Origin of the sequence: Xylanimonas oleitrophica, assembly GCF_003244315.1 — a bacterium.
Lineage (GTDB): Bacteria > Actinomycetota > Actinomycetes > Actinomycetales > Cellulomonadaceae > Xylanimonas_A > Xylanimonas_A oleitrophica.
Genome location: NZ_QKWH01000004.1, coordinates 1 through 228,613 on the forward strand (window position 1 = coordinate 1; position 228,613 = coordinate 228,613).

The following is a 228,613-nucleotide window of genomic DNA, read 5'->3' on the forward strand; positions in this document are numbered from 1 at the left end:
GGCGAGGGCGGCCACGGCCGGCGCGATGCGCATGTATGGACCTTTCACGAGGTTCGAACAGACTTCGGCGTCTTTGCCCCCTGACGCGCTCGTTGCCCGAACATACCGGTTTCCGATGGTCTGCGGACAGGGGCGACGACAGGATCGGGAGCGGGCGGCAGCGGGGAGACGACGGGCGTGATGACGGGCGGACGGCCCCGCCACCCGGGCCCCTGACGCGCGTACCCTGGAGAGCCACACATGCCGCGACGTCCCGCCGCGGCGCAGCACCTCGAGGAGCGCCCAGCATGACCACGCAGAACCCGCGCCTCGCCTACGTGATCGCCGGCTCGGAGGCGACCGGTGGCGCCGGCATCCAGGTTGACCTGAAGACGTTCCAGCAGCTCGGCGTGTACGGCGTCGGCACGCTGACGTGCATCGTCTCGTTCGACCCGAAGAACGACTGGGGGCACCGGTTCGTCCCGGTGGACCCGCAGGTCATCGCCGACCAGTTCGAGGCCGCGACCGCCACGCACGACCTCGACGTGGTGAAGATCGGCATGCTGGGCACGCCCGCCACGATCGACACGGTCGCCCAGGCGCTGGCCACCAAGCCGTGGCGGCACGTGGTGCTCGACCCGGTGCTCATCTGCAAGGGCCAGGAGCCGGGCGCCGCGCTCGACACGGACAACGCGCTGCGCGAGCAGGTGCTGCCGCAGGCCACCGTGGTGACCCCCAACCTGTTCGAGGCCAAGACGCTGGCCGGCATGGATGCCATCGAGTCGGTCGAGGACCTGGCCGAGGCGGCCCGCCTCATCCACAAGCAGCTCGACACCTCGGCCGGCCCGCGCTACGTGGTCGCCAAGGGCGGCGTGGAGCTGCCCGGCCCGGACGCCGTCGACGTGCTGTTCGACGGCGACGAGGTCACGGTCCTCTCGGCACCCAAGGTGGGCGAGGAGCGCGTCTCCGGTGCGGGCTGCACGTTCGCCGCCGCGATCACCGCGGAGCTCGCCAAGGGTGCGGAGGTGCCCGACGCGGTGCGCGTGGCCAAGCAGATGGTGACCGAGGGCATCCGGGCGCGGGTCGAGGCCCGCACGCCGTTCGCCACGGTGTGGCAGGGCGCGTTCGCCGGCTGAGTCCCGCGCCTGCCGCTCGACGGCTGCGGAAGGTCACGAGACCCCGGGAGGTTTCGTGACCTTCCGCAGCCGTCGGCGGTTGCAGCGGTCCCCGTCCGCGTTGAACCGCACGGCCCTCTCACCCGTCGTGAGGGGCGGGGGCCGCACCCGGCGGCCCGGGGAGAGGGGTGGTCACGTGCGCACGGGGACGAAGGTGGCGGTGGGCGCGGGCGCCGCCGTGGTGGTGCTGGGTGTCACGGCGGCTCTCGTCGGGCCCGGGCTGTACGCGGACTGGGCCGGCCGCGCGACGGCGGAGGAACCCACCCTGGCTGCCACGTCGTCTGCGGTGGACCCCGCCACGATGACGGGTACCTGGACGGTGGGCGAGGGCTCGTTCGCCGGCTACCGCGTGGACGAGGTGCTGGGCGGCGAGGACGTCACAGTGACAGGCCGCACCGAGCAGGTGGACGGTGCGGTGACGCTGGAAGAGGGCACCGTCACGGCCGCCGAGATCGTGGTCGACATGGCCAGCGTGGCCACCGACGAGTCACGGCGCGACGACTACTTCCGCTCACGAGCCCTGCACACGGACACCTACCCGACGGCCACGTTCACGCTCACCGAGCCCGCCGAGGTGCCCGCGGGCGCCACCGCCGTGGACCTCGCGGGCGACATGACGATCCGCGGGGTCACCCAGCCGGTCACCGTGGCCGCCCAGATCGCCTCCGACGGCGAGGGCGTGCAGGTGGTGGGCAGCGTGCCCGTCACGTTCGCCGACTTCGGCGTCGAGGCGCCCTCGCTGGGGTTCGTCACGGTGGAGGACGACGGCGCCGTCGAGTTCGACCTGCGCCTGGTCCCCGAGGGCTGAGCGGAGGCCACGGCATGGAGACGGGGACCGCCCGGTGACCACGGGCGAGGAGCTGCTCGAGGCGGTGCACGGCGCGCACTCCGCGGACCTGCACCGGTTCGTGGTGCGCCTCGCCGGCGACGAGCAGCTCGCGCAGGACGTCGTGCAGGAGACCCTGCTGCGCGCCTGGAGCCACCCGCAGGTGCTCGAGCGGCCCGCCGACGCCGTGCGCGCCTGGCTATTCACCGTGGCGCGCAACCTCGTCCTCGACCACCTGCGCAGCGCCCGCCACGCGCGCGAGCGCACCACCGGCACGCTGCCGGAGCGGCAGGAGGCGGACCGCACCCAGGCCGTGCTCGACGGCTGGCTCGTGGCCGACGCCCTCCAGCGGCTGTCCCCCGAGCACCGCGCCGTCGTCGTCGGCGCCTACTACGGCGGCCGGTCGGTGGCCGAGCTCGCCGCCGAGCAGGGCGTGCCGCCCGGCACCGTGAAGTCCCGCATGCACTACGCCATGCGAGCCCTGCGGCTCGCGCTGCAGGAGAAGGGAGTCACCGCATGAGCACCGCGCCCGGTGGCCACGACCCCGCCGACCCGTACCGGGAGTGGGACGCCGCGTACGTGCTCGGAGCGCTCGACCCCGCCGAGCGGCGCGAGTACGAGCAGCACCTCGCCGTCTGCGACGCCTGCCGGGCCGCCCTCGGCCACCTGGCCGGCCTGCCCGGCCTGCTGGGCGCCGTCGAGCCGCAGGACCGTGCGGCGCTGCTCGCCGACGGCGTGCAGCCCACGCCGGGTGGGGCCGACGTCGTGCCGCTCGCCGCCGTGGCCTCCGCCGCGCGGCGCTCGCGGGCCCGACGCCGGTCGCTGCTCGTCGCGGCGGGCGTCGCCCTGGTGGTGGCGGGAGGTCTGGGGGGAGCGGCGCTCGGTGGCGGCGGCCCGGCGGGCGTGAGCACCGGCCCTGGTGTCGCGACGGCGGGGCCCGACGGCGGTGGGTCACCGCACGCGGCCTCCGGCGCGCGCGACCTGGTGCTGGAGCCGGTGGGGGACACCGACGTGCGGGCCGAGCTGACGGCGACGCCGACGGCGTGGGGCACGCGGCTGGACTGGCGGTGCCGCTACCCGGTGCCGCCCGCAGGGCCGGTGCCGGGCAGCACGGGCGGCACAGGCAGCACGGCCAGTGCGAGCGGCGCGGCTGACGAGGGCTACGGGGCGGGCGGCGACGTCACCTACGAGCTCGTCGTCGTCGACCGCACCGGGGAACGCACCGTGGTGGCCACGTGGAGCGCGGACAGCGGCGAGGCCGACGGGCTGGGGGCCTCCTCGGCCGTGGCGCTGGCCGACGTGCGACGGGTCGAGATCGCCGTCGGTGGCCGGCCCGAGCCGCTCGCCGCCGCCACCCTCTGATCCCGCCCGGCCAGCGCGGCAGGACCACCGCTCGGACACGATGCCCCGCGCTTGACCATCTCGGCATACTCTCTTGGTCGTGAGCGAGAAGAACCCTCAGGCGACCGAGCGCGTCGTGGCGCGCTACGAGATGCCCGACCCGCTGCGGGAAGACATCCGGCTGCTGGGCGGGCTGCTCGGCACCATCCTGCGGGAGACGGGCGGGCAGAGCCTCCTCGACGACGTCGAGCGGCTGCGCGAGCTGACCATCCAGGCCTACGGCGGCGACGCCGAGGCGCTCGACGCGGCCGACGAGCTCGTGGGCTCGTTCTCGCTCGACCGCGCCGACCAGGTCGCCCGCGCCTTCACCTGCTACTTCCACCTGGCGAACCTCGCCGAGGAGTACCACCGCGTCCGCGTGCTGCGGCAGCGCGAGCAGGAGGCCGGTGACGCCTCCGCGATCCTCGAGGAGTCGATCCCGCAGGCGTTCACCCAGCTCGCCGAGGAGGTGGGTCGCGAGGAGGCCCTGCGGCGGCTCCAGGAGATCGAGTTCCGGCCCGTGCTCACCGCGCACCCCACCGAGGCGCGCCGCCGCGCCGTCTCCCGTGCCGTGCGCCGCATCGCGGACACGCTGGCCGAGCGCGACACCCTGCGCCCCGGCGGGCAGTCCCTGGCCGAGATCGACCGCCGTCTGCTGGCCGAGATCGACATCCTCTGGCGCACCTCGCCCATCCGCGCCGCCAAGCCCACGGTGCTGGACGAGGTGAAGTCCGCCGTCGGCGTCTTCGACGCCACCATGTTCGAGACGTTCCCGGACGTCTACCGCCGCCTGGACGACTGGTTGCTGGGGGAGGACGCCGGGCGTGCCGAGCCGCTGGCCCGCCCGTTCGTGCGCCTGGGCACCTGGATCGGCGGCGACCGCGACGGCAACCCCAACGTGACGGCCGAGGTCACCCGGCAGGCCGCCGCGCTCGCCGCCGAGCACGCCCTGGTGGCCCTGGAGGAACAGACGCGCACGGTGGGCCGCAAGCTCACGGTGTCCCAGGAGGACACCCCGGCGTCCCCCGCGCTGCTGACGCTGTGGAACCGGCAGCGGCAGCTCTCCGAGGAGCTGACGGCCGCCGCCGCGTCCGAGTCGCCGCACGAGCCGCACCGTGCGGTGCTGCTGGTCGTCGCCTCCCGCGTGGCCGCCACGCGTCGTCGGGACGCCGACCTCGGCTACGCCGGGCCCGAGCAGCTCGAGGCCGACCTGACGTGCGTGCAGGACTCGCTCGTGGAGGCCGGCGCCCCGCGCGCCGCCTACGGGGACCTGCAGCGGCTCATCTGGCAGGTGCAGACCTTCGGGTTCCACCTCGCCGAGCTGGAGGTGCGCCAGCACTCGCAGGTGCACGCCGCTGCGCTGGAGGAGATCGCCGAGCACGGGCCGAACGGCCCCGAGCTGAGCGACCGCACCCGCGAGGTGCTCGACACGTTCCGTGCCCTCGGTGCGGTGCAGCGCCGCTACGGCATCCGTGCCGCGCGCCGCTACATCGTGTCGTTCACGCAGGCGCCCGAGCACCTGGCGGCCGTGTACCAGCTCGCCGAGGCGGCGTTCGACGACCCGGCCGACGTGCCCGTCATCGACGCGATCCCGCTGTTCGAGACCTTCGCGGACCTGGAGGGCTCGGTCGAGATCCTCGAGGCGATGCTGGAGATGCCGCAGGTGCAGGCTCGCCTGGAGGCCAACGGCCGCCGGGTCGAGGTAATGCTCGGCTACTCCGACTCGTCCAAGGACGTGGGCCCCGTGGCGGCCACCCTCGCCCTCCACAAGGCGCAGTCCCGCATCGCGGAGTGGGCGCGCCGGCACGACATCACGCTCACGCTGTTCCACGGCCGTGGCGGCGCCCTCGGCCGTGGCGGCGGCCCCGCGAACCGGGCCGTGCTGGCCCAGCCGCCGCACTCGGTGGACGGCCGCTTCAAGCTCACCGAGCAGGGCGAGGTCATCCTGGCCCGCTACGGCGACCCGGTGATCGCCGCCCGGCACATCGAGCAGGTGGCTGCCGCGACGCTGCTCGCCTCGGCGCCCAGCGTGGAGAAGCGCAACGCCGAGGCCACCGAGCGGTTCACCGACCTGGCGGCCGAGCTCGACGTGACCTCGCGCGAGCGCTTCCACGCCCTCGTCAAGGCCGAGGGGTTCCCGCAGTGGTTCGCCCAGGTGACGCCGCTGGAGGAGGTGGGCCTGCTGCCCATCGGCTCTCGGCCCGCCAAGCGTGGCCTGTCGGTCAACTCGCTCGACGACCTGCGGGCGATCCCGTGGGTGTTCTCCTGGTCGCAGGCGCGCATCAACCTGGCCGGCTGGTACGGCCTGGGCACGGCGCTCAAGGCGTTCGCCGAGAGCCACGCCGACGGGCTCGACGTGCTCCAGGCCGCGCACCGCGAGTGGCCGCTGTTCTCCACGCTGCTGGACAACGTGGAGATGTCCCTGGCGAAGACTGACGAGCGCATCGCCGCCAAGTACCTGGCTCTGGGTGACCGCGACGACCTGGCCGAGCAGGTGCTCACCGAGCTGCGCCTGACCCGCGAGTGGGTGCTCAAGGTGACGGGCAACCCGTGGCCGCTGGCCGGGCGCCGCGTGCTGGGCCGGGCCGTGCAGCTGCGCTCGCCCTACGTGGACGCGCTGTCCCTGCTGCAGGTGCGCGCCCTGCGCGCGCTGCGCACCGACGGCGCGAGCGAGGCCGAGGCGGCCGGGGCGCCGTCGTCGGGCCGCATCGTGGGCGGTGCGACGACCAGCACGGTGACCGCCGATGACGTCACGGCCGGTCGCGGCAAGGTGACCTCGTCCCGCGAGCGGTGGCAGCACCTGCTGCTGCTGACCGTGAACGGCGTGAGCGCGGGCCTGCAGAACACCGGCTGAGCCGGCCCGACGTCCCGTTCGGCAGAAGGTCCTCGGTTCGGCAGCTCGAGCTGCCGAACCGAGGACCTTCTGCCGAAAAAGTGGGCGGTTGCTGGGCGCCCCTGTGGGCATACTGGCGAGATGACGCCACTGGTGACGTTCCACGCCCTGGCGATCGACGCCGTCGACGCCTCCGCCCTCGCCGCGTTCTGGGCGCGCACCCTCGGGCTGCGGGCCGAGCAGCCCGACGGCGGTGCCGTGGCGCTGCACGGGAAGCAGCCCGGTCAGACGGTGTGGGTCAACCCGGTGCCCGAGCCCAAGACGGTCAAGCAGCGGGTACACCTCGACGTGCGGGCGCGCAGCCTCGACGACCTCCCCGGTTCCCCGCGCCTGACCGAGCCCGGGCAGTACCCGTGGACGGTGCTGGCCGATCCCGAGGGCGGCGAGCTGTGCGTGTTCACCTACGAGGACGTCGCGGACTACCGGCTCAAGGACGTCGTCGTGGACTGCGCCGACCCGGGTGCTGTCGCGCGCTGGTGGCACGGGTTGTGGGGCGGGGAGCTCGGCCACGACGCCGAGCACGGCTGGTGGTGGATCGACGGCGCGGCCGGCGTGCCCTTCGAGTCGTTCGACTTCGGGCCCGTCCCGGAGCCCAAGACGGTCAAGAACCGGATCCACTGGGACGTCGAGCTCAACCCGGGCGTCACCGTGGCCGACCTCGTCGCGTACGGGGCACGCGTGGTGCGGGAGCCGGACGACGAGATCCGCTGGACCGTCATGGCCGACCCGGAGGGCAACGAGTTCTGCGTCTTCTCCCCCGGGGTGGAGGAGCCGCCGTACGCCGAGTGAACCGCCGGTCAGCGCGAGCCGAGCGCCTTGAGCACCCGGTCGACGCTCGACCGCAGCCCCCAGCGGGCGGTCAGCTCCTCCAGCGCCGCCCGGTCGGCGGGATCGCGCGGCACGGCGTCGTCGTGCTCGGTGCCGGGCCCGACGGCGACCGGCACGTCCGTGGCCACGCGCACCACGCGCGGGGCCACAGCCAGGTAGTCGGCGGCGTCGAGCAGCCGCTGGCGCTGCGTCTTGGTGAGGCCCGGGTCGCCGGCGTCGCGCGCGGCGAGGATGCCCTCCAGCGTGCCGAACCTCGCCAGCATCGTGGCCGCCGTCTTCTCGCCGATGCCCGCGACGCCCGGCAGGCCGTCCGAGGGGTCGCCGCGCAGCACGGCCATGTCGGCGTAGGCGGAGCCGGTGGGCACGCCGTACTTCTCCGCCAGGCGGGCCTGGTCGACGACGTCGGGGTCGCGGACACCGCGCGCCGGGTACAGCACGCGGACGCGGGCGGCGTCGTCGACGAGCTGGAACAGGTCGCGGTCGCCGGTCATGATGCTGACCGGGCCGCCACCGGCCGCGACCTGGCGGGCCGCCAGCGTGCCGATCACGTCGTCCGCCTCGTAGCCGGGAGCGCCCACCCGGGCGATGCCCAGCGCCTCCAGCACCTGCGCGATCACCGGGATCTGCGGCACCAGCGCCTCGGGCACCTCCTCGACGTCCGTGCCGCCGGGACCCTCGCCCGCCCGGGCGACGCGGTGCGCCTTGTAGCTGGGGATCGCCTCGACGCGCCATGCCGGCCGCCAGTCGTCGTCCCAGCACGCCACCATGCGCTCGGGCCGGTGCTCGGTCACCAGGAACGCGATCGTGTCGAGCAGGCCGCGCACCGCGTTGACCGGCTCGCCCTGCGGGGAGCGCAGCGAGTCGGGCACGCCGTAGAACGCGCGGAAGTACAGCGACGCGGTGTCCAGCAGCAGGAGGCTCACGGGCCACAGCCTGCCACGAGCGGTCCGTGGCCACGGGGCGGCGCAGCGGCCTGGTGCCGGTCGTCCGGAGGGCGGGCCTGCATGATGGAGGGGTGACCTCGGCCCACCCTGCCCCGCACCGTGACGTGCGGCTGCTCGGGCTGGTGGCCCTCGGCGGCGCTCTCGGCTCGGTGCTCCGGTACGCGGTGTCGCTCGTGACGCCCGCGCCGGGCGGCTGGCCGCTCGCCACGCTCAGCGTCAACGTCCTCGGCGCGTTCCTGCTCGGGTTCCTGCTCGAGGCCCTCGCTCGCCGCGGCCCGGAGACCCGCCGCCTCCAGCGCCTGCGCCTCACGCTCGGCACGGGCGTGCTGGGCGGGTTCACCACGTACTCGTCGTTCGCGCTGGAGATCGAGCGGCTGCCGCAGGACGGCGCTGCGGCCGTCGCGGTCGGCTATGCCGCCGCGACGCTGGTCGTCGGCACGCTGGCCGCCGTCGTCGGGGTCGCGCTCGGGGCGCGGGTGCCGGCGAGCACGAGCAGTCGGCTCGTCCGGCTGGCGGAGGAACGAGCCGAGGGGGAGCAGGGATGACCGGCCCGCTGGCGTTCCTGCTCGTCGCGGTGGGCGGCGGGCTCGGGGCTGCCGCCCGGTTCTGGCTGGCCGACTCCATCAAGGCCCGCCGGGCCACCGAGCTGCCCTGGGGCACGATCACGGTGAACGTGCTCGGGTCGTTCGTCATCGGTGTCGTGGCGGGGCTGCTGCTGAGCGTGGGGCGCTCCGGCGAGCTCGAGGCGTGGCGGCTCCTGGTCGCCACGGGCCTGTGCGGCGGGTTCACCACCTTTTCCACAGCCACCGTGGAGACGGTGACGCTGCTGCGCGCGGGTCACCTGGGCCGGGCGCTGGTGAACACCCTCGGCACGCTCGCCCTCACCCTGGCCGCCGTCGTCGCGGGCATCGGCGCGGTCGCCCTCGTCATTCCCTAGCTGGAGCCCTCACGCCGCGAGGTCGGGGTCCAGGCGCTCGGGCAGCCCGAAGCGGGGGAACCACGAGCCGGTGTCGAGGAACGTGGTGATGCCGGCGACCTTGCCGTCGTCGTCGGCCTCGAGCACCACGAGCCCCCAGGCGTACCAGCCGCCGTGCACCGGGTCGGGCCGGTACTGCCCGAACGCGGGCGACCCGTTGGCGCGTACGGGCAGGCACCGCGAGCCGCGGCACTCGGCGCCGGGGCCGAGCATCCAGGCGGCGATGTGCTCCTTGCCCTGCACCCACATGGAGTACGGGGGCATGTTGAGCGCGGCGTCGTCGCGCAGCAGCGCCACGAGCGCTTCCATGTCGTAGCGCTCGAACGCGTCGAGGTACTTCTCGAGCATGGCCTGGGCCCAGGCGGCGCCGGGCCCGCTGCCGCGACCGGTGCGCGCACCGGGCAGGGACGACGTCGTCTCCAGGGTGGGTGCCTTCTCGTCCAGGGTGGCGCGCGCCCGCTGGAGGGCGCTGTTGACGGCGGCCACGCTGGTGCCGAGCAGCTCTGCGGTCTCGGCGGCGGACCAGCGCAGCACCTCGCGGAGCACGAGCACGGCCCGCTGGCGCGGGGGCAGGTGCTGGAGGGCGGCCACGAACGCGAGCCGGATGGACTCGTGCCCCACGGCCATCTGCGCGGGGTCGCCCTGGCGGGGCAGCACGGCGTCGTCGGGCACGGGCTCGACCCAGCGCTCCTCGGCCAGCGTCTCGCCGAAGCGCTCGAGCTCGGGCGGCTGCGCGGCGCCCAGACCCATCGGCCGTTCCCGCCGGTGGGCGGCGGAGCCGAGGTGGTCGAAGCAGACGTTGGTGGCGATGCGGTAGAGCCAGGAGCGCAGGGAGGACCTGCCCTCGAACCGGTCGTGGGCGCGCCAGGCGCGCAGCATGGTCTCCTGCACGGCGTCGTCGGCGTCGAAGGCTCCGCCGAGCATCCGGTAGCAGTAGCCGGTCAGCTCGGAACGGTAGGCGTCGAGCGCGGCGCCGAGCTCGCCGTCGCCGGCGTCAGCCCGTGCCGCAGCGTCCGGACGCAGAGCCGCCTGTGTCATGGGTCACACGCTACGCCGTGACCCCGACACCCGTCCCGCCGGCCGCTCGCCCATCTCGAACCACACCGTCTTGCCCGCCACGTCCGTGCCGTGCCGGCCCACGATCTCGGTGCCGTCGTGGTCGTCCACACCCCACCGGGTCGCCAGCCGGTCGAGGAACTGCACACCGCGGCCCGAGAGCTCGTGCGGCTCCGGGTCCTTCATCTGCGGCAGGTCGGTCGACGCGTCGCGCACCCCCACCCGGAACCAGCCCGCGCTGATCTCCACCATCACGCTCACCCGGCCGCCCGCGTGCTCCAGGGCGTTGGTCAGCAGCTCGCTCGACAGCAGCATCGCCGTCCGCCGCTCGCGGACCTCGACGCCCGACGTCTCCAGCATGTCGTCCACCCACCGCCGGGCGGGACCCAGGTCGCTGAGGCTGTTGGCCACGCGCCGCTCGGCGCGCACGATGCCGTCCTGGGCCGGCGGCGTGCCCGGGCTGCTGCCCGGGGTGGGCGGGCGCACGGCCGGGACGGCCGCCGTCGGCGCCGCGACACGGGCCCGCACCGCCAGCACGGCGACGTCGTCGCGCTGCGGCGTCGCCACCAGGCGACGCACCAGAGCCCCCGGGAGGGTGGCGGTGGCGGCGTCCCGGGTGGCGGCGAGCGCGTCGGCGAGCAGGGTGATGCGGTCCTTCAGGAGGGACCCCCGGGCCTCCACGAGCCCGTCGGTGTACAGCAGCAGCGTCTCGCCGGGCCGCAGGATCGTCGTGTGGTCGTGCCGCTGCGTCGACGGCGCCACGCCCAGCAGCAGGTCGGGCACGGCCTGCAGCCGTTCCACGAACCCGCCCTGGCGCAGCACCAGCGGCGGAGGATGGCCGGCGTTCGCCCACGTGAGCACGTAGGAGCCGGGCTCCAGCACGATCCCGCTGCCGCCCGGGGCCTGGCGCTCCAGCCGCACGACGACGGCGGTGGCCCCGGCGTCAGGGCCGAGCTGGTGGTTCGCGCGGTCCAGCAGGGTCAGCAGCGCCGACGGCGACTCGTCGTGGCTCCACGCGAGCGCCCGCAGCATCGACCGGAGCTGGCCCATGCGGGCGGCGGCCTGCATGTCGTGCCCCGTGACGTCGCCGATCATCAGCACGGTGGTGTCGTCGTCCACCACCACGACGTCGTACCAGTCGCCGCCCACCTGGTCGGTGCGGGTGGCGGGCGCGTACGTGGTGGCGATGTCGAGGTTCGCCACCGCGGGCGGGTCCGTCAGCAGCGCCTCCTGCAGCGTGGTGGCCACGTGCCGGCGGGCCTCCAGCAGCGCCACCCGGTCCAGGGCGTGCGCCACGTAGGGGGCCAGCGTGCTCTGCAGCGACGCCGTGTCCTTGTCGTGCGCCCGCTCGGAGTCCCAGCGGGTCACGACGACGGCGACCACCCGTCCGTGGGCCTGCACCGGCAGCACGGAGCACGCGCCGTCGTGGTCCAGGCGCCCCGCCAGGTGCGGGTACCGTGCCGAGAGCTCCGCGCCGCTGGAGAAGAACAGCGGCTTGCCGGTGCGCGCCACCTCCGGCACGGGCAGGTTGTCGGTGGTGCGGGAGCGCACCGGCGCCGCGGAGCGCGGCCGCTTCCCCGCGGGGGCGACGTCGACCCCGGCCGAGACGAACGTGATGTCCCGGCGCTCGTGGTCCACCAGGGCCAGCGCGCACGAGTGCGCACCCATCCCGGAGCGCACCACGCGCAGGATCGCCTGCTCCACCTGCACCGCGCTCGTGGCGTCAGCGAACGCCTCGGACAGGCTCAGCAGCAGCTGGGAGCGCCGTTGCGCCTTGCGGGCGGCGCGCTCGGCCGCCTTGGCGCGCTCGCGCTCGGTGCGCAGGCGGATCTCACCGCTGCAGGACGCCGCGAGGTCGGAGAGCGTGGCCAGGTCGCCCTCGGTCCAGGAACGGGGGCGGGTGTCGATCGCGACGAGGGCACCGACGGGCTTGTCGTCGCCCGCGAGCACCGGCAGGGCCGCGACGGCGCCCGCGGCGGCACCGAACAGCGCGCACACCGTCGCGGCGCGGGGGTCCTGGGAGACGTCGGCCAGCACGAGCGGCTTGCCGCTCTCCACCACGCGGCGGGTGATCGAGTCGTCGATCCGTACGCGGCGCGTGGTCTGGTAGGGCTCGGGCATGCCCAGCGCGCCCGGGAGCACCACGCCGCCGGGCGCCACCAGGGACACGGTGGCCACGGCGACGTCGAGCTGGCGCCGCACCAGGCGCACCACCCGGTCGAACGCCTCGTCGGCGCGCGAGAGCCCGAGCCGTGGCTGCGGGATCACCGGGGCGTCCTGGGGCATTCGCCCAGGATGAGCCATGAACGGCCCCTGGTTCCAGGTGAACGGCGTTCTGGGGGCGCGGCTTCACCTCTCCGGTCCTACCGATTGCGATCTGCGTCACACCGCGCGCACACTGGAAACCTGCCTGTGGACACTCACGGACTGTTCTTCCCGGACCCGACACGGGGGTGGAGTGGTGGTTGGAAACCAGAGCACGTCGTCGTCCTTCGAGGCCCTGCCCATGCTCGGCCGCGGCAAGCACCGCAACCCCAAGAAGGGCGCCTGCTTCATGGAGCTCGCGTCCTTCCTGGCCGGTGAACGGTGGAGCGACCACCCGCAGTGCACGCACCCGCTGCTCGCGATGCTCGCCCGCGCCGTCAACGACCTGACCTCCGACGCCGCCCGGCCTCGGCTGGCGCCGCTCATCCCGTCCGTCATCGGGCTCACGAGCGACGACCCCCGCTGGGACGTGCGCATCGCGCTGCGCGCCGCGCGGACCGCCCTGCCCGTCGCACCCGCAGACCGGCAGCAGACCCTGGCCGTCGCCATCATCGGCGCCGAGCGCATGCTCGACGTCCTCGACGGGCGCCCCGAGGGCTCCCTCGAGCCCGAGAGCGTCGAGGCGCTGGCCGCCGTGCCGCGCACCGCCGAGTGGGCGCAGAAGTTCTGCGCCGGGACGCACGTGCGGCCCAAGCGGTTCGTGCGCGACGCCGCCCCCTCCGTCGTCTCCACGGCGGTGCAGGGCATCAGCGAGGCGTTCGTGCCCGACGTCGACGCCCGCCTGCGCGAGCTGCTCGCCGCCGTCATCGGCGACGCCCGCCGGTGGGCCGGCCGGCTCGACGAGGACGCCCCGCTGGTGCGCGAGTCGTGGGAGCCGGTGGTCCGACCCGCCACGGTCGGCTCGCACTGACCGTGCGCGACGGGGGCGTCACGCTTTCGCCCGCGGTTCTCACCCGGATCGCCGCACCGCTCGGCTAGCCTCCGTCGGGTGCGCACCCGCATCCGCACCACCTCGCCCCGCAGCACCGCCGCTCGCGGCGGCCTCGCCCGCCGCCTCGCCGCGCTGCTGACCGTCCCTGCCCTCGCGCTGCCCCTGGCCGCGTGCACGGGCACCGAGATCCCGGCGCCCGACGCCGCGGCCCGCGCCCTCGTCGGAGGGCTGCAGGACGGCTCGCTGGAGGGCGTGGAGGTCACCACCGACACCTCGAGCGACCCGCAGGCACAGCTCGACGAGATCCTCGCGCCGCTGCTCGAGGCCTCGGGGGCAGAGCACCCGTCCGTCGAGCTGGCCAAGGTCGCCACGGTGGAGGAGGGGGACGACGCCGGGCGGCGCGCCACGGCCACGCTCAAGTGGACGTGGGCGCTGGGCGGCGACGCCGAGTGGACGTACCTGACCCGCGCAGAGCTGGAGTACCAGGACCCGCCCGAGGGGTCCGACGGACCGGGGGAGTGGGCCACCGGCTGGACGCCCTCCATCCTCGCCCCCGACCTCGCACCCGGGGAGCGCATCGCCGTCGAGCGCGTCGCCGCCGAGCGTGGCGACATCCTGGACGGGAAGGGCGAGCCGCTCGTGACCACCCGCCCGGTGTGGCGGATCGGCATCGACAAGACCCGGGCCGGGGCCGACACGTGGGACGCCTCGGCCCGCGCCCTGGCGGAGCTGGTGACCGCCGGTGGCGTCGCCGTCGACCCGCAGGCCTACGCCGAGCGCGTGGCGGCCGCAGGGCCCAAGGCGTTCGTCGAGCTCGTCACCGTGCGCCAGGAGGGCTCGGACGTCGACGTCGACGCCGCCCGCGGCATCGTGGGCGTCAACGTGATCCCCGCCGAGCGCGAGCTCGCCCCGACGTCCACGTTCGCCCGCCCGATCCTCGGCCGCTCCGGCGAGGCCACCGCGGAGATCGTGGAGGAGTCCGAGGGGCGCGTCCAGCCGGGCGACGTCACCGGGCTCTCCGGCCTGCAGCGCCAGTACGACGCCCAGCTCGCCGGGACGGCCGGCCTCGTGGTGCGGACCGTGCCCGCAGGTGGCGACGACGCCTCCGCCGAGGCGGCCGGCACCGAGGGCGACGGCTCGCGCGAGCTGTTCCGGCGTGACGCCGTGGACGGCACGCCGCTGCAGACCACTTTCGACGTCGCGCTGCAGGAGCGCGCCGAGCGCGTCCTGGCCGACGTCGGCCCGGCCAGCGCCATCGTCGCGATCCGCCCGTCCACGGGCGAGGTGCTGGCTGCCGCCTCGGGTCCCGGCAGCAACGGCCTCAACACCGCGCTGGCGGGCAAGTACCCGCCCGGCTCCACGTTCAAGGTGGTCGACGCCCTGGCCTTCGCGCGCAAGGGCGTCGCTGCGGACACCCCCGTACCGTGCACGCCGTCGATCAACGTCAACGGCCGCCAGTTCAACAACGTGCCCGAGTACCCGGCCTCCGGGCTGGGCGACGTGCCGCTGCGCACCGCGTTCGCGCACTCCTGCAACACCGCGATGATCAGCCAGCGCGACAAGGTCTCGCAGCAGGACCTGCACGACGCGGGCGTCGACCTGGGCCTCGGGGCGCCCTCGGCACTCGGTGCCCCGGCCTTCTTCGGCAACGTGCCCACCGACGCGACGCCCGCCCAGCACGCGGCGACGATGATCGGCCAGGACCGCGTCGAGGCCTCCCCGCTGACGATGGCCACCGTGGCGGCGAGCATCGCGGCCGGCAAGCGCGTCGAGCCGGTGCTCGTGCGGCCCGCCGAGGCCCCGCAGACCGAGCCGGCTCCCGAGTCACGGCTCACCGCCGACGAGGCGGCGGCCGTGCGCGGCCTCATGGGGGCCGTGGTGAGTGACGGCAGCGCCGGCCTCCTCAAGGACGTGCCCGGCATCGTGGGGGCCAAGACGGGCACCGCCCAGTTCGGCGACGGCTCCCGCCAGCACGTGTGGATGATCGCGATCGCCGACGACCTCGCCGTCTCGGTGTTCGTCGAGGAGGGCGACCGGGGCTCGTCCACGGCCGGGCCGCTGATGAAGGCGTTCCTCACCGGGTCCTGACCGCCGCCGCCCTCCTGCGTGCGGGCACGCAGCCTTCCCCGCACGCCGGGGTGGAGGCTCCGTGCCCGCACGACCGGGGATCAGCGCTCCCGCGCCTCCGGGCGCAGCACCTGCAGGCGGGTGCGGTACTCGGCCTCGTCGATCTCGCCGCGTGCGTAGCGCTCGCCCAGCACTGCGACCGGGTCCGGTCCGGTGCCGTGCCGCCAGCCCGGTGGGACCCATCCGCGGCGCGTGCGCCGGATCACGAAGAACACCACCGCCGCGGCCAGCAGGAACCACAGGATCGGGAACACCACCCACCACCCGGGTCCGCCGCCGTAGGCGGGGCCCCAGCCGGGGTGCGACGCGAGAGCACCGGTGTACGTCGTGAGCATGGCGACCTCCTCGGGTCCGGCCGGGGTCTGCCCCACGGCCGTGCGGCCGACCTCCGGCCGCACCACCAGGCTGCGCTGCCGCAGGCCGCGCCGTCGTCACCCCTGCGTGCCGAGGTCGGTACCCCCGTGGTGCCGCCTCGGGCACGGCGGACCGCTCACGTGCTCCAGCCAGGCCGGACCAGCCCCGCCTCGTAGGCGACCACCACGAGCTGGGCGCGATCACGTGCGCCCAGCTTGGTCAGCACCCGCGACACGTGCGTCTTGACCGTCGACTCCGACAGGAACAGCGTGGCCGCGATCTCGTCGTTGGCCAGCCCGCGCGCCACCTCGACCAGCACCTCCCGCTCGCGCGGCGTCAGCTCGGCCAGGCCCGGCGGCGGGGCGACGTCGCGGGTCCCCAGCGCCACCCGGGCCAGCAGCCTGCGCGTGACCGTCGGGGAGAGCAGCGCGTCACCGGCGGCGGCCACGCGCACGGCGCGCACCAGGTCCGCCGGCTCGGTGTCCTTCACGAGGAACCCCGACGCCCCGCCCCGGATCGCCTCGGCCACGTACTCGTCGTGCTCGAACGTCGTCACGACGACGACGTGCACGCCCGCCGCTCTCGGGTCGGACACGATGCGGCGCGTCGCCTCCAGCCCGTCGAGGCCCGGCATCCGCACGTCCATGAGCACGACGTCGGGCAGGTGCTCGAGGGCGAGGCGCACGGCCTCGTCCCCGGTCGCGGCCTCGCCGACCACCCGCACGTCGGGCTCGGCGTCGAGCAGCGCGCGGAACCCGCCGCGCACCAGCGCCTGGTCGTCGGCGAGCAGGACGTCGATCACCGTTCCTCCTGGGGGTCGCCCGCCGGCGGTGCCGCGGGCTGCGGGCCTCCCGGGGGCGCGAGCCGCTCGGCGTTCCCGCGGACCGGGCCCGGCCCGTCCTCCGGCAGCCTGGGCCACGGCAGCCAGGCGCGGACGAGGAACCCGCTCGCGTCGGCTCCGGCGTCGAGCGTCCCACCCACGCCCTCGACACGCTCCCGCATGCCGAGGAGACCGTACCCCGCGGGCGCCGCGGTGCCCTCAGGGGCGGCGGCGCCCGCGTCCGGTGCGCCCACGGCGGTGCGTCCGTCGTCGTGCACGGTGACCACGAGCGTGCGGTGGCCTGTGCCTGTGCCTGTGCCTGTGCCTGTGCCTGTGCCTGTGCCTGTGCCTGTGCCGTCGTCGTCCGCGACGGCGACGCGCACGTCGACCCGGGTGGCGTCCGGGGCGTGCCGGCGCACGTTCGTCAGCGCCTCCTGCACCACCCGGTAGACCACGCCGGCCAGGTGGTCCGGGACCGAGCGGGCCCGCGGGTCGACGTCGAGTGCGGTGAGCCTGCCGGTGCCGGCCAGCTCGACCAGGCGGGGCAGGGCCTCGAGCGTCCACGTCGGGGCGAGCGGCGCGTCACCCGAGGGACCGGCACCGCCGTCCCGCACGACGCCGAGCACGGCCCGCACCTCGTCGAGCGCCTCTCCGCTGGTGGCACGGACGTTCGCCAGGGCCGTGCGCGCCTGCTCGGGGTCACGGTCGAGCAGGTGCAGCCCCACCCCGGCCTGGACGTGGATGGCGGAGAGCGAGTGGGCGAGCACGTCGTGCATCTCGCGGGCGATGCGCAGCCGCTCGGCGGCCACGGCGGTGCGCTGGCGCTCCGCGAGGCTGCGGGCCGCCTCGGCCCGGGCGCGCGCGGTGCGGGCCAGCCTCTCGCGCAGGCCGCCGGCGAGCAGCAGCAGCACGGCGAGCCACGCGGCGCCGGCCGTCAGCACGGCGGTGCCGGGGGCGTCGTCACGGAGGGCGGCGGCGGACCACACCGCGCCCACCAGCACCACGGCCCCCGACCACGCGGCGCGCCGTGCGGGAGCGGCCGGCCCGCTGAGCAGCACGCCGGCGAGCAGCACCGCGGCGCCACCCACCACCGGCCCCCAGGGGTAGCCGGCCAGCAGGTACGTGCCGGTGGCGGCGGCGCCGAGCACCGCCGCCGTGCGGGGACGGTGCGGCAGCAGGAGGGCGAGCGCCGCGGGCGCGACCAGCACGAGCAGCAGCGCGCCCGCGTCGAGGGGCCGCGACGCCGGCACGGCCGCGGGCCAGCCGCCCTGCCAGCCATCCGGGTGCCCGGCAGGGCGACCGTGGGCGGCCGCGAGAGTGCCCGCCACGGTGACGATCGCGACGGCGAGGGCCAGGAAGACGCGCGGGCGCCGGCGGTCGAGGGGACCGGTCGGCGGCTGCATGGTCTGACGCTACGCCGCCGGCGCCGCCGTGGGCGTCAGCCCGGGGTGCCGCCCGCCGTCCGACCCAGGTACCGCTCGCGGGCCTCACCCGGCCGGTGGCGGGCGACGGTGGACGAGGAGCGGGCGCCGGGTGGGCGACGGGCGGATGGGTCAGGCGAACCGGGCCTCGCGCTCCAGGACCCGGCCCGCGCCCCGACCGCCGTCCGCGGCGGCGTCCCAGGTGTAGACCTCGGTGCCGGTGACGAACACGTGCTCGGCGCGCGAGCCGACGTCGAGCGGGTCGCCCGACCACACCACCACGTCGCCGTCCAGGCCGGGAGCGAGCGCACCCACGCGCTGGTCCAGGCCCAGGAACTGCGCGGGGTTCACCGTCATCGCCGCCAGCGCCACGTCCCGGTCCAGGCCCTCCTTCACCGCGAGCGACGCCTGGTGCACCAGGAAGTTGATCGGCACCACGGGGTGGTCGGTGGTGATCGCGACGCGGACGCCGGCCTCGGCCAGGCGGGCCAGGTTCCCGATGGCGCGGTGCCGCAGCTCGACCTTGGACCGGCTGGTGAACAGCGGGCCGAAGATCACCGGCACGTCCTTCTCGGCCAGCACGTCTGCGAGGAACGCGCCCTCGGTGCCGTGGTTGATGACCAGCCGGTAGCCGAACTCCTCGGCCAGGCGCAGAGCCGTGGCGATGTCGTCGGCGCGGTGGGTGTGCTGGTCCCAGGCGAGCTCGCCCGCCAGCACACGGGCCAAGGTCTCCTTGGCGAGGTCGCGCTCGAACGGCTCACCCTTCGCGGCGGCGGCGTCCCGCCTGGCGGCGTACGCCTGCGCCTCCACGAAGGCCTGGCGGATCACGGCCGCGACGCCCAGCCGGGTGGAGGGCAGCTGCTTCTTGTCGCCGTAGACCCGCTTGGGGTTCTCGCCGAGCGCGGACTTCACGGACACGGCGTCGCTGACGACCTGCTCGTCCACGGTGCGCCCGCCCCACGACTTGATCGCCACGGTCTGCCCGCCGATGGGGTTGCCCGAGCCGGGCTTGACCACCACGGACGTGATGCCGCCGGCCAGCGCGTCCCGGAAGCCCTCGTCCTCGATGTTGATGGCGTCCAGCGCACGCAGCGCCGCACCGTTGGGGTCGGTCATCTCGTTGGTGTCGTTCCCGGCCCAGCCCTCGCCCTCCTCGTGCACGCCCACGTGGCCGTGCGACTCCACGAAGCCGGGCAGCACCCAGCGCCCGCCGGCGTCGAGGGTGCGCACGCCGTCGGGCACGACGACGTCGGCGCCGACGGCGGTGATGACGCCGTCCTCCACCAGCACCGTGCCGTTCTCCACCGGCGCGGAGGCCACGGGCACGACGTAGGCGTTGGTGATGGCGACGGACGAGCGGGCGGTGCGGATCGGAGAGGTCATGCTCTCCATGTAACACCGGTCGTGTTTCGCCGCGGCAACGGTCCGCGGGGCGGACCTCACTCCTGCGGGACGTTCGCCTCCAGCTCGGCCAGCCAGGCGGCCGCGCTCGCGTCCGACGGCATCCGCCAGTCGCCGCGCGGGGACAGCGTGCCGCCCGCGGCCACCTTGGGCCCGTTGGGGATCGCGGACCGCTTGAACTGGTTGGCGAAGAACCGGCGGAAGAACAGCAGCATCCAGCGGCGGATCGTGGCCAGGTCGAACTCCCCGCGCTCGTCCTCGGGGAAGTTCGCCGGCCACTGCCCGGAGCCGGCGTCGTGCCACGCGTGCCACTGGAGGAACGCGATCTTGCTGGGCCGCATCCCGTGCCGCAGCGTCCAGAACAGCGTGAAGTCCTGGAGGGCGTACGGGCCGATCTTCGACTCGGTGGACTGGAGCTTGCCGTCGTCGTCGGCGGGGACGAGCTCGGGGGAGATCTCCTGGTCGAGGATCTCGTCCAGGACCGTGTTGGTGTCGTCGTCGAACTGCCCCGACGTCATCACCCAGCGGATCAGGTGCTGGATCAGCGTCTTGGGCACGCCGGTGTTCACGGCGTAGTGGGACATCTGGTCGCCGACGCCGTAGGTGGCCCACCCGAGCGCGAGCTCGGACAGGTCGCCGGTGCCGAGCACGATGCCGCCCTGGTGGTTGGCCTGCCGGAAGAGGTAGTCGGTGCGCAGCCCGGCCTGCACGTTCTCGAACGTGACGTCGTAGACCTTCTCGCCGCGGCCGAACGGGTGGCCCATGTCCTTGAGCATCTGCGTCGCGGCGGGGCGGATGTCGATCTCCTCGAACGTCACGCCGAGGGAGCGGCCGAGCCGCCAGGCGCGGTCCTTGGTCTCGGTGCCCGTGGCGAAGCCGGGCAGCGTGTAGGCGAGGATGTCGGAGCGGGGCCGGCCCAGGCGGTCCATGGCCTTGGCGGCCACGATGAGCGCGTGGGTGGAGTCGAGCCCGCCCGAGACGCCGATGACGATCTTGGGCTGGCCGATCGACGTCAGCCGCTGCTCCAGGCCGGAGACCTGGATGTTGTACGCCTCGTAGCAGTCGAGGGCCAGGCGCTCGGGGTCGTCGGGCACGAACGGGAACCGGTCCACCTTGCGGCGCAGGCCGATGTCGCCCGACGGCGGGGAGAGCGTGAACTCGACGGTGCGGAAGTCCGCGGTGCGGCCCGCGAGGGTGCGCCGGTTGTCGTCGAACGTGCCCATGTGGAGGCGCTCCTGGCGCAGGCGGTCCAGGTCGACGTCGGCGACGGTGCGCCGCGGGCCGTCGGGGAAGCGGTCCGTCTCGCCGAGGAGGTCGCCCACCTCGTAGATCATCGTCTGGCCGTCCCACGACAGGTCGGTGGTGGACTCGCCCTGCCCGGCGGCCGCGTACACGTAGGCGGCCAGGCAGCGCTGGCTGGCACTGCGCACCAGGAGACGGCGCTCCTCCGCGCGCCCCACCGTGATGGGGGAGCCGGACAGGTTGGCCAGCACGGTGGCGCCGGCGAGCGCGGCCTCGGCGGACGGTGGCACGGGCACCCACATGTCCTCGCACACCTCGACGTGCAGGCGCAGCCCGGCGACGTCGGCGGCGGCGAAGATCAGGTCGGGTCCGAACGGCACCTCCTCGCCCAGCAGGCGCAGCGTCTGCCCGCGGCGGTCGTCGCCGGCAGCGAACCAGCGCCGCTCGTAGAACTCGCGGTAGGTGGGCAGGTACGACTTCGGTGCGACGCCCAGGATGCGGCCGTCGTGCACCACCACCGCGCAGTTCAGCACCCGCTCGCCCACCTCCAGGGGCGCGCCGACCACCAGCACGGGGCGCAGCCCCGCGCTCTCCTCGACGACGTCGGCGAGGGCGTCGAGCACGCCCTCCAGCAGCACGTCCTGCAGGAACAGGTCGTCGATCGAGTAGCCGGACAGGCACAGCTCGGGGAACACGGCCACGGCCACGCCGTCGTCGTGGCAGGCGCGGGCCTGCTCGACGACGTGGGCGGCGTTGGCCGCCGGGTCGGCGACGCGGACGGGGATCGTCACCGCGGCGACGCGTGCGAAACCGTGGCGGTAGGCGGACCAGAAGTCGCTCGAGGAGGACATGTCCCCGAGTCTGCCCGACGTCGTGCCTGCTCACCGGGCAAGGGCGCACGGCTGCCCGCGCAGGGTGCCGGGCACGTAGGGTGTGCGGCATGTCCGCACGCCGCCTGGTCACCGTCGTCGTCGCCGCGCTCCTGGCCGGCGCCATGCTCGTCTCCACGTTCGCCGGGGCAGTCATCATGGCCGCACCGGCCAGCGCGCACGACCGTCTCCTCTCCTCCGACCCGGCCGACGGCGCCACCCTCGACGCCGCGCCGGCCAGCGTCACCCTCACGTACTCGGCCGAGCTGCTGCCCACCGGGGCGCAGGTGGTGGTCACGGCGGACGGCACCGACGTCGGCGTCACGGACGTGCAGGTCGCGGGCACCGACGTCGTCGCCGCGCTGCCCGCCGGCCTCCCGGCCGGCGCCTACGAGGTGGCGTGGCGGGTGGTGTCCTCGGACGGCCACCCCATCGACGGCACGACGACGTTCACGCTGACGGCCCAGGCGGAGCCGGCGCCCCCGGCCGAGGCGGCGACGGCGAGCCCCGAGCCCGAGGCCGCCGCAGCCTCCTCCGAGACCGAGCCGTCGCCCGCTGGGACGGCGGGCACGGACGACGGCGAGCACGCGGAGCACGACGGGACCGGCCTCTCCGGCTGGACGGCGGGGCTGATCGCGCTGGCCGTGGTCGGCGGCGTCGTCGCGCTGATCGCGGCCCGCCGTCGGGCGCAGCACGGCTTCGGCCCGCCCGGCCAGGACTGACCGGCTGCTCTCCCGCCCGACGTCGCCCCCTGACGGTGCTGCTGCGCGACTGCGCAGCGCCGTCAGGGCACGCGGTGGGCGAGGATCGCGCGGGCGGCCTCGTACTGCTCGGCGGTGAAGCTCGACTGGTAGCGCACCGAGCTGGCACCGAGCAGCAGAGCCACGGCGTCGGCCGACTTCTCGATCCCGTTGCCGCCGAAGATCTCGTCCAGCCGCGCACGGTAGGCCGAGAGGCTGGTGCCCGTGCTGGCCATGGTCCAGTTCTGGTGCACGTGCGCGATCTCGTGACGCAGCACGTCCTTGGTGCGGTCCAGGCGGCCGTCCAGGCGGGCGGCGTTGAGGATGATGGTGCTCGACCCGGGCATCCAGACGCCGCCCAGGTGCCCCTGCGGGTCGCCCCACTCGATGCGAGCGCCGCCGCCGCCCGGCAGGGTGCGCAGGAACGCCTCCGCCTCGGCCCGGTACGACGGCGCCGCCGGGGGAGCCGCCGCCGGTGCCGGGGCCTCCCCGGGGCCGGCGTCCGCGGCGGCGGTCGTGCCGCCCGTCGCAGCCTGGACGTGCACCGAGCCCCCGCCGCCGCTCCGCTTCACGGTGCCCGAGCTGCTGCGCTTGGCGGCGGCCGCGGCCTCCCGCGCAGCCTTCGCGGCAGCCTCAGCAGCCGCGCGCTCCCGGGCGATCCGGTCCTGCTCCTCCTGCCACGCCTGCTGTGCGGCCACCAGCTCCTCGGCGCGCGGCGGGAGGGCCGCGACAGCCTCGTCGTACGTCTGGCCGGCTGCCTCGAGCTCGTCGATGTCGGTGAGCACGCCGAGGCCGGCGGCCGCCACCCGCACGCCCACGGCGGCGCGGTGGGCGGCGTCGACGGCGGCAGCAGCCTGGGCGCGCAGCTCCTCGCTCGCGTTGGGCGAGGCTTCGAGCGCCTCGTGCACCGGTGCGACGGCGGCGTCGACGCCCGCCAGCCCAGCGACGAGCTGGTTGCTGCGGAACGCCGTCCACGACGCCTGGAGCGACGACGATCGCGCGTCCAGGCTCTGGGCCAGCCGTGCCGCCCGCTCGGCCGCCGCGGCCCGTGCCGCCGCCTGCGCGGCGGCTCGCTCGGCGACGGCCGCCTCGGCACGGCTCTGGGCGCCCGCGGAGATGACGGGTGCAGCCCAGGCGGCGCTCGCGACGGCCATCGTCATGGTCAGCACGACGGCGACGGCCGCGGTGCGCGTTCTGGCGCGGTGCACGGGCATACCTCCGAGGAGACGAGGCCCGGGCCGGGGGCACGGCGAGGTCCGGCCCTCCGGCCTGGGCCGGGGCTGGCCTCATCCTGACCTGGGAGAACACATTTGGCGCGGCGAAAGCGCGCGTGTCGCGAAATGGGTCTTGACCGGATAACCCGGACACCTGTAATGAGGTGCCTCCGGCGACAGCCTGGTGCCGCTGCGGAGAGGGCTCCGAGAGGGCTCCGGGGACGACACCAGCCGCGCGAACTCGCGGAAATCCGCGAACGTTCCCTAGTGTGTCTCCCAGTCTCCCGGCCCTCGGCCGCGAGAGGCTCGAACGTGACGCCGCCCGGCACCCGCCGTGCGGCGTGAACTGGAGAAGGGATTCGCATGTCGCTCAACAAGTCCGAGCTCGTCTCGGCGATCGCTGCCAAGTCCGGCCTCACCAAGGCGGACGCGGAGAACGCTCTGAACGCGTTCCAGGAGGTGCTGATCGAGTCGCTCGGCAAGGGCGAGGCCGTCAAGGTGACGGGGCTGCTCTCGGTCGAGCGCGTCGAGCGCGCCGCCCGCACGGGCCGCAACCCCCGCACGGGCGAGGAGATCTCGATCCCGGCCGGTTACGGCGTGAAGGTCTCGGCCGGCTCGCTGCTGAAGAAGGCCGTCGCCAAGTGACGCCCCGCTGACGCCTGACGTCAGCACCACGAAGGCCCGTCCCGCGTGCGAATCGCGGGGCGGGCCTTCGTCGTGCGTGGCCCGCGGCCTGCCGCCGCCCGGCGCGGCGCGGCTCGGCGACAGGGCGGGGCGACGGTCTAGAGGTCGCCCTTCTTCTCCAGGTAGCGCATGGCCACCCAGCCCACGGGCACGCGGCCCCAGTAGGACACCAGGCGGTACAGCAGGGTCACGGACAGGCTGATCGCGGCGGGCACGCCGGCCGCCGTCAGACCTGCGGTGAGGGCAGCCTCGACACCGCCCATGCCGCCGGGCGTGGGCACGAGGGCGCCGAGGGTGTTGCCGACCAGGTAGATGACGGCGACGTCCACGATGCGCAGCTCGTAGCCGAACGCGCGCAGGCAGGTGTCGAACGCGAGCACGTACCCCATGGTCATGACCACGTTGCCGCCCAGGCCGAGGGCGAGCCGGGCCGGCTGGCCGAGCATCTGGGACAGGCGGGGCCACACCTGCTCGAGGGTGGGCCGCGCCTTGTCCCAGGCCCAGCGCCGGATGCCGGGGACGAGCAGGAGCGCCACGACCACCACGGCGGTGATGGTGATGGCCAGGAGGATCGTGGTGGAGGGCAGCTCGACGAGGCCGCCGGACCCGGTGGTCAGGGACAGCACCACCAGGAGCAGCACGGTCATGACGAACTGCGAGAGCTGCACGAGCGCCACCGTGGCCACGCCCATGGGGATGGACACGCCGCGCCGGTTGAGCAGCCGCAGGTTGAGGGCGGCGGGCCCGATGCCGGCGGGGGCGGCGATGGAGACGAACGAGCCGGCCATCTGGGTCAGCGTGGAGCGCCAGACGGGGATGCGACCGGGGGAGAACGCGACGAGCGTGAGCGCGGAGCCGAACCAGGTGACCACGGAGAACCCGGCGGCCGCGGCGACCCACCAGGGGTTGGCCTCGGCCATGGCGGTGCGGATCTGCTGGAAGTTGAAGGTGGTGACCACGATGGCCACGACGGCGATCGTGAGGATGACGGTGAGCACCGTGCGGGCCCCGAACCGGCTCAGCCGCTGGGGCTGGACGTCGGCCTCGGGGAGGCGTTCCACGAGCGCGGTGCGCAGGTCGTCCATGAGGCCCTTGGTGTGCCGCACCTCGAGGCGGGTGGCGGTGGGCAGGGCGATGGACTGCAGCAAGGGGCCGATGGCGGCGATGTCGGCGTCGGGCAGGGCGCGGACGGCGGACGCGACGGCGCGGCGTGCTCCGACGCGCAGCGCGAGCAGGGTGACGAGCTGGGTGAGGTCGAGCCGGCGGGAGAGCGTGGAGGAGGCGATCTCGCCCTGCTCCCAGCCGGTGATCCACACGTGGGGCAGGCCCTGCTCGTCGTGGTGGACGAGCAGCACGTCGGGGGTCAGGGCGCGGTGGGTGAGGCCGGCGGCGTGGGCGCGGCGCACCTGCTCCCAGGCTTCGGCGAGGACGGCGTCGCCGCGGGCGCCCTCGAGGTCGGCGTCGGGCAGGTCGCGCAGGGAGACGGCGCCGGGGGCGTGCTCGAGCACGAGGGCGACGGAGTCGTCGGCCATGCCCATGCCGAGCAGGCGGGGTGTGCGGACGCCGGCGGCGGCTGCGGCGTAGGACAGGAGGGCGGTGCGCTCGGCCACGGCCTTGAGGGAGATGGCGGCGCGGCCTTCGATGCCGCGCATGCGCACGGCCCGCCACAGGCGGGTGAGCAGGCCCACCACCTGGCGGTCGCCGTCGAGCACGACGACGTCGTAGCGGGCGGTCGTGGTGCCGGCGCCGGGTCCGCCGGGGGCCGTCGCGGGCCCGTCCTCGGCGAGCATGGCGTACACGCGGTTGTCGCCGGCGCGGGCGAGCGCGACGGCGGCGGGGTCGGAGGACCGGGTGACCGCGGCGTGGTCCTCGATCCGCTCGACGTCGTCGGTGGCGGACGCGGTGCCGAGGTCGCGCACGCGCACGAGTGCCGTCGGGCGGAACCCGGCCCGGCGCACGGCCTGCACGAGGGCGGGGCCGTAGGCCCGCTCGGAGCGCACGCCGGACACGTACTGGACGGCCTGCCCGGCGATGCGGCCCACGAGGAGGGCGATGAGGATGCCGGGGAGCGACACCTGGCCGGTGATGAGCACCACGAGCAGGGCGACGGTGAGCACGTTCCACGACCAGCGGACGGTGCGTCGGCGCGTGCTGGGGCCGGCGACGGTCAGCAGGGCGGCGATGCCGCTCACGTAGGCGGGGACGGTCAGGTGCCAGGCACCGCCGCTGAACACGGCGAGGGCGCGCACGAGCTCGTCGGTGCCGAGCTGGCGCACCAGCAGCAGGACGGCGATGCCGAGCAGGTTGCCGGCGGCGGCGGCCACGATCGACTCGATGACCTGGCGGCCCAGCCGGCGCATGCCCAGCTCGATCAGCACCGCCACGGGCAGGATGATCGTGACGAGTCCCTCGAGCACGTTGACGGGCACGAAGAGCAGCTGGGCGAGCAGGGCGGAGAAGCCCTGGACGTCCTGGGTGACGCCCTCGGTGGTGCCGTGGGCGACCACGGACAGGAACAGCACGAGCACGACGCCGAGGCCGGCTGCGACCATGCCCACCACGTCGCTGGGGTGGCGTACGCGCTGCTCGGGGGTGTCGACGACGCGGACGAGGTCGGCGTCGGGCAGGTCCCGGTCGAACAGGGCGGCGCGCAGCGCCGCGGCCTGGGCGCTCCCAGGGCCGGTGGGGACCGTGCGGGGGGCGCCCGGTGCGGCTGCGTGGCCGTCCCACGGGGCGTCCGCGGGGCGCTGGTGCGCTTCGCGGGGACCCCCGGTGGGCGTGTCGGGCATGCCGCGAGTCTAGGTCGGGCACCTGGGACGAGGCCGGGACGCGACGCTCGCGCCGCGGGTCACGGTGCGGTCACAGTGAGGTCACGGACAGAAATGTGACCTGGACACGTGACGTGCGTGACACACGGCTGTGCTAGACAACTCCGCACCGCGGAGCAAGGCCGCGGCCTTCCGAGAGGGGAACCCCGCAGATGAGCACCACCCGAGCATCCCGTGGGCGGCTGCTGACGGCAGCCGCGGGCACCGCCGTCATCACCCTGACCCTGACCGCGTGCGGCGGCGGCAGCGGTGACGGCAGCGGTGACGGCGCCAGCGCGTCCGAGTCGCTGACCGTCGGCACCACCGAGCAGATCACGTCGCTGGACCCGGCCGGGTCGTACGACAACGGCTCGTTCGCCGTGATGAACCAGGTGTACCCGTTCCTGCTCAACTCCCCGTACGGCAGCCCCGACGTCGAGCCGGACATCGCCGAGTCCGCCGACTTCACCGCGCCCACCGAGTACACGGTGGTGCTGAAGGAGGGGCTGAAGTTCGCGAACGGCAACGACCTCACCGCCTCGGACGTGAAGTTCACGTTCGACCGCCAGGTCGCCATCGCCGACGAGAACGGCCCGTCCTCGCTGCTGTACAACCTCGACTCGGTCGAGGCCGTGGACGACACCACCGTCGTGTTCCACCTCAAGAGCGAGAACGACCAGGTCTTCCCGCAGATCCTGTCCTCGCCCGCGGGCCCCATCGTGGACGAGGAGGTCTTCCCGGCCGACTCGCTGCTCGGCGACGACGACATCGTCGAGGCCCAGCCGTTCGCCGGCCAGTACACGATCGCGCAGTACGAGGTGAACAACCTCATCCAGTACCGCGCGAACGAGGGCTACCAGGGCCTGCTCGGCCCCGCCGAGACGGCCACGGTCAACGCCCGGTACTACACCGACTCCTCGAACCTGAAGCTGGACGTGGAGCAGGGCAACATCGACGTCGCGTTCCGCACCCTGTCGGCCACCGACGTCGAGAGCCTGCGCGGCAACGACAACGTCAAGGTGGTGGACGGCCCCGGCGGCGAGATCCGCTACCTCGTCTTCAACTTCGACACCATGCCGTTCGGTGCGCAGACGCCCGAGGCCGACCCGGCCAAGGCGCTCGCCGTGCGCAAGGCGGTGGCCGCGCTCATCGACCGCGACACCATCTCCGAGCAGGTCTACAAGGGCACCTTCACGCCCCTGTTCTCCTACGTGCCCGAGGGCCTGACCGGTGCCACCGAGTCCCTCAAGGACCTCTACGGCGCCGACGGCCAGCCCGACCCGGCCCAGGCTGCGCAGATCCTCTCGGACGCCGGCATCACCGAGCCCGTCACCCTGAACATCCAGTACGTGGCGGAGCGCTACGGCCCGTCGTCGGGCGACGAGTACGCGGCCATCAAGGACGCCCTGGAGACGGACGGCCTGTTCAGCGTCAGCCTGCAGAGCACCGAGTGGACGCAGTACACGAAGGACCGCACGGCTGACGTCTACCCGATCTACCAGCTCGGCTGGTTCCCGGACTACTCGGACGCCGACAACTACCTGACGCCGTTCTTCCTGTCCACGGACAGCTTCCTGGGCAACCACTACGCCAACCCGGCGGTGGACGAGCTCATCCTGCAGCAGGCCGTCGCCACCGACGAGGACGAGCGTGCCGAGCTCATCGGCCAGATCCAGGACACGCTGGCGGAGGACCTGCCGACCATCCCGTACATGCAGGGTGCGCAGGTCGCCGTCGTCGGTGCCGCCGTCGAGGGTGCGGAGAAGACGCTCGACGCGTCCTTCAAGTTCCGCTACGCCGCCCTCTCCAAGGGCTGAGAAGGGTCGTCCCTGACTCGTGGCAAGCCGTAGCCCGGCAGGGAGCGCACTGGGACGTTACATCCTGGTGCGCTTCCTGCTGATCTTCCCCACTGTGTTCATCCTCGTCACCACGGTGTTCGTGCTCATGCGCGCCACCGGTGACCCGATCACGGCATCGCTGGGCGGGCGTCTGACGCAGGCCCAGCTCGCCGAGCGCATCAGCGCGGCCGGGTACGACCGGCCGATCCTGGTGCAGTACTGGGAGTACCTGACGCAGATCGCCCGCGGCGACTTCGGCACCACCATCAGCGACAACCGTCGCGTGGTGGACGTGCTGACGACGCACGGCAGCGCGACGCTCGAGCTGACGGCGTACGCGATCGTGGTCGCGCTCGTCGTCGGCATCCCGCTGGGCATGGTGGCCGCCTACTTCCGCGACCGCTGGCCCGACGCCGCGCTGCGCGTGCTGGCGATCCTGGCGTACGCGACGCCGGTGTTCTTCGCGGGCCTGCTGCTCAAGCTGGTCTTCGCCGTGGGCCTGGGCTGGTTCCCCGTGGCGGGGCGCGCATCCACCAACGCCGAGATCGAGATGAAGTTCGACGGCGCCGGCACGGGGTTCTACCTGATCGACGCGATCAGCACGGGCAACGGGGAGATCGTGGCGGACGTGCTGCGGCACGCCGTCCTGCCCGCGACCGCGCTGGGCCTGCTGACCGCCGGCGTGTTCCTGCGCCTGGTGCGCACCAACATGATCGGCACGCTCGGCACCGAGTACGTGGACGCCGCCCGCTCGCGCGGCGTGCGCGAGTCGCGCCTGGTGCGCGCCCACGCGTGGCGCCCCGCGCTCATCCCGATCATCACCGTGGTGGGCATGCAGGTGGCGATGCTGCTGGTGGGCGCCGTCCTGACCGAGACCACGTTCGAGTGGCGCGGGCTGGGCTTCCAGCTCGCCCAGTACCTGACGGTCCGCGACTTCGTGGCCGTGCAGGGCATCGTGGTGCTCATGGCCGTGGTCGTGGCCGTGACGAACTTCCTCGTGGACATCGTCGCCGCGCTCGTCGACCCGAGGGTGAGGTACTGATGGCCGAGATCTCCTCCACCGTGGAGCCTGCGGGCTCGGCGGCCGCCGCCCCTGAGCACGTCTCGGGCCGCTGGGGCTGGTTCAAGCGCCTGCCGGTGGTGCGCCAGGTGCGTCAGAGCGTGGGGCTGCAGCGCGGGATGCTCGTGACGGGTCTGGTGCTGACCGGCCTGTTCGTGCTGACGGCGGTGCTGGCCCCGGTGCTCGCACCGTACGACGCAAGCCAGCTGCGCACCCCGGACGGCGCGTTCGGCGCCCAGCAGCCGCCGTCGGCCGAGCACCTGCTCGGCACCACCGTGGGTGGCTACGACGTGCTCTCCCGGGTGATCTTCGGGGCCAGGACGGCGCTGCTCGTCGTGATCGTGGCGATCCTCGCCTCGATCGTGATCGGTGTGGTGCTGGGTCTGGTCTCGGGGTACTTCGGCGGGTGGCTGGACCGGGTGCTGGTGGTCGTGGCCGACGCGATCTACGCGTTCCCGTCGCTGCTGCTCGCGATCCTGGCCGCCATCGTCATCTCGGGCGGGCAGTCGACCATGTGGGGCGGCATCCTCGCCACAGCCCTGTCCATCACCGTCGTGTTCGTGCCGCAGTACTTCCGGGTGGTGCGTGCCGAGGTGGTGCGGGTCAAGAACGAGGCGTTCGTGGACTCCGCGCGGGTGCTCGGTTCCGGGCACTGGCGGATCATGACGCGTCACGTGCTGCGCAACTCCACCCGCACCCTGCCGCTCATCGTCACGCTCAACGCCTCCGAGGCGATCCTGACCCTGGCGGGTCTGGGCTTCCTCGGGTTCGGCATCGAGCCGACGGCGGCCGCGGAGTGGGGCTACGACCTGCAGCGCTCGATCTCGGACGTCACCTCGGGCATCTGGTGGACGGCCCTGTTCCCCGGCCTGGCCATCGTGATCGTGGCGCTCGGCATGACGCTGGTGGGCGAGTCGCTCAACGACCTCGCGGACCCGCGGCTGCGCTCGCGCACCCGTTCCAAGCAGGTGGGCGGCGCCGTCGCCCAGACGTCGGTCGCCACCTCGGTGGCCTCCGGGGTCGACCCGGTGGGCACCCCGCCCGCCGCGGGGACGCCGGACCCGGCGGACACCACCGACCGGCGGGAGGAGGACCGATGACCGCCGAGACCAGCACCACCTCGCAGGCCGCGGCGACGCCGGTCGCGCGCATCACCGACCTGGCGGTCTCGTTCGCCACGGACGCCGGGCCGGTGCGCGCCGTCGACGGCGTCGACCTCGAGGTCGCGCCGGGCGAGGTGCTCGCGATCGTGGGCGAGTCCGGCTCGGGCAAGACGGTCACGGCCAAGACCATCCTGGGGCTGCTGCCCCAGACGGCCACGACCCGCGGCGCCGTCGTGCTGTCCTCGCGCGAGGGCGGCACCACCGACGTCGTCTCGGTCTCGGCCTCGCAGCTGCGCCAGGCCCGCGGCCGCGACGTCGCCATGGTGTTCCAGGAGCCGTCCACCGCCCTCAACCCCGTGTACACGGTGGGCTGGCAGATCGCCGAGGGCCTGCGCGCCCACGGCAAGGTCTCCAAGGCCGAGGCGCGGGAGCGGGCGATCGAGGCGCTGCGGCAGGTGGGGATCCCCGACCCGGAGCACCGCGTCGACCACTACCCGCACCAGTTCTCGGGCGGTCAGAAGCAGCGCATCGTCATCGCGATGGCGCTGGCTCTCGGCCCGGGCCTGATCGTGGCCGACGAGCCCACCACGGCTCTGGACGTCACCGTGCAGGCCGAGATCCTGGCGCTGCTGCGGCACCTGCGGGACGAGACGGGCACGGCCATCGTGCTCATCACGCACAACATGGGCGTGGTGGCCGACCTCGCCGACCGGGTCGCCGTCATGTACCAGGGCAAGGTCGTGGAGCAGGCCGCCGTGCGCGACCTGTTCGCCGCACCGCAGGCCGACTACACCAAGGCGCTGCTCGGTGCCGTGCCTCGCATCGGCGAGGGACGGGCCCGGGCGGCCGAGCGGCTGGCGGCACGCCCCGCCGGGTGGGAGGAGGCGGCACCGGTGGTCGAGGCCACCGACCTCGTCATCACCTACCCGGGCCGGTTCCGGCGGCCGTCGTTCACCGCCGTCGACCAGGTCTCCCTGCGCATCCGCCCCGGCGAGGTGCTGGGCCTGGTCGGTGAGTCCGGTTCCGGCAAGACCACCATCGCCCGCGCCATCGCCGGCCTCCAGCCTGTCAGCGGGGGGTCGCTCAAGGTGCTCGGCACCGAGATGCTCGGCGCCCGCCCCCGCGACCTCAAGGCGATGCGCCCTCGGCTCGGGTTCGTGTTCCAGGACCCGGCCACCTCGTTCAACCCGCTGCTCACCATCGCCGAGTGCGTGGCCGAGCCGCTCGTGGTGCACGGGCGGTTCGCCTCGCCCGCGGCCGCGCGCCAGCGGGTGGACGAGCTGCTCGAGGCCGTCCAGCTGCCGCGCTCCTACGGGGACCGGTTCCCGCACGAGCTCTCCGGCGGGCAGCGGCAGCGCGCCTCTCTGGCGCGCGGGCTCGCCCTCGACCCCGAGCTGCTCGTGGCGGACGAGCCGACGTCGGCCCTGGACGTCTCTGTCCAGGCGCGCGTGCTGGAGCTGTTCGCCGAGCTGCAGAAGGAGCTCGGGTTCGCCTGTCTGTTCGTCTCTCACGACCTGGCCGTGGTGGACCTGCTCGCGGACCGGATCGCGGTGCTCTACCGCGGGAAGCTGGTCGAGGAGGGCACCGGTGAGCAGGTGCTGGGCAACCCGCGCGAGGAGTACACGAAGCGGCTCATCGCGTCGCTGCCCGTGCCCGACCCTGTGGCGCAGGCTGCCCGGCGCGAGGAGCTGGCGGCGCTGACCGCCTGACGTCGTGGGTACAGTCTTGGCCCGGTCCCGACCTCGGGACCGGGCCAAGACTGTACCCACGACGTTCGGTCAGGTGATGTGGAGGGCGTCGAGCCACTCGGCGGGCGCCAGGGCGTAGCCCACGAACGCGACGACGTCGAGCAGCAGGTGCGCCACGACCAGCGGCATGACGCGGTGGCGGCCCCAGCGCGAGGTGTACCACCAGGCGAAGAGGACGCCCATCACCACGTTGCCGAAGAACGGCCCGATGCCCTGGTACAGGTGGTAGCTGCCGCGCAGCAGGGCGCTGGTGGCGATGAACCACCAGGCGGGGCGCACACGCCCCCAGCCCAGGTCGCGGGTGCGCTCGAACAGGTAGGCCACCACGATGACCTCCTCCAGCGCAGAGTTCTGGAACGCCGAGAGCACCAGCACCGGGACGGTCCACCAGTGCTGGTCCAGGGCGCTGGCCTGCACGGAGACGGTGATGCCCAGCAGCCGGCCCACCGCCCAGAACGCGAGGCCGGGGATGCCGATGGCGGCGGCGAGCGCGACGCCCCAGGCGACGTCGCGACGGCGGCGATGGTCGGGCAGCGAGTGCTGGAGCGCGGCCTCCGTGCCGGGGCGTCGCCGCAGGTGCCAGTCGAGGCCGATGGCACGGCTGACGGGCGGGGCGTCGCGCCGCTGCGCGAGCAGGTACACGGCCAGGGCCACGGGCACCAGGGCGAACCCGATCGACAGGAGCTGGTAGGTCAGGTCGAGGTAGGGCCGCGGGGACTGGGACGCGTTGAGGGTGGCGGTCTGCTCGGCCAGCGGGGTGGAGTCGGTGAGCCGCCCGACGATGTTCACGACGGCGTACACGGCCGCACGGCCGAGGCTCAGGCCGAGCAGGATCCAGATCTCCCAGACGATCCGACGGCGCTCGGCCGGTGCGGGCAGCGGGGGAGCGGCGGCCTGGCCGGAGGATGCGGCGTCGGGCGTGGCGGTCACGTCCACAGGCTAGGCCCCTGCGGGTGGGGGCTTGTGGTGCCCGGTCCCGCGTGACATGCTGGCAAAGCACTTTGCAGCGCAAACCTGATCGCCCAGGAGCCCCGATGACCAGCCCCGCACCGCGGCCCGACGACGAGCGACCGCTCGACCCGGCCGACACCCTCCGCGTCATCCAGGAGGCCCAGCGCCGTGCCCGCGCCGGCAGCGAGCCCGACGCCCGCCTCCTCTACGCCACCTGGGGCGCCGCCTGGCTCGGCGGCTACCTCACCCTCTGGGCCGGGACCCCCACCGGCGGAGACCTGCCCGCGGGGTGGGCGTTCGCCGTCTTCACCGTCGCCATGGCCACCGCCGTCGTCGTCACCGTCGTCCACAGCGTCCGGCGCACCGCCGGGACCCGCGGCGTCAGCGCCCGCGTCGGCACCCTCTACGGGTGGTCGTGGTTCCTCGGGTTCCTCGCCCAGTTCCTCATCGTCGCCGGGCTCGCCCGCGCCGGCGCCCCGCCCGAGGCCGTCGCGCTCGCCGCCAACGCCATCGCCTGCCTCATCGTGGGCCTGCTCTACCTCGCCGGCGCCATGCTGTTCGACGACCGCCCCCTCGTGCTGCTCGGCGGCTGGATCCTCCTCGTCGCCGCGGCGGCCACCATGATCGGCGTGCCCGGCACCTACCTGCTCATGGCGCTCGCCGGTGGTGGCGGCTTCCTGGTGATGGGTGCCGTCGAGCACGCCAGGGCGGTCCGGGCCCGCCGGGCAGGGCAGGTCCCGGACCCGAGGACCTCGCGTGCCTGAGGATCTCGACCCCGTCATCCACGCCACCGCCCGGCTGCGCGTCGTCGCCACGCTCGCCGCGCTGGGGGAGGGCGACGAGCTCTCCTTCCCCAAGCTGCAGAAGCTGCTGGAGATGACGGCGGGCAACCTCTCCACCCACCTGCGCAAGCTCGAGGACGCCGGCTACGTCCGCGTCACCAAGACGCACGTGGGCCGCACCCCCGCCACCTACCTCGCCCTCACGCCTCGCGGGCGCGCCGCCTTCGACGAGTACACCGCCGCACTCACCGCCCTCCTGAAGGGAGCCGGCTCATGACCCCCGACCCGCACCGGGCGCACGTGCCCGCCGTCGTCCACCTGGACCACGTCACCCGCCGCTTCGGCGACGTCGTCGCGCTCGACGACGTCTCGCTCGCCGTCGGGCCCGGGGAGCTGGTGGGCCTGCTCGGGCCCAACGGCGCCGGCAAGTCCACCCTGCTCTCGCTCGTGGCCGGTCTGCGACGGCCCGACGCCGGCACCGTGCGCCTGCTCGGCGGGGACCCCCGCGACCCGCGCAGCCGCACCGGGCTCGGCGTCACCCCGCAGGAGACCGGCCTGCCTGCCACCCTGCGCGTCCAGGAGGTGGTCGACTTCGTGGGCGGGCACTTCCCCGACCCGGTCCCGACGCCCGAGCTCCTCGACCAGCTCGGGCTCGGCGAGCTCGCCCGCCGCCAGACCGGCGCGCTCTCCGGCGGGCAGAAGCGGCGCCTCGCCGTCGCCCTCGCGCTCGTGGGCCGCCCTCGCGTGCTGCTGCTCGACGAGCCCACCACCGGCCTCGACGTCGGTGCACGGCAGGCGCTGTGGGACGCGATCCGGGAGTACCACGGGGCCGGCGGCACCGTGCTCCTCACCAGCCACTACCTCGAGGAGGTGCAGGCGCTGGCCGAGCGCGTCGTCGTCGTCGACCGCGGCGCGGTGCGGGCCGACGACACGCTCGACGCGGTGCTGCGACGCGTCTCCCTGCGTCGCGTGGTGCTCACCGCCGTCGAGGACCTCGCCGGCCGGCCCGGCGTCGTCCGCGCCGAGGGCGCGGGCGACGGCACCCCTGCCCGCCAGACGCTCTACACCCCCGACGCCGACGCCCTCGTGCGCGACCTCGTGACCACGGGCGTCGAGTTCCACGACCTGGAGATCCGCGGCGCCAGCCTCGAGGAGGCCTTCGCCGAGATGGTCGCCCCGGAAGGAGCCGCACGATGACCGCACCCACCACGGCACCCACGACGCCGCCCGCGACCGCCCCGCCCCTGCCAGCAGCCCGCCTCGCCTGGCTGCACCTGCGCTACCAGGTGCTCGAGACCGTCCGAGTTCCCATCGCCGTGCTCGGCAACCTGCTGTTCCCGGCCCTCGCGATGTTCTTCTTCGTGGTGCCCCAGCGAGAGGTGGCCGGGGACCCGGTGGTGGCGACCACGGCCGTGGCCGGGCTCGCCCTGTTCGCCGTCTGCTCGGCCAGCCTGTTCACCTACGGGCTCGGCGTGGCCGAGGACCGCCAGCTCCCGTTCGACCCGTTCGTGCGCTCGCTGCCCGTGGGTGCCGCCCCGCAGCTGCTGGCACGCATCGGCACGGGCGCGGCGTTCGCGGTGCTCGGTGTGCTGCCGCTGGTGGCCATCGGAGCGTTCCTCACCGAGGCCAGCGTGACCCTCGTCCGGCTGGTGGCCGGGGTTGGCACGCTCGTGCTGGCCTCGGTGCCGTTCGTGCTGCTGGGCATGGCCGTGGGGTACTCGTTGTCCGCCAAGGCCGCCCTGCCCGTGGTGCAGGTGCTGCTGTTCCCGCTCGCGTTCGCCGGCGGGCTGTTCCTGCCGCCGCAGCTCTTCCCCGCGTGGCTCGACGCCGTCTCGCAGGCCACCCCCACCCGGGCCGCCCGAGACCTGCTGGTGCAGGCGCTGACGGGAGAGCCGGGCTCGGCGTGGGCGTGGCCGGTGCTGACCGGCTGGATCGCTCTGCTCGCGGTGCTCGCCGTGGTCGCCTACCGGCGCGACGAGGGCCGCCGCTTCCGCTGAGCGCAGCGGCACCCTGGGGGACGGCGCCGTCGGTGATCGTGGCCGGCGGGGCGAGCTCAGCCGGCCTTCGCGCCCGCGCCTGCCTCGACGGCGTGGAGGGCCAGCTCGGCCACTCGCCGCAGCTGCTGCTCGTCGGCGCCGTCCCTGGCGTACGAGGACAGCCCCACCAGCATCACGTGGGCGAAGGCGGCCACGGTCTCGGCGGCATCCCTCGACTCGGCATCCTCTGCCACCTGCCCCAGGCGGTTCGCGGTGAGCATCCGGTTGTGAGCGCGGTTGGCGGCCAGCTCCGGAGCGCTGTTGACCAGGCAGCCGCGCGGGTGCTCGTTGCTGGCGTACTCCTGTGCTGCGCGCTCGAACATGGCTCGCAGCACGTCTCGCCGGCTCGTCCCGGCGAGCCCGGCCGCGGTCACCGAGCGCGGGCTGGCCTCGTAGCGCGCGACGGCCTCCTCGAACAGGGTTCGTTTGTCCCCGAACGCGGCGTAGAGGCTCGGAGCCCCGATGCCGAGCTCCTGGGTGAGGTCGCTGATCGACGTCTGCTCGTACCCGCGCTCCCAGAACAGGCGGAGCGCCTTGTCCAGGGCGGCGTCTCGGTCGAACGTCCGCGGTCGTCCCATGCGCGCGATTCTATATCGACCGTTACATATCTGCTAGCGTTCTGTACTGACCACTACAGAACCGCGATCGCCATGCGCCGGCGACGAAGGAGACCCTGTTGAGCAGCACCGCAGAGATCACGAACCTCTTCCTCCAGCGGCTGGGAGCGCAGGACGCCGAGGGGATCGGCGAGCTGTTCGCCGAGGAGATCGACTGGCACGTGCACGGCGACCCCGAGCTGACCCCGTGGGTGGGCCCACGGTCGCGCAAGAGCGAGGTGCCCGGCTACTTCCGCACCCTGTGGGCGGCCCTGGTACCGGGCAGGAGCGTCGTCACGGTCGAGGCCGTGGTGGTCGACGGGGACGAGGCGGTGGTGTTCGCCGTGTTCGACCATGTCGCCGCCCCGACGGGTCGCCCGTTCCACACGGACGTCGCGCTGCGCCTGACCGTGACCGACGGCGCGATCACGCGCATGCACCTGTTCGAGGACACCGCCGCCGTGGCGGCCGCGTTCGCGGCGTGAGGGCCTCGCCCACTCCTGAACCCGCCGTCTGTGCCGTCTGTGCCGTCTGAACACTGTGGCGCCGCACTGCGGTCGCACCGTCGGGCGGTGCCGCCGGCTGCCCGGCCCGCCGCCCGGCCGGCGGGTCAGCCGGCGCGGCGCAGGCGCAGCGAGTTGCTCACCACGAGCACCGAGCTGGCCGCCATCGCCGCGCCGGCGATCATCGGGTTCAGCAGCCCGGCCGCCGCGAGGGGGATGGCCGCCACGTTGTACGCGAACGCCCAGAACAAGTTCTGCTTGATCACGCGCAGCGTGCCGCGAGAGAGGCGTACGGCGGTGGCCGCGGAGCGCAGGTCCCCGCGCACCAGCGTGATGTCGCCGGCCTCGATGGCGACGTCGGTGCCGGTGCCCATCGCCAGCCCGAGGTCGGCGGTGGCGAGGGCCGCGGCGTCGTTGACGCCGTCGCCCACCATCGCCACCACACGGCCCTCGCCCTGCAGCCGCGCGACGGCGGCGGCCTTCTCCTCCGGCCGCACCCGGGCGACGACGTCGGCCTGGTCGATGCCGACGGCGGCAGCGGCGGCGCGCGCCGCCCCCTCGCCGTCACCGGTGAGCAGCACCGGGCGCAGGCCGAGCTCGCGCAGCTCGGCGACGGCCTGGGCGGAGGTGGCCTTGACGGGGTCTCGCAGCACGAGCGTGGCCCGCGCGGTGCCGTCCCACGCCACCACCACGGTGGTGGCGCCGTCCCGCTCCGTCGTCTCGACGGCGGTGCGGACGTCGTCGGGCACACGCACGCCCTGCTCCTCGAGCCAGGTGAGCCGGCCGACGACGACGCGGCGGGCGTTGAGCGCGCCAGGGCCGTCGAGGCTCCCGGCGGCGGAGCCCGTGCCGAGGCCGGCGTGCGCGGCGCGCACCAGGCCCTCGACGCCGCCGCCCGGCGTGGAGACGAACTGGGACACCTCCAGCGCCCCGGCAGGGTCAGGACCAGGGGCGGCGGGGGAGGCGGCGTCGGCGACGGCGCGCGCGACCGGGTGCTCGCTCAGCGCCTCCACGGCGGCGGCCGCTCGCAGCGCCTCGTCGGCGTCCACGCCGGCGGTCGGCAGTACCCGCTCCAGGCGCATGCGGCCCTCGGTCACGGTGCCCGTCTTGTCGAGCACCACCGTGTCGATGCGGCGGGTGGACTCCAGGATCTCCGGGCCCTTGATGAGCACGCCGAGCTGGGCGCCGCGGCCGGTGCCCACGAGCAGGGCCGTGGGCGTGGCCAGGCCCAGGGCGCACGGGCAGGCGATGATCAGCACGGCGACCGCCGCGGTGAACGCGAGCTGCGCCCCCGCGCCGGCGACCAGCCACCCCACCAGCGTGGCCACGGCGATGGCGAAGGCGATCGGCACGAACACCGCCGAGATCCGGTCGGCGAGCCGCTGGACGGGTGCCTTGCCCGTCTGGGCCTGCGACACCAGCCGGCCGATCTGCGCCAGCGTGGTGTCGGCGCCCACGCGGGTGGCGCGCACCAGCAGGTGGCCGGACGTGTTGACGGTGGCGCCGGTGACGGCGTCTCCGGGTGTGACGTCCACGGGCACCGGCTCGCCGGTCAGCAGCGAGGTGTCCACCGCCGAGGCGCCCTCGACGACGACGCCGTCGGTGGCGACCTTCTCGCCCGGGCGCACCGTGAACAGGTCGCCCGAGCGCAGGGCGGTCACGGGCACGCGCTCGCTGGTGCGGGTGCCGCCCGGCCCCTCCGTGACGCGCTCGGCCTCCTTGGCGCCGAGCTCCAGGAGGGAGCGCAGCGCGTCGCCCGCGCGACGCTTGGACCGGTGCTCGGCGTAGCGCCCGGCGAGCAGGAACGTGGTGACGACGGCGGCCACCTCGAAGTAGATCTCCGGCATGCCCGCGTGGCCGCGCGAGGGCAGCAGCGAGACCTCCATGCGCATGCCCAGGTCGCCCGCGCCACCCAGCAGCAGGGCCCAGAGCGACCACAGGGTCGCGGCGACCACCCCGGTGGACACGAGCGTGTCCATCGTGGAGGAGCCGTGGCGTGCGGCCCGGGCGGCGGCGACGTGGAACGGCCAGGCGCCCCACGTGACCACCGGCAGGGCGAGTGCGGCCACGACCCACTGCCAGGCGGTGAACTGCCAGGCGGGCACCATCGACAGCACGAGCACCGGGACGGTCAGCACGGCCGAGACGCGCAGGCGGCGCAGCAGGTCCGTGCCCCGGTACTCGGTGTGGGCGTGACCCGCGTGGTGCTCACCCTCCGCGGTGTCGGACCCGGCGTCGGCGGACCCGTGCGCTGCCTCCGACTCCGGGTGGCGGGCGGACGCGGGGGCAAGAGAGCGGGAGCCGGTGACGTGCGCCGTGTACCCGGCGGAGCCGACGGCGGCGAGCAGCGCGTCGTCGTCGACCTCCTGCGTGAGCACCACGTGCGCGCTCTCCAGCGGCAGGTTCACGGTGGCGCTCACGCCGGGCAGCTTGTGCAGCTTGCGTTCCACGCGGGCCACGCACGACGCGCACGTCATGCCCTGGACGGCGAGGTCGACCTCGCGCAGCGGCTGCGCGACGGCGCCGGTGGCCGGCTCGGTGTCGGTGCTCATCGCAGCGGCACGATCGGCAGGCCGATCCCCAGCCCCTGGCGGCCCTGGCCGCCGCAGCCGCACGCGCACCCGCCGTGCCCGCCCTCGGGCGCGGTCGCCTCGGCGCCCTGCTGGTCGCCGCCAGCGGGGGAGGTGCCGCTGCCTGCCATCGGCAGCGGGGTGCGGGCCGCCTGGCGGGCTGGGGCCTGCTCGGTCATCTCGGCGGCCAGCGCGTCCTCCTGGACGGCGAGCTCGGCGACGTCGTAGCCCGCCTCGTCGATCGCGGCACGCAGGGCGGCCTCGGCGAGCGGCTGGTCGGACACCACGCGGACGGAGGAGGTCTGCCCGGCGTGCAGCTCCACGGTGACGTCCTGGACGCCGGGCACGCCCTTGAGCTCGCTGGTCACCGCGGAGACGCAGTGGCCGCAGGTCATGCCGGTGACGGAGAGGTGGGTCAGGGTGGTCATGGCTTCGTCCCTCGTTCGAGCGGGTGGTGGGTGGTCAGCTGCGCACGAGGCGGCCGATGGCCTCGGCGGCCTCGCGCACCTTGGCGGCGCCGTCCTCGGGCGACTGGCGTGCGGCGTCGACGACGCAGTGCCCCAGGTGGTCCTCGACGAGCGCGAGGGAGACCGACTGCAGCGCCTTGGTCACGGCGGAGACCTGCGTGAGGACGTCGATGCAGTAGACGTCCTCGTCGATCATCCGTGCGATGCCCCTGACCTGCCCCTCGATGCGCCGCATGCGCTTGAGGTACGCCTCCTTGTCGGAGGCGTAACCGTGCGGGCCGTCGTGGTGGTGCTCGTGCTCGTACCCGACGGCGTCGGCAGGGGTCGTGGGGGAGGGGGCGTCGCTCATACCCTCACCATACCCCCGGGGGGTACCTCGTCAAGCGGGTGTGACCCACGGAACGGCTCGACGTCCCGCGCTAGCCCTTCCGGTCGCTCACCTTGGCCGCCACCTTCTTGGCCGTCTTCTTCGCCTTGCCCTTGGACACGCCGGCCTTCCGGGCGGCCTTCTCGACGTCCTTCTTCAGCGTCTTGACGGAGACGCCGTCCTGGCGCTCCCTCGCACCGCCGTCGACGGTGCCGTCCGCCTCGGGCGCCGTCGTCCCGTCCGCGGCGTCGACCCGCCCACGACGCCGCACCGACGCGGTGCGCTGCACGACAGCAGGCACCTCGGGCGCATCGCCGGCAGCCACCGAGGCCCGGAACGCCGCACCCGCACGGAACCGGGGCACGGTGCCCGCAGGGACGTCCACGGCGGCCCCCGTGCGCGGGTTGCGTGCCGTGCGCCCGGGCCGCGTGGCGCTCTCGAACGACCCGAAGCCCGTCAGCGCCACCCGCTCACCGGCGGCGACGCTGGCCACGATCGTGTGCAGCACGGCCTCCACGTGCCGGCGCGCCTCGGCGGTGCTGACCCCCGTCTTGGCGGCGACGGACTCGACGAGCTCGGACTTGTTCACGGCAACCTCCGTCCTGGCCGGGACGGTCCCGGCACGGTGCCCCTTCCCCCATGCAACCAGCGGGCGGCTCCGGTGTCGCCGGGAGCGCACCTGTGCCTACCGTGGGTGCGCAGGACCATCCGCGTCGACGACGGCGCACCCCCTGCCGGTCCGTGCTCCCCCGGGGCCACCGCGACCGTCCGCCGCGGGGCGCCGTCACCCTCCCGCGGCGGGCCCCCGCCGTCGGGCACGAGCACGAGGAAGGGAGCACGCCATGCCCACGAACAGGGCCGTCAGCTACCAGGGACCCGGCAAGGTCGAGGTGGTCGACATCGACTACCCGACGTTCGAGCTCAAGGACGGTCCCGGGGTCCACCCCGACAACGTGGGGCGCAAGGTGCCGCACGGCGTCATCCTCAAGACCGTCTCGACGAACATCTGCGGCTCCGACCAGCACATGGTGCGCGGCCGCACCACCGCCCCCGAGGGCCTGGTGCTGGGGCACGAGATCACCGGTGAGGTGGTCGAGACCGGGCCGGACGTCGAGTTCGTGAAGGTGGGCGACATCGTGTCCGTGCCGTTCAACATCGCCTGCGGCCGCTGCCGCAACTGCAAGGAGCAGCAGACCGGCATCTGCCTCAACGTGAACCCCGAGCGGCCCGGCTCGGCCTACGGGTACGTCGACATGGGCGGCTGGGTGGGCGGCCAGGCCGAGTACGTGCTGGTGCCGTACGCCGACTTCAACTGCCTGGTGTTCCCGGACAGGGACCAGGCGCTGGAGAAGATCCTCGACCTGACCATGCTCTCGGACATCTTCCCCACCGGCTTCCACGGTGCGGTGACCGCCGGGGTGGGCGTGGGCTCCACCGTGTACGTGGCCGGTGCCGGCCCGGTGGGGCTGGCCGCCGCCGTGGGCGCCCAGCTGCTCGGGGCCGCCGTCGTCATCGTGGGTGACCTCAACGAGGGGCGGCTGGCGCAGGCGCGCTCGTTCGGCTGCGAGACCGTCGACGTCTCCGCCGGGCCTGTCGAGGACCAGATCGCGCAGATCCTGGGCGTGCCGGAGGTGGACTGCGGCGTGGACGCCGTCGGGTTCGAGGCGCGCGGGCACGGCAAGGACTCGGCGCAGGAAGCGCCGGCGACCGTGCTCAACAGCCTCATGGCCGTGACGAGGGCCGGCGGCGGGCTGGGCATCCCCGGCCTCTACGTCACCGGTGACCCGGGTGCCCCCACCGAGGACGCCAAGGAGGGCTCCCTCTCGCTGCGGCTCGGCCTCGGCTGGGCCAAGTCGCTGTCCTTCGCCACGGGCCAGTGCCCGGTGATGAAGTACAACCGGGCCCTCATGCAGGCGATCCTGCACGACAAGGTGCAGATCGCGAAGGCCGTCAACGCCAAGGCCATCCCGCTGGACCAGGCCCCGCAGGGGTACCACGAGTTCGACGAGGGCGCGGCGACCAAGTACGTGCTCGACCCGAACGGCTACCTGGGCACCGCCGCCTGACGCGCCCCCGGGGCCGAGGGACGAGGAGGGCGCGGCTGCGGGTCCCGCAGCCGCGCCCTCCGTCGCGCTCGCCGGGCGCCCGGCACCCGGCACCCGGCACCCGGCCCACGGTCAGGCTGTGGCTGCCGCCGCCGCCCGCGCCCCGGCGGGGAGCGCCTCGACGATGCGCGCGAGGGCCTCGTCGTCGTGCGCGGCGGAGACGAACCACGCCTCGAACACCGACGGCGGCAGGTTGACGCCCGCCTCCAGCATGGCGTGGAAGAACGCCCGGTACCGGAACGTCTCCTGCGCCTGGGCCTGCGCGTAGTCGCGCACGCCCGAGGCGGCGGCGAACGGCCCGAAGAACACGCTGAACAGCGACCCGGCCCGCTGCACGGTGTGCTGGACGCCCTCGGCGTCCAGGGCGTGCCCGACGGCGGTGGCCAGGGTGTCGGCGACGGCGTCCACGTGGGCGTACACCGACTCGTCCGCCAGCCGCAGCGTCGCCAGGCCGGAGGCGACGGCCACCGGGTTCCCGGACAGCGTGCCGGCCTGGTAGACGGGGCCGCTCGGCGCGAGCTGGTCCATGATCGCGGCCGGGCCGCCCAGCGCGGCGACGGGCATGCCGCCGCCCACCACCTTGCCGAACGTGAACAGGTCGGGGGTGTAGCCCTCGCCGCCCTCGGCACGGACCTGCTCGTTCTCGAGCCCCCACCACCCGGACGGGCCCACGCGGAACCCGGTGAGCACCTCGTCCAGGATCAGCAGGGCGCCGTGCTCGCGGGTGATGCGGCGCAGGCCCTCGTTGAAGCCGGGCTGCGGGGGCACCACGCCCATGTTGGCGGGGGAGGCCTCGACGATGACGGCGGCGATCTGCGTGCCGCGCTCGGTGAAGGCCTGCTCCACGGCGGCGAGGTCGTTGTAGGGCAGCACGAGCGTCTCGGCGGCGGACGCCTCGGTCACCCCGGCCGTGCCGGGCATGGCGAGCGTGGCGACGCCGGAGCCGGCCTCGGCCAGCAGCGCATCCACGTGCCCGTGGTAGTTGCCGGCGAACTTGACGATCACGGACCGGCCGGTGACCCCGCGCGCCAGGCGGATCGCCGTCATGGTGGCCTCGGTGCCGGTGGAGACAAGGCGCACCCGCTCGGCGGCCGGAACCCGCCGTCGGATCTCCTCCGCCAGCTCCACCTCGGCCACCGTGGGCGCACCGAAGCTCAGGCCGCGCGCGGCGGCCTCCTGCACGGCCGCGACCACCTCGGGGTGCGCGTGACCCAGCAGCGCCGGCCCCCACGAGCACACCAGGTCCACGTACTCGCGCCCCGCGACGTCGTACACGTACGGGCCCGCCGCCCGGGCCAGGAACCGCGGGTCCCCGCCCACCGAGCCGTAGGCGCGCACGGGCGAGTTCACGCCGCCCGGGATCGCCGCCTGGGCGCGGACGAACGCGCTGTGGTTGTCCGCGGGCACCTCGGCCGCCACCTGGGCGGCGTCCACCGTGCCGAAACCTGCCGTGTCCGTCATGCTCCCTGCTTCTCCTTCGTGGTCTCGCCGGCGGCCCCGGGGGCGCCCTCGGTGGCCTGCGCGGCGGGCGCGGCGACGTCGGCCGCCAGCCAGCCGGCGATCTCCAGCGCCCAGTACGTCAGGATGACGTCGGCTCCCGCGCGCCTGATGCCCAGCACGCTCTCCAGCACGGACGCCTTGCGGTCGATCCAGCCGTTCGCGGCGGCCGCCTCGATCATCGCGTACTCGCCGCTCACCTGGTAGGCGGCCACGGGCACGTCGGAGCGGTCGGCCACGCCGCGCAGCACGTCGAGGTAGGAGCCGGCGGGCTTGACCATGACCATGTCGGCGCCCTCGGCGAGGTCCAGGTCGGCCTCGCGCAGGCCCTCGCGTCCGTTGGCGGCGTCCATCTGGTAGGTGCGGCGGTCGCCCTGGAGCGTGCTGTCCACGGCCTCCCGGAACGGGCCGTAGAAGGGGCTGGCGTACTTCGCGCTGTAGGCGAGCACGCTCACGCCGGTGAACCCGGCGTCGTCGAGCGCGTCCCGGATGACGGCGACCTGGCCGTCCATCATGCCGCTGGGGGAGACCACCTCGACGCCTGCCCTGGCCTGGGCCACGGCCATGGCGGCGTAGCGCTCCAGCGTGGCGTCGTTGTCCACCTCGCCCTCGGCGGTCAGCACGCCGCAGTGGCCGTGGTCGGTGAACTCGTCCAGGCAGGTGTCGGCCATGACCACCGGGCCGGGGCGGCCCGTGGCGTGCTCCACCGTGGCGATCGCCTCGCGGGCGATGCGGATGGCGCGCTGCAGCACGCCGTCGGGGGCCTCGGCCTGGGAGCCGACGGCGTCACGCACGGCGGGGATGCCGAACAGCATGACGCCACCGAGGCCGGCGTGCGCCGCGGCGGTGACCGCGTCGCGCAGCGAGGACTCGGTGTGCTGCACCTGGCCCGGCATGGAGGCGATGGGCAGGGGGGCGTCGATGCCCTCCTTGAGGAACAACGGCAGCACCAGGTCGGCCGCGTGCAGCCTGTTCTCGGCGACCAGGCGCCGCATGCGCGGCGTCGCCCGCAGGCGGCGGGGCCGGTAGACGATCCCTGACGTGCTCACTCGTGGTCCTCCTTCGTGGTGGTGCCAGAACCAGCGTGGGGCACGGCCCGCGCTCGTCCTGACAGGGCGCTGCCGACGGCGTCGGCGAGCGCGGAGTCGGTGGGTGCGGCGGCGACGGCGGCCACGGGCAGGCCCGCCTCGCGCGCGGCGTCGGCCGAGGGGCGGCCGATGGTGACGAGGGCGGGCGCGCCCGGGCGGCCGAACGCCCCGGCGAGCTGGCGCGCCACCTCGCGGGCCACCGAGCCGGCGGTGACGACGACGGCGGCCAGGTCGCCGTCGTGCGCGCGCCGCACGACGTCGGTGGGCAGGGTCGCGGGCACGGTGCGGTAGGCGACCACGGTGCGCGGTGACCAGCCGCGGGCGGCCAGCCCGTCGGCGAGGACGGGGCGGGCCAGGTCGCCGAGCGGCAGCAGCAGCGACCGCCCTGAGCCAGGACCGGCGCCAGGACCGACGCCGGGCACAGCCCGCGCGACACCTCGCGCCGGTTCCGGCGCGGGCGGGAACGCGGCGACCAGGCCCTCGGCCGTGCGCTCGGCGGGCACCAGCCCCACCGTGACGCCCGCGGCCTCGAGCGCCCGCCGGGTCGCGTGCCCGACAGCGGCCCACCGCACCGGCGCCTCGGCGAGCACGACGCCGGCGCGGTCCGCCGCCTGCCGCAGCGGTGCCACCGCGTTGACGCTCGTCACCACCACCCAGGCGTGCTCCCCGGCCGCGAGACCGCGCACCGCGGCCTCCAGGGCCGCAGCGTCGGGCGCGGGCGCCGTGGCCGTCACCGGGGCGACCACCACCTCCGCCCCACGCTCACGCAGCAGAGCGGCCAGCCCGGCAGCCCGCGCAGGGTCGCGCGCCACCAGCACGGTGCGCCCCGCCAGCGAGCCCGTGCGAGGAGCCCCGGGCGCGGTGCCCGGAGCGGCGGCGAGAGGGTCGCTCACGCGCCGGCGCCCTCGGAGTCCTGGCCGGGAGCGCCCGACGGCGTCGGGTCGGTCGGGGCGGGGGCCGGGCGGCGCGCCGACGCGGTCAGGGGTGCCAGGCGGTCGGCACCGTCGTCGAGCAGCGCCTCGGCCACCCGCACGCCGAGCCCGCGGGCCGCTGCGTCGTCGTCGGCCGCGACCTGGCTCAGCGGCACCGACGAGCGGTGCACCAGCCGCTCCGTGCCGTCGGTGCGGGCCACGACCGCGCCCAGCACGAGCGCGCCGTCCTCGAGCCGCGCATGGGTGCCCACCGGGGCGGCGCAGCCGGCCTCCAGACGCGCCAGCACCGCACGCTCCGCCAGCACCGCCAGGCGGGTGGGCCGGTGGTCGAGCGCGGCGAACGCGGCAGCGAGCGGGCCGCCCTCGGCCACGTCCTGCGAACGTGCCTCCACGGCCAGCGCACCCTGCCCCGGGGCAGGCGCGACCAGCACCGGCTCGAGCACCTGCGAGACGGCGTCGGTACGGCCCAGCCGGGCCAGGCCCGCGTACGCCAGCACGACGGCGTCGAGATCGGCCTCCGGGCCGAGAGCGCGCTTGAGCCGCGTGTCGACGTTGCCGCGGATGTCGACCACGTCGAGGTCCGGCCGGGCCACGCGCAGCTGCGCGGCACGGCGCGGCGAGCCGGTGCCCACCTTCGCGCCCCGCGGCAGCGAGTCCAGCGTCAGGCCGTCACGCGCGCACAGGGCGTCGCGCGGGTCCTCCCGCTCCGGGGTCACGATGGTCAGGCCCTCGACGCCCGCGGTCGGCAGGTCCTTCAGCGAGTGGACGGCGACGTCGCACCGGCCGTCCAGCAACGCCTCCCGCAGCGCCGTGACGAAGACGCCCGTGCCGCCCAGGCTCGCCAGCGAGCCCGTCTTCACGTCGCCCTCGGTCCGGATGTGCACGAGCTCGACCGGCCGGCCCGTCAGCTCCTCGAGCCGGCGGGCCACCATGCCCGACTGCGTGGTGGCGAGCGCGCTGCCGCGCGTGCCGAGACGGAGGGGGGTGCTCATCGAGGTCACCCGTCCAGTCTCTCGCGTGCTGCCGGGGCAGGGGCAACCGGGCGGCGGGTTGGGACCGACCTCACACCCCTACAGGTCGGCCACCGCCGTCTGCGCGTGCCCCACGATCGACGCGAGCCCCGTGCCGGCCACCCAGCCGCCCACCACCGTGAGCCCCGGCGTGCTGCCGATGGCGTCGGTGAACGTGGCCAGCCGGGCGCGGTAGGCGGGCGTGGGCGGCGGCAGGGAGCCGTCCCAGCGCTGCAGCAGGTGGTCGCGCACCCGGCCCGCGAGGTCCACACCCAGCAGCACCGACGCGTCGTGTGCGGCCTGGTCGACGTCCGGGTCCGCGGAGCCGTCGCCGAGCCGCCCGTAGCTCAGGCGCACCACGTGCACGCCCGGCCCCGCTGCCGCGCGCACGCGGTCCGCGAGCCAGGGCCACTTGGCGGTCGCGTGCGTGAACGCCTTGGCGCGCACGCCCCGGCCGGGTCCCGTCCCGTCGGAGCCCGGTGCGTCGGGGGCGATGAGCATCCCCGTGCCGCGCGGGGCGGCGTCGAGCTCGGGAGCGTCGAGCAGCAGCGTGACGAGCGCGATCGGCGCGCCCGCCTCCGGCTCGGGGGCGGCCACGCCGCCGGCCCACGGGGAGAGCAGCGGGCCGAGAGCGGGCGTCGCCGCCACGAGCCGCGGGGCACGCACCACCGTGCCGGCCGCCGTCGTGACCCGCCAGCGGCCCTCGGCGTCCCGCTCCACCGCCACCACCGGCTGCCCGGTCCGTACTCCGGCGTGCACCAGGTCCGAGCCGTCGGCGTCGTCGGCGGGGCTGTCGGCCCACGCCTCGGCCTCCGCGTTCAGCTCGCCCACGATCGCCTCCACCAGCGCGTGGATGCCGCCGTCGATGCCGCGCACCGCCGACCCCGCCGGGGCGCTGCGCCGTTGCGAGGCCACCGCCCGGGTCAGGGACCCCTCGCGGCGGAACGCCTCCACCAGGCCGGGGGCCACGGCGTCGACGTCGAGCTTGTCGAGCGTGGCGGAGTGCACGCCCGCGGCCACGAGCGTCACCAGCCGGTCGGCGACCCGGTTCCCGAGGCGGGAGCGCACCAGCGCCCCGAGGGACGACGTGTCGGCGAACCGGACCGGCAGCCGCCGGTCGAGCGTGGCCCGCAGCACCCCGGGCCAGCCGATCGCCCGGCGCACGTCCGGCGCCCACGGGATCGACGGGATGCCGAGGATGCCGGCCCGGGGCAGGGGGAACGTGCGCCCGGCGGCGTACCCCCACGCCTGCGCGGCCGCGGGAGACACCACCGTCAGGCCCAGCGCCCTGGCCAGCGCGGTGACCGCCTCCCCGCGGGCGGCGTACGACTCGACCCCCAGGTCCATCGGCACGGACGGCAGCGACGCGAACGATCCGCCGCGCACCGGGCCGCCCGGGGCGGTGTCCGCCTCCAGCACCACCGTGCGCAGCCCCCGCCGCGCGAGCGTGCGCGCCGCGGTGAGCCCGGCGATGCCGCCGCCCACCACGACGGCGTCGACGTCCTCCGGAGCCTGGTGCCCACCCCCCGAGGGGCCGGCCGGTGCGGGCACGGGAGCGGCGCCGTCGGCGCTCACGTGACCGGTGCTCACAGCGAGTGCACCAGCTCGACGACGCGGGTCAGCACGGCCGGGTCGGTCTCCGGCGGCACCCCGTGGCCCAGGTTCACCACGTGGCCCGGCGCACCGGAGCCACGGGCGACGACGTCGCGCACGTGCGCCTCCAGCACCTCCCACGGCGCCCCCAGGAGCGCCGGGTCGATGTTGCCCTGCACGCCCACGCCCGGGCCGACGGCGGTGATCGCCTCGTCGAGCGGCGTGCGGTAGTCCACCCCCACCGTGCGGTCGGTGACGCCGGCGTCCGTGAGCACGTCCCGCATCGCGCCGAGCAGGTGGCCCGTGCCCGTGCCGAAGTGGATGCCCGGCACCCCCGCACCGTCCGGCGTGCGCAGGTCCGCCACGTGCGCCAGCGCGCGCGTCGACGACGGCGCCACCCGGGCCGTGTAGTCCGCCAGGGAGAGCGAGCCCGCCCACGAGTCGAACAGCTGCACCGCCGAGGCGCCCGCCAGCACCTGCGTGCGCAGGAACCGGCCCGTGAGCTCTGCCGTCCAGGCCGTCAGCCGGTCCCACGTCTGCGGGTCGGCGTGCATGAGGGTGCGGGCCGCCAGGTGGTCGCGGGACGGACGGCCCTCCACCAGGTACGCGGCCAGCGTGAACGGCGCCCCGCCGAACCCGATGAGCGGCGTGACGTGACCGCTGCCGTCCTGCTCGGCGAGCTCCGTCAGTCCCGCGACCGTCAGCGCCACCGCCTCGGCGATCGGCTCCAGCGCCTCGTCCGTCAGCTCCCGCTCCGTCAGGCGCGCCACGTCGTCCCGCGTGCGGTAAGGCTGGTCCATCACCGGACCCACTCCCGGCCTGATGTCGACGTCGACACCGGCCAGGCGCAGCGGCACCACGATGTCCGAGAAGAAGATCGCGGCGTCCACCCCGTGCCGGCGCACCGGCTGCAACGTGATCTCGGCGGCCAGCGGCGGGCGCAGGCACGAGTCCAGCATCGCGACGCCCTCGCGCACCTGCCGGTACTCCGGCAGCGAGCGGCCCGCCTGGCGCATGAACCACACCGGCAGCCGGTCGGACCGATCCCCCCGCAGCGCTCTGACCAGGGGAGACGGTGCCGTGCGGCCGTCGACGAGCGGGTGGTCGGCAGGCAGCGGCGCGGACGGCACAGTGGGAGAGGTCACGGGCAGAGATTCTGCCTCGCCCGCGGATGCCGCATAAAGTCGGGGAACTGTGGTACTGCTCTCCCTCACCGCCAGCCACCGCGAGCTGGACCTCGACGCGCTCGAGCGCCTGTCCACCGGATCTGCCTCGGTGGGCCGCGCCGTCGTCCGCGCGTGCGACCCGGTGCAGGGCGCCGTCATCATCTCCACCTGCAACCGCTTCGAGCTCTACCTCGACGTGGAGGCCCCGCTCCACGCCCCCGCGCTGCAGCACGCCACCCGCCACGTGGCCGAGCTCGTCGCCGAGTCCTCCGGCGTCACCCCCGAGACGGCCGCCGAGTCGTTCACGGTGCGCACCGCCTCCGAGGTGACCGAGCACCTGTTCGCCGTCGCCTCCGGCCTCGACTCCATGGTGGTGGGGGAGCGGGAGATCTCCGGACAGGTCAAGCGCGCCCTCGAGGTGGCCCGCGAGGAGCAGACCACGTCCAAGACCCTCGAGCTGCTGTTCCAGACGGCCTCACGCACCTCCAAGCGGGTCGGCGCCCACACCGAGCTCGGCTCCACCGGCCGCTCCCTCGTCAAGCTCGGCCTCGACCTCGCCGGCGAGGTGCTGCCCCCGTGGCAGGGCGTGCGCACCGTGCTCATCGGCACCGGCTCGTACGCCGGCGCCACCGTGGCCGCCCTGCGCAACCGCGGGTCGGACGACGTCCGCGTGTACTCCCAGTCCGGCCGCGCCGAGATCTTCGCCGGCTCGCACGACGTCGTCGCCCTGCCGAACGACGCCGAGGCGCTCGTCGAGGCGCTCGCCGAGGCCGACCTCGTCGTCTCCGTCTCGGGCGCTCGCGGCCGCCGCACGGTCGCGTCCCTCACGGCGTCGGGCGAGCTCTCCGGCGCGGTGCCGCAGCCCGCGCAGGATGCTGCGGGCGCCGGCCCCGAGAGCGGGGAGCGCGGCGCCGAGGCGAGCCTCGAGTACGTGCTCGACGCCGCCGCCGTGGCCCGGGCGCGCCGGCGCGCCGCCGTCCGCTCGGGCGACGAGGCCGAGGGCCGCCCCCTGGTGGTGCTGGACCTGGCGCTGCACCGCGACGTCGACCCGCGCGTGGCCGACGTCGAGGGCGTGCTGCTCTACGACCTGCAGGCCCTCAAGGCGCACGCCCCCGCCACGGCCCGCGCCGTCGTCGAGCACGCGCAGCAGATCGTGGACGAGGCCGCCCGGGAGTTCGCCGAGCACCAGGTGGGCCGGGAGGCCGACGCCGCCGTCGTCGCGCTGCTCGACGAGGCGGAGAAGCAGGCGCAGGCCGAGATCGACGAGGCGGTGGCGCAGCTGCGCGCCGAGCTCGCCGCCCGCGGTGAGGTGGACGCCCTGGGGCGCCCCGCCGAGCCGGACGAGGACGACGTCGAGGCCGTCGCCCGCCAGGTGCGCCGCCGCGTCCACGCCGGGTTGCACGACAGGATCGTGGCGGCCCGGGCAGAGGCCGTCGCCCGGGCGCGCGCCGCCGAGCGTGCGGTGGCCGACGGCGCCGAGGCCGTGGCCGACGCCGCGTGCGCCTCCCGCACCCGCTGACCACCCTGCCCGCGAGGCGTCACCAGCGGGCCTTCATCTCCTCCAGCACGCCCGGAGCCCCGTCGACCTTCCGCTCCCGCCCGCCCGCGGTGAGCGTGCCGCTGTAGCGCCCGAAGATCTGCACGTAGTCCATCGCCACCACGCCGTAGCTCAGCCCCACCGTCTTGAGCCCGTCCGGCGTGAAGACGACGTCGAGCCGTCCGTCGCGCGAGCGCACGGTCCAGGGGTGGTCGAGGTCGTCGCGGGCGGCCAGCGCGCCGGGTGCGTCGGTCCAGCGGCGCCCGCCAGGCGTGAAGACGACGTCGCTCAGCGGCTCGCACGCCTGCGGCGACCAGAGACCCGACTCCTCCTCCTGCCCCGGCAGTCCCGGCCGCACCGCGAAGTTCGCCCCGCACAGCGCACCGTCGTCGTCGGTGTCGTGGAACGCGAACGTGCCCCACGTCCACCCGGTGCGGTAGGTGAGGGCCGAGCGGTGCTCGTCCAGGATCGCGGCGTCGCGCGCCGGGTCGAAGACGACGTCGCGGTCGCCCACCCGCAGCGTCCCGGAGACCGGGTAGGTCGCCTTCGTCGTGTACAGGGTGCCGCCCGGCAGGCGGCTGCTCACCGCGAGGTCAGGGGCCGCGGCGCGGGCGTCGAGCGTCAGCTCCCCGCGCACCGCCGGGGCGTCGTCGTGGGCCGCCACGTCGATGACGATCTTGTGCGCCCCGCCCGCGCGGTCGAACCGGTACTCCAGCCCGAACCCGCCCCGCCGGAACGGCACCCGCGCCTGGAAGAGGTCCGTCGGCAGCCGCAGCGTGCCACGCCGCGCACCCGCCTGGTACTCGTGCCGCACGCCCGTGGCCCGCTCGGCCACGTACAGCTCCGCGCTGGCCAGGTAGCCGGCGTCCTGCAGGATCATCGAGCCCGCCCAGTCCGGATGGACGAGCGTCCAGCCCACCCACTGCTTGAGGCGCATCCGGCGCAGCCCGGACGGCACGAGGCTCCGCCGGCGGAGCGGGTCCACGGTGGCGGGGCGACGAGGGAACCGGCCGAACCGGAGTGCCCCCTGCCCGTCGACGACGTCGTCGAGGTTCATGCCCGCACCGTAACCCGGTGGCGGCGGTGCTACCGGGGCAGCCAGGCGGCGTGGTCGGTGCCCCACGGGTGCGCCGGCGCCGGGTAGTCGGCGAACCCGGGCAGGGCGGGGCGCGCCGTCGTCACGCGCGGTCCGTGCCCGTGGCTCACCACCGCTCCGGGCGGCAGCCCTGCGGGCGCCGGGTGCTGGGGGTCGCGGCCTGCCTCGTGGACCCGGCGGGGCCCGCCGACGGCGCCGGGCGTCGGGTCCAGGAGCCAGGCCGCGGTGCGCGCCAGTGCGACGGACACCTCCCGTCCCAGGCCGTCGCCCTGCCTGGCCACGAGCGCGTCCACCACCCCCGCCGCCAGGAGGTAGCCCGAGGCGTGGTCGAGCGCCTGCGCGGGGAGCGCGCCGGGCCGGGCGGTCTCCCTGGCCTCGCCACCCAGCGACTCGACGATCGCGATGCCGGACGCGGCCTGCACGATCGAGTCGAACCCGCGCCGCCCCGCCCACGGTCCCGTCTCGCCCCAGGCGCTGACCCGCGCGTGCACCGCTCCCGGCGGCGCCACCAGCCCCAGCCGCTCGACGGCGCCCGGCCGGTACCCGGTGACCAGCACGTCCGCCTCGTCCAGGAGCGCCTGCGCACGCTCGCGATCACCGGGGTCCCGCAGGTCCAGCAGCGCCGTGCGCTTGCCCTGCCCGGTGTCGAGGTGCTGCCAGCGGATCTCGGCGGGCACGGGCGGGTCCACGCGCAGCACGTCCGCCCCGAGCAGGGCCAGGGTGCGGGTGGCCACCGGTCCGGCGACGACGCGGGTCAGGTCCAGGACGCGCACGCCTGCCAGCGGCAGCGGGCCGCCCGCCAGGGAGAGCGTGCGGTGCACGGCCGGACCGGCCTCCTCGCGCGGGCGGGACCGCACCAGGGGTCCCGACGCCGCAGCCCGTCCCGGCGCGGACGCGGCCCACTCGTCCTCGGTGCGCACGCGGACGACGACGGCGCCCGCCGCGGTGGCGGCGTCCTCGACGTCCTGGGCACGCCGGTCGCCGAGCGCGGCGGCGAGCTCCGCGGCACCCGCCGCGCCCGGGACCCCCAGCGTCTCGACGAGCCGACGCCGGTGGTGGGGGTAGTTCGCGTGGGTGCGCACCCATCCGTCGGCCGTGCGGAAGAACCCCGACAGCTCGGCGAACCCGTCGACGGGGTGCCCGTCGAGCCGCAGCAGCCGGTCGGAGCAGAACGCGGCGGCGACCGCCCCCAGGTCGGCCGGGTCCTCGACCAGGGGGCCCGTGGCCCCGGCGCGGGCGGCCGCGCGGCACACCGCCTGGACGGAGCCCAGGGCGAGCGCCGCGACCGGCAGGGTCGCCGCCAGCCAGGGCTGGCCGTCGTCGGGAGGCTCGGGGGTGCCGCCCGGTGCCGGGCGCGGGGGCCCGCCGCCGGGCGCCCCGGCCGGGGGTTCGGCCGTGCGCTCGGTCGTCGGCGCGCCCGCCGGCTCGGCTGGCGGCTCCGCTGATGGCGCGAGGCCGCCCGGGCGGTCGCCGGTGACGCCGGTGCCCGCCTCGTAGTCGGCCACCAGCGCGCTGGCCAGGCGACGAGCCTCCACGCCACGACCGTAGGCGTGCGGGGCCGCCGTCGCACCACCGCCGCCACGGGCGGCGACCGCCGGCCGATAGGATCGCCCGCATGGCCAAGAGCTCTGCGACCGACTTCGTGCTGCGTCCCTTCGAGGGCCTCCCCGGCGAGCCCGACTGGGTGGCGATGCGCGAGATCGTGCCCTCCGCCACCGCGACCGTGCGCACCACGGCCGAGCACGGCGGCCGCGACGTGCTGGTCGTGACGATCCTGCCGGGCGGCTTCGCCGGCATGCACCGCCCCGACGGCACCGTGCTGCTCGCGGTCCAGGGCGTGCTCAGCACCGGTGACCTGTCGCGCGACCTGGCGTCCGTGCTGCTGGAGACGCTCGACGCCGAGCCGGGCACCGCCGTCCCCGCCCCGGCCACGCCGTCGGACGGCCCGCGCCTCCAGGAGGTGCTCGACCTGTCGGTGCCGTTCGAGGTCACCGTCCACGACGGCTACGACTACTGGGTGGACGCGTCGGCCGAGCGCACGGACGACGTCAACGAGTCGCTGGCCGAGGCGGCGGAGGCCACCATCCCCACCGTGCGCCTGACGTCGGTGGAGCACGCGTACTGGTGCCAGATGAGCCGCGAGTTCCTGCGCTGGGCCCGCCCCGAGCCGGAGGACCAGGTGGTCGACGCGATCGCCCGCCTGCACGCCCGGCGCGAGTCGGCGCTGCAGCTGCCCGGTGGCGAGGGCCGGTTCCTGGGGATGTTCCGCGCCAGCGGCCTCGTGGTCCCGGTGTGGGAGCTGCCGGCCGGCACGGAGGCGTCCGACGTCGAGCAGCCGGCGGTACAGCTCGCGGAGCGCCTGGACGCGGCGCTCGCCGTGGACGCGCCGCTGGACGCGAACGAGCGCCGGGCGCGCGCGGGCATCGTCTCGCGCCAGGTCACCCTGCGCTGACGCTCCCGGGGCGGCGCGAGCGGTCGCTTGCGCCGCCCCCGCAAGTGCTCTCTCGCGTCCGTCGCGCGATCTCCACGTCGTCTGACCTGCGCGAACACCCTCCGGATGAGGCTTCTGCTACCGAGGGAGTAGCATTCTGCGGGTAAGTCTTTGCACTCCCCGGGTCACTCCGGGGGCTTCCCTCGACGCGCAGGCAGGACACGTGTGAACGCCGACCAGGTGCGGGGCCGGACGAGCCCCGACGTGGTGACGACCGGTACCGACGGGCGCGCTGCCCGCAGACCTTCTCCCGCACAGGAGGACATGCCTGTCGCGAAGACGCCCCGCCCGGCCAAGGGGCGCGGCAGCCGCGACCTGCAGCGTGTCGCCGTGGTCATCCCGGCCAAGGACGAGCAGGAGCGCATCGCAGCGACGGTGCGCTCGGCGCGCGCCATCCCGCACGTCGACCTGGTGCTCGTGGTGGACGACGGGTCGGAGGACGACACGCAGCACGTGGCCCGCGACGCCGGCGCCGTCGTGGTGCGCCACTCGCACAACCGTGGCAAGGCCGCCGCGATGGAGACCGGTGCGGCCGTGGTGGCGATGCGTGACGCTCCGGGCCGCCCGCCCCGCCTGCTGCTGTTCATCGACGGCGACCTGGGCGACACGGCCGTGAACACCGCCCCGCTCGTCGCCCCGGTGCGCGAGGGGGTGGCGGACCTGGCGATCGCCCTCCTGCCCCCGCAGCCCGGGGCCGGAGGCCGCGGCATCGTCGTCGGCGCCGCCCGCCGCGCCATCCACGCCCTGACCGGGTGGACCCCTACCCAGCCGCTGAGCGGCATGCGCTGCCTGACCCGCGAGGCCTTCGAGGCGGCGACACCGCTCGCCCGCGGGTGGGGCGTCGAGACCGGCATGACCATCGACCTGCTGCGCAAGGGCTACGTGGCCGTCGAGGTGCCGTGCGACCTCAAGCACCGGGCGTCGTCGAACGACCTCAAGGGGCAGATGCACCGGGCCGCCCAGTACCGGGACGTGATGGTGGCGGTCAACGCACGCCGGGTGCGCGGGGCGTTCGACGCCGTGCGCGGCGTGCGCTCGGAGTCGCCGCAGATCCGCTCCTGACCTGTCGGCCCGCACACCGCCGTGCGGGCCGCCAGGTCAGCCCCGCCGCGCGGGTGGTGCGGGCCGGTCGGCCGACTGGAGCGCCACCAGGGTCAGCAGCGGTACCGCGGGGATGAGCGCGATCATCGCGATCCGCACCCCGAAGTCGTTGACGAGCGAGCCGAGCACGGCCATCGCCCAGATGGCGAGCACGGCCGGACGCAGCAGCGGCCAGCGCTCCTCGGCGCGCACGAACCACGATGGCGTGAACCGGGCGCGCACGCTCGCGGGCCCGATGAGCGGGACGGCGGCGAGCACCAGCACCAGCAGGGTGACCCACACGGGCACCCCGCCCAGCACCGACCGCAGGGCGTAACCGGCCTTGCGGGCGAGGATGCCCCAGGCCTCGCCGTCGACGACCTGCTCCACGAACCGGCCGAGGTGCGATCGCTCGGCGGGGGGACGGAGCCAGTCGAGCACCCCGACGGCGGCGACGGCGGCGACGCCCGCGGCGGCCACGAGCACGAACCGCTGCAGGGTGACGCGCGCGCCGGAGGCCACGAGCCCGACGACGACGAACGCGGGCACCAGGACGAGCCCGCCGCCGAGGTCCGCGCCCAGGGTGGGCCACACGTCGATCACCAGCGCGACCACCCCGATGACGCCGACGGCGACGGCGGCCAGCACCCGGCGCCCTCGCTGGACGAGAAGCTGGGCGACGGCGGCGGCGAAGATCAGCCCGGCGACGGCGTAGACGGAGAACGTGGGGTTGCCGAACCCGTAGAACCGGGCGCCGAACGTGGGCGCGGAGCCCAGCGGCGAGGCACGGTTGAGCGGGGTGCCGGCGAGGGCGTCGAGCGTCAGCGCACCGAACGTGATCCCGGCGACGACGCCTGCGGCGGCCCACGTGGGACGCCGTGGGGCGAGGGCGGCGAGCCCGGCCACGATCAGGGTGGTGATCCCGGTGGCCACCCACAGGGCCACCGTGGCGCCCTCGAACCGCCACCAGCCGCCGAGGGAACCGAGGAACGCTCCGGCGGGCAGGGCGCTGAGCAGCAGCGCCGCGGTCTCGGCGGCACGCCAGGCGCGGGGGCCGACGCGGGTGCGCACGCGCGGCAGCCGGGCGGCGACGAGGCAGAGGGCGGCGAGACCGAGGCCGGCGTACAGCGGCACGTCGACGAGCCACGTGTAGACGGAGCGGCGCACGTGGTCGCGGGTGGTGAGGTCGGCGAGCTCGTCGGCGGTGGCGGCGGAACCGGCCGGCCGCACGGCGGCCCGCACGAGCGGGGTGTCCTCGAGGGTGGTGGGCACGGCGACGCCCGCGGCGTCCAGCAGGGTGGCCGGGACGTCCTGGAGGCGCACCACGCCCTCGGTGCGGGTGGCGGCGCTGGAGAGGAACCGAGGGCGGTCCTCCTGGTCGGCCGGGGGTCGCACGAGGGCGACGCCGAGCGCGGCGCGGCTGCCGGGGAGGTTGGCGACGTCGACGACGAGCACGGTGGCGTCCGACGGCACGGCGTCGAGCACACGGCCCACGGTGGCGTCGACGGCGGCGACGCCCTCGGCGGTGGTCTCGGCGTCGCGGGTGGAACCGGCGTCGACCACGGTGACGGGGCAGCGGAACGCGTCGGACCCGGGGGCCACGGCCTGCTCGAGGGTGCGGTAGCGGGTCACCTGCCCGTCGGTGCCGGCGAGCGCGACGGCGGCGCCGGGGCCGACGGCGGTGGTGCAGGTGCCGGCGGTGGCGAGGGCCGTGCCGAGGCGTCCGAGCCGCGCCTCGTAGGTGGAGCCGCGCTGCAGCGCGGCGAGCTCGTCCCAGCCGGCGACGGCGGCGGTGCCGTCGCGCTCGCCCGCGGTGACGACGTCGAGCTCGGGGCAGTCCCAGGCGCCGGTGGCGTTGCGCTCGCGGGCCACCTCGGCGAGCTGCCCGGCCGACAGCGCCAACCACCCGCCCTGCTCGCAGCGGGCGGCGGCGCCGGTGGTCATGGAGACGCCGGCGGCGTCCGCGCCGTCGGCCAGGAGGCGGGAGAGGTGGGGGGCGGTGGAGGTGGCGGGCCGCACGTGCGTCCAGCGCATGCCGGTGGTGCCGACGACGACGAGCGGCTGGTCCTGGCTGCCGACGGCGGCGTCGGCGGTGGCGCTGCCGAGGGCGGTGGTCTGCCCACCGGCGGTGCCCGTGCCCGACGACGGCGGGACGATCCCGGTGGCGAGCAGGAAGACGAGCAGCATGCCGCCGCCGACCGCGGCGATCGTGGTGGGGGTGCGGCGCACGGCGGGGGCGGCGGCGTCGGCCGGGGCGCCGGGCCGGCGGCGGGGCACGGTCCACGTGCCGGCACCCGTGCCGAGCACGGCGGCGCCGAGGACGAGCACGACCAGGGCGACGACGACGCCGCTGTCGTTGAGCACGGACCCGACGCCGGCCACGACCACGAGCGAGACGACGGTGGTGCGCAGCAGGGCGTGCTCGCGGTACGCGCGGGCCAGCCAGGCGAGGCGGCCCCACGGGCGGCGGCCCGGCGCGAGCACCGCCCACGCGACGACGAGGACGAGCACGGTGCCGAGCGCGCCGCCCGGGTTGGCGACGGTGGCCCACGCGCCGGCCGCCTTGGCCACGACGAGGGAGACGGCGTCGCCGTCGGCCATGCGCTGCACGAACCGGCCCAGGTGGCCGCCGGGGCCCGGCAGCAGCCAGGCGGAGAGCGCGACCGCGACGACGACGGCGACGGTGCTGGCCGCGGCGACGAGCACGTGCCGGGCGCTGGGGCGGCGACCGGCGACCGCCAGGAGGAGCACGACGAACGCGGGCACGAGGGTGACGATGCCGCCGGCGTCGGCACCGAGGGCCGGCAGCCCGTCGACCAGCACCGTGACCACGCCGACCACGGCGACGGCGGCGACGGCGGCACGGCGGCGGCCGGCGGCCTGGAGCGCGGCGGCCAGGGCGGCGGCCAGCACCAGGGACGCGACCGCGTACACGGCGAACACGGTGTTGCCGAACCCGTAGAAGCGGGCGCCGAGAGCGAGGGAGGGGCCCAGCGGGGAGCCCTCCTGCAGGGTGGTGCCGGTGAGGCCGTCCGCGGTGAGCACCACCCACGTGAGGGCGGAGACGGCCAGCGGGAGGCGCCACACGGTAGGCGTGGCGGCCGTGGTGCTGCCGCCCTCATCGCCGGCGACGGTGTCCGTGGCACGCCGCCCGGGAGGCAGCAGGCGGCCCAGCGGCCGGTCCAGCGCCCACGCGGCGATTGCGAGGACGACGGCGGGAACCACCGTGGCGAGCGCGAGCACCGCGCCGGGGGCGGGGGAGGACCACCACCGGGAGATGGTGGCCAAGGGGGCGGCGGCCGGCAGCATCGCGGCGACCGTCAGCACCGCCGTCCCGAGGCGCCGTCCGGAGGCGGTGCGACCGCGCAGCACCAGCGGGAGGCACAGCAGCGTCGCGGCGCCGAGGGTGCCGAGCAGCGCGTACGTCACGGGCGGCACGGTCTCGGTCAGGGTCTCCAGGTACCGGCGGTTCTCGATGGTGCCGGCCGTGTCGAGACGACGGGGCTCGCCGCGCTCGAGGGGCTTGCCGTCGAAGCTCGTGATGTCGACGCCCACGGCGGCCGCCAGCGTCGCCGACAGGTCGTTGGTGCCGACCACTCCCTCGCGCCGGGTCGCGGCGGAGGACAACCAGGTGGGGCCGGCCTCCGAGCCGCGCGTGCGGTCCACGGCGACCTGACCGGGCCCGCGCGGGCCGAGGGGGGTGTCGGCCACGCCGGAGACGATCAGGCGGCCGCCGTCGGGCAGGGCGCGGTACAGGTGGCCGACGGCGGCGTCCAGCTCCGCCAGGGCCTCGGCCCGCTCGGCGGCCGGGTCCGGCAGGGTGCCCAGGTCCACCACGGTGACCGGGCACGCGGTGAGGCGCTCGCCCAGGTCGCGGGCGGCGTCGCCCGGGGAGGAGCGCAGCGGCAGCACGGTGGGCGCGTACCGGTCGACGGAGCCGTCGGAGCGGGCGAGCGCGACGGCTGCGCCGCGCCCCACCGCCGTCGCGCACACGCCGACCTCGGCGAGGGCGTCGCCGAGGGTGCCGGGGTGCCCGTAGCTGCCCGTGGCGTCGGGCTGGGGGGCCACGAGCTCGTCCCAGCCGAGCACCCGGGCGGGGCCGGTGCTGTCGGTGGGGTCGGCGGTGGCCGGGTCCACGGCGGAGACGGACGGCTCGGGGCGGCAGCGCAGCACCGGCGCGGAGGGGGGCTCCTCGCCCTCGGTGAGCACGTCAGGGGCGGGCGTGGTGCCGCCGCTGGTGACCCGGTTGCCCGCGGAGAGGGTGAGCCACGCGTCGACCGGGCAGGTGGGCGACAACGTCCGCACCGAGATCGAGGCGGCGTCCCCGCCGGCCACCAGGTTCCACAGGTGGGGCGTGCGGGAGCGGTCGACGTCGGACCACTCCAGGCCCGCCACCCCCGCGACGACCAGCGGGCGCTCCGGCGTCGCGGCGCGCACGGCCGGGCCGGCGTCCTGCGCGCGCAGCGCCGCCGGTGAGGGCGCTCCGGACGGCGCGCCCGTGGCCTGGGCGGGAGCCGGGGTCGGTGCCGGGGCATCGGTCGCCGAGGCGGCCGTCGCCGCGGCCGCCGTCGCACCGGAGGGCACCCCCGCGAGAGCCAGCAGCGGGGCGAGCAGCGTGGCCAGCAGCAGGGTGGCGAGCAGGGCCGGGGCGGTACGGCGCGGGCCCCGGGGCGCGGGTCGGGACGCCGCGGCGGCGGGACGGGCGCGGAGGATCACGCCCGCCAGCCTATGCGGGGCCCGTGCCGTGCCGGCGCCGGGCGCCCGGCCCTGCGGCACACGTCCCGACGCCGCCCCCTGAACCGTCGCAGCACCTTCACCGGAGCGCGCCGCGGGCCAGGCATGGGCCCGCGCGAGCGGAGCGTCGCGGCCGGGTCGGCGCGGCTCAGACGGCGCGGACCAGCAGCGCGCCCGGCTCCACCCATGCCTCCATCTCGACCACACGGCCCATCGGGTCGCCGTCGACCTGCGCCTGCTCGCCGCCCTCCACGCGGATCCGGGCCCGGCGGGCGCGCGCGTGGTCGATGCGGCCGATCTTGCCCGGCAGCTCGTTGCGCATCCCCACGCCCTGCAGCACCACCTCGCCCATGAGCTGCGCCCAGCCCACCACGCCGCCGCGGGTGTCGATCGCGGCGACGTCGAGCTCTCCGTCGTCGATCACGGCGTCCGGGAGCAGGGTGACCCCGCCCGGCAGGCGGCCGCAGTTGCCCACCATGACGGTGCGCAGGCGGTGCGTCGTGGGCTCGGCGTCGTCGAGCTGCACCTGGGCGCGCAGGCGGCGGCCGTGCAGGTGCCGCACCCCGGAGACGAAGTAGGCCAGCCAGCCCACGCGGCGCTTGAGGTCGTCGTCCGTGTCGGCCACCATCGCGGCGTCGAACCCGAGGCCGGCGATGACCAGGAAGATCTCCTTCTCCCCGGCCGAGTCCTCGACCGTGCCCGGGACGGGGGCGTCCTCGTCGCCCGGCCGCACGGGCGGCTCGCCCTCGGTGGGCGGGCCGGGCAGCTCCTCGGCGCGGCCCGCCTCCTGGCGGGGGAAGTCGTGCCGGGACTCGACCTGCCGGGCGCGGGGCTCCTCCTCGGGGGCGTGCTCGAGGATGCGGGCCCACCCGACGTCGATGCGCCGGTCGCGGCCGCCCAGCACCACGGCCATCGCCTCGGCCACGCTGGTGACCGGGATGTCGAGGTTGCGGGCCAGCAGGTTGCCCGTGCCGGCCGGCAGCAGGCCCATCGGCACGTCCGACCCGACCATCGCGGAGGCCACCGCGCGCACCGTGCCGTCCCCGCCAGCGGCCACCACCAGGTCGGCGCCCGCGGCGAGCGCCTCGCGCGCCTGCCCCACGCCCGGGTCCTCCACCGTGGTCTCGTAGAACCGCGGCGGCGGCAGCGCCGCCTGCCGGCACACGCGCCGCACCGTGTCGACGAGCTGCTCGACCCCCTCCTTGGACGGGTTGATGACGACGGCGATCTGCTCGCCCGTCGGCACCTCCGTCTCCTCCTCGGCCTCCGGGGGCGCCGGGACGCCCGCCTGCCGGGCCCTCTGCCACTGCGCCAGGGTGAGCGCGAGCGCGGCACCGGCCATCACGACGGCGGCGATCGCCAACCACAGCTCCCAGGACATGGCTGGCACGCTAGACGGCACCCGGCCTCGACGCTCGCTGGGCGCGCACGACCGGCCGGTGGGATCTCGGCGCCTGCCAGGACCACGGCGGTTAGGCTTCGGTGCGTGATCGACCTCCGCCTCCTGCGCGACAACCCCGACGTCGTCCGCGCGAGCCAGGTGGCTCGCGGCGACGACCCCGCCCTCGTCGACGCCGCGCTCGACGCCGACGCCCGCCGGCGCGCGTCCCTGGCGGAGTTCGAGTCCCTGCGCGCCGAGCAGAAGGCGATGGGCAAGCAGGTCGCCCAGGCGCAGGGCGAGGAGAAGCAGCAGCTGCTCGCCCGCACCAAGCAGCTGGCCGAGGACGTCAAGGCGCGCTCGAAGGAGGCGGACGAGGCCGCCGCCGAGCTCGACGGGGTGCTCTACCGCATCGCCAACGTCGTCGAGGGCGCTCCCGCGGGCGGCGAGGACGACTACGTCGTTCTCAAGCACGTGGGCACCCCGCGCGACTTCGCGGCCGAGGGGTTCGAGGCCCGCGACCACCTCGAGCTGGGCGAGGGGCTGCGCGCCATCGACACCGCCCGCGGCGCCAAGGTCTCCGGCGCCCGCTTCTACTTCCTCACCGGCATCGGCGCCCGCCTGGAGCTCGCGCTGCTCAACGCCGCGATGGACCAGGCCGTCGAGGCCGGGTTCACCCCCGTGATCACGCCCACCCTGGTCAAGCCCGAGACGATGCGCGGCACCGGGTTCCTGGGCCAGCACGCCGACGAGGTGTACCACCTGGAGAAGGACGACCTGTACCTGGTCGGCACCTCCGAGGTGGCGCTCGCCGGCTATCACGCGGACGAGATCGTGGACCTGTCGGCCGGCCCGGCCCGCTATGCCGGGTGGAGCGCCTGCTACCGGCGCGAGGCCGGCTCGGCGGGCCGTGACACCCGCGGCATCATCCGGGTCCACCAGTTCCACAAGGTGGAGATGTTCAGCTACTGCCGCCCCGAGGACGCCGCGGAGGAGCACCAGCGGCTGCTCGCCTGGGAGGAGGCCATGCTGGGCAAGGTCGAGCTGCCGTACCGGGTCATCGACACCGCGGCGGGCGACCTGGGCTCGAGCGCGGCCCGCAAGTTCGACTGCGAGGCGTGGCTGCCCACCCAGCAGCGCTACCTGGAGCTGACGAGCACGTCGAACTGCACCACCTTCCAGGCCCGCCGCCTGGGTGTGCGCGAGCGCACCGAGGACGGCTCGACCCGCACGGTGGCCACCCTCAACGGCACCCTGGGCACGACCCGGTGGATCGTCGCCATCCTCGAGAACCACCAGCAGGCCGACGGGTCGGTGCGGGTGCCCGAGGGGTTGCGGCCGTACCTGGGCGGCCTCGAGGTGCTCGAGCCGGTCGCGTGACTGCCTCTCCCGTGTCGCCGTGGCTCGTGGCCCTCGACATCGACGGCACCCTGGTCCACTACGACCAGACGATGTCCGACGCCGTCCTGGCCGCGGTGCGGGACGTGGCCGCCGCCGGGCACCACGTGGTGCTGTCCTCGGGTCGCTCGCTGGTGGCGATGACGCCCGTGGCGGAGCTGATCGGGCTGAAGACCGGCTGGATGGTGTGCTCCAACGGGGCGGTCACCGTGCGCCTGGACCCCGAGGTGCAGGGCGGCTGGGAGGTCACCGACACGCTCACGTTCGACCCGGAGCCGGCGCTGCGCCTGCTGTCCGAGCACCTGCCCGGCGCGCGCTTCGCGGTCGAGGACGTGGGCACCGGGTTCCGCCTCAACGAGCTGTTCCCCGACGGCGAGCTCGACGGTGAGCACCGCGTCGTCACGCTCGAGGAGCTGTGGGACGACGAGGTGACGCGCATCGTGGTGCGCAGCCCCGAGGCCACCAGCGACGACTTCCACGAGCTGGTGCAGCGGCTCGGGTTCGACGACGTCACCTACGCCGTCGGCTGGACCGCGTGGATGGACATCGCCCCCAAGGGGGTCTCGAAGGCGACCGGTCTGGAGACCGTGCGGGAGCGGCTCGGTGTGCCCAGCGAGCGCACGCTCGCGCTCGGCGACGGGCACAACGACGTCGAGATGCTGCGGTGGGCCGCCCGGGGCGTGGCCATGGGGCACGCCGAGGAGGCCGTGAAGGCCGCCGCGGACGAGGTCACCGGCACGGTGGAGGACGACGGCGCGGCCCAGGTGCTGCGCACCCTCCTCTGAGCGCGCCCGTACCCCTCGCACGACGGAGCCCTCCACCCCGGCCGGGGTGGAGGGCTCCGTCGTGCGGTGCGGCTCAGTCGCGAGCGGTCAGCACCAGCGGGCCGTCCTCGGTGATCGCGATCGTGTGCTCGCTGTGGGCACCGCGCGAACCGTCGGCCGAGCGCAGCGTCCAGCCGTCCGGGTCGGTGTAGATCTCGTCCGTGGTCTCCAGGAACCACGGCTCGACGGCGATGACCAGGCCCGGCTTCAGCGGGAAGCCGCGGCCGGCGCGCCCGTCGTTCGGCACGTGCGGGTCGCCGTGCATGGTGCGCCCGACGCCGTGGCCGCCGAAGTCGGTGTTGATCTCGTAGCCGGCGGCCCGGGCCACCTCGGCGATGGCGGCCGAGATGTCGCCGATCTTGTTGCCCGCCGTGGCGGCTGCGATGCCGGCGGCGAGGGCCTCCTCGGTGGTGCGGATCAGCTTGCGGTCGAGCTCGGCGCGCTCGCCCGTCACCTCGTCACCGCCCACCACGAACGACACGGCCGAGTCCGAGACCCAGCCGTCCACCGACGCCGCGAAGTCGATCGACAGCAGGTCGCCGCGCTCCAGCACGTAGTCGTACGGCAGGCCGTGCAGCACCGCGTCGTTGACCGACGTGCAGATGACCTTGCCGAACGGCATCGCGCCGAACGAGGGGTGGTAGTCGATGTAGCACGACTCGGCACCCCGGTCCTTGATCATGCCGTGGGCGATCGCGTCGAGCTCCAGGAGGTTGACGCCGGGCTTCGCGGCCTCGCGCACCGCCGTCAGCACGCTGGCGACGAACCGCCCCGCGGGCCGCATCTGCTCGATCTCCTGCGGGCTCCTCAGCTCGATCATCGGGCTCTTCTTCCTCCACCAGCGCATCGGACAATTCTGCCCGCAAGCATCCCACGGTTCACGCCGGCGGTGGGGTGCCCTGTGCCACCCTGCCCGCCCCCGCGCCGTCGGGCACGTTGCAGCTTGGTCACAGAACCCGCTTTCTGGGCTGCGAGCAGGGCGTTCGCCCCGGTGTCCGGTTGCGTGACCACCACCCTCGCTGTCAGGTTTGTTGCCAGCGAGGCAGGGTGCGTCATGGCGCCCTACCACCAGCCGTCATGACCACGACGTAGTGGAAGGACACACGATGACACCGACATCGAGCGCCCGGCGCCGCCGGACGATGCTGAAGGCGGGGGCTGGAGCCTCGGTCGCCGCGCTCCTGCTGGCCGCCTGCGCGGACACCGACTCCGGGGACGGAGGCGGCGGCGGGGGTCAGGCCGCCGAGCGGGGGTCCTACGAGATCGACTGCTCCAAGTACGACGAGTTCGGCGACCTGGACGGCACCACGGTGCACGTGTACACCACGATCGTCGAGCCCGAGGGCACCGCCCACCAGGCGTCCTACGAGCCGTTCACCGAGTGCACCGGCGTGCAGATCGAGTACGAGGCGTCCCGCGAGCAGGAGGCCCAGCTCCCCGTGCGCGTCCGGGCAGGCAACCCGCCGGACATCGCGATCGTGAACCAGCCCGGCCTGCTGGAGACGCTGGTCCGCCAGGACGACGCGGTGCTGCCGGCTCCCGCGCAGGTCGAGGCCGAGGTCGACGAGAACTTCTCCGCGGAGTGGAAGGAGTACGGGACCGTCGACGGCACGTTCTACGCCGCCCCGTACGACGCCAACGTGAAGTCGTTCGTCTGGTACTCGCCGTCGGCGTTCTCCGACGCCGGGTACGAGGTGCCGGAGACGTGGGACGAGCTCATCAGCCTCAGCGAGCAGATCGCGTCGGCGGGCGACGTCAAGCCGTGGTGCGTGGGCGTCGAGTCGGGCGCCGCGACCGGCTGGCCCGGCACCGACTGGATCGAGGACGTGGTGCTGCGCACCGCCGGCCCCGACGTCTACGACCAGTGGTACCAGCACGAGATCCCGTTCAACGACCCGCAGATCGTCGAGGCGTGGGACACGGCGGGCGAGATCCTCAAGAACGAGGACTTCGTCAACGCCGGCCTGGGCGGCGTCGACTCCATCGCCACGACCGCGTGGGACGGCGCCGGCTACGGCATCCTCGACAACACCTGCTGGATGCACCGCGCCGCGAACTTCTACCAGGCGCAGTGGCCCGAGGGCACCGAGGTGGCCGAGGACGGCGACGTGTGGGCCTTCTACCTGCCGGCCGAGACCACCGACGAGCGGCCCACGCTGGTGGCCGGCCCGTTCATCGCGGCCTTCACCGACCGCCCCGAGGTGCAGGCGTTCCAGACGTACCTCGCCAGCGCCGACTGGGCGAACGCCAAGGCCGTGGCCACCCCCGAGGGCGGCTGGGTCAGCGCCAACCAGGGCCTCGACCCCGAGAACCTGGCGACCGACTTCGACCGCCTGGTCTACGAGACGCTCACCGACGAGGCCACGGTCGCGCGGTACGACGCCTCCGACCTCATGCCCTCGCAGGTCGGGTCCGGCACCTTCTTCACCGGGATCGTGAACTGGCTGACGGGGCAGAGCACGCAGCAGGTCCTCGACCAGATCGAGAACACCTGGCCGACGTCCTGACGCCGTCCGGCACCACCGCGTGACGCGGAGCGGGGCGGGACCTGCGAGGTCCCGCCCCGCACCACTCCCGGCGGGCGCCGCCCGCCGCCCCGCGGACGCACGAAACCTGAGGAAGGAGAGCCGTCGTGGACTGGCTCCTCGCGGCCGACTCACCGGCCCAGAAGCTCACCGTCATGGTGGTGGCGATCGCGCTGTTCGTCGCCGTCGTGGGCCTGATCCTGTTCCTGGTCGACCGGCCCAAGAACCCCCCGAGGTGGGTGGTGGCGCTCGGGTTCGTGGGGCTGCCGCTCGCCGGCCTCGCGTTCGGCCTGGTCTACCCCGGGCTGGTGACGATCAAGAACTCGTTCTACAACCGCGACGGCAGCCAGTTCGTCGGGCTGGACAACTACGTCACCGCGCTGACCACCGACCAGTTCCTGATCGTGCTGCGCAACACCGCGATCTGGGTGCTGGTGGCACCCGTGCTGGCCACGCTCATCGGCCTCGTCTACGCCGTGGTGGTGGACCGCAGCCGGTTCGAGCGGGTCGCCAAGGCGCTCATCTTCCTGCCGATGGCGATCTCCATGGTGGGCGCCAGCATCATCTGGAAGTTCGTCTACGAGTTCCGGCCCGACCAGCCCGGCGTGCAGCAGACCGGCCTGCTCAACCAGGTGCTCGTGTGGTTGGGGATCCCGCCGCAGCAGTTCCTCATCAACCAGCCCTGGAACACGCTGTTCCTCGTGGTGGTGCTGATCTGGATCCAGAGCGGCTTCGCGATGACGCTCCTGAGCGCCGCCATCAAGGCGATCCCGGACGACATCATCGAGGCGGCCCGGCTGGACGGCCTCAGCGGGTTCGGGCTGTTCCGCTACATCACCGTGCCGAGCATCCGGCCGGCGATCGTCGTGGTGATGACCACGATCGCGATCACCACGCTCAAGGTGTTCGACATCGTCCGCACCATGACGGCGGGCCAGTTCGGCACCTCGATCGTGGCCAACGAGTTCTACACGCAGTCGTTCGGGCAGAACAACGCGGGTCTGGGCGCGGCGCTGGCCGTGCTCCTGTTCATCCTGGTCATCCCGATCATCGCGTACAACGTGCGGCAGCTGCGTCTGGCGGAGGAGGTCCGATGAGCAGGGACGTCACGGAGCCGGCGGTGGTGCCGGCCGGGGTCACGAGCACGCCCGCCCCCACGGCGCGGCGGGGGCTGGGCGGCCGGGCCGCCAAGGCGCGCCGACGGCTGTCGAACCCGTGGGCCTCGGGCATCGCGATCTGCCTGGCGGTGCTGTGGTCGATCCCCACGCTCGGCCTGCTGGTGACCTCGTTCCGCCCCGAGCTGGACATCCGCCGCAGCGGCTGGTGGACGGTGTTCGGCGACGCGGCCGCGGGGGAGGGCGTGTTCACCTTCCGCAACTACGAGACGGCCCTGTTCGGCAGCTCCACCAGCCTGGCGGACTACTTCATCAACTCGGTCGTGATCACGCTGCCCAGCGTGCTCATCCCGATCAGCGTCGCCCTGCTCGCGGCGTACGCGTTCGCGTGGATCGACTTCCCGGGGCGCGACTGGCTGTTCATCGTGGTGTTCGCGCTCCAGATCATCCCCATCCAGGTGACGATGATCCCGCTGCTGACCACCTATGTGAACGTCGGCATCAACGGGTCGTTCTGGCCGGTGTGGCTGTCGCACTCGATCTTCGCGCTGCCGCTGGCGATCTTCCTGCTGCACAACTTCATGAAGGACATCCCGCCGTCCCTCGTCGAGGCGGCCCGGGTGGACGGCGCCGGGCACGTGAAGATCTTCTTCCGCGTGGTGATGCCGCTGCTCGTGCCGGCCATCGCGGCGTTCGGGATCTTCCAGTTCCTGTGGGTGTGGAACGACCTGCTCGTGTCCCTGGTGTTCGCGGGCGGCACGCCGAACGTGGCACCGCTGACGGTGCGGGTGGCCGAGATGGCCGGTTCGCGCGGCGGTGACTGGCACATCCTGTCGGCCGGGGCGTTCATCTCGATGATCGTGCCGCTGATCGTGTTCCTGTCGTTGCAGCGGTACTTCGTGCGAGGCCTGCTCGCCGGCTCCGTCAAGGGCTGACCCCTGACCGCCGTTGGGGGCGGGAGACTCGCCGCAATCCGGTCGGGATTGCGGCGAGTCTCCCGCCCACAACGTTGTGTGGTGGGTCAGGCGGGGTGCCAGCGGTTGCCCCACCGGCGGGTCACCCGCGTGCCCCACGTGTCCGCGAGGCGGTCGACGGCGTCCTGCACGTGCTCGGCCACCTGGTGGGCGTCGCCGTCGGTGTCGGCCATGAACCGCACCGTGATGCGGGCCTGGCCGCGCACCACGCCGACGTCCCACGCTTCCACCGTGGCCAGCTCGCGGGCGGCGTCGGCCGCGGCAGGCAGCACCGCGGCCGGGTCCGCACCCGGCTGGAGGGTGCCGACGGCGAGGGTCACGCGGTAGGAGGGCACCGGCCGATCCTGCCAGGCGCTCAGCACAGGACGAGGACGGCGGCCCCGGAGACCCCGGGACCGCCGTCCTCGTGCACGGCCGGGCGAGCGTCACGACGGCCACAGGAGGCCGTCGGTGCGCGCCGGGCACCGCCGTCGGGCTGACGTCAGACGGTGGGCGCCTGCGTCACGACGCCCGGCTGGATGCCGTAGCCGGTCTCGCCCTTCGGGTCGGGGCCGAAGCGGTTGGGGCCACGCGTGCCCTCCAGCGCGTAGAAGACCAGCAGCACGATGTTCCCGACCGGCACGAGCGAGAGCAGGATCCACCAGCCCGAGCGGTCACCGTCGTGCAGGCGGCGCACCTGGACCGCCAGCGTGGGCAGGATGAGGCTCAGGTACACCAGGAAGAACAGCAGCGACACCACCAGCGTCGCCGCACCGGGGTCCCCGGTGACCGGGTCGGCCGTCGAGGCGGCCACCGCGACGAAGACGATCCCGAGTGCGACGAAGGAGAGGTTCACGGCGAGCAGGTACCACCACAGCTCCGAGCGCCGAGCACGGCCGGAGAACGTGGCGTACTTGCTGAGGACGGACTTGATGGAGTCCACGAAGGACATGGGTGCTCCTTGAAGACGGGCGGACAGCGCACCAGGAGGCTAACCGCGGCGACGAGCGGTCGACAGGGGAAGAACTCCCCGTCCCTGTGCGCCGCCCGGGGTCGAGCGCGCCGTCCCGCTAGCGTGTCCCCGTGCGACTGGGCGTCATCGACATCGGCTCCAACACCGTCCACCTGCTGGTGCTCGACGCCGCGCACGGCGCGCGGCCCGTGCCCGCGGCGTCGGACTCCACCACCGTGCGCCTGATGCGCTACCTCGAGCCGGACGGCTCCATCTCGCCCGACGGCGTCGCCGCCCTGGACGCCGCGGTGACCCGTGCGGCCGCCGTCGGCCGAGAGCACGGCACCGAGGGCACCCTCGCCATCGCCACCTCGGCCCTGCGCGAAGCCACCAACGGGCCCCAGGTGCTCGCCCTGCTCACCGAGAGGGCCGGGGTGCCCATCGAGGTGCTCTCCGGCGGTGACGAGGCCCGCCTCACCTTCCTGGCCGCACGCCGCTGGTACGGGTGGGGCGCAGGGCGCCTGCTGCTGCTCGACATCGGGGGCGGGTCCCTCGAGATCGCCGCCGGCACCGACGAGGACCCCGACGTCGCCCTGTCGGTGCCGCTCGGCGCCGGCCGCATGACCCGCCGGTTCCTGTGGGAGAACGACCCGCCCGCGCCCGACGACGTCGCCCGCCTGCGCGAGCACGTGCGCGCCACGCTCGCCGACGCCGTCGGCCCCGCCCTCGCCGCCCAGCGCCCCGACCACGTCGTCGCCACTTCCAAGACGTTCCGCTCCCTGGCCCGCCTGGCCGGGATGCCGCGCGAGGTGCTCGGCAACGGGCACCGCTACCGCATGCAGCGCGCCAACCTGGAGGACTGGGTGCCGCGGCTGGCGCGGCTGTCCTCCCAGGACCGCACCGTGCTGCCCGGCATCGGGCCGGGCCGGGCCCGCCAGATCGTGGCCGGGGCCGTGGTGGCCGAGGAGGCGATGCGCGCGCTGCGCGTCGAGGAGGTCGAGATCTGCCCGTGGGCGCTGCGAGAGGGCGCCATCCTGCGGCAGCTCGACCGGCTCTGACCCGGCCGGTCCACGGCGGGCGCGACATCTGCGCGAGACGAGGCGCGGATACGCTGCCCGCGTGCCCAGCGCCCTCGCCCCCGCCGCGGTGGACCGCGTCCCCGCGCCGCTGCTCTTCGTCGTCTCGGGGCTGACCCTCTACGCGGGAGCCGCGGTCGCCGTCGGGCTGTTCGACCGGATCGACGCACCGGCCGTGGGCTGGTGGCGCATCGTGCTCGCCGCCGTCGTCCTCGTGGCGTGGCGGCGGCCGTGGCGGCGCAGCTGGACGCTGCGCGAGCTCGGCTGGGCGGCGCTGTTCGGCGTCGCGCTCTCGGCCATGAACGTCGTGTTCTACGTGGGCATCGACCATCTACCCCTCGGCGTCGCCGTGGCCATCGAGTTCTGCGGGCCCGTGGCTGTCGCGGCGATCACGGGCCGCGGGTGGCGTGAGCGCGGTGCCATCGGCGTCGCAGCCGCCGGGGTGGTGCTGCTCGCCGGCGTCACCCTCGAGTCCGACCTGCCGCGTGCGGACGTGCTCGTGGGGCTCACCGCCATCGGAGCCGCCGCCGCCTGCTGGGCGGGGTACATCGTGCTGGGCAAGCGCGTGGCCGGGGCAGGCAGCGGCATCGACTCCCTGGCCGTCGGCATGGTGGCCGGGGCGCTCGTGTTCGCCCCCGTGTTCGGGCGCACCGCCGCCACCGTGGTGCCCGACCCGCAGGTGCTCGGCTTCCTGTTCGTGGTGGCGCTCTGCTCGTCCGTGGTGCCCTACGTGCTCGACCAGGTGGTGCTGCGGCGCATCGGCACCGCCGCCTTCTCCGTGCTCACCGCCCTCCTGCCCGCCACCGCCGTGGTGGTCGGGGCCGTGGTGCTGCAGCAGGTGCCCACCTGGCCCGAGCTGGTGGGCCTGACGCTCGTCTCCGGGGCCATCGTCATGACCGCCCGCGCCCGCGCCTGAAAGGCCCGCGCCGCCGCGAACACGCAGGTGGAGGCGCTGCGGGCGAGGCGCTTTGGTCCCAGGGCTCCGTCCAGGTACTCTGGCACGCGCGGTGGAGTACACCGCAAGGAGACGTCGCATAGTCAGGTCTAGTGCGCCACCCTGCTAAGGTGGTAACGGGGCAACCCGTTCGAGGGTTCAAATCCCTCCGTCTCCGCCAGGAAGGTCCCGGCTGCCGTGAGCCCGGGGCCTTTTCTGTTCCTCCGGACAGGTCGAGGTGCGCCGTGTGGTGCGTCACGAACGGTCAGCACGGTTTGGGGAACCGCGTGGAGTCGTTGTAGTGTTCTCGACGGCCGGTCAGCCCCAGGGCAAGTCGGCCACGCGCCCGTAGCTCAACGGATAGAGCATCTGACTACGGATCAGAAGGTTGGGGGTTCGAATCCCTCCGGGCGCACACCATCGACAGAGCCCTCGTCCACCGGACGGGGGCTCTCGTCGTTCACGAGGCGAAGTGTGGGCGCGTAGCCCTGCGAGAGCGGGCGGTACAGCTCTCCGACCTCGACGCCCAGGACTCGGGACATGTGGACGACCGGAGAGAGCGAGGCCGACCGGTACCGCGACTGGCACGCCAGCGTGTCGGCGACCGAGTTGGCCCAGCGCGTCGGTGACCGCGCCGCGGCGTTCGCCCGCCGACCCGCGGACGAGCGTGCGCAGCTCGCTGTGGCCTGGACCGCCTACCGCGCCCGCTGGGGACTTCCCGCACCAAGCACCGGCCGCGACGTGACCCGTCTTCCCGAGGGGCGCCTGCTGGGCAGGCCTGAGCCCGCCACCGACGACCGGGTGCTCTTCGACTACGACGCGTGGCCCACGATCTTGCGATGGCTAGGGGGCCGAGGCCGCCCCGCTGAGATAACCTGGCGTTGAAGGCGGCAGGCAGTGTTCAGTACACAGCCCAGCCGCCTTCACACATGCCGGGCCCCGTGCGATGTCGCCGGGGACCGCGTCGCCGTCGAGGTCACCGGTGCCTACGCCGGCAGCCCCTGCGCGAGTACGCCGCCCAGCACGTGAGCAGCTTCAAAGTTGCGCGTGTCCGGGCAACAAGCCCAGCCGTGCCTGTTCCCGTAGCGGAACGCCCCGAACCGCTGGGAGTGCGTGTCCGTGACCAGATCGTTCCGCTTCTGGCCCGGATCGCGCCTGCCGCGCGGATGCGGCCACGCCCCAGGATCGGACCATGAACCGTGCACTGATCGTGATCGACGTCCAGGAGTCCTTCCGAGCGAGGGATGCATGGGGCACTGTCGCCAACCCGCGCATCGTTGATCCGGTGAACCGACTCGTCCGGCTGGCTCGAGCCCGAGGCGATCAGGTGGTCTGAGTGCTGCTCTCGGTCAGGCCGGCCTGCTGGACGGACGCAGATGCACCACCCACCACCAGCTGCAGGAGGAGCTTGCGTCCCGGTATCCACGTGCTCGTGTCATCGAGGACGTGCTGTTCACCGATGACGGCGGTGTGGTGACCTCGGCCGGTATAGCGAGCGGCATCGACCTGTCACTGCACCTGCTGGCTGCCCGCCACGGCCCGGGGCTGGCCTCACAGGTCGCGCGCGACCTGGTCGTCTACGGGCGACGGAACGGGAACGAACCGCAAGCGAGCGCCATGACGGCCCATCGAGCGCACCTGGATGACACCGTTCATCGAGTCCAGGACTACATCGACGGCCACTACACCGAGACGTTGCCGCTGTCCCGGCTGGCGAGCCTCGCTGCGGTCAGCCCGCGGACCCTCACCCGCGCTTTCGCACGGGCGATCGGGTTGACCCCTCTGCGCTACCAGCAGGCGCTGCGGCTGGATCACGCCGAACGCCAGCTCGCCGCAGGCACCACGGTGGAAGCAGCCCCAGCGAGCGTGGGCTTCGGAGATGCCCGGATGCTGCGTCGTCTGCGGCGGTCGCGAGGTGACGCATGAAGATCAGTGCCGACCTGTGATGACCTGCTCGAGTCGTACTCGTGAGACGCGCGGTGCGGTGGCGGAAGGGCTCGTACGGCCAACCGCTGATCCTCCCCAGCGGCATTCCCCATGGCGCTGCGACCCGTGGTCGATGGCTCGACGAGCGTTCTGCTCGCTCTGCTCGGAGGCACACCGGGACTACCGGCGGGGCGGAACGCGGCTGCGCGCGGGCTGGCGCATCGTCAACTTCCGCTGCGCCGTCTGTTGACCGCGGCTCGGCGGTCGGTGTGGCTACATCCGTGCAGCTAGTAGGGCGTTCACGGTGGTCTGAGGGCTGAGCGGCAGAAAGTACGGGGCCCAGTCGGTCACGACGATGTCGCGCCCGGCACCGACTACGTGCGTGGCGAGCCAGGCGATGATCTCTGCCGCAAGCGTGCTCTCCGCTTCTACACTGATCCCTGTCCCGCCCGACAAGAGAGCCACGAGGGCGACGCTCTCACTGCCGTGGATGATGAGCTGGCCGTCGCTCATCGCGCACAGTTCGCCGATCGCGGGTTGCCAAATTGCGTCCGGCCACTGCTCTTGTGCTGCAATCACCACGGCGTCTGCATCGAACCAACGTGAGCCGTCGAGCGCTCCGATCAGGACATCAGCCATGGCTTGCCTCCATCATCGGCGTGCAGCCACGCCAGGCGCCCGGCTCGTCGTCGTGCTCGCGGGGTTCGGTGGTCACGTAGCGGTCCTTCCGGTGACGGTCATGGCCAGCAAGGGTGCGCAGCGGTGGAGCTCACTGCTGGGGGTAGGTGGGCAGGCGGGTCGAGGCGGCGGCAGTGGGCGCCCGTAGCGGGCTCGGGCCTCAGCAGTCGCTACGCGCACGGCCTCGGTCATCCACGCGGACAGGGACAGTACGCGATCGCCGCCGAGCCTGCGGTCGACGGCCACAGCCGCCCAGCCTGTGTCGATGCACCGCTCAGGCACGCGCAGATTGAGCCGAGTGGACCCTTGGGTGCGGTCCTCGGTAGGAGCTGGGCGAGCCGGGAGCGCTCGGCCGGCGGGCGGGCGGCGTGCCGCTCGATCGCCCGCCCGACCCAAAGAGCGAAGCCGTGGGGCGGGTCGTCCAGCAGCTCCAGGTCGACCAGGTAGGCCGAGCGTGCCTGGGCGTAGGTGAGCGAACGCCCTCCGAGCGCACACCATCGGCAGAGCCTCGTCGACAGGACGGGGCTCTCGTCGTTCACGAGGCGAAGCGTGGGCGCATAGGCCCTGCGAGAGCGGGCGGTACGGCGTCACGGCCCGTGCTCCACGTGACCTCGCCCGCGGATCTTGTCGGATCTGCCCGAGCGGGGAGCGGCTCCAGCCTCTACGACGTTGTGTGCGTCGAAGACGACCTTCTTCTCCGCATCGACCTCGGTGACTTCCAGCCACTCCCGCAGGTGTCCGAACTCTGTGCGTCGCTCACCGGCGGTGGTCTCTGGGGTCCACTGCTCCCACTCGCGTGCGGTGGGGTTCCGGCTCTCGAAGCTGAACACACCGCCGGACCTGAGCGCGCCGGCCACGCACGCCAGCGCGCCCGGAAGCTCTGCTGGGCCGATGTGCTGGATCGCGTTGCCGGTGCAGACGACCAGGTCCACGTCACCTGTCTGCGGAATGGCGGTGGCATCGCCCTCGACCCATCGCACCCGGTCGGAACCTTGCCGACTGCGGGCGATAGCAAGCATGGTCGGGCTGGGATCGACCCCGACGATCCTGCGCCCGGCCGCGTAGAAGGACCGGGTCAGCAGACCTGTGCCGCACCCGAGATCGACGATCGATCTGGCGCCCAGCTCGTTCGCGAGCGCGCGGTAGAACGCGTGGTCTGGGCCGTCGGGGTTGTCCAGGTCGTAGAGGGTCGCGAGCTGTGGATCGCCGTAAGGGTCCTCCTGCACGCCCCGAGCCTAGAGTCGCGTGCCTGCCTCGACCCACCGAATGTTCGTGATCTGTCCGTTCCGGCGGCGGCGAACCACCCGGCTCGTCACACCCGCCCTGTGGGCGGCATTCGCTTGTGAAGACCTCGTGCCTGCAAAGAACCTTCGGCACCGCACGTGCTGATCGCAGCTGGGCTAATCCCTGACGGCCTCGACGAGGGCGTTGTCGAGCTGTCCGGTCCGCAGCGCCTCGAGGCCCGACTCGGTAGCGCACAGGCGGTGGTTCTCGCCGATCCAGAGATCGTCGACGCCGGGCCGACCCGTGACCTTCATCCAGCGAAAGTTCGGAAGCTGGCCAGTGTGGAGCTCTGCGAAGTCAGGCGACCGGGTCACCTCTACATGGTCGAACTCGACACCGGTGATCCCACGCTCACGGAGGGCGTGCACGAGCCTCTCGGTCACGACATAGCAAGGGAACGTCGTCACGAGGTCGTCCCCGAACCAGTCGCTGAACTCGTAGTTGAGCCGCTTCACGCGGGGAGGGTGGACGGAGGCGTCCAGGATCGTCCCGGGGCCGAGCTCACCGGCAACCGCGGGCCGGATCGTGTACGTGGTCATGGGATCTCCGGTCTGAGCGGGGAGCCGTACTTGCGGTCCATCTCGGTAGCGAACTCGAGCAGTTCGTCGAGCGTCGCATGAGGGTGAGATGAGTAGAAGTCGTTCCACTCAATACGAAGGCGTGACAGGTGGAGCCTGGAGTTCGCCTCCGTGGGGATGCCCCGAAGGTTCTCCAATGAGTGCATCTGTTGCGGCTGGATCAAGCCGGGGTAGCGACGCATCGCCTGTTGCTCCACTGCGTGGTGGACCCATACGTTCCCTTCAAGCTCGGGATGCGCCCGGAAGAAGGTCCGGCGGTAGTCGCGTGACTCGGTCCAGCGCCTCTGGGCGCTCGGCGTGGAGCGGAAGCATCACCACCAACGCCGCCCCGTAGCGTCCGCGTCACCCCTCGCCGAGGACCCCACCCCCGCACGCGAGTGGTGGGGTCCTTCACGTTCCGCGCCCCGGCAATTCACCCGCTCCTAGGCCTGTGCGACCCGTGCGCTCTCGGCCTCGCTCCGGACCGTCCCCGTTCGACGCCGGAAGGAGGCGTCAATGACGGGCCTACAGCCCACTCGACACGGGAGAACTCATGACGAAATCGCGGGAGAAGACGACAGCGGGGCGCTGGCCGAGGGGCGAGAGAGCAGGACGTCGACGCCATGCTGCTGGTGCAGGCGAGTGCACACGTGCGGGTGCTGGGGTGGGTTGGGAGGCACCCCGACAACAACTTGCCCGCATGGCTCCAGCGCTACCTGGTCCGGCTGCTTGTCCGGGAATTGCTCAGGCTGCTCAGGGTCCTCGTGGACGAGGTGGGCAGGTATCTCAGATGGCGGTAGCGCTGACCAGCGGATCACAGTGCGCCGTGGCCCGAGGATCGCACGACGTCGTACTGGTGGCGCCGACCTGCTGGCGTCGCGGTCGAGGTCCGGGCTACGCCCTGGTCCACACGATGCAGGCAGACGGGACGACGACGGCGCGGTAGGTGATGGCGAGCTTGTCGTAGCGAGTCGCCAGCCCGGGCCACTGCTTGGTGTGGGCCTGACCAAGACCAGGCCTCATGGCGTCTCACCGACGTGTGGCGGCCGTGACCTAGCGCTCATGCTCGGCCGGGTACGGAGAGCGCCTCCGCCGCCGCCCCCGCGCGGTCGAGGATCTCGTCGCGAGAGGCGTGCACGCTGCGCCGCAGCGCGTCCACGTCGACGTCGACGAGCTTGCCGTCCCACTTCCGCACACGCCCGCCGACGAACACTCCGCGGACGTTACGGGGGTCGGTGCCGAGCACGATAGTGCCGACGGCGTCGTTGAGCGGCATGTTGTTGACCGCCTCGGCGTCGATCAGGAGCAGGTCGGCCTGCTTGCCCGGCGTGATCGATCCGGTCACGTGGTCGAGCCCGTTGGTCCGGGCACCCTGAAGGGTCGCGAAGTCGAGGACGTCGCGGGCGGTGATCCGCCGCACATCGACGTCCTTGCCGTAGGCGGCGTTCACCGCTCGCATCCGCTGGATCGCCAGGAGCGCGCGCATCTGGGTGAACATGTCGCTCACCAGCGCGACCTCGACATCGATGCTGAGCCCCGGCCGGATTCCGGCAGCCAGTGCCTCGTCAACGGCGGGGACTGCGGTCTCGAGCCCGATCTGTGCGTCTGAGGTGGGCGCGAGCGAGACAGTGGCTCCGGTGTCGCCCATCGCCTTCCACGCGTCGGCGGTCAAGCCGGTGCTGTGGATGAGTGTGGTGCTCGGGCCGAGGATGTCCTGGCGCGCCCACTCCACCACGGCGCGTGAGGACGGCTCGCCGAAGACGGCGTCGATGCTGACTCCGATTCCAAGCTCGCGTGCGACCGCCGCGAGCCGGGGCCCGTACGCGATCTCGGGTCCGGCGATCTCGTCTGTCGCCAGGGTGGCGACGCGCAGCGTGAGCAGCTGGTCGTCGGTGGGGAAGTAGGTGGAGCGCAGCCGGGTCAGATCGGCCGGCCACTGGTGTTCCCACTCGCCGAAGTGGGGCGCCATCGATGCGTGCACGCCGCGGATCCCCGAGTCGGCCAGCGCGGCGATGGCGCGGTCCGAGTGCTCGGAGGTGCGGGAGTTGTGGGCGAAGTCGAGCATGCAGGTGATTCCGCTGTCGAGCGCAGTCAGGGCGGCGAGCCGGGTACCGACGTACACGTCGTCGGGGGTCAGCACAGGGGCCACGCCGCTGAGCGTCGACACTACGTACTCGCCCAGGTCGTTCACGTCGGGGATGCTGCGTCGCAGCGTCGCCTCCCAAGCGTGGCGGTGCGTGTCCACCAGGCCGGGCGCGACGATGTAACCCGCGGCGTCGATGACGACGGCGTCGTTCTCGGCCCCCTGGGCGGAGAGGTCCGGTGCCACTGCCGTGATCCGGCTGCCTTCAACGAGCACGTCGCCTCGGGGCAGGTCTGAGACCGTCGGGTCCATCGTGACGACGTACGCACCCTTCACGAGGATGCGGCGATGCTCGTCAGCGGCGCTCTGGACCACGCGGTTCGTGACGGCGGAGCCGGCGTTCGGGGAGCTGGCGGGCTGGGAGTTCATGGGGTTTCCTTCCGGGTTGGTGGATTGGCGCCATGCTCGGGGCGGCGCCAGGACCGAACCAGGCTGTCGCGCACCCAGGAAGCGCGCGGCGACCTTGCCGGCCGAGGCGGCGCGGCGAGCCGGCAAGGCCGTCCGGTCCCCGCGTCCCGCCCCGGTTCCGGAGACGAACAGGGCAGGCTCGCCGCGCACGCCGGTACTAGCGTGCGGGGGTGTCTGTCCCGACCGTGCAGTCGGCCCTCGCGCTCCCCGAGCGCGAGCCCGCCGTCGTGCCCGACGGCGGTCTGCTCGTGGTCGACGCGAACCGGCGGTGGCTCACCCTCCACATGCCCTTCGCCGACCTTGGCGACGCCGGCCGGATGATGTCCGCGACCCCGCCGCCGCCACGTTCGTCGTCGACCGCCGGCACGAGGCGCACGACGTGGTGGCCGCTCTGTTGGACGGCGTCGACGAGGAGCGCACCAGGGAGGCGGCATGCGCTGCCGTCCGCCGGCTTCTGGAGGTGATTCCCCGCTTCGAGAGTCTGTGGAGCGGACGCCGTGTGCGGAAGTTCCGCGACACCTACGCGGTACGCAACCCGATCCGGGCGAGCTGACCTTCGACCGCAGGACCGTGCGCCACGACGGCCTTCTGTTGCGTGTCGCCACGCCGCGTCCGGCGACAGCGCGGCTACTCCCGCTGCTCGACCACCTGCCGGTCTGAGCACCGCGGCGCCGAACGGGAACGGCGCCCTCCCGTTCCGGGTACCTGGTTGCGCCACGGCTAGGAAACCGACGGCCTGGTTACCCCGCCCCTCGCCCGTGATTCTGGGTGCGCCCCCTCGATCGAGGGGGCGCGGGACACCGGAGAAGGAGTCGCGACGATGACCGGAATCATCATCCCTGGCGCCCTCGATGGACGCGTGGCCGTCGTCACGGGCGCGTCGAGCGGCATCGGCGAGGCCACAGCGGAGATGCTCGCGGCCCTCGGCGCCAAGGTCGCTCTGCTCGCGCGGCGCGCCGACCGCCTGGACGCCGCCGCGTCGCGTATACAGGGGAACGGCGGTACAGCGCTCGCGGTGCCCACAGATGTCACGGACCGCGCGCAGGTGCTAGTCGCCGCCGACCGCGTTGCGAGAGAGCTCGGCGAGGTGGACCTGGTGTTCGCGAACGCCGGCGTCCAGCTCATCTCCTCGATCAGCGACCTTAAGGCGGCGGACTGGGACGCCCAGATCGACCTCAACGTCAAGGGCGTCATGAATACGATCCAGGCGTTCCTGCCCGCCCTGGAGGCCGCCGCGGCGGCGGGCCGGACGGCGGACCTCGTGGCCACCTCGTCGATCGCCGCCACCCGGGTCTTGGAGAAGTTCCAGGTGTACTCGGGCACCAAGGCATACGTCAGCCACCTCACCCGCCTGCTACGCACGGAGCTCGGCCGCAAGAACATCCGCGTGTCGACCGTCGAGCCGGGCATGGTCGACACCGAGCTGCCCGACCACGTCACCGACCCCGACGCGAGCAAGCTCATGGCCGACCTGATCGAGCAGATCGACGTGCTGCAGTCCCGTGACGTCGCCGAGACGGTCGCGTTCGTCGTCGGGTTGCCGAAGCACGTGAACCTCACCGAGATCACGATCCTGCCGACGCAGCAGATCATCTGAGGGCCGTCATGACCGACCGACCGACCAACCGGCTCACCGACCGGTTTACGCGGTACCCGCTGGACAAGGTGCACCGGCTCTTCGAGCCGGGGCCCGTGGTGTTGGTCTCCACCTCGGACGGGCGGCACGCAAATCTCATGACCAACGGGTTCAACATGCCGGTACGGCACTCGTCGACGATCGCCCTGGTCGTCGGGCCGTGGGACGACACGTTCACGGCGCTGCGCGACACCGGCGAGTGCGTCGTCGGCATCCCGGGTCGCGAGCTCCTCGAGAAGGTCGTCGACATCGGGAACGTGTCGGGCGCCGACGTCGACAAGTGGGAACGCTACGGCCTCACCCCGGCGCCCGGGGAGGCGGTGCGGGCGCCGCTCGTGGCGGAGTGCTTCGCCAACGTCGAGTGCACCGTGGCCGACGACCGTCTCGTGGACGACCACGACCTGTGGCTGCTGCGAATCGAGCAGGCGTGGATCGACCCGGCTGCACCCGCGGGCGCGGAGATCCACCACCGCGGTGACGGCACGTTCTCCGCGAACGGTGAGCTGATCGACCTGCGGGCGCGCATGACCAAATGGGAAGCACTCACCCGCGACTGACGACCGGGGCGGCGGGTGCGCCGCGCTGCCAGAACGAGGGAGACGAGAGATGGAGATCCAGGGCAGGACCGTGGTGCTCACCGGCGCGACCAGCGGGATCGGCGCGGCGGCGGCCCGGCGGTTGGCGCAGGAGGTCGGGCTCCTGATCGTGCAGGGCCCAGAGTCCGAGGCAGACGTCTCGGACCTGCTGCGCGAGCTGCGGGCCGCGGGCAGTGCCCGGGTGGAGTACGTGAGTGCGGACTTTGCGTCGTTCGCAGAGGTCCGCCGCGCCGCGCGGTACGTGCTCAGGACCACGGACCGGATCGACGTGCTGATCAACAACGCCGGCGTGGCCGGCAGCAGGAGCCGACAGCTCACAGCTGACGGCAACGAGCGGACCCTCCAGGTCAACTACCTCGCTCTCGTGCTCTGGTCGGATCTCCTGGTGCCCGGCATGCGCGACGGCGCGCGCATCGTCAACGTCAGTTCGACGACGCACCGGATGACCTCACTCGCGTTGGACGACATCAGCCTCGCCCACGGATACGACCCGGTCCGGGCATACGCGCAGTCGAAGCTTGCGATCGTCACCTACTCGACGTGGCTCGCGGGCCGTCTGCCGCGCGGCATCAGCGTCGTCGCGATCAGCCCCGGTGTGATCAGCACCGCCCTGCTGCACTCCATGTTCGGCGGCGGTGGGGCACCGGTGGCCCACGGGGCGGAGCGCATACGCGAGGCAGTGCTCGCCGACGTCCCTTCCGGCACGTACATCGACGACGGCGACGTCGTCGCCGCCAGTGACGACGCCCTCGACGAGACCGCCCAGGACAGGCTCGCTGAGCTCACCCGGCGGCTGACCGCCTGACCTACGGAGCGGGACCTCGCTCCGTACCCCCGAGAAGCACCGAACAAGGTACACACGGAAGGGAACACCTCATGGGAAAGCTGGAAGGAAAGGTCGCCATCATCACCGGAGCCGCTCGCGGAATGGGCGCGGCGCACGCACGGCTCTTCGTGGCGGAGGGCGCCAAGGTGGTCCTCGCCGACGTGCTCACCGAGCAGGGCGAGCAGGTTGCCAAGGAGCTCGGTGACAGCGCTCGGTTCGTCGAGCTGGACGTGCGCGACCGAGACCGGTGGACCGTGGTGGTCGACACAGCCGTGCGCGAGTTCGGCCGCGTCGACATCCTGGTCAACAATGCCGGGATCTTCCGTCGCGAGCCGATCGAGTCGCACAGCCACGAGATGTGGGACGAAGTCATCGGCGTCAACCTGACCGGCGTCTGGAACGGGACGAAGGCCGTCATCGACGCCATGCGCGAGGCCGGCGGCGGGTCCATCATCAACATCTCGTCGACGGCAGGCATCACCGGCTATGCGTACCTGCCCGCGTACTCGGCCTCGAAGTGGGCGCTGCGCGGCCTCACCAAGGCGACGGCGCTCGACCTCGGTGGGTTCGGCATCCGCGCCAACACGGTGCACCCCGGATTCGTGCGGACGCCCATGACCGAGGATCTCGGTGACAACACCGCCAACGTCGCCTTGCACCGCCAGGCCGCGGACACGGAACTCTCACCTCTCGTGCTCTTCCTGGCGAGCGACGACTCTGCTTTTGCCACCGGCGGCGAGTTCATCGCCGACGGCGGCGAGTCGGCAGGCATCCCGGCTCGATAGTGAATGTTGGGCCGCCCTCCCGAGGGCGCAAGGAGGGCGGCCCCACTCACGGTCGACGAAGAACGGAGGCGCGGGGTCGCAGAAGACCATCCGGACCGACGTCACTGGGATCGCCGAAGGGGGCACGCTCGCACGCTGGCCCCTCCTGTGTGGCGAGCGACTCCTTCTTCTCTGGCGCGCGGAACCTCTGCTCAGCCGATGACCAGGTCGTCGTGGGTCGATGTCGTCGGCATCACCGAGAGCAGCTGGAAGGCCCGCTCTGCCGCGCTCCCCGGCTCGGCGCCGTACACGACCAACTGGTGCCCGGGCATCGCGGAGACCTCGAGCGCGTCGAAGTCGATCACGAACTCACCGACGTCGGGGTGCCGAAGCGTCTTCTGGTCGTGAGTCTTCGGAACCACTTCGTGCGCGGTCCAGAGTTCGGCGAAGTAGGTGCTGCCGGACGTGAGTCGGTCCAGAAGCTCCTTGCGGCGCGCTGTGCCGGCGTAGAGCCCGGAGGTGGCACGCAGGTTGGCGACGCAGCCGGTGGCGGCGCGCTCCCAGTCGACGTAGAACGTGCGGCCCGCCGGGTCGAGGAACACCATCTCGACAAGGTTGCGCGTCGTGGCGAACGGCCGGAACATCTGGGTCGCGAGCCGGTTCGTCGCCACGATGTCGAGCAGGGGATCGAGGACGAAACAGGCCGCTCCGGGCCAACGCTCCATCAGTCGAGTCAAGGTGGTGTCCGCCAGCTCCGGCGTCTGGGGGAGCTCGGGCACCCAGACGAGCTGCGCGAGCTCGTAGGCGTAGCGCCGCTCGTGGACGGTGAGGTCCAACGAATGTGCCAGGGCGTCCAGTACCTGCGCGGACGGGTTCGTCTCCCGCCCCTGCTCGAGCCGCGTGTAGTAGTCGACGCTCACGCCGGCGAGCAGCGCCACCTCGTCCCGGCGGAGGCCTGGGACACGTCGTCGCCCGGAGGATGGGAAGGGCAGCGCCTCGACCGAGGCGGCAGCTCGCTTGGCCCGGAGAAAATCGCCCAGCTCACTCATGTTCGGTCCCATCGGACGAGCGACGGTTGCGGTGTCCTGCCAACCTCCGCGAGGAGGGTCGCACGGTGATACGTGGCTACGCACGAATACTAACCGGCCGTTGTTGCTCAATCGAGGTCCGGCTGCGTCCGGCGCGAGGGTGGGTGTGACAGGGCGTGGTTCGACCTTGGCCGAGCTCGTATCTTCCACTGATCGAAAGCTCCCGATCAGTGGAAGGAGCCCCTCGTGGCTGCCTACATCAGCATCGACATGACTCCGCACGACCCCGAGGCCATCGCCGAGTACGAACGCAACGTGCAGCCGATCCTCGCCAGCTACGGCGGCCGCGTCATTGCGCGGGACGAGGACCCGATCATCGCGGAAGGTAGGCGAGAGCCGCGCCTGGCGGTCCTGATCAGGTTCCCCGACAAGGCGGCGTTCCGCCGGTTCTACGAGTCCGACGAGTACGCGCCATGGAAGGAGTTCCGGCTGCGTAACGCCACCGAGGACGCGATCGTCCTCGAGGGACCGGACGACCTCGCGGTCTGACCTGTCGTCACGCCGGGGCGGGTCGCCGCGCGCGTCCTGGATGCGCGGCGGCTCGCGGGAAGAAGAAGGTCGAGCCCCTTTTTCCCGCATCCCGGACCTTGAACTCGATCGGCGCACATGCGCGAGAGGGCAACGAACAGCTTCTTGACCCGGCCTGAACCGGTCCGTGACCGCCGCAGTCCGCCCACCGAGCGGTCGGTCTCCTCGACATCGACGTGGTGAGCAACAAGCGGGTCGGTTGGCCCCGGCCCGAACCTGCGGATAGCCGGAGGTTCGGGCGGTGGCCTGACGGCTAACTCCACAACACGTACTACGAATGGAATGGGGACATGACCACTACGGCATTTGAGCCGGCTCCTGCGGGGACCGGCACCGCACTGTCGCTCACCGGAGCGACACGCATATACGGTGCCGGAGAGACCGGTGTCATCGCCTTGCGCGACGTCTCGCTCGAGTTGCGCCAAAGCAGCTGGACCGCCGTCATGGGGCCCTCCGGGTCCGGTAAGTCGACACTGCTCCAGGTTGCCGCAGGGCTCGATCGCGTCGACAGCGGCCGAGTCGTCCTCGGCGGCACGGACATCACCCACGCCTCGGACCAGGAACGCACCGAGCTGCGCCGCGAGCGCATCGGCTTCGTGTTCCAGAACTTCAACCTCATCGGCGCGCTCACCGCCGAACAGAATGTCGCGCTTCCCCTAGAACTGGCGGGGCGCCCGCCCGGGCGTGACACGGTGCGGCAGGCGCTCGCGCTCGTCGGCCTGGGCGAGCGTGCCACCCACCGGCCGCGGGAGCTCTCCGGAGGCCAGCAGCAACGGGTCGCCATCGCACGGGCGATGATCACCCGCCCGCAGGTGCTCTTCGCCGACGAACCGACCGGTGCCCTCGACTCGGCGGCCGCACGGGTGGTGCTGGAGCTGATGCGCGAGATGACCCGCAGCGGGCAGACGATCCTCATGGTGACGCACGATCCAGCCGCAGCCGCGGCCGCCGACGAGACGGTCTTCCTGCGGGACGGCCAGCTGATCGACCGTGTCGCGGGCGCGGACGCCACCACGATCGCGAGCCGGCTCGTCGTGCTCGAGGCCAGGCGATGAACCGCCTCGCCCTCACGGGCTTCGTCGAACGCTGGCAGACCTACGTTGGCGCGTTCGTCACCGTGGCCTTCGGTGTCGGCCTCGTGCAGTCCTCGCTGCTGCTGCTCCTGTCCGTCGCCGGGATGGAGCCGGCCGGCGGAACCGACGCCGTGATGCGCGCCGCCTACGACAGCACCCGCCTGGTCGCCGTGACCGTCGTCTCGGTGACGCTGGGGTTCGGCGCGTTCCTCGCCGTGTTCATCATCGCTTCCACCTTCGCGTTCTCCGTCACAGAACGACGCCGCGACCTTGCACTGCTGCGCATCATCGGTGCCGATGTCTCCCAGCTGCGCCGCATGCTCCTGGCGGAGGCCGTCGTCCTCGGTTCGCTCGGGGCGGCAGTCGGCATCCCTGTCGGCGCCGCCCTGCAGCAGGTCCAGACCAGCCTGCTGACCAGGTTCGGATTCCTGCCGAACACCTTCACGGCCGCATGGCAGCCGTGGATCGTGCCTGCCTCGCTCGCGATGGGCATCGCTCTGACGCTCGCCGGGGTGGCGCTGGCGGCCCGGCGAGCGGCCCGGATCGACCCGCTCGACGCCCTCCGTTCGACGGGTGCGGCCGAGCGGCCGCTGAACCGAGCTCGTGCGGTGAGTGGGGGCGCGCTCGTCCTCGCGGCGATCGCACTGGTAGTCACGGCACCGTTCGGTGGCCTCGCCGGAGCGCAGGCGATGGCCATGTCGGCCGGGATCACTGCGGCCCTCGCGATCACGGTGCTCGCCCCGGTGCTGGTGCCGGCCGTCGTGTCGCTCGTGCCGCGGAGCTCCTCGCCGGTCACCCGGCTCGCCGTTGCCAATCTGCGGGACGCGACCACTCGCTCGGCGTCTACGGCGGCACCGTTGATCGTGCTTGTGGCGCTAGTCCTCAGCCAACCGATCGCCATGCTCTCGTTCGGCGACGCGGCCATGGCCCAGACGGTGCGCGGGACTGAGGCCGACCTGGTGCTGCGGTCCACGGGGTCGCCGGATGCGGATCCTCGCCAGGTCACCGGTGTGGCGAACGCGTCGACCGAGTGGACCGTGCCGGTCCGCGTCCAGCCGTCGGGGTCCGCGATCCCCGGCATGTCGGAGGAGGTCGCCGGTACGCCGCTGGCCGTGACCACCCAGGCCCTGGTGGTCGACCCCATCGAGTTCGGGGTGGCCCACCCCGGGGCAGCCGGAGCGGTCGACGGCCTGCGGGCCGGCGACGCGGCACCTGGGCCCGGAGCGGCAGGCCTTGGGCTCGGCACCGGCGGCACGGTCAGTATCGGAGGGCGCGACCTCGGTGCCGTGCGCCTCGGCGCCGAGGTCGCGGCCGGCAGCGGCGGCTCGGCCGGCGTCGTGCTCCCGCGTGACCTTGTGCCCCCGGACATCCTGCAGCGGGTGCCCGCCACGACGTTCGTCACGCTGGACGACGACGCTGACGCGGCCGCCGTGGCCACCGAGCTGGGCCGGCTCGGACAGGTGACCGATCTGGAGACCTGGGCGGCGGACGCAGGTGCGGCCGGGCAGGACCAGAACGCACGGGTGCTCGTCGTGGTGATGGCGGTCGGAGCGGCGTACGCGGTCATCGGGGTGGTCAACGCGATCGCGATCGCGACCTCGGGCCGGCGCTACGAGTTCGCCGTCGCGCGTGCGAGCGGCATGACGCGCTCCCAGTCCCTCCGGGCCGCGGTCCTGGAGACCCTGCTGGTCGGCGGGTCGGCGATCCTCCTCGGAGCCGTCGCGACAGCGACCACCGTGCTCGCGGTCCTGACATCGACGGCCCACGTCACAGGCGTCGCGACGTTGGACGTGCCCTGGCTGCTCGTGGCGGCGGTCGCGGGCGGCGGACTTCTCCTCACGGGCCTGGCGGGGTGGCTCACGGCCACTGGCGCGATGCGGCGTGAGCCCGCAGGTGTGCTGCTGGCCCGGGTCTAGGTGTACCCCGCCGGGCGGGCGACTGGTCCGCCCATCACGGGCGGACCGGTTCACGCCTGGCGGGTCGGCATCACGACGAGCTCCGCCACGTTGACGTTCGGCGGCAGGGACGCGGCGAAGACGACCGAGTGCGCGACGTCAGAGGGCGTCAGCGGCTGCTCCACGGCACGCATGCGGTTCAGCCGCTCCCGGGCGGTGGCGTCGTCGATCCCTGACCCGAGCGCGCTGAGCGTCGTCCCCGGCTCGACGTGCCGCACCCGCACACCACGCCCGGAGAGCTCGGCACGCAGGGTGCGGGACAGGTGGGCCCGGGCGGCAGCGGTGGCGGAGTACACGCTGAACTCGGGCAGAAGCAGGTGGGAGGCCACCGAGCCGACGAAGACCAGGTCAGTGGGCCGGTCCTCTGCGGCGGTCTCGAGCAGGTCGTCGATGAAGGCGCGAGCCGTGTTGAGCGACCCGACGATGTTGACGTCGACCATCGAGGCCCACTGCTCCTCCGAGGCGCGCTCGAACGCGCCACCGTACATCACGCCCGCGTTCGCCACGACCAGGTCGACCCGTCCAAGCGAACGGTGCACGGCGTCGCGGGCGTCGTGCAGCGCCTGCACGTCGGTCACGTCCGCGACCACACCGAGCGCACGAGCCCCGGGGACGACGGGGACCGCGCGCTCGGCCAGGAGCACGGACTCCCGCCTGTCCAGCGACGCCACACTGGCTCCGGCGTCCAGCAGCGCGCGGGCGACGGCCTGGCCGATGCCGCCGGCGGCACCGGTCACTACCGCCGTGCGAGAGCGCAGCAAGTACGGGTTGTCCTCCAGTCGAGCATCCTTGACCAGCATGGGTCCTCCTTAGTTCGGGATGAGATCGGTGACCGGGGCACGGTGCTGCGCCGTGGCGCTGGGGGCATCGGGGACCGCCGCCGGGAACAGCGCGGCGCGCAGCGCCTCGACGTCGACCGGGCCGTCGTACAGCAGGCCGTTGACGAAGAATGCCGGCGGACCGGGCAGGCCCATGGCCGCCGCGTCAGCGGCGTCCTCCCGAACCCGGGCGAGGTGGGAGCCGTGCCGCAGTGCGTCGTCGAGCCGGTCCAGATTCAGGCCGGCCTCGGCGGCGCACCGACGCACATCGCGGGACGTGAGGCGACCGGCGGTTGCGGCGAGCGCGTCGTGCATTTGCCAGAACCGACCCTGCGCGGAGGCCTCCTCGACAGCCTGTGCGGACTCCAGCGCCACAGGATCGTCGGTGGGGAGGTGCCGGAAGATGAACTGGAGCTGCTCGCCGAGCTCGGCGCGCAGCTCGTCCACGGTCTCCACGGCGCGCCCGGCCACTCCGAAGGCGAACGACGCATAGACCACGAGCTGGGTCGGGGCATCCGGCTCCCCGCGCAGATGGTCGCGTCCGCCGTCGACGGGCCGGATCAGGGGCTCCGCCGGCGTGGGCCGGCGGCGGTCGGTCCGGGCGGCGAGCGCGAAGGCTGCCGCGGCCAGGAGCCCGGCGATCACGGAGGCCGCGAACACGCCGATGCGCGCGTCGGCTCGCAGCGTGGAGTCGGTCAGGGCCAGGTCGATGATGAACAACGAGATCGTGAAACCGATGCCGGACACCAGGCCGCCCGCCACCAGGTGTCTGGCGTGCAGCCCGGGGGCAAGGCGGCCGAGCCGCAGACCCACCGCCGCGGTCGCACCCAGCGTGACCCCGACCAGCTTGCCCCCGACCAGGCCGAGGATCACGGCCCAGGTGACGGGGGACGTCATCGCGGAGCGGAGCGTGGGTGCGTCGAGCACCACCCCGGCGTTCGCCACCGCGAAGAGGGGCACCACGGCCAGGTTCACGTAGGGTGCGTACAAGTTGTGCAGGCGCTCGTTCACGGACACGGCGCGCGCGATCCGCAAGGAGGCTTCCCTGCCCCGCCGTGGAGTGGGCGTCCGCGAGAACAGGGCAGCGGCCTCGGCAGCCGTCTCGACCTTGTCGCGGTTTGGTGGGTAGACCGGTATCACTAGCCCGATCGCAACCCCGGCGAGGGTGGCGTGCATACCCGACTCGAGCACCGCGACCCAGACGACGACACCCAGCAGAAGATAGGCCAGGCCCCGCCACACCCGCAGGCGCCGGAGCGCCGCGATAGCCACGGTGGCGACGACCGCCACGGCGAGCGGCGCGAGCCGGAGATCCTCCGTGTAGGCGAGTGCCACGACCGCGAGTGCTCCGACGTCGTCGACCACGGCCAGTGTCAGCAGGAACAGCCGCAGTGCGGCCGGTGCCCGGCGGCCGACGACGGCAAGCAGCCCGAGGACGAACGCCGTGTCCGTGGAGATGACGACGCCCCAGGCGCCGACCGCCTCCGGGGGTGCTCCTGCCCAGCCGAGGAGCGAGACGTAGAGGCCGGCGGGGAGCAGCAGCCCGGCGAGGGCGGCGATGATGGGCACCCGGGCTCGGCGTGGGTCCCGCAGCTCACCGATCGTGAACTCACGCTTGGCCTCGAGGCTGATGAGAAAGAAGAAGAACGCCATGAGGGCGTCGTTGACCCAGTGCCGCAGGTCGAGCGACAGCTCGACGCCGCCCACGGCCACGGAGGCCGGAGTGTGCCAGAACGACTCGTAGGTCGAGCCGGGCAGGTTGGCCCAGACGAGTGCACCGCCCGTCGCCAGGAGCAAGGCAATGGCAGCGACGGCAGGAGACGCGTCGAGCCGCGCGCCCAGTCGCCGGTCCTGCCCGGGGTCCGTCGAGAGGCGAGTCACCGCAGGCTCCAGCGTGGGCGCTCCCGGGTGGGTGTGCCTTGCACACCTGGCAGAACGGCATCCTGCAGGGTGGGCAGGACCACCATGTCGGTCACCGTCACGTGCGGCGGCTGGTCCAGGCCGAACATGATCGCGGCGGCGACGTCGGCCGGATCGACAGGCGGAACCTGGTGCCGGAGCGACTGCCACTCCTTGCGTGCGCTGCGGTCGCTCATCGTCGAGCCCAGGCGGGTCGCGGTGGCGCCGGGCTGCACCTGATGTACTCGCACCCCCTGGGGGCCGAGCTCGACCCGCAAGGTCCGGGCAAGCTGACCTACGGCTGCTTCGACCGCTGAGTACACCGCGAAGCGGGGAAATCCAGAGCGGCCTGCGATGGCACCTACCAGGACGAGGTCGCTGCGCTCGTCGCTCTCGGCCGCGACACACAGGTCACGTAGGAAGGTCTGCGAGGTGTGCAACATCCCAGTGAGGTTGGCGTCGATCATCTCCGACCACTCTCCGGGCACGCTGTGTGCGAACGACCCCCCTGACATCGTTCCGGCGCCTGCGATGACGGCATCGATCGGAGCAGACAGGCGGGCGGCAAGGTTGTCACGGGCCTCCCGCAGGGAGAAGGCGTCCGACACGTCGACCTCAGCCCATACCACTTGTTCGCTGGCGTTGCGGGCAAGGTCGGTTGCCGCATAGCGCAGCGCGCGCCCATCTCGGTCGAGCATTGCCACCGCGTCACCGCGCGCCACCAGGAGCCTCGCGCACGCCAGGCCGATACCGCTGGCAGCACCTGTGACCACAGCGACCCGGTGGGGCCCTGGGCTGGCTGTGGGTTCCATGCGGCAAGACCTCCCGGAGATCAGGCGTGCCTGACGAGCGGTGCTATGTCGAGAACCAGCGAAGCCGATCGTGACGCCATGTGCCTGGCTGTGTCACTGCCAGGTTGGGACCCGGCACAGGCCATCACCGGGGCGCTGGGGTCGTGGCCGCATGGTTGCGTCCGGAACGACAACCGATGCATGAGACGCAGAGCGCACCGCCAGCACGACGCGTGCTCCCGGGTGTCCGAAACCTGGGTGCATCGCGGCCTGGTTCCTATCTCACCGCGCGACGAACCTACTGGTCAGGCATCCGAGGTGGCTGCCGAACACTCGCCTCCAGACGCGAGGCCGCCGGTCCTCGCTCGCGCAACGGTCACATTCATCAGGCACCTTTACCGAGGAGCACGCAATGAGCATCAACGACACCGTGAGCTGGAACGCTCAGGCCCTCGACGAGATCCTCTCGAACGACGACGAGCGTCCCGTCCTGTTCACCAACGCCCGCATCCTGACGATGGACCCGCTGATCGGGACCATGACCGGCGCGGACCTCCTGTTCGTCGGCTCGCTGATCGTGGGAGTCGGCCCCGGCATCGTCACCGCCGCCGGAGACGACAACGCCATCGTCGTCGACTGCACTGGCATGACCATCGCCCCCGCAGTCGTGGACACCGTCGCGCTGGCCGGCGGCCGCGGCCACCGCTCCGATTACGTCGCGACGCTGACCCCGGGCAACGTCACCGACTTCCTGGTGCTGCCCGACGAACTCGCGCCCGACGTTCCGAACGCGGTGGCCGCCCTCATGACCAAGCCAGAGCGCGTTCGCGCACTCGTCGCGACGGGCCAGCCGGTCCTGTGGGCAGGCGCCGACGTCCCTGGCCGGCCCACCGCCCCCGAGCCGGGCATGCCGACCGCGCCGGATCTGACCGGTAGCCCGCGAATCGGCGTCTGGATCGACAAGAACGACTTTCTGTACCAGGAACTGACCGCGGATGGCCGCTACGACGAGACCCGGGGCGGCCGCCCGCACGCCTACCAGGGCCGCTACTGGGTCGACGGTGACCGCATCGACTACCTGGACGACCTTGGATTCTGGGCCTACGGAGAGTTCAGGGGCGACGAGCTGCACCATGCGGGCTATGTCATGAAGCACAGTTGACGTTCCCACCAATCAGAAGGGCACACGGTCCCGACCCCGGGCTTGCGGCACCGGGGATCGGGACCCCGGCCTGATCGAGGACTGGTGTAGATGGCGTGGAGGATCTGCCGCTTGAAGTCGGGTCGAGGGTGAGGGGACCGCCGCCGTCACCCTCGGCGTCGAGACCGACGTCCTCAGGCTCGACCTCGACCAGATCACCGACGCTGAGCGCGTCGCAGTCGTGACCATCACTTCGACCCATCGTTTCGGCGCCAGATCTTCGTGGAGATCGTCCAGTCCAGCACCTGGCCCAAGTGACGAGAGAGCGTCGCTCGACGCGCTGGCTCGGCTCGGGCACGCGCTCGCGGACGAGACCCGGGCGCGGATCCTGCTCGCCCTGCTGACGCGTTGGGGCGTCTCGCGCCAGGTGATGTCCAACCAGCTGCGTGCCTCCGTGGCCTTCTACGGGCTCGCGCTGTTCGTCACCGTCGACGCCCTGCGCAACCTGTTCAGGGCGGGGGAGCCGGCCCGCTCCACCGGCGGGGTCGTCCTGGCCACGGTGAGCCGGGTCGTGCTGCCTCTGCTCTCGTGGTTCGAGCGGCGCACCGGGCTCGAGCTCGGCTCCGCCTCTGTCGTCGCCGACTCTCGGCAGACCCTGCTGTGCTCGTACCTGTTCGGCGTGCTACTGGCGGGTCTGGTGCTCAGCTCCACCGTGGGCTGGGGTTGGGGCTGGTGCGCTCGTGCGTTGCCCGTGGACTGGTCTGTGCGTGACAGCGCCGCTGTGGCCGGCCTGGTCTGGCCGCAGCGGCGCCGTGCTGGCATCGGTCGTCATCCGGCGGGCGGCACCACCACGACCTTGCCGTGCACCTGCCCGGCCTCGGCCTTCCGGTGCAGCTCGGGCAGCTCGCTGAGCGGGACGTGCTGGGCGATCTCGACGCGGAGCTCGCCGTCGTCGACGAGGCGGACGAGCTGGGAGAGCGCGTCGGCGTCGGGGTGGACGTAGACGGTCTCGGCGCGTACGCCACGGGCCTCGTCGCTGGGCGTCTCGACCCTGGGGGTGGTGGAGACGACGACGCCTCCGTCGCGGACCCGGGTAGCGAGGGCGGCGAAGCTCTCGGGGGTGACGGGCGCGAGGTTGAGGAGGACGTCGACGGGCTCGGTCACGGCGTCGAGCAGGGACGTCGTGGTGTGGTCGACGATCTCGTCGGCGCCCGCGGACTGGACGGAGTCCTTGCTGCGGGGGCTGGCGGTGGCGACGACGTGGGCTCCGGCCCGCTTGGCGAGCTGGACGGCGTAGCCGCCCACGGGGCCGCCTGCGCCGTTGATCAGCACGCGCTGCCCGGCCTCCAGCCGTCCGGCCTCGAAGAGCGCCTGCCACGCGGTGAGCCCGACGGACGGGAGCCCGGCCGCGTCGGCGAGCGGGATGCTCGTCGGGGCCGTGACCAGCGCGTCCGCCGGTGCGACGACGTGCTGGGCTGCGGAGCCGTTCGCGGTCATCGGGATGAAGCCGACGACGTCCTGCCCCACGGTGAGGCCGTCCACCCCCTGGCCGAGCGCCTCGATCGTGCCGGAGACGTCGTAGCCGGGGGTGTGCGGCATGGTGATCGGGATCGGGAGGAACCCGCCGCGCATCCCTCCGTCGGCGGGGTTGTAGGCGGAGCCTGCGACGCGGACCAGCACCTCGCCGGGGCCCGGGACCGGCTGGTCGACGTCCTCGTACCGCAGGACCTCGGGGCCGCCCGTCTGGTGGAACCGCACTGCCTTCATGGTCTGTCTCCCTCGTCATGTGCTTCGGGTTCGAAGCAACTGAGTGAGACGCTAGCACTGCTTCGAATCAGAAGCAACAGGTTCGCATTCGAAGTATCGGTAGGATCGGGGTATGTCCTCAGAGCCCCGCCCCCTGGACCCCGTGCAGCTCGGCGCGTACTTCGCCCTCATCGAGGCGAGCAGCCTGCTCCGGCACGCCGTCGACCAGCAGCTCCAGGAGGCCGGAGACCTCAGCTACGTGCAGTTCCAGCTCCTGGCCACGCTCGGCGACGCCCCTGGAGGCAGCCGGCGGATGACGGATCTCGCCGACGGCGTCGTCTACAGCCGCAGCGGGCTGACCTACCAGGCCCAGACGCTGGAGAAGCGAGGGCTCGTCACCCGTGCCCCGTCGCCCGACGACGAGCGCGGCATCACCGTGACCATCACCGACGAGGGCCGTGCCGTGCTCGCCCAGGTCTTCCCCGGCCACGTCGCCGTCCTGGAGGAGCTCCTGTTCGCCCCGCTCTCGGCGGACGACGTCGCCACGCTCGCCGAGATCCTCACCCGCGCGCGAGACCACATGCGCCAGGCCCCGCCGCGGTCGGCGGCGTCGCGGCGCCGCAAGAAGGCGCCCGGCGCGGGCCCGGTCTGACAAGCGCCGGCCTGACAGGCGCCGGCCTGACAGGCGCCGGTCTGCCAGATGCCGGCGCCGAGGCCCCGCACCGAGCCGGTGCGGGGCCTTCGTACGGCGGCGCTCGCGCCGTAGCCCTTCGTACAGCGGCGCTCGCGCCGGAGCCCCTCGCGGCCCCGCGGCCGACGGCGCTCGCCTCAGGCCGGGTGGTACTCGAGCCGCGCGCGGACCGAGCCCGCCGCCGGCCCGCCGTCGCTCGTCGCGAAGACGCCGATCCACAGGCCGAGGAACCCGCCCGTCGTGACGGTGTCGAGCCATCGGGCGTCGGCGGTCGCGACCGCCTGCCGGGCCGCCCTCGCAGCGCCGGACGAGGCGCCGGTGCCGCCCTCCTCGACGAAGAGCTCGTAGTCCACGCCCCGCCCCCGGAGGCCGAGCACGACGACGCCGCCCTGGGGCGCGACCGTCGTCTCGCCGAGCACCTCCTCGACGCCGGGCACGACCCCGGGCGCGGACCCTGTCGCGACGGCGGTCTCGCCGTCGGCACGACCGGGGGAGCGCGTGCCGTCCTCGCCGCCGGACCGGCGCACGGCACGCACGGCGTACCCCTCGGCGGTGGGCGTGACGTCGAGGGTCACGTGGTCCTTCTCCGACTGCCGCAGCACCAGCCCGGCGCGCTCGCCCGGTCGCAGCCCGGTGACGTCGAGACGCACGAGGACGTCCACGTCCCGGTGCTGCTGGCGGACGCCCACGAACGCGGGCGTGGCGGGCTCCGTCAGCGACTCCGAGCGCACGGACAGGTGCCAGCCGTCGCCGTCGGGCGTGGCGACCGAGGTGGGCAAGGTCCGCAGCGCCGTCCAGCGGGCGTCGTCGGGCCCGACGACGCCGGGGGAGGCTGCGGGGTTCCACCCCGCCGCCGAACCGGCTGCGGCGGGTTCGTCCCCGCCCGGCCTGGACCTGTCCGGCCCGGACCCGCCCGGCTCGCCCCGGCCCGGCACCTCGACCTCGTCGGGCACCATGCCGACGCCCGGGGCGAGCACGGGCCAGCCGTCCTCCCAGACCACCGGGACCAGGAACGTCTCGCGGCCGAGCGGGTAGTGGTACCCGCCGTAGGTGCGCATGGCCAGCAGGACGGCGAACCAGTCCCCGGTCGGCGTCTGCACCAGGTCCGCGTGCCCGACGCCGACGACGGGGTGGGCCCGGCCCAGGTGCCGGTGGGTGAGGATCGGGTTGCCCTTGCTGCCCGTGTACGGGCCGGTCACGGTGTCCGCGCGGGCCACCGAGATCGCGTGGTGGAACTCGGTGCCGGCCTCGGCCGCGAGCAGGTAGTAGACGCCGTCCACCTTGTAGAGGTGCGGCCCCTCGGCCCACACGGCGCCCGTCACGGCCCCGTTCCACACCACGTGCTCGGGCCCGGTCAGCCGCAGCGAGTCACGGTCCAGCTCCCGCACCCACACCTCGGTCTGGTCGTGCCAGCCGGCCCGCTCCTTCTCGACGAGCCGGGTGCCGTGCACCCAGACGCGGCCGTCGTCGTCGAAGAACAGGGACGGGTCGATGCCGCGCTCGTCGATCCACACGGGGTCGGACCAGGGCCCGGCGGCGTCGTCGGCGAAGCACAGGAAGTTGCCGCCGCGCTCGTCGTCGTTCTGGTCCACCAGCGTGCACACCACCCAGAACCGCTCGCCGTCGTGGCGGATGGTGGGCGCGTACAGCCCGCCGGAGGAACGGATGCCGCCGAAGTCGAGCATGCCCTCGCGGTCGATGACGTGCCCCACGGTCTCCCAGGAGGCGAGGTCGCGCGAGCGCATGACCGGCAGGCCGGGCAGGTACTCGAAGGTGGAGCAGACGAGGTAGTACCAGTCGCCCACCCGGCAGATGCTCGGGTCCGGGTAGCACCCGGGGAGGATCGGGTTGCGGGCCACGGTCACGGTGCGGACGACGGTCAAGTGCGGATCACCTCAGAGGTCGGAGGGCCGGCGCGCGCCAGGGGCGCGTCGGCGGAGCGGGGCCGCGCGACGGCGCGGGCTCCCGGGACGGCACGAGGCCGACGACGGCGGTCCACCGCCGCCGTCGGCCCCTTCCCGGGAAGGGCGGCTCGGCGCCGCCCTGGGCCGGGTCAGCCCTTGATGGCGCCCGTCAGGCCGCCGACGATCCGCTTCTCGAACAGGGAGAAGAAGATCAGCGCCGGGATCATCGACAGCGACGTGAACGCCAGCACCCTGGCGGTGTCCACCGAGTACTGCGACGCGAAGTTGGCCACGCCCAGCGGCAGCGTGAACGTCTCCGGGTCGCTGAGGATGAACAGCGGCAGCATGTAGCCGTTCCACGCGCCGATGAACGCGAGGATGCCGGTGGTGATGACGCCCGGCAGGGACAGCGGGATGACCATCCGCCAGAAGAACCCGAGGCGGCTGGCGCCGTCGATGCTGGCCGCCTCCTCGAGCTCCTTGGGGATCGCCCGCAGGAACGGGACCAGGATGATGACGGTCGTGGGCAGGGCGAACGCGATCTGCGGCAGGATGATGCCGGCCAGCGAGTTCGTCAGGCCCAGCGTGCGCACCATGAGGTACAGCGGCGTGATCGCCACCGTCATGGGGAACATCAGGCCCGCCGCGAACAGGGAGTACATGGCTCCCTTGCCCTTGAACTGGTAGCGGGCGATGACGTACGAGGCCATCACACCGAGGACGACCACGCCCACGGTGGTGCCCAGCGCCGAGATCGTCGAGTTCTTCATCGCGATCCAGAACGACGGGCTGGCCAGCACCTCGGTGTAGTTGCTGAACACCCACGGCGACGGGAACCCGGACGGGTCCGCCGTGATCTGCGAGTTGGTGCGGAACCCGCCGAGGATGATGTAGAGCACGGGGCTCACGCACGCCACGATGAGCACCAGCGCGATGAGGTACGTGACCGGGCTGCCCCAGCCGAACTTCTTCGAGCCGCGGACCTCGTACGTGCCGGGCGCCGCCGGCGGCAGCCCTGCCGGGAGGGTGACGGAGGCGGTCACTTCTTCTTCCCCTTCCGCCCGGAGGCGCCGGTCAGCGCCCCGTCCGTGTCACGCCGCAGGACGAACCGCTGGTACACCAGCGCGACGGTCAGCGAGATCAGGAACAGCACGACGGCCACCGCGCTGCCGTAGCCGTAGTTCCCGGCCATGTGGCCGTTGAGGTACATGTACGTGGCCATCGTGGAGGTGCCCGCGGTGGACGCCACGTACTGACCCCAGATGATGTTCACCAGGTCGAAGAGCTGCAGCGCGCCGATGATCGACAGGAACGCCCAGATCCGGATCGTCGGGCCCAGCAGCGGCAGCGTGATGCGGAACTGCTGCTGCCAGAACGAGGCGCCGTCGATCGCCGCGGCCTCGTACAGCTCCTCCGGGATGGACTGCAGGCCGGCGAGCATGAGGATGACGGCGAAGCCCACGTACTTCCACGTGAGGATCAGCATGAGCGTGCCCATGGCGATGTCCGGGTCGGCGAGCCAGCTCTGCTGGAGGTTGCTGAGCCCGAGCTTGGCCAGGAGCGTGTTGAGCGCCCCGGTGTCGGCCATCATGAGCGACCAGCCCGTACCCACGATGACCTCGGAGATCACGTACGGCACGAAGATCAGCATGCGGATCACGGAGCGTCCGCGGATCTTCTGGTTCATCAGGAGCGCGAACAGGATGGCGATCGGCCCCTGGAGCACCAGCGAGAAGAACAGGATGACGAAGTTGTGGCCGACGGCGGCGTGGAACGTCGGGTCGGTCAGGATCGTCACGTAGTTGCGCAGACCGGCGAAGTCGGTCGGCGGGCCGAACCCCTTCCAGCGGAAGAAGCCGTAGTAGGCCGCCATCCCCACGGGGGCGATGACGAAGGTCAGGAAGACGATGATGGCGGGCCCGGACAGCACCGCGATCTCTGCGCGCTTGCGCCAGTCGGCCCCCGGGCGAGACGTGCTCGCCACCGGTCGACCCGCGGGGGGCGGCGTCATGCCGCCCCCCGCGGGCGAGGGACCCTCAGGCGCCGCTGTCCCTGCGGACAGGACCTGGGAGTCGGACATGTCAGATCACCCGCGCGCCGCGGCGGATTCCATCGTGGAGATGATGCTGTCGGCGTTGCCCTTGCCGGCGAGCATGTCGACGACGGCGGTGTTGAGCGCGTTGCCGACGCTCTGGCCGAGCACGGTGTCCATCCAGGTGCTCACGTAGGCGGCCTCGTTGTAGGCCTCCATGATCGGCTGGAGGGCCGGGTCGGCCACGACGCTCTGCGCCTGCTGGTTGGCCGGGATGGTCTGGTACGCCTCGGCGTACTTCTCCTGCTGGTCCTTCGTGGCGAGGAAGTTGAGGAAGTCCTCGCACGCGGCGGGGGAGTCCTGCGAGCAGCTGAAGCCGTCGACGCCGCCCATCATGGCGCTGGCGTCACCCTTCTGGCCGTCGATGGACGGGAACGGGAACCAGCCGAGGTCCGGCAGGGGCTCGCCGTCCGGGGTCAGGGACGCGATGACGCCCACGTTCCAGCCGCCCATGAGCTCCATGGCGGCCTTGTGGTTGGCGACCAGGCCGGCGGACGAGCCCGCGCCCTGCTGGGCGGGGGTGGTCAGGAAGCCGGTGTTGAACGGCTCGGTGCCCGCGAACTCCTCGAGGTCCTGGCCGGCCTTCTTCCAGCAGGGGTCGGAGAAGTCGGTCGAGCCGGCGAGGTTGGCGATGGTCTCCTGCGAGCACTCGCGCAGGGCGAAGAAGTAGAACCAGTGCGCGGCCGGCCAGGCGTCCTTGGCGCCCAGCGCGATCGGCTGCACGCCGGAGGCCTTGAGCTTGGCGACGGCGTCCTCGAGCTCGGCCATCGTGGTGGGGGTCTCGGTGATGCCGGCCTGCTCGAAGAGGTCCTTCGAGTAGAAGATGCCGCCCGGCAGCACCGCGGTGGGCATGGCGTAGTTCTTGCCGTCGACCTCGAACGCCGACAGCGCCGCGCCCATGGACGACTTCGCGTCGTCGCTGAGCAGGTCGCTCAGGTCCTTGACCCGGCCGGTCGCCACGATGTCCGCGAGCTTCTGGCCACCGCGGGCCATGAAGATGTCGGGCAGGTCTCCGGAGTTGACGGCGGTCTGGAGCTTGCCGTCCATGTCCTCGTTCTGGATCGACTGGATGTTGAAGGTGACGTCCGGGTTCTCGGCGGTGTACGCGGCCGTCGCCTCCTCCCAGTACGCCTTGCCGGGGCCGGTGGTCGAGTTGTGCCAGATGGTCAGCTCCACCGGGCCGTCGGCCGGGGCCGAGTCGCCGCTGGAGCAGGCGGCGAGGCCACCCATCCCCATGATCACGGCGGTCGCGAGCGCGAACGACTTGCGCACCCTCATCTTCATGACTGCTCCTCTTCCTTGAGAACGTCGTCCGCGCCGTCGCGGTACGACTCCCGCCTGCACGGCGGGGACACCCGGGGGTAGGCGCTACATTCGCTGGCCTGGGAGCCGGCTGTCAATCGTTGTCGATAACGGTTTCGTCACGTCCCGCTGCGGTGTACCCGATTTCCCTTTCCGGGGCTACCGTTCGTCCGTGAGCACCGACGCCCACCCTGCCGACTTCGCCTCCGAGCCCGTCGGCCGCGTGACCATCTCCGACGTGGCCCGTGCTGCGGGCGTGTCGGTGGCGACCGTCTCGAAGGTGGTCAACGGCCGGTACGGGGTGGCGGCGGAGACCTCGCAGCGGGTGCTGGAGGTGGTGGCCCGTCTTGGTTACGAGACCTCGCTGGTGGCCAGCTCGTTGCGGCGGCGCAAGACGAACGTCATCGGGATCTTGGTCGCGGAGTTCGAGCCGTTCTCGACCGAGCTGCTCAAGGGCATCTCTGGTGCGGTGGGCGGTACCGGCTACGAGCTGCTGGCGTACTCGGGTGCGGTCAGCGACGACAACCGGGTGGGCTGGGAGCGGCGGTCGCTGTCCCGCCTGGCGGGAACGCTGATCGACGGGGCCGTGATCGTGACCCCGACGGTGGTGGTCGCCGGGGCGGGGATCCCCGTGGTGGCGATCGACCCGCACACCGGTCCGGGTGGGCCGTGGACCGTCGATGCGGACAACGTGGGCGGGGCCCGCGCCGCCGTGGAGCACCTGGTAGGCCTGGGGCATCGGCGGATCGCCCACGTGCGGGGTCGCACCGATCTGGAGTCGGCGCGGTTGCGCGAGCAGGGTTACCGCGAGTCCCTGGCCGAGGCGGGTATCGGGTTCGACCCCGCGCTGGTGCGTGACGGCGGCTACCGGGCTTCGCGGACCACGGACTCGGCCCGTGAGCTGTTGAGCCTGCCCGACCGGCCGACGGCGGTGTTCGCCGCCAACGACCTGTCCGCGCTGCGGGTGATCGAGGTGGCCCACGAGCTGGGGCTGCGGGTGCCGCAGGACCTGTCGGTCGTCGGGTTCGACGACATCCCCGAGGCGTCCAGCGGCGACCAGCGACTGACGACGGTGGCGCAGCCGCTGCGGCAGATGGGCGCCCGCGCCGCACAGATGCTGCTCGCCATGCTCGACGGCGCAGGCACCGAGGAGCACGTCCACATGCCCGCCCGCCTGATCGTCCGCGAGACCACCGCACCCCCGCCCGCCTGACCGGTCCGGACCGGCGTCCAGGAACCACCTGAGAGCGTTGTGGGCGGGAGACTCGCCGCAGTCCGGGGAGGACTGCGGCGAGTCTCCCGCCCACAACGGAGGGGTGAGGCGGAGAGGTCAGGCGGGGACGTAGTCGAAGACGTCCGGGTCGGGCCCCGTGCGGTGGCCGCGGTCGAGCGCACCGATCGTCGCGACGTCCTCGTCGGTGAGCTCGAAGTCGAAGAGCGCGAAGTTCTCCTCGACGCGGCTGCGCGTCACCGACTTGGGGAACACGACGTCACCACGCTGCAGGTGCCAGCGCAGCGTCACCTGGGCGGTGGTGCGGCCCACGCGCTCGGCGATCTGCTGCAGGGCCGGGTCGTCGAGCACGAGGCCCTGGGCGATGGGCGACCACGCCTCGGTGACGATGCCGTGCTCGGCGCCGAAGGCGCGCACCGCCTCGTTGGTGAGGTACGGGTGCACCTCGATCTGGTTGACGGCGGGCACCACGTCGGTCTCGTCCAGGAGGCGCTGCAGGTGCGGCACCTGGAAGTTCGAGACGCCGATCGCGCGGGCCTTGCCGGCGCGGTAGATCTCGATCATCGCGTTCCAGGTCTCGACGTAGTCGACGTCGATGGTGGGCAGCGGCCAGTGGATGAGGAACAGGTCCATCTGCTCGACGCCGAGGTCCGCGAGGCTCTGGTCGGCGGCGCGCAGCGCGTCGTCCCGGCGGTGGAACCCGTTGTTGAGCTTGCTGGTGACGAACACGTCCTCGCGGGCGAGGCCCGACTCGCGCAGCGCCTCGCCCACCCCACGCTCGTTGCCGTACATCTCGGCGGTGTCGATGTGGCGGTAGCCCACCTCGAGCGCGGTCAGCACGGCGTCCTTGGTGTCGGCCGGCGGCACCTGGTACGTGCCGAAGCCCAGCTGGGGGATCGTCACGCCGTTGTTGAGAGCGACGTCGGGAACTGCAGTCACGGAAGAGTCTCCTTCGGCAGGTTTTCGCAGGCGGGGCGTACGGCCCCGCACGAGCCAACCGGGGGCGCTCGGGCGGAAATTCCTTCCACGAGCACCTTGGCCATAGGGGTTCGCTATCGGGGCGAGAAGGCCCCGGCATCCATGCTGGTCCCTCAGGCGGAGCGGTGCAGCACGGCGGTCGCCGGAGGGTGCGGGGCCGGCTTGCCGTACAGGTAGCCCTGCCCGTGGGAGCAGCCGCGGCGGCGCAGCCAGTCCGCCTGCTCCGGGGTCTCGATGCCCTCGGCGACGACGTCGAGCCCGAGCGCGTCGGCCATCGCGAGGATCGCCGTCACCACCGGCATGGGCTGGTCGGGGTCGGTGAGGGGGCTGATGAACGAGCGGTCGATCTTGAGGATGTCGACGCGCAGCTGGTCCAGGCGGTGGAGGCTGGAGTGGCCGGTGCCGAAGTCGTCGATGGCGAGGCGCACGCCGGCGTCGGCCAGGGTGACGAGGTTGGCGCGCACGGCTCGGGAGGCGAGGCTGAAGTCGCTCTCGACGAGCTCGATGATGAGCCGTTCGGGTGCGAGGGCGGCGTCGGCGACGTGCCGCAGCACGCGCCGCGCGTAGGTCGGGTCCTGCAGCTCGGCGCCGGACGCGTTGACGCTGACCGCCACGGGGCGTCCGTCGTGGTGCCACGTGGTGGCGCTGTGGACGGCGGTGGACAGGATCCAGTCCCCGAGCTCGAGCATGGTGCCGGTCTGCTCGGCGAGGCGGATGAACTGGTCGGGCGGCACGATCTGCCCGTCGGGCCGCACCCAGCGCACCAGGGCCTCGGCCTTGTCCACCGTGCCCGTGGCCAGGTCGACGACGGGCTGGTAGTGCAGCACGAACTCCTGGTCCTCCAGGGCGCGCCGGATGTCGGCGCCGTTGTGGACGGTGCTGCCGCGGGGGGCGGTGACGGTCTGGCCGTACCCGCGGCTCTTGGCCTGGAAGATGGCGGCGTCGGCGCGCAGCATCAGCATGGTGAGCGTCTCGCCGGCGATGCACCAGGCGACGCCGGCGGTGAGGCTGAGGCCGGACGACAGCGACCGCATGGTGTCCAGCAGGGAGTCGACCTGGTCGGGCGTGACGTCGTCGACCAGCACGGTGAACTCGTCGCCGCCGTGTCTGGCCAGGAGGGTGCCCGGGGGGAGCGCCGCGGACCAGGAGCGCCCGAGCCGCAGCAGGAGGTCGTCGCCGTGCTTGTGCCCGCGGCGGTCGTTGGTGGCCTTGAGCTCGTCGATGTCGATGACGAGGAGAGCGGCGGGCCGGCTGCCGTCGTAGGCCCCGAGGAACGCCTCGGCGCGCCGTTCGAAGCCGCGCCGGTTGGTCAGTCCGGTGATGTAGTCGCGCTCGGCGAGGTCGCTGGCGCGCACGAGCCAGCTGACAGCCGTGGTGAGCAGCAGCGCGATACCGACCCCTCGCACCATCTCGGGCGCGCCGAAGGCGGGGTTGTCGCGCAGCACGGCGAAGGCGAGCACGCCGATCATGACGGTGTGCCCCCAGGCGACCGGCCGGGGGTAGAGGTAGAACGCCGGCACGAGGAGGGGCAGATACATCAGCGCGGCGGAGACGGCCTCGGAGCCGTGGCCGGCGAGATGGATCGAGACGGTCAGCAGGAGCGCGCCGAGGGTCATGGAGACCCCGACCAGCCAGGGGATCATCCGCTTGATCAGGAGGAACAGCGGTGCGGCCAGGAGCACGAGGGCGTTGCCGATCAGCCGTTCCCGGGCGTGGTTGCCGGTCTCCTGGAGCGCGACGACGTTGGCGACGACGCCGATGAGGGCGCTCGCGCCGAAGAGGAGCGCGAGCATGCGTCCCACCATCGGGCCGGACGCGACCGCAGGTGTGCGCGAGGTCGTGCGCGCCCGCCGCAGCGATCCGGGAGTCCGGGTGAGGTGCATCACAGTCCCCTCATCGGCCGGCCGGGTGACAGGTGTGAGCCACAGCGGTCGAATCGTTGCTAGAGCGGTTTGCTATCGCTCCCACAAGTGCTGTCTATGGGACGCGACGGTGCCCCGTCAGGGTCCAGGAGGGCGGTGGTCGCGGCAGCGGGGGGCGGCCGCCCCAGGGCTAGGCTGAGCCGCCCGGCGCCACGGCCGGCGCGGTGGAGGAGAGCGATGGACGTCCGACAGATCGAGTTCTTCCTGGCGGTGGTGGAGGAGCGCAGCTTCACCCGTGCCGCCGAGGCGAGCCACGTGAGCCAGCCCGGCCTGTCGTCCTCCATCCGCAGCCTCGAGCGCGAGCTGCGCGTGCGGCTGTTCGAGCGCTCCCCGCGCGGGGTCAGCCTGACGCCGTCGGGCGAGGCGTTCCTCCCGCGGGCGCGGCGCATGCTCGACGACGCCCGTGCCGTGCGCCAGGAGGTGCTCGAGGCCTCGGGCGAGGTCCGAGGGAGCCTGCGGCTGGGGGCCGAGCAGTGCCTCGGTGACCTCGTCGACCTGCCGGACCTGCTCGCCACCTTCCACGGGCGCCACCCCGGCGTGACGCTGAGCATGGTGCAGGCCGGCACCGGGTCGTTGCTCGACGCCGTGCGGCGCGGTGAGCTCGACGTCGCCCTCGTGGGCACCCCGGTGGACGCCGACGCCACGCTCGCCGGCCTCGAGACCGTCGACCTCGCCCTCCACGGGTTCGAGCTGCTCGCCGCACCGGACCATGCCGTGGCCGCGACCGGGTGCGTCTGCCTTACCGACCTGACGTCCACCGAGTTCGTCGACCTGGACGTGGCGTGGGGCGCGCGCCGTGTCGTCGACGCCGTGTTCGCCGGGCGGGGGCTGGAGCGGCGCATCGCCTTCACGGTCAACGACGTGCACCTGCTGATCGACCTCGTCCGGCAGGGCCTGGCCGTCGCGCTCGTGCCCGCGTCCGTGGGCGAGAAGCCGCAGGCCGCCGGCCTCTCGCGCCTCCCTCTCGACGACGCGGTGCTCCGCTGGAGCGTGCGTGCCGTCGTGGCACCGGGGGCGGGCAACGCGGGCCGCCTGTTCGCCGACATGCTGGTACCGACGGCGGCGATGGACGACGGTCCCGCGGTGGAGGACGCGCCCGCGGTGGGCGACGCCGTGGTGGCGGGGCGCTAGCGGTCAGCCGCGCACGACCGGCTCGGCCACCGGCACGCTGGCGGCCATCCGGACCGCGTCCTCGGCGCTGATGCCGCTGGTCCCCGCGGCCGTCCACAGGTTCGTGGTGCTCAGCAGGTAGGTGCGCTCGCCGTCGGACCACGTCACGTGCAGGGGGCCGTAGCCGTTCTCGGCCTGGGTCACCACGACCTCGGTGCCGCTGCTCAGCCTCACCGTGCGAGCCACGAGCACGGGCGCCCGGGGGTGATCGACCGGGATCGCGGACGGCTGGACCACGAGCCGCACCTCCGTCGCGGGGTGATAGGTACCGGCCGCCACGCCCTCCGGGGTCTCCTGCCCGGGCGGCACCAGCGTGTCCGCGTTCGCCTCCCCGGCCAGCTCGTAGGTGACGACCGTGCCCAGCACCGCGGGCTGCACCCCCGTGACGCCGCGCCACGCCAGGTCGGTCACCTGCGCCGTCGGGCACGTGACGGCCACCCGTGCGACGGTGGGCGGCGTCCAGGCCGGCAGGGGCACCGATGCGGAGCAGCCCTCCGTCGTGGGAGCCGTCACGGCCGGGTCGTCCGACGGTGCGCCGACCTCGGCAGGCATGACGATGCCCGGCGGCGCAGCGCCGGGCGGGGCGTGGCCGGAACCGGCGCACCCTGCCACCGTCATCACGAGGCCCACCGCTCCCGCCACGCCCATCCTGCCCGCCAGGGCTGGGACCCGGTGCGCGAGACGGGTGCCGTGACGGGCCGGGTGCCGGGCGGTGCTGGCGGTGGCGTCGGGGAGGCCCTCGGTCGGGTGCACGGCACCACGATCCCAGCCCGGCCCCGCCCGTGTGGGCAGGGGAGCGGGTGAAGGCCGCCGCCGGTCGGGTCGGCGTTCTCGCCGGTCCGTCACGGCTGGCCGGGGCCGGGCTTGCCCGGCACGGCGCGATGCGGAACGCTGCGCCTGACCAGGGTGTCGCTCGGGTGCAGGGGTTCCGCTGCCCCGGGGGCACCGGCGCCGTCGAGAAGAGGGAGTCGAGCGTGCCCGACCGCCGGCCGCTGCTCCGCGACGTCGCGCAGCGCGCGAACGCCTCGGTGTCCCTGGTGAGCCACGCGCTCAACGGCAGCGGCCGCGTCTCGGAGGAGACGCGGGCGCGGATCCTCAAGGCGGCGGAGGAGCTGGGGTACCGCTCCAACCGGTACGCGCGCCTGCTGCGCACGGGCCGGCGCGAGGACGTCGGCGTGGTGATCCGCAACATGCACAACCCGATGTTCCTCGACGTGCTGACGTCGCTGGAGGAGGCGGCCCGCCGGGAGGACCGGGCGCTGCTGGTCACCAACTCCCGCTATGACGTGGCGGAGCAGCGCAAGCTCCTCGACCACCTGCTCGACCTGGGGGTAGGGCGGATCGTGATCGCTCCCGTGGCGGGCCTGACCGACCTGCGGGCGTGGCAGGCCGAGCACCCGGAGGTTCACGTCGTCGCGCTGAACGCCACCGGGGGCGACGGCGAGGGCGCGGCGCCCGGGGCCCCGGGCCTCGGCTCGGTCAACCCGGACCACCGGGCGGCGGTGGGGCTGGCGCTCGCCCTCGTGGCGGAGCGTGGGCACCGGGCGGTCGACTTCGTCGCCGCCCCCGCGGGGCTGGCGTCGGACACGGTGCGCGAGCGGGCGTTCGCGGAGGCGTGCGCGGCGCACGGGATCGTGGGGAGGGTGCGCCGCACGCCGCTGGACGCCCGCGCGGTCTCCGGGTTCCTGGCCGACGACCTGCGGGCGCGCGTGCTCGGGGCCGGGGTCCCTGAGCACCCCTGCTACCTGTTCAACAGCGACTACCTGGCGGCCGTGGCGTACGGCGTGGCGGCGGACCTGGGGCTGCGGGTGGGGCGGGACCTGAGCGTGGTGGGCCACGACGACCTGCCGACGTCGGCCCTCCTGGACCCGGGCCTGACCACCCTGGCGTTCGACCGTACCCGGGTGGGTGTGGAGGCGCTGCGCCTGGTGGTAGAGGCCCCGGGGGAGCACGTGGTGCTCCCCGTCGAGCTGCGGGTGCGCGGCTCGGTGGCCGACCTCGGCGCTCGCTGACGCCTCCCGTTCACCGGGAGTTCTCGCACTCGTCGCGTATCCGTCCGACGACGGCCGTCTGCGGTTCCCTCGTTGCTGTAACGATTTCGCACGGCGGGCAGCGAGCCCGCCGACATCGCCTCGTCAGTGCCCCGTCAGGAGAACCCCATGCGCTCGCGCCCCCGCACCACCGCCGCGGCGATCGCCGCCGCAGCGGCGACCCTCGCCCTGGCCGCCTGCGGCTCGTCCCAGCCGGTCCAGGCCCAGGGCGACCTCGCCCACGAGCCCGACGGCGACATGGTCGTCACCTACAACAGCCCCGCGGAGTGGGCCAACTTCGGGGAGGTGCTGAGCGCGTTCTCCACGGCGAGCGGCATCCAGGCGCCCAACGACCCCAAGAACTCCGGCCAGGCGCTCGCCGCCCTGCAGACCGAGGCCGCCGCCCCGGTGGCCGACGTCGTCTACGTGGGCATCGCCTTCGCCCAGCAGCTCGTGGACGCCGACCTCCTTCAGCCGTACACCCCCGCCGGTGCGGAGGACCTGCCCGAGGACAACCGCTCGGCCGACGAGCTGTGGCACGTGGTGCACTCCGGCACGGTCGCGTTCCTCGTCAACACCGACGCCCTCGGCGACGTCCCGGTGCCGCGCTCGTGGGCCGACCTGCTCAAGCCCGAGTACCGCGGCATGGTGTCCTACCTCGACCCGGCGCAGGCCGCCGTCGGCTACTCCGTGGCCACCGCCGCCAACCACGCGCTCGGCGGGGACCTGGACGACTGGGAGCCCGGCCTCGACTACCTCGAGAAGCTCGCCGCCAACGGCGCCACCACCCCCGCGCAGACGGCCACCGCCTCGCTCGCCCAGGGCGAGATCCCCATCCTGATCGACGCCGACTTCAACGGGTACAACCTCCAGGAGGAGGGCAGCAACATCGAGGTGGTCATCCCCGCCGAGGGCAGCCTCGAGATCCCCTACGTCGTCGGCCTGGTCAAGGACGCCCCGCACCCCAACAACGGCCGCAACCTGCTGGACTTCTACTTCTCCGCCGAGGGCGAGCGCCTGTTCTCCGAGGGCTTCATGCGGCCCGCGGGCGGAGGGTTCCCCGAGGACCTCGCCGACAAGGTGCTCCCGGCCTCCGAGTACGAGCGGGCCGTGACCGTCGACTACGCCCGCATGGGCGCCGTCCAGGCCGACTTCGTCGAGCAGTACGACCAGCGGGTGCGCTGAGCGTGACCGCAGCAGCACCTCTGCTCCGCCGGCCCCGCCGGGCGGTGAGCGGCGCCACCGCGCGCTTCTCCTCGCTCGGCGCGGCCGTGCCGGGCATCGCCCTGCTCGTGGCGTTCGGCGTGGTCCCCCTGGCCGTGCTGACGGTCACCGCGCTCGGGCTCGGAGCCACGGGCGCGGGGGAGGAGCCCGGCCTCACGCTGGACAACCTCACCCAGGCGGTGACGAGCCCGCGGCTGCGGCAGGAGCTCGTCGCCTCGGTCGTGGTGGGCATCGGCTCGGTGCTCATCATGCTGGTGGCCGGCATCCCGCTCACGCTCGCCATGTCACGGCACGGCGGGCAGGTGGGGCACGGTCGGCTCACGAGCGTCGTGTTCACCCTCCCGATCGCCCTGCCCGGCATCGTGGTCGGCTTCTTCACGATCCTGATGCTCGGCCGCACCGGCATCTTCGGCCAGGTCGTCCCGGCGCTCGGCGGGGCGGCGTACACGTTGCCCGGCATCTTCGTCGCCTACGTGTACTTCTCGTTCCCGCGCGTCATCGGCCCCCTGCAGGCGGCGATGTCCACGTTCGACCACTCGCTGGTGGACACGGCCCGCACGCTCGGCGCCTCCCGCGCCCGCGCGTTCGTCTCGGTGACGCTCCCCGTGGTGCTGCCCGCGGTGGTCCAGGTGCTCGGCACCGCGGCGGCGGTGACGATCGGCGGCTACGGCACCATCGCCACCCTCGCCCAGAGCGAGCGCCTGCTGCCCCTGTCCGTGGCGGACCGGCTGTCCAACGGCTACCAGGTGGCCTCGGCGTCCGGCCTCGCCGTCGTCCTCGCGCTGCTCGCGGCCGGGACGCTGGCCGTCTCGCGCCTGCTGAGCGCCTGGCTCGAGCGGAGGCTGCGATGAGAGGTCTGCCCGACACCCTCGGCACGCGCATGGCCGTCGGCCTGTGCGTGGTGTTCGTGCTGCTGCCGGTGGCCACCTCGGTCGCGGTCGCCACGAGCGTCAGCTCCGCCCGCGGGCTGTGGGGCGACGGCGTCACCCTGCAGTGGCTCGTCACGGGCTGGGAGCAGATCAGCCCCACGCTGGGCCGCAGCACCGCCGTGGCCCTCGGCGTCGTGGCCGCCAACCTGGTGCTCGGCGGGCCGCTGGCCATGTGGCTCGCCCGCAGCCCCTCCCGGCTCACGCGCGCGGTCTCGTTCCTGGCCACCCTCCCGCTGGCCGTGCCGGGCATCGCCCTGAGCATCGGCCTCATCACCGTCTACCCCCAGCTGCGGCCCAGCGGCCTGCTGCTGTTCCTGGGCCACGTGCTGCTCACCCTGCCGTTCACGCTCGCCGCGCTGACACCCGTGCTGGCCGACCAGGAGCTGCAGGACTGCGAGAACGCGGCCACCACGCTGGGCGCCGCCGGGTGGCGGGTGCTGGCCACGGTCACCGTGCCGTTCAGCGCCACCGCCCTGGTGCAGGTCGTGATCACCGCCTTCGCCCTGTCCTTCGGGGAGTTCAACATCAGCTTCTTCATCAACCCGCCTGCCGCCCCGATGGCGCCGTTCGCCCTGTTCGACGCCTACTCCACCCAGCGCCTGGAGCTGGCCTCGGCCAAGACGGTGCTGTTCATGCTCTGCCTCGTGCCCGTGCTGGCCCTCCTCGTGGCCGCCCGGCGCACCCCCTCGACCAGGAAGGCCCGCCCGTGAGCGAGAGCGGACTCGTCATCGACGACCTGAGCGTCGACTACGACTCGACCCGGGCCGTGTCCGGCCTGAGCCTGCACGTCCCCGACGGCCAGACCCTGGCGATCGTGGGCCCGTCCGGCTGTGGCAAGAGCACGGTGCTGCGCACGATCGCGGGGCTGACCCGCCCGGCGGAGGGCCGCGTGGTCGTGGGCGGGCGGGACCTGACCCACGTGCCGGCCTCGGCCCGCGACGTCGGCCTCGTGCCGCAGAACTACGCCCTGTTCCCGCACCTGAGCGTGCGGGGCAACATCGAGTACGGGCTCAAGGCCCGCGGTGTGGACAAGGTGGCGCGGCGCGAGGCCGTGGACCGGCTGCTGGCCTTCACCGAGCTCACCCCGCTGGCGCAGCGCCGGCCCTCCCAGCTCTCGGGCGGTCAGCGCCAGCGCGTGGCCCTGGCCCGCGCGATGGCGATCGAGCCGAGCGTGCTGCTGCTGGACGAGCCGCTGGCCGCCCTCGACCCGCAGTTGCGCGGTGCGATGCGCCGCCAGCTCCTGGACCTGCTGGGCGCCACCACGAGCATCAACGTCATCGTCACCCACGACCGCCACGAGGCGCTGTCGATGGCCGACGTCGTCGCGGTGATGCGCGACGGCCGGCTCGTCCAGGCGGGCTCGCCGCGCGAGCTGTGGCAGGCCCCGGCCGACGCGTTCGTGGCCGACTTCCTGTGCGGGGCCACGTACGTCGACGTCGTGCTGGACCAGGACGCCGTCCACGCGTTCGACGGCCGCTGGGCCATCCCGTACGCGGCCGTCGACGCCGCGCGCCCGGCCACGGGCCGCGCCCGGGGGCGGCTGCTCCTGCGGCCCGACTCCCTGGTGCTGTCCGAGCACCGCGGCACGGGCACCGTGCCGGCGCTGGTGCGTCACGCCGAGTTCGTGGGCGAGTCCACCCTCGTCACGCTCGAGGTCGCCGGCACCGCCGTGTCCGTCCGCACCGACCAGCCGGTGACCACCGGCACCACCGTGCACGCCGGCCTCGCCGGCCGGCCCGTCGCGCACCCCCACCCCGAGGAGATCGCAGCATGACCCTGACCCTGGAGATCCTGGGCAGCAACGCCACCGCCCCCACCGCGCACGGTCCGGCGTCGGGCTACCTGCTGCACACCGAGGGCGGGCTGGTGCTCGTGGACGCAGGGCCGGGCGTCATGGCGGAGCTGGTCAGCCGGCACGACCTGGCCGACCTGCGCGCGATCGTCGTCACCCACCTGCACGCCGACCACTCCCTGGACCTGATGGCGCTGGCCTACCGGTGGACGTTCCCCGTGGCCCTCGACCGCATCCCGCTGTACGCACCCGCGGCGGACCTGGCCCGCCTGCGCGCGTTCGACGAGGTCTTCGGCATCACGTCGCTGCCGGGGATGGCGATGCCGATCCACGAGGCGTTCGACGTGCGCGGCCTGCACCTGGACGGCCGTGAGGAGCCCGGCCTCGAGGCCCTCGGGCTGAGCCTGCGCTCCTACCGTGCCCACCACCCCGTCCCGGCCGCGTGCCTGCGGTTCACGACGACGGGAGCCGACCGGCGCGTGGTCGCGTTCTCCGGCGACACCGGGCGCTGCCCGGGCCTGGAGGAGGCCGCGCACGAGGCGGACCTGCTGGTGTGCGAGGCCACCTACCTGGAGGCGGACGACGCCGCGCTCGACGGGCACGGCCACCTGACAGGCCTGATGGCGGGCACCGCTGCCAAGCAGGCCGGCGTGCGCCACCTCGTGGTGTCCCACGTAGCCACGGACGACATGCGCCCGCACGTGGGCGGCCAGGCGGCCCAGACGTTCGACGGCGTGGTGAGCGTGGCCGCGCGCGGCAAGCGGTTCCACCTCTGAGGCTCCGCCTCGCGACGGATCCGCCGGGGAGCGGCCCTCCCTACGCTGGTGCGGTGCGAGAACGAGAGCCCGTCACCGCCCGTGCCCTGTCGTGGCTGGGCGTGGACGCCGACTGGGAGCGGGTGCCTGCCGACGCGGCAGGGACCGCCCGCAGCGACGCGCTGCTGGCGGGGCTGCTGACGGCGTGGACGGTGCTCGGCATCGAGCTGATGCGCAGCATCGGGTACTTCGAGGGCGAGGAGGTACCGGCCTGGGGCCTGTACCTCCTCGCGGTGGCGGGCGTGGCACCGCTCGCGTGGCGGCGCCGGTTCCCGCTGGGCGTCCTCGCCGTGGTCTACACGCACTTCCTGGCCGTGGGGCTCACCGTGCCGATGGTGACGCAGGAGCTGGCGCTGCAGGTGACGTACTTCGTCGCGCTGTACACGGCGGTGGCCTGGGCGCGCGACCGGCGGGCCATGCTGGTGGTCGTCGGGGCGGCGCTGCTGGCGATGTTCGGGTGGCTCGCCTGGCAGCTCGCCGTCGGCTCCGGCATCGACACGTTCCTGCGCAGCAACGGCCTCGACGAGCGCACGGGCACCGTCAGCCCGTTCGTGGCGATCGTGATGCAGACGTGGATGCTCAACCTCGCCTACTTCGCGGGGGCGATCCTGGTCGGTCAGACGGCGTGGCACGCCGCGCACCGCCGGGAGACGCTGCGGGAGCAGACGGTCACCATCGCCCGCCAGTCGGACGAGCTGCAGCGCCGGGCGGTGGTCTCCGAGCGGCTGCGCATCGCGCGCGAGCTGCACGACGTCGTCGCGCACCACGTGTCCGTCATCGGCATCCAGGCCGCGGCCGCCCGCCGCCTGGTCGCGGCCGACCCGGCCGCCGCCGCGGCTCCGCTGAGCACCATCGAGGGCGCCTCCCGCGAGGCGGTGCAGCAGATGCGCGGGCTGCTGGGCACCCTCCGCGAGGTGGACGAGGCGCTGCCGTCGCCCCGTGGCGAGCGGCCGGGGGAGGCTGCCGTGGCCGCGCCGGAGCCGGGCCTGGCTGATGTCCCCCGGCTGGCGGAGGTGGACGACGGCCTGGCCGTCACCGTCACCGTGGTGGAGCAGCCCGACGGCGCGGCGGCGGGTGTGCCCGCGCCGGTGGGCCTGAGCCTGTACCGCACGGCGCAGGAGGCGCTGGCGAACGTGCGGCGGCACTCGACGGCGCGGTCCGCCGGGGTGGTGGTGCGCGTCGAGCGTCCGGCGGCCGGTGCGCGCACGATCGACGCCGCGTTCCCGCACGGCTTCGCCGAGGTGGAGGTGCTCGACGCCGGCCGGCCGCGCGCGGGCTCCTCCGGCAGCGGCCTGGGCCTGCTCGGCGTGCGCGAGCGCGTGTCCACGCACGGCGGGGTGGCCGAGATCGGCCCGCGCGTGACGGGCGGCTACCGTGTCCGGGTCCGCCTGCCCCTCCCGGAGGAGTGCCCGTGAGCGTCCGCGTGCTGCTGGTGGACGACCAGCGCCTGGTCCTGTCCGGGTTCTCGCTCATCCTCTCGGTGGAGGACGACATCGAGGTGGTGGGGGAGGCTGCCGACGGCGCCGCTGCCGTGGAGCGGACCCGCGAGCTGCGGCCCGACGTCGTGCTGATGGACGTGCAGATGCCCGTCATGGACGGCATCGAGGCCACCCGCCGCATCGTGGCCGAGGATCTGGCCAAGGTGCTGCTGCTGACCACGTTCGACCACGACGAGTACGTGTTCTCCGGGCTGGCCGCCGGGGCGTCCGGGTTCCTGCTGAAGAACTCCGACGCCGACGAGCTGGTCGACGCCGTGCGCACCGTCGCCGCCGGCCACGCCCTGCTGGCACCCGAGGTCACACGCCGGGTCATCGAGCAGATGGTGGCCTCCGGGAGCAGCGCGTCGGCCGGGCCGCCGGTGCCGGGCGGGCCGGTGGCCGGGGCCGGGGCGGACGACGAGCGTCTGGCCCGCCTGACCCCCCGCGAGCGCGAGGTGCTGGTGCACCTGGGCCAGGGCATGTCGAACGCCGAGATCGCCGCGGCGCTCTACCTGGGCGAGGCGACGGTCAAGACGCACGTGTCGAGCGTGCTGGCCAAGCTGCACCTGCGCGACCGGGTGCAGGCCGTGGTGCTGGCGCACCGCCTCGGGCTGGTGGGTCCGTCGCGAGGATGACCCGCCGGTCTCCGGCTCGCGGCTGATCCGCGGTGCCGCGCTCCCGCCTACGGTCGTGCCATGACCAGAACGACGAGCATCTCGACCGCCGGGCCCGCCGGCCGCGCGACGGCGCGCGGGGCGGACCTGGAGGTCCGTGACCTGACCCGCGTCTTCGGTGACGGCCTGCGGGCCGTGGACCGGGTGACGTTCACCGCGCCGTCGGGCCTCCTGACCGGGTTCGTGGGCGGCAACGGGGCGGGCAAGACGACCACCATGCGCATGATCATGGGGGTGCTGGCCGTCTCCGAGGGCGAGGTGCGGTTCGGCGGCGCACCCATCACGGCGGCCGACCGCCGCACCTTCGGGTACATGCCCGAGGAGCGTGGCCTGTACCCGAAGCAGGCGGTGCTCGATCAGCTCGTCTACCTGGCGCGGCTGCGGGGCGTCTCGGCGCGCGCGGCACGGGCCGAGGTGCTGGAGCAGCTCGAGCGGCTGGGCCTGGCCGAGCGGGCCAAGGACCACGTGGAGAAGCTCTCGCTCGGCAACCAGCAGCGCGTGCAGATCATCGCCGCCCTCATGGGCTCCCCGCGGGCGCTGGTGCTGGACGAGCCGTTCAGCGGCCTGGACCCCTCCGCCGTCGACGGCATGGTGGACCTGCTGCGCGAGCACACCGCCCGCGGCGTGCCGGTGCTGTTCAGCTCCCACCAGCTCGACCTGGTGGAGCGCCTGTGCGAGCGGCTCGTGATCCTCAAGGGCGGCCGGGTGGTGGCCGCCGGCACGCCCGCCGAGCTGCAGGAGACGGGCACGGTGCGCCACCGCCTCGTCGTCGGCGGCGACGCCGGCTGGGTGCGGGGCGTGCCCGGCGTCCACGCCGTCGACGTCGAGGGATCGGTCGCCCTGGTCGAGCTGGCCGACGAGGGCGCGACCCGCCGCCTGCTGACGGCCGCGCTGGAGCGCGGCCCCGTCCACGAGCTCACCCCTCTCCGGCCCACGCTGGCCCAGATCTTCCGCGAGGTGACGGCATGAGCACCACCACCGACCCCCGGCCGCACGGCACGCCGGCCAGCCTGCAGGACTCCCAGGACGCCGTCGGGCGGCTGAACCCCGGCGCGTGGCTCCTGGTCATGAACCGCGAGATCGTGGTGCGGGCGCTCAACAAGGCGTTCCTCGTGGGCCTGGTCGTCAGCCTCGTGCTCATCGGCGGCGTTCTTGCCTTCGTCGCCTGGCAGAGCGAGCGCACCGACTCCTACACCGTGGCGGTGGTGGGCGACGACGCCACGGCCGTGGCCGTCGCGCAGACCGCCCGGGAGCGCGGCCTGGCGAGCGCCGAGGCCGCCGAGGCGTCCGAGGACGGCGACGACGGCGACGAGGCCGCGGCGGGCGCCGCGGGCTTCGGTGCGGTGGCGGTCCCGCAGGCGGACATCACCGTGCTGGAGGTGGCCGACGACGCCGCTGCCCGCACGGCTCTCGAGGACGGCACGGCCGACGCCTGGCTGCACCGTGCCGGCGCGGGTGACCCGGGGGCGGGCTGGACCCTGGCGGGCTGGTCGGAGCCGTCCGGGACCCTCACCACGCTGCTCGGCGCGGGCGTCACCGAGCGCGTGCTGGCCGACAACGCCGCCCGCGCCGGCACGAGCGTCGCCGAGCTGACCGCGGGCAGCACGCTCACCACCGAGCGGCTGGACGGCCACGCCGTGGACCGCACGTTCGTGTTCATGGCCGGCTTCGCGTTCGCGTTCCTGTTCCTCATGGGTGCCATCGGGTCCGGAGCCATGGTGGCCGGCAGCGTGGTCGAGGAGAAGCAGTCCCGGCTGGTCGAGATCATGGCGCCCGCCGTCTCGCTGCGGCACCTGCTCGCGGGCAAGATCCTGGGCAGCTCGGTGATCGCGCTGGCACAGAACGTGCTGTTCGCCGGGGTGGGGCTGGTGGGGCTCTCGTTCACGCCCCTGGCCCAGACGCTGCCCGCCATGTCCGTGTCGCTCGGCTGGTTCGTCGCGTTCTTCACCGTCGGGTTCGTGGCCGTGGCGTCCCTCTACGCCGTGGCGGGGGCGCTCGCCTCGCGCACCGAGGACCTCCAGTCCACGTCCACGCCCATGACCATGCTGGTGATGGCCGTGTACTTCCTGACGTTCTCCGCCAGCGGCACGTTCGAGAAGGTCCTCTCGTTCGTGCCGCTCACCTCGGTGGTGTCCATGCCGGTGCGGGTCCTGGCCGGCGAGGCCGCCTGGTGGGAGGCGCTGGTCTCCCTCGGCATCCTGGCGGCCTTCACCGCCGTCGCCGTCCTCGTCTGCGAGCGCGCCTACCGCGGTGCGCTGATGCAGACCGGAGGCCGGGTGACCTGGCGCAAGGCGCTCACCGCCGAGGCATAACCCCGGCCGGCACCGGCCCCCCGGTACGGCGACGGCCCCGCACCCCCCGGTGTGCGGGGCCGTCGCCGTCGGGCCTCGCGGTCACGGAGAATGGGTGCCCGCCACCGCTCCCGCCGTCGAAGGACACCGATGCCCGAGCCTGCCCCTGCCCGCGACCTGCCGCCCGCCCCCGCCGCGGGGCCCGGCGGCGCCTCCTGGCGCTCCCGCCTGGGCGACTGGGTGGAGTCGACGCAGGTGCAGCGGGTGGTCATCACGGTGATCCTCGTCAACGCCGTGGTGCTGGGGCTCGAGACCTCCGCCGGCCTGATGGCCGCGGCGGGCGGGGTGCTGCGCACGATCGACACGGTGTGCCTGGCCGTGTTCGTCGTGGAGATCGCGCTCAAGCTCGTGGCCCACGGGCTGCGGTTCTTCCGCTCGTCGTGGAACGTGTTCGACTTCCTCGTGGTGTCGGTGGCGCTCGCCCCGGCCGGCGCGGGCTTCGCCGTGCTGCGGGCCCTGCGGGTGCTGCGCGTGCTGCGGATCGTCTCCGTGGTGCCGCAGCTGCGCAAGGTGGTCGGCGCCCTGCTCGCCGCCGTGCCCGGCATCGTCTCCATCGGGGCGCTGCTGATGCTGGTGTTCTACGTGGGCGGCGTCATGGCCACCACCCTGTTCGGGCCCGGCCTGCCCGAGTACTTCGGCACCCTCGGGGCGTCCCTGTTCACCCTGTTCCAGATCATGACGCTGGACAGCTGGACTTCCGTGGCCCGGCCCGTGATGGAGCAGCAGCCCTGGGCGTGGGCGTTCTTCGTGCCGTTCATCCTGGCCAGCGCGTTCACCGTGCTGAACCTGTTCATCGCCGTGATCGTGGACGCGATGAACGCCATGCAGGCGGTGCCTCCGCCCGCCACGGGTGCTGAGGCGGGGCCCGGCAAGGCCGTCAAGGGCGCCGCGGAGCCTGGCGCCGGAGCGCACGAGGACGACGGCGTGGACCGCACCCGCTCCCACGGCCTGCCCGCCGGGGCGCCGGCCGCCGCTGCCGACGTCGCCGCCCTCCACGAGGAGATCCGCGCCCTGCGCGGCGAGGTCGCGGAGCTGTCCGAGGCCCTGCGGCGCTGACCCGCGCTGCTCAGGGGGCAGGGGCGCTCGCAGGCTCGGCGCTCGCGGCACCTGCTCGGGCCGGCCTGCCGTGGCGGACCAGGGCGGCGGCCCCGGCGCCCGCGGCGAGGAAGAGCGCCGCCAGCACCGCCCAGCCGACGGTGCCGTGCTCGATGGCGGTCACGGTGACCAGGGGCGGCGCCACCATGGACGCGACCGCGTACCCCGTCTGGCTCAGCCCCTGGTAGGCGCCCGCGCTGCGCGGGTCGGCGAGCTCGAACGCCATGCCCCACCCGCCGGCCTCACCGAGGATCTCGCCCAGAGAATGGGCCAGGGCGGCCAGCACGAGCAGCGCGCACGCCACCACCACGTCGCCGTACCCGGCGAGCGCGTAGAGCATGCAGGCGCCCGCCAGCAGCCACGAGGCCCGGCGCACGGTGAGGCCGGCGCGGCGCACGTCGTCCGTGCCGCGCGAGGCGCGGACCTGCAGCAGCGCGACGACGACGGTGTTGAGCACGAGCAGCACGGAGACCATCACGGTGGGGGCGTCCGTGGTCGCGATCCACAGGGGCACGCCCACGGTCTGGAGGCCGAAGTGCATCGCGACCACCGAGTTGAGGGCGACGCTGCTGACGTAGGTGCGGTCGCGCAGGGGTGACGGCCCGCTGGCCGGCCGGCTGCCGTCGTCGGGCCGCGGGGCCCGCATCCGCACGGCGAAGCCGGGCACGCCGCCCAGCCGCGCCACGGGGAGGGACGCCGCGAGCAGCAGCCCGGCGACGGCCAGCATCGCCGTCTGGTAGGCGGCGGCGGTGTCCACCAGGAGGGCGGCCGCGGCCGCCACGGTGCCCAGCCCGATGAACACGTTGGTGACCACCCGGAGGCGGGCGCGCACGGCGACGCGGTCGGGGCCCACGTACCAGTGGGCGATCATCGCCTGCTTCGCGGAGCCGCTGGCGGAGCGCATGCCGACGGCCAGGCAGGCGACGACGACGAACGCGACGGCGTCGTGCGCCGTGGCGTAGGCCAGCATGGCCAGGCCGTTGAGGGCCGTGGCGCACCACTGCACCCGGTGGGCGCCGACGCGGTCCGCCAGCCGTCCGGCCGCGTAGGCCCCGACCACCCCGGCACCGCCGGCGACGCCCAGGCCGATCCCCACCGTCGTCGGGTCGAGCCCCACGACCCGCGTGAAGTACAGGGCGCTGACCGTGTAGAACACCCCGCTGGACAGCGCGAACGCCATGGTGCTGAGGGTGAGGGAGCGCGCCACGCGCTCGCGTGGCCAGAAGGTCTCGATCACGGCACCTTTGTGCCGCACGGCCGGGACAGGACGAACTGATGTAGCGTCTGGCTTCATGGTCACCAGGTCGCTCCCGTCGGGCGGCGGTCTGGTCGAGTACGAGCTGGCCGGCACGGACGTTGCGGACGTCCGGTTCGCGATCTCGCCCCTCACCGAGCTGACGCTCTCGCTGCGCACCTTCCGTGAGCCCGGCCGCTACCCGGTGCACCTGCCCTGGCTGCGGCGCACCGAGCAGGCGCGCGAGCGGCTCGACGTGCCGCTGCTCACCGCGCTGACGAACGAGGCGCTGTGGACGCCCGACTACCTCACGCCCCGCCCCCACAGCCCCCTGACCCGGATCGACGACGAGCTCGAGGCCGCTGCCGGCGTCCCGCCCCACAGGCTGCTCGACGACCTCGCGGCGGTGCACCCGCGCGGCCTCCCGGCACCCCTGCGAGGGGACCCCGCCCAGGTGCGCGTCCGTGTGGCGCAGGCGCTGCGCACCTACTGGGACACCTGCTTCGCCCCGTGGTGGCCGCGCATGCGCGCCGTGCTCCAGGCCGACGTCGTGCACCGCGGCCAGGTCATCGGCGCCTACGGCCTCGGCGCCATGTTCGCCGGGCTGAGCGAGCGCATCCGGCTGGAGGACGGCGTCGTCCGCGTGCGGCTCGGGAGCCCGGCACGGTTCCGCCGTTCCACGGCCGGTGCGGGCCTGACCCTCGTCCCCACGCTGTTCACGCGTGCCGCCTCCGCCCCGATCTCGCCGGAGGAGCCGCCCACCATCATGTACGGCGCGCGGGGCGCCGGGAACCTGTGGCAGGCGGAGGTCCAGCGGGCGCCGGGGGTCCTGACCGACCTGCTGGGGGCCACCCGCGCTGGCCTCCTGACCGCGCTGGGCGACCCGGCGTCGTCCAGCGACCTGGCCGGGCGCCTCGGGGTCACCGTCTCCGCCGTCAACCAGCACCTGCGCGCCATGCGCGCGGCAGGGCTGCTCACCAGCGCCCGCCACGGGCGGTCGGTGCTCTACCTGCGCTCCGAGCTCGGCGACGCGCTGGTCGGGAGGCCGGGCTGATCCCTACGCATCCCGGCGCCCGAGCCGATCGGTGGGGCTCGGACGACGAAGGGACACGGCCATGCGCGATCTCACGACCGGTGCGGCGTCCACCCGCGCGCCCGCCCTGGCGGCAGGCAGCACAGTGCCTGCCGGCTCTCCCGCCCACCAGGCGTACGACCGGGCGGTGAAGCGCTTGGCGGAGGCCCAGCAGCAGCTCACCCGGCACCTGCTCGAGCAGGCGCCGGAGGAGGTGGTGGAGGCGGCCCGCACGACAGGGGGCATGGCGGCGGCCGCCGTCGCCGCAGCGGCCGCGACGCTCGCACGCGAGCAGCAGGGTTCGCTCGTCTCGGGGAACCCGTCACCCATGCCCGTCCCGGTGACGCTCCCGCACGAGGGGCGCGTCCGCCTCACCGCCTGAGCCGCGACCAGCGGCTCAGGCGTGCCGCGTGGGGAGAACGGGGGCCCCGCTGGTCAGCGGGTGAACAGATGGCGGGGATGCGCCAGTGTCGCGATCGGGCGATCACGACCGGATAGGTTCCGGCTGCTGCTGCGGCGCGAGGCGTGCTGCCGCAGCGCCTCCCGCCGGGCGGATCTCGCCCGTCCGGGCCGAGACCAGCAGAGACGAGCTCCCAGATGCCGGTGGTCCTGGTCGACCACGTCAGTCATTCCTACGGCCGCCGCCAGGTCCTGGACGACGTCAGCCTCGCGGTCGAGGCGGGGCATTCGCTGGCGATCACCGGGAAAACGGGTTCCGGGAAGAGCACGCTCCTGTCGATCATGATCGGTCTGGAGAGGCCGTCGCGGGGCGCGGTGTCCCTCGCGGGCGTCGAGATCAGCCGGCTGAGTCGTCGGCGCGCCGCGCGCCTGCGCCTGGACCATCTGGGAATGGTGTTCCAGGCGGGGGAGCTCATCCCCACCCTGACCGCGCGTGAGAATGCCGCACTGCCCCTGATGCTGGCAGGGCGCAAGGGCGCCGAGGCGCTCGACCGGGCGGACCACCTGCTCTCGACTCTCGGTGTCGACAGCCCGGACGTCGTGGCGGAGAGCCTCTCGGGTGGGGAGAAGCAGCGTGTGGCGATCGCGCGTGCGCTGGCGAACGAGCCGGCCGTGGTGGTGGCGGACGAACCGACGGCCGCGCTCGACGAGCGCACGCGAGACGACGTGTGCGACCTCCTCTACTCGCTGCCGGTCACGGCGGGGTGCGCGCTCGTCGTCGTCTCCCATGACGCTGCCGTCTCAGGCAGGGCAGACCGTGCGCTGACGCTCGACGGAGGTCGGCTGATCGAGTCCGCTCCCGTGGGGGGCGTCGGACTCCCGTGATCAGCATCCTCGACAACCCCGGACGGGGAGCCGGTTGCATCGAGCGGCAGCGGCGTTGACGGCTGCTCTGCTGGCTCTGGTGGGGGCGCTGTTCGTCGTCGTCGACCAGGGGTACGACGCCAGGATCGCGAGGGACGCGGCGCGGACGCCGCACGTCGTCGACCCCTCGACGCCCGCAGCGCAGGACGCGGTCGCCTGGTACACGTGGCGAGGCGATGCGCTCGGTGTCCTCGATGCACAGGTCCTGTACCTCGCTGTCACGGACCCGGGTGCGCCTCCGCCTCCGGGGCTCCCCGAATGGCCCGCAGCCGGTGACGTGTGGGCGTCGCCGGCTCTTCTCGAGCTCGAAGGGTCACAGGCGTACGTCGCTCGTTATGGCAGCCTCGCCGGCGTCATCCAGCTGGCGTCCCTGGTGGACGACGGTGAGCGGATCGCGTACGTCGGCGTCCGCGCAGAGGACGTCACTCCGCCGCACCACTGGGTGCCCATCACGGGATTCGGCGTAGAGCCGAGGGCTGACGGGGGCGGATATCTCGGAGCAGCCCTCTACCACGGCACCAAGCGGAGCCTGGTGATGGGCCTCGTGCTGTTCGGCGTCGCTCCGGCGCTGGTGGCAGCGATCGCACTGCTGTCGCTCGGTGCGGAGGAACGACGACGACACCTGGCGCAGGTCCAGGCGATGGGAGGTTCGCCCCGGCAGCTGAGGGCAGCGCTCCTGCGCGTCTTCCTCGGCCCGGCAGCCGTCGGGTCTGGCCTGGTGACGCTGCTTCTCGTCGCCTCGACGTACTGCACCTGGCGTGTGCCGATCGCCGGCATCTCGGTACCGGGAGCGGACTACGGTTCCCTGACAGGGATCGGGGCGCTCCTCGCCGTCGGGCTTCTCGCTGCGGCGGCGGTCGTCGCGCTGGTCCTGTGGCTCCATCGCGCGGCGACGCTCCCTCGTGTGGGGCAGGGGAGCGCTCCCCGGCCCGTGGGTGCCCGTGGTCTCTGGGTCCTGCTGCTGTGCGTGGACCTCGCCCTCGCGAACTGGGGCTACGCGTTCTTCTACACCACCGATCCGAGCCTTGCCTCGTTCATCTCCCTCTCCGCCTGCGCGGTGGCACTCGTGCTGCTGGTCCCGACGATGGGGGTCGTCACGTCCGGGCTCGGGCGGGTGCTGGGAGCGCTCGCGCTCCGGACCGGTTCCGGCCCGGTGCTCGTCGGGGCGCGAGAGGTCCAGCACGTCCCTCGGGCGACCACGAGGATCACATCGGTGATCGCCATGGCGATCGTGCTCTCGGCGCAGCTGCAGGTGTGGGGGAGCCAGTCGGCGCCGAGCTTCCGCGAGGCGGTGGCGTCCGACAGGGTGAACGCGGACCTCTCGATGCTCGTCGACCTCAGCACCGAGGAGCGTGCGGCCCGGGCCCGCCTGTTCGACGATCGACCGGCCGGGACAGGCTTCGTCGCTCTCGGAGGGGAAGGACTCCCCGACCGCGTCCTGGGCGACTGCGAAGTACTGGTGCACGTCTTCGGAGAGTGCCCCGAGAGCCCGAAGCCGCTGGAGGCGTTCCGCGGCGCGGCTGCCCCGCAGGTGTGGCTGTGGGGCCTGGCCCCCGACGCCGTGGTCGAGCGGGCTGACGGCGATGCGCTCGCCGAGGCCACCCTGCTCGCGGCGGTGTCCCTGGACGGGAGGCCTATCTCTCAGGACGCGCTGCTCCGAGAGCTGGGCCAGAGAGTCCTGCCGCCACCACGGGTAGCGATCCCCCAGGAGGAGACGATCGTGGGGGCGTGGCTCGGTGTCGACAAGGCACGGTGGTACGCCGTCGGCGGTCTGCTGGCGCTCGTGATCTCGCTGGCTCTCGCGGCGTTGAGCTCTTTGGCCGAGGTCGAGAAGATGGCGGCACGCCACGGCGTCGTCGCGTTCTACGGGGCGCGACGACGGCACTTCCTGAGCTTCGCGCTCACCCTCGTGGGGGTGCCTGCGGCTGTCGCTGCTGCTCTGGGTGCCTGCGTGGCGGTGCTGATGTCATGGGCGCCGACGTCCGTGCCCGGTGCCGTGGTCCGCATGCCCTTCGACAGCGTGCTGCTCATGCTTGCCGTCGCTGCCGTGTACAGCGCCGGGGTGAGCGTCGTCGCGGCGCTCCGCATCGCCGGACGCCGTGGTGCGAGGGCGTTGTCCGTGTGAAGAGGTGGACGGCGCCCGCCGCCGGCTTCTCGCACGGGATGGACGGTCGCCGTCAGCGGCGCACGATCCCGTGCTGGTAGGCCCACACCACGGTCTGCAGGCGGTCGCGGGTGCCGATCTTGGCCATGGCCCGGCCCAGGTGGGACTTCACGGTGCTGGTCTCGACCACGAGCTCGCGGGCGATCTCGGCGTTGGACATGCCCCGGGCGAGGAGCTGGACGATCTGGGTCTCGCGGGCCGTGAGGGGTTCTGCGAGGTCGGCGTCGGGCAGCGCGGGCGGGGTGCGGCGGGCGAACTCGGTGATGACACGCCGGGTCACGCTGCCGTCCACGAGCCCTTCACCGGCGGCCAGGCGGCGCACGGCGGCCACCAGGTCCTCGGGCTCGGTGTCCTTGAGCACGAACCCGCTGGCGCCGGCCTCCAGCGCCCCGAACACGTACTCGTCGAGGTCGAACGTGGTGACCACGAGCACGGCCGGGGCGGGGCGGCCGTCGGGGCGGGCCTCCTGGAGGATCGCGCGAGTGGCGGCGAGCCCGTCGCCGCCGGGCATGCGCACGTCCATGCACACGACGTCGGGCGCGGTGCGCCGCACCTCGCGCACCGCCGTCGGGCCGTCCCCGGCCTCGCCCACCACCTCGATGTCACCGGCCTGCTCGAGGAACACCCGGAACCCTGCCCGGACCACGGCCTGGTCGTCGGCCAGCACCACGCGGATCACTGCCTGCCCTCCTCGTCCTCGTCCTCGTCGTCGACGGCGTCCGGCGGCGTGCTCCGGGTCTGCGGCACCGTCAGGCGCACGGCCCAGCCGCCGGCGGGCGTCGGGCCGGCGTCGAGCGTGCCGCCCACGAGGGTGGCGCGCTCCCGCATCCCCACCAGGCCGGCGCCGGTGCGGTTGCGGCCGTCGTCCGTGGGCGGGGCGGGCGAGGGGTCGTTGACCACCTCGAGCACCACGTCCGTTCCGCCGGTGCTCAGCCCCACCCGCACCGGGGCGCCGGGGGCGTGCTGGCGGGCGTTGGCGAGCGCCTCCTGCGTCACCCGGTACAGGGCGGCGTCGGCGAGCGGCCCGAGCTGCGGCGCCGGGCCGCTGCGCCGCAGCACGACGTCGTCGCCGAGCGTGCGAGCGTCCGTGACCAGCCCGTCCAGGTCGGCCGTGCCGGGCACGGGAGCGGTGCCGTCGTCACCCTCCCGGAGCAGGCCCACCACCTGGCGGAGGTTGTCGAGGGTCTCCTTGCCCTGGGAACGGATCCAGGCGGCGCCGGCGCGGGCCGCGTCGGGGTCCTGGTCCACGAGCCGTTCCACCGCGGCCGCCTGCACCACCATCCCGGACAGGTGGTGGGCGGCGACGTCGTGCAGCTCGCGCGCCATCCGCCCGCGCTCGGCGACGACGGCGGCCCGAGCGGCGTCGTGCTGGGCCCGGACCGCCTCCGCCGCCCGCAGCCGCACCAGGTCCAGGTACCGGCGGCGGGTGGCCGTCCACACGCCGACCAGGGCCGCACCCGGGTAGCTGATGGCTGCGGTCGCGAGGCCGAGGAGCGCGAGCTGCGGCAGGGACGGCGACCCGGCGGGGGCCACGGCCACGGCCGCCGCGGCCTCCAGCACGGCGGCGGCACCGGTCACCGCCAGGGCCCGGCGCACGGGCATCAGCGTGCCGAGGGTGTAGCCGACGACCAGGGGCGCCAGCCCGCGCACGCTGAAGTCCGCGGGCGCCGCCGCCACGAGCGCCACCTGGAGCGCGACGACGACGCCCAGGGCGAGCAGAGGACGCGTGCGCCGCAGCGCGATCGCCGCCGCCTGCACCGTGCACAGCGCCACGACGGCGCTCGGGTGCTGCACCACGATGCCCTCCAGCGCGGCCAGCTCGTCCAGCGTGAGCGCCAGCGTGACGAGCGTGAGGACGGCGACGACGGCCGCCAGCACGGCGTCCCGCGCCGGCACGCCGACCACCCCGAGGCGGGTGAGCAGCGCGTCGACGCGGGACGGGCGCGGTGGCGCGAGGTCCTCGACGGAGCGGCGGTCCATGCGTGAATCCTCGCAGCCGGTCTCAGTACGACACGCTGGGGGCCAGCAGGCGGTAGGTCACGGCGAACCACGCCACGACGCCCAGCGCCAGCACGATCAGGACCCCGCCGGTGACGCGGCGCCAGCCGGCACGACGGCGCACGTCGCCCACCACGCGCAGCACTGCCGGCACCAGGCCGAGCACCCCGAGCGCCTGGAGGCCCTGGAGCCCGCGCAGCGCCACCGTGGGCACCTCGGCGAAGCTCATCACGGCCATGACCGTCCCGGCCCAGCCGGCGAGCGCCACGACGGCGCCCAGCGACGCGAGCCGGGTCAGCACCCGGGCGGTGCGGCCGGCACGCCGGGCCTCGGACTCGGCGCGGTCGACCGGCCGGCGTCGCACCAGGCGCACCAGAGCGGCCACCGGCCAGACGAGCACCCCGGCCAGCAGGACCAGGGCGGCGGCCCCCAGCACGGGCAGCGCGACATCCGTGGCCGGGTCGGCGCGCAGCATGGTGAAGGCCGAGTCGTACGCGACGGCGCCCACGCGGTCACCGTCCAGGCGGGCCGAGACGGTGCGCTGGCCGCCCACCTCCTGCCACACCCACGGCTCGACCTCCTCGTACAGCACGGGACGGTCGCTGAGCGGGCCCGGCGCGATCACCACGCGGCCGTCCGGCTGGGCGGTCACGTGGGTGACGCTCAGCAGGTCCGTCACCCGCAGGAACGTGCTGTGCATGGAGCGGGACTGGGTGTAGGTGCCGGCCATCTGCGCGGCGTGCTCGCGGGCGGTGGCCTGGTCGACGCCGGGGCGGGCAGCCGTGCCCTCGGCGGGGAAGTACCGGTCGGTGAAACCGTGCACGAGCTGCTCGCGCAGGCGCAGCGTGGCCAGCCCGTCCTCGCCCGAGCCGTTCACGGACACGAACACGCCCGTGCGCTCGTCCGGGTAGAGCTGGAGGTGGGAGTGGAAGTACAGGGTGTCGCCGCCGTGCCCCACGATGCGGTGGCCGTTGCGGTCCTCCTGGAAGAACCCGAGCGCCATGCGCGGGCCCTCGGCGAGGGTGCCGAGCGTGCCGGCGTCCAGGCCCGGCTCCTCCATCAGCGCCAGGGTGGCGGGCTCCAGGACGGGCTGGCCGGTGCTGGGCTCACCGAGCATCGCGAGCATGAAGTGGGCCATGTCGGTGGCCGTCGCGCTGAGCGCGCCCGCCGGCGGGGTGGTCACCACCTCGAACCCGTGGCCCGGCCCCGAGGCAGTCTCGTAGCCGCGCGCCAGGCGGTCGGCGAGCGGCTCGGGCACCGGCTGCTCGAACGTCGCCGTGGTCATCCCCGCAGGCTCCAGCAGGTGGTCCTGCACGTACTGCTCGAACGGCTGCCCGCTGACGCGCTCCACCACGTACCCCGCCAGGGCGTTGCCGTAGTTGGAGTAGGCCGGCACGGTGCCGGGCCGGTACACCTGCTCGGGCGGGTCGGTGACCAGCTCGTGGCGCAGGTCCGCCGGCGTGCCCTCCGCACCGATCAGGCCGCGGATGCGCTCCTCGAACCCGGCCGTGTGCGTGAGCAGGTGCCGCAGCGTGACCGGCTCGTCGAACCGCCGCGGCAGGTCGAAGTCCAGGTACTCCGAGACGTCCGCGTCGAGGTCGACGCGCCCCTGCTCCACGAGCTGCATCACCGCCGCCGCCGTCACCAGCTTTGACACCGACCCAGGCCGGAACAGGGTGCGCTCCGGGTCCACGGGCACGGGCTCGCCGCCGTCGGCACCGGTGTCGGCCCAGCCGTAGCCGCGGGTGGTGAGCACCTCCCCGTCGTGCACGACGGCGACGGCGGCCCCCGGGATGCCCTCGCGCTCCAGCGCGGCGGGCAGGAACCCGTCGAGCCACGCCTCGACGTCCCCCTGCTCCAGGGCAGGGGCGGACGGCGCGCCGTCGGACGCCGGGGCTGCCGGTGCGGGGAGCGCCGGCGGAGGCGTCGGGGCCTGGGCCGTGGCACAGCCGGCCACCGTGCCCGCCGTGAGCGTGACGACGGCGAGCGCCGCGGCGGCGCGCGCCACCAGGCGGTGCCGGCGTGGGCGGCCGGCCGGGTCCGGGGGAGCGGTGACGTCGTCGGACGCCCCGCGGGCGATCGTGGACATGGTGGTCTCCTCGCGGCCGGGCGGTGTCCGGGAACCTGCCCGGAGGCGGCACCCTCGGCCTGCCCACCAGCCTCGTCACGGGCAGGGTGCGGCACATCGGGCGCGGGTGCCGTCCTCGGTTACGACCTTGGTCGCAGACGGGTGCACCCGGCAGGAGGAGCCGGTGCCACCCCCCCGGACGCTAGGGTTCCGCGCAGGGGCAGGTCCCGACGGACGACCAGAGGGTGTGACGGTCCGAGCCCCAGACCGCCCGCCCGGTGCCACCCCCATGACGATCCCGCCCGACGACCTGCCACGCGGTACCGACGGACGCATCCCGCAGTGGGTCATCGACGAGGCCGCGGGAAGACGCACCGCCGCGACCGGGTGGCGCACCTGGGAGCCCGGCTCACCCTCCGGCACCGGGGGCGGGCGCGACCGCTGGGACAGGGCACCGCGACGCCGTCGCCGGCCCCGGCGCCTGGGCGCGCTCCTCACCGGCGCGGCACTCCTCGCCGCCGGCTACGGGTGGGTGCAGCTCGGGAGCCCCGGCCTCCCCGCGGCACGGGACGCCACGCTCGACGTCCTGGCCCGCGTGACCGGCCCGGGTGACGACGTGGTGGCGCTCGCGGACCAGATGTACCTGACCGACACCGGCCGGGACGTGCTCTACGGCGCACGGCCGCGCCTGCTGGACCGCCAGGAGTTCTCCGGCCGTTGCGAGGGGCGGGCCCACCCGAACGTCCCTGCCGCGCTGCCCGCGGACGTCGGCGGTGCGCCGGGCGAGCCCGCGGTGATGGGCTGCTACGTCGCCGGCCGGGAGATCGTCGTCTACGTGCCCGACGACCCGCGCCTGCGGCCGGCCGTCGTGACGACCGCGGCCCACGAGATGCTCCACGCCGCCTGGGACCGGATGGGCGCCCGCGAGCAGGGGCGCCTCGAACCCCTGCTGGAGACGGCCGTCGCCGCGGTGGACCCCGCCGACCCGGTGCACGAGCAGCTGGCGGCCTCCGTCGGGGACGACCCGCGCCTGCGCTCCACCGAGCTGTTCGCCTACCTGGGGTCGCAGGTCTACCCGGCCGGTGGGCTCGACCCGGCCCTCGAGGAGGCGTACGCGCGGTACGTCGCCGACCGGGAGGCGCTCGTCGCCGTCGGGACGCAGCTGCGGCTGCTGTTCGACCAGATCGTCACGGAGGCCGAGACGGCGCGCGGCGAGGCCGCGGCGCACGAGGCGGCGGCAGCCCGGCTGCGTGCCCAGCGGGACGCCGAGGCGGCGCTGCCCGACCTCCGGCGTGACGACGTCGCGATCGCTGCTCTCGACGCGCGGGCGCGCGAGGAGCAGGCGGCCGCCGAGGCCGCGTCGCGCAGGGCAGAGGAGCACGTGGCCGACCTGGCCTCGTTGCAGGAGCAGCTGCACCCCTGACAGAGGCGAGCGCGGACGGGTCGCAGCGGCCGCGGACACCTCGGCCCGTGCCGGACATGTACCCGGTGGAGACATTGCGACGAGCCCGGGAGAGACCATGCCATCTGACACCGACGACCTGACGCGCTGGCTGGACGCGTCCGCGCCACCCCTTCACGAGCCGGACGGGTTGAGCGCGGCGGTGGGCGACGTCGTCCTGGCCACCCGCCGTGCTGGCAGAACCGGGATCCTGGGGCCGCGCCGTGCCCTCGCGGCGGGCACGGGCGCCGTCGCGCTGATCGTGGGTGGCACGGCCGCCGCGGCCAGCCTCTTGGAGTGGACGGCGCCCTGGGCGCAGGAGCCGTTCGGCTCGATCACGTACACGTTGCCCAGCGGCGGGACGTGCGAGCAGCGCACAGGGGGACTTCACGTCCGGGACCCGGGAGCTCGGGCTGAGGTCGTGGCGTGGCTGGAGGAGAACTCGCTGTCCGAGATCGTCGACGTCGACGGCGCTATCGCTCGGCTCCGCGCCGAGCGGAGCACCGCGGCCGGGATCGGCCCGGTCGGGTACGGCACCGACCACTACGACGCCGACTGGGAGTACCACACGGCGGTCCAGGACGCCCTGAACGCCGCGATCGCCGCCAGGCTCGAGCAGGAGGGCGCGCCGGTCTCTTTCCGGTGGGAGTCCGAGACACGGTGCACCGGGGACAACCCGGACCCGGGCACGCCGTGGTGGTACGAGTGAGGAGCCGTGCGGAGGACGTCGTGGCCGCGAACGCCGAGGACGTGCTGCGCTACCTCCGCCGGCGTGCGGAGGACGACGACGCCGCGGACCTGCTGGCGGAGACGCTGACCACCGCGTGGCGTCGCGCAGCCATGATGCCCGCAGACCCTGTCGAGGCACGCATGTGGCTCTTCGGCGTCGCCCACCGCACCCTTCTCAACCACCAGCGCGGCGCCAGGCGTCGTCTCCGGCTGGCTGATCGCCTCCGTGACGTGCTCGCCACCACGGGCCACGCACCACCGGCCGACAGCGGGGTGGAGGTCCGTGACGCCGTCTCGCGCCTCGACCCCGACCTCGCCGAGCTGGTGCGGCTGGTCCACTGGGAGGGCTTCACGCTCGCCCAGGTGGCCGAGGTGGTGGGCATGCCCGCGTCCACGGTGCGCAACCGGTACCAGCGGGCGAAGCAGGAGCTGCGCGAGGCGCTGCAGGCTCCGGCGGCCTCGCTGCGGGAGTGACGTCGGACCACCGCGGTGTCGGGCAGCCCGCCGCATGCGCACCTCGTCACTGCGGGTACGGAACCTTCCGCAGGGCCGCTGCGTGTGGGGGGATGTGAGCGTGCTCTGGGAGTCCGGTGAGGTCCGTCAGGACTTCGTCGTGCCCGCCGGGAAGGAGGCGCGTGACGCCGAGTTCGTGGCTTTCGTGGAGGCCTCGGGCCCGGTGCTGCGGCGCGTCGCGATGCTCCTGGCCGGAGATCTGCACCGTGGCGAGGAGCTGCTGCAGGCCACCCTGGAGCGCACGTACCGCTCGTGGTCGCGGGCACGGGACGGAGACCCTCTCGTCTATGCGCGGCGGATCCTCGCGAACCTGCGGATCGACACGTGGCGGCGGACCCGACGCGAGCTGCTGCTCACCGCTGACGAGATGCCTGAGCGCGGCAACGGCGACGAGACGCACCACGTGGCCCTGCGGGACGAGCTGACGCGAGCGCTGCTGCTCCTGCCGGTCAAGCAGAGACGTGTGGTGGTGCTGCGGCACCTCCTCGACCTCTCGGAGGCGGAGGTGGCCGAGGAGCTCGGCCTGCCCCGCGGCACGGTCAAGTCGGCCGGGTCCCGGGGGCTCGCCACGCTCCGTGAGGCACTGCAGCATCCCGCCGAGAGCGAAGGACGAACCCATGAACGATGACTTCTCGCGGCAGCTGCGCGCGATGGTCGACGAGGCGGTGCCCGAGCGTCCGGTGGACGGGCTCACCGGGCTCCGGGTGGCACGTCGGCGTGCGCAGCGGCACCGGGCGCGGGGCGTGGCGCTGTCAGTCGCCGCCAGCGTCGTCGTCGGTGCGGCGGCGCTCGGGGCCGTGACGACGCTCGAACCGCGCCCGGTCGTGCCGGCGTCGACGGCATCGCCGGCGCCCAGGGACACCGTCGACCTGCAGCCCGCCGCAGGCGTTCGGCAGATGCCGAGCTGGGCCCGCACCTACGTGCGGCACGACGGCGCCACCGTCGTCGACACGAGCCTCGACTCCTGGGCGCCTGGGGAGCGGTTCTTCCTGGCTCTCACCCCGGCCGGCCCGGGCCTCGAGGGGCCGCCCCGCTTCGCGGTGTACTCCGGGACGGATGACGACCTGTCGGCGCTGATCGAGGCCGACGCCCTCCCGGAACCGGTGTGGGAGACGTTCGCCGGCGGGCCCCGGGTGCTCGTGAGCGGCGACGGGCGGCACGCGCTGGCGTTCGGCCCGCGTGACGGCGGTTCGTCCCGCCTGGTGACGTGGGACCCGATGACCGACAGCGAGGGGCGCAGGATCTTCTCCTACCCGCTGGAAGCGGCCGGCCCGCTGACGTGGGGCACGCACGGGCACAGCGAGACCAACGTGAGGGTCTGGGCCAGCCGGGTCGACGGCATCGACGGGGCGCGTGCGCCTGCCGTCCGCGGCACGGTCCAGCACTCCGGTGGCTTCGCGCAGATCGGGGCAGCAGCCTGCACCGACGGCGACTGCGTGAGGGTGTGGGACGGTGGCACCGCATCGCCCGGGGAGCCGGCGAGGCCGGGACCGGTGGACCTGGCGGTGGCCGCGGCGCTCGCGGACGTCGAGGAGGTGACGGGCCCCGACGGCCTCGGGCTGTGCCTCGCCCTGCGCGAGGAGCGCCGGGACGACGAAGGTGTCGACAGCACGGTGACCGGACGGCAGGCGCAGTGCGTCGCGGACGTCGTCGCCGAGTCGGTGCGACGGGTTCCGCGGCCCGCTGAGGGCGGTGCGCAGGGCGGGTGACCCTGGTCGCCGGCATAGGGCAGGGGCGGGCTCGCCCGTCTCCTCGTCGGGCGAGACGGAGCGCCGTCGATAGAATGGCCCACGGTTGTCCACAACAGGGCGTAGGGCGGTGGTCGGATGTCGGTGGCGCTCCCGGCCGACCCCTGGGTGCTCGCCTCCGGACTCCTGCTCATCTCCGCGGTGCTCGCGGCTGCCTTCGCCGGCAAGGTCCGCGTCCCCGGCCTGCTGCTGTTCCTGCTGCTCGGCATGCTGATCGCCGACGACGGCCTGGGCCTGGTCTCCCTCGCGGACCCGGAGGTCGCGCAGGTGGCCGGCACCATCGGGCTGATCCTCGTGCTGTTCGAGGGCGGCCTGACGACGAAGCCGGGTGACGTGCGGCGTGCCGCCGCGCCGGGTGCCCTGCTCGCCACCGTGGGGGTGCTGGTCACCGCGGCGGTGGTCGCGGGCGGCACGTACCTGCTGCTCGACGTCGAGCCGCTGACGGCGGTGCTCATCGGCGCGGTCATCTCCTCCACCGATGCGGCGGCCGTCTTCGCGATGCTGCGGCGCGCGCCGCTGCCGCGACGGCTGGCGTCCCTGCTGGAGGTGGAGTCGGGCGCGAACGACCCGATCGCCGTCATGCTGACGATCGGGCTGGTCGCCACGTGGCAGGGGTCGCCGACCCCGGCGGACTGGGTCGTGTTCGGCGTGGTGCAGCTGGTGGGCGGCGCCGTGGTGGGTGTGGCCGTGGGTCTCGGCGGGAGCTGGCTGCTGTCACGCTCGGCGCTCGGCCCGGCGGGCGTGTACCCGGTGGTGGCGCTCGGTGTGGCCGGCGTCTCGTACGGGGCGGCCACCGTGGTGGGCGGCTCCGGGTTCCTCGCCGTGTACGTCACGGGCCTGGTGGTCGGCGCCCGGGTGACGCTGCACCGCCCGGGCATCCAGGCGTTCCATGCGGGCCTGTCGAACACGGCCGAGGTGGGCCTGTTCCTCATGCTGGGCATGCTGGTGTTCCCGAGCGAGCTGCCGCCGGTGGTGGGCCCGGCCGTGGCCGTGACGCTGGTGCTGGTGCTCGTGGCCAGGCCGGTGGCGGTGGTCTCGTGCCTGGTGTGGTTCGGGTACTCGTGGCGGGAGCTGGTGTTCATCAGCTGGGTGGGCCTGCGCGGGGCGGTGCCGATCGTGCTCGCGACGTTCCCGGCCGTGGCGGGGTACCCGGCCGGCTCGTTGATCTTCAACGTCGTCTTCTTCGTGGTGCTGGTCTCGGCGGCGGTGCAGGGCGTCAGCATCAGCACGGCCGCGCGGATCCTGGGGGTCGGGCAGGGCGAGCAGATAGGGCCGGTGGCCACGGGGCTCTCGCTGGGTGACTCCCGCACGGAGCTGTTCGAGGTGCGCGCGGTGCCCGGCCTGCACCTGGTGGGCAAGCGGCTGGGGGAGCTGGAGCCGGCGCCGGGCCTGGTGTCGACGGTCGTGCGCGGGGAGACGAGCATCGTGCCCGACGACGACACGGTGGTGGAGGAGGGCGACCTGGTGCTCGTGGTGATGCCGCGCCGGCCCGACTCGACGCGGGTGGTCACGGCGTGGGCGAAGGGCGAGCCCACGGGCTGAGTCGCGGGCCGGTCGCCCCCGAGGACCTCACCCTGTGCGGGCCCCGCGGGCTCCGCGGGCCTCAGGCCGGCTCGCGCTCCGTCGACGGCGCAGCCACCGGCGTCGTCACCGCCCGCGCCACCAGCACCAGCAGGGCCAGCACGGCCAGGGTGACCAGCAGGCCCACCGCCGTGGCGGCACCGAGCGCGACGGCGACGTAGCCGGCCAGCGCGCTCAACGCGGCCGCCCCCGCGTACGGGAGCTGCGTGAGCACGTGGGTGATCACGTGGGACCCGGCCCCGGTGGCCGAGAGGATCGTGGTGTCCGAGACGGGGGAGGCGTGGTCGCCCGCGACGGCACCGGCCAGCACCGCGCCCAGGGTGGGCAGCAGCAGCTCGGGGGCGCCCGCGGAGTTCACGATGCCGCCCGCGAGCGGCAGCAGCAGGCCGAACGACCCCCACGACGTGCCGGTCGCGAACGCCATCGCCGCGGCCACCACGAACACCACGGGCACCAGCCAGCCCGCCGAGATGTCCGCGCTCTCCACCAGGCCGCCCAGGTAGGCGCCGGTGCCCAGCGACTCCACCAGCGAGCCGAGCATCCAGGCCAGCAGCAGGATCGCGACGGCCGGCAGCATCGAACGGAACCCCTCGACCCAGCCGCGGGCGAACGTGCGGCGGTCGAACCGCTGGTCGCTGGAGGTGTAGCGCAGGTAGTACGCGATGGCGGTGAGCAGGCCCAGCACACCACCCACCACCAGGGACAGCGTGGAGTCGGTCTCGGCCAGCACGTCCACGGGGTCCCAGGACCCGGCGGCCGTGTGCCCCGTCCACACCATCGCGGCCAGCACACCCGCCACCAGCACCAGGAACGGGACCAGCAGGGCCCGCCGTGCGCCGGGCTCGGTCACCGGGAGGTCGGACGACAGACGGCCGGGCGCGGCCTCGTCGTCGTCGAACGGGCGGCCCTCGTGCGCCGCACGTGCCTCCTCGCGGCGCATGGGTCCGACGTCGATCCCCAGCACCGCCACCACCCACACCAGCACGATCGCGGCGATCGCGTAGTAGTTCGACGCGGCCGCCCCGAGGAACGCCTCCACGCTGCTCACGGTCAGCGCCGACGCCGCCACGATCGGAGCCATGAGGCCGATGATGTAGGCGCCCCAGCTCGAGATGGGCGCCAGTACGGACACGGGCGCCGAGGTCGAGTCGATGATGTACGCCAGCTTGGCGCGCGAGACCCCGTGCCGGTCGGTGACCGGCCGGCTGACCTGCCCCACGGCCAGGGCGTTGAAGTAGTCGTCGACGAAGATGACGACGCCCAGCACGGCGGGCAGCACGTGCGCCCCGCGGCGCGTGCGGATGCGTCGCACCGCCCACTCCGCGAACGCCCGGGCGCCGCCCGACATGAGCACGAACGCCGTCGTCACGCCCAGCAGCAGGATGAACACCAGCAGGTACACCGACGACGTGCTCACCGCGCCGTCGGACCAGAAGATGCCGCTGAACGCCGTCCAGACCTCCCGGGCCGTGCCGAGGGGGTCGAGCCCCGCCACGAGCAGCGCCGCCGCCAGCACGCCCGCGCCGAGGCTGGGCAGCACCTTCCTGGTCAGCACCACGAGCGTGATCGCGAGGAGGGGCGGCAGCAGGGTCAGGGCGGGGTAGGACTCGAGCACCGCCCTAGTCTCCCTGGTCCCGGCACCACCCGCGGCCCCGGGCGGGGGTCAGCCCTGCTGGGCCGCGACCAGCAGCAGCACGCACGCGAGGAAGGCGGCGACCGCGGCCGCCGCCGAGAGCCGGCGGCTCGACCGCCGTGCCTCGGCGGCGGGCGGGGTCGCGCCGCCGTGGAGGTGCGCGGCGGCGAGGGACAGGGCCGTGGCACCCACGAGCAGCACCGCGGCGAGCCACAGCGGCGCCGCGTCCGTGCCGTTCATGCGCAGACCGGGCCCTGGATCGGGCCCTGGATCGGGCACAGGAGGGCAGCCAGGGACGCCGTGCCGTCAGGGGATCGCATGCACCCTTCCTAGCAGAGCCCCGCCCTCAGTCCCACAGGCCCGTGGCGTACCCGACGAAGATGAGCGCGACCAGCACCACCACGACGCCGATCCCGCCGATCCACATCCACGTCTGGGCGGGGTGCGGGCCGTGCTCGTCGTGCCCCTGCGGGGCGCTGACCTGGTCGGCCTCGGGCGGCGTCTCGCCGGGCTCCACCCCGCCCCCGGGACCGCTCGCGCCCGCCGTCGGGGAGGTGGCCGGGTCCGGGTCGGGGACGGCGCCCTGCCCGGGCGCCTTGCCCGCTGCCGCTCCCGGCTGGTCGTGTGCGTCGTTCGGAACCATGGACCGAGCCTGGACGAGGCCCGCCCCGCTCGCACGGCGCCCGACGCCGGCGCCTACGCTGGGAGCATGTTCCCGCCGATGCAGCCCGAGGTCCCCACCGTCGACGTGCGCGACCTCGACCCCGCCCAGCCGCTGCCCGAGGGTGCCACCCTCCTGGACGTGCGCGAGCAGGACGAGTGGGACGCCGGCCACGCCCCCGGCGCCGTCCACATCCCCCTCGGCGACCTGCCCGCCCGCTACGGAGAGCTGGACCCGGACACGCAGGTCTTCGTCGTCTGCCACTCCGGCGGGCGCTCGGCCCGGGCCACCCAGTTCCTCGTCGACGCCGTGGGCTACGACGCGGTCAACCTCGACGGCGGCATGGCCATGTGGGCGCACCGCGGACTCCCCGTCGAGCGCTGACGAGCCCGTCCACCGCAGACGCGAGGGGCGTCTCACCGGCGTCGAGGCGTTCCCAGCCCTCCGGGTGCGGACGGCCGGCGGGCACCGAGCGCGGCCGGCTTCTCCTGCCGGTCCTCGTGCGCCTGCTGCTAGACCTCGTCGAGGAGCAGGCGCATCCGCGAGATCTCGGCGGTCGCACATGACCAGGGCGCCCTGGTGGTGCTTGATCATGGCCTCGAGGAAGAGGCGGTCGAACTCGGCGCCCTCGGCGGCCTCGAGCGCCGCCAGCTCCTCGTCGGTGAGCATGCCCGGCATGTCGCCGTGGTCGTGCTGGTGCTGCTGGCGGGGCCCGCTGCCGTCCCCGGGCGCGACCTCCTGCGCGGGCGGCACGGGCAGGTCGCGCTCGCTGAGCCAGTCGCTCATGTAGCGCACCTCGCCGTCCTGCACCACGCTGATCCGCTGCGCGAACGTGCGCACCTTGTCCGACGCCGCCCGGTCGGGCACCAGGTCCGTCATGACGACTGCTTGCCGGTGGTGGCCGATCATCTTGGTCATGAACGCGACGTCGGCCTGCGTCCAGCCGTCGTCGCGCTCGATGCCCCGGTAGGCCTCGGGGGAGATGGTCTCGGCGGCCTCGCCCGGGCGCTCGGGGACGACGGCGGCGGAGGACGGCGTGGAGACCGGTTCGGGCTCGCTGCCCCCCGCACGCCGCCAGGGGCAGAACCAGCGTCAGGGCGAGCGCAGGGCCCGTCGCCCGTCGTGGTCGACGGGCCGGCCAAGCGGGTCAAGCTCAAGTCGCTCAACCCGCAGATGCAGGAGTCGTACCCGGGGCGCGGCGCGCACTGACACGCTCGCGCACGCAGGAGCCGGCGGCCGGTCACCCGTGGGTGGCCGGCCGCCGGCGTCGTGCGTGCCGGGGTGAATTCACGCCCCCGAGCAACCCGCGGTGGGAGGTGTGCGTGAAGGAAGGCATGGGAACGACGAAGGAGGTGCTCGTGCGTGGACCAGTGGTCGATGACGGCTCACCGGGTGTAACCGCGCCCGTGCCGGTGGTCACCGGGCCGGGCAAGGATGCGGAGTTCAGTGCTTTCGTGCGAGAGGTTTCCCCACGCCTCGCCCGTGCCGCCTGGCTCCTGACAGGGGACCACCACCGTGCCGAAGAGCTCGTGCAGGGCGCACTGGTGAAGACGTACCTGGCCTGGCCGCGAGCGTCCGCCGGAGACCCGGCCGCCTACGCCCACCGAGTGCTGGTGAACCAGCGGATCGACACGTGGAGGCGTCGCCGTCGCGAGGTGCTGCTCGAGCCGGCCCGCATGCCCCAGGGTGCGGTGGACTTCCCGGCTGGTGGGGCCGGCGACCAGGACCTTCTCGTCAGAGCGCTCCTCCAGCTGCCGCCCAAGCGGCGCCGCGTCGTGGTCTTGCGCTACCTCATGGACATGGCTGAGACCGACGTGGCGGACGACCTGGGCCTCTCAGCGGGCGCGGTGAAGTCCGCGGCCGCACGGGGTCTGGCTCAGCTCAGGCAGATCATGGGCGTCGACGGCGCCGGCACCGACGGAAGGGAGACGCGATGAACGACGACGAGATGGTCCAGCGTCTGCGGCAGATGGCTGCGACGACACCGGAGCTCCCGGTCGATGTCGTGTCGGTGCTGCGTAAGGCTCGCCGGCGCCAGACCGTTCGGGCTGTCGGCATGGTGGGTGCTGCAGGGGCGCTCGGGCTCGCCGCCGTCGCGAGCGCGCTGAGCGCGCCGCAGACGCCGGCGCCCGCACCGGTGCCTGCGGCGAGCGCGCTGCCATCGCAATCACCGACGCCGACTCCGGCTCCGAGCGGGTCGCCGAGTTCGAGCATGATGCCGCCGGTCGAGCCGACGCCGCATGAAGCCGAGGACTCCGCGCGGGAGCCTGCGCCGCATGTGGAGACGACGCCGGTGGCGCCCACGCCCACGCACACGGCGGGCAGACCAGTGGCGCTCACCGAGGCTGAAGCGATCGCTTCGGAAAGTGCGCTTGTCACTGTCTGGGTCGACGTCGTCTCGGCGGCGGAGTCCGACGCAGACGGGCTGGCCGCGGCGAAAGCAGAGGTGAGGAGCCTCGGCTACGAGGGGGCCTCCGTCCCTCTTGTCTGCCAGCAGGCGGCGCTGGAGCACTTCGCCAATGGTGCACAGGCGGGGCCGTACGACTTCTGGGGAGTCCCCGTGTACTTCGTGACTCCCGAAGCGGCGGACGCTTTCGTACGCATGCTCGAGCGCGCGCCCGCCGCCGTCATCACGGACGAGGTCTTCTGCGACTTCCACTGAGAACTGGGGCCCGCCCCGCGGCGCGCGGGGCGGGCCCGGTCGGCCGGCCAGGCGGACCTGCGTGCGCAGGTCGAGTTGTCGTGGTCCAGCTGCCCGGACCGGCACCGCGGAGAGCGGTCAGAGGGCCGCCGCGTGCGGGTCGGACGCGTTGACCCGCTCCACGGTGGCGTCGTAGACGCCGCGGACCTCGGCGAACCGCAGGGGCTTCACACCCTCGACGAGGATCTCGTGGGCGTCGGGCTGCGTCTCCAGGAGCGTCATCACCTCGTCCGCGAAGTCGTCGAGCGGCAGGCCCATCGGGTTGTGCTCCTGCCCCGGCATGAGAGAGGTGCGCACGGCGGGCGGCACGATCTCCACCACCTGCACGCCCACCGGCTCGAGCTGGAGGCGGATGCTCTCCGAGAGCCGGTGCACGGCCGCCTTGGTGGCGTTGTAGGTGGGCGTGACCCGCAGCGGCACGTGCGCGAGCCCTGAGGACACGGTGACGACGGCGGCCCCCGGCCGGGTGCGCAGGTGCTCCACGAACGCCGCCACGAGCCGGATCGGGCCCAGCAGGTTCGTGGTCACGATCCGCTCGGCGGTCTCGAGGAACCCGGACGACGTCCAGTCCTCCGGCTCCATGATGCCCGCCATGGCGACGAGCACGTCGAGGTCGGGGTGGTCGGCGAGCACCTGGGCGGCGGCCGTGCGGATGGAGGCGGGGTCGGCGGTGTCGATGCGGACGGCGTGGATGCCGGGGTGCTCGGCGGTGATCTGCTCCAGCAGCTCGGTGCGCCGGCCACCGACGATCACGGTGTTGCCGCGGGCGTGGAGGCGCAGGGCGAGGGCCAGGCCGATGCCGCTCGTCGCGCCAGGGACGAAGATGGTCTTTCCGGTGGTCTCCATGCCTCCACCGTGCGGCGGGGCGACCCGGGGCGGGAGAGGAGCGGGTGTCGGGGGATCGGCGGTCCCTGGTTCGCCGCCCGCCGGGTGGGCAAGAGTGGCTGACGGTGCGCGTCACGGCGACGGGCCCGGAGGAGGAGCGTGGATGGACAGGCGGGCGCTGGCGGAGTTCCTGCGGCGGCGGCGTGAGGCGGTGCTGCCTGCCGACGTCGGGCTGCCGCCCGGCGCGCGGCGCCGCACCGCCGGCCTGCGGCGGGAGGAGGTCGCGGCGCTCGCGGCGATGTCCACCGACTACTACACGCGCCTCGAGCAGCAGCGCGGCCCGCAGCCCAGCGAGCAGATGCTCGCCGCGCTCGCCCGGGCGCTGCGCCTGTCCGACGACGAGCGCGACCACCTGTTCCGGCTCGCGGGGCGGGGCACGCCCGGCCGGACGGTGCTGACGGGGCACGTGTCGCCGGCGCTGCTGCGCGTCCTGGACCGGCTGGAGGACACTCCGGCGTTCATCATCTCGGCGCTGGGGGAGACCCTGGTGCAGAACGGTCCCGCCGTCGCGCTGTTCGGCGACCGGTCCCGGTTCACGGGGCTGGCCCGCAGCGAGGTCTACCGCTGGTTCACGGACCCGGCGGAGCGGGAGGTGTACCTGCGGGAGGACCACGAGCGGCAGTCCCGGGCCCAGGTCGCGAACCTGAGGGTGGCCCACGGGATGCTCGGTGACGCCTCCCGGGCGGGCGAGCTGGTGCGGGCGCTGCGCCGCCAGAGCGCGGAGTTCGCCGCCCTGTGGGACCGGCACGAGGTGGCCCGCCGGTTCGAGGACCACAAGGTGCTGGTGCATCCGCAGCTCGGGCCGCTCGAGGTGGACTGCACCGTGCTGTTCACCGAGGACCAGTCGCAGGCGCTGCTCGTGCTGACTGCCCCGCCGCGCACCGAGGCGGCCGAGAAGCTGGCCCTGCTGCGCGTGCTCGGGGCGCAGGACCTGAGCGGGTCGGCGCCGCGATCCTGAGGACGCTCACGGCGGCCGGGTGAAAAGCGTGCCGGACGGCGGCAGCGGTGCGTGGGCGGGCGCACACTGAGGCGCACTTCTCACCTCAGGAGCTCAGATGTCCGGTCGTCAGGACGGCGCGCGGCGCCGTCGACTCCCCGTGGTGGCCCTGGCCGCGCTCGCCCTGGTCGTGCCTACGGCGCCCGTCGCCGTGGGGGCTGACGACGGCGACCAGGTCGTCGTCTCGTCCGGCGGGGACTGGGGCTGCCAGGACGGCGCGGCCGACGTCTGGACGGCCACCGCCGTCGTCGAGGACTGCCTGCCCGAGGCGCCTGCCGTGCCCGAGACGCCCGAGGTGCCCGAGACGCCCGAGGTGCCGGCCACGCCCGCCGTGGTGGAGCCGGTGGATCGGCCCGCGCTCGGCCCGGCCCAGGTGGGCGTGCGGCTGACCGCCTCCCCGGGCACCTGGTCCGTCGACGGCGTGGTGCTGGGGTACGTGTGGCTGCGCGACGGCGCCGTGATCCCCGGCGCGACTGCAGCGTCCTACACGCCGGTCGCGGCGGACGCGGGCAAGAGGCTCACGGTCCGGGTCAGCGCCACGAAGGACGGCTACGTGGCCGGCGAGGCGACCTCGGCCGCGGTCACGGTGGCCGCCGGTGCCGCGGCCGTCGCCACGGCCAGGCCGACGGTGGCCGGGACGCCCACGGTCGGCGCGACCCTCACCGCCCGCACCGGCACCTGGTCCGCGAGCGGCCTGACCTTCGCCTACCGGTGGCTGCGGGACGGTGCGCCGATCGCCGGTGCCACCGCCTCGTCGTACAAGGTCGTGGCCGCCGACGCGGGGAAGAAGATCGCCGTCACGGTGACGGCCGCCCGCAGCGGCTACACGACCGGCACGGCCACCTCCGCCACGGTCACGGCCGTCCACCCGCTGACGGCCGCCCCCGTGCCCACGGTCACCGGCACGCCGCGCGTCGGAGTCGCCCTGACCGCGGTGCCCGGGACGTGGAAGCCCGCCCCCGTGACCCTGCGCTACCAGTGGCTCCGTGACGGGGTCGCCGTCGCGGGAGCCACCTCGGCGTCCTACACCCCCACGGCCGGCGACCGCGGCAAGAGACTCACGGTCCAGGTGACGGGCTCGAAGGCCGGGTACGCCACCGTCACCAAGGTCAGCGCGTCCACCGCCGCCGTCGCCACCGGAGCCGCACCCACGCTGCGGACCAAGCCTGCGATCAGCGGCACCGCCCGCGTCGGGTCGACGCTGCGCACCACCGCCGGCACCTGGTCGATGTCCGGGCTGTCGGCCGGCTACCAGTGGCTGCGGGACGGCAAGCCGATCACCGGTGCCACCGCGTCGTCGTACAAGGCCGTGGCCGCCGACGCCGGGAAGAAGCTCTCGGTGCGGGTCACGGTCAAGCGGCCCGGTCACGCCGACGGCACGGCCGTCACCGGAGCCGTCGCCGTGGCGCTCCAGGCGCAGACGGGCGGCACCGTCAAGGTGGCGAACTCGTGGGCCGCGAACCGCAAGGTCACCGTCGGCACCAAGGTGAAGGCGGTGATCACCGCTCCGGCGGGCGCCCGGCTGACCAAGGTGGAGTGGGTGGTGGGCGGCCGGGTGGTCAGCACCTCCTCGACCTACCTGCTGACCACCCGCACGCCCGTGACGGTTCGCGCCACGTTCACCCGCAGCGGCTACGCGCCCAGGACGGTGCAGACCACGTTCACGCCCCCGAACGCGCCCTCGACCGCCACGTACAAGACGGTGGCCGCGTTCCGCAGCGCGGGCTACGGCCCGTACTACCGCGGCACCACCCCGTACACGTGGTACCGCGACGCCGACGGCGACGGGATGGTGGGGGAGTAGCGGCCCCGGGCCGTCAGGCCAGGTAGTCCTCGACGAGCCGCTCGGCCAGGCCGGTGTACGACGCCGGGGTGAGCGCCTGCAGGCGCTGCGCCACGTCGTCGGGCAGCCCCAGCGTGGCCACGAACTCGCGCATGCGGCCGGCGTCGACGCGCCGGCCGCGCGTGAGGTCCTTGAGGCGCTCGTACGGGTTCTCCATGCCGGGCACGCCCGCCACCGACGCGGCGCGCATGGCCGACTGGACGGGTTCGCCGAGCACCTCCCAGTTCTCGTCGAGGTCCTGCGCCATGAGCTCGGCGTTGGCGTGCAGGGCCTTGAGACCACGGCGCACGTTGTCGATCGCGAGCAGCGAGTGGCCGAACGCCGGGCCGATGTTGCGCTGCGTGGTCGAGTCGGTGAGGTCGCGCTGCAGGCGGCTGGTCACCAGGGTGGCCGAGAGCGTGTCGAGCAGCGAGCACGAGATCTCGAGGTTGGCCTCGGCGTTCTCGAACCGGATGGGGTTGACCTTGTGCGGCATGGTCGAGGAGCCCGTGGCGCCCGCGACGGGGATCTGCGTGAAGAACCCCATCGAGATGTACGTCCACACGTCGGTGGCCAGGTTGTGCAGGATGCGGTTGAACCGGGCGACGTCGGCGTAGACCTCCGCCTGCCAGTCGTGCGACTCGATCTGCGTGGTCAGCGGGTTCCACGTCAGGCCCAGGCCCTCCACGAACGCGCGGGAGACGGCCGGCCAGTCCACGCCCGGCACGGCCACGGTGTGCGCGCCGTAGGTGCCGGTAGCGCCGTTGAGCTTGCCCAGGTACTCGGCACCCTCGACGCGGTGCAGCTGGCGGCGCAGGCGGTGGGCCAGCACGGCGAGCTCCTTGCCCAGCGTGGTGGGCGTCGCGGGCTGGCCGTGGGTGCGGCTGAGCATCGGCACGGCGGCGTGCTCGCGCGCCATGTCGGCCACCTGGTCGGCCAGCGCCGTGGCGGCGGGCAGCCACACGTCGCGCACCGCGCCCGCCACCATGAGCGCGTACGAGAGGTTGTTGATGTCCTCGGACGTGCAGGCGAAGTGGACCAGCTCGCTCGCGGCGGGCAGGCTCGTGGTGCCGAGGGCGGCGCCGGCGACGTCGGCGGCCAGGCGGCGCTTGATGAAGTACTCGACGGCCTTGACGTCGTGCACCGTCTCCTTCTCGATCGCCGCCAGCTCGGCGATCTCCTCGGCGCCGAACGTCGCCGGGATCTGCCGCAGGTAGGCGATCTCCGCGTCGGTGAGCCTCGGGGCGCCGGGCACCACGGGGGCGGGGACGGAGCCGGCGCCCACCGTGCCGTTGCACAGCATGACGAGCCACTCGACCTCGACGTGGATGCGGGCCCGGTTCAGCGCGGCCTCGCTCAGGTGGTCCACGAGCGGGGCGACGGCGGCACGGTAGCGCCCGTCGAGTGGGCCCAGCGCGATGGGCGGGGTGACGGCGGCGAGGTCGACGCGCTGCCCGGTGGGCTGCTGCGTGGACTGCTCGGCGGGCTGCGAGGACGGCGCGGCAGGTGAGGTCACGTGCCGCATTGTCCCACGGCGCTCCCGGCCGGTGGCGGGGCGTCCCGGGTGCCCTGCGGCGGCGCCTTGCACCACCGGGGACCGTGGCCCGGCGTGGACCGGTATGGCCTGTCGTGCCCGCCCCGGGACGGCAGGGGAGCGTGCCCCCACACCGCTCGGCCGCACCGCGCTGCACAACGGACGGCGGCGCGGGGCGGTACCCGGCCGGTGCGCTCCTAGCGTCGCGCCCATGAACGGGTACAGGCTCTCCGGGGCGGCTGGTGCAGGGTCCGCGGGGGCGTCGGCGCTCACGGGAGCGGCGTCCCCCGACGCCACCCTGCGTGCGGCGTGCGCCGCCGTCGACGACGCGCTCGCGCACCTGCACCAGGCGTCCGCGCTGGGATGGTTCTCGCCCGCCGCGGAGGCGTTCGGCGAACGGCTGGCCGATGTCGTGCACGCGGTCAGGCACGACGCCGGGGCCCTGGCCGCCGCCCACCGAGCCGCCGTGCTGCTCCGGGCCGGCGCCCCGCGGTGACCGACGCCGTCGACACCCTGCGCGTCGTCGGCGGGACGCCGCTGGCCACCGTCACCGCCGACGACGTGCGCGCCGCCGCCCACCGCGCCGACGCCGCCGGACAGAGCCTGCGGACCGCCGCGCTCGGCGCCGCGGGCGCCGCGCACGCCCTCGACCTCGCCGCGTGGCAGCCGGTGACGGTGGCCGGGCCGCCGCCGGACCCGGCGCTGCCGCAGCGCCGCCGCGCGCTCGCCGACGAGGCCCGGGCGCTCGCGGCCCGCCTCGGCGCGCACGCCGACGACTGCACCGCCCTGTCCCAGCGGCTCCTGCGGGCCGCCGGGCTGTACGAGCACGCCGAGTCGTCCGTGGAGCGCACGGTCGGCGGCCTCGTGGTGCTGGGCACCGTCATGGGTGGGCACGCCGTCGCCGCCTGGCCGGACCTGCGCGCCCGGCTCGGCACCGGCGTCGCGGCCGCTGCGGGCGGGGCATGGCTCGCAGACCGGCTGCTGGGAGGGCGCCCGAGGCGCTGGCTCGCCGCGAACGGCGCGCAGGCCGCCGCCCCGCTCGTGCGCGGGGCCGCCCCCTGGACGGACGAGACCGTGCACGGCCTGGCGGTGGGCATCGCCTCCGGGCAGCCGTGGCGTGCCCGCGGCGACCTGTCGGTGACAGGCGGGGCGCGCGTGCTCAGCAGCCTCGTCCACGAGGTGCTGCCCGCCACCCGCGTCCGCGTCGAGGAGGTGCTGCGGCCGTTGCCCGCCGTCGGGCCCGGCGCCGGGCCCTGGCCGCGTGCCGCTCGGCAGCCTGCCTGGGCCGGCACGCCGTCGGGCACCGTCGAGGAGGCCCTGGCCCGCACCGCCGACCTCTACCCCTGGGGCAGCGACCTGCCCGGGCGGGCACCGGCGGGAGCGCCCACCGCCACCCTCGCCGTCGAGCGCGTCGAGCACCGCGACGGCACCGTGTCGTGGACGGTGCTGCTGCCCGGCACCCAGGAGCCGCTGCCGCCCGACCACCCCTTCGACGCCGTCACCGACCTCGACCTCATGGCGCACCGCAGCGCCGACGTGACCGTGGCCGTGACCGAGGCGCTCGAGCAGGCCGGGGTGGGCGCAGGAGAGGACGTCGTCCTCGTCGGCCACAGCCTCGGCGGCATCGCCGCCATGGCCCTCGCCGCGTCCCCCGGCTTCACCGACCGCTACCGGCTGGCCGGTGTGGTCACCGCCGGCTCGCCCACCGCCACCTTCCACGCCCCTGCCGGGGTGCCCGTGCTCCACCTCGAGAACGACGAGGAGCTCGTCTCCAGCACCGACGGCCGCTCCGGCACCGAGAACCCCCGCACGCCCGACCGGGTCACCGTCACGCGGCGGCTCGCCGCGTCCTCGTCACCCGAGGACCGGGCGGTCGCCGGCAGCATCGTCGGTGCCCACGCCACGGCCACCCACCTGCGCACCCTCGGGCTCGCGCGCGCCAGCGGCAACGCTCAGGTGGCCGACGTCGTCGACCGCATCGAGCCGCTGCTCCAGGGCGAGCGGTCCACCACGCGCTTCTACACCGCCGCCCGCGTGCTCCCCGCACCCCTGCGCGTCGAGCCCGCAGAGCCCGCACCGTCGCCCCGCCCCGCACCGACGCCGCCACCCCGACGGTGAGCGACGGCAGCCCGACCTGCGACGCCGCAGGGTCAGTCGCGCCTCTTGGGGGCGAACGCCCCGATGACCACCTGCAGCACGGAGATGATCAGCGCGGCCAGCACGTACCACCAGAAGCCGCCCGAGATCTCCAGCCCCCAGGACGGCTGCCCCGCGAACCACGTCTGCCCCGTGATCCACGTGGTGATCCACAGCATGAACGCGTTGACCACCAGGGTGAACAGCCCCAGCGTCAGGATGTACAGCGGCAACGACAGCATGCTCACGATCGGCTTGATCACCGAGTGCACCACGTTGAACACCAGCGCGACCACGAGGACGGCCAGCACCGTGCCCCCGTTCGTGCCGTCGTCCACCACGTCCACGCGTCCCGGCAGCAGCAGGCTCGTGAGCCACAGGGCGAGAGCGGTCACCAGGACCCGCACGACGAAGTTCATGCGGCTCATCGTGGCACGCCTGCCCCGTGTCATGCTGAGCGCCGTGGAGAATCCGTCGCCCCGTGCCGCCCAGGTCCCCCTCCGTGCCGCCGTCGAGGCCCTCCCGCCGTACGTGCCCGGTGCCCGCGCCGCCGGGGGCGCCCCGGCCTGGAAGCTGAGCTCCAACGAGAACCCCTACCCGCCGCTGCCGTCCGTGCTCGAGGCGGTCCGGGTGGCCGCCGCCGACGCCAACCGGTACCCCGACATGTACGCCAGCGAGCTCGTCGAGGCGCTCGCCGCCCACGCCGGGGTCTCGCGCGAGCAGGTGGTGGTGGGCAACGGCTCGGTGGCCGTGCTCCAGCACGTGCTCCAGGCCGTGGTCGAGGCGGGCGACGAGGTCGTGTTCCCCTGGCGGTCCTTCGAGGCGTACCCCATCACCGTGGCGGTGGCCGGCGGCACGCCCGTCACGGTGCCGCTGGCCGAAGGAGGGCGGCTCGACCTGCCCGCGATGGCGGCGGCCGTGACCCCGCGAACCCGTGTGGTGCTCGTGTGCACGCCCAACAACCCGACCGGCCCGGTGGTGCACGCCGACGAGCTCGACGCGTTCCTGGCCGCCGTGCCGGGCGACGTGCTCGTGGTGGTCGACGAGGCGTACCTGGAGTTCGTGCGCGACCCGCAGGCGCCCGACGGCGTGGAGCTGCTGCGCCGGCACGAGAACGTGGTGGTGCTGCGCACCCTGTCCAAGGCGTACGGGCTGGCCGGCCTGCGGGTGGGCTACGCCATGGCGGCACCCCGCCTGGTCGCGGGCATCCGCGCCGTCTCGACCCCGTTCGGCGTCTCCCACGTGGCGCAGCGCGCGGCGCTCGCCTCGCTGCTGCCGGCCGCCCAGGCCGAGCTGCTCGAGCGCGTGGAGGCGCTCGTGGCCGAGCGCACCCGAGTCCTGGCCGCGCTGCGCGAGCAGGGCTGGGACGTGCCCGAGTCGCACGCCAACTTCGTCTGGTTCGACCTGGGGGAGCAGACGACGGCGCGGGCGGCCGAGGCCATGGCGGCGGGCGTCATCGTGCGTCCCTTCGCCGGAGACGGCCTGCGGGTCAGCATCGGTGAGGTCGAGGCGAACGACGCCTTCCTCAAGGTGGCCGCGGGGTGGTGCGCCTCGCGCTGACAACGCCCGCCCGCACGCACGGCCCGTCCTCCTGCCGGAGGGCGGGCCGTCGTCGTCCCCGGGCAGCGAGGGAGGCTGGGGTGGCAGACCGGGTGCGGCAGACCGCGTGTGGCGGGCCGGGGTGGAAGACGGGGTGTGGCGGGGCCGCCGTCCTGCCGGCGCGTGACGTCGCGGTGAACCGTCAGCGGCCGTGCGGTGCCCCGCGGCGAGTCGGGATGACGCCCGGGGATCGGCTCGATGAACGCTCCGGGAACGCCTGCGCCCGATCGGGCAAACCCCCACAAAGAGGCCCGGCACCGTTCCTAGGATGGCGGCGGCCGTGAGGCCTGCCACATCCTTCTTCGTGAGCGGACAACGCTGTGACCACCGCCAACACCCTCTCGGCGTCCGGGGCTCCGACCCCTCCGGCGCCCCTGCCGGCCCGTGCGGCCCCGCCGCCCCGCCCGCAGCCGCAGCGAGCCTCGCGCGGCCGCCTCAGCACCCGCCGCCGCCGCTCGGCGCTCCTGTGGGCGCTGCTGCTCGCCGGCCCCAACGTCGCCCTGCTGCTCGTCTTCGTCTACCGCCCGCTGCTGGAGAGCTTCTACCTCTCGACCCTGCAGTGGAACCTGGGCTCGCCCACGGCGCGCTCCGTCGGGCTCGGCAACTACGTCGAGTGGTTCACCGCCCCCAGCACCCCGACCGTGGTCACCACCACCGCCGTGTTCACGGTGGCCACGGTGGGCGGCGCGATGGTGCTGGGCCTCGGTCTCGCGCTGCTCCTCGACCGCAAGCTCGTCGGGCGCGGCCTGGCTCGCACGGTCGCCTTCGCCCCCTACGTCCTCTCCGGGTTCGCCGTCGGCATCCTGTGGCTGTTCATGTTCGACCCCCGCTACGGGCTCGTGCAGGAGCTGCTCGGCCTCGTGGGCGCCGACTCCCCGCAGTGGTACACCCAGCGGCCGTGGCCGCTGGTCATGGTGATCGTCGTGTACCTGTGGAAGAACGTCGGGTACGTCGCCCTCATCTACCTGGCCGGCCTCCAGTCCGTCCCCCGGGACCTCAAGGACGCCGCGGCCCTCGACGGCGCCTCCTCGGCCCGCACCCTGCGGTCGATCGTGCTGCCGCTGCTGACACCCACCACGTTCTTCCTGCTGGTGACGATGCTGCTGGCCTCGCTGCAGTCCTTCGACATCATCAAGGCGATGACCTCGGGCGGGCCGCTCGGCTCGACCACCACGCTCATGTACTCGATCTACCAGGAGAGCTTCGTCAACGGCCGGGCGGGGTACGCCTCCGCCGTGGCCACCGTGCTGTTCCTCGTGCTCCTGGTGGTCACGGCCGTGCAGATGCGGTTCGTCCAGCGGAAGGTCCACTACGCATGAGCGTCGTCGCACCGGCCACCCCCGCCGCGGGCGCGCCGTCCTCTCCGGCCCCGGGCGCCTCGCAGCCCTCCGCCACGCCGGCCGCCCGCCGCCCCGCCCGGCGCCGCCGGCCCCAGGTGGGCAGCTACGTCACCATGCTGCTCGCGACCGTGGTGCTCGCCGCGCCGCTCCTGTGGATGGTGCTGGCGAGCCTCAAGACGCCGTCCGAGCTCTACCAGGTGCCGCTGCAGTGGCTGCCCCACCAGCCCACGCTCGACAACTACGCCCAGGCGGCGCAGACCGTGCCGCTCGGCCGGCTGCTCGCCAACAGCATCGGCCTGACGATCGTGGGCGCCGGCCTCAAGGTGGTGCTCGGGCTGTGCTGCGCGTACGCCCTGGTGTTCCTGGACTTCCCGTTCAAGCGCCTGGTGTTCGGGCTGGTCATCGCCACCCTGATGATCCCGCCGCAGATCACGATCATCCCCAACTACACGCTGGTGGCCGGCCTGGGGTGGCTCAACACCTACCAGGGCATCCTCGTGCCGGGCCTCGCCAGCGCGTTCGGGACCTTCCTGTTCCGGCAGCACTTCCTCACGCTGCCCGCATCGATCCTCGAGGCGGCCGAGCTCGACGGCGCCGGCCACTGGCGCAGGCTGTGGCGGTTCGTGGTGCCCATGAGCACGCCCACCCTAGCGGCGGTGGCGCTCGTGTCGGTCGTGACCGAGTGGAACGACTACCTGTGGCCGTTCCTCGTCATCGACGACCCGTCCAAGATGACGCTGCCGGTGGGACTCACCCTGCTCCAGAACATCGACGGCATGACGAGCTGGGGCGTGCTGCTCGCCGCCACCGTGGTGGTCACCCTGCCGATCCTTCTCGTCTTCCTGATCCTCCAGCGGCGCCTCGTCGCCGGACTGACCGCCGGCGCCGTCACCGGCTGACACCGCGCCGACGGCACCCGCCACCCACCGGACCCACCGACCTCCTGCCCGCCAGCCGGCGCCGCAGGTCCTGGGCGTGCCCCGGCGCGCCCGCTCGGACCCCCGAGCACGTCCCAGCACCACCCGCGCACCGCCCCGTGGTGCACGATCTGAAGGAGCACCCCGTGTCCCACCGTCCCGCACGGCGCCCGCGCCGTCACCTCGCCGTCGCGTCGGCGCTCGCCGCGGTCGCCGCCCTGACCGCCACCGCCTGCTCCGGGCCCAGCGTCGGCTCGACGCCCGCCGCGGCCGACGACGCCGAGGCGATCGACTGGTCGCAGGTGGAGCCCGCCTCGGAGATCACCTGGTGGAGCAACCACCCCGGCCAGTCGAAGGCCGTCGAGGAGGAGCTCATCGCCCGGTTCGAGGCCGAGCACCCCGAGATCTCCGTCAAGCTGGTGACCGCCGGCGCCAACTACGACGAGGTGGCCCAGCGCTTCCAGGCCGCGTCGCAGACCAGCGACCTGCCGGACCTCGTGATCGCGTCCGACGTCTGGTGGTTCCGCTACCACCTGAACGACCAGATCATGCCGCTGGACGACGTGTTCGAGCACCTGGACGCCGAGGCCGACGACTTCCAGCCCGCGCTGTACGCCGACTACGAGTACGAGGGTCAGCACTGGGCCGCCCCCTACGCGCGCTCCACGCCGCTCTTCTACTACAACAAGGACCTGTGGGCGGCGGCCGGCCTGCCCGACCGCGGCCCGGAGACCTGGGACGAGCTGCAGGAGTGGGACGCCTCGCTGCGCCAGCACGTGCCCGCCAACGGCTCCACGTTCGGCCTGTCCACCGGCCCCTCGTGGGGTGCGTGGTGGTTCGAGAACATGATCTGGGGCCAGGGCGGCGAGTACTCCGACGGCTTCGACCTGACGCTGGACAGCGACGAGTCGGTGGCCGGCGGCCAGTTCCTGCACGACCTGTTCCACGCCTCGGGGGTGGCGAGCCTCTCGGCCGACGACGCGATGGCGGACTTCGCCTCGGGCCTGATCGCCTCGACGATCGGCTCGACCGGCTCGCTCAAGGGCGCGCTCGACGCCGCCTCGTTCGAGGTGGGCACCGCCTACCTCCCCGACGGCCCCGCGGGCGGTGGCACGCCGACCGGCGGCACCGGCCTGGCGATCCCGTCGTCGCGCACGCCGGAGCAGAAGCTGGCCGCAGCCATGTTCCTGCAGTTCATCACCAACACGGAGAACACGGCGTACTTCTCGCAGAGCACCGGGTACATGCCGGTGCGCACGTCGGCCGTCGAGAGCGACGCGATGAAGGAGACCTACGCGCAGACGCCGCAGTTCCGGACCGCCGTCGACCAGCTCGCGGACAAGGCGCGCCCGCAGGACTACGTGCGCGTGTTCGTGCCGGGCGCCGACGCGCTGCTGAACCAGGCGATCGAGCAGATCGTGATCGAGGGGGCCGACCCGCGCACGGCCTTCGAGGCGATCACCCCGCAGATCGAGACGGCGTACAAGGAGAACGTGGAGCCCTACCTGTGAGCGACGCGGGCCGGCCGCTCGTCGTCGCCCACCGCGGCAACAGCTCGGTGGCGCCGCAGAACACGCTGGCGGCGTTCGAGTCGGCGTGGCGGGCCGGTGCGGACAGCATCGAGATCGACGTCCAGCTCACGGCCGACGGTCACGTCGTGGTGATCCACGACGACACGGTGGACGCGACGACGTCGGGCACCGGGGCGCTCGCGAGCCTGGACCGGGTGGACGTGCGCGCCCTGGACGCCGGGTCGTGGTTCTCCTCGGCGTACGCCGGTCAGCGGGTGCCCACGTTCCAGGAGGTCGTGGAGCTGCTGGTGCGGCGGCCCGGCATCGAGCTGCTGCTGGAGGTCAAGGGCTCGTGGACGGCGGAGCAGGTGCGCCTGGTCACGGAGCCGTTGCGCGAGGCCGGCCTGAGCGACCGGGTGCTCGGCCAGAGCTTCTGGCCGGAGACGGTCGCCGCGATCGGCGAGGCGGACCCTGGCCTGCGTCGTGGCCTGCTGGTGGCGGAGGTGCCCGGCGACCTGACGGAGCGGTGCGCCGACCTGGGCGTGATGACGTGCAACCCGATGGGGTCCCTCCTGGTGGAGGACCCGGACCTGGTGCGCCGGCTGCACGAGGCGGGCCTGCAGGTCATGGTGTGGACGCTGAACGAGGCGGCGCACTGGGAGCAGGCCGTGCGCCTGGGCGTGGACGCCGTCATCACGGACCGCCCGGACCGGCTGGTTGGCTGGCTGGAGGGCCGCTCGGCCACCGTGTGACCGGGGCGGGCAGTCGTCCCCGCGCCCTGGGAGAGACGCCTGCGGGCGGGTTCGCGGCAGTGCTGCGGGCCCGCCCGCAGGCGTTCTCGTCGTCGTCGCCGGATGACGGAGGGCGCGGGTGCGAGGACGGCCGGTTGGAGGAATCCTCCAAAGCACGTCGGCGAGCCTTGGGCGGCCCACCGGCAGACCTGACCCTCGGGGTGCAACCTACGCTTGCGTAGGCTACGAAGGCGTAGGTTCGGTCCGCTCCTGCGGGAGCACCCGGGCCGTCCAGCCGTCGCGCAGCCCGCCCCGCTCGGGGCCGTCAGCGAAGGAGACCGCGTGAAGACCGACGCCACCGGTGGGCCCGACGCCGCCACCCAGGACGTCACCCCCCTCGTCCAGCTCGTCGCGCCCGACGGCAGCCGCACGGCCGACCCCGAGCACGCCGCCTACCGCGAGCGCGTGGCCCACCTGGCTCCCGCCGACCTGCGCGCCATGTACCGCGACATGGTGCTCACGCGCCGGTTCGACGACGAGTCGACGGCGCTGCAGCGCCAGGGCGAGCTCGCCCTGTTCGCGCAGGGCCGCGGCCAGGAGGCCGCCCAGGTCGGCTCCGCCCACGCGCTCGCCCCGCAGGACCACGTCTTCCCCAGCTACCGCGAGCACGGCGTGCTGCACGTGCGCGGCGTCGACCCCGTCGACCGGCTCCGCCTGTTCCGCGGCGAGGACCACGGCGGCTGGGACCCGGCCGAGCACAACGTGCAGCTCTACACCCTCGTCATCGGTTCCCACGCCCTGCACGCCGCGGGGTACGCGATGGGCGTGCAGCGCGACGGCCTGGTGGGCACGGGCGACGCCGCCCGTGACACCGCCGTCGTCACCTACTTCGGCGACGGCGCGACCGCCCAGGGCGACGTCAGCGAGGCCCTCGTGTTCGCGGCGGTGAACAACGCCCCCCTCGTGCTGTTCTGCCAGAACAACCAGTGGGCGATCTCCGAGCCCACGAGCCGCCAGGCGCGCGGCCCGCTCTACCGGCGCGGCGAGGGATTCGGCGTCCCCGGCGTCAGGGTCGACGGCAACGACGTGCTGGCCTGCTACGCCGTCATGGCCGACGCCCTCGAGCGGGCGCGCAGCGGCGGCGGCCCCACGTTCGTCGAGGCGTACACCTACCGCATGGGCGCGCACACGACGTCGGACGACCCGACCCGCTACCGCGAGCGCGCCGAGGAGGACTACTGGCGCCGCCGCGACCCGATCGACCGCCTGGCGGCGCTCCTGCGCAGCGAGGGCGAGTGGGACGAGGAGTGGGCCGCCGACGTCGAGGCCGAGGCCGAGGCGCTCGGCGAGCGGCTGCGCACCGAGGTCCGGGCGCTCGGCGCCCCGCCCACCACGGCGATGTTCGACCACGTCTACGCCACCCCGCACGCCACCGTCGACGAGGAGCGCGCCTGGCTGGCCGAGTACGAGTCCGACCTGACGGAGGGCGCGCGATGAGCACCGCGACCGAGCAGACCACCGAGCAGACCACCGCGCAGAGCGAGCGGACCACCCGGACGCTCACGTTCGCCAAGGCGATCACCGAGGGCCTGCGGGCCTCGCTCGAGAGCGACGACCACGTGATGGTCATGGGCGAGGACGTCGGCCGGCTCGGCGGCGTGTTCCGCGTGACCGACGGCCTGCAGAAGGACTTCGGCGAGGCTCGCGTGGTGGACACGCCGCTCGCGGAGTCCGGCATCGTCGGCTCCGCCATCGGGCTGGCCCTGCGCGGCTACCGGCCCGTGTGCGAGATCCAGTTCGACGGGTTCGTGTTCCCCGCGTTCGACCAGATCACCACGCAGCTCGCGAAGATGCACTACCGCTCTCGCGGTCGCCTCCAGGTGCCCGTCGTGATCCGCATCCCCTACGGCGGCGGCATCGGGGCCGTGGAGCACCACTCCGAGAGCCCCGAGGCGCTGTTCGCCCACACCGCCGGCCTGCGCGTCGTCACGCCGTCCACCCCCCAGGACGCCTACGACATGATTCGTGCGGCCGTGGCCTCGCCCGACCCGGTCGTCTTCTTCGAGCCCAAGGGCCGCTACTGGTCCAAGGGCGAGGTCGACCTGGCCGCTGCCCCGGCCGAGGGCATCCTCGACCGGGCGCGCGTGGCGCGGGCGGGCACCGACGTGACCCTCGTGGCGTACGGACCCACCGTGGCCACCGCGCTGAAGGCCGCCGACGAGCTGGCGGCCGAGGGCACCAGCGCGGAGGTCGTGGACCTGCGTGCCGTGTCGCCGATCGACTTCCCCACGGTGGTGGACAGCGTGCGGCGCACGGGCCGCTGCGTCGTCGTGCACGAGGCACCCGTGTTCCACGGCGTGGGCGGCGAGGTCGCCGCGCGCGTCACCGAGGAGGCGTTCTACTCGCTCCAGGCGCCGGTGCTGCGCGTGGGCGGGTTCCACGCCCCCTACCCGGTGGCCAAGCTCGAGCACGACTACCTGCCGAGCGTCGAGCGCGTGCTCGACGCCGTCGACCGGTCCCTCGCCTACTGACCCCCTCTGCTGCGGGTGCAGCCCTGGCTCTCTTGCGCTCCGCGGAGGGGCTGAGACTGCACCCGCAACGTTCGGACGGACGGAGAATTCCTTGAGCACGCAGCGGTTCCCGCTCCCCGACGTCGGGGAGGGCCTGACCGAGGCCGAGATCGTCGAGTGGCGCGTCAAGCCCGGCGACACGGTGGCGGTCAACCAGGTGATCGTCGAGATCGAGACGGCCAAGTCGCTCGTCGAGCTGCCCTCGCCGTGGGCGGGCACCGTCGCGGCGCTGCTGGTCCAGGAGGGCGACACCGTCGACGTCGGCACGCCGATCATCGAGGTGAGCACCGGGGCCGGTGCGCCTGCCGCCGGAGGCGCTGCGCCGGCCGGGCAGCCCTCACCCGCCGAGCCGGCTGCGGCCCAGCCCGCCGCAGCGCCGCAGGCCGCCCCGCAGGCCGCCCCGCAGGCTGCTGCGGCCGAGGGGTCCGGCTCGGTGCTGGTCGGCTACGGCACGGCCGAGCAGGGCGGCGCCGCGCGCCGTCGTCGCCGCGGTGCGGGGCCGACGCCGGCCGCGCCGGCTTCCGTGCCCGCCTCGGCCGCCACCGCTGCTGCCCCCGCTGCAGCACCCGTTGCGGCCCCCCGCCCGACGCCGGCCGCGCCCGCACCGGTGGTGCCCACCCCGGCTCCTGCCGCCCCGGCGGTTCCGCAGGGTCCGGCGGCACCCGACGGCGGCACCATCTCCGTGCCCGCCGCGAACGGCAACGGCGCCGCCGCCCACGGCCGCGTGCTGGCCAAGCCACCGGTGCGCAAGCTCGCCAAGGAGCTCGGCGTCGACCTGGCCTCGGTGCACCCCACGGGCCCCGGCGGCATCGTCACGCAGGAGGACGTCGTCCGGCACGCGGAGCAGGCGCGGCCGCAGACGCTCGCCACGTACCCGGACGACGACCAGCCGTGGCTGGCCTCGGGTGCCGTCTCGTCCGACGGCCGCCAGACGCGCGTGCCGGTCAAGAGCGTGCGCAAGCGCACGGCGGAGGCGATGGTGGCCAGCGCCTTCACCGCCCCGCACGTCACCGTGTTCCACACCGTGGACGTCACCAAGACGATGAAGCTCGTGGCGCGCCTCAAGGAGGACCGCGACTTCGCTGGCGTGCGGGTCACGCCCCTGCTGATCGCGGCCAAGGCCGTGCTCATGGCGGTCAACCGGCACCCGCAGATCAACGCGAGCTGGGACGACGCCGCGCAGGAGATCGTCTACAAGCACTACGTGAACCTGGGGATCGCCGCGGCCACGCCGCGCGGCCTGGTGGTGCCGAACATCAAGGACGCGCACACGCTGGACCTGCTGCGCCTGGCGAACGCGATCGCCGACCTCACCGCCACCGCCCGGGCCGGTCGCACGAGCCCGGCGGCGATGAGCGACGGCACGTTCACCGTCACGAACGTCGGTGTCTTCGGCATCGACACCGGCACGCCGATCCTGAACCCGGGGGAGGCGGGCATCCTGGCGTTCGGCGCGATCCGCCAGCAGCCGTGGGTGCACAAGGGCAAGATCAAGCCGCGCTGGGTCACGCAGCTCGCGCTGAGCTTCGACCACCGCCTGGTCGACGGCGAGCTGGGGGCGCGGTTCCTCTCGGACGTCGCGAAGGTGCTGGAGGACCCGGCCCACGGCCTGGTCTGGAACTGACCTCTCGTCGTGGGTCACACCGGGCGGCTGCCCTGGGCCGGCGTGGCGCGCCTAGTCTGGGACGGTGACCACCCGCCCCGCCCCTGACGCCGTCGCGCCCTCGACCGCGGGAGGTGCGCCCCGCCACCCCTGGTGGCTGGTGGCGGCCGGACCGGTCGCCGTCGTCGTCGCGCTGGCCTCCGTGCTGGGCGGCGGCGCCTACAGCGGCGCGTTCTCCGCGCTGGCGTCGTTCAGCGACCCGGGCGCGGTGGTGCGCTGGGGCCTGCCGGTCACCACGGTGCTCACCGAGCTGGCGGCGGCGCTGACCCTGGGCGGCCTGGTGGCCGCCGCCTGCCTCGTGGCCCCAGGTCCCCTGCAGCGGCGGGCACTGACGACGGCGGGCGCGGCGGCGTCCGTGTGGGCGCTCGTGGGTGTGGTGCGGCTGGTGCTGCAGTACGCGAACGTGTCCGGCTCGCCTCTGGACGCCCCCGGCTTCGGTGCCGGGCTGGGGCAGTACCTGACCAGCGTGGAGCTGGGGCAGATCAACCTGACCATCGTGGTGCTGGCCGCCGTGACGTCCGCGTTCGCGCTCGCCGTCGGCGGCCGGGTCGGCGCGCTGTGGACGTGCCTGCTGCCGCTGGCGGCGCTGGCCTACCAGTCGTCCACCGGCCACGCGGCCGGGGCGGCGGGGCACTCGCTCGCGGTGAGCGCGATGTTCATGCACCTGGTGGGTGCCGCCCTGTGGGTCGGTGGCCTGGGTGCCATCGCCGTCCTGACCCTCGCGCCCGCCCGCGAGGGTGCGGGCGGGGCTGGCGGGAAGGGTCCCGCCCGCGGCGAGGCAGGTTGGGAGCCCGCCGTCGGACGCTACTCCGTGATCGCGGGGTGGTGCTTCGCCGCCGTCGGGTTCTCCGGCGTGGTCAGCGCGTGGGTGCGCGTGGGCGACCTCGCGGACCTCGGGACCCGCTACGGCATCCTGCTCGTCACCAAGGTGGTGCTGCTGGTGGTGCTGGGCGGCATCGGCTGGCTGCACCGGCGCGCCGTCGTCGGGCGGCTGACCGGCCCGGGCGCGGTACCGGGGGCTCGGATGCTGTTCTGGCGCCTGGCCGCCGTCGAGCTGGCCGTCATGGGCGCCGTCTCGGGCGTGGCCGTGGCGCTGTCCTCCACCGCCCCGCCGGTGCCCGAGGTCGAGCCGGTCGACACCAGCCCCGCCTACCAGCTCACCGGCTGGCCGCTGCCGCCCGAGCTCACGGGGGAGCGCTGGATCACCGAGTGGCGGCTGGACCCGCTGTTCGCGTTCGCGTGCGCGGCGGGCGTGGTGGTGTACCTGACGTGGGTGGTGCGCCTGGCCCGGCGCGGCGACCGCTGGCCGGTGGGTCGCACCCTGTCCTGGTGCGCCGGCATGGCCGTGGTGGCCTGGAACACCAACGGTGCCCCCACCATCTACGGCGAGGTGCTGTTCAGCGCCCACATGGTGCAGCACATGGTGCTGGCCATGATGGTGCCGCTGCTGCTGGTGCTGGCCGCACCGGTCACGCTGCTGCTGCGCGCGGTGCCGGCCCGCAAGGATGGGTCGCGCGGGCCGCGCGAGTGGGTGCTGGCGTTCGTGCACTCCTGGTGGGGCCGGTTCGTCTCCCGACCGGTGGTGGCGGCCGTGATCTTCGTGGCCGGCATGATCCTCTTCTACTACTCGCCGCTGTTCGAGTGGTCGCTGGAGTCCCACGTGGGCCACGTGTGGATGGTGGTGCACTTCACCACCGCCGGGTACCTGTTCGCGAACGCGCTGGTGGGGGTGGACCCGGGTCCGGAGCGGCCGGGTTTCCCGCTCCGGCTGGTGCTGCTGTTCGCCACGATGGCGTTCCACGCGTTCTTCGGTGTGGCGCTCATGGCCCAGACGTCGCTGCTGGCCGCCGACTGGTTCGGGAACATGGGGCGGCCGTGGGGCCTGAGCGCCATCGAGGACCAGCAGCAGGGCGGGGCCGTGGCGTGGGGGATCGGCGAGCTGCCCACCGTGGCGCTGGCGATCATCGTCGCGATCATGTGGACGCGTTCCGACGAGCGCGAGGCCCGGCGCCGCGACCGCAAGGCCGACCGGGACGGCGACGCCGAGCTGGAGCAGTACAACGCGATGCTGGCCCGGATGGCGGGGCGGGACGCGACCCAGGGGCCCGAGAAGGGCGACGGCGGCCGGTGATCGCCGCCCACCCGCGCAACACACGGGTGGTATGACGGTCCCTGTGACGCACGACACCACAGCACCGGACCCCGGGCAGACCCCGTTCCACGACCTCGACGCCTACCTCGCGATCCCGCGCACCGGCGGGCTAGCGCTGAGCCCTGACGGGCGGCGGCTCGTCACCAGCGTGGCCACGCTGGACCCCGCGCGCACCGCGTATCGCACCGCCCTGTGGGAGGTGGACCCGACGGGTCAGGAGCCGGCTCGCCGACTGACCCGTTCCAGCAAGGGTGAGTCGGCGGCCGTGTTCACCGCGGGCGGTGACCTGCTCTTCACGTCCGCCCGGCCGGACCCGGACGGCGCGGCCGAGGGCGACCCGAGGCCGGCCCTGTGGCTGCTGCCCGCGGGTGGCGGCGAGGCCCGTGTGATCGCGACGGCGCCCGGCGGCGTCGGAGGGGTGCTCGCGGCCAGGGACGCCGACGTCGTCTCGCTGGCGTCCTCGCTGATGCCGGGCGCGGCGGACCTGGAGGAGGACGCGCGGCTGCGCAAGGCGCGCAAGGACCTCAAGGTCTCGGCGATCTGGCACACCGGCTACCCGGTGCGGCACTGGGACCACGACCTCGGCCCGGACGAGCCGCGCCGGTTCGCCGCCTCGCTCGGCGCCCTGGCCGACGAGCCGGCGCGGCCGCTGCCCGTCGAGGAGGACGGGGAGGGCGCGGCGGGTGCCGCGCCCGGCCGTCTGCTCGACCTGGTCCAGCTCACCGGCCCCGGCCGGGCGCTGGTCGAGCACTCCGCCGCGCTCTCGCCGGACGGCGCCACGCTGGTGACCACGTGGAACGTGGCCGACCCGGGGGCGGCGACGCGCGAGACGCTCGTGGCGATCGACACGGCGACGGGGGAGCGCCGCACCCTGGTGGACGACCCGGACGCAGGGGTGGGCTCTCCGGCCGTCTCGGCCGACGGGCGGTGGGTGGCGTACCTGTCCACCACCATCACGTCGCCGGAGCAGGCACCGGTGGTGCGCCTGGGCCTGGCGCCGCTGGACGGTGGCACGGACCCCGAGGTCCTCGCCGACGACTGGGACCGCTGGCCCAGCTCGGTGACGTGGCTGCCGGACGGTTCGGGCCTGGTGGTCACGGCCGACGAGGACGGGCGCGGCCCGGTGTTCCTGGTGACGTTCGGCCCCGGTGGCCCGGGCGCGGGCGAGCCGGTGACCGTCGAGCGGGTCACGGCCGACGACGCGACGTTCACCGACGTGGTCGTGGCTCCGGACGGCAGCGCGCTGTACGCGCAGCGGGTCAGCTACCTGGCGCCGTCGGAGCCGGTGCGCGTCGACCTCGCCGCGTTCCGCGCCTCCGGGGAGCCCGGCAGCCGGGAGCCGGTGGCGGCTCAGGCGCTGCGCGGGCCGGTGCCCGCGCCCACGCTGCCGGGCACGCTCACGGAGGTGGAGACGACGACGGACGACGGCGTGCGCGTGCGTGCCTGGCTCGCCCTGCCCGATGTTTCACGTGGATCCGAGCCGGCCCCGCTGCTGCTGTGGATCCACGGCGGGCCGCTGAACTCGTGGAACGCGTGGTCGTGGCGGTGGAACCCGTGGCTGATGGTGGCGCGCGGGTACGCGGTGCTGCTGCCGGACCCGGCGCTCTCGACGGGTTACGGCCAGGAGTTCGTGCAGCGCGGCTGGGGCGCGTGGGGCCAGGCGCCCTACACCGACCTCATGGCGATCACGGACGCCGTCGTGGCCCGTGACGACATCGACGAGACGCGCACGGCGGCGATGGGCGGCTCGTTCGGCGGGTACATGGCCAACTGGGTGGCCGGGCACACCGACCGGTTCCGCGCGATCGTGACGCACGCGAGCCTGTGGGCGCTCGACCAGTTCGGCCCCACCACGGACCACTCGTTCTACTGGGCACGCGAGATGACGCCTGAGATGGCGCTGGCCAACAGTCCGCACCGGTTCGTGGGCCAGATCCGCACGCCGATGCTCGTGGTGCACGGCGACAAGGACTACCGGGTGCCGATCGGGGAGGGCCTGCGCCTCTGGTACGAGCTGCTGACCGCCTCGGGCCTGCCGGCGTCGGACGACGGGCAGACGGTGCACCGGTTCCTCTACTACCCGGACGAGAACCACTGGGTGCTCAGCCCGCAGAACGCGAAGGTCTGGTACCAGGGGGTGCTCGCGTTCCTGGGCGAGCACGTGCTCGGCCAGGCCCCGGAGCTGCCGACGACGCTGGGCTGAGCGCTCCCGCGCCGTCGCTGACGCCGCCGCACCCGCCGACGTGCCGGCCCGGTCGAGGACCGGGCCGGCACGGCCGTGGTGCGGCCTGGGCTACCCGAGGGTGCCGGGCTGCGACGCGGTGCCGGGCTCCGTGGGGATCTGGTTCACGCGGGGCGAGCCGGGCTGCGCGGGGGCGGGCCGGCGTCGGACGGCGAGGTACACGACCGGCCCGACGACGGGCACGAGCAGCGATAGCAGGAGCCAGCCGACGCCGTCGTCCCCGCGCCGCACCGCCCAGACGACCACGGCGGCGATGGCCAGGGGCGCGGCGAGGAACGGCGTGAAGAGGAGGAACGTCAGCACCCAGTCGTAGGTCGACGAGAGGAACAAGGAGGCCTCCAAGGGGTCGGCGGAGCCGGGGTCGGGGGTCATGCCTCGGCGACCAGGAGGTCGACGAGCGTCTCGAGCGCGGGGGCGTCGACGACCTTCTCGCGCCCGCCCACGAACGCGTCACGGGCGCTGGCCTCGTACACGCCGAGCAGCAGCTCGACGGCGACGGGCGCCTCCACCACGAACCGCAGCCCGAGCCTCTCCACGAGGCGGGAGAGCGCGGCGGCGAGCTCGCCCCGCAGGGCCCGCTGCTGCGCGGTCCAGGCGGCGCCGACCTCGGGGGCACGCATGGCGAGCAGCTCGAACTCGGCGTTCATGATGTACCAGCGGTGCTCGGGTCCCTGCCCGGAGGTGACGGCGGCGAGCACGGAGCGCACGGCGCCACGGTCGAGCCGGTCGCCCTGCATCACGTCGCCGTCGAGCTGGGCGACGGCGGCCTCCAGGGACGCCAGGTGGCGGCGCGCCTGCCGTTGGGAGAGGGCGAGGAACAGCTCTTCCTTGCTGGCGAAGTTGGAGTAGAAGGCGCCGCGGGTGAACCCGGCGGCCTCGGTGATGGCCTCGACGGAGGCGGCACCGAGCCCGACCTCGGAGAACACCTGCTCGGCGGCGTCGAGCAGGCGCTCGCGAGTGCGCTCGCGCCGTGCGGAGATGGGGACGTCACCCGTGGACGGGGCGCCTGCGTCGTCGCCGTGCGCCGTCTGCGTGCTCACGTGCCTGCCTCTCGTGCTGCCGCCTGGCGGCGGCGATCCTGGGCGGTCACTGTACCCGCGACCTTCGATACACCACTGTATCCAGTTCGCTCCTGTATCGGATACAGTCATGTATCGACTGCCGCTGGCCGGCGCCGCCACGTGCCCCGGCCGCCTCGAACCGCTCACCCCCCGGGAGAAGCGTTGTCCTCCGTGCTCTACCAGCTCGGCCGCTGGGCCGTGCGTGCCCGCCGCCTCGTCGTCATCGGGTGGGTCGTCGTGCTCGCCCTCGTCGGCGGTGCCGCCGGCCTCCTCCAGAAGGGGCTCGACAACGACGTGTCGATCCCCGGCACCGAGGCCAACGCGGCCCTCGAGCGCCTCTCGGCCACGTTCCCGCAGGTCTCCGGCGCCTCCGCGCAGCTCATCGTGGTCGCGCCCGACGGCGAGACCATCGAGGCCCCGGCCGTGCGCGGCCCCGTCGAGGACGCCGTCGAGGCCCTCGGGGACATCGACCAGGTCGCGGCCGTCACCTCGCCGTACGAAGACCTCATGGCCGCGTCCGTCAACGACGACGAGACCGCGACGATCCTCCAGATCCAGCTCGACGGCGACATCGGCGTCATCACCGACGCCACCAAGGACGCCCTGCAGGACGCGACCGCCGACCTCGCCGCAGCGCTGCCCGACGGCTCGCGCGCCTCGCTCGGCGGCGAGCTCTTCTCCACCGAGTTCCCCGGCCTGACGGCCACGGAGGCCATCGGCCTGCTCGTGGCCCTCGTCGTCCTCGTGGTCACCCTCGGGTCGCTCGTCGCCGCCGGTCTCCCGCTGCTCAACGCGCTGCTGGGCGTCGGCGTCACGATGGGCCTGCTGTTCGCCGCCACGTCCGTGGCCACGATCAACTCGACGACGCCGATGCTGGCCGTGATGCTGGGCCTCGCCGTCGGCATCGACTACGCCCTGTTCGTCGTCTCGCGCCACCGTGACCAGCTCCGCCCGGGCGAGCCCGTCATCTCCGTCGAGGAGTCGATCGCCCGCGCCACCGCCACCGCGGGCTCCGCCGTCGTGTTCGCCGGCCTCACCGTCATGATCGCCCTGGTGGGCCTGGGCGTCGCCGGCATCCCCTTCCTCACAGTCATGGGCGTCACCGCCGCCGTGGGCGTGGGCATCGCGGTGCTCGTCTCGCTCACCCTGCTGCCCGCGATGCTCGGCTTCGCCGGCGAGCGCCTGCGCCCCGGCACACCCCGCAAGCGGCGCGGCCGCAAGGCCGCCGGCCGCACCGTCGGCACCGGCCGGGGCGCCCGGGCCGGTGCCGCCACCCGCCAGGCCGACGACGCGACCGAGGGTCGCGAGGTGGCCGCCCGTGCCGCCGCGGGCGAGGGCGTCGAGGGCCGCGGGCACGCGGCCGCCGCCCCTACGCAGGGCACGTTCGGGGACCGGTTCTTCGCCCGCTGGGTCCACGTCGTCACCAAGCTGCCCGCGCTCACCATCGCGATCGTCGTGATCGCCCTCGGTGCGCTGAGCGCCCCCGCCCTCAACCTGCGCCTGGCTCTGCCCGACGCCGGGGCTCTGCCGCAGGACTCCTCGGCCCGCGTCACCTACGACCTGGTCTCCGAGGAGTTCGGCGAGGGCTTCAACGGCCCGCTGATCGTCACCGGCTCGATCGTCACCAGCACCGACCCGCTGACGCTCATGAACGACATCGCCGACGAGATCCGGCAGATGCCCGGCGTCGCCGACGTGCCGCTCGCCACCCCCAACGAGTCCGCGGACACCGGCATCGTCCAGGTGGTGCCCGAGGGCGGGCCGACGTCCGAGGCCACCGAGAACCTCGTCCACGAGATCCGCGACCGGCACGACTACTTCCTCCAGGAGTACGGCGTCGACCTCGCCGTCACCGGCTTCACCGCCGTCGGCATCGACGTCTCCGCCAAGCTCGGCCAGGCGCTGCTGCCCTTCGCGCTCGTGGTGGTGGGGCTGTCGCTCCTGCTGCTCACCATGGTGTTCCGGTCGGTGTGGGTACCCATCAAGGCTTCCCTCGGCTACCTGCTGAGCGTCGGCGCCGCGTTCGGCGTGGTCACCCTCGTGTTCGAGCACGGCTTCCTCGCCGACGCCCTGCACGTCACCCGCACCGGGCCCGTCATCAGCTTCATGCCGATCGTGCTCATGGGTGTGCTGTTCGGCCTCGCCATGGACTACGAGGTGTTCCTCGTCTCCCGCATGCGCGAGGACTACGTGCACGGCGACCGCTCCGTGCCCGGTCTCGCCCGCCGTGCCGTGATCAGCGGTTTCCAGGGCTCCGCCAAGGTGGTCACCGCCGCCGCGGTCATCATGTTCGCCGTCTTCGTGGCGTTCGTGCCCGAGGGGGACATGAACCTCAAACCGATCGCGCTCGGCCTCGCCGTCGGTGTCGCCGTCGACGCGTTCGTGGTCCGCATGGTGCTGGTGCCCGCCGTCATGGCGCTGCTGGGCGACCGCGCCTGGTGGATCCCGCGCGGCCTGGACCGCGTCCTGCCCCGGTTCGACGTCGAGGGCGAGGGGCTGGCCAAGGAGCTCGCCCTGGCCGAGTGGCCCGAGCCCGGCGCCCACGACGCCCTGGCCGTGCACGGCCTCGTGGTCGACGGACCCGACGGCAACCCCGTGGTGGGCCCCGTCAGCGCACGGGTCCCCGAGGGCGGTGCCCTCGTGGTGCGGGCCGACGCCGCGGCGCCCGTCGACGCGTTCCTCCTCGCCGTCTCCGGACGCCTCGCCCCCGACGCCGGGGCCGTCAAGGTCACCGGGCTCGTCGTGCCCGAGCGGTCCGCCGCCGTGCGCGGCCGTGTCGCCGTCGTCGACGCCGGGGTGCTCGCCGGGGGCGCCGCCACCGCGGCCGCCTCCGCCGTCGACGCCGCCCGCCGTGAAGGCGCGCGCGCCGTCGCCGTGCTGCGCACCGAGGCGCTCGGCGACCGGGACGGGCGCGACGCGCTCGCCGCGGCCCTCGTGGCCGCCCAGGAGGTCGGCCTCACCGTGCTGGTGGGCACCACCGACGCCGTCGACGCCGAGCACGACCTGCTGCCGCCCGGCACCCCCGTCCTCGACGTCGGCCACCCCAGCCCCGACCCCGTCGGGCCCACCACGACCCCGGACCAGCACGACGCGGAGGTGTCGGCATGAACCGCCTGAACGCACAGGGCCAGAACGTCTGGCGCGTGGTCGCCGTCGCCCTGCTGCCCGTCATGGTGCTCGGGCTGCTGCTCGCGGCCCTGTGGGACCCGCAGGAGCGCCTCGACACCGTCAAGGCCGCCATCGTCAACAACGACGAGCCCGTCACGATGGACGGCCAGCTCGTGCCCCTGGGCCGCCAGCTCGCCGCCGGGCTCGTCTCCGGCGAGGCCCCGCCCACCGAGCAGACCGCCAAGGCGGCTCCGCCGTCGGACGCCAGCTACGACTGGGAGATCACCGACGCCGACCACGCCGCCGCAGGGCTGGCCGACGGCACGTACGCCGCCGTCGTCACCATCCCCGAGGACTTCTCGGCCGCAGCCACCTCGTTCGGCGGCGACGACCCCACCCAGGCGCGCCAGGCCACCATCGACGTCGCCACCCCGCCCGGCGGGCGCGTGGTCGACGCCGCGCTCGCCCGCGTGGTCGCCAACGCCGCCACCTCCGTGATGGGTGGTGCGCTGACCGAGACGTACGTCGACAACGTGCTGGTCGGGTTCAACACCCTGCACGAGCAGCTCGGCCAGGCCGCCGACGGTGCCGGGCAGCTCGCCTCCGGGGCCGGCGACGCCGCGGGCGGCGCGTCGCAGCTCGCCGACGGCGCGGGCCAGCTCGCGGACGGTGCCGGTGAGGCGGCGTCCGGCGCCGACCAGCTCGCCGACGGTGCCTCGCAGCTCGCGTCGGGCGCGCGCAGCGCGGCCGGTGGGGCCTCGCAGCTCGCCGACGGTGCGCAGCAGGCCGCCAGCGGTGCCTCGGGCCTCGCCGGTGGGGCCTCGCAGCTGGCCGACGGTGCCGGCCAGCTCGCGGCCGGCGTGAGCCAGAGCGCAGCAGGAGCACGCGCTCTCGCCGACAACGGTGACCAGGTCGCTGCCGGGGCCTCGTCCCTGGCGGGCGGTGTGCACGGGCTCGCTGACGGACTCGCGCAGATCGACTCGCAGCTGCCTGATGTCGACCAGTCCCCGGACCTCTCCGGTCTCGAGTCGCTGTCGGACCTCGCGTCGACGCTCGGACAGCTCGTCGCCGTAGCGGGTCCCGCCTGCCAGGCGGGTGCGCTGCCGCAGGACCTGTGCGGCGCGCTCGCGGGAGTCGACCCGGGGGAGCTCACCGACCTGCCGAGCGTCGACCAGATGCAGGCGCAGCTTGACGGCATCGTCGCGCTGCGGTCCGCCATCGGTGACGCGGCAGCGGGAGCCGAGCAACTTGCTGGCGCCGCCGACCAGGTGGCTGCGGGGAGCTCGGGCATCGCCGGTGGAACACGCGACCTGGCAGGCGGCCTCGACCAGCTGCAGGGTGGCGCGGCCGGGCTGCAGCAGGGCGCCCAGCAGCTCGCCGGCGGCGCCACGGCGCTCGCGGGCGGTGTCGGCCAGGTCGCCGGCGGTGCTCGGGAGCTGTCCGGCGGTGTCGGTCAGCTCGCCTCGGGTGCCTCGGGCCTGTCCTCCGGCGCTGGCTCGCTGGCGGGTGGCGTGGACCAGCTCGCGACGGGCGCTTCCGGTCTCTCGACGGGTGCTGGTGAGCTCGCAGGTGGCGTCGGTCAGCTCGCCGACGGTGCGGGTGACCTCTCGGACGGTCTGGGCCAGGCCGTGGACCAGATCCCGAGCTACACGGACGACCAGCGGCGGACCCTCGCCTCGGTGGTCGCCGACCCGGTGGCGGCCCCCGGTGCCGACGGGATCGACGCGGGCTCCACGGGGCCGCTGTTCGCCGTCGTCGCGCTGTGGCTCGGTGCGCTGGGCCTCACCACGGTGCTGCGTCCCTCGCCCGCGCGTGCCCTGGGCTCCACCCGCGGCTCGCTGCGCCTGGCGCTGGCGGACCTCGCCCTGCCGTCGGCGATCGCCGTCGGCACCGGTGCCGTGGTGGGCGGCGTCCTCGCGGGCGTCGAGGGGCTGTCGCCGCTCGGCTGGCTCGGCGCGATGGCGCTCGGCGCGCTGGTGTCGGTGGTGTTCGTGGCCGTGCACCAGGGGTTCTGCCTCCTGCTGGGTGACGTCGGCCGTGGCGTGAGCCTCCTGATGGCGGTGCTGGTCATCGCCACGGGCGTGGTCGCCACGGTGCCGGTGTGGCTGGAGTCGGTGGCCGACCTGCTGGCGGTCGGCGCGGCCCGCGAGGCGCTCGTGGGCCTGGTGGTGCCGGACGCCGGCGGGGTCGCCCCCGCCGTGGTGGCGCTGGTGCTGTGGGGGCTGGCGGGGCTCGCGGTCGCCGTGTTCGCCACCGCCCGACGCCGCACGGTGCGGGTCGCGGACCTGCTGCCGGCCTGAGCGTCGCCGGCCGTGTCGTCGCGAGCGCCGTCGGGCCGCACGCCTGACGGGCCGCCGGTGCGGACGGCCTGATGTGCACGATGCCGGGCTGGGTCACACGGCCCGGCCCGGCATCGTGCGTCTCGGGACGTCTTCGGTCGCCGCCGGGGCCGTCAGCGCGCGGTGCCGCGCCAGCGTCCGACGAGCTCCTCGTCCGCACGACGGCGCTCCTGCTGGTCCCGGACCGTGTGGCACACGAGCCGGTGGGCGAGCAGGGCGGTGGGGTCGTGCTCGGCGGCCCACAGGATCGCTGCGTGCACCTGGTAGTCGGCGGGGCCTGCGGGCGTCGCGGGGGCGGCCAGGGCGCGCCGGGTCGCGGTGGCAGGCCGTGGCCTGGCGTCGAGCATGGTCTTCTCCGTCTGGGGCGAGTGCGTCGCGGCGTCCTTGCCTGGATCGTGCGCCCCCTGCACCCAGAGAGACGGTGTTGTGTTCCCTCTATGACGCGGTTTGAGAAAACTCGTTCCGCGAGGTGTGGCGGGAGGGTCGCTGTCGGTGGCCCCCGTCACACTCGGGCGCATGGAGATCGCCGAGGCACGAGAGGTCAAGCAGCAGCTGAGCGACTACGCCCGTGAGCTCGGCGAACGGTACGGGGCAGTGACCCCGTACACCGCGGACGCCACCAGCAGCACGAGCTCCGACGTCGACCGCGCCCCCACGCTCGCCCTCGGCATCGCCCCCGCCGCCGACGGCGGCTACGCCGTCGCCGTGCGCTACCGGCTCGGCGTGCCCTCGGCCCGCGCCGTGGTCCGCAAGGTCGCCGCGGAGGCGGGCGCCCGGGCCGACGTGCGCCGCACGGGACGCATCCGCACGCTGGCCGACGTGCGGCCACGGCCCCCGGTCGTCCGCGCGCAGGCGTCGGGCGAGACGGGCCGGGTGCGCCCCCTGCGCCCCGGCGTCTCCATCGCCAACGTCGCCGTCACCGCAGGGACCCTCGGGGCGTTCGTGGTCGAGGCCGGTTCCAGCACTCCCCAGGTGCTGTCCAACTGGCACGTGCTGGCGGGCTCCACGACCGCCGCCGCGGGCGACGTCGTGGTGCAGCCAGGCCCCGCGGACGGCGGGCAGGAGCCCCGCGACCGCGTGGGCACGCTGGGCAGGCTCGTGCCGCTCGAGCCCGGCCGGAGCAACCTGGTGGACGCCGCGCTGGCGGTGCTCGACGACGGCATCGAGGTGGACCTCGACCACCCCGTGGGGCGCGTGACCACCACCGCGCAGGCGCTGGGCGGGGAGGCCGTGGCCAAGATCGGCCGCACCACGGCCCTCACCCGGGGCCGGGTCACCGCCATCGAGCTCGACGACGTCCTGGTGGGCTACGGCGACGACCTCGGGGTGCTCGGGTTCGACGGGCAGGTCGAGGTCGAGCCCACGGGCACCGGTCCCTTCTCGCGCGGCGGCGACTCCGGCTCCCTCGTCTACCGCGAGGACGGCGTGGCGCTCGGCCTGCTGTTCGCCGGCTCCGAGACGGGCGGCAGCAACGGTGCGGGCCTCACCTACGTCAACCCGATCGACACCGTGCTCGACGCCCTCGGGGTCCGGCTCGCCGGCTGAGCCCCCTGGCCGCCGCGTCACCCCACGGGCCGGTCACTCCACGACGCCGCACGCGATCCGGTCACCGGCGTCCCCCGTGGCGAGGGTGTCCTCGTCCGGGCCGTCCGGCGCGTACCGCTCCGGCACGTTCGCGAAGTTGTCGCGGCCCGCGTGGACCATCACGGCGCTGCCGTCGTCGTCGAACAGCTCGTCCTGGGTGAGCCGGTCCGTGCGCGTGACGAGGCTGCCCTCGCCGTCCTCGGTGACGTAGATCGGTGGCAGGTCGCCCGCGTGCGCGCCGTGGTCGTCGTCGTCCGCGCCCAGGTGGCCCCCCGCCGAGAGGAACGCGCCCGTCTGCGACGGGTCGTCGGGCGGCGAGCTCTCCGGCTCGCACAGCCCCACGGCGTGCACGTGGAAGGCGTAGAAGCCCGGGTCCAGCCCCTCCACCTCGACCGACACCTCCGTGACGCCGTCGGCCTGCGTGAACGTCACCATGCCGACGTCGTCACCCGAGACGTCGGTGAGGGTGGCATGGGCCATGACGGCCCCGCTGGCCGCGGGAGCCTCTGTCGGGGCGGTGAGGTCGGTCTCGGCGGTGGCGTCCGACTCCGACGTCGCCCCTCCCGCCGCGCAGCCGGCCAGCGTCAGCGCCGCCACGGCGGCCACCGCCGTCGTCGGTCCCAGTGGTCGCAGGTGTCGCATGTGGTCCCCTCACCCGCCGGCACGGAGTCGTGGGGCAGGCCGGGCGCAGCCGGCCGGGTCGCACGGCCCCGGTGCCGGCGGCTCCGTCGGGGCCGTGCCTCCAGCCTGGGCGCTCCCCGCCCCGTCCGCACGCGCGCGGGTCAGGCGAAGACGTCGCGCACCCACCGCTCGCCGTCGGAACGGAAGCCGACACGGTGCAGGTAGGTCAGGTCGTGGGTCTCGGCGTGCGGCACCACCACCCGGTCGAACCCCTTCGACGCGAAGATGCCGCTGCGCCGGTGCACGAACTCCCCGGGCGTGAAGTCACGGAACCGCTCCGAGACCCAGTCGAGCTCCACCAGCGCCTCGCCGCGGCCCGCGTCGCTCAGCACCATCACACCCACCGTCTCGTCCCCGCGCTGCACCAGGAACGCTGAACGGCCCGCCGTCCGGCCGGCCTCGAAGTGCGGTGCGAAGCGTGCGATGTCCTCGGCATGGGTGCGCAGCACGTGCAGCAGGTACGCGTCGTCGGGCGCGACCTCCACCACCGTGTACACGGCCTCGTCGTGCCGCTCCCGGTACAGGCGCTGGAGCCAGTACACGTTGATGAGGGAGATCGCGGCGTTCATCGCCACGAACGGCCAGATGCCCGCGATGACGTTGTAGATCGTGGCGATCACCGAGCCGGTGAGGTTGAGCCAGCGGAAGCGCAGCACGCGCGCCTGCGTGAGCGACCAGACGACCAGGGCGGAGCCGACCCACCCGCCGATCTCGAGCCAGGGAACCATGGCGGAAGCCTAGGCGGCGGCCGGTGCCGCACCGCGCGGGCAGCCCCGTGACGTTGCGAGGATGGGGGCGTGAGCATCCCCACCGTGACCCTCAACAACGGCGTCGAGATCCCGCAGCTCGGCCTCGGCACCTACAAGCTCCCGCCGCAGGACACGCGCGACCTGGTGCTGCGCGCGTTCGACGCCGGCTACCGGCACCTCGACACCGCGCAGATGTACCGCAACGAGCGGGCCGTGGGCGAGGCGGTCGCCGCCGCAGGGCTGCCGCGGGAGGAGGTGTTCGTGACCACCAAGCTCAACAACGCCTTCCACGCCCACGACGACGCCCTGGCCGCGTTCGACCGCAGCCTGGAGGAGCTCGGCCTCGACTTCGTGGACCTGTTCCTCATCCACTGGCCGCTGCCTGCCGTCGGGCTGTACACCGAGGCGTGGGCCGCGCTGGAGGAGATCTACGCGTCCGGGCGGGCCCGGGCGATCGGCGTCTCCAACTTCCAGCCGCACCACCTGCGCCGCGTGCTGGACGAGGGCACCGTGGTCCCCGCCGTCAACCAGGTCGAGGTGCACCCGTGGTTCGCCAACGAGGAGGTGCGGGCCTTCGACGCCGCGCACGGCATCGTCACCGAGGCGTGGTCGCCCCTGGGGCGCGGGGCCGTGCTGGCCGACCCGACCGTGGCGCGGATCGCCGCGGCGCACGGGCGCAGCCCCGCCCAGGTGGTGCTGCGCTGGCACGTGCAGCGCGGTGATGTCGTCTTCCCCAAGTCGGCCACGCCCGAGCGCGTCGTCGAGAACGCGCGGATCTTCGACTTCGAGCTCAGCGCCGAGGACATGGCGGCGGTCACCGCGCTCGACCGCGGCGAGCGCACCGGCTCGCACCCCGACGAGGAGAACCGCACCGACCGCTGAGGGTGGAGCCGCCGACCGCGGCGCCCGGAGACGCACGCCGACCAGGGAGCCTCCGGGAGGAGCACAATGGAGGCAGAGCCCGGAGGTGATCATGGCGACGATCGAGGCGGCCCGTGCCGCGAAGCCGGCGCTGCGCGCGGCCCTCGGCAGGGTGGAGGGCGTGTGCGGGGTGGGGCTCGTGCAGCGCGGCGGCCCGGACGACTGGGTGCTCCAGGTCAACGTGCGCGACGTGCGGGCCCGCAAGGACGTGCCGCCGGTGGTCGACGACGTGCCCGTGCGCGTGCGGGTGGTGGGCGGCGTGCGCGCCCTCTAGCGTCGGCGGGGATGCTGCGCCACGCCGTGCCCGCCCTGGCCGCGCTCGCCCTCGTCCTCCTGACGGCGTGCGACGGTGGCTCGCCCGAGCCCGCCCCGAGCGGCGTGCCGACGGGCGCCGCGTCCTCCGCGCCGTCCGGCCCGCGACCCGAGCCGCCGTCCGACTCCCTGCGTGCGCTGGCGCCGGACGGCGTCGCCGTCGGCACCGCCGTCGCCGCACCCGCCGGTGCGGGCGGGACGAGCGGCGACCCGCTGCACGACGACGCCCGCTACCGCGAGGTGGCCGGCCAGCAGTTCTCCTCGGTCACCCCGGAGAACCAGGGCAAGTGGGCCGTCATCCACCCCGAGCCCGACCGGTACGACTTCGCCGCCATGGACGCCGTCGTCGAGCAGGCCGAGGCGAACGGTCAGCGGGTGCGCGGCCACACCCTGCTCTGGCACCGGAGCAACCCGCCCTGGCTCACCGACGCGCTCACCAGCGGACAGGTCCCCGACGCCGAGCTCCAGCAGATCCTCCACGACCACGTCACCACCGTCGTCGGGCGCTACGCCGGGCGCGTGCAGGAGTGGGACGTGGTCAACGAGGTGCTGGCCGACGACGGCTCCTGGCGCGGTGACAACCCGTGGATCCAGGCGCTCGGCCCCGGCGTCGTGCGCGACGCGCTGCGCTGGGCGCACGAGGCCGACCCGGCCGCCCGGCTCTACCTCAACGACTACGGCGTGGAGCGGGCAGGCCGGAAGTCCGACGCCTACCTGGAGCTCGTCCGCGACCTGCAGGCAGAGGGCGTGCCCGTGCACGGGTTCGGCGTCCAGGGGCACCTGTCGGTCGAGAGCGGGTTCCCCGACGGGCTCGCCGACAACCTGCGCCGGTTCACCGACCTGGGGCTCGACGTCGCCATCACCGAGCTCGACGTACGCCTGCCCGTGGGGGACGGCACGCACGCCTCGGGCGCCGACCTCGAGAAGCAGGCCGACTACTACCGCCAGGCGTTCTCCGCCTGCCTCGAGGTGGAGGGCTGCACGTCCGTGACCGTCTGGGGCGTGGGCGACGCGTGGTCGTGGGTGCCGCGGAACTACCCCGAGCACGGGGCCGCGCTCCTGCTCGACGAGCACCTGGAGCCCAAGCCCGCCTTCCGGGCGGTGCGGGACGTCCTGGCCGGCGCGGACGACGCCTGACGACGCCGCGGCAGGCGGGGACTATCTGGTGGAGAGGTAGGTGACGCCGGTGAGGGCCTCCGCGGTGGCCCAGAGCCGACGTCCGACGCCGGGGTCACGGGCCTCGGTGGAGGCATGGACGCGGGTCACGGGTCCCCGTGTCTCCCCGAACCGGCCGGGGCCGAAGAAGTCGCCGCCGCCGACGCCGGGTGCGGTGGCGGCGTGGAGCTGGTTCAGCGCTCCCTGCTCGGTCGGCTGGGTCGCGATCACCGAGAAGAGCCGCCCCATGAGCTGGGCGATCCGTCCCCGGTCCTTCCATGCGTGGTCGATGAAGCCTGATCGGGAGAGGCCGGGGTGGGCGATGGTGCTGATGACCGGCGACCCTGCGGCGCGCAGCCGGCGGTCGAGCTCGATCCCGAAGACGGTCGTGGCCAGCTTGGAGGCTCCGTAGGCGCGGTTGGCGTTGAAGCGGCGTTCCCACTGCAGGTCGTCGAAGTCCAGATGGGCCCTCTTGTGCGTGAGCGAGCTGAGCGAGACCACGCGGGGCTCACGGCCCCGCTCGAGCGTGTCCAGCAGGAGTCCCGTGAGGGCGAAGTGGCCGAGCATGTTGGTGCCCAGGTGGAACTCGAAGCCGTCGACCGTGGTGCGCCTGGCACCGAGGTTCTCCGCGCCCGCGTTGTTCACGAGCAGATCGACCGCCTCGAGCTCCGAGGTGATCTGAGACGCGAACGTGCGCACCGAGTCGAGGGAGGCGACGTCGAGCGTCCGCACGGTCAGCTGTGCCCCGGGCGACTGCGCACGGATGTCGCGGGCCGTGGCCTCCCCGGCGGCGGGGTTCCTCACCGCGAGGATCACGTGGGCACCGTGCCGGGCGAGCTCTGCGGCCGTGACCCGGCCGAGGCCGGAGGTGGAGCCGGTCACGATCGCGGTGCGCCCGCTCTGGTCGGGGATGTCTGAAGCGGTCCAGGACGTCATGCGGGCGACGCTATGAACGCTCTGGGCGCCCTCCGTCGTCCTGCGGCACCCTCGGCCTGCGAGAACCACCCTCGCGCGGACGTGTGGGAGACGATGGGGTGATGACGAGCGACTCCGCGGCAGCCAGGGAGCTGGGGTTGTTCCTGCGTGCGCGCCGTGAGCAGACCACACCGCAGCGGGTGGGTCTCGAACCTGGCGGCAGACGCCGTGTCGCTGGTCTGCGCCGCGACGAGGTCGCCGTGCTCGCAGGCCTGAGCACCGACTACTACCAGCGCCTCGAGCAGGGCCGCAACGCGCGTCCTTCTGACGCCATCCTCGACTCTCTCGCCGACGCGCTGGCCCTCGGCGAGACGGAGCGAGCCCACCTGGTGCGTCTGGGGCGCGCCGCCCGCAGCCCGCAGGCCCGCCCGCCCCGCCGCCGCCCGCAGGTGCCACGCAACGCCCGGGCCCTCCTGGACGCCACCGCGCTGCCAGCCTTCGTCGTCAGCGCTCATCTCGATGTCCTCGCCTGGAATCCTCTGGCCGCGGAGCTTCTCGGCGACCCGACGGAGCTGCCGGTGGCTGAGCGGAACGTCCTGATGACGGTGTTCCGCGACGACGCGGCCCTGCGTTTCCCGGACTGCCGCGACATGGCCGTCGAGTACACGGGCATGCTCCGCTCGGCGGTCGCGGCCGACCCGGAACACCCCCGCGCGGTAGCGGTCGTCGGCGCGCTCTCCGTCCGCAGCGCGGAGTTCCGTGCCCTGTGGGCGCGTCACGACGTGCGTGATCGTGTCCGAGGCGGGAAGACGATCCGGCACCCCCGCATCGGGGAGATCGCCGTCGAGTGGGACACGTACGCGCTCGCAGGCGGTCTCACCATGATCGTCATGACGCCGCTGCCGGGGCACGAGGACCGTCTCCGTCTTCTCGCGACGATCACACCCGTGCAGCGAGCCTCCCCGCAGACCGAGACGGGTTCGGGGCGTCCGCTGCCGCAGGCGGGGACGGCAACGCCGTCGTCCCGGCAGCGACCGTCGTCCGGCTAGGACGACGGGCAGGGCACCGGGAGACCGGCCCGCGGCGGGAGAAGCGACCTAGGCCGCGCCCGTCTTGGTGGCCGCGGCGCCGGGTGTCGTCCCGGACACCTTCGCTCCTGCCGTCGTGGCGGGCGCCTTCGGCCCGGCCGGCTGGGCGGCGCTCGTGGGCCTGGTCTGCGCTGCGGGTGCCTTGGCGGGCGTCGGCGTCTTGGCAGGGCTCTTGGCGGGCTGCTTCGTGGCACCGGTCTTGCTCGTCGCGGGCTTGGCGGCCTTCCCGGCGGCGTCGGCGTCCTCGGGGTACGGGGCGGCGGAGGTGTCGGCCGCCGTCTGCGCTGCCGACGCCGTCCGTGCCGCCCTCGCGCTCTTGCGCGGCCTCGTCTCGGCGGTGCCGGGCGCAGGATCGGGTGCCGGGGCCGTGGTCTCCGCGCGGGCCGCGTCCGTCGCTGCGTCGCGGGCGGGCCGGGCCGCCGCCGGGTGGCGCGCGACCAGGGAGGCGAGGGTGCGGACGGAGGCCAGCACGCCCACGGGGGCGAGCGAGACGACGGCGGTGCCGACGGCGAGCTGGGTGATGCCCTCCACGCCCCAGGCGTGGGCGGCGCTGGCCACCACGGACACGAGGGCGAACAGCGCCAGCAGGGTCCACGAGAACCAGGTGCGCTCGCCGCGGGCGCGCTGGATGAGCGCGGCCGCCGCGTGCACGAGCATCGACGCGTCGACCAGGGCAGGCACGCACCAGGCCAGCCCTGCGGGCACCTGCCCCCAGAGGGCTGCCTGGGAGAGCGCGGTGAAGGACAGGGCGAACGCGGCGCCCACGACGCCGAGGGTGAGCACCACGGGCGCGGCGAGCACCGCGGGGGAGTGGGGCGGCCGTGACGTGCCGCCGGCGGGTGCGGGGTCGGTCTCGGGCCCGGGCTGGTGGTCGGTCACGGTCTCTCCTCTTCCCTGACTGCGTGGACGCACATGAACCTTGCCGTGGATCGGCGCCCGGGTCACCCCCGTCTGGGCGGATTTGTCAGGACTTCTCCGCGTGCCCACGATGCGGACACCTTCGTGGACACCCGGAACGAGCCCGCCGGGCGAGGTGTTGACTGAGCCCGTGAGCACTCTCTCCACGTTCAAGACCGGCGCCGACCTGCCCCGCGTCCGCGCCTCCGAGCTCGTGGGCCGCGGCTGGCTCAACACCGGCGGCCGCGACGTCACCCTGGCCGACCTGCGCGGCAAGATCGTGGTGCTCGACTTCTGGACCTTCTGCTGCATCAACTGCCTCCACGTGCTCGACGAGCTGCGCGAGCTCGAGGAGCAGCACCGCGACGTGCTCGTCATCGTGGGCGTCCACTCGCCCAAGTTCGAGCACGAGGCCGACCCGGCGGCGCTCGCGGCCGCCGTCGAGCGCTACGAGGTGCACCACCCCGTGCTGGACGACCCGGAGCTGGTCACCTGGGGCGCCTACACCGCCCGCGCGTGGCCCACGCTCGTGGTGATCGACCCCGAGGGCTACGTGGTGGCGCAGATGGCGGGGGAGGGGCACGCCTCGGCCGTCGCGGCGCTCGTCGAGCAGCTCGTCACCGAGCACGAGGCCAAGGGCACCCTGCACCGCGGCGACGGCCCGTACGTGCCCCCGGAGCCGACGTCGGGCACGCTCCGCTTCCCTGCCAAGGCCGTGGCGCTGCCCGGCGGCAACCTCCTGGTGGCCGACGCCGGCCACCACTCCCTCGCCGAGCTGGCGCCCGACGGCGAGACGCTCGTGCGGCGCATCGGTTCCGGTGAGCGGGGGCTGGCCGACGGAGGGCCGGAGCAGGCCCGGTTCTCCGAGCCCAACGGCCTCGCCCTCGTCCCCGAGGAGCTGCGGGCCGCGCTCGGGTACGACGTCCTCGTGGCCGACACGGTGAACCACGCGCTGCGCGGCGTGTCGCTCGCCACGGGCGCGGTCACCACCGTGGCCGGCACGGGCGAGCAGTTCATGGTGGGCGGTCAGGAGAACGTGGCGGTGCCCGGCCAGCAGCCCCGCGCCTACGAGGGCGGTGCGCTGCCGGCCACCCAGGTGCGGCTCTCCTCCCCGTGGGACGTCGCATGGTCTCCCGCGCTGGGTGCGTTCGTCGTCGCGATGGCGGGCCACCACACCCTGTGGGCGTTCGACGGCGCCGCCGGCACCGTGGGTCTGCTCGCCGGGACCATGAACGAGGGCCTGGAGGACGGTGACGGCGCCGCGGCGTGGTTCGCGCAGCCCTCCGGGCTCGCTCCGTCGCTCGGGGAGGACGGGCAGCCCGACGGCGGCCTGTGGCTCGCCGACTCCGAGACGTCCGCCCTGCGCCACCTCCGCGTGGTGCCAGACCCGGCCGGTGGTCCCGCCGGCGCTGGCTCTGGCACGGCTCGCGGGGTGGAGGTGGACACCGCCGTGGGCCAGGGGCTGTTCGACTTCGGCCACCGCGACGGCGCCGCCGACCAGGCTCTGCTCCAGCACCCGCTGGGCGTGGCCACCCTGCCCGACGCTTCCGTCGTCGTCGCCGACACCTACAACGGGGCGCTGCGGCGGTTCGACGCCGCCACCGGTGAGGTCACCACCCTCGCCACCGGACTCGCGGAGCCGTCCGACGTGCTGGTCGAGGTCGCGGGCGACGAGGTCCACCTGCTCGTGGTCGAGTCGGCCGCCCACCGCCTCACCCGCGTCGCGCTGCCGGCCACGCTGGCCGGCGAGGTGCTCGACGGCGGTGCCCGCCGCACCCAGCGCCCCGCCACCGACGTCGTCGCCGGCGCCCTGCGCCTGGAGGTGCCCTTCACCCCCGCACCGGGCCAGAAGCTCGACGAGCGGTGGGGGCCGGCCACCTCGCTCCAGGTGAGCGCCACCCCGCCCGAGCTGCTGCTCGAGGGCGCGGGCAGCGGCACCGACCTGTTCCGCGACGTCGTCGTCAACCCCGACGTGGCCGAGGGCGTGCTGCACGTGACCGCCAAGGCGGCCTCGTGCGACGTCGTGCCGCTGGGGCCCGACGGCGAGCCGCTGCCCGACGTCTTCCCCGCCTGCCACCTGGCACAGCAGGACTGGGGGGTGCCCGTGCGGGTCACCGAGGACGGCGAGGCGACGCTCACGCTCCCGCTGCGCGGCTGACGCGCAGCCCCCGCCCCGCCCGCTCGCGCGTCGAGCGCGTCAGGGGCGCAGCAGGTCCGGCAGCTCCAGCAGCGAGTCGATCACCGTGGCCCGCTGCGCCTCCGGGCGGCGGGCGTGCAGGTGCCCCCACGGCCCGCGCCGGATCAGCACGGGCTGCATCCCGGCGTCGGCGGCGGGCAGCACGTCGTTGTCGGTGCGGTCGCCCACGTAGGCGATCTCCGACGCCGGCACGCCGGCGAGGGCGGCGGCGGCCGCGAAGAACTCCGGCGCGGGCTTCTCCACGCCCAGCTCGGCGGAGTTGCGGATCTCGTCCACCGGCAGGTCCATCGCGCGCAGCGCGGCCAGGGCGCGCGGCGGCTGGTTCCCCGCGACCACCAGCCGCAGGCCCGCCTCCCGCAGCGCGGTCAGGGCCGGCACGACGTCGGGGTACAGGTCGTCCGCGTCGAACCCGCTGCGCAGCCCGTCCGGGTCCTCGGCGGCCCACGCGGCCTCCTCGGCGTCCAGGTCGAACCCGGGCCGCACCATCTCGAACGCCGCCTGGTGCGGCAGGTCGAGGGCCGCGCAGCCGCCCAGCACCCCGAGGAACGTCAGCGGGGGCACGCCGAGCCGTTCGGCCCATCGCAACCAGATCCGGCTCTCGTCGATCAGCGTCTCGCCGACGTCGAGCACCACAGCACGCACGGGACGGGTCTCAGGCATGGGTCGACCCTACGGGGGCGCGGCGGCCTGGCGGGCGGCAGGAGTCGTCGCGTCCCGATCGGCTCGTCGCCGCGGCCCTGGGACCTATGACGGCTCGCTCGCGTCGTCGGCAGCTGCCGGGATGTCGATGGTTCTCCTCGGGACGGGTTGGATCTCCAGCGCGAACGTCTCCGTCGTCTCGCCCTGCTGCGTGGTGATCGTCATCTCTGCGATGTGGAGCGGGTCGTCGCGGACGCTCAGGCGGGCCGCGCTCAGCTCAGGGAAGCGCCTGCCCTCTTCCTCCGTCCAGCCCGTGAGGATGTCGTCGAGCGTGTCGCGCAGCTCGTCCGGCACCCGTCCGGTGGCGCGAGACGCGGAGATCTCCACCTCGATCGTCGGGTCCTCGGCGGCGACGGGCCGTTCCAGCTCTGCGCCGTACAGGAGGGTCAGGAGAGCCAGCGGTCCGAGGGCTGGTCGCGGCATGTCGACCGTCATCCACGCGTCGCTGCCTGCGGCGCGGATGTGCAGCTTGCCTCGATGAGCGATGGTCTCGGCGCGGCTCTCCGTGCCGGAGGCGTCGACATCGGGCATCTCGAACCGGCTGTGCGAGCGGGCCACGTCGTCGCGCGGGCTGACGTAGGCGTCGTCGGTCGTCTGGATGCCGGTGGCGGTGTGCACGAACGACGCCTCCACGGCTTCGGCGGAGAGCGTCGCGTTCAGTGCCTCCTCGAGCGTGGGCATGGCGTCTTCCTTCCTGTCGGGGCGATGGCCCACGAGGGCGCGGGACCGCGAGCGGTGTGCTCGAGCCGTGCGACGAGCGGTGGCCGGGCCGGCCGCTCCCCGACCGAGGCAGGCGCGCTCAGCGCGGGGCGACCGAGAACAGCACGTCCGTCGTCGTGAGGGCGGTGCCCACGGCGGCGACGTCGTCCAGGGCGTCGGCTGCGGCGTCGAGCGCCACCACGGGCACGACGGGCGAGCGGCCGCCGCTGCGCACCGCGGCCGGGTCCCAGGTCACCAGGTGCTGGCCCGCCTCCACGGTGTCGCCCTCGGCCACGTGCAGCTCGAAGCCCTCGCCGTGGAGCTGCACGGTGTCGATGCCCAGGTGCACCAGCACGCCGCGGCCGTCGGGGGCCGCGACCACGTACGCGTGCGGGTGCAGCTTGACCACGGTGCCTGTCACGGGCGCCACGGCCCGCCCGCCGGCCGCCGGGTCGGGGGCCACGGCCGACCCGGGCCCCACCAGCCCGGCGGAGAACACCGGGTCGGGGATCTCCGCGAGCGGGATGACCGTGCCCGCCACCGGGGCGACGACGGCGAGCCGCCCCGTCAACGCAGGTCCTCGATGTCCGAGGCCAGGGTGTCGGCCTCGGTGCCCACGATGACCTGCACGGCCGAGCCCGCCTGCATGACGGCGATGACCCCGGCGGCCTTGAGCGCCTTCTCGTCCACGAGAGCGGGGTCGTCCACCTCCACCCGCAGGCGGGTGATGCACGGTTCCAGGTCGACGACGTTCTCGTCGCCGCCGAGGCCTGCCAGGATCTGCTCTGCCTTGCTCATGGGTGCTCCGTGGGGTTCCGGTGGGGCAGGGGGTGCGTCGTCGCCGACGCAGTCACATCAGGTCGGCCAGGTCGGTGGCGACGGTGTCCGCGTGCGGACCCACCACCACCTGCACCACACGGCCGGAGATCATCACCCCGAACGCGCCGGCGGCGCGCAGCAGGGCGGGGTCCACGAGGGACGGGTCCTTGACGATCGAGCGCAGGCGGGTGGTGCACGGGTCGATCTCGTCGACGTTGGCGACCCCGCCGAGGGCGTCGAGGATGGCGTCCGCTCGCGGCTGTGCGACGGTCATGGGGAGGTCCTTCCTGCCGTGTCCGCCGGCTCGTCCTGCTCCCGGGGGCGGGGGACGATGACGGGGCGCGGCTCGCGCAGGGGCACGACGACGGAGTACCGGTCGCCGCGATAGCAGGCCTGGGAGTACATGACGGCGCCCACGTCGGCGTAGGTGCGCCGGCGGGTGCGCAGCACGGCCCGGGAGCCGCGCAGCTCGAGCAGGGCGGCCTCGGCGTCGGTGGCCTCGGCGGCGAGGAACGTGTCCTCGCCCCACGTGGGGGCCAGGCCGGCGGAGCGGAGCGCCCCGTAGATCGACTCGGGCACGCCGTCGTCGAGCAGCCCGGGCACCAGGTGGGCGGGGATCCAGCCGACCTCGAGCGACATGGGCTCGCCGTCGGCGGTGCGCAGCCGCTCGAGGCGGTGCACGGGGTCTCCCTCCTTGAGCGCGAGCTCCTCGGCGACGCGCGGCACGGCGGGCACGGTGGCGGCGTCGAGCACGCGGGTGCCGGGGATCATGCCGCGCCGCCGGGCGTCCTCGGCGAACGTGGTCAGGCGCATCTCGAAGTCGATGCGCCGAGGGGCGACGAAGGTTCCGCGGCCCTGCTCGCGCTGGAGCACGCCGTCGGCCACGAGCGCCTCGAGCGCCTGGCGCACCGTCATGCGGGAGATGCCGAAGCGTTCGGTGAGGGCGCGCTCGGAGGGTACGGCGTCGCCCTCGCGCAGCTCGTTCTCGATGAGGTCGACGAGGTAGGCCCGCACGGTCTGGTACTTGTGCCGGCCGCGGGCGGTGCGAAGACCGGCGCCGCGCGGCGCGCGCGCCGCGGCGGGCGTGGCGGTGGCCCCGGGAGCGGGGGAGGGGGCGGGCGAGGTGGTCACGGTCTGATCCTCACCTCTCCCTCGGGGTGCGTGCTGCGGTGCCCGGCCCTCGATGGGCGAGCCGTGATGCTTGACACATATTGCGGTCTAGACCACTCTGGCCGCAAGTGGTCTGGACAACCACGGCGCGACGACGGCGGGCAAGGACGCACCGCTCTCGCGGGCCTCCCCAACCTCTCACCTGCACCACCCGCCAGGAGGACTCATGACCACGGTCGCAGAACCGACCACGGGCAAGCGGGGGTTCCCCGGCCTCGCCCAGCTCCAGCGCATCGGCCGCTCGCTGATGCTCCCCATCGCGTCCCTGCCCGCCGCCGCGCTGCTGCTGCGCCTGGGCCAGGACGACATGCTCGGTGCCGACGGCGTCGCCGGCACCTGGCCGTGGATGCAGCCGGTCGCCGACGTCCTCGGCGCCGCCGGCAACGGCCTCTTCGGGAACCTGCCCCTGATCTTCGCCCTCGGCGTCGCCGTCGGGTACGCCAAGAAGGCCGACGGGTCCACCGGCCTGGCCGCGCTCATCGGATACCTGGTGTTCGACGGTGTCAGCGACGCCCTGTCCCCGTACGTGCTCGGCGCCGCCGCCGAGGGCGAGGACCAGGTGCTCATCAACTACGGCGTCCTCGGCGGCATCGTCATCGGCCTCGTGGCCGCCCTGCTGTTCCAGCGCTTCTACCGGATCAAGCTCCCTGCCTACCTCGCGTTCTTCGGCGGGCGCCGGTTCGTGCCCATCGTCACCGCGGGCGCCGCGGTGCTCATCGCCGTCGTCGGCGCGCTGATCTACCCGGCGTTCGACTGGCTCATCAACGAGCAGGTGGGCGGTTTCGTCACCGGATCCACCATCCTCGGCGCGTTCGTGTACGGGACGCTCAACCGACTCCTGGTGCCCATCGGCCTGCACCACCTGCTCAACTCGCTGCCCTGGTTCCAGTTCGGCGCGTACACGGACGCGAGCGGCGAGGTGTGGCACGGAGACATCGCCCGGTTCCTGCACGGCGACCCCACCGCCGGCACGTTCATGACCGGGTTCTTCCCCATCATGATGTTCGCCCTGCCTGCGGCGGCGCTGGCCATCATCCACACCGCCAGGCCCGCACAGCGCAAGGCCGTCGCCTCGATCATGGGCTCGGCGGCGCTGGTCGCGTTCGTCACCGGCGTCACCGAGCCGCTCGAGTTCGCCTTCGTGTTCGTGGCCTACCCGCTGTACGTGATCCACGCCGTGCTCACCGGCACGTCGATGGCGCTGGTCAACGCGCTGGGCATCCGGGACGGCTTCGGGTTCTCGGCGGGGGCGATCGACTACCTGCTGAACTTCCGGATCGCCGAGCGGCCGCTGCTGCTGATCGTGGTGGGTCTCGGCTACGCCGTCGTCTACTACTTCCTGTTCCGGTTCGTGATCACGCGGTGGAACCTGCGGACGCCCGGGCGCGAGGACGACGACGTCGACCCTGCCGGCGCGGGCACCGGTGCGGCGGTGGCCGCCGACTCGGTGGACTCCGCGGACCCGGCCGGTGCTCGTGCTGCTGCGGGCGGCGCGAAGGGCGCCACGACGAGCGGCGCAGACGGACCGGTACCCGGAGGTGGCTCCGGCCGGGCCTGACGCCCGCCCTCCGGCCGTTCGCGGGGCGGCTGGCGCCCCGCGAACGGTGCGGGCGGAAGACTCGCCGCAGCCTTCGAGGGGCTGCGGCGAGTCTTCCGCCCGCACGGGTGAGGGGGTCAGGCAGGGGTCTCCTGGGCCAGGAACGCCGCCAGCGCCTCGATGGCAGCCTCGGCCTCGGGGCCGTCGACGGCGGTGGAGAGCACCACCTCGTCGCCTGCGGCCGCCGCCAGGGTCATGACGCCGAGGATGCTCGCGGCCTCGACCTGCTCCCCGCCCGGGCGGCCGATCCGCACGGGTACCGGCTGGCGTGACGCCTCTTGCACGAACAGCGCGGCAGGGCGCGCGTGGAGGCCTTCCCGGATCCCGACGACGGTGACGCGTTCCATGGAGTCTCCTCAGGGCTCACTGGTATGGACCACTTGATCGTAGCGACACGATGCCTCCACGACGAGTTCCCCTGGAACAGTTGCCGAGCCTCCCCGCCCCGCACGTAAGGTTCGAGGCATGGCCGACTCGAAGACGGTCCCCTCCGAACCCGAGGCGCCGCCGATCCCCGTGACGCTCTCGACGGCGTCCGTGTACCCCCGACGAGCCGCTTACGCCTTCGAGGCTGCCGCGGACCTGGGGTACGACGGCGTCGAGGTCATGGTCTGGTCGGACCCGGCGACCCAGGACGCGTCGCAGCTCGCCCGCCTCGCCGCCGACCACGGCGTGCCGGTGCGCAGCATCCACGCCCCCACGCTGCTGGTCAGCCAGCGGGTGTGGGGCCGTTCGCCCGCCCCGAAGCTGCGCCGGTCGGTGGACATGGCGCTCGAGGTGGGGGCGAGCACCGTGGTGGTGCACCCGCCGTTCCGCTGGCAGTACAAGTACGCCCGCCTCTTCCAGGACCAGGTGCGCGAGCTCGAGGCGGAGACGGGCGTGACGCTCGCCGTCGAGAACATGTACCCGTGGCGAGCCCGGGCCAGCAGCGACCGCCACTACATCGCCTACCTGCCGGGCTGGGACGCCACCGAGCACGACTACGACTCGGTGACCCTCGACCTGTCGCACGCCGCGGTGGCCGGGCAGACGGGCATGGACCTGGTCGCCACGTTCGGGGACCGGCTGCGCCACCTCCACCTGGCCGACGGCACCGGGTCGCCCCGCGACGAGCACCTGGTGCCCGGGCGTGGCGCGATGGACTGCGACAAGGTGCTGGCCGAGCTCGCGGCGCGCGGGTGGAAGGGCGACGTCGTCGTCGAGATCGCCACCCGCAAGGCCCGCACCGCGAACGAGCGGCGCGCCGACCTGGAGGCGTCGCTGAAGTTCGCGCGCTCCTACCTGCAGCCGGTGCCGGAGCCGTACGAGCCGCCGCCGCCGGAGCACCAGCACCGCCCGACGGACGCCTGGTAGGAGGGTCCCGGCTCGGCGTCGTGCCCTCGGCGCCGCCGCGGGGATCCTCCTGTGCCAGGAGAGGGGCGGCGCCCCCGCGAGGCGGGACCGTGGAGGGGAAGCCGGGCACCGGGCCCGGCCCGTCCCCCGGGAGCGTCCGTGACGATGGATGCCTGCGACCACGGTGACCACGGTGACCTGCGCCTCGCCGACCACGCCACGCTCCTGGAGATCGCCGCGGTGATCGACGGGGTGGTCGCGTGCAGCGCCGCGCTGGGCGCCGGCGCGCCGTCCGGGCCGGAGCTGCGGCGCGAGCTGTTCGCGCTCCTCGACCTGCCGCGGCAGGCCACGTGGGAGCGGGTGCGGGAGCTGGAGGTGGTGCCGAGCTTCTTGCCCGGCCTCCAGGGGCCCGGCCCGGTGGGGCTGTGCGTCGCGGACCTCGTGTACGCGTACGGGTTGCCCGACGCGGTGTGCCCCTCGCGCGCGGCCCTGCTGCGGGCGCTGCGCTGGGCGGTGGACGAGCACGGGGCCTCGGCGCAGGGGTAGGTGCTGGCCCGCGTCACGCAGGGTGGCGCCGGTGGCTCCCCGTGACGGCGCGAGGTGTACCTCCCGGAGCGAGGGCGGCTACTCAGGCCCGGTCTGCGCACCACTCATGTTGATGCATATGCATGGAGTGGTGGAGCTGCGGGCCGGAAGGTCGTGACGACCCCAGGAGGGAAGAAGCCATGACCGTCACCGCACCCGCGTACCGCACCACCGCCCGCCGCCACCCGGGCACCCTCGGCGCCGCCGGCGTCACCCCCAGGCGCCCGGCCGCCACCACCGGCCCGTTCGCCCCCGAACCCCGTGCCACCGCCACCGTGCGCGAGTGGCGCGGCGCGGCCGACCTGGCCCGGTTCGCGCAGCTCGTGCCCACCACGGCGCAGCCCGAGACGTTCCAGCTCCAGTCGCGCACCGCCCGGTTCGGCGACTTCGACGCCACCTACATGGTCCACGGCCCGCTCCGCTTCGAACCGGTCCCCGCGAACTTCGGCCACCCCGCACGCACCCTGCGCCTGCTCGTCGTGCTCGACGGCGAGGTGTCGCTGCGCACCGCCGGCGCCCACGCCACGCTCGGCCGCCGCGACGGCGCCCTCCTGCTCGGCTGGGCACCCGTGGCCTACACCGCCAGCGCCCCCGCCCGAGTGGTCGTCGTCGACGTCCCCGCCGACCACGGCGTGCTGGGCGGCCTGCCCGACTCCGCGCCGTTCGTCGCCGGCAGCGCCGAGACCGCTCTGCTCTCGGCCCTGGCCGCGTTCGTGCTCGACCTGCTGCGCCAGGACGCCGACGCGCTCACCCCCGCCGTCCGCGCCCAGGTGACCGACTCCCTCGACTCGCTCGTCTCCGGCGTGGTCTCCGCGCTCGCCGTCTCGGGCGGCGGCGAGTGGGACCGCCGCAGCCAGCGCATGGACGCCGTGCGCTACATCGCCGCCCACTACGCGGACCCGGACCTCAACCCCACCACGCTCGCCACCCACCTCGGCATCTCCAAGCGGTCGCTGCAGCGCCTGTTCGAGGGCGAGCGGCTCAGCGTGTCCCAGTGGATCCAGGCCAAGCGCGTGGACCAGGTGCTGCTGCGGCTGCGCGACCCCCGCTACGCCAGCACCTCCCTGGAGGACCTCGCCGTCCTGACCGGGTTCGGCTCCGCCCTGGGGCTGCGCCGCGCCGTGCAGGCCGCGACGGGCAAGGCACCGTCGGCCGTGCGGGCCGAGGCGCTCACGGACGCGGTGGCGCTCGCGGGCTGAACCGCCGTCAGACGGCCAGGACGCGCGAGAGCTCCGACCGGTTGTCCACGCCGAGCTTGCGGAAGACTCGGTGCAGGTGGTTCTCCACCGTCCGCACCGAGATCAGCAGGCGCCGCGCGATGTCCTGGTTGGACAGCCCGGCGGCGGCGAGACGAGCGATCTCGTCCTCGCGGGCGGTGAGCTCGGCCGCCTCGGCCGCCGACCGCAGCCCGGCGAGGGCGTCCGCGCCCCACGGCGCCAGACGGCGGCGGGCGGCGTCGTGCACCTCGGCGGCCCTCCCGGCGCGGCCGGCGGTCCGCAGCAGCCGCGTCGCGGCGGAGTACGCCGCGGTCGCCTGGGCCACCAGGCCGGCGTCCGCCAGAGCGTGGGCCTCGTCCACCAGCCGCTCAGGGTCCTCGGCTGCCAGCGCGTCCACGAACTCCTGGAACCGGCCGATGATCGGTGCCGGGACGAGGGCCGCCGTCTGCCGCAGCACCTGCGCCCGTTCCGACGTCGGCTCCTCCATCATGGCCAGCATCCCCGCCGTGTAGCCGGAGACGAGATAGCCGTGCGCCAGCAGCGCCTGCGCCTCGTCCCACAGGCGCGTGGCGGCGAGCGCACGGGCCTCCGCCGGGGGCCGGCCCTCGGAGTCCAGCCGTGCGAGGGCGAGCGTCGGCGAGCCCAGCGGGTAGGGGCCCGGACCCGTGCGCAGGGCCAGCGCCTGCTGGGCGAGGGTGCGCGCCGTCGTCGTGCGTCCCTCCTGCTGCGCGAGGTCGGCCGCGATCGACAGCAGCGCCACCTGCTGCGAGCGCTCCAGGGCGGGCAGCACCCCCGCCGACAGCACCGAGCCGAGCAGGTTCCGCAGCTCGGTGGTGCGCCCCCACGTCAGCAGCACCTGCGCGACGACGTACGCGGCGCCCACGATGCCCTCGACGTCGTGCACGCGCCGCGCCGCCTGCAGCTGGTCCTGCGCCCGCTCCAGCGCCTCCTCCAGGCGGCCCTCCATGAGCAGCGCCCACGACCGGGAAGCCGCACGCACCTGGGCGAACGGGGTGGTCGGCTCGCCCAGCTCCTCGAACAGGGCGCGCGCCTCGGCCGAGCGGCCACGGGCCAGCAGCAGCTCGGCCCGCACCGTGCCCACCACCTGCACCGTGTCGGACGGGGCGGTGCCCGGGACCGGCAGGGTCAGGTCCGCAGGGTCCGGCGCGTGCTCCACCATGAGGGTCAGGAACGCCTCGATGCCGTCCACGAGCCACACCCACTCGTCCGCCTCGAGGCGCGTGCGGTCCAGCACCTCGTGCACCTGCCTCAGGTCCCGCTCCGTGGTGCCCACGAACAGCGCGTACCAGACGTCGAACGTCACCAGGTCGCGGCGGTCACCCGTGCGGGGCGTGCCCGCCAGCACGGTGCGCACCGCCTGGGGGCCCGCCCCCGTGACCAGCATGGTGCGCAGCAGCGGCGCCGCCGTGCGCGGTGAGGGTGTCTGCTCCCACTCGCTGCGCCGCAGCAGCAGCTCGCGGTGCCAGTGCTCCAGCAGCAGGCGGTTGACGATGGTGTCCGACTCCATCGACGTGCCCGCCGCCGACGCCTCCGGGGTGAGCTGCCACGGCGTCGCCGTGGCGCTCGGCCGGTCCGCGAGCGAGCCGCCGAACGCCCGGGTCACCGCCTCGTCCACCTTCAGGTGCCGCGCCCCCACGCCCAGGTGGCGGAAGTACTCCACGATGCCGAGCGGGAACACCCCCACCAGCATCTCGTCGCCGCGGGGCACGAACCGCAGCAGCCGGTAGCCGTCGAGCTCCTCGAGCACCTCCCACGACATGAGCCGGCGGGCCGTGCTCACGTCCACCGTGCCCGCCAGGGCCAGGGCGTGCAGCCCGTCGATCGCCGGGGGGCTCAGACGCTGCAGCAGCGGGTCCACGCTGCGCACCATCTCCGGCGTCCACATGTCCGGCCCCGCCTGCCAGACGCCGTCGACCTGCCGCAGGCCGCCGTGCTGGCGGGCGCCCTCCGCCAGCGCCAGGGCCAGGCCCGGCAGGCCGCCCGACGCCGCGAACACGCGGGAGACGGTGGCGGCGTCGATCGGCCCGCCCAGGGCGTCGACCAGCAGCGTCTGCGTGTCCACGAACCCCAGCGGCGGCACCTGCAGGGTCACCCCCGGCTGCACCTCGGCCGGCACCCGGTACGGGCGGCGCATGGCCCGCGGCTTGGGGTACGACGTCGACAGCAGCGGGAACGGGGCGATCTGGTGCGCTGCCACGATCGCCCCGATCGACGTCTCGTCCAGGTCCACCTCGTCGTCCACCACGAGCAGCGCCCGACCGCCCCGGACGGCCGCCAGGATCCCCTGCACCGCGGCCGAGACCGCCGTCGTCGCCTGGGAGCCCTGTCGCGCCACCAGGCCGGCGATCGCCAGCGCCTCGAGCGGGCGCTCCCGCAGCGCCAGCACCCCGTGGACCCGCACCACGTGCCAGCCCGCGTCCTCCAGCTCGTCCGCCACGGCCTGCGCCAGCAGGGTGCGGCCCGAGCCGGGCAGACCCTGGAGGTCCACGCTCCTGCCGGCCATCAGGTGCCTGACGGCGTCGTCACGGACGTCGACGTGCAGCGTGCCCGAGAGGGTCATGCGTCTCATCGTCACCCAGCGCCCGGAGCCGTGCCACGTGGCCGATCGGGGTGCGCCAACCGGCCCCGCGCCCCGCTCCCGGCGGCGAGGGTGGACGTACCGCGGCGGGGAGCACCCCCGGCGCACGGCCGGCCGACGTCCCCTCCGCCGCCGTGCCACCCGCGGCGGACGGGCGCCCGCGCGCGGCCCCCTCCCGCGCGGGCGCCGTCCGGCAACCGTCACGAGCAGGAAGGACCAGCCATGCTCACCTCCCGGACCGCCGTCGTCCGCACCCTGCGCAGGGACCTCGTCGTGGGCGCCCTGCTGGCCGTGGTGCTGTGCCTGCCGATCGTGTGCGTGGGCTGATGGAGCGCCGACGCCAGGCGCGGTACGGCGCCTACCTGCTCTCCCTCGTCCAGACCGGCCCCGCCAGGCACCGTGTGCCCGGCGACAACTTCGGCCACCCGTGGCGTGCCGTGCGGCTGGTGGTCGTGCTCGACGGCGAGGTCACCGTGCGCGCGGCCGGCACCGTCGAGGTGCTGGGGCGCCGTGCCGCCGTGCTCGCCGTGGGCTGGCGCCCGTTCGAGGTATCGACGCCGGGCGCGCTGCTGCTGGAGGTCGACGTGGCCGTGGACCGCACGGCCCTGCGCGGCACCTTCGACGACTCGCCGCTGGCGGTGTGGGGGGCCGGCACCGTGGTGCCCGGTGCGACGGCGGCCGCCCTGCGCGAGCTGCTGCGCCACCCGGGAGCCGAGCCGCAGGTGCACGCCCAGACGGTGCGCGTGGTGGAGCAGCTGGTCACCTCGGTGCTGTCCACGCGGCCCCGGCCGCCCTCGCCCGAGCTGCTCGAGCAGGTGGAGCGCGACCGCGTGGTGCAGCACATCGCCGCCCACCACGCCGACCACGGCCTGACGCCCGCGCGGATCGCGGAGCACTTCGGCGTCTCCACCCGCACCCTGCACCGCCTGTTCGAGGACGACGAGCGCACCGTGTGCGGGTGGGTGGCGCACGAGCGCCTGCGCAGCGCCCTCGCGCGGCTGCACGACCCGCGCTACGCGTCCGTCACGCTCGAGGACCTGGCGGAGCTGTGCGGGTACGGGTCGGCGCTCGCCCTGCGGCGGGCGGTGCTGGCCGCGACAGGCTCGACGCCGTCGGAGCTGCGGTCGAGGCTCGCGAGCTGACCGCGCGATCCGGCGGCGGAGCGTTCCCGGCGGCGGTGCGCTGCCCGGTGGTGCTCAGGCCGCGACGAACTGCGCGCCCACGGCGCGCAGCACGAACGCCTCGGCGGCGCGGATGGCGCGCTCTCGGGCCGCGGGCTCCTCGGGGATGAGCCGGCCGGACAGGCAGGCGTTGACGAGCTGCACGGTGGGGTCGATGTCCTGCTCGGGGAACTCGCCGGCGGCGATGCCGGAGCGCAGGATGCGCCGCAGGATCGACTCGACGATCTCGGCGTGCTCGCGCAGCCGCTGCAGCGTGGGGCGCGAGAGCACCGTGCGCAGGTCCGGCCCGGGCGCGAGGTGGAAGACGCGGGCGAGCTGGGCCTGCTGGCGGATGTAGGTGCGCAGCTGCTCGACCGGGTCGTCGACACCCTCGAGCGCGCGCTCCAGGGTGTGGGCGTACTGCTCGGTCTCGTGGGTGATGAAGCCGAGGAGGAGCGCTTCCTTGTCGGGGAAGTGGTTGTAGACGGCGGTGCGTCCCACGCCTGCTGCGGCGGCGATGTCCGCGAGCGTGATCGTGTCGAACCCGCGCTCCTGCATCAGCGTCGAGAGTGCGGTGAACAGCTTGTGCCGGGTCATCTGGCGGTGCTCGTGCAGGCTCTTGCCGATGATCTTGGGCATGCTGACATCATAGGGGCACTACGTCAGTACCAGGGACAGCAGCCCTTGCAGCGCCGTACGCTGCGACGATGCAGCGCGACGGCATCGAGCCCGACACCAAGGACTGGACCTGGGTGCTGGAGCGCCCCTGCCCCGAGTGCGGCTTCAGCGCCGCCGGGATCGAGCCGCACGCGGTCGGCGACGCCGTCCGCGCCACCCTCCCGCGGTGGCGCACCGCGCTCACCCGGGCCGACGTCGCCACCCGCCCGGCCGCCGGCGTGTGGTCGCCGCTGGAGTACGGCGCCCACGTGCGCGACGTCTTCCGCGTCTTCGACACCCGGCTCGCCGCCATGCTCCAGCAGCACGACCCGCTCTTCGACGACTGGGACCAGGACGCCGCGGCGCTCGCGGACGGGTACGCCCACCAGGATCCGACGGTCGTCGCGGGAGAGCTGGAGGAGGCGGGCGCGGCGGTGGCGGCGCGCTTCGACACCGTGGGCCCGGACGACGCCGAGCGGCCCGGGCGCCGCTCCAACGGGTCGGTGTTCACCGTCCGCACGCTGGGGCGGTACTTCCTGCACGACGTCGTCCACCACCTGCACGACGTGCGCGCCTGAGCCGTCTGGCAGGGCGTCGATCCGGGCCGGACCGGGTGAAAACGGGCCGACACGCCGTCTGGAGACGCAGGAATCTCAACATGTAACACGAACCCTCCCGGCTCGCACCTCGGGGCCGCTACCGTTCGCGCCATGCCGCACGCCGCCCCGTTCGTGCCCCCCGAGCGAGCCGCGGACCACCTGCTGCTCGTCCCCGCCGACGACAGCCTGCCGACGCTGCCCGAGCTCGTCGGCGCGTGGTTCCCCGACCCCACGTGGCTCCGCGAGCCCGTGGTGCCGCCCGAACGGCCGTCGTCCGGTGCGCGCTTCCGCGGTCTGCGGCCCAGCAAGCCCGCCGAGCCCGTGCCCGGCCTGCTGCGCGTGGGGGAGGAGCACGGGCTCCACGGCCCCTTCCCGGTGGATGCCGAGCAGGCGGCCGACCTCGGGATGGCGGGCCCTGCCTCCGCCTGGGCGCTGACCAGGATCGAGGGCGAGGCGTTCCCGCGCAGCCGTCGCCCGGCGTCGTACGACGACCGTGACGGCATCTCGCGAGCGTTCGCGGCCGGGCTGCCCGAGGGCGAGGAGCTGCGGGCGGTCCAGTGGGCCGTCGCGGCCGCGCGCAAGGTGGGTGGGGTGGTGCTGGTCGACGGTCAGGTGCGGCTGGCGCCGGACCCGCGCGGGGCCGTGGACCTCACGCTGTACTCGGCACGTGCCATGGCGGCCGCCGACCTGCTGCACCAGGTCCGGGTGCTGGTGGCCACGGCCGAGATCGAGGCGCAGTCCACCGGGATCGACGGCGCGGCGCAGTACACCGTGGTGGGCCGCACGCCCTACGACGGCGCCGTGTCCGTGCGCGTCGAGCGGGTCGATCGTGTGCCGCGCTCCCTGGCGGGCCTCGACTGGCAGCTCTACGGGCCGTTCACCTACCACCTGGGCTGGGTGCCGCAGGACCCGTACGAGCTGCAGACAGAGCAGCCGTCAGGTCTGCACCTGATCGCGCGCGGTCGCATGCGCGTGCTCCTGGCGCGGCTCGCCTCGGGGTTGCACGAGCGGCTGGAGGGCGTGTTCGTCGACGACGGCGGCTTCGTGGTCGGTGCCGCCGAGCTTGCCGGCCGGCTCGACGACCAGGAGGACGGCGCGCGCGCCTGGGTGTGAGGCGGCCCGACTTGTCCACAGGCTGTGTCCACAGGGTTGTGTGGACAGCCACCCGCACCCTGCCCGACCTGCGGTGAGACCGTCCACGGGTGTGGACCGCCGCCCGGAGGCCGCGCCGCCAGGCTCGCGCGAGCGCGCCGGACGCCGCCGGGCGCGGGGGAGCGTGCGGGCGCCGAAGGGTGCGGGTGGCGGGCCGCCGTCGAGCCTGACCAGGCGAGATGCTTGAAACACCGCGGAAATCCGGGGGTCACGCAGGCGGCGGGCCGGGTGAGGAACGCGCGGGCGGCGCGCTGGCGGTGCGGTCCGAGCCCGGCAGCGGGGGCGGTCGGGGCGGCCCGGGTCGGCGGTGCGGGTGGTTGAGCACTAGCGCAACCCGTCACCGGGACGGTCCCGTCATCCACAGATTTGTTCCACAGGGTTGTGGGTGATGTGGGGATTCCGCCACAGCGCCTGTGGATGAACCTGTGGTCGGTGAGAAGGCTCACCCGAGCCTCGTCCTGGGCCTTGCACGACCCCCGGGACGGGGGCTACAAACGTGGCTACCGGTTCCGACCACGAGGACCCCACGGCCCCGCTGCAGAGGGCCACGGGCCTCGCGGCGGAGCAAGGTCGACCGGAGAACGACGAGCCATCCCGTACCGCGGTGCGGGCTGCGGGTGACGACGCAGGTGCTCGGGCGGGGCCGGAAGACCACCCGCGTCCGGCGGGCCGTGGAGAACGGGTCAGGGGTGCCTCGCGAGGAACGGCTCCTGACCTGACGGCTCGTCGGGGCCGTGACGTCGACGCGGCGCCCCTGGTCCCCGGGACCGTCGATCAGGGGTACGCGGTTGTCATCCGAGGCCCCCCGGCAGGCCGGGGGGCCTCGGCCATGCCCGGAGCCGCTGCCCCACCGAGCCGTCCCCGCCGTCGCCCCCTACGCTCGCACCATGAGCGACCTCGGGAGCCGGACGGCCGCAGGCGGCGTGCAGCTGCTGTCGGCGCGCGACGTGCCGCTCGGCGGCCCCCGCGCGATGTCGGTGCGGCGCACCATCCCCCAGCGCGCGCGGTCGCTCGTCGGCGCCTGGTGCTTCTGCGACCACTACGGGCCCGACGACGTCACCCGCTCCGGCGGCATGCAGGTGCCCCCGCACCCGCACACGGGCCTGCAGACCGTCTCCTGGCTCTTCGCCGGAGAGATCGTGCACCGCGACAGCGTCGGCTCGCTGCAGACGGTGCGCCCCGGCGAGCTCAACCTCATGACCGCCGGCGTCGGGATCTCCCACTCCGAGGAGTCTCCGGAGGGCGACCGCCCGCCCACGCTCCACGGGGTGCAGCTGTGGACGGCGCTGCCGGCGTCGGCGATGGACGTGGCGCCCCACTTCGAGCACCACGAGGACCTGCCCGTCGCCGAGCGCGACGGCGCCCGCGTCCAGGTGTTCCTGGGCGCCCTGACCGTGCACGGCCGGCGCCTGGTCTCGCCCGCGACCACGTACACGCCGCTCGTCGGCGCCCAGCTCGACCTCGCGCCCGGCAGCCGGGTCGAGCTCGAGGTGGACGCCGGTCACGAGCACGCGCTGCTGGTGGACTCCGGCGACGTCACCCTCCAGAGAGGCGCCGTGCCCCAGGCCGAGCTCGGCTACGTGGCCCCCGGCCCCGAGCGGCTCGTGGTCGAGGCCGGTGCCGACGCCCCCGCCCGTGCGGTGCTCATCGGTGGCGCGCCCTTCGAGGAGGACATCGTCATGTGGTGGAACTTCGTGGGACGCACCCACGACGACGTCGCCCGTGCCCGCGCCGACTGGATGGCCCAGCTCGCCGACGCTCCCGACGACGCGGCCCAGACCGAGTACGCCGACGGCGCCGCCGAGCGCCGGTTCGGGAGGGTCGACGGCTACCCGTCCGGCCCGCTGCGCGCCCCCGCCCTGCCGGACGTGCGGCTCAAGCCGCGCACACGGCCCACCGCGCCCACCGAGCCGTGGATGGCGGAGCCGAACGCCTGCAGCTGACCCCCTCGTGCCGCACCCGCCACGAGGAGGCGGGGACGACGAAGGCCCCCGGACCGTGGTCCGGGGGCCTTCGAGCTGGAGCGGGTGACGGGAATCGAACCCGCGCTGTCAGCTTGGGAAGCTGAAGTTCTACCATTGAACTACACCCGCGCAGCCACACGTCGTCGTCCGCTCGTCGTCAGGGACGACGGTGTGCGCGGCCCCGATCATACCCATCCCGGCCGCGTTGGCCGAACCGACGTCCACGGCGGCGCTCGCGGGCAGGATCCGACCCGCGCCGGACCCGCGCCGGACCCGTGCCGGAACCCGCACCGCACAGCGTGCAGGTCTACCGTGTCCCCGTGCTGCTCTCCGACCGTGACATCCGGGCCGAGCTGGACGCCGGCCGCGTCGTCCTCGACCCGTACGAGCCCGCGATGATCCAGCCGTCCAGCATCGACGTCCGGCTCGACCGCTGGTTCCGGCTCTTCGACAACCACAAGTACCCGTTCATCGACCCGGCGCAGGAGCAGCCGGAGCTGACGCGCCTGGTGGAGGTCAAGGGCGACGAGCCCTTCGTCCTGCACCCGGGCGAGTTCGTGCTCGGCTCCACCTACGAGTCGGTGACGCTGCCCGACGACGTCGCCGCCCGCCTGGAGGGCAAGTCGTCGCTGGGGCGCCTCGGCCTGCTGACGCACTCGACGGCCGGGTTCATCGACCCTGGGTTCGCGGGGCACGTGACGCTCGAGCTGAGCAACGTGGCGACCCTCCCGATCATGCTGTGGCCCGGCATGAAGATCGGCCAGATGTGCTTCTTCCGGCTGTCGTCACCGGCCGAGAACCCGTACGGCTCCGAGAGGTACGGGTCCCGCTACCAGGGGCAGCGCGGGCCGACGGCGAGCCGGTCCTGGCAGTCGTTCCACCGGACGGCCGTCTGAGCCGTCGCCGTCGGACTCGCAGGGGGTGCGGATGAACGAGCACGAACGGGGCATAGGCGACAGGGGCGAGCACCGCTACGCTCGGTCGCGCCACGAGGGCGCCAGGGCGCGCCCTCGGGCGCTACCCAGCCGGAAGGAGCTCCGCCGCATGGCCCAGAGCGCGACGTCGTCGCAGCCTGCGCTGCCCCGGTCGTCCACCCGTGGTCACCAGGCCCGCCACCTGCTCGCACTGCCCGCCGACGTCGTCGTCGACGAGGTCGAGGTGCTGGCGCTGTCACGGTTCCCGTCGACGCGCTGGGAGGTGGTGCCGCGCGAGCTGCCGGGCGCCGACGTGCCGGTGGGGCGCATGGCCGGTCCGGGGGAGCCGGGCGTGCTGCGGCTGAGCCGGCACTCGACGCTGACGGGGCCGTACCAGCCCGCCGGTCAGGGGTTCGACGCCGGTCTGCCGGGCGGTACCGCGGTGGTGTTCGACGTCGTGTGCCCGCGCGAGCGGTGGGACGACGCGCCGCCGCAGGACGGCGGGGACCGTGACGGGCTGGCGCGCGCCTTCCCGGCGGGCCTGCCGAACCGTGAGGAGGAGCGTGTCGTCACCTGGCTGGTCGCGGTGGCGCGGCGCCTGGGCGGCTCGGTGCGGGTCGACGTCGGTGGCATGTGGGACGAGAGCGCGTCGCCGACCGCACCGGTCGGCACCGGGGTGGTGCTGACGCCCGACCCGGGCGCGGCCGTGGACCTGTCGGTGTTCTCGGCCGTGTGGCTCGACCCGCAGGCGTGCCACCGGGTGGTGCAGGCCGTGCACCCGCGGGCCCGCCTGGCCACGGAGGGCGCCGACTACCAGGGGCCGCCGCAGGGCATCGCGGAGCGGCCGCTGTACCCCGGCGAGCAGATGGACCCGGACGTGCGCCGGGCGCTGCACGCGGCCGCCGACGAGTTCGACATCGCGGCCCTGCGGGCGCCGCAGGTGCTCGACGGCTTCGGCGTCGTCGTCGACCTGGACCACGACGGCTGGGTGACCGTCGAGGTGGCGGGCGAGGAGGTGCTGCCGCCGCTGCTGCGGGAGCTGCCGTGGGCCCAGGGCGGCTGCGTGGCCTACCACGTGCGCTGGGACCCGCCGGACATCGTCGAGGCGCAGCGGGAGCACCCGCACCACGCGCACCTGGTGGCGCGCAAGCGTGCCGCGGAGCTCGTGTCGCGCGTCGCTGCCGCGATCTGGGAGGCCGCGGGCGGGGAGATCGCCGACGAGGCAGACTTCCTCGTCGACCCCGAAGACCTGTAGCGTCCCGCCCGGACACCGCCTGGAACCGGCGCGTCACCTGGCCGGCACCTCGCGGAAGCACCTCACGGCCAGACTGCGCGCAGTACCGACTCGAGGGGACGGGCCCGGATGGTGACGACGCCGTTACGGCGCAACACGAGGTTCCAGCTGCTGTGGGTGGGCAGCGCGGTCTCCGGCCTGGGGTCCTCGATGACCTATCTGGCCTTCCCGCTGCTGATCCTCGCGGTGACGGGCTCGCCGGGCCTCGCGGGGATCGTCGGGGCGTGCCGGATGGCGGCCAGCATCGCCGTCTCGATGCCCGCCGGGGTGTGGGTGGACCGGTTCGACCGCCGGCGCGTGCTCGTCGCCTGCGAGGCGGTGCGCATCGCCGCGACGGGCAGCCTGGTGACCGTCATGCTGGTGGGTGGTGCGGACGCGCTCTCGCTGGCCCACATCCTCGTCGTGGCGGTGCTCTCCGGCACGGCCGACGCGTTCTTCCAGCCGGCGTACGCGACCGCGATCCGTGCCGTGGTGCCGCGCGAGCAGCTGCCGCAGGCGTACGCGCAGGAGGAGGCTCGCAGCCACGCGGCGTCCCTCGCCGGCCCCCCGCTCGGTGGTGCGCTGTTCGGCCTCGCCCGGGTGCTGCCGTTCCTCGCCGACCTGGTCAGCTACGTGGTGTCGCTCGTGTGCATCCTCGCCGCGCGGGTGCCGCGCCGACCGGCGCAGGAGGTGCGCCAGGAGGTGCGGCAGACGGCGGGCCAGACGGCGGGTGGGCGGCTGGCCGAGGAGGGGCGCCGCGTGCGGCGCGACGTCGGGGAGGCCGTCCGGTGGATCTGGCGGCGTCCGGGCATCCGGGCGGCGCTGATCTTCTCGATGGTCATCAACCTCGTCGCCGGCGCCGAGCTGATCCCGCTGATCACGATGATGGAGTCGCGGGGCGCGACGTCGGTCGACAGCGGCCTGGTGCTGGGGGCTGCGGGTGTCGGCGGTCTCCTGGGGGCGTTCGTGGCGCCTCGGCTGTCGCGCACCCTGTCGCCGGGCCTGCTCATGGCCGCGGTGGGCGGCGTCTTCGGGGCGGCGATGTGCGCGTCCACCTTGCCGTTCGGCGTCTACTGGCCGGCGGTGACGCTGTTCCTGGGGATGGTGACCGTGCCGGCGCTGAACGTGGTGCTCAAGGTGCTGGTGGCACGCACCGTGCCCGAGGTGATGATGGGCCGCGTCGTGGCGGCGCTGAGCATGGTGAGCCTGGGGCTGGAGCCGCTGAGCCCGCTGATCGGTGGGGCGCTCGCGGAGGTCGCGGGCGGGGCGAGCGCGCTGCTGGTGCTCGGCGGTGTGCTGGTGGTGGCGTCGGTCGGGTTCGTGGTGCTGAGCCCCGCGCTGCGGGGGCTGCGGGTGGAGGCCGAGGCGGGCGACGAGGCCGTGTCGGCGGAGGGTGCGACGGAGCCCGGTGAGGCTGCTCGGCAGGGAGGCTGAACAACGGTCAACGCCGCGTATGGCGCGCGTTGTTCCCGGTTATGCCGTTGGCGGACGGTGACATTCCACCTCCTGAGCCTCCGCTGTCCACGAGTCAAGAACGGATAGGCTGACGCCGAATCGCCCACCCGCCCGCGTCTCGCGGTGCCGCTGGCGACCCCACGGGACGCCGTGCTGGGCCGTCGTGCGTCGCCCGGCGCCCGACAGGACGGAGCGGACGTGCTTCCGGTACTCCTCGCCCACCTGGTCCTGGCGCTCGTCGCGCCTGCGCTCGTCGGCTGGATGGGCCGCAAGGCGTTCTGGGTGCTCGCCGCCGGGCCCGCGTCGGCGGCCGTCTACGCGCTGACGCAGACGGGGGCGGTGCTCGACGGCCGCTTCCCCGTCGAGCAGGCGAGCTGGGTGCCTGGGCTGAGCCTGGCCCTCGACTTCCGCCTCGACACCCTCTCGTGGCTGATGCTGCTGGTGGTCGGTGCCGTCGGAGCGCTGGTGCTCCTCTACTGCAGCGCCTACTTCTCCCGTGACGCCGGGGGCCTGCGCCGGTTCGCCGGGGTGCTGGTGGCGTTCGCGGGCGCCATGGTCGGTCTCGTCACCGCCGACGACCTGCTGCTGCTGTTCGTCTTCTGGGAGCTGACCACCGTCTTCTCCTACCTGCTCATCGGGCACTACGCCGCGCGCAAGCCGTCGCGCCGTGCGGCGATGCAGGCGATCGTCGTGACCACCGCGGGCGGCCTGGCCATGCTCGTCGGCCTGGTGATCCTCGGGGAGACGGCCGGCACGTGGCGCCTGTCGGAGGTGCTGGCCGACCCGCCGCAGGGCACGGCCGTGACGGCGGCGGTGATCTGCCTCCTCGCGGGGGCCGCCACCAAGTCGGCGCTCGTGCCCACCCACTTCTGGCTCCCGGCGGCGATGGCCGCTCCCACCCCCGTCTCGGCCTACCTGCACGCCGCCGCGATGGTGAAGGCGGGCGTGTACCTGGTGGCGCGGTTCGCCCCGGCCTACGCGGACCTGCCCGCCTGGCGCGTCATCGTCGTCGTGCTCGGGTCGGCGACCTTGCTCCTGGGCGGCTACCGTGCCCTGCGCCAGCACGACCTCAAGCTGGTCCTGGCCTTCGGCACCGTCTCGCAGCTGGGCCTCCTGATCCTGCTGCTGGGCTACGGCACCCAGGGGGCCGCGCTGGCGGGTCTCGCGCTGCTCGGTGCGCACGCCATGTTCAAGGCGGCGCTGTTCCTCGTCGTCGGCGTGGTCGACGCGGCGGCCGGGACGCGCGACCTGCGCAAGCTCAGCGGGCTCGCGCGGCAGATGCCGCTGACGGCCACCGCGGGCGTGCTGGCGACCGCGTCGATGATCGGCCTGCCGCCGTTCGCCGGCTATGTCGGCAAGGAGGCCGCCCTGGAGGCGTGGAGCGCCGAGGGCGACCCGCTGGGCCCGGTGATGCTCGTGGTCGTCGCGCTGGGCTCGGCCCTGACGGTCGCCTACGGCCTGCGGTTCGTGTGGGGGGCGTTCGGCACCAAGCGGGCCGTGCCCGCGCCGGGCAAGGAGGCGCCGGCAGGTTCCCCGCAGGCACCGTCGAGCACGCCGGTCCAGCGCCAGCCGCTGCTGCTGGTGGCCCCGGCGCTGGTGCTCGGCGCGATGGGCCTGGTGGTGGCGCTGGTGCCGCACGTGGGCGAGCAGCTCCTGGCGCCGCACGCCGCCCTGTACCCCGCAGGGCACGCCGGCCACCTGACCTTGTGGGCGGGCTTCACGCCGGCGCTGGCCATCACGGTGCTGGTCCTGGGCGCCGGGGTGCTGCTGTTCTGGCAGCGGGCGCACGTCGAGCGCTTCCAGAACGCGCTGTGGTCGCCGCTGGGGGCCGACGTCGTCTACCGCCGGTGGATGCGGCGTCTCGACGACCTGGCGGCGGACGTCACCGGTGGCACGCAGCGTGGTTCGCTGCCGTTCTACCTCGGCGCGATCCTCCTGGCCCTCGTGGCCGGGCCGGGTGTCGCGCTCGCCGTGGGCGTCTTCGGCAGCGGCACGCGGCTGCCGGTCGCGGCCGACGCCGCGGGCCGTGACGACGTCTTCCACGTCGGCCCGCTGGCGATGGTGCCGTTCGACCGGCCCGCCCAGCTCGTGGTCATCGTGATCGTCATCGTGGCCACGGTGCTGGCCGCCCGGGCCCGGCGCCGCCTCAAGGCCGTGATGCTCGTGGGCGTGGCCGGTTACGGCATGTCGGTGATCTTCCTGCTGCACGGAGCCCCGGACCTGGCGCTGACGCAGGTGCTCTCCGAGACGGTCACGCTGCTCGTCATGGTGCTGGTGCTGCGGCGCCTGCCCCCGTACTTCTCCGACCGGCCTCTGGCCGCGAGCCGCTGGGTGCGCCTGGCGATCGGTGTGCTGGTCGGCCTCGTGATGATGCTGTTCGTGCTCGCCGCTCCGCTGGCGCGCGTGGCGACGCCGATCTCGGTGGACTTCCCGGAGGAGGCCGTCACCTGGGGCGGCGGCCACAACGTGGTCAACGTGGCCCTGGTGGACATCCGCGCCTGGGACACGGTGGGAGAGATCTCCGTGCTCCTGGTCGCCGCCACCGGCGTCGCGTCCCTGGTGTTCCTGCGCCAGCGCAGCGGTGCCGTGCTGCGCCTGGCCGGCCGTCGCGACCCGGGGGCCGCGGTCGCGCACGCCGACGACGCCCACGCGGGCCGCGCGCCGGGTGGGGACGTGCCCGCGCCGCCGTCGGGCGCCGTGGACCCGACGGCGATCCGCACCGTCGACCCCGCCCCGCCCCGCACGGGCGGGGCGCGCGGTGGCCGTGGCGGCACGACGACGTGGATCGTCGCGGGGCCCACGCTCGCTCCCGAGCGCCGCTCGGTGCTGTTCGAGGTGGTCACCCGGATCCTCTTCCACGCCATGGTCGTCTTCGCCCTGTTCCTGCTGTTCAGCGGGCACAACAACCCCGGCGGCGGGTTCGCGGCGGGCCTCGTGGTCGGCATCGCGCTCACCGTGCGCTACCTGGCCGGCGGGCGCTACGAGCTGGGCGAGGCCGCGCCCGTGCACCCGGGCCTGATCCTCGGCACCGGCCTGTTCCTCTCCGCCGGGGTGGGGCTCGCCGCGCTGCTGGCCGGCAAGCAGGCCATCGAGAGCTTCATCATCGACCTCTACCTGCCGGTGTTCGGGCACGTCCACCTGGTGACGTCGCTGTTCTTCGACCTCGGCGTCTTCCTCGTCGTCATCGGGCTCGTGCTCGACATCCTGCGGTCCCTGGGGGCCGAGATCGACCACCACGCCGAGCTGGAAGGGGCCGTCAAGTGATCGTCCTCGACACCGTCCCCTCGGCCGCGCTGGCGCTCGTCGTCGGCGTCCTGTTCGCCGGCGGGGTGTACCTGCTGCTCGAGCGCTCGCTCACGCGCGTGCTGCTCGGGTTCGTGCTGATCAGCAACGGCGGCAACCTCGCCATCCTCATGGCCGGCGGCCGCGCCGGAGCCGCCCCGCTGGTGCGCGAGGGCGAGTCCCAGGTCCCGATGAGCGACCCCCTGGTCCAGGCGATGATCCTCACCGCCATCGTCATCACCCTCGCCCTCACGGCGTTCGTGCTGGCCATGGCCTACCGCTCGTGGCAGCTCAACGGCCACGACGAGGTGCAGGACGACGTCGAGGACCGCCGCATCGCGCGCCTGGCCGCGCGCAACGCGCCCAGCTACTCCGACGCCGACACCGCGGAGACGGGCGAGACCCTCGACGAGGAGGCCGCCGAGGTGCACGACGACATCGAGGAGAGCCTGGTGGTCCAGGAGACGGCGGCGCCCCGCGAGGGCCGCGCCGAGGGCACCGAGGGTGCCGAGGGCACGGAGGCGCGCCGATGATCGAGTGGTCCGCCGGGACGCTGGTGCCGCTGCCGGTCCTCGTCCCCCTCTTCGCCGCTGGCCTGACGCTCGCGCTCCACCGGCACGCCCGCGTGCAGCGCGTCATCTCGGTGCTCGCGCTGCTGCTCATGATGGGCTCGGCGGCCGCGCTCGTGGTGCTGGCCGACCAGGGCGCCGTCGTGACGGTCATCGGTGACTGGGCGGTGCCCGTGGGCATCAACCTGGTGGCCGACCGGCTCTCGGCGATCATGCTGCTGGTCAGCACCGTCGTGCTGCTGTGCGTGCTCTGGTACTCGATGGCCCAGGGCATGGTGGACAGCGCGGCCGAGGACCGGGCGAACGCCCGCGCCGAGGTGTGGGCCCAGGGCCGGCAGGACCGTGCCCGTGAAGCTGCCGAGGCCGGCACCGAGCTGGGGGCCGACGTCGACCCGGAGGCGGACGAGAACGAGCAGCGCGAGGTGCTGCCGATCGCGATCTACCACCCGACGTTCCTGGTGCTCGCCGCCGGTGTGGCCGCCGCGTTCCTCGCCGGCGACCTGTTCAACCTGTACGTCGGGTTCGAGATCCTCCTCGCGGCGTCCTACGTGCTGCTGACCCTGGGCGGCACGGCCGACCGGATCCGCGCCGGCAGCGTGTACGTCGTCGTCGCGCTGCTCAGCTCGGTGGTGTTCCTCGCCGGCGTGGGCATGGCGTACGCGGCCACCGGCACCGTGAACCTGGCTCAGCTCGCCGAGCGCCTGCCTGACGTCGACCCGTCGGTGCGCCTGGGGATCCAGCTGCTCCTGCTGCTCGGGTTCGGCATCAAGGCCGCCATCTTCCCGCTGTCCGCGTGGCTTCCCGACTCCTACCCGACGGCGCCCGCGCCCGTCACCGCGGTGTTCGCGGGCCTGCTCACCAAGGTGGGCGTGTACGCGATCATCCGCACCCAGACGCTGCTGTTCCCGCCCAACGAGGCGGTCGACCGGGTGCTGCTGGTGCTCGCCCTGGCCACGATGCTCGTGGGCATCCTCGGCGCCGTGGCGCAGGACGACGTCAAGCGTCTGCTGTCCTTCACGCTGGTCAGCCACATCGGGTACATGATCTTCGGCGTCGCGCTGGCCGGCGAGGCCGCCACCGCCGCCGCGATCTTCTACGTGGTGCACCACATCACCGTGCAGACGGCGCTGTTCCTCGTGGTGGGGCTGGTGGAGCGCCGTGGGGGGTCGACGTCGCTCGACCGGCTGGGCGGGCTCGCCAAGCTCGCCCCGGGCCTGGCCATCCTGTTCTTCGTGCCCGCCATGAACCTGGCCGGCATCCCGCCGCTGTCCGGGTTCCTCGGCAAGGTGGGCCTGCTGCAGGCGGGCGTGCGCGACGGTTCACCGCTCGCCTGGGTGCTCGTCGTGGGCTCCGTGGTGACCTCGCTGCTCACGCTCTACGCGCTGGTCAAGGCCTGGAACAAGGCGTTCTGGCAGGCGGCGCCGGACGACGTCGTCTCCGGGCGCGTGGGCGAGGCGCGGCTGCCGCTCGGCCTCGTGGGTCCCACGGCCGTGCTGGTCGGGTTCAGCCTCGCGCTCACCGTGGTGGCCGGGCCGCTGTACGCGTACGCCGAGCGCGCCGCCCACACGCTCACCGACGGGCACAGCTACGTCGAGGCGGTGTTCCCCGACGGCGGGGACCGCGGCATCGGCGAGTCCGACGCGACGACGAGCGAGGGGAGCCACTGATGGACGACCGGACCGGCGTGGCGCCCCGGCGCTCCTCGTGGCGCCGACGTGTCCAGCGCCTGCGCGAGCAGTGGCGCACCGTCGTGGTGCTCACCGTGATGTGGCTGCTGCTGTGGGGCGACCTCTCGTGGGGCAACGTGGTGGCGGGCGCAGCGCTGGCCGTCGTCGTCGTCACCGTGCTGCCGCTGCCCTCGATCGGCACCCACGCGACCTTGCGCCCGTGGCCCCTGCTGGTGCTCGTGGCCCGGTTCGTGGCCGACCTCGTGGTGGCCTCGTTCCAGGTCGCCTGGCAGGCGGTGTGGCCCGGGCCGCAGCCGCGCGGTGGTGTGGTGGCCGTGCCTCTGCGCACCACCTCCGACGTCTTCTTCACCACCATCGCCGAGCTGTCCGCCCTGGTGCCCGGCTCGCTGGTGATCGAGGCGGACCGTGACCGCGCCACGCTCTACCTGCACGTGCTGGACCTCGCCGTCTCTGGTGGCGCCGACGCCGTGCGCGAGCGCACGCGCAAGCTCGAGGAGCGCGTGCTGCGCGCCTTCGCCGAGAAGGACGAGCTGCGCCGCACCGGCCTGCTCGACGGCGGTGAGGCGGCGTCCGCCGGTGCCGCCGCTGCCGGGGAGGAGACCCGATGATCGTCGTCAGCGTGGTCGCGTCCGTGCTGCTCGCGGTGGCCGCCGTGCTCGCCATCGTGCGCCTGGAGCGTGGTCCGTCGATGCTCGACCGCACGGTCGCGTTCGACGTGCTCACCACCACCCTGGTGGGCGCCATCGCCATCGAGGCGGCCTGGTCGCGGCGCACCGAGACGATCCCCATCCTCGTGGTGCTCGCCCTCGTGGGCTTCGTGGGGTCCGTGGTGATCGCCCGGTTCGCGTCCGTGGAGCCCGAGGGTGAGGGGCGCATCCGCACGGCCGAGGAGGTCGCCGCCGAGGAGGCCGAGCGGCAGGCGGCCCTCGAGACCGAGCGCGAGTCGGTGACCGACGCCGAGCACCACGGTGGCGGCGCCAACGGGGAGGTGCGGTGATGGAGGACCAGGGCTTCTGGGTCACGGTGGCCGACGTGGTCGCCGCCGTCTGCCTGCTGCTGGGGGCGTTCTTCTCGTTCTCCGCGGGCGTGGGCGTGCTGCGGTTCGGCAACCTGCTGGCGCGCATGCATGCCGTGGCCAAGCCGCAGGTGCTCGGTCTCATCCTGCTGCTCACCGGTGTCGCGCTGCGGCTGCACAGCTGGCCGGCCACCACCATGCTGGCGCTCGTGGTGATCTTCCAGCTCCTCACCTCGCCCGTCGCGGCGCACATGGTGGGCCGGGCCGGCATCCGCACCGGCAAGGTCAGCGAGAACGACCTCGAGGTGGACGAGCTGACGAACCCGCCCCGGTAGCGGCGGTCGCAGGGCCTGCTGGCGGCGGCCGATGCCGGCGTCGGGGCCGCCCGGCATGATCGCGGCATGGACCACTCGCAGCAGCCCGTGGTGCGGGTGATCCCGCACGAGTCGACCACGCTGCCGCCCGGCACGTGGCCGCGCACCGTGCCCGCCGTCGACCAGGTGCTGTCCGAGGGGCTCGACCTGCCGCCGGGCGTCACGTTCCTCGTCGGCGAGAACGGCTCCGGCAAGTCCACGCTGGTCGAGGCGGTCGCGGTGGCCTACGGCCTCTCGCCCGAGGGCGGCACGGCGTTCGGGCACCACAGCACCCGGCCGACCGAGTCCCCGCTGCCGGGAGCGATCCGGCTCCAGCGTGGCATCGGCTCCGGCCGCTGGGGGTTCTTCCTGCGTGCCGAGACCATGCACGGCTGGTACACGTTCGTCGAGCAGAACCCGGGCGCCCGCGACCCCGTCTTCCACGAGATGAGCCACGGCGAGTCGTTCCTGGCCGTGCTCGAGTCGCGCTTCGGCTCCGCGGGGCTCTACTGCCTCGACGAGCCGGAGGCCGCCCTGTCGTTCTCCTCGACCTTGTCGCTGATGAAGGTCCTCACCGACGTCGTGGAGCAGGGCGGGCAGGTGCTGTGCGCGACGCACTCGCCCGTGCTCGCCGCGCTGCCCGGCGCCCGCATCCTCGAGGTCGGGCCGTGGGGGCTGCGCGAGACGGCGTGGGAGGACCTGGAGCTGGTGCGGCACTGGCGCGCCTTCCTCGACTCCCCACCGCGGTACCTGCGGCACCTCCTGGACTGAGCGGGCCCGGTCCGCCCTACCGGTCCGCCTACCGGGTCGTTCCCCGGGCGGCCTCGCGCACGAGCAGGCTCTCCTTGACCGCCAGGCCGTACCGGAAGCCGCCGAGGGTGCCGTCGGTGCGCAGCACCCGGTGGCAGGGCACGAACAGCGCCGCGGCGTTCATCGCGCACGCTCCCGCGGCGGCGCGCACGGCTGCCGGGCGGCCGGCGCGCGCGGCGTACTGGGTGTAGGTGACGACCTCCCCGGGGCCGACGTCGCGCAGCACGTCCCAGGCCAGCTCGCGGAACTCGCCCGACCGCTGCCGCACCGGCACCCGGCCGGGGGCGGTGAGGTCGCCGTCGTAGTACGCCCCGACGGCGTCGACCGCGTTCGCCAGCACCGTGCCGGCAGAGGTCTCCGTGACTGCCGGTGCGCCAGCGCCGTCCGGCGTGGCCGGCACCGGCCGGAGCACGGGGTGGACGAGCGCCACCAGCGACGCGACGTCGTCGGTCCAGCCGGAGGCGAGCACGGCGTCGTCGCCGGCGACGACGGTGAACGGGCCGTCGGGCGTGGTGAGGGTGGCGGAGCGGACGGTGGTCATGGAGTCTCCTCGGGGGAAGCCGCGGCGTCGGGTGACGGGGCAGGCAGGGTCGGGTCGGGGTCGGCGGGGACGCCGGCGGGCAGCGCCGCCACCCGCCACAGGTGCACGGCCGCGTAGGAGCGCCAGGGTGCCCAGCGGGCGGCGTGCTCGGCCAGCGCGCGGTGCTCTCGGGCGGTGGCCCGGCCCGGCCCGCGGACGACGATGCCGGCGCGTGCGGCTCCGGCCAGCAGCGCGACGTCGCCGTCGAGCCACGCGTCCGGGTCGCCCAGCACGCGCATCGCCACGTAGGCGGCCGTCCACGGGCCGATGCCCTGGCGCGCGACGAGCGCGGCCCGGAGCGCCTCGGGCTCCTGGCCGACGTCGACGGCGAGGTCACCGTCGGCCAGGGCACGGGCCGTCTCGAGGGCGGTGCGCACCGCACGGGCCGGCAGCCGCAACGGGCGCCGCGGGTCGGGCGGTCCACCGGGGCCGGGCAGCGGCAGGCCGACCGCCACCTGCGCCGAGGTGGGGAAGAGCGTGGTCAGGCCCTCGAACGACGACGCGTACGGGGTGCCGAGGGCCGCGGCGAGCCGGCTCAGGTGCGTGCGGGCGGCGGCGACCGAGACCTGCTGGCCCACGACGGCGCGCAGCACCAGCTCGTGCGGGTCTGCGGTGCCGGGCACGCGCATGCCCGGGGCGGCTGCGACGAGCGGAGCCAGGGCCGGGTCGATGGCGAGCGCGGCGTCCACGGCCACGGGGTCGGCGTCGAGGTCGAGCAGGCGGCGCACGCGCGCCACGGCCGTGCCGACGTCGGCCAGGGACGCGAGCTCGACCCGCAGCCGCAGGTCCCAGCTCTCCGTGCCAGAGGGAGCACGCGTCGTCGCCCGCGCTGACGCGAGGGTGGCGGTGACCTCCACGGCCGCTGGGCCGTGGGGCAGGGCGAGGGTGCGCGCGTAGCGCAGCGCGGTGCCGTGCCCTCGTGCACCGCGAGCCGACGGCGGTGCGTCGCCGTCGTGCGCGCCCAGGACCTGCGGCTGCGCGGCGCCGCCGATCCGGACGGCCTCGACGCCCGCCACGGCACGCGCGGCGAGGAACGCGAACAGCCCGCGGGCGTCGAACGGCTCGCGCACCGGGAGCGCGAGCTCCAGCCGCACGGGGTCCTCCGGTCCGCGCGACGCGGCGTGCGTCCCGGCCGCGGCCCCACGGCCACGCCGGGCGGCGGCGCGGGCACGCAGCTCACCCGGCGTGGCGCCGAACACCTCCGCCACCGTGTCGTTGAACTGCCGGACGGAGCCGAAGCCCGCCGCGAACGCCACGTCCACGAGGCGCAGGTCGGTGCCCACCACCAGGGCGCGAGCCGTCTGTGCCCGCTGGGCGCGCGCCAGGGCGAGCGGGCCGGCCCCCAGCTCGCTGACGAGCAGCCGGTGCACGTGCCGGGCGCTGTACCCGAGGCGCGCGGCGAGGCCCTGGACGCCGTCGCGGTCGACCACCCCGTCGGCGACGAGGCGCATGGCCCGGCCGGCGAGGTCGCCGCGCAGGTTCCACGCGGGCGTGCCGGGGGCTGCCTCGGGCAGACAGCGCTTGCAGGCGCGGTAGCCGGCCTCGTGCGCGGCGGCCGAGGTGAGGTAGAACGTGACGTTCTCAGGCTTCGGCGTCCGTGCCGGGCACGAGGGACGGCAGTAGATCCCGGTGGAGCGCACTGCCGTGAAGAACTGCCCGTCGAACCGGGCGTCACGCGCGGCGATGGCGCGGTACCGCTCGGTGAACAGCTCCTCGGGGGTGGTCATGCCGTCATCCTCGTCCCCGCTCCTGTGCGGCGGCTAGCGGGATTCGGACACGACGGTGGGGCGCGCCGGCCCTATCTGCGACCGGCCCGGCTGCTGTGCGCCTCTGCGGCGTCGGGCCGGTCGCCGAACCGGTCCTCCAGCCACGCCACCACGGTCCGCAGGTACTCCTCGCGCGCAGGCCGCGGTGAGAGCGCCAGGTCGTGCGCGCCCCCCTCGATGGGCACGAAGAGCACGTCGTCCCCGATGCGAGCGGCCCCGCGGCGGATGTGCTCGACGTCGAGCACGGAGTCGGTGGACAGCAGCTCGGGGTGGTGCACCGTGTTCGGCCCGGACCGGGCCGAGGCCAGCACCAGGGCGGGCACGCCCACGTCGACACCGCGGTTCACCCGCCGGTGCGCGGCCCGCACCGAGCGGAACCAGCCCGCCCGCACCGGGAACCCCTCGGCCGGCTTCCAGGCGAGGTCGAACTCCCACTCGCCGCCGGTGCTCGCGTGCAGGGCCCGCCCGTAGTGGGGGTGCAGCCCGCCCACGGTCAGGCGAGGAGCCACCCTCCCAACCACGTCGATCACCCGGGTGGCGGGCCCGCGCAGGAACCAGCTCGCGTTGAGGTCGAACCAGGGGCTGTTGAGCACGAGCGCATCGGCCCGTCCGCGCCGCGCGGCCGCCCACAGCGTCGCCACGAGGCCGCCCGTCGAGTGCCCGAGCACCACCAGCCGGTCATGACCCGCCGCACGGACCGCGGCCGCCGCGGCGTCGAGGTCCTGGGCGTGCAGCGCCAGGTCGGGCACCACGTTCGGGTCGAGGCCGGCGGCCGTGTGCGCGTCCATGGAGCGTCCGTACCCGCGCAGGTCGACGGCGTAGAACGCGTGCCCGGCGGCGGCGAGGGCGTCGGCCAGGTGCGGGTGGAAGAAGTAGTCCACGAACCCGTGCACGTACAGGACCGCGACCCGCCGTGGCGCTTCCCCGGCGGTGCCAGGACGAGCGTGGCCAGGGCCGGGCGCCGAGCCCGGCGCCGGAGGGGTGGAAGGCACGTGCCGCACGAGGGTGGCCTCCGCCCCGCCGGGCAGCAGCAGGGTGCGCTGCTCGAAGCCGGCACCCAGGACGTCGGGGCGCCAGCCGGTCCCGGTCATGCGTCAGGGCCCGACGTCGGCCCGGCGGTGGGGCTCGACGGCGGACCGGGTGGGTGGCTGCCGGGCGTGTAGGTGCCGGGCGGGGCCTGCGCCGCGGCCTCCTTGCGCCGCCGCGAGCGTGCCCCGAGCACCGCTGCCAGGGCGGCGAGCAGCACCAGCACGGCGGCGGCGAGGGCCAGCCACGGCCACGGGGCGCCGTCCTCGTCGGTGGCGGTGGTGGTGGCGCCGTCGTCGTCCGCGGCGACCGGTACCGAGGGCGACGCGGAGGGGGAGGGCGCGGCGCCCGTGGGCAGGGCGGACGCGCGCGCGGAGATCTCGGTGCGCTGCCCGGGGGCGGGCTGCCAGCGCGCGGTGCTGCCGTCGGCGGTGCCGTCGGTCTCCGTGACCGGGCCGGGGAAGGTCACGGACAGGTCGATCTGCATCTCGTCGAGCACGGCCTGCGGCACGTTCTCCTGCCCCTCGGCCAAGGAGGTGAGGTCCATGACGCCGGAGGCCACGTACTCGTCGCCCTCGCGGACCACGGTCAGCTGCTCCCCACCCACCGTGGCCGTCTGGCCGATCGGGGTGGGTGGCAGTGTCACGCGGGTGCCGGTCCAGCCGTCCTGGGCGTAGGGCTCCTCGGTGGCGCCCTCGGGGAGCTGGCCGGTGATCTGCCCGCCAGCCTGGTCCCACAGCTGCTGGGGATCGGCGCCGAGCTGGGCGGCGGCGTCGTCGGCGAACGCGAACACCATCGTGCCCGCCATCGTGTCGTCGGGAGAGACGGTCATGCCGACGTCGACCTTGACGCAGCCGGCGAGGGCCAGGGCCACCACGAGGGCCGTGCCCAGCGCGGCGAGGGGCCGCCGTCGGGCCGCGTGGCCCAGGGAGGCGGTGGCCCGGGGCGAGGGCGGCGAGACCGTGCTCGGTGCCGGGCGTGGGGAGGTCGACGGCGGTGACGAGCGCATGCGGCTCATGGTGCCAGGCAGGCACGAGCGCGGCGCGGGTGCCGCGCTCGCCGCCCGTCAGGAGCGCTTGCGGTCAAAGTTGAGCGGAATAGACTCAACTTCGGCGAGGTTCCCAGGTCAGGACCCTCATCACACCGCACCTTCCCGGAGAACCGATGGACACCAAGCTCACGACCATGTCGCAGCAGGCCCTGGGTGACGCCGTGCAGTCGGCGTCCGCCGCCGGCAACCCCCAGCTCGAGCCCGCCCACCTGCTTGCCGCCCTCCTCCAGCAGCAGGGCGGCGTCGCCGTCGGGCTGCTCGACGCCGTGGGGGCCAGCACGCAGGAGATCGGGCGCAAGGTGCGCGCCGCGCTCGTGGCGCTCCCGCAGGTCAGCGGCAACGCGGTGGCACAGCCCACGCCCAGCCGCGCCACCTCCGTCGTCCTGGAGAACGCCCGCAAGGAGGTCGAGGCCCTCGGCGACGAGTACGTCTCCACCGAGCACCTGCTCATCGGCATCGCTGCCGGGCAGTCGCCCGCCGCCCAGGCGCTCGCTGACGCCGGAGCCACCGCCGACGCCCTGCGCGCCGCCCTGCCCGCCGTGCGCGGGAGCAGCCGCGTGACCAGCCCCAACCCCGAGGGCACCTACAAGGCGCTCGAGCAGTACGGCACCGACCTCACCCAGCGCGCCCGTGACGGCCGCCTCGACCCCGTCATCGGCCGCGACTCCGAGATCCGCCGCGTCATCCAGGTGCTCAGCCGCCGCACCAAGAACAACCCGGTGCTCATCGGCGAGCCGGGCGTCGGCAAGACCGCCGTCGTCGAGGGCCTCGCCCAGCGCATCGTCGCCGGGGACGTGCCGGACTCGCTGCGCGGCAAGCGTCTCGTCTCGCTCGACCTCGCCTCGATGGTGGCCGGTGCCAAGTACCGCGGCGAGTTCGAGGAGCGCCTCAAGGCCGTGCTGCAGGAGATCGAGGGGTCCGACGGCGAGATCGTCACGTTCATCGACGAGCTGCACACCGTGGTCGGCGCGGGTGCCGGCTCGGAGGGCGCGATGGACGCCGGCAACATGCTCAAGCCCATGCTCGCCCGCGGCGAGCTGCGGCTCGTCGGCGCCACCACCCTCGACGAGTACCGCGAGCACATCGAGAAGGACCCGGCCCTCGAGCGCCGCTTCCAGCAGGTCTACGTGGGCGAGCCCTCCGTGGAGGACACGGTGGCGATCCTGCGCGGCCTCAAGGAGCGGTACGAGGCCCACCACAAGGTGACCATCGCCGACTCCGCGCTCGTGGCCGCCGCCGGCCTCTCCGACCGGTACATCTCCGGCCGCCAGCTGCCCGACAAGGCCATCGACCTCGTCGACGAGGCCGCGTCCCGCCTGCGCATGGAGCTCGACTCCTCGCCCGTCGAGATCGACGAGCTGCAGCGCGCCGTCACGCGCCTCGAGATGGAGGAGGTCGTGCTCAGCGAGTCCGAGGACGCCGGCTCCCGCGAGCGGCTGGAGCGGCTGCGCGCCGAGCTCGCCGACAAGCGCGAGGAGCTGGCCGCGCTGACCGCCCGGTGGGAGGCGGAGAAGGCGGGCCACAACCGGGTCGGTGACCTGCGCGCCCGCCTCGACGGCCTGCGCACCGAGATGGAGCGCCGCCTGCGCGACGGCGACCTCGAGGGCGCCGCGCGCATCCAGTACGGCGAGATCCCCGCCGTCGAGAAGGAGCTCGCCCAGGCCGAGCAGGCCGAGGCCTCTGCCGACGACAACGCCCCCGAGCAGCCCATGATCGCCGACAAGGTGGGCGCGGACGAGATCGCCGAGGTCGTCTCCGCCTGGACCGGCATCCCCGCCGGCCGCCTCCTGCAGGGCGAGACGGAGAAGCTCCTCCACATGGAGGACGTCATCGGCGCCCGGCTCATCGGGCAGCAGTCCGCCGTGCGCGCCGTGTCCGACGCCGTGCGCCGCTCCCGCGCCGGGGTCTCCGACCCCGACCGCCCCACGGGCTCGTTCCTGTTCCTCGGGCCCACCGGCGTGGGCAAGACGGAGCTGGCGAAGGCGCTCGCGGACTTCCTGTTCGACGACGAGCGCGCGATGGTGCGCATCGACATGTCCGAGTACTCGGAGAAGCACTCCGTGGCCCGCCTGGTCGGTGCGCCCCCGGGGTATGTCGGTTACGAGGAGGGCGGTCAGCTCACCGAGGCGGTGCGGCGCCGGCCGTACTCGGTGGTGCTGCTGGACGAGGTGGAGAAGGCCCACCCGGAGGTCTTCGACATCCTGCTGCAGGTGCTGGACGACGGCCGCCTCACCGACGGGCAGGGCCGCACGGTGGACTTCCGCAACGTCATCCTCGTGCTGACGTCGAACCTGGGCTCGCAGTTCCTCGTGGACCCGACGATGCCCGACGAGGCCAAGCGCGAGAACGTCATGACGGCGGTGCGGGCGGCGTTCAAGCCGGAGTTCCTGAACCGGCTCGACGACGTGGTGATCTTCGACGCGCTCACCCTCGAGGAGCTGGGCAGCATCGTGGACCTGCAGGTGGCGGCGTTCGCGCGGCGCCTGGCCGACCGCCGGATCGCTCTCGACGTGACGACGGCCGCTCGTGAGTGGCTGGCGCTCGAGGGTTTCGACCCGGCGTACGGCGCACGGCCGCTGCGCCGGCTGGTGCAGCGGGAGATCGGTGACCGCCTGGCCCGGCTGCTGCTGGCCGGGGAGGTGACCGACGGCGCCACCGTCGTCGTCGACCGGCCCGTGGACCTGGCGGAGCCGGGGCTGGAGCTGCGGCCGGTGGGCGAGGCGCAGCCCGCCTGACACGGACGGGCCCTCTCTCACCGTTGTGGGCGGGCGACTCGCCGCAATTCCGCGAGGATTGCGGCGAGTCGCCCGCCCACAACGACGACCGGAGGGTGTCAGCCTGCGGTGGCGAGGCGGGCGAACGTCTCCTTCAGCGCGGGATAGAGGCCTCGGTAGGCCTCGAAGACGGCGCCGTACCGGGCGGTGGCCGCGGGTTCGGGGACGACGTCGTGGCCCGTTGCGACGAAGGGCCAGGCGTCGCGGGCCCCGGCCGGGGCGTCGCCTGGCCGCCCGGGCGCGTCGCCGGAGCCTGCCAGGTGCTCGTGCGCCTGGATCGCCGCTCCGGCGGCGCTGACCTCGCCGTCGGAGCACACCCGCACGGTCCGCCCGGTGACGTCCGCGACGATCTGCGCCCACAGCGCGGAGCGGGCGCCGCCGCCGACGGCGCGGATCTCGCGCACGGGTGACCCGGTGGCCTTCTCGAGGGCCTCGAGCTGGAGCCGCAGCTCCAGGGCGACGCCTTCCAGCACGGCCCGGTACAGGTGGGCGGGGGTGTGCCGCCCGTGCCAGCCGACGACGGCGCCGCGCGCGAGGGCGTCCCAGTGCGGGGTCTGCGCGGCGTTCCAGTAGGGCAGGGCGAGCAGCCCCTCCGCGCCGGGCGGCACCTGGGCGGCCTCGGCCTCCATGGTGGTGACGTCCGAGCCCGCGAACCGGGCGGTCCAGGAGGCGACGTAGGCAGCGGCGTTGAGCACGGTCTCGAGCACGTAGGTGCCGGGCCGCACCCCCGCGAGCGTACGGAACGCGGGGCTCGTGATGTACACGTCGGAGGAGACGCCGCACACCATCGACGTGCCCAGGTTCAGGTAGGCGACGCCCGGCTCCTCGACGCCGAGCGCCAGGCCCGCCGACTGACCGTCCCCGATGCCCGCCACCAGCGGCACCGGACCCGGCAGCCCGAGGTCCGAGGCGACGTCGGGCAGCAGCTCGCCGATCACCTCGCCCCCGGCCACGAGCCCCGGGAGCTGCTCGGGCCGGAGCCCCACAGCCTCGACCAGCTCGGGCGACCAGTCGAGGCGCGCCAGGTCGAACAGGCCGAGCGTGTCCGCCGAGGCGTGGCTCGTGGCCAGGTGCCCGGTCAGGCGCAGCGCGAGGTATGCCTGGACGTCGGCCACGTGCGCCGCCGCGTGAACCACCTGCGGCTCGTGCTCGGCCAGCCACGCGATCTTGTAGACGGCGGGCGTGGTGTCCGGCGGCTTGCCCGAGACGTCGTGCACGGACCGCCCGCCGCTCAGCGGGCGCGCGCCGAGGGTGGCGATCTGCTCGTGGGCGCGCGAGTCCACCCACAGCACGGCGGGGCGCAGCGGCTTCCCCTCGCCGTCCAGCAGCACGAACGACTCGCGCTGGTGCGTGATCGCCAGGGCTCCGACCCGGCTGCGCTCGGCGGGCGCGAGATCCTCCACCGCGGCGTGGACAGCAGCGACCGTGGCCTCGAACCAGGCGTCGGCGTCCTGCTCGTGGAACCCGGGCTGCGGGTTCTGCGTCGTCAGCGGCTGCGAGGCGGCCGCCACCACCTGCCCGGCGGTGTCGACCACCACGGCCTTGGCCGCCGTCGTCGAGCAGTCCACCGCCACCACCCACGAGGTGCCGGAACCGGCGCGCGCACCGTGCGCGGGCCCCGGCACGCCGGGGGCGGTCACGGGGCGATCACGACCTTGAGACCCTCGCGTCGGTTCGCGACCTCGAACGCCTCCGCGGCGTCGTCGAGGGAGAACGTGTGCGACACGATCGAGGCCACGTCCACCCGCCCGTTCGCGACCAGGGAGATCGCTCGCGGGTAGACCTCCTTCATCCGCCGGGCCATGCGGAACGTCAGGCCCTTGCGCCGGGCGGGCGCGGCCGGGAACGTGGTGCTGTCGTCCTCCGGGATGCCGGCGAGCACCACGGTGGCACCCGGACGGGCCGCCTCGATCGACAGCGCCACGGCCTCGTCGGTGCCCGCGCACTCGATCACGCGGTGCGCGCCGAGCGGTGCGACGGCGGCGGCCATCGCCTCCTCGTAGTCCTCCTGGGTCGGGTCGAGCACGACGTCGGCCCACCGTGCGGCGGCCTCCCGGCGGTGCGCCATCGGCTCCACCGCCACCACCGTGGTCGCACCGGCTGCCCGCGCGACCTGCAGCGCGCACAGGCCGATCGGGCCGCAGCCCACCACGACGACGGTCTCGCCCGTGCGCGGGTGGGCCAGGTCCACGGAGTGGATCGCGACGCCGAGCGGTTCCAGCATGGCGGTGTCCGCAGGGCTGAGGCTGTCGGGGACGGGGTGCAGCCGGTCCGCCGGCCAGGCCACGTACTCGCGCAGGGCGCCGTCCGTGCTGCCGTGCCCGGCGAACCGCACCTGGGGGCACAGGTTGCCGTGCCCCTCGACGCACATCTCGCAGTGCCCGCACGGGATCGCCGGGTCCACCGCCACGTGCACGCCCTCGTCCGGGCCGGAGGCGATGACGCCCGCGAACTCGTGCCCCAGCACGAGCGGGTCGCTCAGCCCGGCGTCCCCGATGCCGCCCTCGGCGAACCAGTGCAGGTCGCTCCCGCACAGCCCGACGGCGGTGACGCGCACCAGCACCTCGCCGGGGCCGGGGGTGGGCGGCGGCTCCTCGGCCACGCGCAGGTCCGAGACGGCGTGCAACCGGGCTACCTTCATGCTCGCCACCCTAGCCAGGCGGTGCGGCCAGGGCCCGCCCGGCGAGCGCGTCGACCACGACGCGCGTCGCCTCGGCCACCAGCGCCGGGTCCGCCTCGCCGTCCGGCGTGCGGCGGTTCGAGTACACCGCCAGGACCAGGGGTGCCGCGTCCGGGCGCTCGACGACGGCGATGTCGTTGCGCGTGCCATGACCACCGGCGCCGCTCTTGTCGCCCACCACCCATCCGTCCGGCACTCCCGCCCGGATCAGCGCGTCACCGGTGGTGCTGTCCCGGAGGGCGTCCCGCAGGGCTGCGCGCGCCTCGGGGCGCAGCGCGTCGCCGAGCGCCGTCTCCCGCAGGGCGGCGGCCATCGCCGCGGGGGTGGCCGTGTCCTGCGTGCTGCCCGGGGCCCAGTCGTTGAGGTCAGGTTCCGCGCGGTCCACGGAGACGGGCACCGTCGCCGTCCCGTCCGGGGAGAGGAGCTCGTGGAGGGCCGCCTCGAGCGACTGGGGCCCGCCCAGCCGGTCGAGCAGCAGGTTGGCCGCGGTGTTGTCGCTCACGGTGATCGACGCCCGGACCAGCTCCAGCACGGTCATGCCCTCGTCCACGTGCAGCTCGGTGACGGGGGAGTAGGTGACGAGGTCTTCCGCCCCGTACCGCACCACCTCGTCCCAGCCGTCGGGGCCGGTGCGGTCCAGGACGAGGCCGCCCGCGAGCGCCTTCATCGTCGAGGCGAACGCGAACCGTTCGTCGGCGCGGTGCTCGATCACCGTGCCGTCGCCGGTGTCCAGGGCGTGCACGCCGAGCCGTGCGTCGAAGCGTTCTTCGAGCGCGGCGAAGGCCTCGGCGGTGGCGGCGCTGAGGTCGTCCCGCCGAGCCAGGGTCTCCTGGGCGCTCTGGGCGCTCTGGGCGCTATGGGCGGTCCGGTCCGCCGTGGCGACGGCACCGGCGCTGGCGGTGCCCGCGGGCTGCGGGCCCGCGCAGGCGGTGAGGGACGTGGCGGTGAGGGACGTGGCGGTGAGGACGGCGACGGCGAGCGCCCGGCGTCGGGCGCCGGCCGGGGCCCGGAGCCGAGGGCTGGTGGGGGGCGGCGGTGGGACCGGCATGGCCCCAGCGTGCACGCGGCGGGTGTGCTGGGCCACCTGCGGGCGGTCAGTCGAGGAGGCTGCCCGAGGTCCCGCCGGGGGTCACGGCCAGGCACAGGCTGGCGCGGTCGCCCGCCTCCCAGCCGGCCTCGGACGGGGTGACGACGACGAACTCGAGGCCGGCGGGCGGTTCCGATCCGAGCATCTGCGGGCCGCACACGGCCGCCGCGCGGGCGGCGAGCGCCTCGGTGCCGGGCCAGACGGCGGCGGGGACGGCGTCGCGCCGGCCCACGACCTGCGCCTGGTGCTCCTCGGTGCAGGGCACCACACGGACGAGGCCGAGGGGGTCGCTGCCCTCGGGCAGCTCGTCGATGCAGGAGCCCAGCACGAGCTGGACGGCGTGGGCGCGCACCGGGGTGTCCGGTGCGGAGGCGACGGGCGCCCAGGCGCGGTCGCGCAGGTGGCCGGCGCCGAGCACGGTACCGGTGACGAGGAGAGCGAGGGCCAGGACGCCGCCGACCACGAGGAGGACCCGACGGCGGGCGGTGCGTCGTCGGGCTGCCTCGACGGCCGGGTCGTGCGGGGGTGGGAGCGTGCCGGTCCAGGCGGGGGTGGTGCCGGGAGCGCCGACGCCGTGGGCGAAGGCGCTGCCGGGGCCCGCCCCGCCGGGGGCCGTGCCGCCGTCGGGCCGCACGGGCGGCAGCTCGACGTGCGCGAGGTCGGGGACCGCGCCGGTGGGCGTGGGCGCGGCGAAGACCGGCCCCTCCGGCTCCTGCGGCGTGCTCATGCGGTCAACCTATCCGCCGGGAGAGGCGTGGGGGGCGGCGCTCAGTCGGCCAGGTCGAGGATGACGGGCACGTGGTCGCTGGCGCCCTTGCCCTTGCGCTCGTCCCGGTCGATGGTCACGGCGCCCACGCGGGCGGCGAGGGCGGGGGAGGCCCAGGTGAAGTCGATGCGCATGCCCTTGTTCTTGGGGAACGCGAGCTGCTTGTAGTCCCAGTAGGTGTAGGTGTGCTCGGCGGGCAGGTGCTCGCGGCTGACCTCGCGGTAGCCGGCACCCGCGAACGCCGCGAAGGCCTCGCGCTCGGCGGGCGTGACGTGGGTGGAGCCCTCGAACACGGAGACGTCCCAGACGTCGGTGTCCAGGGGGGCCACGTTCCAGTCGCCCACGAGCGCCACCTGGGCGGCGGGGTCGTGGGCGAGCCAGCCGGCGGCCTGCGCGCGCAGCGCCTCGAGCCAGGCGAGCTTGTACGTGTAGTGGGGGTCGTCGACGGCGCGCCCGTTGGGCACGTACAGCGACCACACGCGCACGCCGCCGCAGGTGGCGCCGAGGGCGCGGGCCTCGTGCACCGGGTCGGGGGCGTCGCCGGGCAGCTCGCCGTCGCCGGTGGTGGCGGGCTTGGCGAACCCGGGCTGGCCGGGGAACGCGGGGGCGACGTCCTCGATGCCGACGCGGGAGATCACGGCGACGCCGTTCCACTGCGAGAAGCCGACGTGCGCCACCTCGTAGCCGGCGGCCTCGAACGCGAGGTACGGGAACTGGTCGTCGCGGCACTTGGTCTCCTGGATCGCCAGGACGTCGGTGCCCGAGCGTTCGAGGAAGGCGACCACGCGGTCGACGCGGGCACGGATCGAGTTCACGTTCCAGGTGGCGATGCGCACGGCGGCCACCCTAAGCGGGCCCATCACGGTGATACCGCGTCTCAACTTTGTTGAGACGGCGGCCCAGCGGCCGCCGGAAAGCCGAGAACCCTGGCCGATCCGGGGAAGACGCCGTCTCGGTGTGCTGTTGCACCTGGCACCCGGGGCGCTCTACCGTCTGCGGGCAACCCGGCCGGGTGATACTGAGTCCCACCACGGTCGGCCGGGCACCCCGCCCAGCACGGCCGCCCTCCCCGGGGCGCCGACCCGAAGGAGCCTCATGGCACGCCCCCACACGCGCGGCAGCGCTGCCGCCCGCCTCACGCCGAGGGCGGCGCTCGTCGCCGCCGCGACGGCGCTCACGCTCGCCGCGTGCACCGCCGGCTCGACGTCGCCCGACCCGTCGGCAGGCCCCGGCGAGGCACGCACCGACGCCACCGTCGTCGTCGGCGCGGAGCCGGTGAACCTCGACTTCACCACCACCGCCGGTGCCGCCATCCCGCAGCTCCTGCTCAACAACGTCTACGAGACCCTGGTCAAGGTGGACCAGGACGGCGAGATCGTGCCGCTCCTCGCCGAGAGCTGGACCGTCAGCGACGACCGCACGGTCTACGACTTCACCCTGCGCCAGGGCGTCACCTTCTCCGACGGGTCGGACCTGACGGCCGAGGACGTCGCCGCCTCGTTCGACCGGGTCAAGACGGACTGGCTGCACGCCACCAAGGCCAAGATGGACGTGGTCGCCAGCACCGAGGCCCTCGCCCCGGACCACGTGCGGGTCACCCTCTCCCGCCCGTCGAACGCGTGGCTGTTCGACATCGCCACGGCCGTGGGCGCCGTCTTCCCGGAGGAGCTCGGCTTCGACCTGCGCACCACCGCCGTCGGCAGCGGGCCCTACGAGGTCACCGACGTCGTCCAGGGAGACCACATCACCCTCACCGGCCGCGACGACTACTGGGGCGGCGCCCCGGAGCTCGACACCGTCACCGTGCGCTACATGACCGACACCACCGCCGCGACCAACGCGCTGCGCGCGGGCGACGTCGACATGCTGTACGGCTCGGCCTCGGCGGACCAGGTGGTCCAGCTCGAGGCGGGCGGCCAGTTCCAGGTGCTCGAGGGCACCTCCACCGGTGACGTGCTGCTCAGCCTCAACAACCGGGCGGCCCCGTTCGACGACGTGCGGGTGCGCCAGGCGATCTCGTACGCGATCGACCGCCAGGCCGTCATGGACACCGCCTCGGCGGGGTACGGCACGCTCGTGGGTGCGATGGTCACCCCGCAGGACCCGTACTACGAGGACCTCACCGACGTGTACCCGTACGACCCGGATCGGGCACGCGAGCTGCTGGCCGAGGCCGGGGCCACGGACCTGCACGTCACGTTCGACGTGCCGAACCTCGGCTACGCGACCACGGCGGCCGAGGTGATCGTCTCCCAGCTCGCCGACGTGGGCGTCACGGCCACGATCGTCACCGACGAGTTCCCCGCCGTGTGGCTGGACAAGGTCTACACGCGCCACGACTACCAGATGTCGGTCATCCAGCACTCCGAGGCCCGCGACCTGCTGACCGTGTTCAGCCCGGACTACTACCTGGGCTACGACGACGCCGAGGTGCGCGCCCTCGCCGAGCAGGCCGACGCCGGCACGCCGGAGGAGTACGTGGCCGGGATGCGCCAGGTGGTGCGCCGGATCGTCGACGACGCCGCGGGCGTGGTCCTGTACCTGGCGCCCACGCTCGTGGTGGCCGACCAGGGGCTGGCCGGCATCAAGGCGAACGCCGTCACCGAGTCGATGGACCTGACGGACCTCCACTGGCAGTGACCCCGACGCTGTGGGCGGGAGACACGCCGCAACCGCAGAACGGTTGCGGCGTGTCTCCCGCCCACAGCGGAGGATGAGCGGATGGGAGCGAGCACGTGACGCGACACCTGCTGGGCCTGGTGGCCCAGCTGCTCGCGACCCTCGTCGTGGCCACCGTCCTGATCTTCCTCGTGCTGCGCGTGCTGCCCGGTGACGCGGCCGTCGTCGCCCTGGGCCTCAACGCCACCCCGGAGGCGCTCGCGCAGTGGCGCGCCCTGCACGGCACCGACCGCCCGCTGCTGGTCCAGTACGGCGAGTGGGTGGGCGGGATGCTCCGCGGCGACCTGGGCACGTCGTTCGTCACCGGGCGCGAGCTGACCCCGCTGGTGGCCGACCGCCTCCAGGTGACCCTGATCCTCGTCGGCCTGGGCATGCTGCTGGCCCTGCTCGCGGCAGTCCCGCTCGGCACCCTCGCCGCCGTCAAGCACCGCTCCCCCTGGGGCACCGTCATCGCCGGCGCCTCCCAGGTGGGCGTCGCGATCCCCAACTTCCTGGTGGGGGTGCTGCTCGTCTCGTACTTCGCGGTGCGGCTCGGCTGGCTGCCCGCCGGAGGGTGGACGCCCCCCGCCGTCGACCCCGCACAGTTCTGGCGGCACGTCATCCTGCCCGTCGTCGCGCTCGGCACCGTCCAGGCCGCGATCGTCACCCGGTACGTGCGCTCGGCCGTGCTCGAGGTGATGCGCGAGGACTTCCTGCGCACCGCCCGTGCCGCCGGCCACACCCGCGGCAGCGCGCTGGTACGCCACGGCCTGCGCAACGCCGGCGTGCCGGTGGTCACCGTGGTGGGTGTGCAGCTCGCTGCGATGCTCGTCGGCGCGGTGGTGGTGGAGCGCGTGTTCGTGGTGCCCGGCCTGGGCTCGCTGCTCGTGGACTCCGTGGCCCAGCGGGACCTGCAGGCCGTGCAGTCCATCGTGGCCGTGCTGGTGCTCGTGGTGGTGGTCGTGAACTTCCTGGTCGACTTCCTGTACACGGTGCTCGACCCACGGCTGCGGGTGGCGGCCCGATGAGCGCGCTCGGCCCCGGACCCGACGGCGTGGTGCTGCCCGACGCCGCCACGGCCGCGCCGCGCCGCAGCCCCGGCGTGCACGCCCAACTCGTGGTGGGTGCGCTGCTCGTGCTGGTGGTGGTGGCGCTCGCGCTCGTCTCTCTCGTGTGGACCCCGTACGACCCGGTGCGGGCCGTGCCCGCCGACCGGCTCCAGGGCCCCAGCGGCACCCACTGGCTCGGCACCGACAGGTTCGGGCGCGACGTGCTCAGCCAGCTCATGGTGGGTGCCCGCATCACCCTCTACGTGGGGGTGGTCGCCGTGGGCATCGGTGCCGTCGTCGGCGTGCCGCTCGGCGTGCTCGCCGGCATGCGCGGCGGCTGGCCCGGAACCCTGCTCATGCGCGGCTCGGACGTGCTGCTCGCCTTCCCGGGCCTGCTGCTCGCCATCGTGTTCGGCGCCGCGTTCGGCACGGGCACGACGACGGCGATGGTGGCGCTCGGCATCGGCGCGATCCCCGCGTTCGCCCGCGTGGCCCGCTCGGGCACCCTCCAGGTGATGCGCACCGACTACGTGCTCGCCGCCCGCGCCGCCAACCGGCCCGCCTGGGCGATCGCCGTCCGGCACGTGCTGCCCAACATCGCCGGCCTCGTGGTGGTGCAGTGCTCGGTCAACTACGCCCTGGCCGTGCTCGCCGAGGCCGGCCTGTCCTTCCTCGGGCTCGGCACCGCCCCGCCCACGCCCTCGTGGGGCCGCATGCTGCAGGAGTCGCAGCAGTTCCTCGGCACCCACGACCACCTCGCCGTCGCCCCCGGCGTGGCCGTGGCCGTGGCCGTGCTGGGCTTCAACCTGCTGGGCGACGGGCTGCGCGACGTGCTCGACCCCCGGCTCAAGGGGGTCCGATGAGCACGCCCACCGGTCCGGTGGGTCCCGCCGTGCCCGGCCGCCCCGCCGCCTCGGACGGCACAGGGCACGCCCCGGCGCTCGCCGTGGACGGCCTCACCGTCCGCGCCGGCGACCGCACGCTCGTCGACGACGTCAGCCTCACCGTCGGCGCGGGCGAGCGCGTGGGCCTCATCGGAGAGTCCGGCAGCGGCAAGTCCATGACGGCGCTCGCGGTGATGGGCCTGCTGCCCGACGGCGTCACGGCCACGGGGGCGGTGGACGTGGCCGGCGAGCGCGACCTGCTCGCCCGGGGCGAGCGCCGTCTGGCCCCGCTGCGCGGGTCGCTGATGTCGATGGTGTTCCAGGAGCCGATGACGGCCCTGGACCCGTTGGTGCGCGTGGGCGCCCAGGTGGCCGAGGTGGTGCGGCTGCACGACGGCGGCTGCTCCCGGCAGCGGGCTGCCGAGCGGGCGGTGGCGCTGCTCGGCGAGGTGGGGCTGCCTGATCCGGAGCACGCCGCGCGGGCGTACCCGCACCAGCTCTCGGGCGGGCAGCGGCAGCGGGTGCTGGTCGCGATGGCGATGGCCAACGACCCGGCGCTGCTGGTGGCCGACGAGCCCACCACGGCGCTGGACGTCACCGTGCAGGCGCAGGTGCTGGACCTCATGGGCGAGCTCGTGGCCCGGCGCGGCACCGGGCTGCTGTTCATCACGCACGACCTGGCGGTGGTGTCGCGGGTGTGCGAGCGGGTGCTGGTGATGAAGGACGGCGCGGTGGTGGAGGCCGGGCCGGTGGCGGAGGTGTTCGCCGCCCCGCGGCACCCGTACACGCGGGGTCTGCTGGCGGCGTCGGACCTCACGGCCACGGACGAGCGGGGGCGCCTGTTCACGGTGGAGACGGCGGACGGGTACCGGCCGGGCGGGGCGGCGCGCCTGCGCGGGGCGGACGTCTCCCTGCGGCAGGTCGAGCCTCCGGGCGGCCCCGCCGGGCCGGGCACGGACGACGCGCTCATCCGGCTGCACCAGGTGACCAAGCGGTACGTGCGCTCCCGGGGCAGCGTGCTCCACGCGGTGACGGGCGGCCGGGCCGGGCAGCGCGCGCGCACGGTGGACGCCCTGTGCGGCGTCTCGTTCGCCGTCGCGCCGGGGGAGCGGTTCGGGCTCGTGGGCGAGTCCGGCTCGGGCAAGACGACGGCGCTGCGCCTGCTGGCTGGGCTGGACACCCCGACCTCAGGGACCGTGGAGGTCGCGGGCGTGCGTCTCGCGGGCCCTGGGCCGGACGGTTGGCCCGGCGGCGGTCCGGCCGGGCGCGCGGGCCGCGTGCAGACGGCCGGGCCGCGCGACCTGGCGCGCGTGCGGGCCGACCTCCAGATGGTGTTCCAGGACCCGATGGGCTCCCTGGACCCGCGCATGAGCGTGGGCGAGATCGTGGCCGAGCCGCTGCTCAACCCGGCCAACCGGCGCGGGCTGGAGGAGGCGGCCACGGCCGAGGGGCGCCGGGAGCTGGTGCGCGAGGTGCTGGCCGCCGTGGGGCTGCCTGTCGACGCCGGCCGGCGCTACCCGCACCAGCTCTCGGGCGGCCAGCGCCAGCGCGTCTCGATCGCCCGGGCGCTGGTGTGCCGGCCGCGCGTGCTGGTGGCCGACGAGCCGGTTAGCGCGCTCGACGTGTCCGTGCGCGCGCAGGTGCTCAACCTGCTCTCGGACCTGGCGGACGAGCGCGGCCTGACCCTCGTGCTGGTGTCCCACGACCTGGGCGTGGTGCGGCACCTGTGCGATCGGGTGGCCGTGATGCGGGCCGGCGAGATCGTGGAGCAGGGGTCGACCGAGGAGCTGTGGGAGGCGCCGCAGCACGACTACACGCGGCGTCTCCAGGCTGCGACGCCCACCCTGGCGCGTACGGCTCGCTGAACCGGCCGGACGCGCTGCGCGTGGTCCCGGTCAGGCGGGCCGGTACCGGTTCTCCGGCCGCCCGGTGCCGCCGTACCGGGGTGCGACGCGAGCCCGGCCGGTGGTCACGAGGTGCTCGAGGTAGCGGCGCGCGCTGACACGGGACATGCCGACGGCGGCGGCGACCTCCGACGCCGAGAGCCCCAGGCCGTGACGCCCGGCTTCTGCGCCGCCCCGCCCGGCGGCTGCGCCCTCCCGCCCGGTACCTGTGCCGGCCCCGGCTGCCTCGCGCAGCGCCTGCTCGACGAGCTCGAGGCTGCGTGCCGAGAGACCCTTGGGCGTGGGCTGGGCGGCACGGGCGAGCAGCCGGTCCACCTGCTCCTGGTCCAGCGCGGGCGCCTCCCCGGCCCGCCGCAGCGCTTCGCGGGCGGCCCAGGTCGCGTCGAGCCGGTCGCGCAGGGCGGCCGCGGTGAAGGGCTTGACGAGGTAGTGGACGACGCCGCCGGCCATGGCGCGCCGCACGGCGTCGGCCTCGCGGGCTGCGGTGGTGGCGAGCACGTCGAGGGGCGGGCCGGGCAGGGTGCGCAGCCGGGTGAGCACGTCCAGCCCGTCGCCGTCGGGCAGGTGGACGTCGAGGAGGACGACGTCGGGGCGCAGCGTCGCGGCCAGGCGCAGCGCCTCCGTGCCGGTGACGGCGGAGCCGACGACGACGAACCGCGGGTGGGTGGCGACGTAGCCGCGGTGCAGCTCGGCGACGACGGGGTCGTCCTCGACGACGAGCACGCGCAGGCGCCGGCCGGGCAGGTCGGTGGTGGGTGCGGGTCGCAGGGGCAGGGTGGTCACGGGTGTCCCCCTCCGGTGCGGACGGGCTGCGCAGCGCCGGGCGCGGCCGGCACGACGACGGGGGCGGTCGGGGCGGCGAGCGCGGCGCCGGGGAGCGTGACGGCGACGCGGGCACCGCCGAGCGGGGAGGTGGAGACGCGGACGCCGCCGCCGTGCCGTTCGGCCGCGCGGCGCACGAGAGCGAGCCCGACGCCGCGCGAGCCGCGCTCCGGTGTGGGCTGCTTGGTGCTGAACCCGTCCTCGAGCACCGCACGTCGGGAGGCGCGCGGGATGCCGGGGCCGTCGTCGTCGACCACCACGCGCAGGGTCCCGGCGCGTCCGTCGGTGCGGGCGGGCTCGCCGCCGTCGTCGACCAGCAGGTGGACGTGCCCGCCGGGGCCCACGGCCTCGGCGGCGTTGTCGACAAGGTTGCCGAGCACGGTCAGCAGGTCCTCGTGGCGGGCGGCGCCCTGCGGCCCGGGCGGGGCGACGCGGGAGCCGGCGTCCACCTCGAACCCGATGTCGTGCTCGGCGGCGATGCGGGCCTTGACGCGCAGGAGTGCGACCACCTCGGGGGCGCGGACCGCCTCGGGCACGGGTGGGGCGGCGCCGGGCTCGGCGTGGGCGGCGCGCTCGATGAACCGGACGGCGTCGTCGGTGCGTCCGAGCTCGAGCAGGCCGGAGATGACGTGGAGCTTGTTGGCGAACTCGTGCGACTGGGCACGCAGGGCGGCGGTGAGGCCGCGGGCGCCGTCGAGGTCGTGCATGAGGGCGCGCACCTGGGCGGGCTCGAGGCGGAAGAACCGTTGCCGCACGAGGTGGGCCACCCAGGCGGCGCAGAGCACCCCGACGACGGTGGCGCCGGCGAGGGCGAGGAAGAGCTGGGCCAGGCCGGACATCCAGTCCCTGCGCAGCTCGGACTCGAGGATGCCGACGCTGGCGACGCCGACGACGGCTGCGGGGGAGGCGTCGTCGGCGGTGGGGCCGTAGACGGGCACCTTGACGCGCCAGGACTCGCCGAGGGTGCCCGTCTGGGTGCCGGTCCACACCTGCCCGGCCAGGGCGGGGGAGGGGTCGGTCGAGACGCGCTCGCCGATGCGGTCGGGGTCGGGGTGGGAGTAGCGCGTGCCGTCGGGGCCCGCGACGACGACGTAGGTGACGTCGGAGGCGCGGCGGATGAGCTCGGCGATCGGCTGGATGGTGGCGGCGGGGTCGGCGTCGTCGAACGCCTCGACGACGGCGGGCAGGCCGGCCACGGACTGGGCGACGCCGGTCATGCGGTCGAGGTAGGCCTCGCGGAGCTGGTGCTCCTGGATGGTGGACGCGACGACGCCGGTGGTGCACACGAGCACGAGCACGATGGCGACCTGCAGCAGCAGGAGCTGCACACGGAGCGACATTGCCCGGACCATGCGCTCAGTGTGACCCATGGCACAGCGGATCGTGGTGCACGGCCGACCGAAACGACCACAACGTTCCTTACGACCACAAGGGGACGCCGCACGGCGCACCGTTCCTACGCTCCCCGGGAACGGCCACGGCACCGACGCCGCGGCTCGGACTCGAGGAGGAGTCATGCGTCCCGTCAGGATCTTCGCCGCGGCCACCGCCGTCGTGCTCGCCACGGCGCTGACCGCGTGCTCGGCGCTGGCGTCCGGCGACCAGGGCGCCGGCGGGAGCGCCGCCGCAGAGGGCGGCATCGGCTCCCTGAGCATCGTCGTCCCCGCCGAGCCCGGCGGCGGCTGGGACCAGACCGGCCGCGCCATGCAGGCCGCCGCCCAGACGGAGGGCCTCGTGCCCAGCGCCAGCGTCACCAACGTCGGCGGGGCCGGCGGCACCGTGGGCCTGGCCAACATCGCCAACTCCAACGACCCGTACACGCTGCTGGTCATGGGCCTGGTCATGGTGGGCGCCGTCGAGACCAACCAGTCGCAGGCCCGCATCGAGGACACCACCCCCATCGCCCGCCTCACCGAGGAGCAGGAGATCATCGTGGTCCCCGCCGGCTCCCCGTACGAGACGATCGACGACCTCGTCGAGGACATCAAGGCGAACGGCAAGGGCGTCACCATCACCGGCGGCTCCGCAGGCGGCACCGACCACATCCTCGCGGCGATGCTGCTCAAGGCAGCCGGCGTGCCCTCGGCCGACGTCGCCACGACCCTCAACTACGTCGCCTACTCCGGCGGCGGGGAGTCCCTGGCCGCCCTGCTGGGCAACAACGTCGACGCGGGCATCTCGGGCGTCGGCGAGTACGCGGAGCAGGTCCAGGCGGGCACGCTGCGGGCGCTCGCCGTCTCCGGCGCGGAGCGGGACCCGGCCCTGCCGGACGTCCCCACGCTCACCGAGGCGGGCTACGACGTCGAGCTGACCAACTGGCGCGGCGTGGTGGCCCCCGGCTCGATCGACGACGAGCAGCGCGCCGCCCTCACCGAGCTGGTCACGTCGCTCGCCCGGTCGCAGACCTGGCAGAGCACGCTGGAGGAGCGCGGCTGGAGCGACGCGTTCCTCGCCGGGGACGAGTTCGACGCCTACCTGACCGAGAACATCAGCGAGGTGCAGTCGGTGCTCCAGGACATCGGGCTGGTGCAGTGAGCACCGCGCAGGGTCCGACGGCGGGGGCCGACGGCACGTCGCTGGCCCCCGCCCCCGGGGCGCAGGAGGCCCCCGGCGGCAGCGACACCGCCGGTGCTGACGGTGACCGCGGTGCTGACGGTGGCCCCGAGGCCGGCGTCGGCCGGGCCGCGCCCACGGGCCGCCGCCTGGGCGAGCTCGTCGTGGCCGCGGTCGTCACGGGTCTCGGTGCGTTCGTGCTCGTGGACGCGGGCTCGATCGTCGTGCCGGGCTCGGCCAACACCCTCGGGCCGCGCGCCTTCCCGTACCTGGTGGGCGGCCTGCTGCTGGTCGCGGGTGTCGCCCTGCTGGTCCAGGTGCTCCGCGGGCGCCTGGGCGAGGAGGAGGGCGGCGAGGACGTCGACCTCGCCGTCCGCACCGACTGGCGCACCGTGGCGATCCTCGCCGGCGTGTTCGTGCTGCACGTGTTCACCATCAACCCGCTCGGCTGGCCGCTCGCCGGCGCCCTCCTGTTCGCCGGCTCCGCCGTCGCGCTGGGAGCCCGCCCGTGGTGGCGGGCCGTGGCCGCCGGCGTGGTGCTCGCGCTCGTCATCCAGGTCGTCTTCGGCGCCTGGCTGGGCCTGAGCCTGCCTGCCGGACCGTTCCTGAGAGGGGTGCCGTTCCTCCATGGGTGACCTTCCCGCCCTGCTCGAGGGCTTCACCACCGTGCTGCACCCCACCTACCTGCTGTACGCGCTGTTCGGCGTGTTCGTGGGCACCGCGGTGGGCGTGCTGCCCGGCATCGGCCCCGCGATGACCATCGCGCTGCTGCTGCCCCTGACGTACTCGCTGGAGCCCGCGGCGGCGATCATCGTGTTCGCCGGCATCTACTACGGCGGCATGTACGGCGGCTCCACCACGTCGATCCTGCTGAACACCCCGGGCGAGTCGGCATCGATCGTCACCGCGCTCGAGGGCAACCGGATGGCCCGGGCCGGCCGCGGTGCCGCCGCGCTGGCCACGGCGGCGATCGGCTCGTTCGTGGCCGGCACCGTGGCCACGGTCGCGCTGACGTTCGTGGCACCGGTCGTGGCCCGCTGGGCCGTGCGGCTCGGCGAGCCCGACTACTTCGCGCTCATGGTGGTCGCGTTCATCACCGTGGGAGCCCTGCTGGGGTCGTCGGTGCCGCGCGGCATCGCGGCCCTCGGCCTCGGCCTCTTCCTCGGCCTGGTGGGCACCGACACCCTGACGGGCCAGCAGCGCTTCACGTTCGGGCTGCCCAGCTTCGCCGACGGCATCGACGTCGTCGTGGTGGCCGTGGGCCTGTTCGCCGTGGGGGAGGCGCTCTACACCGCCTCGCGGCTGCGGCACGGGCCCGTGCACGTCATCCCCGTCGAGAAGGGGTGGCGCACCTGGATGAAGCGCGAGGACTGGCGCCGCTCCTGGAAGCCGTGGCTGCGAGGCACCGCCATCGGCTTCCCCGTGGGCACCATCCCCGCGGGCGGAGCCGACGTCGCCACC

At 74.2% G+C, this 228,613-nt stretch carries 202 protein-coding genes, 3 tRNA genes and 1 pseudogene (1 of these 206 cut by a window edge); 121 read left to right on the forward strand and 85 right to left on the reverse strand.

Annotation, left to right across the window (positions count from 1 at the left end; all coding sequences use genetic code 11):
- The first annotated feature begins 287 nt into the window (after positions 1-287).
- The 6 genes from DNL40_RS07245 (at position 288) to DNL40_RS07270 (ending at position 7,042) form a co-directional block, all read left to right on the forward strand.
- Positions 288-1,115, forward strand: coding sequence for a hydroxymethylpyrimidine/phosphomethylpyrimidine kinase (locus tag DNL40_RS07245; protein WP_111250592.1), 828 nt, complete (start codon positions 288-290; stop codon positions 1,113-1,115).
- Between the two features lie 175 nt (positions 1,116-1,290).
- Positions 1,291-1,962, forward strand: a complete 672-nt coding sequence (locus DNL40_RS07250; protein WP_111250593.1) for a YceI family protein — start codon at positions 1,291-1,293, stop codon at positions 1,960-1,962.
- A 34-nt stretch (positions 1,963-1,996) separates the two neighbouring features.
- Entirely contained in the window at positions 1,997-2,500 is a 504-nt protein-coding gene (locus DNL40_RS07255) for a sigma-70 family RNA polymerase sigma factor (RefSeq protein WP_111250594.1), read from the forward strand.
- A complete protein-coding gene (locus DNL40_RS07260) occupies positions 2,497-3,342 on the forward strand; it encodes an anti-sigma factor family protein (RefSeq protein WP_111250595.1) in 846 nt (281 codons plus the stop codon). Before DNL40_RS07255 ends, DNL40_RS07260 begins: the two co-directional genes overlap by 4 nt.
- 130 nt (positions 3,343-3,472) lie before the next feature.
- Complete coding sequence (locus DNL40_RS07265) at positions 3,473-6,214, forward strand: phosphoenolpyruvate carboxylase (RefSeq protein WP_111250832.1); 2,742 nt, start codon at positions 3,473-3,475, stop codon at positions 6,212-6,214.
- 120 nt (positions 6,215-6,334) lie between these two features.
- Entirely contained in the window at positions 6,335-7,042 is a 708-nt protein-coding gene (locus tag DNL40_RS07270; protein ID WP_111250596.1) for a VOC family protein, read from the forward strand.
- A gap of 8 nt (positions 7,043-7,050) precedes the next feature.
- Here DNL40_RS07270 and DNL40_RS07275 read toward each other — a convergent pair whose 3' ends face one another.
- Complete coding sequence (locus DNL40_RS07275) at positions 7,051-8,004, reverse strand: 5'-3' exonuclease (protein WP_111250597.1); 954 nt, start codon at positions 8,002-8,004, stop codon at positions 7,051-7,053.
- 92 nt (positions 8,005-8,096) lie between these two features.
- Between DNL40_RS07275 and DNL40_RS07280 the strand changes: the two genes are divergently transcribed.
- Positions 8,097-8,570, forward strand: a complete 474-nt coding sequence (locus DNL40_RS07280) for a fluoride efflux transporter FluC (protein ID WP_111250598.1) — start codon at positions 8,097-8,099, stop codon at positions 8,568-8,570.
- The gene (gene crcB / locus DNL40_RS07285) at positions 8,567-8,962 is read left to right on the forward strand and encodes a fluoride efflux transporter CrcB (protein ID WP_111250599.1); all 396 of its coding nucleotides are present in this window, start codon (positions 8,567-8,569) and stop codon (positions 8,960-8,962) included. The genes DNL40_RS07280 and crcB overlap by 4 nt, the downstream gene beginning before the upstream one ends.
- 9 nt (positions 8,963-8,971) lie before the next feature.
- Here crcB and DNL40_RS07290 read toward each other — a convergent pair whose 3' ends face one another.
- Both DNL40_RS07290 and DNL40_RS07295 read right to left on the reverse strand, forming a co-directional pair.
- On the reverse strand, positions 8,972-10,039 hold the full coding sequence (locus tag DNL40_RS07290) for a sigma-70 family RNA polymerase sigma factor (protein ID WP_111250600.1): 1,068 nt from the start codon (positions 10,037-10,039) through the stop codon (positions 8,972-8,974).
- Between the two features lie 3 nt (positions 10,040-10,042).
- A complete protein-coding gene (locus DNL40_RS07295) occupies positions 10,043-12,343 on the reverse strand; it encodes a SpoIIE family protein phosphatase (protein ID WP_179950993.1) in 2,301 nt (766 codons plus the stop codon).
- 175 nt (positions 12,344-12,518) lie between these two features.
- Here DNL40_RS07295 and DNL40_RS07300 point away from each other — a divergent pair, with 175 nt between their 5' ends.
- Together DNL40_RS07300 and DNL40_RS07305 are read left to right on the forward strand one after the other, a co-directional pair.
- On the forward strand, positions 12,519-13,232 hold the full coding sequence (locus DNL40_RS07300; RefSeq protein WP_245885744.1) for a hypothetical protein: 714 nt from the start codon (positions 12,519-12,521) through the stop codon (positions 13,230-13,232).
- Between the two features lie 78 nt (positions 13,233-13,310).
- Positions 13,311-15,341 (forward strand): penicillin-binding transpeptidase domain-containing protein, encoded by a 2,031-nt coding sequence (locus tag DNL40_RS07305; protein ID WP_245885745.1) that lies wholly within the window; start codon positions 13,311-13,313, stop codon positions 15,339-15,341.
- Positions 15,342-15,421: 80 nt separating this feature from the next.
- On the opposite strand, the gene DNL40_RS07310 is transcribed toward DNL40_RS07305, so the two are convergent.
- The 5 genes from DNL40_RS07310 to DNL40_RS07330 all read right to left on the reverse strand — a co-directional run bounded on the left by DNL40_RS07310 (position 15,422) and on the right by DNL40_RS07330 (position 21,469).
- On the reverse strand, positions 15,422-15,715 hold the full coding sequence (locus tag DNL40_RS07310) for an SHOCT domain-containing protein (protein ID WP_111250834.1): 294 nt from the start codon (positions 15,713-15,715) through the stop codon (positions 15,422-15,424).
- 155 nt (positions 15,716-15,870) lie between these two features.
- Positions 15,871-16,536, reverse strand: coding sequence for a response regulator (locus DNL40_RS07315; protein WP_111250603.1), 666 nt, complete (start codon positions 16,534-16,536; stop codon positions 15,871-15,873).
- Complete coding sequence (locus DNL40_RS07320; protein WP_111250604.1) at positions 16,533-17,957, reverse strand: sensor histidine kinase; 1,425 nt, start codon at positions 17,955-17,957, stop codon at positions 16,533-16,535. Before DNL40_RS07320 ends, DNL40_RS07315 begins: the two co-directional genes overlap by 4 nt.
- A gap of 150 nt (positions 17,958-18,107) precedes the next feature.
- Complete coding sequence (locus DNL40_RS07325; RefSeq protein ID WP_111250835.1) at positions 18,108-19,358, reverse strand: amidohydrolase; 1,251 nt, start codon at positions 19,356-19,358, stop codon at positions 18,108-18,110.
- Positions 19,359-19,414: 56 nt separating this feature from the next.
- Positions 19,415-21,469 carry an NAD(+) synthase gene (locus DNL40_RS07330; RefSeq protein ID WP_111250605.1) on the reverse strand — a complete coding sequence of 685 codons (2,055 nt, stop codon included), beginning with the start codon at positions 21,467-21,469 and terminating at the stop codon, positions 19,415-19,417.
- An 89-nt stretch (positions 21,470-21,558) separates the two neighbouring features.
- Here DNL40_RS07330 and DNL40_RS07335 point away from each other — a divergent pair, with 89 nt between their 5' ends.
- Entirely contained in the window at positions 21,559-22,209 is a 651-nt protein-coding gene (locus DNL40_RS07335; protein WP_245885746.1) for a copper resistance CopC family protein, read from the forward strand.
- Positions 22,210-22,271: 62 nt separating this feature from the next.
- Here DNL40_RS07335 and DNL40_RS07340 read toward each other — a convergent pair whose 3' ends face one another.
- A complete protein-coding gene (locus DNL40_RS07340) occupies positions 22,272-23,435 on the reverse strand; it encodes a hypothetical protein (RefSeq protein WP_146252044.1) in 1,164 nt (387 codons plus the stop codon).
- A gap of 369 nt (positions 23,436-23,804) precedes the next feature.
- Between DNL40_RS07340 and DNL40_RS07345 the strand changes: the two genes are divergently transcribed.
- The gene (locus tag DNL40_RS07345; protein WP_111250607.1) at positions 23,805-24,086 is read left to right on the forward strand and encodes an HU family DNA-binding protein; all 282 of its coding nucleotides are present in this window, start codon (positions 23,805-23,807) and stop codon (positions 24,084-24,086) included.
- A gap of 137 nt (positions 24,087-24,223) precedes the next feature.
- Here the strand turns inward: DNL40_RS07345 and DNL40_RS07350 are convergent, their stop codons facing one another.
- Positions 24,224-26,914 (reverse strand): lysylphosphatidylglycerol synthase transmembrane domain-containing protein, encoded by a 2,691-nt coding sequence (locus DNL40_RS07350; protein ID WP_111250608.1) that lies wholly within the window; start codon positions 26,912-26,914, stop codon positions 24,224-24,226.
- Positions 26,915-27,105: 191 nt separating this feature from the next.
- On the opposite strand from DNL40_RS07350, the gene DNL40_RS07355 reads away from it, so the two are divergent.
- From DNL40_RS07355 to DNL40_RS07370, 4 genes are read left to right on the forward strand one after another with little or no spacing between them, the layout of a single operon-like run.
- Entirely contained in the window at positions 27,106-28,749 is a 1,644-nt protein-coding gene (locus DNL40_RS07355) for an ABC transporter substrate-binding protein (protein WP_111250609.1), read from the forward strand.
- Positions 28,750-28,768: 19 nt separating this feature from the next.
- Positions 28,769-29,812, forward strand: a complete 1,044-nt coding sequence (locus DNL40_RS07360; RefSeq protein ID WP_111250610.1) for an ABC transporter permease — start codon at positions 28,769-28,771, stop codon at positions 29,810-29,812.
- Complete coding sequence (locus tag DNL40_RS07365; protein ID WP_111250611.1) at positions 29,812-30,930, forward strand: ABC transporter permease; 1,119 nt, start codon at positions 29,812-29,814, stop codon at positions 30,928-30,930. Before DNL40_RS07360 ends, DNL40_RS07365 begins: the two co-directional genes overlap by 1 nt.
- Entirely contained in the window at positions 30,927-32,642 is a 1,716-nt protein-coding gene (locus tag DNL40_RS07370; RefSeq protein ID WP_111250612.1) for a dipeptide ABC transporter ATP-binding protein, read from the forward strand. The genes DNL40_RS07365 and DNL40_RS07370 overlap by 4 nt, the downstream gene beginning before the upstream one ends.
- A 69-nt stretch (positions 32,643-32,711) precedes the next feature.
- Here the strand turns inward: DNL40_RS07370 and DNL40_RS07375 are convergent, their stop codons facing one another.
- Positions 32,712-33,611, reverse strand: coding sequence for a CPBP family intramembrane glutamic endopeptidase (locus tag DNL40_RS07375; RefSeq protein WP_111250613.1), 900 nt, complete (start codon positions 33,609-33,611; stop codon positions 32,712-32,714).
- 104 nt (positions 33,612-33,715) lie between these two features.
- Here DNL40_RS07375 and DNL40_RS07380 point away from each other — a divergent pair, with 104 nt between their 5' ends.
- Genes DNL40_RS07380 through DNL40_RS07395 form a run of 4 tightly spaced genes read left to right on the forward strand, consistent with a single transcriptional unit; the run spans position 33,716 to position 36,411 of the window.
- Positions 33,716-34,396 carry a hypothetical protein gene (locus tag DNL40_RS07380; protein ID WP_179950994.1) on the forward strand — a complete coding sequence of 227 codons (681 nt, stop codon included), beginning with the start codon at positions 33,716-33,718 and terminating at the stop codon, positions 34,394-34,396.
- Positions 34,389-34,691: a transcriptional regulator gene (locus DNL40_RS07385; RefSeq protein WP_111250614.1), complete on the forward strand. Its 303-nt coding sequence runs from the start codon at positions 34,389-34,391 to the stop codon at positions 34,689-34,691. The genes DNL40_RS07380 and DNL40_RS07385 overlap by 8 nt, the downstream gene beginning before the upstream one ends.
- On the forward strand, positions 34,688-35,611 hold the full coding sequence (locus DNL40_RS07390; protein WP_111250615.1) for an ABC transporter ATP-binding protein: 924 nt from the start codon (positions 34,688-34,690) through the stop codon (positions 35,609-35,611). The genes DNL40_RS07385 and DNL40_RS07390 overlap by 4 nt, the downstream gene beginning before the upstream one ends.
- Positions 35,608-36,411, forward strand: coding sequence for an ABC transporter permease (locus DNL40_RS07395; RefSeq protein ID WP_111250616.1), 804 nt, complete (start codon positions 35,608-35,610; stop codon positions 36,409-36,411). The genes DNL40_RS07390 and DNL40_RS07395 overlap by 4 nt, the downstream gene beginning before the upstream one ends.
- 56 nt (positions 36,412-36,467) lie before the next feature.
- On the opposite strand, the gene DNL40_RS07400 is transcribed toward DNL40_RS07395, so the two are convergent.
- Positions 36,468-37,028: a TetR/AcrR family transcriptional regulator gene (locus tag DNL40_RS07400; protein ID WP_111250617.1), complete on the reverse strand. Its 561-nt coding sequence runs from the start codon at positions 37,026-37,028 to the stop codon at positions 36,468-36,470.
- Between the two features lie 98 nt (positions 37,029-37,126).
- Here DNL40_RS07400 and DNL40_RS07405 point away from each other — a divergent pair, with 98 nt between their 5' ends.
- Positions 37,127-37,531 carry a nuclear transport factor 2 family protein gene (locus tag DNL40_RS07405; protein ID WP_111250618.1) on the forward strand — a complete coding sequence of 135 codons (405 nt, stop codon included), beginning with the start codon at positions 37,127-37,129 and terminating at the stop codon, positions 37,529-37,531.
- A gap of 125 nt (positions 37,532-37,656) precedes the next feature.
- On the opposite strand, the gene DNL40_RS07410 is transcribed toward DNL40_RS07405, so the two are convergent.
- From DNL40_RS07410 to DNL40_RS07425, 4 genes are all read right to left on the reverse strand, one after another.
- Positions 37,657-40,101 carry a heavy metal translocating P-type ATPase gene (locus tag DNL40_RS07410; protein WP_111250619.1) on the reverse strand — a complete coding sequence of 815 codons (2,445 nt, stop codon included), beginning with the start codon at positions 40,099-40,101 and terminating at the stop codon, positions 37,657-37,659.
- The gene (locus tag DNL40_RS07415; protein WP_111250620.1) at positions 40,098-40,547 is read right to left on the reverse strand and encodes a heavy-metal-associated domain-containing protein; all 450 of its coding nucleotides are present in this window, start codon (positions 40,545-40,547) and stop codon (positions 40,098-40,100) included. The genes DNL40_RS07410 and DNL40_RS07415 overlap by 4 nt, the downstream gene beginning before the upstream one ends.
- Before the next feature lie 34 nt (positions 40,548-40,581).
- A complete protein-coding gene (locus DNL40_RS07420) occupies positions 40,582-40,935 on the reverse strand; it encodes a metal-sensitive transcriptional regulator (RefSeq protein ID WP_111250621.1) in 354 nt (117 codons plus the stop codon).
- A 70-nt stretch (positions 40,936-41,005) separates the two neighbouring features.
- Positions 41,006-41,542: an HU family DNA-binding protein gene (locus tag DNL40_RS07425; RefSeq protein WP_179950995.1), complete on the reverse strand. Its 537-nt coding sequence runs from the start codon at positions 41,540-41,542 to the stop codon at positions 41,006-41,008.
- Positions 41,543-41,795: 253 nt separating this feature from the next.
- Between DNL40_RS07425 and fdhA the strand changes: the two genes are divergently transcribed.
- The gene (fdhA, locus tag DNL40_RS07430) at positions 41,796-43,019 is read left to right on the forward strand and encodes a formaldehyde dehydrogenase, glutathione-independent (RefSeq protein ID WP_111250623.1); all 1,224 of its coding nucleotides are present in this window, start codon (positions 41,796-41,798) and stop codon (positions 43,017-43,019) included.
- Positions 43,020-43,130: 111 nt separating this feature from the next.
- Here the strand turns inward: fdhA and hemL are convergent, their stop codons facing one another.
- The 6 genes from hemL to hemE all read right to left on the reverse strand — a co-directional run bounded on the left by hemL (position 43,131) and on the right by hemE (position 50,323).
- Positions 43,131-44,519: a glutamate-1-semialdehyde 2,1-aminomutase gene (gene hemL, locus DNL40_RS07435; protein ID WP_111250624.1), complete on the reverse strand. Its 1,389-nt coding sequence runs from the start codon at positions 44,517-44,519 to the stop codon at positions 43,131-43,133.
- On the reverse strand, positions 44,516-45,604 hold the full coding sequence (hemB, locus tag DNL40_RS07440; RefSeq protein ID WP_281268438.1) for a porphobilinogen synthase: 1,089 nt from the start codon (positions 45,602-45,604) through the stop codon (positions 44,516-44,518). Before hemB ends, hemL begins: the two co-directional genes overlap by 4 nt.
- Positions 45,601-46,536 carry a uroporphyrinogen-III synthase gene (locus DNL40_RS07445; protein ID WP_111250625.1) on the reverse strand — a complete coding sequence of 312 codons (936 nt, stop codon included), beginning with the start codon at positions 46,534-46,536 and terminating at the stop codon, positions 45,601-45,603. The genes hemB and DNL40_RS07445 overlap by 4 nt, the downstream gene beginning before the upstream one ends.
- The gene (hemC, locus tag DNL40_RS07450) at positions 46,533-47,567 is read right to left on the reverse strand and encodes a hydroxymethylbilane synthase (RefSeq protein ID WP_111250626.1); all 1,035 of its coding nucleotides are present in this window, start codon (positions 47,565-47,567) and stop codon (positions 46,533-46,535) included. Before hemC ends, DNL40_RS07445 begins: the two co-directional genes overlap by 4 nt.
- 78 nt (positions 47,568-47,645) lie before the next feature.
- Complete coding sequence (locus tag DNL40_RS07455) at positions 47,646-49,160, reverse strand: protoporphyrinogen/coproporphyrinogen oxidase (RefSeq protein ID WP_111250837.1); 1,515 nt, start codon at positions 49,158-49,160, stop codon at positions 47,646-47,648.
- An 11-nt stretch (positions 49,161-49,171) separates the two neighbouring features.
- Positions 49,172-50,323 (reverse strand): uroporphyrinogen decarboxylase, encoded by a 1,152-nt coding sequence (hemE, locus tag DNL40_RS07460; RefSeq protein ID WP_111250627.1) that lies wholly within the window; start codon positions 50,321-50,323, stop codon positions 49,172-49,174.
- A 49-nt stretch (positions 50,324-50,372) separates the two neighbouring features.
- On the opposite strand from hemE, the gene DNL40_RS07465 reads away from it, so the two are divergent.
- Positions 50,373-51,863: a glutamyl-tRNA reductase gene (locus DNL40_RS07465; RefSeq protein ID WP_111250628.1), complete on the forward strand. Its 1,491-nt coding sequence runs from the start codon at positions 50,373-50,375 to the stop codon at positions 51,861-51,863.
- 19 nt (positions 51,864-51,882) lie between these two features.
- Here the strand turns inward: DNL40_RS07465 and DNL40_RS07470 are convergent, their stop codons facing one another.
- Complete coding sequence (locus DNL40_RS07470; RefSeq protein ID WP_111250629.1) at positions 51,883-52,938, reverse strand: DUF2804 domain-containing protein; 1,056 nt, start codon at positions 52,936-52,938, stop codon at positions 51,883-51,885.
- A gap of 29 nt (positions 52,939-52,967) precedes the next feature.
- On the reverse strand, positions 52,968-54,512 hold the full coding sequence (locus DNL40_RS07475; RefSeq protein WP_245885747.1) for a CoA transferase: 1,545 nt from the start codon (positions 54,510-54,512) through the stop codon (positions 52,968-52,970).
- Positions 54,513-54,592: 80 nt separating this feature from the next.
- Between DNL40_RS07475 and DNL40_RS07480 the strand changes: the two genes are divergently transcribed.
- Complete coding sequence (locus DNL40_RS07480; RefSeq protein WP_111250630.1) at positions 54,593-55,429, forward strand: DUF5926 family protein; 837 nt, start codon at positions 54,593-54,595, stop codon at positions 55,427-55,429.
- 303 nt (positions 55,430-55,732) lie between these two features.
- Positions 55,733-56,530 (forward strand): glycosyltransferase family 2 protein, encoded by a 798-nt coding sequence (locus DNL40_RS07485; RefSeq protein WP_111250631.1) that lies wholly within the window; start codon positions 55,733-55,735, stop codon positions 56,528-56,530.
- Between the two features lie 36 nt (positions 56,531-56,566).
- Here the strand turns inward: DNL40_RS07485 and DNL40_RS07490 are convergent, their stop codons facing one another.
- Both DNL40_RS07490 and DNL40_RS07495 read right to left on the reverse strand, forming a co-directional pair.
- The gene (locus DNL40_RS07490; protein ID WP_146252045.1) at positions 56,567-61,264 is read right to left on the reverse strand and encodes a hypothetical protein; all 4,698 of its coding nucleotides are present in this window, start codon (positions 61,262-61,264) and stop codon (positions 56,567-56,569) included.
- A 166-nt stretch (positions 61,265-61,430) separates the two neighbouring features.
- Positions 61,431-62,663, reverse strand: a complete 1,233-nt coding sequence (locus DNL40_RS07495) for a diacylglycerol/lipid kinase family protein (protein ID WP_111250633.1) — start codon at positions 62,661-62,663, stop codon at positions 61,431-61,433.
- Positions 62,664-62,768: 105 nt separating this feature from the next.
- Here DNL40_RS07495 and serS point away from each other — a divergent pair, with 105 nt between their 5' ends.
- Both serS and DNL40_RS07505 read left to right on the forward strand, forming a co-directional pair.
- A complete protein-coding gene (gene serS, locus DNL40_RS07500; protein ID WP_111250634.1) occupies positions 62,769-64,040 on the forward strand; it encodes a serine--tRNA ligase in 1,272 nt (423 codons plus the stop codon).
- On the forward strand, positions 64,037-64,843 hold the full coding sequence (locus DNL40_RS07505; protein WP_281268441.1) for an HAD family hydrolase: 807 nt from the start codon (positions 64,037-64,039) through the stop codon (positions 64,841-64,843). Before serS ends, DNL40_RS07505 begins: the two co-directional genes overlap by 4 nt.
- 73 nt (positions 64,844-64,916) lie before the next feature.
- On the opposite strand, the gene map is transcribed toward DNL40_RS07505, so the two are convergent.
- Positions 64,917-65,702 (reverse strand): type I methionyl aminopeptidase, encoded by a 786-nt coding sequence (gene map / locus DNL40_RS07510; protein WP_111250636.1) that lies wholly within the window; start codon positions 65,700-65,702, stop codon positions 64,917-64,919.
- Positions 65,703-65,988: 286 nt separating this feature from the next.
- Between map and DNL40_RS07515 the strand changes: the two genes are divergently transcribed.
- The 3 genes from DNL40_RS07515 (at position 65,989) to DNL40_RS07525 (ending at position 69,457) form a co-directional block, all read left to right on the forward strand.
- Positions 65,989-67,389 (forward strand): ABC transporter substrate-binding protein, encoded by a 1,401-nt coding sequence (locus tag DNL40_RS07515; protein WP_111250637.1) that lies wholly within the window; start codon positions 65,989-65,991, stop codon positions 67,387-67,389.
- A 125-nt stretch (positions 67,390-67,514) separates the two neighbouring features.
- On the forward strand, positions 67,515-68,504 hold the full coding sequence (locus DNL40_RS07520; protein ID WP_111250638.1) for a carbohydrate ABC transporter permease: 990 nt from the start codon (positions 67,515-67,517) through the stop codon (positions 68,502-68,504).
- Positions 68,501-69,457, forward strand: a complete 957-nt coding sequence (locus tag DNL40_RS07525) for a carbohydrate ABC transporter permease (RefSeq protein ID WP_111250639.1) — start codon at positions 68,501-68,503, stop codon at positions 69,455-69,457. Before DNL40_RS07520 ends, DNL40_RS07525 begins: the two co-directional genes overlap by 4 nt.
- 86 nt (positions 69,458-69,543) lie before the next feature.
- On the opposite strand, the gene DNL40_RS07530 is transcribed toward DNL40_RS07525, so the two are convergent.
- The gene (locus tag DNL40_RS07530; RefSeq protein WP_111250640.1) at positions 69,544-69,831 is read right to left on the reverse strand and encodes a hypothetical protein; all 288 of its coding nucleotides are present in this window, start codon (positions 69,829-69,831) and stop codon (positions 69,544-69,546) included.
- 146 nt (positions 69,832-69,977) lie between these two features.
- Positions 69,978-70,427: a DUF805 domain-containing protein gene (locus DNL40_RS07535; RefSeq protein WP_111250641.1), complete on the reverse strand. Its 450-nt coding sequence runs from the start codon at positions 70,425-70,427 to the stop codon at positions 69,978-69,980.
- Positions 70,428-70,558: 131 nt separating this feature from the next.
- Here DNL40_RS07535 and DNL40_RS07540 point away from each other — a divergent pair, with 131 nt between their 5' ends.
- The 7 genes from DNL40_RS07540 (at position 70,559) to DNL40_RS07570 (ending at position 74,363) form a co-directional block, all read left to right on the forward strand.
- Complete coding sequence (locus DNL40_RS07540) at positions 70,559-71,485, forward strand: Ppx/GppA phosphatase family protein (RefSeq protein ID WP_111250642.1); 927 nt, start codon at positions 70,559-70,561, stop codon at positions 71,483-71,485.
- Positions 71,486-71,546: 61 nt separating this feature from the next.
- Positions 71,547-72,419, forward strand: coding sequence for an EamA family transporter (locus tag DNL40_RS07545; RefSeq protein WP_111250643.1), 873 nt, complete (start codon positions 71,547-71,549; stop codon positions 72,417-72,419).
- A gap of 107 nt (positions 72,420-72,526) precedes the next feature.
- Positions 72,527-72,618 (forward strand) — tRNA-Ser (locus DNL40_RS07550).
- Positions 72,619-72,779: 161 nt separating this feature from the next.
- Positions 72,780-72,852, forward strand: a tRNA-Arg gene (locus DNL40_RS07555).
- A 125-nt stretch (positions 72,853-72,977) separates the two neighbouring features.
- A complete protein-coding gene (locus DNL40_RS07560; RefSeq protein ID WP_111250644.1) occupies positions 72,978-73,322 on the forward strand; it encodes a hypothetical protein in 345 nt (114 codons plus the stop codon).
- Positions 73,323-73,629: 307 nt separating this feature from the next.
- Positions 73,630-73,773: a cysteine hydrolase family protein gene (locus DNL40_RS07565; protein ID WP_218926013.1), complete on the forward strand. Its 144-nt coding sequence runs from the start codon at positions 73,630-73,632 to the stop codon at positions 73,771-73,773.
- Complete coding sequence (locus DNL40_RS07570) at positions 73,770-74,363, forward strand: GlxA family transcriptional regulator (RefSeq protein WP_111250645.1); 594 nt, start codon at positions 73,770-73,772, stop codon at positions 74,361-74,363. The genes DNL40_RS07565 and DNL40_RS07570 overlap by 4 nt, the downstream gene beginning before the upstream one ends.
- Positions 74,364-74,636: 273 nt before the next feature.
- Here DNL40_RS07570 and DNL40_RS07575 read toward each other — a convergent pair whose 3' ends face one another.
- The 5 genes from DNL40_RS07575 to DNL40_RS07600 form a co-directional block, all read right to left on the reverse strand.
- The gene (locus DNL40_RS07575) at positions 74,637-75,002 is read right to left on the reverse strand and encodes a hypothetical protein (RefSeq protein ID WP_111250646.1); all 366 of its coding nucleotides are present in this window, start codon (positions 75,000-75,002) and stop codon (positions 74,637-74,639) included.
- 626 nt (positions 75,003-75,628) lie between these two features.
- Complete coding sequence (locus tag DNL40_RS07580) at positions 75,629-76,267, reverse strand: class I SAM-dependent DNA methyltransferase (RefSeq protein ID WP_111250647.1); 639 nt, start codon at positions 76,265-76,267, stop codon at positions 75,629-75,631.
- A gap of 174 nt (positions 76,268-76,441) precedes the next feature.
- Positions 76,442-76,864: a hypothetical protein gene (locus DNL40_RS07585; protein WP_111250648.1), complete on the reverse strand. Its 423-nt coding sequence runs from the start codon at positions 76,862-76,864 to the stop codon at positions 76,442-76,444.
- A gap of 912 nt (positions 76,865-77,776) precedes the next feature.
- A complete protein-coding gene (locus DNL40_RS16585; RefSeq protein WP_218926014.1) occupies positions 77,777-77,905 on the reverse strand; it encodes a transposase in 129 nt (42 codons plus the stop codon).
- Between the two features lie 37 nt (positions 77,906-77,942).
- On the reverse strand, positions 77,943-79,394 hold the full coding sequence (locus DNL40_RS07600) for an amidohydrolase family protein (RefSeq protein ID WP_111250650.1): 1,452 nt from the start codon (positions 79,392-79,394) through the stop codon (positions 77,943-77,945).
- A 418-nt stretch (positions 79,395-79,812) separates the two neighbouring features.
- On the opposite strand from DNL40_RS07600, the gene DNL40_RS16390 reads away from it, so the two are divergent.
- The 5 genes from DNL40_RS16390 (at position 79,813) to DNL40_RS07620 (ending at position 83,276) form a co-directional block, all read left to right on the forward strand.
- Complete coding sequence (locus tag DNL40_RS16390; protein WP_179950997.1) at positions 79,813-79,986, forward strand: hypothetical protein; 174 nt, start codon at positions 79,813-79,815, stop codon at positions 79,984-79,986.
- 267 nt (positions 79,987-80,253) lie between these two features.
- Positions 80,254-81,030 (forward strand): SDR family oxidoreductase, encoded by a 777-nt coding sequence (locus DNL40_RS07605; RefSeq protein ID WP_111250651.1) that lies wholly within the window; start codon positions 80,254-80,256, stop codon positions 81,028-81,030.
- Positions 81,031-81,038: 8 nt separating this feature from the next.
- Positions 81,039-81,626, forward strand: a complete 588-nt coding sequence (locus DNL40_RS07610; protein WP_111250652.1) for a flavin reductase family protein — start codon at positions 81,039-81,041, stop codon at positions 81,624-81,626.
- Positions 81,627-81,675: 49 nt separating this feature from the next.
- Positions 81,676-82,470: an SDR family NAD(P)-dependent oxidoreductase gene (locus DNL40_RS07615; RefSeq protein ID WP_111250653.1), complete on the forward strand. Its 795-nt coding sequence runs from the start codon at positions 81,676-81,678 to the stop codon at positions 82,468-82,470.
- Positions 82,471-82,541: 71 nt separating this feature from the next.
- The gene (locus DNL40_RS07620) at positions 82,542-83,276 is read left to right on the forward strand and encodes a glucose 1-dehydrogenase (RefSeq protein ID WP_111250654.1); all 735 of its coding nucleotides are present in this window, start codon (positions 82,542-82,544) and stop codon (positions 83,274-83,276) included.
- Between the two features lie 191 nt (positions 83,277-83,467).
- Here the strand turns inward: DNL40_RS07620 and DNL40_RS07625 are convergent, their stop codons facing one another.
- Positions 83,468-84,304 carry a helix-turn-helix domain-containing protein gene (locus tag DNL40_RS07625; RefSeq protein ID WP_111250655.1) on the reverse strand — a complete coding sequence of 279 codons (837 nt, stop codon included), beginning with the start codon at positions 84,302-84,304 and terminating at the stop codon, positions 83,468-83,470.
- 225 nt (positions 84,305-84,529) lie between these two features.
- Between DNL40_RS07625 and DNL40_RS07630 the strand changes: the two genes are divergently transcribed.
- The 3 genes from DNL40_RS07630 to DNL40_RS07640 all read left to right on the forward strand — a co-directional run bounded on the left by DNL40_RS07630 (position 84,530) and on the right by DNL40_RS07640 (position 87,860).
- Positions 84,530-84,832, forward strand: a complete 303-nt coding sequence (locus DNL40_RS07630) for a DUF1330 domain-containing protein (RefSeq protein WP_111250656.1) — start codon at positions 84,530-84,532, stop codon at positions 84,830-84,832.
- A gap of 329 nt (positions 84,833-85,161) precedes the next feature.
- Complete coding sequence (locus tag DNL40_RS07635) at positions 85,162-85,926, forward strand: ABC transporter ATP-binding protein (protein WP_111250657.1); 765 nt, start codon at positions 85,162-85,164, stop codon at positions 85,924-85,926.
- Positions 85,923-87,860 carry an ABC transporter permease gene (locus DNL40_RS07640; protein ID WP_111250658.1) on the forward strand — a complete coding sequence of 646 codons (1,938 nt, stop codon included), beginning with the start codon at positions 85,923-85,925 and terminating at the stop codon, positions 87,858-87,860. Before DNL40_RS07635 ends, DNL40_RS07640 begins: the two co-directional genes overlap by 4 nt.
- 50 nt (positions 87,861-87,910) lie before the next feature.
- Here DNL40_RS07640 and DNL40_RS07645 read toward each other — a convergent pair whose 3' ends face one another.
- Genes DNL40_RS07645 through DNL40_RS07655 form a run of 3 tightly spaced genes read right to left on the reverse strand, consistent with a single transcriptional unit; the run spans position 87,911 to position 91,428 of the window.
- Complete coding sequence (locus DNL40_RS07645; protein WP_111250659.1) at positions 87,911-88,699, reverse strand: SDR family oxidoreductase; 789 nt, start codon at positions 88,697-88,699, stop codon at positions 87,911-87,913.
- 9 nt (positions 88,700-88,708) lie between these two features.
- Complete coding sequence (gene nhaA, locus DNL40_RS07650) at positions 88,709-90,598, reverse strand: Na+/H+ antiporter NhaA (RefSeq protein WP_281268442.1); 1,890 nt, start codon at positions 90,596-90,598, stop codon at positions 88,709-88,711.
- Positions 90,595-91,428: an SDR family oxidoreductase gene (locus tag DNL40_RS07655; protein WP_111250661.1), complete on the reverse strand. Its 834-nt coding sequence runs from the start codon at positions 91,426-91,428 to the stop codon at positions 90,595-90,597. The genes nhaA and DNL40_RS07655 overlap by 4 nt, the downstream gene beginning before the upstream one ends.
- A gap of 391 nt (positions 91,429-91,819) precedes the next feature.
- On the opposite strand from DNL40_RS07655, the gene DNL40_RS07660 reads away from it, so the two are divergent.
- Positions 91,820-92,569, forward strand: a complete 750-nt coding sequence (locus DNL40_RS07660; protein WP_111250662.1) for an Atu4866 domain-containing protein — start codon at positions 91,820-91,822, stop codon at positions 92,567-92,569.
- 807 nt (positions 92,570-93,376) lie between these two features.
- On the opposite strand, the gene DNL40_RS07670 is transcribed toward DNL40_RS07660, so the two are convergent.
- On the reverse strand, positions 93,377-94,315 hold the full coding sequence (locus DNL40_RS07670) for an NADP-dependent oxidoreductase (RefSeq protein WP_111250664.1): 939 nt from the start codon (positions 94,313-94,315) through the stop codon (positions 93,377-93,379).
- A gap of 112 nt (positions 94,316-94,427) precedes the next feature.
- Here DNL40_RS07670 and DNL40_RS07675 point away from each other — a divergent pair, with 112 nt between their 5' ends.
- Positions 94,428-94,946 (forward strand): MarR family winged helix-turn-helix transcriptional regulator, encoded by a 519-nt coding sequence (locus DNL40_RS07675; protein ID WP_111250665.1) that lies wholly within the window; start codon positions 94,428-94,430, stop codon positions 94,944-94,946.
- 176 nt (positions 94,947-95,122) lie between these two features.
- Here the strand turns inward: DNL40_RS07675 and DNL40_RS07680 are convergent, their stop codons facing one another.
- From DNL40_RS07680 to DNL40_RS07695, 4 genes are all read right to left on the reverse strand, one after another.
- The gene (locus tag DNL40_RS07680; protein WP_245885748.1) at positions 95,123-96,868 is read right to left on the reverse strand and encodes a glycoside hydrolase family 43 protein; all 1,746 of its coding nucleotides are present in this window, start codon (positions 96,866-96,868) and stop codon (positions 95,123-95,125) included.
- A 170-nt stretch (positions 96,869-97,038) separates the two neighbouring features.
- Positions 97,039-97,932, reverse strand: coding sequence for a carbohydrate ABC transporter permease (locus DNL40_RS07685; protein ID WP_111250666.1), 894 nt, complete (start codon positions 97,930-97,932; stop codon positions 97,039-97,041).
- The gene (locus tag DNL40_RS07690; protein WP_111250667.1) at positions 97,929-98,969 is read right to left on the reverse strand and encodes a carbohydrate ABC transporter permease; all 1,041 of its coding nucleotides are present in this window, start codon (positions 98,967-98,969) and stop codon (positions 97,929-97,931) included. The genes DNL40_RS07685 and DNL40_RS07690 overlap by 4 nt, the downstream gene beginning before the upstream one ends.
- Before the next feature lie 6 nt (positions 98,970-98,975).
- The gene (locus DNL40_RS07695; protein ID WP_111250840.1) at positions 98,976-100,259 is read right to left on the reverse strand and encodes an ABC transporter substrate-binding protein; all 1,284 of its coding nucleotides are present in this window, start codon (positions 100,257-100,259) and stop codon (positions 98,976-98,978) included.
- 196 nt (positions 100,260-100,455) lie between these two features.
- Here DNL40_RS07695 and DNL40_RS07700 point away from each other — a divergent pair, with 196 nt between their 5' ends.
- A complete protein-coding gene (locus DNL40_RS07700) occupies positions 100,456-101,496 on the forward strand; it encodes a LacI family DNA-binding transcriptional regulator (RefSeq protein ID WP_245885751.1) in 1,041 nt (346 codons plus the stop codon).
- A 117-nt stretch (positions 101,497-101,613) separates the two neighbouring features.
- On the opposite strand, the gene DNL40_RS07705 is transcribed toward DNL40_RS07700, so the two are convergent.
- Entirely contained in the window at positions 101,614-102,453 is an 840-nt protein-coding gene (locus DNL40_RS07705) for an aldo/keto reductase (RefSeq protein WP_111250668.1), read from the reverse strand.
- 152 nt (positions 102,454-102,605) lie between these two features.
- Positions 102,606-104,285 (reverse strand): putative bifunctional diguanylate cyclase/phosphodiesterase, encoded by a 1,680-nt coding sequence (locus tag DNL40_RS07710; RefSeq protein WP_179950999.1) that lies wholly within the window; start codon positions 104,283-104,285, stop codon positions 102,606-102,608.
- Positions 104,286-104,591: 306 nt separating this feature from the next.
- Between DNL40_RS07710 and DNL40_RS07715 the strand changes: the two genes are divergently transcribed.
- Positions 104,592-105,545: a LysR family transcriptional regulator gene (locus DNL40_RS07715; protein ID WP_179951000.1), complete on the forward strand. Its 954-nt coding sequence runs from the start codon at positions 104,592-104,594 to the stop codon at positions 105,543-105,545.
- A gap of 3 nt (positions 105,546-105,548) precedes the next feature.
- Here DNL40_RS07715 and DNL40_RS07720 read toward each other — a convergent pair whose 3' ends face one another.
- Complete coding sequence (locus tag DNL40_RS07720; protein ID WP_111250671.1) at positions 105,549-106,337, reverse strand: hypothetical protein; 789 nt, start codon at positions 106,335-106,337, stop codon at positions 105,549-105,551.
- Positions 106,338-106,558: 221 nt separating this feature from the next.
- Here DNL40_RS07720 and DNL40_RS07725 point away from each other — a divergent pair, with 221 nt between their 5' ends.
- The 11 genes from DNL40_RS07725 (at position 106,559) to DNL40_RS07775 (ending at position 117,933) form a co-directional block, all read left to right on the forward strand.
- Positions 106,559-107,596, forward strand: a complete 1,038-nt coding sequence (locus DNL40_RS07725) for a LacI family DNA-binding transcriptional regulator (RefSeq protein WP_218926015.1) — start codon at positions 106,559-106,561, stop codon at positions 107,594-107,596.
- A gap of 147 nt (positions 107,597-107,743) precedes the next feature.
- Entirely contained in the window at positions 107,744-108,799 is a 1,056-nt protein-coding gene (locus DNL40_RS07730; RefSeq protein WP_111250672.1) for an extracellular solute-binding protein, read from the forward strand.
- Between the two features lie 44 nt (positions 108,800-108,843).
- On the forward strand, positions 108,844-109,689 hold the full coding sequence (locus tag DNL40_RS07735) for an ABC transporter permease (protein ID WP_146252047.1): 846 nt from the start codon (positions 108,844-108,846) through the stop codon (positions 109,687-109,689).
- Positions 109,686-110,477 carry an ABC transporter permease gene (locus DNL40_RS07740; protein WP_218926016.1) on the forward strand — a complete coding sequence of 264 codons (792 nt, stop codon included), beginning with the start codon at positions 109,686-109,688 and terminating at the stop codon, positions 110,475-110,477. Before DNL40_RS07735 ends, DNL40_RS07740 begins: the two co-directional genes overlap by 4 nt.
- Positions 110,474-111,541 (forward strand): ABC transporter ATP-binding protein, encoded by a 1,068-nt coding sequence (locus DNL40_RS07745; RefSeq protein WP_179951001.1) that lies wholly within the window; start codon positions 110,474-110,476, stop codon positions 111,539-111,541. The genes DNL40_RS07740 and DNL40_RS07745 overlap by 4 nt, the downstream gene beginning before the upstream one ends.
- On the forward strand, positions 111,538-112,335 hold the full coding sequence (locus DNL40_RS07750; protein WP_111250675.1) for an MBL fold metallo-hydrolase: 798 nt from the start codon (positions 111,538-111,540) through the stop codon (positions 112,333-112,335). Before DNL40_RS07745 ends, DNL40_RS07750 begins: the two co-directional genes overlap by 4 nt.
- Before the next feature lie 53 nt (positions 112,336-112,388).
- Positions 112,389-113,789: a sensor histidine kinase gene (locus DNL40_RS07755; RefSeq protein WP_111250676.1), complete on the forward strand. Its 1,401-nt coding sequence runs from the start codon at positions 112,389-112,391 to the stop codon at positions 113,787-113,789.
- Positions 113,780-114,487, forward strand: a complete 708-nt coding sequence (locus DNL40_RS07760; protein WP_111250677.1) for a response regulator — start codon at positions 113,780-113,782, stop codon at positions 114,485-114,487. Before DNL40_RS07755 ends, DNL40_RS07760 begins: the two co-directional genes overlap by 10 nt.
- Before the next feature lie 60 nt (positions 114,488-114,547).
- Positions 114,548-115,495: an ABC transporter ATP-binding protein gene (locus DNL40_RS07765; protein ID WP_111250678.1), complete on the forward strand. Its 948-nt coding sequence runs from the start codon at positions 114,548-114,550 to the stop codon at positions 115,493-115,495.
- Complete coding sequence (locus DNL40_RS07770) at positions 115,492-116,838, forward strand: ABC transporter permease (RefSeq protein ID WP_111250679.1); 1,347 nt, start codon at positions 115,492-115,494, stop codon at positions 116,836-116,838. The genes DNL40_RS07765 and DNL40_RS07770 overlap by 4 nt, the downstream gene beginning before the upstream one ends.
- A gap of 129 nt (positions 116,839-116,967) precedes the next feature.
- Positions 116,968-117,933 carry an ion transporter gene (locus DNL40_RS07775; protein WP_111250680.1) on the forward strand — a complete coding sequence of 322 codons (966 nt, stop codon included), beginning with the start codon at positions 116,968-116,970 and terminating at the stop codon, positions 117,931-117,933.
- A 10-nt stretch (positions 117,934-117,943) separates the two neighbouring features.
- Here the strand turns inward: DNL40_RS07775 and DNL40_RS07780 are convergent, their stop codons facing one another.
- The gene (locus DNL40_RS07780; protein WP_218926017.1) at positions 117,944-119,209 is read right to left on the reverse strand and encodes an MFS transporter; all 1,266 of its coding nucleotides are present in this window, start codon (positions 119,207-119,209) and stop codon (positions 117,944-117,946) included.
- Positions 119,210-119,264: 55 nt separating this feature from the next.
- Between DNL40_RS07780 and DNL40_RS07785 the strand changes: the two genes are divergently transcribed.
- The 4 genes from DNL40_RS07785 (at position 119,265) to DNL40_RS07800 (ending at position 123,726) form a co-directional block, all read left to right on the forward strand.
- Positions 119,265-120,260: an ArsR/SmtB family transcription factor gene (locus tag DNL40_RS07785; RefSeq protein WP_245885752.1), complete on the forward strand. Its 996-nt coding sequence runs from the start codon at positions 119,265-119,267 to the stop codon at positions 120,258-120,260.
- Between the two features lie 61 nt (positions 120,261-120,321).
- A complete protein-coding gene (locus tag DNL40_RS07790) occupies positions 120,322-120,660 on the forward strand; it encodes a hypothetical protein (protein WP_111250682.1) in 339 nt (112 codons plus the stop codon).
- Positions 120,661-120,875: 215 nt separating this feature from the next.
- Positions 120,876-121,562 carry an ABC transporter ATP-binding protein gene (locus DNL40_RS07795; protein ID WP_111250683.1) on the forward strand — a complete coding sequence of 229 codons (687 nt, stop codon included), beginning with the start codon at positions 120,876-120,878 and terminating at the stop codon, positions 121,560-121,562.
- Between the two features lie 55 nt (positions 121,563-121,617).
- Positions 121,618-123,726: a hypothetical protein gene (locus tag DNL40_RS07800; protein WP_146252048.1), complete on the forward strand. Its 2,109-nt coding sequence runs from the start codon at positions 121,618-121,620 to the stop codon at positions 123,724-123,726.
- Between the two features lie 52 nt (positions 123,727-123,778).
- Here DNL40_RS07800 and DNL40_RS07805 read toward each other — a convergent pair whose 3' ends face one another.
- Genes DNL40_RS07805 through DNL40_RS07815 form a run of 3 tightly spaced genes read right to left on the reverse strand, consistent with a single transcriptional unit; the run spans position 123,779 to position 127,852 of the window.
- On the reverse strand, positions 123,779-124,444 hold the full coding sequence (locus DNL40_RS07805; RefSeq protein ID WP_111250685.1) for a response regulator: 666 nt from the start codon (positions 124,442-124,444) through the stop codon (positions 123,779-123,781).
- On the reverse strand, positions 124,441-125,745 hold the full coding sequence (locus DNL40_RS07810; protein WP_111250686.1) for a sensor histidine kinase: 1,305 nt from the start codon (positions 125,743-125,745) through the stop codon (positions 124,441-124,443). Before DNL40_RS07810 ends, DNL40_RS07805 begins: the two co-directional genes overlap by 4 nt.
- Positions 125,746-125,767: 22 nt before the next feature.
- The gene (locus DNL40_RS07815; RefSeq protein ID WP_111250687.1) at positions 125,768-127,852 is read right to left on the reverse strand and encodes a serine hydrolase domain-containing protein; all 2,085 of its coding nucleotides are present in this window, start codon (positions 127,850-127,852) and stop codon (positions 125,768-125,770) included.
- A gap of 268 nt (positions 127,853-128,120) precedes the next feature.
- Between DNL40_RS07815 and DNL40_RS07820 the strand changes: the two genes are divergently transcribed.
- The 6 genes from DNL40_RS07820 to DNL40_RS07845 all read left to right on the forward strand — a co-directional run bounded on the left by DNL40_RS07820 (position 128,121) and on the right by DNL40_RS07845 (position 133,804).
- Positions 128,121-129,254 (forward strand): hypothetical protein, encoded by a 1,134-nt coding sequence (locus tag DNL40_RS07820; RefSeq protein ID WP_111250688.1) that lies wholly within the window; start codon positions 128,121-128,123, stop codon positions 129,252-129,254.
- A 97-nt stretch (positions 129,255-129,351) separates the two neighbouring features.
- Entirely contained in the window at positions 129,352-129,981 is a 630-nt protein-coding gene (locus DNL40_RS07825) for a hypothetical protein (protein WP_111250689.1), read from the forward strand.
- 20 nt (positions 129,982-130,001) lie between these two features.
- Positions 130,002-130,475, forward strand: coding sequence for an RNA polymerase sigma factor (locus DNL40_RS07830; RefSeq protein ID WP_245885753.1), 474 nt, complete (start codon positions 130,002-130,004; stop codon positions 130,473-130,475).
- Positions 130,476-130,575: 100 nt separating this feature from the next.
- Positions 130,576-131,142 carry a SigE family RNA polymerase sigma factor gene (locus tag DNL40_RS07835; protein WP_245885754.1) on the forward strand — a complete coding sequence of 189 codons (567 nt, stop codon included), beginning with the start codon at positions 130,576-130,578 and terminating at the stop codon, positions 131,140-131,142.
- A complete protein-coding gene (locus DNL40_RS07840; RefSeq protein ID WP_111250691.1) occupies positions 131,132-132,223 on the forward strand; it encodes a hypothetical protein in 1,092 nt (363 codons plus the stop codon). The genes DNL40_RS07835 and DNL40_RS07840 overlap by 11 nt, the downstream gene beginning before the upstream one ends.
- Before the next feature lie 117 nt (positions 132,224-132,340).
- Positions 132,341-133,804, forward strand: coding sequence for a potassium/proton antiporter (locus DNL40_RS07845; protein WP_179951002.1), 1,464 nt, complete (start codon positions 132,341-132,343; stop codon positions 133,802-133,804).
- A gap of 61 nt (positions 133,805-133,865) precedes the next feature.
- On the opposite strand, the gene DNL40_RS07850 is transcribed toward DNL40_RS07845, so the two are convergent.
- The 3 genes from DNL40_RS07850 to DNL40_RS16735 form a co-directional block, all read right to left on the reverse strand.
- Positions 133,866-135,458 (reverse strand): Na+/H+ antiporter NhaC family protein, encoded by a 1,593-nt coding sequence (locus DNL40_RS07850; protein WP_111250692.1) that lies wholly within the window; start codon positions 135,456-135,458, stop codon positions 133,866-133,868.
- Between the two features lie 48 nt (positions 135,459-135,506).
- Positions 135,507-135,716, reverse strand: coding sequence for a hypothetical protein (locus DNL40_RS07855; RefSeq protein WP_111250693.1), 210 nt, complete (start codon positions 135,714-135,716; stop codon positions 135,507-135,509).
- Positions 135,717-135,822: 106 nt separating this feature from the next.
- Positions 135,823-136,119, reverse strand: a complete 297-nt coding sequence (locus DNL40_RS16735; RefSeq protein WP_179950992.1) for a DUF6480 family protein — start codon at positions 136,117-136,119, stop codon at positions 135,823-135,825.
- Between the two features lie 66 nt (positions 136,120-136,185).
- Here DNL40_RS16735 and DNL40_RS16175 point away from each other — a divergent pair, with 66 nt between their 5' ends.
- The gene (locus DNL40_RS16175) at positions 136,186-136,521 is read left to right on the forward strand and encodes a rhodanese-like domain-containing protein (RefSeq protein ID WP_146252049.1); all 336 of its coding nucleotides are present in this window, start codon (positions 136,186-136,188) and stop codon (positions 136,519-136,521) included.
- Positions 136,522-136,749: 228 nt separating this feature from the next.
- Here the strand turns inward: DNL40_RS16175 and DNL40_RS17010 are convergent.
- Positions 136,750-137,055 (reverse strand): annotated as a pseudogene (locus DNL40_RS17010) (DUF305 domain-containing protein); the annotation flags it as partial.
- A gap of 416 nt (positions 137,056-137,471) precedes the next feature.
- Here DNL40_RS17010 and DNL40_RS07865 point away from each other — a divergent pair.
- Complete coding sequence (locus DNL40_RS07865) at positions 137,472-138,074, forward strand: SigE family RNA polymerase sigma factor (RefSeq protein WP_111250695.1); 603 nt, start codon at positions 137,472-137,474, stop codon at positions 138,072-138,074.
- Complete coding sequence (locus DNL40_RS07870) at positions 138,071-138,799, forward strand: hypothetical protein (protein ID WP_111250696.1); 729 nt, start codon at positions 138,071-138,073, stop codon at positions 138,797-138,799. The genes DNL40_RS07865 and DNL40_RS07870 overlap by 4 nt, the downstream gene beginning before the upstream one ends.
- A gap of 117 nt (positions 138,800-138,916) precedes the next feature.
- On the opposite strand, the gene DNL40_RS07875 is transcribed toward DNL40_RS07870, so the two are convergent.
- Entirely contained in the window at positions 138,917-139,684 is a 768-nt protein-coding gene (locus tag DNL40_RS07875; RefSeq protein ID WP_111250697.1) for an SDR family oxidoreductase, read from the reverse strand.
- Between the two features lie 142 nt (positions 139,685-139,826).
- Here DNL40_RS07875 and DNL40_RS07880 point away from each other — a divergent pair, with 142 nt between their 5' ends.
- Entirely contained in the window at positions 139,827-140,681 is an 855-nt protein-coding gene (locus DNL40_RS07880) for a helix-turn-helix transcriptional regulator (RefSeq protein WP_111250698.1), read from the forward strand.
- 97 nt (positions 140,682-140,778) lie between these two features.
- The gene (locus DNL40_RS07885; protein WP_146252050.1) at positions 140,779-142,524 is read left to right on the forward strand and encodes an excalibur calcium-binding domain-containing protein; all 1,746 of its coding nucleotides are present in this window, start codon (positions 140,779-140,781) and stop codon (positions 142,522-142,524) included.
- Positions 142,525-142,537: 13 nt separating this feature from the next.
- Here the strand turns inward: DNL40_RS07885 and purB are convergent, their stop codons facing one another.
- Positions 142,538-144,067: an adenylosuccinate lyase gene (purB, locus tag DNL40_RS07890; RefSeq protein ID WP_425450769.1), complete on the reverse strand. Its 1,530-nt coding sequence runs from the start codon at positions 144,065-144,067 to the stop codon at positions 142,538-142,540.
- Positions 144,068-144,287: 220 nt separating this feature from the next.
- Between purB and DNL40_RS07895 the strand changes: the two genes are divergently transcribed.
- Positions 144,288-144,572, forward strand: coding sequence for a hypothetical protein (locus DNL40_RS07895; protein ID WP_111250700.1), 285 nt, complete (start codon positions 144,288-144,290; stop codon positions 144,570-144,572).
- Positions 144,569-146,194, forward strand: a complete 1,626-nt coding sequence (locus DNL40_RS07900) for a hypothetical protein (protein ID WP_111250701.1) — start codon at positions 144,569-144,571, stop codon at positions 146,192-146,194. The genes DNL40_RS07895 and DNL40_RS07900 overlap by 4 nt, the downstream gene beginning before the upstream one ends.
- Before the next feature lie 32 nt (positions 146,195-146,226).
- On the opposite strand, the gene DNL40_RS07905 is transcribed toward DNL40_RS07900, so the two are convergent.
- Complete coding sequence (locus DNL40_RS07905; protein ID WP_111250702.1) at positions 146,227-146,631, reverse strand: phage holin family protein; 405 nt, start codon at positions 146,629-146,631, stop codon at positions 146,227-146,229.
- Between the two features lie 31 nt (positions 146,632-146,662).
- Here DNL40_RS07905 and hisC point away from each other — a divergent pair, with 31 nt between their 5' ends.
- The 10 genes from hisC (at position 146,663) to DNL40_RS07955 (ending at position 160,898) form a co-directional block, all read left to right on the forward strand.
- Entirely contained in the window at positions 146,663-147,772 is a 1,110-nt protein-coding gene (gene hisC, locus DNL40_RS07910) for a histidinol-phosphate transaminase (protein WP_111250848.1), read from the forward strand.
- 359 nt (positions 147,773-148,131) lie between these two features.
- Positions 148,132-149,130, forward strand: a complete 999-nt coding sequence (locus DNL40_RS07915; protein ID WP_245885757.1) for a carbohydrate ABC transporter permease — start codon at positions 148,132-148,134, stop codon at positions 149,128-149,130.
- Positions 149,127-150,050, forward strand: a complete 924-nt coding sequence (locus DNL40_RS07920) for a carbohydrate ABC transporter permease (RefSeq protein WP_111250703.1) — start codon at positions 149,127-149,129, stop codon at positions 150,048-150,050. The genes DNL40_RS07915 and DNL40_RS07920 overlap by 4 nt, the downstream gene beginning before the upstream one ends.
- A gap of 164 nt (positions 150,051-150,214) precedes the next feature.
- A complete protein-coding gene (locus tag DNL40_RS07925) occupies positions 150,215-151,579 on the forward strand; it encodes an ABC transporter substrate-binding protein (RefSeq protein WP_111250704.1) in 1,365 nt (454 codons plus the stop codon).
- The gene (locus DNL40_RS07930) at positions 151,576-152,331 is read left to right on the forward strand and encodes a glycerophosphodiester phosphodiesterase (protein WP_111250705.1); all 756 of its coding nucleotides are present in this window, start codon (positions 151,576-151,578) and stop codon (positions 152,329-152,331) included. Before DNL40_RS07925 ends, DNL40_RS07930 begins: the two co-directional genes overlap by 4 nt.
- A gap of 321 nt (positions 152,332-152,652) precedes the next feature.
- Positions 152,653-153,807 carry a pyruvate dehydrogenase (acetyl-transferring) E1 component subunit alpha gene (gene pdhA / locus DNL40_RS07935; protein WP_111250706.1) on the forward strand — a complete coding sequence of 385 codons (1,155 nt, stop codon included), beginning with the start codon at positions 152,653-152,655 and terminating at the stop codon, positions 153,805-153,807.
- Entirely contained in the window at positions 153,804-154,841 is a 1,038-nt protein-coding gene (locus DNL40_RS07940; RefSeq protein ID WP_111250707.1) for an alpha-ketoacid dehydrogenase subunit beta, read from the forward strand. The genes pdhA and DNL40_RS07940 overlap by 4 nt, the downstream gene beginning before the upstream one ends.
- Positions 154,842-154,932: 91 nt before the next feature.
- The gene (locus DNL40_RS07945) at positions 154,933-156,504 is read left to right on the forward strand and encodes a dihydrolipoamide acetyltransferase family protein (protein ID WP_111250708.1); all 1,572 of its coding nucleotides are present in this window, start codon (positions 154,933-154,935) and stop codon (positions 156,502-156,504) included.
- A gap of 64 nt (positions 156,505-156,568) precedes the next feature.
- Complete coding sequence (locus DNL40_RS07950; protein ID WP_111250709.1) at positions 156,569-158,674, forward strand: bifunctional copper resistance protein CopD/cytochrome c oxidase assembly protein; 2,106 nt, start codon at positions 156,569-156,571, stop codon at positions 158,672-158,674.
- 31 nt (positions 158,675-158,705) lie between these two features.
- Entirely contained in the window at positions 158,706-160,898 is a 2,193-nt protein-coding gene (locus DNL40_RS07955) for a S9 family peptidase (protein ID WP_111250710.1), read from the forward strand.
- 90 nt (positions 160,899-160,988) lie between these two features.
- Here the strand turns inward: DNL40_RS07955 and DNL40_RS07960 are convergent, their stop codons facing one another.
- Both DNL40_RS07960 and DNL40_RS07965 read right to left on the reverse strand, forming a co-directional pair.
- On the reverse strand, positions 160,989-161,309 hold the full coding sequence (locus DNL40_RS07960) for a PLDc N-terminal domain-containing protein (RefSeq protein WP_111250711.1): 321 nt from the start codon (positions 161,307-161,309) through the stop codon (positions 160,989-160,991).
- Positions 161,306-161,977 carry a TetR/AcrR family transcriptional regulator gene (locus tag DNL40_RS07965; RefSeq protein ID WP_245885759.1) on the reverse strand — a complete coding sequence of 224 codons (672 nt, stop codon included), beginning with the start codon at positions 161,975-161,977 and terminating at the stop codon, positions 161,306-161,308. Before DNL40_RS07965 ends, DNL40_RS07960 begins: the two co-directional genes overlap by 4 nt.
- 183 nt (positions 161,978-162,160) lie before the next feature.
- On the opposite strand from DNL40_RS07965, the gene DNL40_RS07970 reads away from it, so the two are divergent.
- Together DNL40_RS07970 and DNL40_RS07975 are read left to right on the forward strand one after the other, a co-directional pair.
- Positions 162,161-165,106: an MMPL family transporter gene (locus DNL40_RS07970; protein WP_111250713.1), complete on the forward strand. Its 2,946-nt coding sequence runs from the start codon at positions 162,161-162,163 to the stop codon at positions 165,104-165,106.
- Positions 165,103-167,406, forward strand: a complete 2,304-nt coding sequence (locus tag DNL40_RS07975; protein ID WP_111250714.1) for a YhgE/Pip domain-containing protein — start codon at positions 165,103-165,105, stop codon at positions 167,404-167,406. The genes DNL40_RS07970 and DNL40_RS07975 overlap by 4 nt, the downstream gene beginning before the upstream one ends.
- 152 nt (positions 167,407-167,558) lie before the next feature.
- On the opposite strand, the gene DNL40_RS07980 is transcribed toward DNL40_RS07975, so the two are convergent.
- Positions 167,559-167,792 (reverse strand): hypothetical protein, encoded by a 234-nt coding sequence (locus tag DNL40_RS07980; RefSeq protein ID WP_146252051.1) that lies wholly within the window; start codon positions 167,790-167,792, stop codon positions 167,559-167,561.
- Positions 167,793-167,961: 169 nt separating this feature from the next.
- Here DNL40_RS07980 and DNL40_RS07985 point away from each other — a divergent pair, with 169 nt between their 5' ends.
- Complete coding sequence (locus tag DNL40_RS07985; protein WP_111250716.1) at positions 167,962-168,990, forward strand: chymotrypsin family serine protease; 1,029 nt, start codon at positions 167,962-167,964, stop codon at positions 168,988-168,990.
- A 33-nt stretch (positions 168,991-169,023) separates the two neighbouring features.
- Here the strand turns inward: DNL40_RS07985 and DNL40_RS07990 are convergent, their stop codons facing one another.
- Together DNL40_RS07990 and DNL40_RS07995 are read right to left on the reverse strand one after the other, a co-directional pair.
- Positions 169,024-169,671, reverse strand: a complete 648-nt coding sequence (locus DNL40_RS07990) for a superoxide dismutase family protein (RefSeq protein ID WP_111250717.1) — start codon at positions 169,669-169,671, stop codon at positions 169,024-169,026.
- Positions 169,672-169,811: 140 nt separating this feature from the next.
- Positions 169,812-170,438, reverse strand: a complete 627-nt coding sequence (locus DNL40_RS07995) for a hypothetical protein (protein ID WP_111250718.1) — start codon at positions 170,436-170,438, stop codon at positions 169,812-169,814.
- Positions 170,439-170,507: 69 nt separating this feature from the next.
- On the opposite strand from DNL40_RS07995, the gene DNL40_RS08000 reads away from it, so the two are divergent.
- From DNL40_RS08000 to DNL40_RS08010, 3 genes are all read left to right on the forward strand, one after another.
- Positions 170,508-171,341 carry an aldo/keto reductase gene (locus tag DNL40_RS08000; RefSeq protein ID WP_111250719.1) on the forward strand — a complete coding sequence of 278 codons (834 nt, stop codon included), beginning with the start codon at positions 170,508-170,510 and terminating at the stop codon, positions 171,339-171,341.
- A gap of 91 nt (positions 171,342-171,432) precedes the next feature.
- Positions 171,433-171,654, forward strand: a complete 222-nt coding sequence (locus DNL40_RS08005) for a hypothetical protein (protein WP_111250850.1) — start codon at positions 171,433-171,435, stop codon at positions 171,652-171,654.
- A gap of 11 nt (positions 171,655-171,665) precedes the next feature.
- Positions 171,666-172,829: an endo-1,4-beta-xylanase gene (locus tag DNL40_RS08010; RefSeq protein ID WP_111250720.1), complete on the forward strand. Its 1,164-nt coding sequence runs from the start codon at positions 171,666-171,668 to the stop codon at positions 172,827-172,829.
- Positions 172,830-172,850: 21 nt separating this feature from the next.
- Here the strand turns inward: DNL40_RS08010 and DNL40_RS08015 are convergent, their stop codons facing one another.
- Positions 172,851-173,783 carry an oxidoreductase gene (locus DNL40_RS08015; RefSeq protein WP_111250721.1) on the reverse strand — a complete coding sequence of 311 codons (933 nt, stop codon included), beginning with the start codon at positions 173,781-173,783 and terminating at the stop codon, positions 172,851-172,853.
- Positions 173,784-173,884: 101 nt separating this feature from the next.
- On the opposite strand from DNL40_RS08015, the gene DNL40_RS08020 reads away from it, so the two are divergent.
- Positions 173,885-174,811, forward strand: a complete 927-nt coding sequence (locus DNL40_RS08020; protein ID WP_111250722.1) for a helix-turn-helix transcriptional regulator — start codon at positions 173,885-173,887, stop codon at positions 174,809-174,811.
- A gap of 48 nt (positions 174,812-174,859) precedes the next feature.
- Here DNL40_RS08020 and DNL40_RS08025 read toward each other — a convergent pair whose 3' ends face one another.
- Positions 174,860-175,729 carry a DUF2637 domain-containing protein gene (locus tag DNL40_RS08025; protein WP_179951003.1) on the reverse strand — a complete coding sequence of 290 codons (870 nt, stop codon included), beginning with the start codon at positions 175,727-175,729 and terminating at the stop codon, positions 174,860-174,862.
- A gap of 109 nt (positions 175,730-175,838) precedes the next feature.
- On the opposite strand from DNL40_RS08025, the gene DNL40_RS08030 reads away from it, so the two are divergent.
- Positions 175,839-177,905, forward strand: coding sequence for an NHL domain-containing thioredoxin family protein (locus tag DNL40_RS08030; protein ID WP_111250852.1), 2,067 nt, complete (start codon positions 175,839-175,841; stop codon positions 177,903-177,905).
- 39 nt (positions 177,906-177,944) lie between these two features.
- Here DNL40_RS08030 and DNL40_RS08035 read toward each other — a convergent pair whose 3' ends face one another.
- The 6 genes from DNL40_RS08035 to DNL40_RS08060 all read right to left on the reverse strand — a co-directional run bounded on the left by DNL40_RS08035 (position 177,945) and on the right by DNL40_RS08060 (position 181,292).
- Positions 177,945-178,604 (reverse strand): HAD family hydrolase, encoded by a 660-nt coding sequence (locus DNL40_RS08035; RefSeq protein ID WP_111250723.1) that lies wholly within the window; start codon positions 178,602-178,604, stop codon positions 177,945-177,947.
- Between the two features lie 84 nt (positions 178,605-178,688).
- A complete protein-coding gene (locus tag DNL40_RS08040) occupies positions 178,689-179,324 on the reverse strand; it encodes a hypothetical protein (RefSeq protein ID WP_111250724.1) in 636 nt (211 codons plus the stop codon).
- A gap of 118 nt (positions 179,325-179,442) precedes the next feature.
- Positions 179,443-179,913 carry a PTS sugar transporter subunit IIA gene (locus tag DNL40_RS08045; protein ID WP_146252053.1) on the reverse strand — a complete coding sequence of 157 codons (471 nt, stop codon included), beginning with the start codon at positions 179,911-179,913 and terminating at the stop codon, positions 179,443-179,445.
- Positions 179,910-180,140, reverse strand: a complete 231-nt coding sequence (locus tag DNL40_RS08050) for a PTS sugar transporter subunit IIB (RefSeq protein ID WP_111250726.1) — start codon at positions 180,138-180,140, stop codon at positions 179,910-179,912. The genes DNL40_RS08045 and DNL40_RS08050 overlap by 4 nt, the downstream gene beginning before the upstream one ends.
- 52 nt (positions 180,141-180,192) lie before the next feature.
- A complete protein-coding gene (locus DNL40_RS08055; protein ID WP_111250727.1) occupies positions 180,193-180,435 on the reverse strand; it encodes a PTS sugar transporter subunit IIB in 243 nt (80 codons plus the stop codon).
- Complete coding sequence (locus DNL40_RS08060) at positions 180,432-181,292, reverse strand: GntR family transcriptional regulator (protein WP_111250728.1); 861 nt, start codon at positions 181,290-181,292, stop codon at positions 180,432-180,434. Before DNL40_RS08060 ends, DNL40_RS08055 begins: the two co-directional genes overlap by 4 nt.
- Positions 181,293-181,497: 205 nt before the next feature.
- Between DNL40_RS08060 and DNL40_RS08065 the strand changes: the two genes are divergently transcribed.
- A complete protein-coding gene (locus DNL40_RS08065) occupies positions 181,498-182,889 on the forward strand; it encodes a PTS transporter subunit EIIC (RefSeq protein ID WP_111250729.1) in 1,392 nt (463 codons plus the stop codon).
- Positions 182,890-183,005: 116 nt separating this feature from the next.
- On the opposite strand, the gene DNL40_RS08070 is transcribed toward DNL40_RS08065, so the two are convergent.
- Positions 183,006-183,275, reverse strand: a complete 270-nt coding sequence (locus tag DNL40_RS08070) for an HPr family phosphocarrier protein (protein ID WP_111250730.1) — start codon at positions 183,273-183,275, stop codon at positions 183,006-183,008.
- Positions 183,276-183,393: 118 nt separating this feature from the next.
- On the opposite strand from DNL40_RS08070, the gene DNL40_RS08075 reads away from it, so the two are divergent.
- From DNL40_RS08075 to DNL40_RS08085, 3 genes are all read left to right on the forward strand, one after another.
- Positions 183,394-184,281 carry a sugar phosphate isomerase/epimerase family protein gene (locus tag DNL40_RS08075; RefSeq protein WP_111250731.1) on the forward strand — a complete coding sequence of 296 codons (888 nt, stop codon included), beginning with the start codon at positions 183,394-183,396 and terminating at the stop codon, positions 184,279-184,281.
- Between the two features lie 138 nt (positions 184,282-184,419).
- Positions 184,420-184,806, forward strand: a complete 387-nt coding sequence (locus DNL40_RS08080; RefSeq protein WP_111250732.1) for a hypothetical protein — start codon at positions 184,420-184,422, stop codon at positions 184,804-184,806.
- Between the two features lie 179 nt (positions 184,807-184,985).
- Positions 184,986-186,044, forward strand: coding sequence for an AraC family transcriptional regulator (locus DNL40_RS08085; RefSeq protein WP_111250733.1), 1,059 nt, complete (start codon positions 184,986-184,988; stop codon positions 186,042-186,044).
- A gap of 7 nt (positions 186,045-186,051) precedes the next feature.
- Here DNL40_RS08085 and DNL40_RS08090 read toward each other — a convergent pair whose 3' ends face one another.
- Positions 186,052-188,643 (reverse strand): helix-turn-helix transcriptional regulator, encoded by a 2,592-nt coding sequence (locus DNL40_RS08090; RefSeq protein WP_111250734.1) that lies wholly within the window; start codon positions 188,641-188,643, stop codon positions 186,052-186,054.
- A 344-nt stretch (positions 188,644-188,987) separates the two neighbouring features.
- On the opposite strand from DNL40_RS08090, the gene DNL40_RS08095 reads away from it, so the two are divergent.
- Positions 188,988-189,803: a helix-turn-helix transcriptional regulator gene (locus DNL40_RS08095; protein ID WP_111250735.1), complete on the forward strand. Its 816-nt coding sequence runs from the start codon at positions 188,988-188,990 to the stop codon at positions 189,801-189,803.
- Positions 189,804-189,857: 54 nt separating this feature from the next.
- On the opposite strand, the gene DNL40_RS08100 is transcribed toward DNL40_RS08095, so the two are convergent.
- Positions 189,858-190,460, reverse strand: coding sequence for a TetR/AcrR family transcriptional regulator (locus DNL40_RS08100; protein WP_111250736.1), 603 nt, complete (start codon positions 190,458-190,460; stop codon positions 189,858-189,860).
- A gap of 68 nt (positions 190,461-190,528) precedes the next feature.
- Between DNL40_RS08100 and DNL40_RS08105 the strand changes: the two genes are divergently transcribed.
- The 3 genes from DNL40_RS08105 to DNL40_RS08115 all read left to right on the forward strand — a co-directional run bounded on the left by DNL40_RS08105 (position 190,529) and on the right by DNL40_RS08115 (position 194,172).
- On the forward strand, positions 190,529-191,056 hold the full coding sequence (locus tag DNL40_RS08105) for a DinB family protein (protein WP_111250737.1): 528 nt from the start codon (positions 190,529-190,531) through the stop codon (positions 191,054-191,056).
- 132 nt (positions 191,057-191,188) lie between these two features.
- Positions 191,189-192,190, forward strand: a complete 1,002-nt coding sequence (locus tag DNL40_RS08110; RefSeq protein ID WP_111250738.1) for a hypothetical protein — start codon at positions 191,189-191,191, stop codon at positions 192,188-192,190.
- A 926-nt stretch (positions 192,191-193,116) separates the two neighbouring features.
- On the forward strand, positions 193,117-194,172 hold the full coding sequence (locus DNL40_RS08115) for a pirin family protein (RefSeq protein WP_111250739.1): 1,056 nt from the start codon (positions 193,117-193,119) through the stop codon (positions 194,170-194,172).
- 76 nt (positions 194,173-194,248) lie between these two features.
- Here DNL40_RS08115 and DNL40_RS08120 read toward each other — a convergent pair.
- Positions 194,249-194,322 (reverse strand) — tRNA-Gly (locus tag DNL40_RS08120).
- 191 nt (positions 194,323-194,513) lie between these two features.
- On the opposite strand from DNL40_RS08120, the gene dcd reads away from it, so the two are divergent.
- The 10 genes from dcd to DNL40_RS08170 all read left to right on the forward strand — a co-directional run bounded on the left by dcd (position 194,514) and on the right by DNL40_RS08170 (position 205,513).
- The gene (gene dcd / locus DNL40_RS08125; protein ID WP_111250853.1) at positions 194,514-195,089 is read left to right on the forward strand and encodes a dCTP deaminase; all 576 of its coding nucleotides are present in this window, start codon (positions 194,514-194,516) and stop codon (positions 195,087-195,089) included.
- 148 nt (positions 195,090-195,237) lie between these two features.
- The gene (locus DNL40_RS08130; RefSeq protein WP_111250740.1) at positions 195,238-196,362 is read left to right on the forward strand and encodes a hypothetical protein; all 1,125 of its coding nucleotides are present in this window, start codon (positions 195,238-195,240) and stop codon (positions 196,360-196,362) included.
- Positions 196,363-196,470: 108 nt separating this feature from the next.
- Positions 196,471-197,814, forward strand: a complete 1,344-nt coding sequence (locus DNL40_RS08135; RefSeq protein ID WP_111250741.1) for an MFS transporter — start codon at positions 196,471-196,473, stop codon at positions 197,812-197,814.
- Between the two features lie 219 nt (positions 197,815-198,033).
- Positions 198,034-201,099, forward strand: coding sequence for a Na+/H+ antiporter subunit A (locus DNL40_RS08140; RefSeq protein WP_111250742.1), 3,066 nt, complete (start codon positions 198,034-198,036; stop codon positions 201,097-201,099).
- On the forward strand, positions 201,096-201,650 hold the full coding sequence (locus DNL40_RS08145; RefSeq protein WP_111250743.1) for a Na(+)/H(+) antiporter subunit C: 555 nt from the start codon (positions 201,096-201,098) through the stop codon (positions 201,648-201,650). Before DNL40_RS08140 ends, DNL40_RS08145 begins: the two co-directional genes overlap by 4 nt.
- Entirely contained in the window at positions 201,647-203,353 is a 1,707-nt protein-coding gene (locus tag DNL40_RS08150; RefSeq protein ID WP_111250744.1) for a Na+/H+ antiporter subunit D, read from the forward strand. The genes DNL40_RS08145 and DNL40_RS08150 overlap by 4 nt, the downstream gene beginning before the upstream one ends.
- A complete protein-coding gene (locus tag DNL40_RS08155) occupies positions 203,353-203,982 on the forward strand; it encodes a Na+/H+ antiporter subunit E (RefSeq protein ID WP_111250745.1) in 630 nt (209 codons plus the stop codon). The genes DNL40_RS08150 and DNL40_RS08155 overlap by 1 nt, the downstream gene beginning before the upstream one ends.
- Positions 203,979-204,371, forward strand: a complete 393-nt coding sequence (locus tag DNL40_RS08160; protein ID WP_111250746.1) for an MrpF/PhaF family protein — start codon at positions 203,979-203,981, stop codon at positions 204,369-204,371. Before DNL40_RS08155 ends, DNL40_RS08160 begins: the two co-directional genes overlap by 4 nt.
- Positions 204,371-204,724 carry a monovalent cation/H(+) antiporter subunit G gene (mnhG, locus tag DNL40_RS08165; protein ID WP_111250747.1) on the forward strand — a complete coding sequence of 118 codons (354 nt, stop codon included), beginning with the start codon at positions 204,371-204,373 and terminating at the stop codon, positions 204,722-204,724. The genes DNL40_RS08160 and mnhG overlap by 1 nt, the downstream gene beginning before the upstream one ends.
- A gap of 66 nt (positions 204,725-204,790) precedes the next feature.
- Positions 204,791-205,513: an AAA family ATPase gene (locus tag DNL40_RS08170; RefSeq protein ID WP_111250748.1), complete on the forward strand. Its 723-nt coding sequence runs from the start codon at positions 204,791-204,793 to the stop codon at positions 205,511-205,513.
- A gap of 28 nt (positions 205,514-205,541) precedes the next feature.
- On the opposite strand, the gene DNL40_RS08175 is transcribed toward DNL40_RS08170, so the two are convergent.
- The 4 genes from DNL40_RS08175 to DNL40_RS08190 all read right to left on the reverse strand — a co-directional run bounded on the left by DNL40_RS08175 (position 205,542) and on the right by DNL40_RS08190 (position 209,933).
- Positions 205,542-206,093 carry a methylated-DNA--[protein]-cysteine S-methyltransferase gene (locus tag DNL40_RS08175; protein ID WP_111250749.1) on the reverse strand — a complete coding sequence of 184 codons (552 nt, stop codon included), beginning with the start codon at positions 206,091-206,093 and terminating at the stop codon, positions 205,542-205,544.
- The gene (locus DNL40_RS08180) at positions 206,090-207,859 is read right to left on the reverse strand and encodes a DNA-3-methyladenine glycosylase 2 family protein (RefSeq protein ID WP_111250750.1); all 1,770 of its coding nucleotides are present in this window, start codon (positions 207,857-207,859) and stop codon (positions 206,090-206,092) included. Before DNL40_RS08180 ends, DNL40_RS08175 begins: the two co-directional genes overlap by 4 nt.
- A gap of 71 nt (positions 207,860-207,930) precedes the next feature.
- The gene (locus DNL40_RS08185; RefSeq protein ID WP_111250751.1) at positions 207,931-208,989 is read right to left on the reverse strand and encodes an alpha/beta hydrolase; all 1,059 of its coding nucleotides are present in this window, start codon (positions 208,987-208,989) and stop codon (positions 207,931-207,933) included.
- The gene (locus DNL40_RS08190; protein WP_111250752.1) at positions 208,986-209,933 is read right to left on the reverse strand and encodes an LppM family (lipo)protein; all 948 of its coding nucleotides are present in this window, start codon (positions 209,931-209,933) and stop codon (positions 208,986-208,988) included. Before DNL40_RS08190 ends, DNL40_RS08185 begins: the two co-directional genes overlap by 4 nt.
- Positions 209,934-210,088: 155 nt before the next feature.
- Here DNL40_RS08190 and clpB point away from each other — a divergent pair, with 155 nt between their 5' ends.
- Positions 210,089-212,710 (forward strand): ATP-dependent chaperone ClpB, encoded by a 2,622-nt coding sequence (gene clpB / locus DNL40_RS08195; protein ID WP_111250753.1) that lies wholly within the window; start codon positions 210,089-210,091, stop codon positions 212,708-212,710.
- Between the two features lie 98 nt (positions 212,711-212,808).
- Here clpB and DNL40_RS08200 read toward each other — a convergent pair whose 3' ends face one another.
- The 5 genes from DNL40_RS08200 to DNL40_RS08220 are packed head-to-tail and all read right to left on the reverse strand — an operon-like array spanning position 212,809 to position 218,118.
- Positions 212,809-214,389 carry a xylulokinase gene (locus DNL40_RS08200; RefSeq protein WP_111250754.1) on the reverse strand — a complete coding sequence of 527 codons (1,581 nt, stop codon included), beginning with the start codon at positions 214,387-214,389 and terminating at the stop codon, positions 212,809-212,811.
- Positions 214,386-215,390 (reverse strand): zinc-dependent alcohol dehydrogenase, encoded by a 1,005-nt coding sequence (locus DNL40_RS08205; RefSeq protein ID WP_111250755.1) that lies wholly within the window; start codon positions 215,388-215,390, stop codon positions 214,386-214,388. Before DNL40_RS08205 ends, DNL40_RS08200 begins: the two co-directional genes overlap by 4 nt.
- Before the next feature lie 10 nt (positions 215,391-215,400).
- Positions 215,401-216,477 carry a class A beta-lactamase gene (bla, locus tag DNL40_RS08210; protein ID WP_111250756.1) on the reverse strand — a complete coding sequence of 359 codons (1,077 nt, stop codon included), beginning with the start codon at positions 216,475-216,477 and terminating at the stop codon, positions 215,401-215,403.
- 46 nt (positions 216,478-216,523) lie between these two features.
- A complete protein-coding gene (locus DNL40_RS08215) occupies positions 216,524-217,243 on the reverse strand; it encodes a septum formation family protein (RefSeq protein WP_111250757.1) in 720 nt (239 codons plus the stop codon).
- A gap of 41 nt (positions 217,244-217,284) precedes the next feature.
- The gene (locus tag DNL40_RS08220) at positions 217,285-218,118 is read right to left on the reverse strand and encodes an exodeoxyribonuclease III (protein WP_111250854.1); all 834 of its coding nucleotides are present in this window, start codon (positions 218,116-218,118) and stop codon (positions 217,285-217,287) included.
- A gap of 259 nt (positions 218,119-218,377) precedes the next feature.
- Here DNL40_RS08220 and DNL40_RS08225 point away from each other — a divergent pair, with 259 nt between their 5' ends.
- From DNL40_RS08225 to DNL40_RS08240, 4 genes are all read left to right on the forward strand, one after another.
- Positions 218,378-219,922 carry an ABC transporter substrate-binding protein gene (locus tag DNL40_RS08225; RefSeq protein ID WP_111250758.1) on the forward strand — a complete coding sequence of 515 codons (1,545 nt, stop codon included), beginning with the start codon at positions 218,378-218,380 and terminating at the stop codon, positions 219,920-219,922.
- A 95-nt stretch (positions 219,923-220,017) separates the two neighbouring features.
- Entirely contained in the window at positions 220,018-220,968 is a 951-nt protein-coding gene (locus DNL40_RS08230; protein WP_111250759.1) for an ABC transporter permease, read from the forward strand.
- A complete protein-coding gene (locus tag DNL40_RS08235) occupies positions 220,965-221,852 on the forward strand; it encodes an ABC transporter permease (RefSeq protein ID WP_111250760.1) in 888 nt (295 codons plus the stop codon). Before DNL40_RS08230 ends, DNL40_RS08235 begins: the two co-directional genes overlap by 4 nt.
- A complete protein-coding gene (locus tag DNL40_RS08240; protein WP_111250761.1) occupies positions 221,849-223,738 on the forward strand; it encodes a dipeptide ABC transporter ATP-binding protein in 1,890 nt (629 codons plus the stop codon). The genes DNL40_RS08235 and DNL40_RS08240 overlap by 4 nt, the downstream gene beginning before the upstream one ends.
- Positions 223,739-223,768: 30 nt before the next feature.
- On the opposite strand, the gene DNL40_RS08245 is transcribed toward DNL40_RS08240, so the two are convergent.
- Together DNL40_RS08245 and DNL40_RS08250 are read right to left on the reverse strand one after the other, a co-directional pair.
- A complete protein-coding gene (locus tag DNL40_RS08245; protein WP_281268443.1) occupies positions 223,769-224,560 on the reverse strand; it encodes a response regulator in 792 nt (263 codons plus the stop codon).
- Positions 224,557-225,939, reverse strand: a complete 1,383-nt coding sequence (locus DNL40_RS08250; RefSeq protein ID WP_245885763.1) for a sensor histidine kinase — start codon at positions 225,937-225,939, stop codon at positions 224,557-224,559. Before DNL40_RS08250 ends, DNL40_RS08245 begins: the two co-directional genes overlap by 4 nt.
- A gap of 175 nt (positions 225,940-226,114) precedes the next feature.
- Here DNL40_RS08250 and DNL40_RS08255 point away from each other — a divergent pair, with 175 nt between their 5' ends.
- The 3 genes in view from DNL40_RS08255 to DNL40_RS08265 are tightly spaced (each overlapping or abutting the next) and all read left to right on the forward strand, a layout consistent with a single transcriptional unit that may run on beyond the window.
- On the forward strand, positions 226,115-227,134 hold the full coding sequence (locus tag DNL40_RS08255; protein WP_111250763.1) for a Bug family tripartite tricarboxylate transporter substrate binding protein: 1,020 nt from the start codon (positions 226,115-226,117) through the stop codon (positions 227,132-227,134).
- A complete protein-coding gene (locus DNL40_RS08260; protein ID WP_245885764.1) occupies positions 227,131-227,787 on the forward strand; it encodes a tripartite tricarboxylate transporter TctB family protein in 657 nt (218 codons plus the stop codon). The genes DNL40_RS08255 and DNL40_RS08260 overlap by 4 nt, the downstream gene beginning before the upstream one ends.
- Positions 227,780-228,613 carry the 5' portion of a tripartite tricarboxylate transporter permease gene (locus DNL40_RS08265; protein WP_111250764.1) on the forward strand. Its footprint extends 726 nt past the window's final position, so 834 of the gene's 1,560 nt are visible here — the first part of the coding sequence; its start codon is at positions 227,780-227,782; its stop codon lies off the right edge, out of view. The genes DNL40_RS08260 and DNL40_RS08265 overlap by 8 nt, the downstream gene beginning before the upstream one ends.

Coding starts and splice junctions, on each gene's coding strand:
- DNL40_RS07245 (WP_111250592.1), top strand. CDS start 288: ATGACCACGCAGAACCCGCGCCTCGCCTACGTGATCGCCGGCTCGGAG.
- DNL40_RS07260 (WP_111250595.1), top strand. CDS start 2,497: ATGAGCACCGCGCCCGGTGGCCACGACCCCGCCGACCCGTACCGGGAG.
- DNL40_RS07265 (WP_111250832.1), top strand. CDS start 3,473: ATGCCCGACCCGCTGCGGGAAGACATCCGGCTGCTGGGCGGGCTGCTC.
- DNL40_RS07270 (WP_111250596.1), top strand. CDS start 6,335: ATGACGCCACTGGTGACGTTCCACGCCCTGGCGATCGACGCCGTCGAC.
- crcB (WP_111250599.1), top strand. CDS start 8,567: ATGACCGGCCCGCTGGCGTTCCTGCTCGTCGCGGTGGGCGGCGGGCTC.
- DNL40_RS07290 (WP_111250600.1), bottom strand. CDS start 10,039: ATGACACAGGCGGCTCTGCGTCCGGACGCTGCGGCACGGGCTGACGCC.
- DNL40_RS07295 (WP_179950993.1), bottom strand. CDS start 12,343: ATGCCCCAGGACGCCCCGGTGATCCCGCAGCCACGGCTCGGGCTCTCG.
- DNL40_RS07310 (WP_111250834.1), bottom strand. CDS start 15,715: ATGCTCACGACGTACACCGGTGCTCTCGCGTCGCACCCCGGCTGGGGC.
- DNL40_RS07320 (WP_111250604.1), bottom strand. CDS start 17,957: ATGCAGCCGCCGACCGGTCCCCTCGACCGCCGGCGCCCGCGCGTCTTC.
- DNL40_RS07325 (WP_111250835.1), bottom strand. CDS start 19,358: ATGACCTCTCCGATCCGCACCGCCCGCTCGTCCGTCGCCATCACCAAC.
- DNL40_RS07330 (WP_111250605.1), bottom strand. CDS start 21,469: ATGTCCTCCTCGAGCGACTTCTGGTCCGCCTACCGCCACGGTTTCGCA.
- DNL40_RS07335 (WP_245885746.1), top strand. CDS start 21,559: ATGTCCGCACGCCGCCTGGTCACCGTCGTCGTCGCCGCGCTCCTGGCC.
- DNL40_RS07345 (WP_111250607.1), top strand. CDS start 23,805: ATGTCGCTCAACAAGTCCGAGCTCGTCTCGGCGATCGCTGCCAAGTCC.
- DNL40_RS07350 (WP_111250608.1), bottom strand. CDS start 26,914: ATGCCCGACACGCCCACCGGGGGTCCCCGCGAAGCGCACCAGCGCCCC.
- DNL40_RS07355 (WP_111250609.1), top strand. CDS start 27,106: ATGAGCACCACCCGAGCATCCCGTGGGCGGCTGCTGACGGCAGCCGCG.
- DNL40_RS07365 (WP_111250611.1), top strand. CDS start 29,812: ATGGCCGAGATCTCCTCCACCGTGGAGCCTGCGGGCTCGGCGGCCGCC.
- DNL40_RS07370 (WP_111250612.1), top strand. CDS start 30,927: ATGACCGCCGAGACCAGCACCACCTCGCAGGCCGCGGCGACGCCGGTC.
- DNL40_RS07380 (WP_179950994.1), top strand. CDS start 33,716: ATGACCAGCCCCGCACCGCGGCCCGACGACGAGCGACCGCTCGACCCG.
- DNL40_RS07390 (WP_111250615.1), top strand. CDS start 34,688: ATGACCCCCGACCCGCACCGGGCGCACGTGCCCGCCGTCGTCCACCTG.
- DNL40_RS07395 (WP_111250616.1), top strand. CDS start 35,608: ATGACCGCACCCACCACGGCACCCACGACGCCGCCCGCGACCGCCCCG.
- DNL40_RS07400 (WP_111250617.1), bottom strand. CDS start 37,028: ATGGGACGACCGCGGACGTTCGACCGAGACGCCGCCCTGGACAAGGCG.
- DNL40_RS07410 (WP_111250619.1), bottom strand. CDS start 40,101: ATGAGCACCGACACCGAGCCGGCCACCGGCGCCGTCGCGCAGCCGCTG.
- DNL40_RS07415 (WP_111250620.1), bottom strand. CDS start 40,547: ATGACCACCCTGACCCACCTCTCCGTCACCGGCATGACCTGCGGCCAC.
- DNL40_RS07420 (WP_111250621.1), bottom strand. CDS start 40,935: ATGAGCGACGCCCCCTCCCCCACGACCCCTGCCGACGCCGTCGGGTAC.
- fdhA (WP_111250623.1), top strand. CDS start 41,796: ATGCCCACGAACAGGGCCGTCAGCTACCAGGGACCCGGCAAGGTCGAG.
- hemL (WP_111250624.1), bottom strand. CDS start 44,519: ATGACGGACACGGCAGGTTTCGGCACGGTGGACGCCGCCCAGGTGGCG.
- hemC (WP_111250626.1), bottom strand. CDS start 47,567: ATGAGCACCCCCCTCCGTCTCGGCACGCGCGGCAGCGCGCTCGCCACC.
- DNL40_RS07470 (WP_111250629.1), bottom strand. CDS start 52,938: ATGAACCTCGACGACGTCGTCGACGGGCAGGGGGCACTCCGGTTCGGC.
- DNL40_RS07480 (WP_111250630.1), top strand. CDS start 54,593: ATGGCCAAGAGCTCTGCGACCGACTTCGTGCTGCGTCCCTTCGAGGGC.
- DNL40_RS07485 (WP_111250631.1), top strand. CDS start 55,733: ATGCCTGTCGCGAAGACGCCCCGCCCGGCCAAGGGGCGCGGCAGCCGC.
- DNL40_RS07495 (WP_111250633.1), bottom strand. CDS start 62,663: ATGTCCTGGGAGCTGTGGTTGGCGATCGCCGCCGTCGTGATGGCCGGT.
- map (WP_111250636.1), bottom strand. CDS start 65,702: ATGATCGAGCTGAGGAGCCCGCAGGAGATCGAGCAGATGCGGCCCGCG.
- DNL40_RS07515 (WP_111250637.1), top strand. CDS start 65,989: ATGACACCGACATCGAGCGCCCGGCGCCGCCGGACGATGCTGAAGGCG.
- DNL40_RS07525 (WP_111250639.1), top strand. CDS start 68,501: ATGAGCAGGGACGTCACGGAGCCGGCGGTGGTGCCGGCCGGGGTCACG.
- DNL40_RS07535 (WP_111250641.1), bottom strand. CDS start 70,427: ATGTCCTTCGTGGACTCCATCAAGTCCGTCCTCAGCAAGTACGCCACG.
- DNL40_RS07560 (WP_111250644.1), top strand. CDS start 72,978: ATGTGGACGACCGGAGAGAGCGAGGCCGACCGGTACCGCGACTGGCAC.
- DNL40_RS07565 (WP_218926013.1), top strand. CDS start 73,630: ATGAACCGTGCACTGATCGTGATCGACGTCCAGGAGTCCTTCCGAGCG.
- DNL40_RS07575 (WP_111250646.1), bottom strand. CDS start 75,002: ATGGCTGATGTCCTGATCGGAGCGCTCGACGGCTCACGTTGGTTCGAT.
- DNL40_RS07585 (WP_111250648.1), bottom strand. CDS start 76,864: ATGACCACGTACACGATCCGGCCCGCGGTTGCCGGTGAGCTCGGCCCC.
- DNL40_RS16585 (WP_218926014.1), bottom strand. CDS start 77,905: ATGAGGCCTGGTCTTGGTCAGGCCCACACCAAGCAGTGGCCCGGGCTG.
- DNL40_RS07600 (WP_111250650.1), bottom strand. CDS start 79,394: ATGAACTCCCAGCCCGCCAGCTCCCCGAACGCCGGCTCCGCCGTCACG.
- DNL40_RS07605 (WP_111250651.1), top strand. CDS start 80,254: ATGACCGGAATCATCATCCCTGGCGCCCTCGATGGACGCGTGGCCGTC.
- DNL40_RS07610 (WP_111250652.1), top strand. CDS start 81,039: ATGACCGACCGACCGACCAACCGGCTCACCGACCGGTTTACGCGGTAC.
- DNL40_RS07615 (WP_111250653.1), top strand. CDS start 81,676: ATGGAGATCCAGGGCAGGACCGTGGTGCTCACCGGCGCGACCAGCGGG.
- DNL40_RS07620 (WP_111250654.1), top strand. CDS start 82,542: ATGGGAAAGCTGGAAGGAAAGGTCGCCATCATCACCGGAGCCGCTCGC.
- DNL40_RS07625 (WP_111250655.1), bottom strand. CDS start 84,304: ATGAGTGAGCTGGGCGATTTTCTCCGGGCCAAGCGAGCTGCCGCCTCG.
- DNL40_RS07635 (WP_111250657.1), top strand. CDS start 85,162: ATGACCACTACGGCATTTGAGCCGGCTCCTGCGGGGACCGGCACCGCA.
- DNL40_RS07640 (WP_111250658.1), top strand. CDS start 85,923: ATGAACCGCCTCGCCCTCACGGGCTTCGTCGAACGCTGGCAGACCTAC.
- DNL40_RS07645 (WP_111250659.1), bottom strand. CDS start 88,699: ATGCTGGTCAAGGATGCTCGACTGGAGGACAACCCGTACTTGCTGCGC.
- DNL40_RS07655 (WP_111250661.1), bottom strand. CDS start 91,428: ATGGAACCCACAGCCAGCCCAGGGCCCCACCGGGTCGCTGTGGTCACA.
- DNL40_RS07660 (WP_111250662.1), top strand. CDS start 91,820: ATGAGCATCAACGACACCGTGAGCTGGAACGCTCAGGCCCTCGACGAG.
- DNL40_RS07670 (WP_111250664.1), bottom strand. CDS start 94,315: ATGAAGGCAGTGCGGTTCCACCAGACGGGCGGCCCCGAGGTCCTGCGG.
- DNL40_RS07675 (WP_111250665.1), top strand. CDS start 94,428: ATGTCCTCAGAGCCCCGCCCCCTGGACCCCGTGCAGCTCGGCGCGTAC.
- DNL40_RS07690 (WP_111250667.1), bottom strand. CDS start 98,969: ATGTCCGACTCCCAGGTCCTGTCCGCAGGGACAGCGGCGCCTGAGGGT.
- DNL40_RS07695 (WP_111250840.1), bottom strand. CDS start 100,259: ATGAGGGTGCGCAAGTCGTTCGCGCTCGCGACCGCCGTGATCATGGGG.
- DNL40_RS07710 (WP_179950999.1), bottom strand. CDS start 104,285: ATGCTCGCGCTCCTCTTCGGCGCGAGCGCCCTCATCGGCGTCGTCGCC.
- DNL40_RS07715 (WP_179951000.1), top strand. CDS start 104,592: ATGGACGTCCGACAGATCGAGTTCTTCCTGGCGGTGGTGGAGGAGCGC.
- DNL40_RS07730 (WP_111250672.1), top strand. CDS start 107,744: ATGCGCTCGCGCCCCCGCACCACCGCCGCGGCGATCGCCGCCGCAGCG.
- DNL40_RS07740 (WP_218926016.1), top strand. CDS start 109,686: ATGAGAGGTCTGCCCGACACCCTCGGCACGCGCATGGCCGTCGGCCTG.
- DNL40_RS07750 (WP_111250675.1), top strand. CDS start 111,538: ATGACCCTGACCCTGGAGATCCTGGGCAGCAACGCCACCGCCCCCACC.
- DNL40_RS07765 (WP_111250678.1), top strand. CDS start 114,548: ATGACCAGAACGACGAGCATCTCGACCGCCGGGCCCGCCGGCCGCGCG.
- DNL40_RS07770 (WP_111250679.1), top strand. CDS start 115,492: ATGAGCACCACCACCGACCCCCGGCCGCACGGCACGCCGGCCAGCCTG.
- DNL40_RS07775 (WP_111250680.1), top strand. CDS start 116,968: ATGCCCGAGCCTGCCCCTGCCCGCGACCTGCCGCCCGCCCCCGCCGCG.
- DNL40_RS07785 (WP_245885752.1), top strand. CDS start 119,265: ATGGTCACCAGGTCGCTCCCGTCGGGCGGCGGTCTGGTCGAGTACGAG.
- DNL40_RS07790 (WP_111250682.1), top strand. CDS start 120,322: ATGCGCGATCTCACGACCGGTGCGGCGTCCACCCGCGCGCCCGCCCTG.
- DNL40_RS07795 (WP_111250683.1), top strand. CDS start 120,876: ATGCCGGTGGTCCTGGTCGACCACGTCAGTCATTCCTACGGCCGCCGC.
- DNL40_RS07810 (WP_111250686.1), bottom strand. CDS start 125,745: ATGGACCGCCGCTCCGTCGAGGACCTCGCGCCACCGCGCCCGTCCCGC.
- DNL40_RS07815 (WP_111250687.1), bottom strand. CDS start 127,852: ATGTCCACGATCGCCCGCGGGGCGTCCGACGACGTCACCGCTCCCCCG.
- DNL40_RS07820 (WP_111250688.1), top strand. CDS start 128,121: ATGACGATCCCGCCCGACGACCTGCCACGCGGTACCGACGGACGCATC.
- DNL40_RS07825 (WP_111250689.1), top strand. CDS start 129,352: ATGCCATCTGACACCGACGACCTGACGCGCTGGCTGGACGCGTCCGCG.
- DNL40_RS07840 (WP_111250691.1), top strand. CDS start 131,132: ATGAACGATGACTTCTCGCGGCAGCTGCGCGCGATGGTCGACGAGGCG.
- DNL40_RS07845 (WP_179951002.1), top strand. CDS start 132,341: ATGTCGGTGGCGCTCCCGGCCGACCCCTGGGTGCTCGCCTCCGGACTC.
- DNL40_RS07855 (WP_111250693.1), bottom strand. CDS start 135,716: ATGAACGGCACGGACGCGGCGCCGCTGTGGCTCGCCGCGGTGCTGCTC.
- DNL40_RS16735 (WP_179950992.1), bottom strand. CDS start 136,119: ATGGTTCCGAACGACGCACACGACCAGCCGGGAGCGGCAGCGGGCAAG.
- DNL40_RS16175 (WP_146252049.1), top strand. CDS start 136,186: ATGTTCCCGCCGATGCAGCCCGAGGTCCCCACCGTCGACGTGCGCGAC.
- DNL40_RS07865 (WP_111250695.1), top strand. CDS start 137,472: ATGGGAACGACGAAGGAGGTGCTCGTGCGTGGACCAGTGGTCGATGAC.
- DNL40_RS07870 (WP_111250696.1), top strand. CDS start 138,071: ATGAACGACGACGAGATGGTCCAGCGTCTGCGGCAGATGGCTGCGACG.
- DNL40_RS07875 (WP_111250697.1), bottom strand. CDS start 139,684: ATGGAGACCACCGGAAAGACCATCTTCGTCCCTGGCGCGACGAGCGGC.
- DNL40_RS07880 (WP_111250698.1), top strand. CDS start 139,827: ATGGACAGGCGGGCGCTGGCGGAGTTCCTGCGGCGGCGGCGTGAGGCG.
- DNL40_RS07885 (WP_146252050.1), top strand. CDS start 140,779: ATGTCCGGTCGTCAGGACGGCGCGCGGCGCCGTCGACTCCCCGTGGTG.
- purB (WP_425450769.1), bottom strand. CDS start 144,067: ATGCGGCACGTGACCTCACCTGCCGCGCCGTCCTCGCAGCCCGCCGAG.
- DNL40_RS07895 (WP_111250700.1), top strand. CDS start 144,288: ATGAACGGGTACAGGCTCTCCGGGGCGGCTGGTGCAGGGTCCGCGGGG.
- DNL40_RS07905 (WP_111250702.1), bottom strand. CDS start 146,631: ATGAACTTCGTCGTGCGGGTCCTGGTGACCGCTCTCGCCCTGTGGCTC.
- hisC (WP_111250848.1), top strand. CDS start 146,663: ATGCTGAGCGCCGTGGAGAATCCGTCGCCCCGTGCCGCCCAGGTCCCC.
- DNL40_RS07920 (WP_111250703.1), top strand. CDS start 149,127: ATGAGCGTCGTCGCACCGGCCACCCCCGCCGCGGGCGCGCCGTCCTCT.
- DNL40_RS07940 (WP_111250707.1), top strand. CDS start 153,804: ATGAGCACCGCGACCGAGCAGACCACCGAGCAGACCACCGCGCAGAGC.
- DNL40_RS07955 (WP_111250710.1), top strand. CDS start 158,706: ATGACGGTCCCTGTGACGCACGACACCACAGCACCGGACCCCGGGCAG.
- DNL40_RS07960 (WP_111250711.1), bottom strand. CDS start 161,309: ATGACCCCCGACCCCGGCTCCGCCGACCCCTTGGAGGCCTCCTTGTTC.
- DNL40_RS07975 (WP_111250714.1), top strand. CDS start 165,103: ATGAACCGCCTGAACGCACAGGGCCAGAACGTCTGGCGCGTGGTCGCC.
- DNL40_RS07980 (WP_146252051.1), bottom strand. CDS start 167,792: ATGCTCGACGCCAGGCCACGGCCTGCCACCGCGACCCGGCGCGCCCTG.
- DNL40_RS07985 (WP_111250716.1), top strand. CDS start 167,962: ATGGAGATCGCCGAGGCACGAGAGGTCAAGCAGCAGCTGAGCGACTAC.
- DNL40_RS07990 (WP_111250717.1), bottom strand. CDS start 169,671: ATGCGACACCTGCGACCACTGGGACCGACGACGGCGGTGGCCGCCGTG.
- DNL40_RS07995 (WP_111250718.1), bottom strand. CDS start 170,438: ATGGTTCCCTGGCTCGAGATCGGCGGGTGGGTCGGCTCCGCCCTGGTC.
- DNL40_RS08005 (WP_111250850.1), top strand. CDS start 171,433: ATGGCGACGATCGAGGCGGCCCGTGCCGCGAAGCCGGCGCTGCGCGCG.
- DNL40_RS08010 (WP_111250720.1), top strand. CDS start 171,666: ATGCTGCGCCACGCCGTGCCCGCCCTGGCCGCGCTCGCCCTCGTCCTC.
- DNL40_RS08015 (WP_111250721.1), bottom strand. CDS start 173,783: ATGACGTCCTGGACCGCTTCAGACATCCCCGACCAGAGCGGGCGCACC.
- DNL40_RS08020 (WP_111250722.1), top strand. CDS start 173,885: ATGACGAGCGACTCCGCGGCAGCCAGGGAGCTGGGGTTGTTCCTGCGT.
- DNL40_RS08030 (WP_111250852.1), top strand. CDS start 175,839: ATGCGGACACCTTCGTGGACACCCGGAACGAGCCCGCCGGGCGAGGTG.
- DNL40_RS08035 (WP_111250723.1), bottom strand. CDS start 178,604: ATGCCTGAGACCCGTCCCGTGCGTGCTGTGGTGCTCGACGTCGGCGAG.
- DNL40_RS08040 (WP_111250724.1), bottom strand. CDS start 179,324: ATGCCCACGCTCGAGGAGGCACTGAACGCGACGCTCTCCGCCGAAGCC.
- DNL40_RS08050 (WP_111250726.1), bottom strand. CDS start 180,140: ATGAGCAAGGCAGAGCAGATCCTGGCAGGCCTCGGCGGCGACGAGAAC.
- DNL40_RS08055 (WP_111250727.1), bottom strand. CDS start 180,435: ATGACCGTCGCACAGCCGCGAGCGGACGCCATCCTCGACGCCCTCGGC.
- DNL40_RS08065 (WP_111250729.1), top strand. CDS start 181,498: ATGACCACGGTCGCAGAACCGACCACGGGCAAGCGGGGGTTCCCCGGC.
- DNL40_RS08070 (WP_111250730.1), bottom strand. CDS start 183,275: ATGGAACGCGTCACCGTCGTCGGGATCCGGGAAGGCCTCCACGCGCGC.
- DNL40_RS08075 (WP_111250731.1), top strand. CDS start 183,394: ATGGCCGACTCGAAGACGGTCCCCTCCGAACCCGAGGCGCCGCCGATC.
- DNL40_RS08085 (WP_111250733.1), top strand. CDS start 184,986: ATGACCGTCACCGCACCCGCGTACCGCACCACCGCCCGCCGCCACCCG.
- DNL40_RS08090 (WP_111250734.1), bottom strand. CDS start 188,643: ATGACCCTCTCGGGCACGCTGCACGTCGACGTCCGTGACGACGCCGTC.
- DNL40_RS08095 (WP_111250735.1), top strand. CDS start 188,988: ATGGAGCGCCGACGCCAGGCGCGGTACGGCGCCTACCTGCTCTCCCTC.
- DNL40_RS08100 (WP_111250736.1), bottom strand. CDS start 190,460: ATGCCCAAGATCATCGGCAAGAGCCTGCACGAGCACCGCCAGATGACC.
- DNL40_RS08105 (WP_111250737.1), top strand. CDS start 190,529: ATGCAGCGCGACGGCATCGAGCCCGACACCAAGGACTGGACCTGGGTG.
- DNL40_RS08110 (WP_111250738.1), top strand. CDS start 191,189: ATGCCGCACGCCGCCCCGTTCGTGCCCCCCGAGCGAGCCGCGGACCAC.
- DNL40_RS08115 (WP_111250739.1), top strand. CDS start 193,117: ATGAGCGACCTCGGGAGCCGGACGGCCGCAGGCGGCGTGCAGCTGCTG.
- DNL40_RS08130 (WP_111250740.1), top strand. CDS start 195,238: ATGGCCCAGAGCGCGACGTCGTCGCAGCCTGCGCTGCCCCGGTCGTCC.
- DNL40_RS08135 (WP_111250741.1), top strand. CDS start 196,471: ATGGTGACGACGCCGTTACGGCGCAACACGAGGTTCCAGCTGCTGTGG.
- DNL40_RS08150 (WP_111250744.1), top strand. CDS start 201,647: ATGATCGAGTGGTCCGCCGGGACGCTGGTGCCGCTGCCGGTCCTCGTC.
- DNL40_RS08155 (WP_111250745.1), top strand. CDS start 203,353: ATGGACGACCGGACCGGCGTGGCGCCCCGGCGCTCCTCGTGGCGCCGA.
- DNL40_RS08160 (WP_111250746.1), top strand. CDS start 203,979: ATGATCGTCGTCAGCGTGGTCGCGTCCGTGCTGCTCGCGGTGGCCGCC.
- mnhG (WP_111250747.1), top strand. CDS start 204,371: ATGGAGGACCAGGGCTTCTGGGTCACGGTGGCCGACGTGGTCGCCGCC.
- DNL40_RS08170 (WP_111250748.1), top strand. CDS start 204,791: ATGGACCACTCGCAGCAGCCCGTGGTGCGGGTGATCCCGCACGAGTCG.
- DNL40_RS08175 (WP_111250749.1), bottom strand. CDS start 206,093: ATGACCACCGTCCGCTCCGCCACCCTCACCACGCCCGACGGCCCGTTC.
- DNL40_RS08180 (WP_111250750.1), bottom strand. CDS start 207,859: ATGACCACCCCCGAGGAGCTGTTCACCGAGCGGTACCGCGCCATCGCC.
- DNL40_RS08185 (WP_111250751.1), bottom strand. CDS start 208,989: ATGACCGGGACCGGCTGGCGCCCCGACGTCCTGGGTGCCGGCTTCGAG.
- DNL40_RS08190 (WP_111250752.1), bottom strand. CDS start 209,933: ATGCGCTCGTCACCGCCGTCGACCTCCCCACGCCCGGCACCGAGCACG.
- clpB (WP_111250753.1), top strand. CDS start 210,089: ATGGACACCAAGCTCACGACCATGTCGCAGCAGGCCCTGGGTGACGCC.
- DNL40_RS08205 (WP_111250755.1), bottom strand. CDS start 215,390: ATGAAGGTAGCCCGGTTGCACGCCGTCTCGGACCTGCGCGTGGCCGAG.
- bla (WP_111250756.1), bottom strand. CDS start 216,477: ATGCCGGTCCCACCGCCGCCCCCCACCAGCCCTCGGCTCCGGGCCCCG.
- DNL40_RS08215 (WP_111250757.1), bottom strand. CDS start 217,243: ATGAGCACGCCGCAGGAGCCGGAGGGGCCGGTCTTCGCCGCGCCCACG.
- DNL40_RS08225 (WP_111250758.1), top strand. CDS start 218,378: ATGGCACGCCCCCACACGCGCGGCAGCGCTGCCGCCCGCCTCACGCCG.
- DNL40_RS08235 (WP_111250760.1), top strand. CDS start 220,965: ATGAGCGCGCTCGGCCCCGGACCCGACGGCGTGGTGCTGCCCGACGCC.
- DNL40_RS08240 (WP_111250761.1), top strand. CDS start 221,849: ATGAGCACGCCCACCGGTCCGGTGGGTCCCGCCGTGCCCGGCCGCCCC.
- DNL40_RS08250 (WP_245885763.1), bottom strand. CDS start 225,939: ATGTCGCTCCGTGTGCAGCTCCTGCTGCTGCAGGTCGCCATCGTGCTC.
- DNL40_RS08255 (WP_111250763.1), top strand. CDS start 226,115: ATGCGTCCCGTCAGGATCTTCGCCGCGGCCACCGCCGTCGTGCTCGCC.